Here is a 225,920-nt window from a genome sequence, read left to right as displayed (position 1 = left end):
TCGGGGACATGCCCAACGACGTGCCGATGTTCGTCTGGGCGGCCCGTGGCGTCGCCATGGCCAACGCCCACCCCGACCTCAAGTCGGCCGCCGATGAGGTGACTTCGTCCAACGAGGAGGACGGGGTGGCCGTCGTGCTCGAACGGCTGCTGGCAGCGCGGAGTTAGCCCGCCGTCCGCGGAATCCGCTTCTCCCACGTCCGGTGGAAGACGACCTCGTCGCCGTCCTTGCACACCACCTCGTTCGACGTGATGAAGTCCGTCGCGTCGCAGGTGATCTCGGAGCGGGACTCGATCTTCGCGTCCCATCCCAGCTCGGGGCGGTGCAGACGGATCGTCCAGTCCGAGCGGGTGCGGGCGCTGAGCGGGTCCGACTCGTTGATCGTGTACGTCTCCACCGCGTCCTCGGTGAATTCGAGGCCGTCCGGGTAGACCCGCGTACCGCCGTAGCGCGGGTCCACCTCCATCCGCCATTCGCCCTTCGCCACATCGCGTACGACCAGGCGTTCGGGGCGCAGCTCGTCCAGCGTCGCCGGGTAGACCACCGCGAGGGGCTCCGACTGCTCCGGAGCGGCGAAGGTGATGGACGGGTCCAGGTCGCCCTGCCGCACCGGGAGTTCCAGCGCGCTGCCCGCCGGGTCCAGGACGAAGCCCGCCGAGTCCGCCTGCGGCCAGATCCACGGCCAGTACGCGGACGACACCGCGAGCCGGATCCGGTGGCCCGCCGGGAACGTGTGGCCGATCGCGTTCAGTTCGAAGGTGACGTCCTCCGTCCCGCCCACCGGCCACGGGTCCACGCGGTCCCGGCCGTTGCGGGCGGAGAGGTTGAGGACGCCGCGCGTGACCAGCGTCGACGAACCGTCCGGGGCCACGTCGCACACGCGCGCGATCGCCTGGCCGGACGGGGTGTCCATCTTCAGGCGCAGGGTCACCTTGGGGCGGCCCAGGATGCGTACGGCCGAGGGGACCTCGAACTCGAAGCACGCCGACTTCGCGTCCTCGTCCCGCTGGTCCGGCGGCAGGTCCGCGTCGTTGCCGAAGGGGAAGTAGCGGCCCGCGTCCAGGCCCGTGTGCTGGGGGGAGTTCACGATCAGCGGGGCGCCCTGGAGGGCGTACGGGGTCGGTGTGACGTTCGGGGAGGGCCAGGAGGGGTCACCGACCCAGCCGCCCGGCAGCTCCGCGTACACCGTCGCCGGCGGATGCGAGTCGCTGATCCAGGAGCGCAGCTTCGGCTCCGCCATCACGCCCGTGTCGATGCCCTTGAGGTGGTGGTCCCACCAGCGCAGGGTTTCCTGGAGGAAACCGATCGCCGGGCCCGGCGGCAGCCCCCGGTCCGGGTACTGGTGCGACCACGGCCCGATCAACCCGCGTACGTCACCCGGCAGATGCTCGACCAGGCGCAGGACCGTGTCCCGGTAGGGGTCGTGGAAGCCGCCGACCGCGAGCACCGCCGCGCCGATCGCCGAGTAGTCCTCGCAGACGCTGCCGTGCTGCCAGTAGGCGTCCCGCGTCTGGTGGTCGAGCCAGGTGTGGATGAAGGGGTCCACGGCTTCGAGGCGGCTGAGCCACATCTCCCGCCAGCGGTCGCCGACGAACAGCGGGTCCGGCGGGCGCGAGACGAAGGCGAGCATCGTCGCCGCCCATGCGTGCATGTCCACCGCGAGGACGGAACCACCCATGTAGTGCACGTCGTTGTCATAACGGTCGTCCGCGGAGCAGACCGTGACGATCGCCTTGAGCGGCTCGGGCGCGAGGGCCGCGATCTGGAGGGAGTTGAAGCCGCCCCACGAGATGCCGAACATGCCGACCTTGCCCGAGCACCAGGGCTGCTCGGCGAGCCAGTTGACGACCTCGACCCCGTCGGCCAGCTCGACCGGGGAGTACTCGTCGCCCGGCATGCCCTCCGAGTTGCCGTGGCCCCGCACGTCCACGCGCACGGAGGCGTAGCCGTGGCCCGCGTACCAGGGGTGGCGCTGCCAGTCGCGCGGCGCCGTCCAGTCGCTCAGGCGGTAGGGCAGGTACTCCAGGAGCGCGGGGACCGGTTCGTCCGTCACCGGGCGCCAGATGCGCGCGTAGAGCCTGGTTCCGTCCGGGAGGGGTACTTGGACGTCCTCGCGGGTGGTCTCGTACGGGAAGGAAGAGCGAATCTGCATGGGGGGAACCTCAGTGTCCTCAGTGGACGGGGTGCATGGTGCGGCGCAGCCACGGCGCGAGCAGGATGACGGCGACACCCGCGGCCACCGCGATCGCGCCGTTCACGCCGAAGTACGCCGGATTGGAGACCTCGCCGTACAGCTTCACGATCTGGGCCTGGATGCCGTTGGCGAGGGCGAGGGAGAGGAACCAGAGGGCCATGGTCTGGCTGGCGAAGGCCTTCGGGGCGAGCTTTGTGGTGGCCGACATGCCCGAGGTCTCCACGAGGATGTCGCCGAGCCCGAGCAGCAGGTACGAGCCGACGATCCACCAGACCGCCATCTTGTACGTGTCGTCGCCGTGCCCCGAGGTCGGCAGGACCATCAGGAGGAACGAGAGTCCGCCCAGGATCACGCCGAACGCGATCTTGTTGGAGGCGTGCGGCTGGTGGTGGCCCATCCGGGCCCAGACCATGGCGACGACGGGGGCGAGCGCGACCTCGAAGGCGCCGAGCGCGGAGGCGTACCAGCTGGCCGGGAAGGTGAAGCCGAGGATCGACGTCTCGGCGTTCGTCGACGCGAGGAGGATCATCGTCGAGTACGCCTGGAAGAGGATGAAGTTGAAGACGACCGAGGCGAGGAAGAGCACCACGTACGGCCTGAGACGGCCGCGCTCCTCGGACGTCACCCGCGGGCTGCGGAACATGACCGCGAAGTAGACGATGGGCGCGATCACCGAGATGACGGTGAGCAGGTCGACGAAGCGGTCCATCGTCAGCCAGCCGACGGCGGCGAGCAGCGCCGCGAGGACGGCGAAGACGACGATGCCCACGACGATGAGCAGCACCGCCCTGCGCATCGCGTCCCTGGGGAGGGCGAATTCCGCGGACGCCTTGCGTCCGGCGAGGTGACGGCGCCCGAGGACGTACTGGATCAGGCCGAAGGTCATGCCGATCGCGGCCGCCGAGAAGCCCCAGTGCCAGCCCTTGTGGTCGCCGAGCCAGCCGGTGATCAGCGGTCCCGCGAAGGCGCCGATGTTGATGCCCATGTAGTACAGCGCGAAGCCCGCGTCGCGGCGGTCGTCGTCGGTGCGGTAGAGCTTGCCGACCATCGAGGCGACGTTCGGCTTGAGCAGGCCGGTGCCCGCGCTGATCAGGCCGAGGCCCACCCACGTCATCGTCGCCGTCGGCACGGCCATCGAGTAGTGGCCGCAGGCGATGAGGATGCCGCCCCACAGGACCGCGCGGTACGAGCCGAGGATGCGGTCGGCGAGCCAGCCGCCGGCCACCGACACGAGATAGACGAGCGTTCCGTACGCCGCCGACACCGAGGCGGCGGTCCCGGAATTCATGCCCATTCCGTCGTTCGCGACGGAGTCCGCGAAATACAGGACGAGGATGGCCTGCATGCCCAGGAACGAGAAACGCTCCCAGACTTCGAGGCCCGACAGGGTGAGCAGCCCGCGCGGCTGCCCGAAGAAGGCGTGGTCGTCGCCGGGCTGCGGCTCCGTCGGCTCTCCGGAGGGGTCCGCGGGCGGTTCGGTGTCGGCCTCGGTGCGGGACAAAGGGTCTGCTCCCGGTAGTTCCGTTGTTTGTGGGGCGATGGGGTCTTCTGGGTCGTATCAGCTGATCAAGAACATACCGGTGGTCATCACGCGCCGCCTGGGCGGCATTGCACAGGCGGGTGCCCACTGTGATCGAAAGGCGACCGGATACGCTGACTTGAGTGATGGCAGCGACACATCGACAAACCGTGTCATCGACCCCGTCATCGCGCAAAGATCGACCGAGTGATGATCGACCGAGTGACCGACTTGTGATCGTCAGCAGACAGGAGAACCCCTCGTGACCGTCGTCGGGCCCTTCGGCCTCAGCGTGCGGGACCAGGCTCTCGAAGCCGATGTCCAGGCCGGATTGGCGGCCGTCGAGGAAGGTCTGCTCGACGCCACCAAAAGCGGGGTCCCCTTCATCACGGAGGCCGCGCAGCATCTGGTGCGCGCGGGCGGCAAGCGGTTCAGGCCGCTCCTCGTGATGCTCGCCTCGCAGTTCGGCGATCCGTATGCGCCGGGCGTCGTGCCCTCCGCCGTCGTCGTCGAGCTCACGCACCTCGCGACGCTCTACCACGACGACGTGATGGACGAGGCGGACGTGCGCCGCGGGGTGGACAGCGCCAACCAGCGCTGGGGCAACTCCGTGGCCGTCCTCACGGGTGACTTCCTGTTCGCCCGCGCCTCGTACATCCTGGCCGACCTCGGCCCGGATGCCGTCCGCATCCAGGCGGAGGCGTTCGAACGCCTGGTCACCGGCCAGATCCTGGAGACGGCGGGCCCGACCGAGGGCCGCGACCCGATCGACCACTACCTCGACGTGCTCGGCGGCAAGACCGGCTCGCTCGTCGCCGTGGCCTGCCGTTTCGGCGCCATGATGTCGGGCGCCGACGAGACCGTCGTGGACGTCCTGACCCAGTACGGCGAGCGGCTCGGCGTCGCCTTCCAGCTCGCCGACGACGTACTGGACATCGCCTCCGACTCGCACGAGTCCGGCAAGACCCCCGGCACCGACCTGCGCGAGGGCATCCCCACGCTGCCGGTCCTGCGCCTGCGCGAGCGGGTGGAGAAGCTCGGGCTGCCCGAGGACATCGCCCTGAGCGAGCTCCTCGAATCGGACCTGACGGACGACGCGCGGCACGCCGAGGCGCTGGCACGGCTGCGGGCCCACCCGGCCCTGGAGCAGGCGCGCAAGGACACCGTGCGGTTCGCGGAGGAGGCCCGGGACACGCTCGCGCCGCTGCGGGACTGCGACGCGAAGACGTCGCTCGTCGAGCTCTGCGATCTGGTCGTGCACAGGGCGGGCTGAGGCCTCGTCGGGATGGTGTGACTCACGTCACATCATCCTGTCCAGTTTGGATTGAGTCCAGACTCGGATCCACTCCGTACTCATGTCCGGAAGCTGACGCAGGGGGCGTCAGCCCAGGTATGGGGGAGTTTTCCGATCATGGGTACTTTCAGCACCCGCACGAGCACCAGTACCAGCAACAGCACCCGCACGGACCGGGCCTTCGCGGGTCGGCGCAAGACCCTGCTCGTCTCCGGCGTCGTGGTCGCCGCCGCGGCGGGGGTCGCTGCGGCCGTGATTCCGGCGTTCGCCGGCAGTGGGAGCGGCAGTGGGGCGGGCAGCGGCAGCGGCGCGCAACACGGCGCACACGCGGCGCACGGCGGCCAGTTCGTCGAGGTGCAGAGCGGCGCCGCCGCGGGTCGCGGCGGAGCCCTCTTCGCGGCCAGCTTGAACGGCGCGAACGAGGTGCCCGTGCAGGGCGGCCCGGCGGTCGGCGACAAGGACGGCCGTGCGCTCGAATTCGTCAAGGTCAAGGGCGACAAGGTGTCGGTCACCGTCAAGTGGCGCGGCACCGCCAAGCCGACCGCCCTCCACATCCACCAGGGCGCCAAGGGCACCAACGGCGGCATCAAGATCGACTTCACCAAGCTGCTCGCCAAGAGCAAGAACCACCGCGTCAGCGGCACCGTCAAGGTCGACGACGCGGCGCTCCTGGAGCAGCTGAAGACCAACCCGAACAGCTTCTACGCCAACCTGCACACCGCCGAGTTCCCCGGTGGCGCGGTCCGTGGCCAGCTCCACAAGGTGACCACCGACTTCGACTTCCGCAACGCGGCGGCCAACTTCCAGGCGTCCGTCATCCAGGGCAGCCAGATCTACGAGTGCAAGAAGGCCGAGGACGGCTCCGGCACGTTCGCCTTCGCCCAGCGTGACGTGCGCGCCAGGCTCGGCGGCAACATCGCGCACGACTTCGTGGCCCCCAACTCGGGTACCCCGCGCTGGACGGCCCCCGACCGCAGCCAGGTCACCGGCAAGCTGATCTCCAAGACCCCGAACGGCGACAAGAACATCCCCGGACTCGACCTGGCGGCGACCCAGAGCGGCAAGCACCGCGGTCTGCTCGCCGGCACCGCGGAGATCCTGCGCCTGAATACGGTGGGCGGGGTCGCACCGGCGGGCACCTGCAAGCCGGGCGCCATCGCGAGCGTGCCGTACCAGGCGGATTACGTGTTCGTGCAGCGCTGAGCCCCGACATCGAAGTGGCGTCTCCCCTACGGGATGGGGGAGGCGCCACCGCTCTGTGTCATCCCACAGCAGTACGTGGAGTTGATCCCGGGGTCTGACGCTTCTCGCTGGCCGATTTGGTCGTATAGAGGCAAGCAAGGTCCAGCAAGAACAACCACTCCTGACCTATTCGGGTGAGAATGGCGGCGCGGGGTGGACGCACGCACGTACTGGGAAGGCCGCCGCCGACCACGGAGGTAGGGCACACAATGGCACCGTACGAACCGGAGCAGGACACCAGCGAGACCGGAGAGCTGCGCGCCGGCCGCCGCAAGGCGACGCGTTACGTGGTTCCCGTCGCGGTGGCGGGGGTGGCGGCGGCGACCATCGGGCTCGTCCCGGCGCTCGCCACGTCGGGCGACCCCAAGCTGCCCGACGTCACCGCGCAGGAACTCATCGAGAAGATCGCCGCGTCGGACACGGAGCAGCTCTCGGGCACCGTGAAGATCAGCACCGACCTCGGCCTTCCGTCCTTCGGCGGCGACATGGCGGGCGGCCTCGCTCCGGGCAGCGGCTCGGGCGGCGCCGGCGAGGACGGCGAGGGATCGGCCGCCGACCCGCAGTCCAAGCTGATGGAGCTGGCGTCCGGCACGCACACGCTGCGCGTCGCCGCCGACGGCCCCGACAAGCAGAAGCTGTCCGTCCTGGACGACGCGGCGGAGTACAGCCTGATCCACAACGGCGACGACGTGTGGGCGTACGACAGCAAGTCGAACGAGGCGTACCACTCCAAGTCGGCGGGCAAGGCCGGGGAGTCCGGCGAGAAGGACGCACCCAAGGATCTCCCCAAGGGTGTCCCGTCCACGCCCAAGGAACTGGCCGAGGAAGCGCTGAAGGCAGCCGACGGCACGACGTCGGTGAAGGTGGACGGCACCGCGCAGGTCGCGGGCCGTGACGCCTACCGCCTGGTCATCAAGCCCAAGCAGTCCGGTTCGACGGTCGGCCAGATCACGGTCGCGGTCGACTCCAAGACCGGTACGCCGCTGAAGTTCACGCTCACCCCGTCCGGCGGCGGCAGCGCGGTCGTCGACGCGGGCTTCACCAAGGTCGACTTCGGCAAGCCGGCCGCCTCCACCTTCGACTTCACGCCGCCCAAGGGCGCGAAGGTCACGGAGGAAGGCGACGCCAAGGCCGGGAAGCACGGCTTCAAGGACGGCGGCAAGGACTTCAAGGGAGGCAAGGAGTTCAAGGGCGAGGAGGACCTGAACGGTCTGAACGTCATCGGCAAGGGCTGGAACTCCATCGCCGAGCTCGAACTGCCGGGCGGCCAGGGCATCCCGTCGGGCGGCTCCGGCGACGTCCCGCCGGACGCGCAGCGGTTCCTCGACTCGCTCGGCGACAAGGTGTCGGGCGACTTCGGCTCGGGCACGGTCTTCAAGACGCGTCTGATCAACGCCCTCATCACCGAGGACGGCAAGGTCTACGCGGGCGCGGTCACCAAGGACGCCCTCGTGAAGGCGGCGAACGCGGCGAAGTAGGGCTGCGGCTGAGTGATTGAGCGGCGGGTCCGAGGTGCCGGACAGGCACCTCGGACCCGCCGGCACGACTTCGAGCGGGGGAGGGCGCGGTGCCGAGCACCAGTACCAGCACCAGCGGCGGGGCGCCGGAGAGCGTGATCGAGACCTCCGCGCTCACCAAGCGGTACGGCAAGCAGCTGGCCGTGGACCGGCTGAGCCTCACCGTCCCCGCGGGCAGCGTCTTCGGGTTCCTCGGACCGAACGGCTCGGGCAAGACGACCACCATCCGGATGCTGATGGGCCTGATCGAGCCGACTTCCGGCCGGGCGCGCGTCCTCGGCCGCGCCATGCCGCGCGAAACGCGCACCGTGCTGCCACATGTGGGCGCGCTCATCGAGGGTCCGGCCCTCTACGGCTTCCTCTCCGGCCGCGACAATCTCCTGCGGTACGACGCCGCCGACCCGACCGCCGATCCGCGCACGCGCCGCGCCCGCGCCGAATCGGCCCTGGACCGGGTGGGTCTCACGGCCGCCGCGGGCAAGAAGGCGAAGGCGTACTCACTCGGCATGAAACAGCGCCTCGGCCTCGCGGCCGCGCTGCTCCAGCCGCGCAGGCTCCTCGTGCTCGACGAGCCGACCAACGGCCTCGATCCGCAGGGCATGCGCGAGATCCGGGCGCTGGTAAGGGAGTTGGCGTCGGAGGGCACGACCGTCTTCCTCTCCTCGCACCTCCTGGACGAGATCGAGCAGGTCTGCACGCATGCCGCGGTGATGGCGCAGGGCCGCCTGATCACCCAGGGGCCGGTCGCCGAACTCGCCGCGGGTGCGCGGGGGCGGCTCGTCGTGGCGACGCCGGACACGGGCGACGCGGTCCGCGTCCTGAAGGAGCTCGGCGTGACCGATCTCGTCGTCACGGAGGACCGCGTGACGGGCGAACCGCCGGGCGCGGAGACCGGCACGGACCTGGCGGAACTGAACGCCGCCCTGGTCGGGGCGGGCGTACGGGTACGGGGGTTCGGTGTCGAACGGGCCTCGCTAGAGGACGCGTTCGTGGCGCTGACGGGGGAGGGCTTCGATGTCGCGGGCTGAGTTCGTCCACGTACACGACGGGCATGACGTACACGACGGGCATGACGTACGGGCGGGCGACGAGGGTCGTGAGGTCCGGCGGATCTGGACCTTCGGGCTCTTCCGCAGCGAGCTGGGCATCACCTTCCGCCGCTGGCGCACGCTGGCCCTGCTCGGTGTGCTCGCCGCCGTGCCGATCCTGGTGGGCATCGCCGTCAAGATCGAGACCAGCGACGGCTCGTCGGTCGGCGGGGGCGGCGACGGGGGAGGCCCGGCGTTCATCGCGCAGATCACCAACAACGGCCTGTTCCTGGTCTTCACCGCACTCGCCGCGACGCTCCCCTTCTTCCTGCCCATGGCGGTCGGCGTCGTCGCGGGCGACTCCATCGCGGGCGAGTCCAGCGCGGGAACGCTGCGCTATCTGCTGGTCGCCCCGGCGGGCCGTACGCGCCTGCTGCTCACCAAGTACGCGACGACGATGACGTTCTGCCTGGTCGCGACACTCGTCGTGGCGGTCTCCGCGCTCGCCGTCGGGGCGCTGCTCTTCCCGGTCGGCGAGGTCACCACGATCTCCGGCACCCGGATCAGCTTCGGCGAAGGACTGCTGCGGGCCCTGCTCATCGCCCTCGTGGTCGCCGCGTCACTGGTCGGTATGGCGGCGCTCGGCCTCTTCGTGTCGACGCTGACCAGCAGCGGCATCGCGGCGATGGCGACGACGGTCGGGCTGCTGATCACGATCCAGATCCTCGACCAGATCCCGCAACTGCACGCCATCCAGCCTTACTTCTTCTCGCACTACTGGCTGTCCTTCGCCGACCTGCTGCGCGACCCGGTCTACTGGGACGAGCTGGTCAAGAACCTCGGCCTGCAGGGCCTGTACGCCGCCGTGTTCGGCTCGGCGGCGTGGGCGCGGTTCGGGGCGAAGGACATCACGGCGTAGCGGGCCGGGGCGCGGGCGGCGTCAGCTCCCGTACGGAAGCGTCAGCTCTCGTACGGGAAGCGCGCGAGCTCCGGCTCCTGGGCGAAGAACGACTTGGCCTCGGTCAGCGCCCGTTCGTCGTTCAGGACGTCGCCGGGCTTGCTGCCGTTGCCGAGCAGTACGCCGCCGAAGCGCATCCCGAGATACGCGGCGGAGTTCCGCAGGGTGCCCACGAGCGGATCGGCGACGACCGGCTCCTCGTCGGCGAGCGCCGTCACGCCCCACAGGGTGCGCCCGGCCAGCGTGGCCTTGAAGTCGACGCCGGGCGTACGCAGCCAGCCCGACCAGTAGTCGAGGTAGCGCTTGGTGGTGGCCGAGACCGAGTACCAGTACAGGGGCGAGGCGATGACGATGTCGGTCGCTTCGACGGTCGCGTCGAGCAGGACCGCGGCGCTGTTGCCCGACGGGCGGGTGTGGTCGCTGTCGTGCCGGAGGTCCTCGAAGTCGGGCAGCGGATGATCGGCGAGGTTCAGCCAGCGCTGCTCGTACTCCGCGGGGAGCTGTTCGGCGGCCCGGCGGGCCAGGATCTCGGTGTTGCCCTCGGGCCGGGAGCTGCCGAGTACGAAGAGGAACTTGCGGGTCATGGTGGGCCCCCTGGGTATGGCGTGGTCGGCGCACGGCCGTCTGAGGCCGTGCAATTACCTGCGCATGCACTATATGCATGCGCAGGTAATTGCGTCCAGGGGGTTCGGGGTGTGTGGCCCGGCGTCGGGCCGACGCCGGACCGGCGGCGCCTAGGCGGAGAGCCCCCACACCGCGTACGCCACCGCGTCGCTGTTGTGGTTCAGCGCGGTGCCGTCGATGTTCGACTCCGTGTCGCAGGCGGAGTGGTAGCACTTGTCGAACGGCTCACCGGCCGTGCCGCCCCAGTTCTGGGCCTGCTCGGCGGTCTTCTCGTAGTCGGCGCCGCTGAAGAGCCCGCCGACCGGGATGCCCGCGTCCTTGAACGGCGCGTGGTCCGAACGGCCGTCGCCCTCCTCGTCGGGCTCCGTGGCGAGGTCGAGGCCGCCGTAGAAGTCCTTGAAGGTCTTCTCGATGGCGGGGTCGTCGTCGTAGACGAAGTAGCCCGGGTTCGGGGAGCCGATCATGTCGAAGTTCAGGTAGTCCTTGATCTTCGAGCGCTCGTCGGCGGGCAGCTTGTCGACGTAGTGCGAGGAGCCGACGAGCCCCAGCTCCTCGGCGCCCCACCAGGCGAACCGCAGGTGCTTGGTGGGCTTGTACTTCTCCTTGGCCACGGTGAGCGCGGTCTCCAGGACCGCCGCCGAACCGGAGCCGTTGTCGTTGATGCCGGGGCCCGAATCGACGCTGTCGAGGTGCGAGCCCGCCATGACCACCTGGTCGGCGTCGCCGCCGGGCCAGTCCGCGATCAGGTTGTAACCGGTCTTGCCGCCGGAGGTGAACTCCTGGAGCGAGGTGGTGAATCCGGCCTCGTCCAGCTTGCCCTTCACGTAGTCGACGGAGGCCTTGTAGCCCGCGCTGCCGTGGGCGCGGTTGCCGCCGTTGGACGAGGCGATGCTCTGCAACTGCGAGAGGTGGCCCTGGACGTTGGCCACGGATATGTCGGGAGCGGCCGCCTCGGGGGAGGGGGCCGCGGAGGATATCGCGCTGGTGGTGAGGAGTCCGGCGACGGCTATGACGGCGGCTGTCGCGGTGCGTCCGGGAACGGAGAGCTTCATGTGGGGGGCTCCGTGTTCTGTTGGATCGTTGCGTGGGGGTACGCCAAATCCGCGCTTGCCGCGCGGAATTGGCGTGCCTGATGGTGCGTGTGAGGTTGACCGCGCGTCAAGAGCGCATATCGGTCGGCGTGTTCCGCAGGGCGGTCACCGCCGGAGGTCACTTCCGGTGGAACGTGGTCATGGAGACGCCGGTGTCGAAGGACCGGTTGGCCGACAGGGTGAAGCCGGCCAGGTTGAACGGCCCGTCGAACAGGGGGATTCCGGAGCCGATGACGATCGGGTTGCGCTTGATGATCAGTACGTCTATCTCGTCGAGCAGCGCCGCGGCCAGCTTTCCGCCGCCGCACAGCCAGATGTCCAGGCCGTCCTGCTTCTTCAGGCCGCGCACGAGCCCGGCCGGGTCGTCGGCGACGATCTCCACCTCCGGGTCGGGGGCGGCCATGGTGCTGGAGACGACGTACTGCTTCAAGTGCGCGTAGGGGCTGGTCAGGCCCTGCGGCAGACCTGCCTCGTAAGTGCTGCGCCCCATGAGGACGGTGTCGAAGTGTCTGTTGGGGGCCTCGGTGATGCCGAACGGTTCACGGGCCACCGTGGGCAGGGTCTCGGGGTACTCGGCGAGGATCGTGTCCCGGACCTCGCCCTCGAAGGGGAAGAAGTCGAACTGCCCTTCAGGGCCGGCGATGTAGCCGTCGAGGGTGGCGGCGACGTAGTACGTGAGCTTTCGCATGCGGGGCTCTTTCTGTGGCTGCGGATGCCGCGGGGTGGCGGCAGGGAAGGCGGAAGGCGCTGCACTCGATGTACTGTGACTGAAGTGGTCCGAACTTAGTACTTCACTTGCAGTGGTGTCAATGGATCGCCGAACCGAAACCTGTCCCCGCCCCCCGCCCCCTGTCCCCCGTCCCTGTTTCCTGTCCCGGGAGAACGTCATGCGTCAGAACCCCGCCCGCCGCGTCGCCCTGCTCGACGCCGCCATCGAGGTGCTCGCCCGCGAGGGGGCACGCGGGCTGACCCTCCGCGCCCTCGACACCGAGGCGGCCGTGCCCACGGGTACGGCGTCCAACTACTTCACCAACCGCGCCGACATGCTCGGCCAGATCATGGGGCGCACCCGCGAGCGGCTGACGCCCGATCCGTCGGATGTGGCCAAGGACCTGGAGGCGGAGCCGTCGCACGAGCTGGTGAAGACCTTCATGCGCGGGATCGTCGAACGGATGCGGGCCGACCGCAGCTCCCATCTGGCCATGCTGGAGCTCCGCCTGATGGCCACCAGGAACCCTGAGCTGCACGCCGAACTGACGCGCTTCTTCAGCGCCGAGATGGAGGGCAACATCAGCTTCCACCTCGACCACGGGCTGCCGGGCGACGGGACGGGCATGGTGCTGCTCTACATGGCCATGTCCGGGCTCATGCTGGACGAGCTGACCCTCCCCGGGCTGCTGGCCCCGCATCGGCCCGAGCGCCTCATCGACGAGATGGTGACGCGGCTCCTGCTGTGAGTTCTGTCGTGGCAGCCGCCCGGCTCGAGAATTCCGCGGGGCCGGCGGTCAGCCCGCTGCCCTGAGTGGTCCGGAAGCCGGGCGCCTCGTGCCCAGTGAGGCGCGGTAGCCGCTCGGTGCGATTCCGCGGATTCGCTTGAAGGCGTCGCTGAAGCCGAATCCGTCGGCGTATCCCACCTGCCCGGCCACGGCGGCCACCGTCGCGCCCGGCTCGGCGAGCAGTTCGGCGGCGAGCGTCATGCGCCACTCGGTGAGGTACGCCATCGGCGGCCTGCCCACGAGCTCGGCGAAGTTGCGGGCGAACAGCGCGCGCGACACCTGGGCGCGCGCGGCGAGCGACGCCACCGTCCAGGGCCGCGACGGCTCGTCGTGCATGGCGTGCAGCGCGGGGCCGACCACCTCGTCGCCGAGGGCGATGTACCAGTCGGGCGGGCAGGCGTCCGGCAGTTCGAACCAGTCGCGCAGGGTGCAGGCCAGCATCCAGTCGAGCATCCGGTCCATCACGTACTGGCGCCCCGGCCGGTCGGCGGCCACCTCCGAGGCGATGAGCTCCAGGATGGGCGTGCAGTCCTCGCTGGACGGGACCACGAGGAGCGGCGGCAGCATGCTGATGAGCCGCCGGCCCACCGCGCCGTCCAGTTGGTACGCACCGGTGATGAGTTCGCACTCCGCCCCGGATTCGGCTGCGTAAGCCCCGGATTCGGCCGCGGAAGGCGCCGACAGCGTGAACGGTGCCGTCGTGCAGACCACGGCCGCCCCTCCCTCCTCCAGGATTTGCGGCTCGCCCGACGCGGCGGTGATCCGGGCCGTGCCGCGCATCACCGTGATCAGCGTCAGGGCCGCCCCCTCGTCGCGGACCACCTCCCACGGCCCGTTCAGCACCGTGCGACCGAACAGCGCGCCGTCCGCGCGTACCCCGCGCAGCAGATCCCCCAGAGCGTCCATGCCCTCCACCGTAAACGGAGCCCGAGCCCCGTGGACGTACTCCCATGCACGCGAGACGGGCTCCCATGTCACCCTCCGGGCAGGGGGAGTTGGCTTGACCCATGACCACGAACCCGAAGAAGCAGACGCAGCCCGACGCCCTCATCCTCGTGCTCGGCGCCACCGGCAAGACCGGCCGCCGCCTGGTGCCCCTGCTCAGGGCCGCGGGCCACACCGTGCGCGCGGCCTCGCGCTCCGGCGAGACCCGCTTCGACTGGAACGACCGCTCCACGTGGGCCCCGGTCCTTCAGGGCGTGACCGCCCTCTACCTCGTCGGCCCGCCCGAACCCGAGCCGATCGCCGACTTCGTGGACACGGCCGTGGCGGCGGGCGTACGCCGCTTCGTGGTCCTGTCCGGGCGGGGCGTCGAGGTGTTCAAGGACTCCTTCGAGCCGTCCATGGCGGAGGCCGAGCGCGTGGTGCGCGCGGCGGACGTCGACTGGACGGTGATCCGCCCGAACAACTTCTCGCAGAACTTCGACGAGGACATCTTCGCCACGGCCCTGCTCGAAGGCCGCCTCGCGCTGCCCGTCGGCGACGTGCCGGAGCCGTTCATCGATGTGGAGGACATCGTGGAGGTGGCCGCGGCCCTGCTCACCGAGGAGGGGCACACGGGCCGTACGTACGAGCTGTCAGGACCCCGCGCGCTGAGCTTCGCCGACGCGGTCGCGGAGCTGGCGGAGGCCTCGGGGCGGCCGATGCGCTTCGAGCACATCACCCCGGACGAGTACGTCGCGGAGCTGACCGCGGCCGACGTCCCGGCCGACATCGCCCGCGCCCTCGCCGACGTCCTCGACTGGCTGAAGACCGGCTACAACGCGGCGCCGGTGACAGGCGTACGAGATGTCCTGGGCCGGGAGCCCCGGGACTTCAGCGTCTACGCGAAGGCAGCGGCAGCTTCGGCGGCCTGGAACTGAGCAGTGCCCCGTATGGGCGCGGGGAACTGCGCGACCAGCCACGGCGCACCCGCGGGAAAGGTCAGACCGAGGACTCCGCTTCCCGCCCGGCAGCGGGAGTCATCGGCTCCGTATCCCGCCCCGCAACAGGAACCGCGGAAGCCCGCGCAGCGGCAAGCCGAACCGCGGTGCGCCGAGCCCCCCGCACCGCGTCCCACGTCAGCAACGTCAGCGCCAGCCACACAAGACCGAACCCGGCCCACCGCTCGGGCGGCATCGCCTCATGGAAGTACAGGATGCCGAGCAGGAACTGGAAGACGGGCGCGAGGTACTGCAGCATCCCCAGCGTCGCGAGCGGCACCCGGATCGCCGCGGCCCCGAAGCAGACGAGGGGAATGGCGGTGACCACACCGGTCGCCGCGAGCAGCGCCCCGTGCCCGAAACCGCCCTCCGTGCCGAACGTGGCGTCGCCCCGCACCCCGAGCCACACCAGGAACCCGACCGCGGGCAGGAACTGGATCGCGGTCTCGGCGGCCAGGGACTCCAGACCGCTGAGGCCGACCTTCTTCTTCACCAGGCCGTACGTGGCGAAGGAGAAGGCGAGGCAGAGCGAGATCCACGGCGGCTGCCCGTACCCGAAGGCGAGGACGAGGACCGCCGCGAGGCCGACGGCGACGGCCGCCCACTGCACGGGCCGCAGCCGTTCGCCGAGGAGCAGGACGCCCATGGCGATGGTGACGAGGGGGTTGATGAAGTAGCCGAGGGAGGCCTCCACGACGTGGCCGGAGTTCACGGCCCAGATGTAGACGCCCCAGTTGACCGTGATGACCGCCGCGGCGATCGTCACGAGGCCCAGCTTGCGCGGCTGCCGGATCAGCTCGCCCGCCCAGGCCCAGCGCCGCACGGCCAGCAGCGCGACGCCGACCACGACGAGGGACCAGGCCATCCGGTGCGCGAGGATCTCGCCCGCCCCGGCCGGCTTGAGCAGCGGCCAGAACAGGGGCACGAGGCCCCACATCCCGTAGGCCGCGAAACCGTTCAGCAGGCCTATGCGCTGCTCGCTCTTCGACTGCTCGGCTGCGGCAGCGTCCACGGCCCCTCCTTGGTGCAAGGCAGCCCCACGCTGCACCCAAGAAGGTAGCGGCACGGACACCCTCGTGTCATGCCCGTCTCACGAAAACGGTCATGACGTCGTGCACACTCCCCGCGCACCCCCACGACCTGCGGCTTCAGCCCGTCAGCCCGTCAGCCCCGTGAGGCCTTCAGCCCTTCAGGGCCGCCGAGATCGCGTCCGCGACAGGCGTCGTCGGGCGCCCGATCAGGCGCGACAGCTCGCCGCTCCCGCCGGCGAGCAGACCCCGCTGGATCGCCGCGTCCACGTCGACGAGGATCGCGGCGAACTGCTCGGGAAGCCCGGCGCCGGTCAGGATCGCGAGGTTCTGCTCGGCGGGGACATTCGCGTACGAGATGTCCTTGCCGCTCTGCCGCGCGACCTCGGCGGCGTACTCGGCCAGGCTCCACGCCACGTCGCCGCTCAGCTCGTACGCCTTGCCCTCGTGGCCCTCGCCGGTCAGTACGGCGACGGCGGCCGCCGCGTAGTCGGCGCGCGAGGCGGAACCGACCCGGCCGTCGCCCGCGGAGGCGACGACGGCGCCGTGCTCCAGGACGGGGGCGAGGTTGGCGGTGTAGTTCTCGTGGTACCAGCCGTTGCGCAGGAAGGTGTACGGAAGGCCGGAGTCGAGGATGAGCTGCTCGGTCACCTTGTGCTCGGCCGCGAGGTCGAAGTCGGCGTCGGGCCCGCCCAGGACGCCGGTGTACGCGAGGAGCGCGACGCCCGCCGCACGCGCGGCGTCGATCACCGCGGCGTGCTGCGGCACGCGCTGCCCGACCTCGCTGCCGGAGATCAGCAGGACCCTGTCCCCCGCGGCGAAGACGCCGGCGAGGGTCTCGGGCGCGCTGTAGTCCGCGATGCGCAGCTCGACGCCGCGCGCTGCGAGACCGGCGGCCTTCTCCTTGTCGCGGACGACGGCGGCTATCTGCCCGGCGGGCACCTGCGCGTCGAGCAGTCCGTCGATGACGAGACGGCCGAGCTGTCCGGTGGCTCCGGTGACAACGATGCTCATGTCTTGAATCTCCCTTTGGTGTGGTTCTGACGATGAGCTTACGTTGGGCGCTAACTATTGGAAAGTACCCACTTTGAAGTAAGGTACTGGCATGGCAGTAAGTAACTGGAACCTCGGGGACGAGGGAATGTGCCCGCAGCGTCTCGTCCTGGAGCACGTCACGAGCCGCTGGGGCGTGCTCGTCCTGATCGCCCTGGACGAGCGCTCGTACCGCTTCAGCGAGCTACGCCGGGCCCTCGGCCGGGTCAGCGAGAAGATGCTGACGCAGACCCTGCAGACCCTGGAGCGCGACGGCCTCGTGCACCGCGACGCCAAGCCGGTCATTCCGCCGCGCGTCGACTACTCGCTCACCGACCTCGGCCGCGAGGCCGGGGCGCAGGTCCGGGTGCTCGCCGAGTGGACCGAGCGGCGCCTCGCGGACGTACAGGAAGCGCGCCAGGCGTACGACGAAGCCCGGTCCTGAGTTCGGGACTCTGAACCGGGCTTCGGGTCGGGCGAGTTGAGCGAGGGGCGTGCCGGGTCAGCCGACGACGGTCCAGGTGTCGCCGCCCGCGAGGAGTGCGGCCAGGTCGCCCTTGCCGTTCTGCTCGATGGCGGTGTCGAGTTGGTCGGACATCAGGGTGTCGTAGACGGGGCGTTCGACGTTGCGGAAGACGCCGATGGGGGTGTGGTGCAGGGTGTCGGGGTCGGCGAGGCGGGACAGTGCGAACGCGAGCGTGGGCGAGGTGGAGTGCGCGTCGTGGATGAGGATCTGAGACTCGGTCTCAGAGGTGACCGGGACGACTTTGAGGTCACCGGTGGCCGCATCGCGGACGACGCCCTTGGAGCCCAGGCCGTTTTCCAGGGGTGCTCCGAAGCGGATGGGCTGGCCGTGTTCCAGGCGGATGACGGCTTCTTCGGCCTGCTGTTTGTCCTTGAGGACCTCGAAGGCGCCGTCGTTGAAGATGTTGCAGTTCTGGTAGATCTCCACCAGGGCGGTGCCGGGGTGTTCGGCGGCCTCGCGCAGTACCGAGGTGAGGTGTTTGCGGTCGGAGTCCACGGTGCGGGCCACGAAGGAGGCTTCGGCGCCGATGGCGAGGGAGACGGGGTTGAAGGGTGCGTCGAGGGAGCCCATCGGCGTGGATTTGGTGATCTTGCCGACTTCGGAGGTCGGGGAGTACTGGCCCTTGGTGAGGCCGTAGATGCGGTTGTTGAAGAGCAGGATCTTCAGGTTGACGTTGCGGCGCAGGGCGTGGATGAGGTGGTTGCCGCCGATGGACAGTGCGTCGCCGTCGCCGGTGACCACCCACACGCTCAGGTCGCGGCGTGAGGAGGCCAGTCCGGTGGCGATGGCGGGGGCACGGCCGTGGATGGAGTGCATCCCGTAGGTGTTCATGTAGTACGGGAAGCGGGAGGAGCAGCCGATGCCGGAGACGAAGACGATGTTCTCCTTGGCCAGGCCGAGTTCGGGCATGAAGCCCTGCACGGCGGCCAGGACGGCGTAGTCACCGCAGCCGGGGCACCAGCGCACCTCCTGGTCGGACTTGAAGTCCTTCATGGACTGCTTGGCCTCGGCCTTGGGGACCAGGGAAAGCGCTTCGATCGTGCTCCCGGTGCCTTCGGTCTTCGTGTCAGCCATTGATGGCCTCCTTGAGAGCCGTGGCGAGCTGCTCGGCCTTGAACGGCATTCCATTGACCTGGTTGTACGAGACCGCGTCCACGAGGTACTTGGCGCGGAGGAGAGTGGCGAGCTGCCCGAGGTTCATCTCGGGAATCACCACCTTGTCGTAACGCTTCAGGACCTCGCCCAGGTTGTGGGGGAAGGGGTTGAGGTGGCGCAGATGGGCCTGGGCCACGCTCTCGCCGACCGCCCGCAGGCGGCGTACCGCGGCGGTGATGGGCCCGTAGGTCGAACCCCAGCCCAGGACCAGCAACTTGGCGTCGCCGGTCGCGTCGTCGACTTCGAGGTCGGGGACCTGGATGCCGTCGATCTTGGCCTGGCGGGTGCGGACCATGAAGTCGTGGTTGGCGGGGTCGTAGGAGATGTTGCCGGTGCCGTCCTGCTTCTCGATGCCGCCGATGCGGTGTTCGAGGCCGGGCGTGCCGGGGATCGCCCAGGGGCGGGCCAGGGTCTGCGGGTCGCGCTTGTAGGGCCAGAAGACCTCGGTGCCGTCGTCCTCGGTGTGGTTGGTCCCCGAGGCGAACTGGACGCGCAGGTCCGGGAGTTCATCGGTGTCCGGGATGCGCCACGGCTCGGAGCCGTTGGCCAGGTAGCCGTCGGACAGCAGGAAGACCGGCGTGCGGTAGGTGACCGCGATGCGGGCCGCCTCCAGCGCCGCGTCGAAGCAGTCCGCCGGGGTCTTGGGTGCCACGATCGGCACCGGCGCCTCGCCGTTGCGCCCGAACATCGCCTGCAGCAGATCCGCCTGCTCGGTCTTGGTCGGCAGGCCGGTCGAAGGGCCGCCGCGCTGGATGTCCACGACCAGCAGCGGCAGTTCCAGCGACACCGCGAGGCCGATGGTCTCCGACTTCAGCGCCACACCGGGCCCCGAGGTCGTCGTCACCGCGAGCGAGCCGCCGAACGCCGCACCCAGCGCGGCGCCGATCCCCGCGATCTCGTCCTCGGCCTGGAAGGTCCGCACACCGAAGTTCTTGTGCCTGGACAGCTCGTGCAGGATGTCGGAGGCCGGGGTGATCGGGTACGAACCCAGGTAGAGCGGCAGGTCCGCCTGCCGGCCCGCGGCGATCAGGCCGTAGGAGAGGGCCAGATTCCCGGAGATGTTGCGGTAGGTGCCGGTCGGGAAGGCGTGGGCGGCCGGGGCCACCTCGTACGAGACGGCGAAGTCCTCCGTCGTCTCGCCGAAGTTCCAGCCCGCGTGGAAGGCGGCGATGTTCGCCTCGGCGATGTCCGGCTTCTTGGCGAACTTCGTGCGCAGGAACTTCTCGGTGCCCTCGGTCGGGCGGTGGTACATCCACGACAGCAGGCCGAGCGCGAACATGTTCTTGCTGCGGCCGGCGTCCTTGCGCGAGAGGTCGAACTCCTTGAGCGCCTCGACCGTCAGCGTCGTCAGCGGCACCGGGTGGACGCTGTAGCCGTCCAGCGAACCGTCTTCCAGCGGCGAGACCTCGTAGCCGACCTTCTGCATCGCCCGTTTGGAGAACTCGTCCGTGTTGACGATGATCTCCGCCCCGCGCGGCACGTCGGCGATGTTCGCCTTCAGCGCCGCCGGATTCATCGCGACGAGCACGTTCGGCGCGTCGCCCGGCGTGAGGATGTCGTGATCGGCGAAATGCAGCTGAAAGGAGGAGACGCCCGGCAGGGTCCCGGCTGGAGCACGGATCTCGGCGGGGAAGTTCGGCAGTGTCGAGAGGTCGTTCCCGAAGGACGCCGTCTCCGACGTGAACCGGTCACCGGTGAGCTGCATACCGTCACCGGAGTCACCCGCGAAGCGAATGATCACCCGGTCCAGACGGCGTACATCCTTCTCACCAGCAGGCTTGCGCTGCTCTCCGACGACTGCCCCATCGGCCTGCTCGGCTGGGCTACTGACCTGGCTGGTCACTGAACTGGACCTCCCTCGGGCGGCTGAGCGGGAAGGGCTGGGCGACCGGCCTTCCCAAGGCCCACCCTACGTCTGTAAGGGTCACCTTCCTGGGGTTGATCGCATGACGGACGTGCTTTTGAGACGCTTCATTGCCCCGTTTTGTCATGATGTGCCGCATCCCCTGGCCGTCATGGAAGACGCCCCCCACTCATCCTTTGGTTCTAGGACTGTTCTCCGTACTCATGCTGCTGCCATTGGTTTTCCGTGCCGCCAAATAGCTGACAGAGTGTCAGATCGCTAGGAGTTGAGGTAGGTGAGGACCGCCAGCACGCGCCGGTGATCCCCGTCACTCTGCGATAGCCCCAGCTTCAGGAAGATGTTGCTGACGTGCTTCTCGACCGCACCGTCGCTCACCACCAACTGCCGGGCCACCGCGGAGTTCGTCCGCCCCTCGGCCATCAGACCGAGTACCTCGCGCTCGCGCGGAGTAAGCCCCGCGAGGACGTCCTGCTTGCGGCTGCGGCCGAGCAGCTGCGCCACGACCTCCGGGTCGAGCGCGGTGCCGCCCTGCGCGACACGCACCACGGCGTCCACGAACTCGCGCACCTCGGCGACGCGGTCCTTGAGCAGATAGCCGACACCACGGCTGGACCCGGCGAGCAGCTCGGTGGCGTACTGCTCCTCGACGTACTGCGACAGGACGAGCACCCCGAGCCCCGGGAACTGGTGGCGCAGGTGCACCGCGGCACGCACCCCCTCGTCGGTGTGCGTCGGAGGCATGCGCACGTCGGCGACGACCACATCGGGCAGCTCGCCCTCGGAGGAGAGTTCGTTGATCGTCTTGATCAGCGCGTCCGCGTCGCCGACCCCCGCGACGACGTCGTGCCCGCGGTCGGTCAGCAACCGGGTCAGGCCCTCCCTGAGCAGCACCGAATCCTCGGCGATGACGACCCGCACTTTGTCCTCCACGTTCACGGCCCCCCGGCATATTTGATTCTGGATGTCCCCCGGCACCTCAGTATCGCGCGTACGGAGGGGCGTTACGGCGTTCGCGGACAACCGCTTGCCCTTGTTCGCTCCTGGCGGCCGGAGGAGCGGGCACGGACAGCACCTATCCGGCCGCCCGTGCTGCGGGGCGACCGGATGGGTGAGCGGAGGAGAGGTCCGGTCCAGGGCTACGCCTGCCGGAGGCCGACGGCTACGCCCGCCAGGGCAGCTCGGCCGTCACCGTCGTGGGACCGCCCACCGGTGAGTCCACGACCAGGATCCCGTCGACCGCGTCGAGCCGCTCGGCGAGCCCGGCCAGGCCGGAACCGGCGGTCACGTCCGCGCCCCCGGCGCCGTCGTCGGTGACCTGGAGCATCAGCCGGTCCTCGACCTGCCAGACGTCGACCGAGCCACGGGACGCCCGCGCGTGCTTGCTGATGTTCTGCAGGAGCTCGGAGACCGTGAAGTACGCGATGCCCTCGATCGCGGCGGCCGGCCGCGCGGGCAGATCCACCTCGACCTGGACCGGGACCGTGCACCGGGCGGCGAGCGAGGAAAGGGCCGCGTCCAGGCCGCGGTCGGTCAGGACCGCCGGGTGGATCCCGCGGGCCAGGTCGCGCAGCTCCTGGAGGGCCACCTTCACCTCGCCGTGCGCCTCGCCCACCATGCGCGCCGCGGCCTCCGGGTCCTCCGTCAGCTTCTCCTTGGCCAGGCCCAGGTCCATGGCGAGTGCGACCAGGCGGGCCTGCGCCCCGTCGTGCAGGTCGCGCTCGATGCGGCGCAGGTCGGCCGCGGCCGTGTCGACCACGACACCGCGGTCCGACTCCAGCTCGACGACGCGCGTGGCCAGACTCGACGGGCCGAGCAGACCGGCCACCATGACGCGGTCGACGGTGGTCAGGGCCCGGATGATCCAGGGGGTGGCCAGCGTGATCAGCAGGCCGGTGAGGGCGGTGACACCGATCTCGAAGGGGTTGTCCAGGTAGATGCGGTGGCCGTCGTCGCCGTAGAGCTGGATGCCGTCCTGGCCGGCGTAGGCCGGGAAGACCCAGCGCCACAGCGGGTACGTGAGCATCGCCCAGCCGTACGTCCAGAACATCACCGACACGGTGAAGGAGAAGATCGCCCAGGGCATGTGGAGGATGGCGTAGAGGACGTGCCGCCAGGAGACGCCGCTCTTGAGCACGGCACCCATCCACGCCATCATCCCGCCGCCGTTCTTGGGCCGCAGCGGCTCCGGGTTCGCCACCTCCACGCCGAGCAGTGCCCGCGCCCGCACCCGCTCCAGCGAGCCGATGCCGCGGCAGGCGGCGAGCCCGGCGGCGAGCACCGGGATGCCGATGAACGTGATCAGCAGGCCGGCGCCGAGCGACAGCATCGTGACCGCGAACGTGAAGGTGACGATGCTGATCGGCAGGCTGAGGAGCACATAGCCGAACTCCTTCCAGGCGCGGGCCTCGATCGGCGCGCGCAGCCCGGCGGGGACACGGCGGCGTCGCTCGTCGAGGTCGGATCCCCGGAACTCCGAACGGTCCATGCGTCCGTACTCCTGTCCGTACTCCGTGGCCATCGGTGTCGTCCGTTTCTGCTCGGTCCGCGTGATGTGTGGGGTCTGCTTCGGCGTCGTACCTCAAGAGTGCTGGCCGAAGCTGATCCGGACCATGTGGTGCGTAGGTGTCTTCGACCGGGGGTTTTCCCTACCCCCGGGCCGCCTGGTCCCGGTCGCTGTCACGGGCCGTCTGGTCCCGGTCCCTGTCCCTGTCCCGCCAGGGCAGCTCCGCCGTGATCGTCGTGGGGCCGCCCTCCGGCGACTCGATCACGAACAGGCCGTCGACCGCGCCGAGCCGGTCCGCGAGCCCCGCCATGCCCGTGCCGCCGTCGAGGCTCGCGCCGCCCCTGCCGTCGTCCCACACCTGGATGAGCAGCCGCTGGTCGGCACGCCACACCTCCACGGAGGCCGAACGGGCCCCGCTGTGCTTGCTCACGTTCTGAAGCAGCTCGGAGACCGTGAAGTACGCGATGCCCTCGATCGCGGCGGCCGGGCGGGCCGGCAGATCGGCGGTCACCTTCACCGGGACCGTGCACCTCGAGGCCACCGAGGAAAGGGCCGCGTCCAGGCCGCGGTCGGTCAGGACCGCCGGGTGGATGCCGCGGGCCAGGTCGCGCAGTTCCTGGAGGGCGAGCTTCACCTCGCCGTGCGCCTCGTCGACCATCGCCGCCACCGTGTCGTCGGCCTGGCCCTCCAGGAGCTTCTCCTTGGCCAGACCGAGCCCCATGGCGAGTGCGACCAGGCGGGCCTGTGCCCCGTCGTGCAGGTCGCGCTCGATGCGGCGCAGGTCGGCCGCGGCCGTGTCGACGACCACACCGCGGTCCGATTCCAATTCCACGATGCGCCGCTCCAGTTCGTCGGAGGGCGAGAGCAGGCCGCGCGCCATCACGCGGTCGGCGTTGGTCAGGCCCCGCACGATGTAGGGGAGCACGGGCCACAGCACGAAGAGACCGATCAGGGCGACGGCGAAGGTCATCACGCCCCAGGGCAGCCGCATGAACGAGTACAGCATCGTGCGCCAGCCGACCGGATCCTTAAGGCTCGACCACAGCCAGCTGAAGAAACCGTGCCCCCGCTGCTTCGGCATCGGGCTCGGCTCGTCGATCCGCAGACCGAGCAACTTCCGCGCCCGCGCCCGCTCCGCCCTGCCGATCTGGCGCGCGCCGATCAGCGCGCCCGCGAGCAGCGGCAGTCCGACGACCGTCACGGCGAGACCGCCGCCGGCCGCGAGCGTCACGACCACGTAGACGAAACCGGCCACGCCGATCGGCAGGTTGGCGAGGAGATACGCGATCTCCTTCCAGGTCTGCCGGTCGTACGCCGCGAAGCGCGCGGGTGGCGGCGGTGGGGAAGCCGGGGATCCCGGGGAGCCCGGGTAGGTGATCGAGGACGTGGCGCGTGCGGTCATACGCGTTAGGGTGCACGGCTCGCCGCCGCGATGCCATGAGGAGGGCCGCCAGGACGTCCGGGGGATAACCCCACCCGTCGAACGATCCGTCGATGGATGCGGCGAGTACTTGCCGATGCGTGACGCTCTGCTTACCTCGTCTTTAGCAGGCCCTAGACTCCCGTGCGTACAGATCGTCGAACAGTGATCAGTGTTCAGTAGCCGGTGGCAATGACGTGATCGATCGCGCGATTGATGACGTGGTCGGTGACCGGTGATCCGCGGTCGGAGAGAACAGGGAGTGAGGGGCTGACGTGCACGTGCCGAATGTCGCGGCGAGCTACTACCAGTCGTACTCCGTCGTCGGACTGCTCGCCGTGGTCGGCGTGCTGTTCGTCGCCGTAGCCTTCGGCGCGGGGCGGCTGTTGCGGCCCGTCGTGCCGACACCCGAGAAGCTCCTGACGTACGAGTGCGGTGTCGACCCGGTCGGCGAGGGCTGGGCCCACACCCAGGTCCGCTACTACGTCTACGCGTTCCTCTACGTCATCTTCGCCGTCGACTCGATCTTCCTCTTTCCATGGGCGACGGTTTTCGCCGCGCCCGGCTACGGTGCGACGACGCTGGTGGAGATGTTCATCTTCCTCGGCTTCCTGACCGTGGGCCTGCTGTACGCATACAAGAAGGGCGTCCTCACATGGACGTGACCCCCGCTTCCGCTTCCACCCCGGTTTCCGCTCCCGCGTCCGGCTCCGCCTCCGTCGATCTGCCGGAGCCGGTGCTGCGCCCCGAGCCGGAGAAGCTCGGCGTGCTCTCGCGCCTGGCCCCCGAGCCGATGAAGGTGGTCCTCAACTGGGGCCGCCGGTACTCGTTGTGGGTCTTCAACTTCGGCCTCGCCTGTTGCGCCATCGAGTTCATCGCCGCCTCCATGGCCCGGCACGACTTCATCCGGCTCGGCGTGATCCCGTTCGCGCCGGGGCCGCGACAGGCCGACCTGATGGTCGTCTCCGGCACGGTCACGGACAAGATGGCCCCGGCCGTGAAGCGCCTGTACGAGCAGATGCCCGAGCCCAAGTACGTCATCTCCTTCGGCGCCTGCTCCAACTGCGGCGGCCCGTACTGGGATTCGTACGCGGTGACCAAGGGCGTCGACCAGATCATTCCGGTCGATGTGTACGTACCCGGCTGCCCGCCCCGGCCCGAGGCGCTCCTCCAGGGCATCCTCAAGCTCCAGGAGAAGATCGCGTCGGAGTCGCTGAGCGAGCGGTACGGCAACGGCAGCGGGAAGGGCGGCGGCAGCGGGAAGGGCAATGGCAACCGGCCTTCGGCGGCGGCTCTCCAGAGCGGGCTCGTGAAGCCGCCGGTGGCGCCGGACGCCTCGACGCCGGGGGAGGGGAAGGCATGACCGGCTGGCTGCCGAGCCCCGTCGAGGAGCTCTTCGGTGCGGAGGCCACGGCGGACGAGTCGTACGACCTCTTGACGGTCGACGTCCCGCCGAGCTCGTGGATCGCGGCGCTCGAAACCGCGCGCACGACCCTGACCTGCACCTACTTCGACTGGCTGAGCGCCGTCGATGAACCGGGCACGGGCTTCCAGGTCTCGGCCCATGTCGTCGCCCTCTCTCCGGTACGACGTCTCCTCATCCGTACGACCGTTCCGCACGACGCCCCGGTGCTGCCGACCGCGGTCGGCGTCTACGCGGGCGCGGCGTGGCACGAGCGCGAGACGCACGAGATGTTCGGCGTCGCTTTCGAGGGCCACCCGCACCTCGTGCCGCTGCTCCTCCCGGACACCTTCGAAGGCCACCCCCTCCGCAAGGACTTCGTCCTGGCGGCCCGGGTCGCCAAGGCGTGGCCCGGTGCGAAGGAGCCGGGGGAGTCGGAGCACGGCGGGCCCAAGCGCCGCCAGATGCTGCCGCCCGGCGTACCCGACCCGAACGAATGGGGCCCCCTGAAGGGCCAGCTCCCCGCTGCCCCGGCCCGCCCGGCCCGCGGCGCAGCCCGCGCGGCGGGCGACCGCCCGGTCCGCCGGACGCGGACGGCGGGGGAGGGCTCGGCGAGCCAGGCGGGCGCGGCGGCTGCCGGTCAGGCGGAGGGGGCGCAGCCCGAGCCTCCGACTCCGCGCCGGACGCGCAGCGTGAGCCAGGGCTCGGCGTCGCAGCGACCGGCGGGGGAGCCGGCGCCCGAGGCGAAGTCTCCCGAGCCGAAGTCTCCCGAGGCGAAGTCTCCCGAGGCGAAGCCGAAAGCGGCCCCCGAAGCCGCTTCCGACGCCCCATGGCACCAGGCCCGCCCGGCATTCGAGACCCCAGAGAAGCCGGTACGGGAAACCCCGGAGCCGCCCAAAACCCCCGACACCGACACCGGCGACACCAGCACCGAAGGCACCGACAGCACCGACAGCACACCTGAAACGGCCGACACAGCCGGCACAGCCGGCACAGAGGACAACCGCGCAGGAGGCTCGGAGTGACCGACGCGCTCGACGTCGCCCTGCGTCTCCTCATCGTCTTCGCCGTCTTCATGGTCCTGCCCCTGGTCATCGGCCAGACCGAGCACAAGGTGATGGCCCACATGCAGGGCCGCCTCGGCCCCATGCACGCGGGCGGATTCCACGGCTGGGCCCAGCTCGTCGCCGACGGAGTCAAGTTCGCGCAGAAGGAAGACGTCGTACCGGCCGAGGCCGACCGCCGCATCTTCCAGCTCGCCCCCGCCGTCGCCCTGCTGCCGTACCTCCTCGTCCTGATCGCCATCCCCATCGGCCCGAGCGAAGGCGCCGTCGGCCAACTCGTCGACGCGGGCATCTTCTTCGTGCTCGCGGTCATGGGCGTCGGCGTACTCGGCTCGCTCATGGCGGGCTGGGCGAGCGCCAACAAGTTCTCCCTCCTCGGCGGCCTGCGCACCGCCGCCCAGCTCCTGGCGTACGAACTCCCGATGCTGCTCGCCGCGGCCTCCGTGGCGATGGCCGCCGGGACGGTCTCGCTGCCCGGCATCCTCAACGCCTTCGAGTGGTGGTGGCTGCCCTGGCAGATCGTCGGCGCCCTCGTCTTCTTCGTCGCGGGCCTCGCCGAACTCCAGCGCCCGCCCTTCGACATGCCGGTCGCCGACTCGGAGATCATCTTCGGCGCGTACACCGAGTACACGGGCCTCCGATTCGCCCTCTTCCTGCTCGCCGAGTACGCCGGAATCGTCGTCCTCTGCGGCCTCACCACCGTCCTGTTCCTCGGCGGCTGGCACGGCCCATGGGGTGCCGACGGCCTCGGCTGGGTCTGGACCCTCCTGAAGACCGGACTGCTCGCCTTCGTGGTGATCTGGCTCCGCGTCAGCTACCCCCGTCTCCGCGAGGACCAGCTCCAGAAGCTCTCCTGGACCCTCCTCGTCCCCCTCGCACTCGCGCAGATCGCGCTCACCGGCATCGTGAAGGTGGCGATCAACTAGTGGCCCCGATCCCCGGATCCGGCCTGGCCAAGGGCCTCGCCGTCACCCTCCGCACGATGACGAAGAAAACCGTCACCGAGCAGTACCCGGAGCACCAGCCCGAACTCCCGCCCCGCACCCGGGGCGTCATCGGGCTCTTCGAGGAGAACTGCACGGTCTGCATGCTCTGCGCCCGCGAGTGCCCGGACTGGTGCATCTACATCGACTCCCACAAGGAGACGGTGCCGCCGGCCGTCGAAGGCGGGCGCGAGCGCAGCCGCAACGTCCTCGACCGCTTCGCCATCGACTTCTCCCTCTGCATGTACTGCGGCATCTGCATCGAGGTCTGCCCCTTCGACGCACTGTTCTGGTCCCCGGAGTTCGAGTACGCCGAGACCGACATCCACGAACTCACCCACGAGCGCGACAAGCTCCGCGACTGGATGTGGACGGTCCCGGCCCCGCCGGCCCTGGACCCCGCCGCCGAGGACCCCAAGGAAATCGTCACGGCACGCAAGGCGGCGGAGAAGCTGGCCGCGGCCCAGGAAGCCGAAGCCGCTCAGGCAGCCGAAGCCGCCGCCGCGTCCCCGGAAGCGCCGTCCTCCGAAGCACCGTCCCCCGAAGCGCCGTCCGCACCGGAGGGAGACGCGTGACCCTCGCAGCCACCGCCGCCCTGGCGGCCAACGCCCCGCTGGCGGCCAACGCCCCCCAGGGCTTCCTCTCCCCGACGGGAGTGGAGATCGCCTTCCTCCTGGTCGGCCTCGTCACCCTCGGCTCGGCGATCGTCACCGTCACCACCAAGCAGCTGGTGCACGCCGCTCTCTGGCTAGTGGCGACCCTCGGCGGCCTGGCCGTCGAGTACCTCCTGCTCACCGCCGAGTTCATCGCCTGGGTGCAGGTACTGATCTACGTCGGCTCCGTCGTCGTCCTCCTCCTGTTCGGACTGATGCTCACCCGGGCCCCCATCGGCCGCTCCCCGGACGCCGATTCGGGCAACCGCCCGGTCGCGCTCGCGGTAGCCGTCCTCGCGGCCGCCGCGCTGGTGTGGGTCGTCGTCGACGCCTTCCGGACGACCTGGATCGACCTCGACCGCGCCGCCGACGAGGCCCAGGGCTCCACCGCGGTGACCGGGAAGTTCCTCTTCCAGCACTGGGTACTGCCCTTCGAGGCCCTCTCGGTCCTGCTCCTCGCCGCCCTGGTCGGCGCGATCGTCCTCTCCCGCAGGAACGCCCGCATGACCCGCCTGACCGGCGCCCCCGGCGACAGCCCCACGACCGGTGCCCCCAGCGACAAGGAGCAGCGCTGATGCACCTCGCCTATCCCGCCGTCCTGGCCGTTCTCCTCTTCTGCGTAGGCCTGTACGGAGTCCTCGCCCGCCGCAACGCGATCCTGGTCCTGATGTCCGTCGAGCTGATGCTCAACGCCGTCAACCTCAACCTGGTCGCCTTCGACGTCTGGCTCCGCGACGCCCTCCACTCCGGCCAGGCCCTGACCCTCTTCACCATCGCCATCGCCGCGGCGGAGATCGGCATCGGCCTCGCGATCGTCCTGGCGGTCTACCGCAACCGCGGCTCCTCCGCCGTCGACGAACTCCGCGACACCGCCGAGCGCCCCGACGACCCCGATGACGACGCCGAGGGCGCCGCCGCCGAAGAACCCGCCCCGGCGGAGACGGCAGAGAAGCCGAAGAAGTCGCAGAAGGCTGAGGCCACCGCGTGACCACGACCACCCTCGCCGTACTCGTCCCCCTCCTGCCGTTCCTCGGCTCGCTCGCCGGCCTGCTGCTCGGCCGCACCGTCCCGGGTCTCGTACGCCCCCTCGCGGTGCTGCCCACCCTGGCGGCGCTGGTCATCGCCGTCCTGGTCGCCGCCCGCCACGGCGGCGGCGCCGACATCGACTCCGCGACCGAGCTCACCCCGACCGGCTCGGTCCCCGTCGAACTCGCCCTGCACATCGACGGCTTCGCCGCCCTCGTCGCCGTACTCGTCGGCGTCGTCGCCTCCTGCGTGCAGATCTACTCGACGGGTTACCTGCGCGACGACCCGCGCTACCCCTCGTACGCCGCTCTCGTCTCCCTCTTCACCTCCGCGATGCTGCTCGTCGTCTACTCCGGCGACCTGATGGTGCTCCTGGTCGGCTGGGAGATCATGGGCATCTGCTCGTACTTCCTCGTCGGCCACTACTGGGAGACGCCCGAAGCCCGCGCGGCCTCCCTCAAGGCCTTCCTCGTCACCAAGCTCGGCGACGTCCCCTTCCTGATCGGCCTGTTCGCGCTCGCAGTCGACGCCGGGTCGTTCCGCATCACGACCATCCTCGCGAAGGTCGCGGACGGCGGCCTCGACCACCCGACGCTGATCGCCCTGCTGCTCCTCGCCGGTGTGGCGGGCAAGTCGGCGCAGTTCCCGCTGCACACCTGGCTGCCCGACGCGATGGCGGGCCCCACGCCCGTCTCCGCGCTCATCCACGCCGCGACGATGGTCGCCGCCGGTGTCTACTTCGTGGCCCGGCTCCTCCCGATCTTCGCCGCCTCGTCGGCGGCCCTGGTCGTCCTCGCCGTCATGGCCGCCGTCACGATGGCCGGCTCGGCCCTCGCGGCGCTCGCCCAGGACGACATCAAGCGCGTCCTCGCCTACTCGACGATCGGCCAGCTCGGCTATCTGACCGGCGCCCTCGCCGTCGGCGACCGCGGTGCCGCCGTCTTCCACCTCCTCTCGCACGGCGCGTTCAAGGCACTCCTCTTCCTCGGCGCGGGCGTGATCATCCACGCCGCCGGCACCAACTCCCTCGCCGCGATGTCCCGCATGAAGGGCCTGCGCGACCGGGTCCCCGACGCGTTCTGGACGATGACCGTGGCGCTCCTCGCGCTCGCCGCGATCCCGCCGTTCAGCGGCTTCTTCTCCAAGGAAGCCGTCCTGGGCGCCGCCGAGCACGCGGCCACCGGCCACTCCGAGACCGCCCCCACCGCGGCGGGCTGGATCGTCCTGATCGCCGGTCTGCTGACCGCCCTCCTCACCGCCGCCTACGCGACGCGCCTGTGGCTGCTCGCCTTCAACGGCAGGGGCCCCGCAGCCCCCGACCACGGCAGGCAGCCCGTCACGATGATCGCCGTGCTCTGGGTGCTCGCCGTCCCCTCACTCGCCTTCGGCCTCACCGTCGGTGTCCTGCCGGACTGGTTCGACGGCCACTCGCTCACCCCGACCCTCACCACCTCCGTACTCGGCACGGGATTCGCCCTCGTCGGCGGACTCGTCACGTACGGCGCGTGGCGCCACACCACGGCGCTCGCCGCCCGGCATCCGATGGGCGCGGTCGCCGCCGACGCGGGAGCCGACGGAGGCGTCGTCGAGGCCGAGGCCATCGCCACCCACACCCCCGCCTACGGAGACGTGGCCGCCGCCCACGACCCGGCCGACCCCGGCCGCCTCCTGCTCGGGCCGCTGCACCGGCACGCCGCCGTCGGCTTCCACCTCGACGCCGTGTACACCGCCCTGTTCGTGCGCCCCGTCCAGGCCGCCGCACGCCTCGTCCGGTTCCTCGACCGCGAGGTCGTCGACACCTACGTACGCGGCGCGGGCACCGCACCCCGCTGGCTCGGCGCGGCCGTCCGCCGCGCGCAGACCGGCAATGTGCAGACCTACTTGAGCGCGCTGCTCGCAGGCACCGTCGTCCTGGCTGTCGCCGCCGTCCTCGTCGCCACCGTCGGAGCGTGAGCAGCCGTGATCGATATCAGTGAATCCGTGATGCAGCTTCTTCTCGCGTTGATCGTGGTCGGCCCGCTCATCGGCGCCGTCGCGGCTCTCCTGCCCGCCCCGCCAGGACTGAAGGGGAAGTCACCCGACCAGGCGGTGCTCCGCCACGGCGTGCTCGTGACCGGCGTGATCCTCATCGCCGCGATCACTCTCGCGCTCGGCTTCGACCATGACCACCCGTCAAAGATGCAGGCCACGACCGATATCAGCTGGATCCCCGCACTCGACGTGCGCATCCACCTCGGCATCGACGGCATCTCGCTCCCCCTCCTGGTCCTGACCGCGCTGCTGACCTTCCTCTGCGCGCTGTACTCCTACTTCAAAATGCCAACGGGCCCGTCTCCCAAGGCATTCGTCGCGCTGATCCTCGTGCTCGAGTCCGGCACCCTCGCGACCTTCGCCGTCCTCGATCTGCTGCTGTTCTTCCTGGCGTTCGAGATGGTCCTCATCCCGATGTACTTCCTCATCGCCCGCTGGGGCGGCGCCGAACGCACGCAGGCTGCCTGGAAGTTCATCCTCTACACGCTGCTCGGCTCCGTCGTGATGCTGCTCGGTCTCCTCCTCATCGGCCTCAAGTCCGGCACATTCGACATGGTGGCACTCGCCACTGACAACGGCCGGGGCCTGACCACATCCGTGCAGGTCATCGCCGTTCTGGCGATCGGGATCGGGCTCGCGGTCAAGACGCCGATGTGGCCGCTGCACAGCTGGCTGCCGGACGCGCACACCGCCGCGCCCACCGTCGGCTCGGTCCTGCTGGCCGGTGTGCTGCTGAAGATGGGAACGTACGGGTTCGTCCGGATCCTGCTGCCGATCGCACCCGACGGGATGCACACCTTCGCGCCGTACCTCGCGGCCTTCGCGGTCGTCGGGATCATCTACGGCTCGCTCGCCTGCCTCGCCCTCGCCAAGCAGGGCGCGAAGGGCGACCTCAAGCGCCTCATCGCGTACTCGTCCGTGGGCCACATGGGCTTCGTGCTCCTCGGCATCTCGACGATGAGCCCGACCGGCGTGAACGGCGCGCTGTTCGCCAACATCGCGCACGGCCTCATCACCGGCCTGCTGTTCTTCCTCGTCGGTGCGCTGAAGGACCGCACCGGCACCAGCGACCTCGACACCCTCGCGCAGGAATCGGGCGCCGCGCTCTACGGCAAGGCACCCCGCCTCGGCGGCCTCCTCGCGTTCGGCGCGGTCGCCTCGCTCGGCCTTCCGGGCCTCGCCGGATTCTGGGGCGAGATGCTCGCCCTGTTCGGCGCGTTCAAGCCCGCCGACGACCTCAGCCGCCCGGCCTTCCTCACCTTCATGGCGATCGCCGCCTTCGGCACCCTGCTCACCGCCGCGTACATGCTCATCGTCGTACGCCGTGTCTGCATGGGCCCGGTGGCTCAGGGGCCCCAGGGTGCCGCCAAGACCGAAACCCCGGCGCTCGCCGACGTCCAGGGCTATGAGTTCGCCGCCTGGACGCCGCTCGTCGCCCTCACCGTGCTCGCCGGACTCTGGCCCGCCGCTCTGCTCGGCCTCACCGACCCGGCCGTGCAGCAGCTCCTCTCAGGAGGCAAGTCGTGACCATGGCCGCCGAAAGCGCCGCCGGCGTCGTCCAGTCCGTCGACTGGCTCGCGATCGCCCCGCCCACCATCGCGGCGGTCGTCGGTCTCCTCGTGCTCGTCGCCGACCTCTTCGTGGGCGACAACAAGAAGGCGCTGCTCGGCTGGATCTCCGTGGCGGGCCTTGCCGCCGCCGCGCTCTCACTCCTGCCGATCCTGAACGACGACCGGTCGACGTTCTGCCTGACCGGCGGCGCCGAAGCCTGCAGCTACACCGCGGACCGCTTCACGCTCGTCATCCAACTGCTCGTCCTCGGCGGCGCCCTGCTGGCCGCGCTGCTGTCGATGAGCACGCTCAAGGACGCGAACGGCACCGACAAGGAACTCCCCGAAGGGGAGTTCTGGTTCCTGCTGCTCTCCTCCGCGGCGGGTGCCGCGCTGCTGCCCGCCTCGCGCGACCTCGCGACGCTCATCGTCGCCCTGGAGGTCGCCTCCCTGCCCGCCTTCGCGCTCGTCGGTCTGCGGCACGGCGACAAGCGGTCCTCCGAAGCGGCCCTGAAGTTCTTCCTCTCGTCCGTCACCGCGACCGCCGTGACGCTGATGGGCGTCAGCTTCGTGTACGCCGCGACCGGCACCCTGCACCTCACGGAGATCGCCGAGGAGCTCCAGCATGTCGACGGGCAGCTGGACACGCTCGCCCAGACCGGCGTCGCCCTCACCCTCGTCGGCTTCGCCTTCAAGGTGGCCGCCGTGCCCTTCCACTTCTGGGTGCCCGACACCTACGTGGGCGCGCCGCTGCCGATCGCCGCGTATCTCTCGGTGGTCGGCAAGGCGGTCGGCTTCACCGGCCTGATCCTCGTCACCGTCGTCGCGTTCCCCTCGTACGCGGACGTGTGGGGACCGGCACTCGCCGTGCTCGCCGCCCTCACCATGACCGCGGGCAACGTGGCGGCGCTGCGCCAGCAGGCTACGCGCGCGTACAGCGCGGTACGCCTGCTCGCCTGGTCCTCGGTCGGCCAGGCGGGATACCTCCTCGTGCCGATCGCGGCGGCCGGATACGCCGACAACCCCGCGGAGGCCGAGAAGGCCGTCGGCTCCACCGTCGCGTACGCCCTGATGTACGCGGCCGTGAACCTCGGCGCCTTCGCCGTCGCCGCCCTTGTCGGCCGTACGCAGCGCCTGAACCGCGTCAGCGACTACCGAGGCCTCTACGCCCGAAGCCCGCTCGCGGCCCTGGTGCTCGGCTTCTTCCTGCTCTGCCTCGCGGGCCTGCCGCCGGGCATCATCGGCCTCTTCGCGAAGGTCACCGTCTTCTCGGCGGCGGTCGACGCGGGCCTGGGCTGGCTCGCCGTGGTGATGGCCGTGAACGTGGTGATCGCTCTCTTCTACTACCTCCAGTGGACCGCGCTGCTGTTCCGCGCCCCCGAGGGCGAGCCGGTCAAACACCGCGTCCCGGCCCCCCTGACGGCGGCCATCGCCCTCACCGCGGTCCTCGGCATCGCGCTCTCCGGAGCACCGCAACTCGTCCTGAGGTTCTCCGGCACCGGCCTTTTCTGACGCGTCACCTTCTCCGCGGGGGCCGCTCGGGCATCACCCGAGCGGCCCACACCGCTCCTGCGTGCACAAGGGAACTAGTGCTCCCCGCCTGGCGTTGACCAGTACGGGAGGGTCCACTGAAGAGTGGAAGCACCAGCAGACAGAGGGTTCCCCCACGCACCACAGGAGGGCGCACCGTGCACCGCCGGCACAACGGGCTGAAGACCGCCGTACTCCTCGGGGGACTGTCCGCTCTCATCCTCGTCATCGGCAGTTTCTTCGGACGTACGGGCTTGATCGTCGCACTCTTCGTGGCGCTCGGCACCAACGCGTACGCGTACTGGAACAGCGACAAGCTCGCCCTGCGCGCTATGCGCGCGCGCCCGGTGAGCGAATTCGAGGCCCCCGAGCTCTATCGCATGGTCCGCGAGCTCTCCACCCAGGCCCGCCAGCCCATGCCCCGGCTCTACATCTCGCCCACCGAGGCGCCGAACGCCTTCGCGACCGGCCGCAATCCGCGCAACGCGGCGGTGTGCTGCACCGACGGCATCCTGCGCCTCCTCGACGAGCGTGAGCTGCGCGGAGTCATCGGCCACGAGCTGAGCCACGTCTACAACCGCGACATCCTGATCTCGTCGGTCGCCGGCGCCCTCGCCTCGGTGATCATGTTCCTCGTCAACTTCGCCTGGCTGATCCCGGTCGGCAGGTCGAACGACAACGAAGGCCCCGGCATCTTCGGCATGCTGCTGATCATGCTCCTGGGCCCGCTGGCCGCCTCCGTCATCCAGCTCGCGATCAGCCGCTCCAGGGAGTACGAGGCCGACGCGTCCGGCGCACAGCTCACGGGGGACCCACTGGCCCTCGCGAGCGCCCTGCGCAAACTCGACGCGGGCACCAAGCAGCTTCCGCTGCCCCCCGAGCCACGCATCGAGACGGCAAGTCACATGATGATTGCGAACCCTTTCCGTCCCGGGCAGGGCATGTCCAAGATGTTCTCCACGCATCCGCCGATGGCGGAGCGCATTGCCCGGCTCGAGCAGATGGCAGGTCGCCAACAGTGAAGACAATCCTCAACGTCATCTGGCTAGTCCTGTGCGGCTTCTGGATGTTCCTCGGCTATCTCCTGGCCGGGGTGCTCCTGTGCATCACGATTATCGGCATCCCGTTCGGAGTCGCCAGCTTCCGGATCGGCCGCTATGCCCTGTGGCCCTTCGGCTACACGACAGTTGAGCGCCGCGACGCGGGCGCGCCGTCCTGCATCGTGAACGTCCTGTGGCTGATCCTCGCGGGCTGGTGGCTCGCGCTCGGCCACATCGTCACGGGCTTCCTCCTGTGCGTCACGATCATCGGCATCCCGCTGGGCGTCGCCAACTTCAAGCTGATCCCGGTGTCGTTGATGCCGCTCGGCCGCGAAATCGTGCGCACGGACCAGCCGTTCGCGACGCGCTGACGCACCTCCCGGGCCGTGCCGCACAGCGGCGCGGCCCTCGTGTGTCATACGCCGCATCACGCTGATCACCGCAACCGCGCCCCGCTCCCGTGACGTCCTCAAGGACAACAGCACGTAGAGGGGCAGGTTCACCGCATGGGCATCATCAGCTGGATCGTTCTGGGGCTCGTGGCCGGTGTCGTCGCCAAGATCCTGCTGCCGGGCCGCGACCCGGGCGGCTTCATCGGCACGACCCTCATCGGCATCGCGGGCGCCTTCATCGGCGGCTGGCTATCCGCCCGCTACCTCGACCGCCCGATAGCCACCGACGTCTACGACGGAGCGACCTGGGCGGCGGCCATCGGCGGCTCACTCGTCCTGCTCGTCGCCTACCGCATCCTCTTCGGCCACTCACGCCGCTGAGTCACGCACGCCGCCTCAGGCGGCGATCCCCCGATCTGCGGCCAGCAGCAAGGGCGGGCACCCGAATCGGGTGCCCGCCCTTCGGCGTCGCACGACAAGCAACAACCAGTACTTACCGGCGACTACCGGTAGTTCGCGAACTGCACGTCGAAGTCGAAGTCCTGCCCCTTGAGCAGCGCCTGTACGGCCTGCAGGTCGTCGCGGCTCTTCGAGCTGACCCGCAGCTCGTCGCCCTGGACCTGCGCCTTGACGCCCTTGGGGCCCTCATCGCGGATGATCTTGGCGACCTTCTTCGCGTTCTCCTGGGAGATGCCCTCTTCGATCGAGGCGAAGATCTTGTACTCCTTGCCGGACAACTGCGGCTCGCCCGCGTCGAGCGACTTCAGCGAGATGCCGCGCTTGATCAGCTTGGACTGGAAGATGTCGAGGATCGCCTTGACCCGCTCCTCGCCGTTCGCCTCCATCAGGATCTTCTCGCCGGACCAGGCGATCGAGGCACCCGTGCCCTTGAAGTCGTAGCGCTGCGAGATCTCCTTGGCGGCCTGGTTGAGGGCGTTGTCGACCTCCTGCCGCTCGACCTTCGAGACGATGTCGAAACTGGAGTCGGCCATGTCCTGTGGCTCCTTGTATCGGGGGTCTGCGTACTCAGCTGGTGCACGGCCGTCGGTCCCTGGCCGCATCCGCAAAGCCTAGCCACCGCCCCCGCGCCGGGGGCCGATCAATCGGGTGGCGAAGCACCCCTGTCCATCAGGTATCGTTTACGTCGTTGCCACAGAGCGCCGCCCCAAAGCGGACGTATCCAGGCAGCGACCCAGGCGGTGTGCCCGAGCGGCCAAAGGGAGCAGACTGTAAATCTGCCGGCTCAGCCTTCCCAGGTTCGAATCCTGGCGCCGCCACACGAAGGAGACCCTCTCCGGTCTTGCGGAAACGCGAGTCGGAGGGGGTCTTTTCGTACGCTGAGGCCATGCCGTCCATGCCATCAGCATCCTCAGTGTCATCAGGGTCCTCGCGCCGCAGGAACTGTCCCGAGTGCCGACGGGAAATCGCGGTCGTCGGGGGGCGGTTCGCGCGCCATGATCCGCCGGGTCAGCGCGGCAGCGGCGACCTCGTCTCCTGTCCCGGATCGCGCAGGCAGGCGATGCTCGGCGCCGCACAGCCCGCTCTGGACGGCTACACGGTCCCGGACTTCCCCGGCCAGCTCCCACTCTTCTGAGGCGCTCTCAGGGCTGCTCAGGGCCTTGCGTCGGCCGTTACGGCTGGCGGACGTCCATCCGGCTCACCAGGCCGTCGGCCCGGAACGTGTAGACGTGCTCGACCGTCGTCGGCGCCCAGTGGTCGCCCGTCTCGTCCCGGAGCCCGGGCCGCACGGTCGCCACGACCCGCCGCCCGTCGTCGTCGAGCCGCAGCCGCTCCAGGTGCACCAAGGGATGCATCACCGCGAACTGCCGCGCCCAGTAGGCGCGGACCGCCGCGATGCCGCGAGCGCGGGTGTTGTCCAGGAGATTCGGCCAGTCCACGTCGGGTGCCAGGGAGCGGGGGATGAACGCATCGCGCTCTTCGGTACTGAAGACGGCGTACATCTGCCGCAAGAGGGCTTCGTGCGCGGGAGGCACATCGGAAGCAGGCATGGCGTTCCTCACGTAGGCGGCAACTCCAGCCAAGCACCGCCCCACGCGCGGGACATCCCTCAGAAGACCGACTTCGCCGTACGGACGTCAGTTCCCCGCAACGGACTTGACCGCCACGGACACCGGCGTGGACCCGCTGACCAGCTCCAGCGTCAGGCCCGCCGTCGCCGACGAATCGACGAGCTCGGCGAGGACCGCGGCCACGTCGTCACGCGGGATCGGCCCGCGCCCGGTCGACGCCTCCAGGCGCACGAGACCGGTGCCCGCGTCGTCCGTCAGCATGCCGGGGCGCAGGATCGTCCAGTCCAGGGCCTTGCGACCGCGTACGGAGGCATCGGCCTCGCCTTTGGCCCGCAGATAGGCGTCGAAGATCTCGTCGCCCTGGTGTGCGGGGTCCGCGCCCATCGACGACACGACGACGAAGCGCCGCACGCCCGCGCGCTCCGCCGCGTCCGCGAACAGCACGGCGGCATCGCGGTCCACGGTGTTCTTGCGGTCGGCGCCGCTGCCCGGTCCCGCGCCCGCCGCGAAGACGGCCGCGTCGGCGCCTTCCAGGAGCCCGGCGACCTCGTCGACGGACGCCGACTCCAGGTCGCACAGCGCCGCTTCGGCGCCCGCGGCCCGCAGCTCGCCCTCCTGCCCGCTTCTGCGGACGAGCCCGACGACCTCGTCACCCCGCGCGGCGAGCAACCGCTCGAGCCGCAGCGCGATCTGACCATGACCACCAGCGATGACAATGCGCATGTCTCCGACCGTACGACAGCCCCCGCAAGATCGCCCCGCGCACGCGGGAGCACGTCAGGCCGCGCCGCCCGCCCTCAGGAGGGTTCCGCGCCCTTCGTCCGACCTGGGCCGCTCCCCTTCGAGCGGCCCTGCCGCGGCAGGTCGAGCGCGACGGCGGCCGCCGAGTCGCAGTACTCCCGCACCGCGCTCGTCCGTGCCACCACGCGCCCCCGGTGCACCACGATGCGGCTGTACGCGAGCGAGAGCGCGCCCGCGAGATGGTCGCCCCGCACTGCGAGCAGTTCGGCGGGGAAGCCCGCCTCCACCCGGACCTGGGGCAGCCCCATCGCGGCCCGCGCCCCCGAGCTGACCGCGCCGTACGCGTCCTCGGGACGCAGCCCGCACCGCGAGGCCAGCAGATAGGCGGCCTCCAGCGGATCCCCCCGCCCCACGGGATTCGCCACGTCCCGCATGGCCCCGCTGCCCGCGGCGACCCGCACCCCGGCCGCCCGCAGCAGCCGCACCGGGGCCACCGCGCCCCGCCGCTCCACGCTTCCGCAGCCGCCCTGCGGCAGGCACACCACCGTCACGCCGGCCGCCGCCAGCTGTTCCGCGGTGCGTGCGGCCACGTCCGACGGCAGCCGCCCGAGCCCGCCGCACGGCCCGATCGTCACCCCGGGCCGCAGCCCGCCCGCCATCGCCGCGAGCCGACCGAGCCGCGCCGGATCGCTGCCGTCCGTGTGCAGGTCGACGGGGCAGCCGTGCTCGGCGGCGACCTCCAGCACGGCCTCCACGTACCCGGTCGGATCGGGATCCAGGTCGGGGCAGCCGCCCACCACGGAGGCGCCCATCTTCACCGCGTCCCGCAGCATCGCGAGCCCGTCGGCACCGGCCACCCCGGTCAGCAGGCGCGGCACGGCCACGGTCGCAAGGTCGACCAGGCCGCGCAGCGAACGCCGTGCCTGCAGCACCGCCTCCATCGACGTGAGCCCCGGGACGTCGCCGATCCGCACGTGCGAGCGCAGCGCCGTCGCGCCGTGCCCGAGCTGCAGCAGGGCGGCCTCGGTGGCCCTGCGCTGGACGTCGGCGACTTCGTACGAGACCGGGCCCTCCGCGTCCGCGGACAGTGCCGTGTCGCTGTGCGCGTGCGGTTCGGCCGTGGCCGGCAGCAGGAGGTAGCCGCCGAGGTCCACGCGCGCGGAGTGCGCGGTCAGGCTGCCCGCCGTGCCGACCGCTTCGATGCGCCCGGAGCCGAGCCGCACGTCCACGGTCCGGCCGTCGGTCAGCCGGGCGCCGCAGAGGAGCAGCGCGGAGGCGTCGGCGTCGTCACCTGAGGAGCCGGAAGAGCCGGATGACCCGGAGGAGTGGGGCTGCGGCTGGCTGTCGGGCATCGCGCTCCTGAGGTTCGGGGGCGGCTGCGGGGCATGGCGTCGTCCGGGGTGGAGGTGTCCGGGACCGAGACGTCCAAGATCACGCAGGGTGGGTCGAGCCTAGGGCGACGACCGGCCCTCTTCGAGGAGGAGCGGAATAGTCGTACCGGCGTGGTGTGAGCCTCAGGGGAAGCCTCGCCACGAGGCGCTGACCCCGCGTGGCGGGTGACGCCCGACCAGCGTGGCGGGAGACGTTCGACCGGTGTCGCGGGAGGGGCCGAACCGGTGTGGCGCGAGGCGCCGAAGTGACGTCCTGAGGCGCCCGGGACGCCTGCCGAGATGCCCCCGGACAGCCCCGTCGAAACGGATTTGGGCGATCGGCGACCGAGCGTGTAATGTCTTCATCGCTCGCCCCAATAGCTCAGTCGGTAGAGCGTCTCCATGGTAAGGAGAAGGTCTGCGGTTCGATTCCGCATTGGGGCTCTGATGTTGGTTGATCCTCACCCTCGGGTGAGGTGATCCGGCATCGCAGCGGTGTAGCTCAGTCGGTAGAGCAAGCGGCTCATAATCGCTGTGTCACCGGTTCAAGTCCGGTCACCGCTACTCATTTGGTAGCCGATTGTGGGGTCGGACCTTCGATCGGCTACTATTTTTTTGCGTTCATCCGTCCATCCGTCCGTCAAGGAGCACTCACGTGGCTGCCACAGACGTCCGCCCGAAGATCACGCTGGCCTGCGTGGAGTGCAAGGAGCGGAACTACATCACCAAGAAGAACCGGCGTAACGACCCGGACCGTCTTGAGATGAAGAAGCACTGCCCGCGCTGCAACGCGCACACTGCGCACCGCGAAACGCGCTAGATACAGGCTCGTACACGAGGCCGTCCCCGATTTCTGGGGGCGGCCTCGCGTCGTTTACCCATACCTGCAGGAGGTACCGAGTCCATGGCGCTCGACCAGTCCTTCGTGGGGCGGTCCTACCCGCCCACCGATCCTTACGAGGTCGGCCGGGAGAAGATCCGTGAGTTCGCCGAGTCGGTGGGCGACGCCAACCCCGCGTACACCGACGCGGAGGCCGCCAAGGCGTTCGGACACCCTGATGTGATCGCTCCGCCGACCTTTGTGTTCGCCATCTCGTTCAAGGCCGCGGCCAAGGTGATCGAGGACCCGCAGCTGGGGCTCGACTACAGCCGCGTCGTGCACGGCGACCAGAAGTTCGCGTACACCCGCCCGGTGCGTGCGGGGGACCGGCTCACGGTCACCTCGACCATCGACGGCATCAAGTCGCTGGCGGGCAACGACATCCTGGACATCCGCGGCGAGGTCCACGACGAGGCCGGCGAGCACGTCGTGACCGCCTGGACCAAGCTCGTCGCGCGTGCGGCGGCGGAGCCCGCGGCAGAGGGAGCGTGACGCGATGACCGCCAAGATTTCGTACGACAGCGTCGAGGTCGGCACCGAGCTGACGGCCCAGAGCTTCCCTGTGACGCGTGCCACGCTCGTCCGTTACGCGGGCGCCTCCGGTGACTTCAACCCAATCCACTGGAACGAGAAGTTCGCGGTCGAGGTCGGCCTTCCCGACGTCATCGCGCACGGCATGTTCACCATGGCCGAGGCGATCCGTGTCGTCACGGACTGGGTGGGTGACCCGGCCGCCGTCGTCGAGTACGGCGTGCGCTTCACCAAGCCCGTCGTGGTCCCGAACGACGACAAGGGCGCGCTGATCGAGGTCAGCGCCAAGGTCGCCCAGAAGCTCGACGACAACCGGGTCCGGGTGGACCTGGTGGCGATGAGCGCGGGCCAGAAGGTGCTGGGGATGTCCCGCGCCGTGGTCCAGCTCGCCTGATCGCTGAACCACCGCGCAAGCAGAACATGCAGGTACAGGCAGGAACATGCACGTAAGAGGCGCCCGCAATAGCGGGCGCCTCTTACGTGTCCGCCCTCTTGCGGCGCACCGCGTCGGGTCGGCGCCGTACCGGCCCCGCCCGCTCTCACCCCCTGTCGGGCCCGGACCGTACCCTTGAGCACGTGCAGGAACTCCACGATGCTCCCCTCGCCCCGCTGACCACCTTCCGGCTCGGCGGTCCCGCGACCCGTCTGATCACCGCGACGACCGACGCCGAGGTGATCGACGCCGTCCGCGAAGCCGACGACTCCGGGACCCCGCTGCTGCTCATCGGCGGCGGCTCGAACCTGGTCATCGGGGACAAGGGCTTCGACGGCACCGCTCTGCGCATCGCCACGAAGGGCTTCGAACTCGACGGTACGAGCCTTGAGCTGGCGGCCGGCGAGGTGTGGACCGACGCCGTGGCCCGCGTCGTGGAGGCCGGTCTCGCGGGCATCGAGTGCCTCGCCGGGATCCCGGGCTCCGCGGGTGCGACGCCGATCCAGAACGTGGGGGCGTACGGCCAGGAGGTCTCGTCGACCATCACCGAAGTGATCGCGTACGACCGGAAGACGCACGAGACGGTCACCGTCACGAACGCCGAGTGCGACTTCTCGTACCGCCACAGCCGTTTCAAGGCCGAACCCGACCGCTTCGTGGTGCTGCGTGTCCGCTTCGCGCTGGAGGACGCCCAGGGGATGAGCGCCCCCCTCAAGTACCCGGAGACGGCCCGCACGCTCGGCGTCGAGGCCGGTGACCGGGTGCCCGCGGCCGTCGCCCGCGAGACCGTCCTGAAGCTGCGCGCCGGCAAGGGCATGGTGCTCGACCCCGAGGACCACGACAGCTGGTCGGCCGGCTCCTTCTTCACCAACCCGATCCTCACCGAGGAGGAGTTCACCGCCTTCCACGCGCGCGTGGTGGACCGTCTCGGTGCGGACGTGGCGCCCCCCGCCTTCCCGACGGAGGACGGCCGCGTGAAGACCTCCGCCGCCTGGCTCATCGACAAGGCGGGCTTCACCAAGGGCTACGGAGAGGGCCCGGCCCGCATCTCCACCAAGCACACGCTCGCCCTCACCAACCGCGGCGGCGCGACCACGGAGGACCTGCTGGCCCTCGCCCGTGAGGTCGTCGCCGGAGTACGGGAGGCCTTCGGGGTCACGCTGGTCAACGAGCCGGTGACGGTGGGCGTCAGCCTCTGAGCGGCCCCTGGGCCCCCTGGCCTCTGCGCCCCTGAGCCCCTGATGGGCCGGGCCGCTAGTAGGCGACGCCCACGCCCTGCTTCACCGTCGACGCGTCCTCGACCGCCGCCAGCATCGCGTGCGCCACGTCGGCCCTGCCGATGAACCGCCCGCTGACCGGTGTGCCCCCGACGACCTTGCGGTAGCCGCCCGTCACCGGCTTGTCCTGGAGCCTCGGCGGGCGCACGGACGTCCAGTCCGTCGCGCTGCTCGCCAGCTCCGCCTCCATGGCCCGCAGATCGTCGTACACGGGCTTCAGGATCCTGCTGACCAGGGCTCCCATGATCCGGTCGATCACCGGCTCCCGCTCGGCCGGCGGCCCGACCGGCGCCGCGCTCACCACCACCAGCCTGCGCACCCCCTCGGCCTCCATGGCGTGCACCACGGACCGCGTGAGCCTCGCCGTGATCCCCGCGTCCGCCTTCTTGCGCGCCCCAAGGCCGGAGAGGACCGCGTCCCGCCCGGCCACCGCGGCCCGCAGGGACTCCGGGTCGCTCAGGTCGGCCCGGAACACTTCGAGGTCCTCTCCCGTCACGCTCAGCCGTGCTGGATCACGCACGACGGCCGTGACCTCGTGACCCGCTGCGAGCGCCTGCCGGACGATCTGCCCGCCGACACCCCCGGTCGCACCGAACACCGTGAGCTTCATCGCACACCCTCCCAAGGTGGGTAAGTATTCACTCACCCCTAGAGTGAGTATCCACTCACCCATTCGTCAAGGTTGGTTGGACGGCACATGCAGCAGAAGCCCACCCGCGCCCGCATCCTCGACGCGGCGCACGAACTCATGCTCACCATCGGCCTCGCCCGTGCCACCACCAAGGAGATCGCCAAGGCGGCGGGCTGCTCCGAAGCCGCGCTCTACAAGCACTTCGCGAGCAAGGAGGAGCTGTTCGTGGCGGTCCTCCAGGAGCGGCTGCCCCGCCTCGGCCCGCTCCTGCGCCGCCTCGCCGAGGACCCGGGGGAGCGCCCCGTGGAGGAGAACCTCGCCGAGATCGCCCGCCTGGCCAGCCACTTCTACGCCCAGAGCTTCCCGATCGCCGCATCCCTGTACGCCGAGCCCAAGCTCATGCGCCGTCACGCGGACTCCATGCAGGAGATGGGCACGGGCCCGCACATGCCCATCGAGGCCCTCGACGCCTACCTGCGCGCCGAACGCGACGCCGGCCGCATCGACCCCGGAGCCGACACGTTCGCGGCCGCCTCGCTCCTGCTGGGCGCCTGTGCCCAGCGCGCCTTCGCCTACGACTCGATGATCGGCAAGCAACCCCCGCAGCCCGTCGACGAGTTCGCCGCGGCCCTCGCCCGCACCCTCCTCGCGGGCATCAGCCGCTGAGCCACTCCTCGATCCCCGCCAGGAGCTTCTCCCGTACGTCGACGGGGGCGGCCGAGCCGCGCACCGACTGCCGGGCGAGCTCCGCCAGGTCGCTGTCGTCGAAGGCGTGGTGCCTGCGCACGATCTCGTACTGCGCGGCCAGCCGTGACCCGAAGAGCAGCGGATCGTCGGCCCCGAGAGCCATCGGCACCCCGGCGTCGAACAAGGTGCGCAGCGGTACGTCCTCGGGCTTGTCGTAGACACCCAGCGCCACGTTCGACGCCGGGCACACCTCGCAGGTCACGCCCCGCTCGGCCAGCCGCTTCAGGAGCCGCGGGTCCTCGGCTGCCCGCACCCCGTGCCCGATCCGCCCCGCGTGCAGGTCGTCCAGGCAGTCCCGCACGGAGGCGGGCCCGCTGAGCTCACCGCCGTGCGGGGCGGCGAGCAGGCCGCCGTCCCGCGCGATCGCGAAGGCCCGGTCGAAGTCCCGTGCGAAGCCCCGGCGTTCGTCGTTGGAGAGCCCGAAGCCGACGACGCCGCGATCGGCGTACCGCACCGCGAGCCGGGCCAGCGTGCGGGCGTCCAGAGGGTGCTTCATGCGGTTCGCGGCGACGAGCACGCGCATTCCGAGGCCGGTGTCCCGTGAGGCGCTCTCGACGGCGTCCAGGATGATTTCCAGGGCCGGGATGAGCCCACCGAGCCTCGGCGCGTACGACGTCGGGTCGACCTGGATCTCCAGCCACCCCGACCCGTCCCGTATGTCCTCCTCGGCGGCCTCCCGCACCAGGCGCTGGATGTCCTCGGGCTCCCGCAGGCAGGACCGCGCCATGTCGTAGAGCCGCTGGAAGCGGAACCACCCGCGTTCGTCGGTCGCCCGAAGCTGCGGAGGCTCACCCCCGGTCAGTGCCGGGGGCAGTCGCACCCCGTACTTGTCGGCGAGTTCCAGCAGGGTCGTGGGCCGCATCGACCCGGTGAAGTGCAGATGCAGGTGGGCCTTGGGCAGCTCTCTTACGTCACGTACACGCTCCATTCAAGGATCTTGCCGTACGTACGTGGCGTCCCGGAAGCCACTTTCCCCCTTCGAGGTCTCCCCCGAACGAAGAAACGGGCCGCCTCCCCGGAGAGGGAGACGGCCCGGAGACCGGGAAGGCCGGAGAAATCAGTCGCGGGCCTCGGCCAGGAGCTTCTGGATCCGCGAGACGCCCTCGACGAGGTCCTCGTCGCCCAGGGCGTACGAAAGGCGCAGGTAACCCGGCGTCCCGAAGGCCTCGCCAGGAACGACCGCGACCTCGGCCTCCTCCAGGATCAGTGCGGCGAGCTCCACGGAGTTCTGCGGGCGCTTGCCGCGGATCTCCTTTCCGATGAGGCCCTTCACGGAGGGGTACGCGTAGAAGGCGCCCTCGGGCTCGGGGCAGAAGACGCCCTCGATGTCGTTCAGCATCCGCACCATGGTCTTGCGGCGCCGGTCGAAGGCCTCGCGCATCTTCTCGACGGCGGTCAGATCGCCGGAGACGGCCGCGATGGCCGCCACCTGCGCCACATTGGAGACGTTCGACGTGGCGTGCGACTGGAGGTTCGTCGCGGCCTTCACGACATCCTTCGGGCCGACGATCCACCCCACGCGCCAGCCGGTCATCGCGTACGTCTTGGCCACGCCGTTGACCACGATGCACTTGTCGCGCAGCTCGGGCAGGATCGCGGGGAGCGAGGTGAACTTCGCGTCTCCGTAGACGAGGTGTTCGTAGATCTCGTCGGTCATGACCCACAGGCCGTGCTCGACGGCCCAGCGGCCGATCGCCTCGGCGTCGGCCTCGCTGTAGACGGCGCCCGTCGGGTTGGACGGCGACACGAAGAGGACGACCTTGGTGCGCTCGGTGCGCGCGGCCTCCAGCTGCTCCACGGAGACGCGGTAGCCGGTGGTCTCGTCGGCCACGACGTCGACCGGCACACCGCCCGCGAGACGGATCGACTCCGGGTACGTCGTCCAGTAGGGAGCCGGGACGATGACCTCGTCGCCCGGGTCGAGGATCGCGGCGAACGCCTCGTAGATCGCCTGCTTGCCGCCGTTCGTCACCAGGACCTGCGAGGCGTCGACCTCGTAGCCGGAGTCGCGCAGCGTCTTCGCGGCGATCGCGGCCTTGAGCTCGGGAAGTCCGCCGGCCGGGGTGTAGCGGTGGTACTTCGGGTTCTTGCAGGCCTCGACGGCGGCTTCGACCACGTAGTCGGGCGTCGGGAAGTCGGGCTCACCCGCGCCGAAACCGATCACCGGCCGTCCCGCGGCCTTGAGGGCCTTCGCCTTGGCGTCGACGGCGAGGGTCGCGGACTCGGAGATCGCGCCGACGCGGGCGGAAACCCTGCGCTCGGTGGGAGAAGTGGAAGCGCTCATCGCCCCATCGTTCCAGACCCGAAACACCCCTGGCACAGGGGTTTACACGACCGCCGGAACTGATTCTGTTCGACGGAGGGCCGCAGAGCACGTACACTCACTGCTCGTTGGCCCTCACCGGCCGCACCTTCTCCTCGCACTCTGTGCACTCGGGCGGATGCGGTAGGTTGGGGGAAATCAAAGGGTCGTAGCTCAATTGGTAGAGCACTGGTCTCCAAAACCAGCGGTTGGGGGTTCAAGTCCCTCCGGCCCTGCTACACACTCCTCTCGGATGTGTGCGCATGTACGTACTGCATTGCACCGCCGTGCGGCTCATACCGGGCGCGGCACGGCCACGACCCGGAATCAGGTGAGGACGAGTGACGGACGCCGTGGGCTCCATCGACATGCCTGATGCCCAGGACGAGGCGCCGGAGTCCAAGAAGAAGGCCCGCAAGGGTGGCAAGCGCGGCAAGAAGGGCCCCTTCGGCCGTCTCGCGCTCTTCTACCGCCAGATCGTCGCGGAACTCCGCAAGGTCGTCTGGCCGACTCGCAATCAGCTCACGACGTACACCACCGTGGTGATTGTCTTCGTCGTCATCATGATCGGTCTTGTGACCGTGATTGACTATGGGCTCAACCAGGCCGTCAAGTACGTCTTCGGCTGAGCCGAGAGCGAAGGGCGCCGTACCCGGCGCCCGTTTCGCGCGTTCCACCCCTCTGTATCCAGGAAGAAGCAGCCACCGTGTCTGACCCGAACCTGAACGACGCCGTTGAGCCGCGCGTGGATTCCGAGGAGTCCGTGAAGGACGAGCTCGACATCGTCGAGGCGGCGGACGCCGAGGACCCGGACCAGGCCGAGGCTGCTGACGCCGCCGCGGGCGCACCCGCCGAGGAGTCGGCGCTGCACGTCGAGACCGACACCGAGTCTGCCGAGGCCGATGACGCCGAGGCCGGTGACGAAGCCGCCGCCGAGTCCGACGAGGACGCCGAGGCCGTCGCCGATGACGAGTCCGAAGAGGGCACCGAGGCCGCCGAGTCCGCAGAGGACGAGGAGGAGGCCGAGCCGGTCGACCCGATCGTGGCCCTGCGCGAAGAGCTCCGTACCCTCCCCGGCGAGTGGTACGTCATCCACACGTACGCCGGTTACGAGAACCGCGTGAAGACCAACCTCGAGCAGCGTGCCGTCTCGCTGAACGTCGAGGACTTCATCTTCCAGGCCGAGGTGCCGCAGGAAGAGGTCGCGCAGATCAAGAACGGCGAGCGCAAGACGATCCGTCAGAACAAGCTCCCCGGATACGTCCTGGTGCGCATGGACCTGACGAACGAGTCCTGGGGCGTCGTCCGCAACACCCCCGGCGTCACCGGCTTCGTGGGCAACGCCTACGACCCGTACCCGCTGACCCTGGACGAGATCGTCAAGATGCTCGCTCCCGAGGCCGAGGAGAAGGCAGCCCGTGAGGCCGCCGAGGCCGAGGGCAAGCCGGCTCCGTCCCGCAAGGTCGAGGTCCAGGTGCTGGACTTCGAGGTCGGCGACTCGGTCACCGTCACCGACGGCCCGTTCGCGACGCTGCAGGCGACGATCAACGAGATCAACGCCGACTCGAAGAAGGTCAAGGGTCTCGTCGAGATCTTCGGCCGCGAGACCCCGGTCGAGCTCAGCTTCGACCAGATCCAGAAGAACTAGCCTTCGCGGCTTCCTCTGGAACACACGCCTCCGACCAGGTCAGACCGGCTCTCAAAGCCTGTCTGACCTGCTCGGTTTTTGGCCGCGCGACTATACCCGTTATCGTGGTGCGGTATGCCTCCATCCGGATGACTGGATGGTGGCTGGAAACTCTCACTAGGACCCGGAGAGAGCAATGCCTCCCAAGAAGAAGAAGGTCACGGGGCTTATCAAGCTCCAGATCCAGGCCGGCGCAGCCAACCCGGCCCCGCCGGTCGGCCCCGCGCTGGGCCAGCACGGCGTCAACATCATGGAGTTCTGCAAGGCCTACAACGCCGCGACCGAGTCGCAGCGTGGCTGGGTCATCCCGGTGGAGATCACGGTCTACGAAGACCGCTCCTTCACCTTCGTGACCAAGACTCCGCCGGCCGCCAAGATGATCCTCAAGGCCGCGGGTGTCGAGAAGGGCTCCGGCGAGCCGCACAAGACCAAGGTCGCCAAGATCACCGAGGCGCAGGTCCGCGAGATCGCCACCACCAAGATGGAAGACCTCAACGCCAACGACCTGGACGCCGCGTCGAAGATCATCGCCGGCACCGCCCGTTCCATGGGCATCACGGTCGAGGGCTAAGAGCTTTCCCCGTCTGACCTTTCTCAGTGGTAGGACCAAGCGCTGGTCCGCACCACGACTCCACACCTGAAACCAACAGGAGCAGAAGTGAAGCGCAGCAAGACTCTCCGCGCTGCGGACGCCAAGATCGACCGGGACAAGCTCTACGCCCCGCTCGAGGCCGTCCGTCTCGCCAAGGAGACCTCCGCGACCAAGTTCGACGGCACCGTCGAGGTCGCCTTCCGCCTGGGTGTCGACCCGCGCAAGGCCGACCAGATGGTCCGTGGCACCGTGAACCTCCCGCACGGCACCGGCAAGACCGCCCGGGTCCTGGTCTTCGCGACCGGTGACCGTGCTGCGGCCGCGGAAGCCGCTGGGGCCGACATCGTCGGCGCCGACGAGCTCATCGACGAGGTCGCCAAGGGTCGCCTGGACTTCGACGCCGTCGTCGCCACGCCGGACCTCATGGGCAAGGTCGGCCGCCTCGGCCGCGTGCTCGGTCCGCGTGGTCTGATGCCGAACCCGAAGACCGGCACCGTGACCCCCGACGTCGTGAAGGCTGTCAACGACATCAAGGGCGGCAAGATCGAGTTCCGCGTCGACAAGCACTCGAACCTGCACTTCATCATCGGCAAGGTCTCCTTCGACGAGACCAAGCTGGTGGAGAACTACGCCGCGGCCCTGGAGGAGATCCTCCGTCTGAAGCCGTCGGCCGCCAAGGGTCGCTACATCAAGAAGGCCGCCATCGCCACCACGATGGGCCCCGGCATTCCGCTGGACAGCAACCGCACCCGCAACCTCCTCACCGAGGAGGACCCGGCCGCCGTCTGAATCTGACGGCAGTCGCGTCGCGCACGCGTTTCTGACGACGGGCCCCGCAACCTTTCGAGGTGCGGGGCCCGTCCTCGTATGCGTGCGGTTCCTCAGAGCACTCGGGGGACTGTGCCAGCGTGCGGGATTCACACGAGTGCAAGGGGTGGGATGTCATGAACAGCACGACCATGCGACGCGCAGGCCTGTCGATCGCGGTGGCCGCCGCGTTGACCGGGGTCGCGGCCTGTGGCTCCTCCGACGGCGGCGGTGACGCGAAGAGCGGCAAGAAGGGCTCCGTGGCCCTCAGCCCCGTGGCGGCCCTGCGCTCCATCGACGACAAGACCGGCGACGCCGACTCGGCCAAGATCGAGAGCAAGACGGTCATGGGGACCAAGATGTCGATGGACATGACGGGCTCCATGGCGTGGTCGGACGGCATCACCGGCAATGTCACCGCGACCCTCACGGGCGGCACGCAGGCCGAGCAGATGAAGCAGATGGGTCAGTCGAAGATCGACTACCGCTATCTGAAGGACGGGTTCTACGCGAACATGGGGGACCAGTTCGCCTCGCAGGCCGGTGGCGGCAAGCACTGGCTCGCGTACGACTACGACACGCTGGCCGAGATGAGCGGCGCCGCCGGCGACGCGTTCAAGGACCAGATGCAGAACACCACCCCGAACCAGTCGGTCAAGATGCTTCTCGCTTCGGGAGACGTGAAGCGCGTGGGCGAGGAGAAGGTCCGCGGGACGCGGACGACCCACTACTCGGGGACCGTCGACGCCGCGGACCTAACCGGCAAGAGCGCGGACCTCGACGCCGGGCAGATGGCCGAGCTGAAGAAGCAGTTCAAGCAGGTCGGCCTGACCACGCAGACGGTCGACATCTGGGTCAACGACGAAGACCTCCTGGTCAAGAAGACCGAGAAGGGCGAGACGAACGAGGGCGGGTTCTCACAGACGGCCTACTACAGCGACTACGGCACCCCCGTGTCCGTGGAGAAGCCCCCGTCCTCGGACACCCTGAGCTTCAAGGACCTCATGAACCGGCAGCCGCAGGCCTGACCTCGGACGTCGGGTATTCTCGCCAGACCTAATTGTGTCGATCATGTGTTCCTAGGGGTGGGGTCATGACTGTGAAGAGAATGGCGGGCGCTGTACTCGCCACCACACTGCTGTGTACGGGCGCGGTGGCCTGCGGAGGCTCCGACAAGGACGACAAGGCCAAGGGGACGGGCTCGGGGGAGACCCAGTCCCGGTCGCAGGTGACCGAGGTCATCACGGCGGCGTACGAGAAGACCTCGAAGGCCAAGTCGGCCAAGGTCGAGATGACGATGACGGCGCCGAAGTCCATGGGCGGCTCCAGCGGCAACATGAAGATGTCCGGTGTCATGGGCTGGGACCCGACCGTCATGGACATGACGATGTCGGGCTCGGCGCTCACCGAGGGCGACCCGCAGGCTCCGGACAAGGTCCGGATGATCTGGCGCGACAACGTGATCTACATGGACGCCGGGGCTGCCGCCGCCAAGGAGATGGACGGCAAGCACTGGATGAAGATGGACCTCAACTCCATCGCCGAGCAGGCCGGTGACGAGAAGCTCGCGAAGCAGATGACCGGCGGCCTGGACAGCATGAACCAGGACCCGGCGCAGCAGCTCGCCATGCTCCTGGACTCGCCGAACCTCAAGCACGCCGGTCCCGCGAAGGTCGACGGCGTGCAGACCCAGCGCTACAAGGGCCGGCTCTCCGTCAAGGAGATGATGGCGTCCAACAAGGGCCTCGACGAGATGCTCGGCAAGGGCGAGCGCGAGAAGCTCCTCAAGAACATCGAGAAGTCGGGCATCAAGGGGTACGACACCGAGGTCTGGGTCAATGAGGACGACTACCCCGTCCGCATGGACATCGACATCAAGAGCCCCGAGGGCACGATGAAGACCTCGCAGAAGTTCTCCGACTACGGGACGACCGCCGAGGTGTCCGCCCCGCCGGCCGGTAAGACCTTCGACCTGATGGAGATGTTCAAGGAGCTCGGAAAGGGCGCGGGAGCCGGCGAGGACAGCGGTTTCTGACCGCTCTCAAAGGCCCTTACCGCGGCCCTTCCCGGCCGATTTGCCTGACGCGAACCCGTTCGCGTACTCTTCCACAGAAGCCAAAGACCGCTGGTCGTTGCCGTGTGCTCGTAAGAGTGTGCGGCGGCCGAAGGATCCGCTGAAACTGCGGACGACCCGCGTAGGTGACTGTGGAAGTGAGTGCTCCCGGACGGAATTCCGTCAGGTCGAGCTCATGCCCCGGCGCCTGCGCCGGGGCGTTTTGTTTTGTCAGCCCCTTCTGAGCGGTCCTCATCACCCGGAAGGAGGCCGACGCTCTATGCCGACGCCCGACAAGGCTGCCGCGGTAGCCGAGCTCACGGACAAGTTCCGCAGCTCGAACGCCGCCGTGCTGACCGAGTACCGGGGTCTCACCGTGGCCCAGCTCAAGCAGCTGCGCCGTTCGCTCGGTGAGAACTCCGAGTACGCCGTGGTGAAGAACACGCTGACCAAGATCGCGGCCAACCAGGCCGGGATCAACCAGCTGGACGACCTGTTCGCGGGTCCGACCGCTGTTGCCTTCGTCACCGGTGACCCGGTGGTGTCGGCGAAGGGTCTTCGTGACTTCGCCAAGGACAACCCCAACCTCGTCATCAAGGGCGGTGTCCTTGATGGCAAGGCGCTGTCCGCCGACGAGATCAAGAAGCTCGCGGACCTCGAGTCCCGCGAGGTTCTGCTCGCCAAGCTGGCCGGCGCGCTGAAGGGCAAGCAGACGCAGACTGCGCAGCTCTTCCAGGCTCTGCCGTCGAAGTTCGTCCGCACCGCGGAAGCGCTTCGCGCCAAGAAGGCCGAGCAGGGCGGTGCCGAGTAATTCGGCTCGCGCATTGATCGCCGCCCGCTAGGGCGACGGTCGCAGCGGGCCGAACGTACGCCCGCCTTCATATACACCCGGCACCAGCCGAATTAGTGGAAGGATCGCCCATCATGGCGAAGCTCAGCCAGGAAGACCTGCTTGCCCAGTTCGAGGAGCTCACCCTCATCGAGCTCTCCGAGTTCGTGAAGGCCTTCGAGGAGAAGTTCGACGTCACCGCCGCCGCGGCCGTCGCCGCCGCCCCGGCCGGCCCGGGCGCCCCGGTCGAGGCCGCCGAGGAGCAGGACGAGTTCGACGTCATCCTCACCGGCGCCGGCGAGAAGAAGATCCAGGTCATCAAGGTCGTGCGCGAGCTCACCTCCCTGGGCCTCAAGGAGGCCAAGGACCTCGTCGACGGCACCCCGAAGCCGGTCCTCGAGAAGGTCGCCAAGGAGGCCGCTGACAAGGCTGCCGAGTCCCTCAAGGCCGCCGGCGCCTCCGTCGAGGTCAAGTAACACCTCGCGAGTCGTCTGCCACGCGCCTGTAGGCGTGTAGGTGGCAGGGCTTTTCAGCGCTGCTCAGGCAGCGCTACGCCAAGGGCGATCACCCATCTGGGTGGTCGCCCTTCGGCGTTCTCCGGCGCACCCTTACGGCTGCCTTGCGCAGCCCGTCCCGACGAGTATGGTGATCTTCGTCGTGCCTCCGAACCGCCGTGACGGTGCGCTCCGGGAGCCAAGTCGGGGCAGGGGGGCCTTGACGAACCGCACGCAGCGCGCAATTCTCAGGACGCGTCGTCACAAGGATCCGCATCCGAGGCATGGATCGGCGGCGAAGAGGGCAGTATCGATGTGCATCGAGGGCGTGGCTTGCAGCAGGGGTTGAGAACAACGAGGGTCTCCCAGAACCCGCACTGGACATCAGTGGGCCAACTGGCTACACTGACCCTTTGCGCTGCCTGTTAGCTGCCTCCTGCCCGTCACCAGGGGCATGCCCATGCTTGAGCACTGTGGACCGAATCTTCCCTGACCTGGGAATTCTGTCCCCCTGTCCAACTTGGGACCGGTACGCGCGTAGTGAGTCCGAGCCCTCGGAAGGACCCCCTCTTGGCCGCCTCGCGCACTGCCTCGACCGCGAATACGAACAACGGCGCCAGCACCGCCCCGCTGCGCATCTCCTTTGCAAAGATCAGGGAGCCCCTCGAGGTTCCGAACCTTCTTGCGCTGCAGACCGAGAGCTTTGACTGGCTGCTCGGCAATGACGCGTGGAAGGCTCGTGTCGAGGCGGCTCTCGACAGTGGACAGGACGTCCCCACCAAGTCCGGTCTGGAGGAGATCTTCGAGGAGATCTCTCCGATCGAGGACTTCTCCGGGTCGATGTCCCTGACGTTCCGCGACCACCGTTTTGAGCCCCCGAAGAACTCCATCGACGAGTGCAAGGAGCGCGACTTCACGTTCGCCGCCCCGCTCTTCGTCACTGCCGAGTTCACCAACAACGAGACCGGCGAGATCAAGTCCCAGACGGTCTTCATGGGCGATTTCCCGCTCATGACGAACAAGGGCACCTTCGTCATCAACGGCACCGAGCGTGTCGTCGTGTCGCAGCTGGTCCGTTCGCCGGGTGTCTACTTCGATTCCTCGATCGACAAGACGTCCGACAAGGACATCTTCTCCGCCAAGATCATCCCGTCCCGGGGTGCCTGGCTGGAGATGGAGATCGACAAGCGCGACATGGTCGGTGTCCGCATCGACCGCAAGCGCAAGCAGTCGGTCACCGTTCTGCTCAAGGCTCTCGGTTGGACGACCGAGCAGATCCTCGAGGAGTTCGGCGAGTACGAGTCCATGCGCGCCACCCTGGAGAAGGACCACACCCAGGGCCAGGACGACGCGCTGCTCGACATCTACCGCAAGCTCCGTCCGGGCGAGCCGCCGACGCGTGAGGCTGCTCAGACGCTGCTTGAGAACCTCTACTTCAACCCCAAGCGCTACGACCTCGCGAAGGTCGGCCGCTACAAGGTCAACAAGAAGCTGGGTGCGGACGCTCCGCTCGACGCGGGCATCCTCACGGTCGAGGACATCATCGCCTCGATCAAGTACCTGGTGAAGCTGCACGCCGGTGAGACCGAGACCGTTGGCGACAGCGGCACGTCGATCGTCGTCGAGACCGACGACATCGACCACTTCGGCAACCGTCGTCTGCGCAACGTCGGCGAGCTCATCCAGAACCAGGTCCGCACGGGTCTGGCTCGTATGGAGCGCGTCGTGCGTGAGCGCATGACGACCCAGGACGTCGAGGCGATCACGCCGCAGACCCTGATCAACATTCGCCCGGTCGTGGCGTCGATCAAGGAATTCTTCGGCACCTCGCAGCTGTCGCAGTTCATGGACCAGAACAACCCGCTGTCGGGTCTCACCCACAAGCGCCGTCTGTCGGCGCTTGGCCCGGGTGGTCTCTCCCGTGAGCGGGCCGGCTTCGAGGTCCGTGACGTGCACCCGTCCCACTACGGCCGCATGTGCCCGATCGAGACGCCTGAAGGCCCCAACATTGGTCTGATCGGCTCGCTCGCCTCGTACGGCCGCGTCAACGCGTTCGGCTTCGTCGAGACGCCGTACCGCAAGGTCGTCGAGGGCGTCGTCACCGACGACGTCGACTACCTGACGGCCGACGAGGAAGACCGCTTCGTGATCGCCCAGGCCAACGCCGTGCTGGGTGAGGACATGCGCTTCACCGAGTCGCGCGTCCTGGTCCGCCGTCGTGGCGGCGAGATCGACTACATCCCCGGCGACGACGTCGACTACATGGACGTCTCGCCGCGCCAGATGGTGTCGGTCGCGACCGCGATGATCCCGTTCCTCGAGCACGACGACGCCAACCGTGCCCTCATGGGCGCGAACATGATGCGTCAGGCCGTGCCGCTGATCACCGCCGAGGCTCCCCTCGTCGGCACCGGCATGGAGTACCGCTGTGCGGTCGACGCCGGTGACGTGATCAAGGCCGAGAAGGCGGGTGTGGTCCAGGAGGTCTCCGCGGACTACGTCACGGTCACGAACGACGACGGCACGTACACCACGTACCGCATCGCCAAGTTCTCCCGGTCGAACCAGGGCACCTCGGTCAACCAGAAGGTTGTCGTCGACGAGGGCGCCCGCGTGATCGAGGGCCAGGTCCTGGCCGACGGTCCCGCGACCGAAGAGGGCGAGATGGCCCTCGGCAAGAACCTGCTCGTGGCGTTCATGCCCTGGGAAGGTCACAACTACGAGGACGCGATCATCCTGTCGCAGCGCCTCGTGCAGGACGACGTCCTCTCCTCGATCCACATCGAGGAGCACGAGGTCGACGCCCGTGACACCAAGCTGGGCCCGGAGGAGATCACCCGGGACATCCCGAACGTCTCCGAGGAGGTCCTCGCGGACCTCGACGAGCGCGGCATCATCCGTATCGGTGCCGAGGTCGTCGCCGGCGACATCCTCGTCGGCAAGGTCACGCCCAAGGGTGAGACCGAGCTGACCCCCGAGGAGCGTCTGCTCCGCGCGATCTTCGGTGAGAAGGCGCGCGAGGTGCGCGACACCTCGCTGAAGGTGCCGCACGGCGAGATCGGCAAGGTCATCGGCGTCCGCGTCTTCGACCGTGAAGAGGGCGACGAGCTGCCGCCGGGCGTGAACCAGCTGGTTCGTGTCTACGTGGCGCAGAAGCGCAAGATCACGGACGGTGACAAGCTCGCCGGTCGTCACGGCAACAAGGGCGTCATCTCCAAGATCCTTCCGATCGAGGACATGCCCTTCCTTGAGGACGGCACGCCGGTCGACATCATCCTCAACCCGCTGGGTGTCCCGTCCCGAATGAACCCGGGTCAGGTCCTGGAGATCCACCTCGGCTGGCTCGCCAGCCAGGGCTGGGACGTCTCCGGTCTCAGCGAGGAGTGGGCGCAGAGCCTGCAGCGCATCGGCGCCGACCAGGTCGCCCCGCGGACGAACGTCGCGACCCCGGTCTTCGACGGCGCCCGCGAGGACGAGCTGACCGGCCTCCTCGAGCACACCGTCCCGAACCGCGACGGCGACCGCATGGTCCTCCCGTCCGGCAAGGCGCGGCTGTTCGACGGTCGCTCCGGCGAGCCGTTCCCGGACCCGATCTCGATCGGGTACATGTACATCCTCAAGCTGCACCACCTGGTCGACGACAAGCTCCACGCTCGCTCGACCGGTCCGTACTCCATGATCACCCAGCAGCCGCTGGGTGGTAAGGCTCAGTTCGGTGGTCAGCGCTTCGGTGAGATGGAGGTGTGGGCGCTCGAGGCTTATGGCGCCGCTTACGCCCTCCAGGAGCTGCTGACGATCAAGTCCGACGACGTGACCGGCCGCGTGAAGGTCTACGAGGCCATCGTCAAGGGCGAGAACATCCCCGAGCCCGGCATTCCCGAGTCCTTCAAGGTGCTCATCAAGGAAATGCAGTCGCTCTGCCTCAACGTGGAGGTGCTGTCCTCGGACGGCATGTCCATCGAGATGCGCGACACCGACGAGGACGTCTTCCGCGCGGCGGAAGAGCTCGGTATCGACCTGTCCCGGCGCGAGCCGAGCAGCGTCGAAGAGGTCTGACGGGTTGGCCGGCCGGACCTCGTGTCCGGCCGGCTCTCCCCGGACCCGTTCAGACCATGATTGAGACTCGACCCCGAAAGAGGGATTGACGACAAAGTGCTCGACGTCAACTTCTTCGACGAGCTGCGGATCGGCCTTGCCACCGCGGACGACATCCGACAGTGGTCCCACGGCGAGGTCAAGAAGCCGGAGACCATCAACTACCGCACGCTCAAGCCCGAAAAGGACGGACTCTTCTGCGAGAAGATCTTCGGTCCGACCCGGGACTGGGAGTGCTACTGCGGCAAGTACAAGCGTGTCCGCTTCAAGGGCATCATCTGCGAGCGCTGCGGCGTCGAGGTCACTCGCGCCAAGGTGCGTCGTGAGCGGATGGGCCACATTGAGCTGGCCGCGCCTGTCACGCACATCTGGTACTTCAAGGGCGTCCCGTCGCGCCTCGGCTACCTGCTTGATCTCGCCCCGAAGGACCTCGAAAAGGTCATCTACTTCGCGGCGTACATGATCACGTTCGTGGACGAGGAGCGCCGTACGCGTGACCTGCCCTCCCTGGAGGCGCACGTCTCCGTGGAGCGTCAGCAGGTCGAGAACCGTCGCGACTCCGACCTGGAGGCCCGCGCCAAGAAGCTCGAGACCGACCTGGCCGAGCTCGAGGCCGAGGGCGCCAAGGCCGACGTACGCCGCAAGGTGCGCGAAGGTGCCGAGCGTGAGATGAAGCAGCTGCGTGACCGTGCGCAGCGCGAGATCGACCGTCTCGACGAGGTGTGGAACCGCTTCAAGAACCTCAAGGTCCAGGACCTGGAGGGTGACGAGCTGCTCTACCGCGAGCTGCGTGACCGCTTCGGCACGTACTTCGACGGTTCGATGGGTGCCGCTGCACTGCAGAAGCGCCTTGAGTCGTTCGACCTGGATGAGGAAGCCGAGCGGCTTCGCGAGATCATCCGTACCGGCAAGGGCCAGAAGAAGACCCGTGCGCTCAAGCGCCTCAAGGTCGTCTCCGCGTTCCTGCAGACCAGCAACAGCCCCAAGGGCATGGTGCTCGACTGCGTGCCGGTCATCCCGCCGGACCTGCGTCCGATGGTGCAGCTGGACGGTGGCCGCTTCGCGACCTCCGACCTGAACGACCTGTACCGCCGCGTGATCAACCGCAACAACCGCCTGAAGCGGCTTCTCGACCTCGGTGCTCCCGAGATCATCGTGAACAACGAGAAGCGCATGCTCCAGGAGGCCGTGGACGCCCTCTTCGACAACGGTCGTCGTGGTCGCCCGGTCACCGGTCCCGGTAACCGCCCGCTGAAGTCCCTGAGCGACATGCTCAAGGGCAAGCAGGGTCGTTTCCGTCAGAACCTTCTCGGTAAGCGTGTGGACTACTCCGCGCGTTCCGTGATCGTCGTCGGCCCGCAGCTGAAGCTGCACCAGTGTGGTCTGCCGAAGGCCATGGCGCTGGAGCTCTTCAAGCCGTTCGTGATGAAGCGTCTGGTTGACCTCAACCACGCGCAGAACATCAAGTCGGCGAAGCGCATGGTCGAGCGCGGCCGCACGGTCGTGTACGACGTCCTGGAAGAGGTCATCGCCGAGCACCCGGTTCTCCTGAACCGTGCGCCGACGCTGCACCGCCTCGGCATCCAGGCCTTCGAGCCGCAGCTGGTCGAGGGCAAGGCCATTCAGATCCACCCGCTCGTCTGCACCGCGTTCAACGCGGACTTCGACGGTGACCAGATGGCCGTGCACCTGCCGCTCTCCGCGGAGGCGCAGGCCGAGGCACGCATCCTGATGCTGTCCTCGAACAACATCCTGAAGCCGGCAGACGGCCGTCCCGTCACCATGCCGACCCAGGACATGGTTCTCGGTCTCTTCTTCCTCACGACGGACGAGGAAGAGCGCAAGGTCATCGGTGAGGGCCGTTCGTTCGGTTCCTCCGCCGAGGCGACCATGGCGTTCGACGCCAAGGAGCTCTCGCTCCAGGCCAAGGTCGACATCCGCTTCCCGGTGGGCACCATCCCGCCGCGCGGCTGGACCCCGCCGGCCGTCGAAGAGGGCGAGCAGGAGTACCAGCAGGGCGACAGCTTCCGGCTGCGTACGACCCTGGGCCGCGCGCTCTTCAACGAGCTGCTGCCCGAGGACTACCCGTTCGTCGACTACTCGGTGGGCAAGAAGCAGCTCTCCGAGATCGTCAACGACCTGGCCGAGCGCTACCCCAAGGTCATCGTGGCGGCGACGCTCGACAACCTGAAGGCGGCGGGCTTCTTCTGGGCGACCCGTTCCGGTGTCACCGTGGCCATCTCCGACGTCGTGGTCCCCGAGGCCAAGAAGGCGATCGTCGCGGGCTACGAGGCGCAGGACGAGAAGGTCCAGAAGCAGTACGAGCGCGGTCTGATCACCAAGGACGAGCGCACGCAGGAGCTCATCGCGATCTGGACCAAGGCGACCAACGAGGTTGCCGAGGCGATGAACGCGAACTTCCCCAAGACGAACCCCATCTTCATGATGGTTGACTCGGGTGCCCGAGGAAACATGATGCAGATGCGTCAGATCGCCGGTATGCGTGGTCTGGTGTCGAACGCGAAGAACGAGACGATCCCGCGTCCGATTAAGGCGTCGTTCCGTGAGGGCCTCTCGGTCCTCGAGTACTTCATCTCCACGCACGGTGCCCGTAAGGGTCTGGCGGACACGGCTCTCCGTACCGCTGACTCCGGTTACCTCACCCGTCGTCTGGTCGACGTCTCTCAGGACGTCATCATTCGCGAGGAGGACTGTGGCACCGAGCGCGGTCTGAAGCTCAAGATCGCGGTCAAGGGCGAGGACGGTGTGCTCCGCAAGACGGAGAACGTCGAGACCTCGGTGTACGCCCGCATGCTGGCCGAGGACGTCGTCATCGACGGCAAGGTCATCGCGCCGGCCAACGTCGACCTCGGTGACGTGCTCATCGACGCCCTGGTCGCCAACGGCGTCGAGGAGGTCAAGACCCGTTCGGTCCTGACCTGTGAGTCCGCGGTCGGCACCTGTGCCTTCTGCTACGGCCGTTCGCTCGCCACCGGCAAGCTGGTCGACATCGGTGAGGCGGTCGGCATCATCGCCGCCCAGTCCATCGGTGAGCCCGGCACGCAGCTGACGATGCGTACGTTCCACACCGGTGGTGTGGCCGGTGACGACATCACCCAGGGTCTGCCCCGTGTCGTCGAGCTCTTCGAGGCTCGTACGCCCAAGGGTGTCGCCCCGATCTCGGAGGCGGCAGGCCGCATCCGTATCGAGGAGACCGAGAAGACCAAGAAGATCGTCGTCACGCCGGACGACGGCAGCGACGAGACTCCCTTCCCGATCTCGAAGCGCGCCAAGGTCCTCGTGCGTGAGGGTGACCACGTCGAGGTGGGCCAGAAGCTCACCTTCGGTGCCACCAACCCGCACGACGTGCTGCGGATCCTCGGTCAGCGCGCGGTCCAGGTCCACCTGGTCGGCGAAGTCCAGAAGGTCTACAACAGCCAGGGCGTGTCGATCCACGACAAGCACATCGAGATCATCATCCGGCAGATGCTGCGCCGCGTGACGATCATCGAGTCCGGCGACGCTGAACTGCTGCCGGGCGAGCTCGTCGAGCGCTCGAAGTTCGAGACCGAGAACCGTCGTGTGGTCACCGAGGGCGGTCACCCCGCCTCCGGCCGTCCGCAGCTGATGGGTATCACGAAGGCCTCGCTGGCAACGGAGTCCTGGCTGTCGGCCGCCTCCTTCCAGGAGACGACCAGGGTCCTGACGGACGCGGCGATCAACGCCAAGTCCGACTCCCTGATCGGCCTCAAGGAGAACGTCATCATCGGTAAGCTCATCCCGGCCGGTACGGGTCTCTCCCGCTACCGCAACATCCGGGTGGAGCCGACCGAAGAGGCCAAGGCAGCGATGTACTCGGCCGTCGGCTACGACGACATCGACTACTCGCCCTTCGGCACTGGCTCCGGCCAGGCTGTTCCGCTGGAGGACTACGACTACGGGCCTTACAACCAGTAGGACCTACGTCTGTTGAAGGGCGGTCACCCTGTGGGGTGGCCGCCCTTCGGCGTTCCTCAGTGACCGGGGTGCTGAAGCTGCCGCTGGAGCTGCTGCAGCCGGGTGTGGTGATCCGGCTTGGAGGAGAGCATTGAAGGCGCTGGGAGGAGGCGGTCGTGGCGGTGGACCGGGCTGGGTGGCTTCGAGGCTTCCTCGTCGGTGATGAAGCGCTGCAGCACCGCGACCAGCTGAGGGCCGAAGCCGCGCAGGGCCGCGGCTCGGTCGGCGCGCAGCTCGGCCCGCCTGTTCACTGCGGCGAGCAGCCATGGAGTGAGCGCCGGAAGGAGCAGCCAGGGGAACAGATAGAGCAGCACAAGGCCGACCACTACCGCCAGCAGGATGAGTCGACGGTTGGCTTCCTTTGCCTCGATGTGCCGATGCGGAAGCGTGAGCCGGTGGAGGCCCTGCAGCGCCCGCCAGAGGAGCCTGCCGGGCAGGGCGTACCAGTTGCTCAGGAGCGCGGACCAGGAGTGCCCCGCGACATGGTGGCTGAGCTCATGGGCGAGCACTGCCGCGAGCTGGCCGGGCGGGAGCCGTAGCGCTGCCGAGGTGACGGTCACAATGTGTCCCGCTGCGGCCTCCGCGTTGAGTTCCTCGCTCTCGGAGATCCAGAGCTGGTATGTGGCCGGGTCCGCTCCGAAGCGGGCCGTGACGTCGCGCCAGAGCGGCTTCAGTTGATCACCCTCCACGAGGGACGGTGGCCTGTGGCCGAAGACATGGTGGGCCAGGAACGCCTCTGTCGGGCGGTGAAAGATCAGAGCACCGCTGAGCAGCCACCCGGCGACCGTGGCCCACAGGGGAATGCCGGTCGCGCTCTCCAGTACGTAGGCCAGGCAGGCCACGACCAAGAGGCTGGCCGCCGCGTGCGGCAGGTGGAGCGCCAGCGATCCGACGGCGAGGGCGTCGGCGCCCCTGCGGCGGGCCGCTATGTGGACGCGCCCGGTGTGCGGGACGTGGGCCTCGGGGTCCTGGCCGCTCACGGTCGCCGGCGTCTCTGAGGTATCGGATATTCGGGGCGCCTGTGATGCCGCATCCGCCGCCGGCTTCCGCAAGGCATCGGGCGGGCGTGGCTGTGGAGTGGAGTCAGGCTCGGGATAGCGGGGTGACACCGCCGGGTCGTGTTCCGGGTACTCAGGTTCGTACGGCTGGGACATGGTGTTCCTTCCTTCGGTACGGGCTTCCTCAGCCGAGCAGCAGGGCCGCGGGCAGCAGCAAGGTCGCCGCTGTGAGGGCCAGGAGTCCGGCGCGTACGCACAGGTGCTTGTGTGCGGCGATCCGACTGGTCGCCGCAAGCGCCGCCACAAGAAGGGGAGTCGGGTCGCGGTCGGCCTCCGTCAGCGCTTGTGTCAGGGCGCCTGATTCGGCGGCGCGTCGGATGTCGCCGAAGTAGCCGAGTGGCCGCCCCAGTTCCCAGTCGCTCTTGCGGTAGCGAGGCATGACCGCGAGGAGCATCGAGACCAGGGAAGCCGCGAGTGCGCAGATTCCGGTCCACCAGATGACGGCCCAGGGAAGGGCGAGCCGGGACGGGTCCCAGCCGCGGCTCACGACGAGGCCGCCGAGCAGCCCCACCACCATCGCGATGGCGCCGACCGCTACGGCCGCCTTGTTGTCGGCGCGGCTGATCTCGGCCCGGATCTCGGCGAGCAGCCGGACACCGGATTGCGATTCCTCGGCGGTCATACGGATTCGGTTTGGTCGTCAGGATGCCGGGCGGCGCGATCGGGCGGCTTGCGCAGCGGGTCTTCCTGCTGTGCGTCGGCCGAGCCGCCGACTGCCTGGGCGAACATCGACCTGAACAGCGCGAGGACCAGTTGCTGAGGCTCTTCCAGCTGGTACTTCTCCAGGGTTCCCTCCGGTAGGACCCGGTCGATGAGTCCGAGCTGGTTCTCGATCGTCCGCTTCTCGTCGGCGCGCAGGTTCTCTACGACGAGTCGGGTGTCCTGCGTGTGCTCGGCCAGGTGTAGGAGGAGGGCGGCGACTCCGCCCTTGGCCAGGTGATGACGGTAGAACTCGATCTTCCGCGCCTTGAGTTGCTGCTCCTGTTCCAGCCGCATCAGTTCCACGTCGTGTTCGGACAGCGCGGCCTCGGCGTTGTACCGGGCCGCGCGCAGGCGCCCCTGCTGGGCGCGCTCTTCGGGATCGCGCCGCAGCCGCGCGGTGCCGCCGAGCCGGAGCCCTTGCCGTGCCGCGTGGTCACCGGAGGCATCGAGGGTCTGTTGCACGGCGGCCTCGGCGTCCGCACTCGAGGAGATGGTGAACTTCCTGGTCACAGGGCGCAGCAGACGGTGCAGTACGCGGTTCAGCAGGGCCGGGATGTCGCGCTCCTGGCTGACGACGAAGCGCTCCGGGTCAGTCACCTGCCAGGTGAGGTCGAAGGTGGTGTCGAACTCGAAGCTGTCGATGTCGCTGGGCAGACGAGTGCGCAGGCGCAGGGGATGGACGCCCAGGTCGACCTCGTACACGGCGGTTCGGCCACGGAGGCTTGTCGGGCGCCGTGGTGGCAGATACGTCTCGTACGAGTCACCGGCCCCGGCGACCACGAGAGCGCAGTCGGCGCGGCCCAGATAGCGACGGCCCGGGATCTCGTAGCGCGACAGCTGGCGTACGGCGAGAACGGGATCGGTCAGGCCAGTAGGCCGACCGCAGTGCTCCGGGAGGGTGTCCCTGGCGTCCGGATCGTGAGGACTGCCGGGGGCGCGGGGATTGTTCGGGCGGATCAGATCGGTCAGCTCGTCCAGGCTGGGCGGGCCCATCAGGCCAGACCGGTCACGGTTGTCGGGTGCCACAGGTGTCGTCTGTGCCTCTCGCGAGAACTGGGGGGTCCGGCTTTCAGGGTGTTCCTGACCTGTCGCCACAGCGGGCTCCTCTCCGGCTCATGAGTGCGCTGCGACGGCCGTGCGCAGGCGGTGGGTGACGTGCAGGGGGCTGCCGTCGGCGGCGTGCGCCGTGCGCAGGAGGTGGTCGATCCGCTGCCGGTCGGCTTCGGTGTCGGCGAGTGCGGCCAGCAGCGGGGTCAAGGACCGCTCGGTGTAGGGGTCTCGCTCCGCCACACGGACCCATTGCTGCAAGGACTCCCGCGCCGTGTCGGTGTGCGCGCGGTCGCGCAGCCCGGCACGCCAGAGACCGGTGACGAGTTCGTCCTCGTCGCAGTCGGGAGAGGAGTGGGCATCGGCGAACCACTTCAGGACGAGAGGGCGTTCAGTGCCCTCTTCGGACTCACGGCAGGCGAGACCGAAGGCACGCAGCGCGTGGTTGTACAGCGCCTCGTCGCGTGGCGTCTGTTCGTCCTCGACCAGCTGGGCGAGCCGCGGGAGCACCGGCTCATGGGCGGCGAGCAACAACAGCTGGGTGGCCTCGGCCAGTTGGTTCACCTCCTCTTCCTCGTCGTTCTCCAGACGCACGGTGTCGAGCAGCGCATCCAGCGCCTTCACCGGCTGAATCGGGCCGAGGAGTCCGTAGACGCGGATCGCGGTCCATCGGCGGCTGGGGTGTTCGCCGGTGCACCAGGCGTGCAGGATCCGGGACACGCCCCGTACCTGGAGAAGGCTGGCCAGGCTGAGCGTGTTGGCGGCGGTCAGCCAGCCGTTGTAGGACCTGCCGCCGGCCCAGGGCTCGACCAGGTGCGCCATGGCGGACGGCAGGTCGGCCTCGGCGAGGAGCGCCGTGGCCGCGGCGGCCCGGGTGCGGACCAACGGGCGACCGTCCTTCGCGAGCTGTTGGAGCCAGCGCACCAGGGCGGTGCGCGCGGAGGGATGCACGGTCCAGACCTCGCGCAGCAGCATGCTTGCGGTGTGCTTGTCCTGGAACTCGGCCCGGTACTGGGAGACCGGACCCCACTCGGTGACCTCGTCCTGCGTACTGCCGAGGGCATGGGCGAAGGCGAGGCGCGATGCCGTGGAGCTGCCGAAGATCGGGATCACGGGTGGCTTATCGGGGTTGGCCGTCGTCTGGAGTTCGACGAAGAGACTGTCGCCGAGTTCCGCCGCGATCGCGTACGGGGCCTTGTCGAAGACGGCGAGGGCGATGAGGAACGCCTTCTCGCGCAGTTCGTCCCCGCCTTCCTTCTCGGGTGACGTGAGCCACCCGGATACCCGGTCGGCCAGAGCCGACTGTGCGAAGTCGGCCAGTTGCTCCTCGTCGAGTTCGCCCTGGTGGTGGGCGGCGAGCTGATCGGCGAACTTCTCGGTCTCGCCCGGCTGGTGCGTACGGTCGAGGAATTCCTCGACCGGCGTGAGCCGGCGCAGCCGCTCCCAAGCCTCGTGTCCCACCAGGGTCGTCACATGGGCGCGCAAAACGTCCTCGGCCGGTGGCGGTTCCCACAGCACGAAGGGGATCTCGCCCAGCATCGCCGACGAATCCACAGTGATCACGAACCGTCCGCCGTGCAGCCGCAATTTCTCCCGCATGCTCAGCAGGTGGGGTCCCAGGAGCGGACGGCTGCGGCTGGTCGACAACTCGTGCAGGAGGAAGCCGGGTGAGTCCTCCAGAGCGTCCGGCAGCGCCGCCGGGGCCGTGCCCGGATCGAAGGACTGGATTGGGTGGGCGCCGAGCCGGTTCAACAGCATCAGCGCGGCGGACTCGCGCCCGGTGCCGCGGCTGCCCTTGAGTACGACGACATGGTCGTCCCGGAGCCGCTCCAGTGCCGCGTCGAAGCTCGGGCAGGTCCGGAAGACGGTCGCCAGCCGCTCGACGTCCTCGCGGCGGACCTGGCCGGACACCGAACGTGAGGCCGCGCCGAAGCCTCGCGGACCGAGGTTGATGTTGACGTTGCCCGCGACATGGCCGCCGGTGACCCCTAGCTGGTCGCCGCGGATCAGGCTGCCGACGAAGTCGGGGGCGTGGTCGATCAGGTCACGGCGGGCGGCCCAGGCAGGCTGCCGTGCTTCGGGTTCCTGTTCCGGCTCCGGAGCCCTGCCACCATCGGGGGCCTCGTCTGAATTGGCGGCGTCCGTGTCCGGCTTCTCGCTCTTCTCGGGTCGCTCGCCCTTCGGCGGCTTCTCCGGCTTGGCCTCCTCCTGGCTCACTTCCGGTCACCCCGCTCTCCGCCTCGCAAGTCGAAGTTGACGTCGCCCGCGACGTGGCCGCCAGTGATCCCGTACTGCGAGCCCATGATCTGGGTGCTCGTGGCGGAGGGACTGGTGGAGGGGGAGCCAGTGGGGGAGTAGCCGGTGGGCTGGGAGCCTCCGCTGCCGCCCCGCTCGGGCGCCGCCACCTGGTGCAGCCATGCGGTGCTCGGCCCTTCCTTGGTCTCCACGGCCACCTTGTGGAACTCCTCTGGGCGAACGCCGTGGTGGCCGTGGCGCACCACCCCTTGGTAGAGGGTGTCGGAGACGCAGAGGACGCTGCTGTCGGCAGCGGTCCGCAGGGCCTCACGCAGTGGTTCGGCATCCAACAGACGGAAGGCATGGTTCAGGTCCCCGCCGATCCAGCCCTTCTCGTCCACGGCGACGTATCCAGCGGCCAGTACGATGCGCAGCCGCATCCGGGCGCTGCCCGCCATCAGCCGGTTCTTGGCGTGCAGCAGCAGCGGAGTGTCGGTGAGCAGCGCCTTCACCAGCCCTGACACCGGAACGTTCGCGTCGATGAGTTCGACCACAGAGTCACCTCGGTCGGCGCGGAGCCGAGAGGTTTCGCTGACGTCGGCTGCGGCGAGCGTGCCGTCGGCGACGTCGTACAGCATGCGTCGGAGAAATGCCTGCTCGACATCGTCTCTGGTGCCGAACTGCTCAATGTCGAAGAGCAGGATCGTGCGGTTCAGGGAGTCGGTCATATCTGCCTCTCACCGATTCGGTTCCGTTGACCAGCACGATGGCGGCCCGGGGCGAGACGGCAGAGGGCAGATGACGCGTACGAACTGTGACTGCGTACACAGAGTGACTCTCGGCTACATGCCGTTCACTGAATGCTTCCGCCGTCGATGATGCGGCGCAGGATGTCGGGGCGCACGACGACGATGCGGCGGCGGCTCGTCGCGACGACCTTCCGGTCGCGCAACTCCTTCAGGAGCCGGGCCACCGCCTCGCGCGAGGCCCCGACCGACCCGGCGAACTCCTGCTGGCTGAGCGGAACGGTGAGCTCGATGCCCGCTTCGGTCCGGGTGCCATGAGTGCGTACGAGGTCGAGCAGGAGGACTGCCAGTCGCTCGCGCACCGAGAGTGCCGCCCACTCCAGCCGACGGCGGTCGGTCGAGCGCTGCCGGTCGGTGGCCAGGCCGAGGAGCTTGAGTGCCACCTGGGGGCTGTCGGTGAGGAACCGCGTGAAGCGGCCCTGCTCGATGGCCACCGCCTCGACCTGCTCCAGCGCGGTCACGGTCGCCGAGCGGCCACGGCCGCTGAGTGCGGCACCCTCGCCGATGATGTCGCCGGGGCCGCGCAGGGCGAGGAGGGCCTCGTAGCCGTTGACCGCGGTCGCCGTGACCTTGGTCCAGCCCTGGAGGAGCAGCAGTACGTGGGCGGAGGGCTCGTCCTGGCGCATGATGACGCCGCGTGCGGGATAGCGCAGGGGGCGGCCGATCGCGAGCAGCGCGGTCCGGTCGTCTCTCTCCAGACGTGCGAGGAAGGGCACCCGATCGTCTAAGCCGTCGTCTTCCCCTGCGTGCGCCTGTCCCCCGGCCATCCCGCTGCCCCCGTGTTCACGTGCGCCGATGCCATTGATCTCGCAACCAGTCAACGTACTTGAGGCGGCCGTTCGGGGAACGGGCGGCAATCGGCCCCTCTGGCCGAGACCGGTCACATGGGAGACGAAAAGCCCGGCGTGTCGCCCCCCACCGCATTTGTTTTGACCGAACCCGATGAGGTAGGTACGCTCAGACCTTGTGCCTGGGGTGTGCCTGGGCTCGCGCGCGTGTCCTCAACCGCAGCGTGAGTCCGTGAACGGCCACCGTAATCTGCGCCCCTCCTCGCCTTGCGGCGGGAGTCTGCAGGATTCGACACACCCGACCGCGTGGGTCGGTAAATGTTCCAGGTTAGCTTTACCATTCGGCACACAGAAACCGGAGAAGTAGTGCCTACGATCCAGCAGCTGGTCCGGAAGGGCCGGCAGGACAAGGTCGAGAAGAACAAGACGCCCGCGCTCGAGGGATCGCCCCAGCGCCGCGGCGTCTGCACGCGTGTGTTCACGACCACCCCGAAGAAGCCGAACTCGGCACTCCGTAAGGTCGCGCGTGTGCGTCTGACCTCCGGGATCGAGGTCACGGCCTACATTCCGGGTGAGGGACACAACCTGCAGGAGCACTCCATCGTGCTCGTGCGTGGTGGCCGTGTGAAGGACCTGCCGGGTGTTCGTTACAAGATCATCCGCGGCTCCCTTGACACCCAGGGCGTCAAGAACCGCAAGCAGGCCCGCAGCCGCTACGGCGCCAAGAAGGAGAAGTAAGAATGCCTCGTAAGGGCCCCGCCCCGAAGCGCCCGGTCATCATCGACCCGGTCTACGGTTCTCCTCTGGTGACCTCCCTCATCAACAAGGTGCTGCTGAACGGCAAGCGCTCCACCGCCGAGCGCATCGTGTACGGCGCCATGGAGGGCCTGCGCGAGAAGACCGGCAACGACCCGGTCATCACGCTCAAGCGCGCGCTCGAGAACATCAAGCCGACCCTTGAGGTCAAGTCCCGCCGCGTCGGCGGTGCGACCTACCAGGTCCCGATCGAGGTCAAGCCCGGTCGCGCCAACACGCTGGCCCTGCGCTGGCTGGTCGGTTACTCCCGCGCCCGTCGCGAGAAGACGATGACCGAGCGTCTCCTCAACGAGCTCCTCGACGCCTCCAACGGCCTTGGTGCCGCTGTGAAGAAGCGTGAGGACACCCACAAGATGGCCGAGTCCAACAAGGCCTTCGCGCACTACCGCTGGTAGTCGCTACCCACATCGAGACCGAGAGAAGACTGAGCCGATATGGCTACCACTTCACTTGACCTGGCCAAGGTGCGCAACATCGGCATCATGGCCCACATCGACGCGGGCAAGACGACGACCACCGAGCGGATCCTGTTCTACACCGGTGTGTCGTACAAGATCGGTGAGGTTCACGACGGCGCCGCGACCATGGACTGGATGGAGCAGGAGCAGGAGCGTGGCATCACGATCACCTCTGCTGCCACCACCTGTCACTGGCCGCTGAACGATGTCGACCACACCATCAACATCATCGACACCCCGGGCCACGTCGACTTCACCGTCGAGGTAGAGCGTTCGCTCCGTGTCCTCGACGGTGCCGTGACGGTGTTCGACGGCGTCGCCGGTGTTGAGCCCCAGTCCGAGACCGTGTGGCGTCAGGCGGACCGCTACGGCGTCCCGCGCATCTGCTTCGTCAACAAGCTCGACCGTACGGGTGCCGAGTTCCACCGCTGCGTCGACATGATCGTCGAGCGCCTCGGTGCGACCCCGATCGTCATGCAGCTGCCCATCGGCGCAGAGGCTGACTTCAAGGGCGTCGTCGACCTCGTCACCATGAAGGCCTTCGTCTGGTCCGCAGAGACCAAGATGGGCGAGGCCTACGACATCGTCGACATCCCCGACACGCACACCGAGGCTGCCGAGGAGTACCGCGGCAAGCTGCTCGAGGCCGTCGCGGAGAACGACGAGCAGATGATGGAGCTGTACCTCGAGGGCCAGGAGCCCACCGAGGAGCAGCTGTACGAGGCCATCCGCCGCGTCACCATCGCCTCCGGCAAGGGCGGCGACACCACCGTCACCCCCGTGTTCTGCGGCACCGCGTTCAAGAACAAGGGCGTTCAGCCCCTGCTCGACGCGGTCGTGCGTTACCTGCCGTCGCCCCTGGACGTCGAGGCCATCGAGGGCCACGACGTCAAGGACCCCGAGGTCGTCGTCAAGCGCAAGCCTTCTGACGAGGAGCCGCTCTCGGCTCTCGCGTTCAAGATCGCGAGCGACCCGCACCTCGGCAAGCTCACCTTCGTCCGGATCTACTCCGGTCGCCTGGAGGCCGGCACCGCGGTGCTGAACTCCGTCAAGGGCAAGAAGGAGCGCATCGGCAAGATCTACCGCATGCACGCGAACAAGCGTGAGGAGATCGACTCGGTGGGCGCCGGCGACATCGTCGCCGTCATGGGCCTGAAGCAGACCACCACCGGTGAGACGCTGTGTGACGACAAGAAGCCGGTCATCCTGGAGTCCATGGACTTCCCGGCGCCGGTCATTCAGGTCGCCATCGAGCCCAAGTCCAAGGGTGACCAGGAGAAGCTGGGTGTAGCCATCCAGCGTCTCTCGGAGGAGGACCCCTCCTTCCAGGTTCACTCGGACGAGGAGACCGGCCAGACCATCATCGGTGGTATGGGCGAGCTTCACCTCGAGGTGCTCGTCGACCGCATGAAGCGCGAATTCCGCGTCGAGGCGAACGTCGGCAAGCCCCAGGTCGCGTACCGCGAGACGATCCGTCAGGCCGTCGAGCGCGTGGACTACACCCACAAGAAGCAGACCGGTGGTACCGGTCAGTTCGCCAAGGTGCAGATCGCGATCGAGCCCATCGACAGCGGCGACGCTTCGTACGAGTTCGTGAACAAGGTCACCGGTGGCCGTATCCCGCGGGAGTACATCCCGTCGGTGGACGCCGGTGCGCAGGAGGCCATGCAGTTCGGCATCCTGGCGGGCTACGAGATGACTGGTGTTCGCATCACGCTTCTCGACGGCGCCTACCACGAGGTCGACTCCTCCGAGCTCGCCTTCAAGATCGCCGGATCGCAGGCCTTCAAGGAGGCCGCGCGTAAGGCCAAGCCCGTGCTGCTCGAGCCGATGATGGCCGTTGAGGTCACCACGCCCGAGGACTACATGGGCGATGTCATCGGTGACATCAACTCCCGACGTGGCCAGATCCAGGCCATGGAGGAGCGCAGCGGTGCTCGCGTCGTGAAGGGCCTCGTGCCCCTCTCGGAGATGTTCGGCTACGTCGGAGACCTCCGCAGCAAGACGTCGGGTCGCGCAAGCTACTCAATGCAGTTCGACTCCTACGCCGAGGTTCCGCGGAACGTCGCCGAGGAGATCATCGCGAAGGCCAAGGGCGAGTAACTCACCCGAGTTGACGCTTTAGGCTTGACTCCGGAGTCTCCGGGGCATTCCGACCCTCTTCGGGCCGGGTGCCCCGGGCCCCGGGTATCCCAGCAAAGATCACCTGGCGCCGATGAAGCAAGGCGTACAGAACCACTCCGCAGGAGGATTCAGTGGCGAAGGCAAAGTTCGAGCGGACTAAGCCGCACGTCAACATCGGCACCATCGGTCACATTGACCACGGTAAGACGACCCTCACGGCCGCCATTACCAAGGTGCTGCACGACGCGTACCCCGAGCTGAACGAGGCCTCGGCCTTCGACCAGATCGACAAGGCTCCCGAGGAGCGCCAGCGCGGTATCACGATCTCGATCGCGCACGTCGAGTACCAGACGGAGACGCGTCACTACGCGCACGTCGACTGCCCGGGTCACGCGGACTACATCAAGAACATGATCACGGGTGCCGCGCAGATGGACGGCGCGATCCTCGTGGTTGCCGCCACCGACGGCCCGATGCCGCAGACCAAGGAGCACGTGCTCCTGGCCCGCCAGGTCGGCGTTCCGTACATCGTCGTCGCCCTGAACAAGGCCGACATGGTGGACGACGAGGAGATCCTGGAGCTCGTCGAGCTCGAGGTCCGTGAGCTCCTCTCCGAGTACGAGTTCCCGGGCGACGACCTTCCGGTCGTCAAGGTCTCGGCGCTCAAGGCGCTCGAGGGCGACAAGGAGTGGGGTGAGTCCGTCCTCAACCTGATGAAGGCTGTCGACGAGTCCATCCCGGAGCCCGAGCGTGACGTCGACAAGCCGTTCCTGATGCCGATCGAGGACGTCTTCACGATCACCGGTCGTGGCACCGTCGTCACCGGTCGTATCGAGCGCGGCATCCTCAAGGTCAACGAGACCGTCGACATCATCGGCATCAAGACCGAGAAGACCACCACCACGGTCACCGGCATCGAGATGTTCCGCAAGCTGCTCGACGAGGGCCAGGCCGGTGAGAACGTCGGTCTGCTCCTCCGTGGCATCAAGCGCGAGGACGTCGAGCGCGGCCAGGTCATCATCAAGCCCGGTTCGGTCACGCCGCACACCGAGTTCGAGGCCCAGGCCTACATCCTGTCGAAGGACGAGGGTGGCCGTCACACCCCCTTCTTCAACAACTACCGCCCGCAGTTCTACTTCCGCACCACGGACGTGACCGGCGTCGTGACCCTCCCCGAGGGCACCGAGATGGTCATGCCGGGCGACAACACTGAGATGACCGTTGAGCTCATCCAGCCCGTCGCGATGGAAGAGGGCCTGAAGTTCGCCATCCGTGAGGGTGGCCGGACCGTCGGCGCCGGCCAGGTCACCAAGATCAACAAGTAAGCATTTCGCTTTCTTGAAGATCGGGGTAACCCGGTTGCTCTGAACTGAGAGCACAGCAGTAAACGCAGTAACGGAAGGGCCCGTACGACTTCGGTCGTACGGGCCCTTTTCGCGTACCCCGTCGCTATCCGCCCGCGCCGGGGGGCTTACGCGCCCGACCCCTCGACCTGGTTCTCGTAACGGGGCAGGCCCTCGGTCGAGATCGACCACTCGCCGATGGTGACGTCTTCGCCGTAGACGAAGTCCTTGCGGGTGGCGTAGCGCGGGCCCTGGGGCGTCGGGTGGATCTCAGAGAGGACGGCTCCGGTGCCGGTACGGGGGTCGAAGATCGCGTACACCGGGATGCCGAGGAGCGGGTAGTCGCGGGTCTTGCCGACCCAGTCGTTCTCGGGGTTCGAGCGGGAGACGATCTCGATGGCGGCGATGAGGGTGCGAGGGTCGAAGGAACCCTGGCCCTCCATGTCCGCTTCATCGATGAGGATGATGTCGGGCAGCCGCAGCACACCCTCGAAGATGTCCTCCACGTCGGGCGCACCCGTGTGTGCGAGGCGCCCTTCAGGCATCACCGACTCCAGACGTCGGCGCAGCCGTAGCGCGGTGAGCTCGTGTGGCTTGCTCGGCGACATCATGTCGTGGACGATCCCTTGCTTCGTGATTTCGAACTTGCCGGAGATCCGGTCGTCCATCTGCTCGACGAGTTCACGCATCGCCCGGTAGTGAGGGCTGCCCTGCTGTGCACTGTCCGGGGCGATGGTCATGGCGTGCGCTCCTCGTCTGAGCCCAGGGGTAAGGGTCGTCACGTTCATGCTAGGTGGCCTCCTTTCAATCGGGACGGCAGTCGCGGCAGTGGCCCGGGGCGGGGCCGCGGAAGGCTCGGTCGCAGGTGTCGCAGTTCTGGAGGGGGTGCCGGGCGGGCGGTGGGCCGTGGAAGTGGGGTGGGGGAGGCAGCAGCGCTGTCAGGCGGTGCGCGAGGAGGGCGGCCGGGCGGCGTGGGCCCTCGGGCGGCAGGTCGTGGGTGAGGGCGTGGCGTACGGCGGTGGGGGCGACGTCGCGTTCCAGCCAGGCGGCGACGCCGGGGGCGAGGCAGGCGGTGTCGCGGGCCGAGAGGAGCAGGCGCGGGTCCTCGTGGCGCAGGTCGGCGAGGAGGCCGGTGGCCTGCTGGAGGAGGGCGGAGGCGGGGAAGGCCGGGTGCGGTACGGCGGGGAGGGGGCGGGGTTGTTTCGGGGGTGCGTGGGTGGCCGGAGCCGTGTTGGTCTCGGGCGGCGGTGTGATCGGCCTCGGGGCGGGGGAGTGCGGGCGGCGCTGGACCGCCGCGTGTGGATGGTTGCAGGAGGTCGTGCGGGTGACGATGCGGCCGGCGGGGGTGCGTTCGCGTTCGCGGCGCAGGTAGCCGTGGCTCTCCAGCTCGCGCAGGGCGGCGGCGATTCGGGTCGCGCCCTCGGGGAAGCGGGCGGCGAGCGTCTTGATGTCGACGCGGGCTCCGGCGGGCAGCGACTGCATGTGGCAGCCCAGGCCGATCGCCAGGAGGGATAGCTCTTGGTGCTGGGTGAGGTGGTTGCCGATCACCGTGAAGCGGGTGGTGTGGCGGGTGTTCTCGTGGGCGATGCCGGAGGGGCGCGCAGCGGTGGGGCGGGGATGGCCGCGGGGGCGCCGGGTCGCTCGTGCGTGGGATTGACTGCCGCCCACGGCGGACTGGGCGCGCGGGGGCGCGCTAGGGTTTTGGGTGTCCATCGGGAAGCTTCCTCTTCCTCGGTGGTCAGGCCCTCGCCTCGGGATTGCCGTCCCGGCGGGGGCCGTCGCATGTCTGCTGTTGTTTTGTGTGCTCGGGCCGAGATTAGGGCAGTCGGGGGACCGGAAATCCAGCTGAGCAGGTGATGTTCACTCGCGTGAGTGAGCGTGGTCCCGTGCGTTGCCGACCAGATCCATACCAGGCCCAGAGCAGGCCCCGACCGGGGCCGAGCGGGCGCCCGACCGTGGGCGGGTGGGGTGGGGCTTGGTCGGGTTCTTTCTGCCTCTCGGGTTCTTGGAGAAAGGCGCCGGTGGCACCGGAGCACGCGGGAACGGGATCCGGTGGCGTGCGATCCAGGCGCGGCACTTTGGAGAGGCGCTTTGTACGGCACTTTGTGCGGCACTTTTTACAGAGCGGGCCCGTCGAGGCGCGCCGTGCGGAGGTCTGGGTTGGCGCCCCGGCAGCCGCGAGGTACGCTCTCCGGCTCCGATTAGCCAGCCCCGCGATGATATGGCAGACTGTCGGGGTTGCTCGGTTGAGTTGCCGATGCTGCGCGCCTCCCGCCGGGAGGACCGGAAGCGAGTCCCACAGTACTCGTCGCCCCATCTGCCGTAAGGCAGCGCTGGAGCGGACGTACGGGAATCTTCTGGGAAGCGTGGGCGGGGTGCTGACCAGGCACCCGGTGGGTTTCTTCTCACCGGCCAGCGGTCTTTGGGCCGCGATCCCACAGCAGTGGATTTCCTTCGGGAGATTTCGTTAGTGAGATTGCGACACGCCCGACCGCGTGGGTCGGACAGAGGATGAGTGGAACACCGGGTTCCAGAGCGTTTCGAGAGACAGGACTACCAAGTAGCCATGGCGGGACAGAAGATCCGCATCCGGCTCAAGGCCTACGACCACGAGGTCATCGACTCTTCGGCGAAGAAGATCGTCGAGACGGTGACTCGCACTGGTGCGTCGGTCGCAGGCCCGGTGCCGCTGCCCACTGAGAAGAACGTGTACTGCGTCATCAAGTCGCCGCACAAGTACAAGGACTCGCGCGAGCACTTCGAGATGCGCACGCACAAGCGCCTGATCGACATCCTCGACCCGACGCCCAAGACCGTTGACTCGTTGATGCGCCTGGACCTTCCGGCCGGCGTCGACATCGAGATCAAGCTCTGAGAGGCGCGGAAAGATGACTAAGCAGATCAAGGGCGTCCTGGGCGAGAAGCTCGGCATGACCCAGGTCTGGGACGAGAACAACCGTGTCGTCCCGGTCACCGTCGTCAAGGCCGGGCCCTGCGTCGTTACCCAGGTCCGTACGAATGACTCCGACGGCTACGAGTCGGTCCAGATCGCCTTCGGCGAGATCGACCCGCGCAAGGTGAACAAGCCCCTCAAGGGTCACTTCGCCAAGGCCGACGTGACTCCCCGCCGCCACCTGGTGGAGATCCGCACCCCTGACGCCAGCGAGTACACGCTGGGCCAGGAGGTGACTGCCGAGGTGTTCGAGTCCGGCGTCAAGGTTGACGTCACGGGCAAGAGCAAGGGCAAGGGCTTCGCCGGTGTCATGAAGCGTCACAACTTCAAGGGACTCGGCGCCGGTCACGGCACCCAGCGCAAGCACCGCTCTCCCGGTTCCATCGGTGGCTGTGCCACCCCGGGCCGTGTGTTCAAGGGCCTCCGCATGGCGGGCCGTATGGGCAACGAGCGGGTCACCACCCAGAACCTGACCGTTCACGCCGTTGACGCGGAGAAGGGCCTGCTCCTCATCAAGGGCGCAGTTCCCGGTCCGAACGGCGGCCTCGTCCTGGTCCGTACCGCGGCCAAGGGGGCTTGAGGAACCGATGAGCACCATTGACATCCTTTCGCCGGCAGGCGACAAGGCCGGGACCGTCGAGCTCCCCTCGGAGATCTTCGACGTCGAGAAGATCAGCATTCCGCTGATCCACCAGGTCGTTGTCGCTCAGCTGGCAGCTGCCCGTCAGGGCACGCACAAGACCAAGCGCCGCGGTGAAGTCCGCGGTGGCGGCAAGAAGCCGTACCGCCAGAAGGGCACCGGCCGCGCGCGCCAGGGTTCGACCCGTGCGCCGCAGTTCGCCGGTGGTGGCGTCGTCCACGGCCCGCAGCCGCGTGACTACTCGCAGCGGACCCCGAAGAAGATGAAGGCCGCGGCCCTGCGCCACGCCCTCACCGACCGGGCCCGCAACGCTCGCATCCACGTTGTCACCAACGTGGTCGAGGGCGAGATCTCCACCAAGGCCGCGAAGACGCTGCTCGGCAAGGTCAGCGAGCGCAAGAACGTGCTCCTGGTCATCGACCGCGCGGACGAGACTTCGCTGCTCTCCGCCCGCAACCTGCCCCAGGTGCACATCCTGGAGCCGGGCCAGCTGAACACGTACGACGTGCTCGTCTCGGACGACGTGGTCTTCACCAAGGCCGCCTTCGAGTCCTTCGTGTCTGGCCCCAAGGCCGATGAGACCGAAGGGAGCGAAGCCTGATGGCTACGCGTCACCCGAGCATCGCCCCCAAGGCGGCCAAGGCCGCCAAGGCCGCGCGCCTCGCCAAGGCGAAGCGCCACGCCACCGAGGGCAAGAACACCGTCGAGACGCCGCTGAGCAAGAGCTTCACGGACCCCCGTGACGTCCTCGTCAAGCCGGTCGTCTCCGAGAAGAGCTACGCGCTCCTCGACGAGGGCAAGTACACCTTCGTCGTTGCGCCCGGCGCCAACAAGACCCAGATCAAGCAGGCCGTCGAGGCGGTCTTCTCGGTCAAGGTCACTGGGGTCAACACGATCAACCGCCAGGGCAAGCGCAAGCGCACCCGCACGGGGTTCGGTAAGCGCGCTGACACCAAGCGCGCGATCGTGACCCTTGCTGAGGGCGACCGTATCGACATCTTCGGCCAGGCCTCCTAACGGAGCGCCCTGGTCCGAATATCGGACGAGGACTGAGAAATGGGAATCCGCAAGTACAAGCCGACTACGCCGGGCCGTCGTGGCTCCAGCGTCGCCGACTTCGTCGAGGTAACGCGGTCCACGCCGGAGAAGTCGCTGGTCCGCCCGCTGCACAGCAAGGGCGGCCGTAACAACGCCGGTCGTGTGACCGTTCGCCACCAGGGTGGCGGACACAAGCGCGCCTACCGAGTGATCGACTTCCGTCGTCACGACAAGGACGGCGTGCCGGCGAAGGTCGCGCACATCGAGTACGACCCGAACCGCACCGCGCGCATCGCGCTCCTGCACTACGCGGACGGCGAGAAGCGCTACATCCTGGCCCCCCGCAACCTGTCGCAGGGTGACCGGGTCGAGAACGGACCGGGCGCGGACATCAAGCCGGGCAACAACCTGGCCCTCCGCAACATCCCGGTCGGTACGACCATCCACGCCATCGAGCTGCGGCCCGGCGGCGGCGCGAAGTTCGCCCGCTCCGCGGGTGCCTCCGTGCAGCTGCTGGCGAAGGAGGGCTCCATGGCCCACCTTCGTATGCCGTCGGGTGAGATCCGTCTGGTCGACGTCCGCTGCCGCGCCACGATTGGCGAGGTCGGCAACGCCGAGCAGTCGAACATCAACTGGGGCAAGGCCGGCCGTAAGCGCTGGCTTGGCGTTCGCCCGACCGTTCGCGGTGTGGCGATGAACCCGGTCGACCACCCGCACGGTGGTGGTGAAGGCAAGACTTCCGGTGGTCGCCACCCGGTCTCGCCGTGGGGTCAGAAGGAGGGTCGTACTCGTTCGCCGAAGAAGGCGAGCAACAAGTACATCGTCCGCCGCCGCAAGACGAACAAGAAGCGCTAGGAGCGGGTTTAGATGCCGCGCAGTCTCAAGAAGGGACCCTTCGTCGACGGACACCTCATCAAGAAGGTGGATGTCCAGAACGAAGCAGGTTCCAAGAACGTCATCAAGACCTGGTCCCGTCGCTCGATGATCGTCCCGGCCATGCTGGGCCACACGATCGCGGTGCACAACGGCAAGACCCACATCCCGGTGTTCGTCACCGAGGCGATGGTCGGCCACAAGCTCGGCGAGTTCTCGCCGACTCGCACCTTCCGCGGCCACGTCAAGGACGACCGGAAGTCGAAGCGCCGCTAGCGCGGGGTGGAACGACTATGACTTACACCGAAGGGACAACCATGGAAGCCAGGGCCCAGGCGCGGTACATCCGCGTCACGCCCATGAAGGCCCGCCGAGTGGTGGACCTCATCCGTGGCATGGATGCCACGGAGGCTCAGGCGGTCCTGCGTTTCGCCCCGCAGGCCGCGAGCGTGCCGGTTGGCAAGGTGCTTGACAGCGCCATTGCCAACGCTGCACACAACTACGACCACAGTGACGCCTCTTCGCTGGTCATCAGCGAGGCGTACGTGGATGAGGGCCCGACCCTGAAGCGGTTCCGTCCGCGTGCTCAGGGTCGCGCCTACCGGATCCGTAAGCGGACCAGCCACATCACCGTGGTCGTCAGCAGCAAGGAAGGAACCCGGTAATGGGCCAGAAGGTAAACCCGCACGGGTTCCGGCTCGGCATTACCACCGACTTCAAGTCGCGTTGGTACGCCGACAAGCTGTACAAGGACTACGTCAAGGAAGACGTCGCCATCCGTCGGATGATGACGTCCGGCATGGAGCGCGCCGGCATCTCGAAGGTTGAGATCGAGCGCACCCGTGACCGCGTGCGGGTGGACATCCACACCGCGCGTCCCGGCATCGTCATCGGCCGCCGTGGCGCCGAGGCCGACCGCATCCGCGGTGACCTCGAGAAGCTCACGGGCAAGCAGGTCCAGCTGAACATCCTCGAGGTCAAGAACCCCGAGGTCGACGCTCAGCTGGTCGCGCAGGCCGTTGCGGAGCAGCTGTCCTCCCGCGTCTCCTTCCGTCGCGCCATGCGTAAGAGCATGCAGTCGACGATGAAGGCCGGCGCCAAGGGCATCAAGATCCAGTGTGGTGGCCGTCTCGGCGGCGCCGAGATGTCCCGGTCGGAGTTCTACCGCGAGGGTCGTGTGCCGCTGCACACGCTCCGTGCGAACGTCGACTACGGCTTCTTCGAGGCCAAGACGACCTTCGGCCGTATCGGCGTGAAGGTCTGGATCTACAAGGGCGACGTCAAGAACATCGCCGAGGTCCGCGCCGAGAACGCCGCGGCCCGTGCGGGTAACCGCCCGGCCCGTGGTGGCGGCAACGACCGACCGGCCCGTAGTGGCCGTGGTGGCGAGCGTGGCGGCCGCGGCCGCAAGCCGCAGCAGCAGTCCGCGCCGGCTGCCGAGGCCCCCAAGGCCGACGCTCCCGCCGCAGCTGCCGCTCCGGCTGAGAGCACCGGAACGGAGGCCTGACCGACATGCTGATCCCTCGTAGGGTCAAGCACCGCAAGCAGCACCACCCGAAGCGCAGCGGTATGTCCAAGGGTGGTACGCAGGTTGCGTTCGGCGAGTACGGCATTCAGGCCCTCACTCCGGCGTACGTGACCAACCGCCAGATCGAGGCGGCTCGTATCGCGATGACCCGCCACATCAAGCGTGGCGGCAAGGTCTGGATCAACATTTACCCGGACCGCCCGCTGACGAAGAAGCCCGCCGAGACCCGCATGGGTTCCGGTAAGGGTTCCCCCGAGTGGTGGGTCGCGAACGTCAAGCCCGGACGGGTGATGTTCGAGCTGTCCTACCCGAATGAGAAGACTGCGCGTGAGGCGCTTACCCGCGCTGCTCACAAGCTTCCGATGAAGTGCCGGATTGTTCGGCGCGAGGCAGGTGAGTCGTGATGTCGGCCGGTACCAAGGCGTCCGAGCTGCGCGAACTGGGTGACGAGGAGCTTCTCGCGAAGCTCCGCGAAGCCAAGGAAGAGCTGTTCAACCTCCGCTTCCAGGCGGCGACCGGTCAGCTCGAGAACCACGGTCGGCTCAAGGCCGTCCGTAAGGACATCGCGCGGATCTACACCCTCATGCGTGAGCGCGAGCTGGGCATCGAGACGGTGGAGAGCGCCTGATGAGCGAGAGCAACGTGACTGAGACCAAGAGCGACCGCGGATTCCGCAAGACCCGTGAGGGTCTGGTCGTCAGCGACAAGATGGACAAGACCGTCGTCGTCGCTGTCGAGGACCGTGTGAAGCACGCGCTGTACGGCAAGGTCATCCGCCGTACGAACAAGCTCAAGGCGCACGACGAGCAGAACGCTGCCGGCGTCGGCGACCGCGTCCTCCTGATGGAGACGCGTCCGCTGTCGGCGACCAAGCGCTGGCGCATCGTCGAGATCCTCGAGAAGGCCAAGTAATTCCGAGGGGTTTTCCCTCTCGGATCAGTTCCGCCAGGCTCGGTGGGGACTGTCAAGCACAGTCCCCGCCGGGAACCGGCAGACAAACAGGAGATAGACGTGATCCAGCAGGAGTCGCGACTTCGGATCGCCGACAACACGGGTGCGAAGGAAATTCTCACCATCCGTGTTCTCGGTGGCTCGGGTCGCCGCTACGCGGGCATCGGTGACGTCATTGTCGCCACCGTCAAGGACGCGATCCCCGGTGGCAACGTGAAGAAGGGTGACGTCGTCAAGGCGGTCATCGTTCGCACCGTCAAGGAGCGCCGCCGTCCCGACGGCTCGTACATCCGCTTCGACGAGAACGCCGCCGTCATTCTGAAGAACGACGGCGACCCTCGCGGCACCCGTATCTTCGGCCCCGTCGGCCGTGAGCTGCGCGAGAAGAAGTTCATGAAGATCATCTCGCTCGCGCCGGAGGTGCTGTAAGCATGAAGATCAAGAAGGGCGACCTGGTTCAGGTCATCACCGGTAAGGACAAGGGCAAGCAGGGCAAGGTCATTGCCGCTTACCCGCGCGACGAGCGCGTCCTGGTCGAGGGTGTCAACCGGGTCAAGAAGCACACGAAGGCCGGCCCGACCGCCAGCGGTTCGCAGGCCGGCGGCATCGTGACCACCGAAGCCCCTGTCCACGTGAGCAACGTTCAGCTCGTCGTGGAGAAGGACGGCAACAAGGTCGTCACGCGTGTCGGTTTCCGCTTCGACGATGACGGCAACAAGATCCGCGTTGCCAAGCGGACGGGTGAGGACATCTGATGACGACCACCACCACTCCGCGTCTGAAGACGAAGTACCGCGAGGAGATCGCGGGCAAGCTGCAGGAAGAGTTCTCGTACGAGAACGTCATGCAGACCCCGGGTCTCGTCAAGATCGTGGTCAACATGGGTGTCGGCGACGCCGCCCGTGACTCGAAGCTCATGGACGGTGCCGTCCGTGACCTGACCACCATCACGGGTCAGAAGCCGGCCATCACGAAGGCCCGGAAGTCCATCGCGCAGTTCAAGCTGCGCGAGGGTCAGCCGATCGGCTGCCACGTCACGCTCCGTGGCGACCGCATGTGGGAGTTCCTGGACCGCACCCTGTCGCTCGCGCTTCCGCGCATCCGCGACTTCCGTGGTCTGTCCCCCAAGCAGTTCGACGGCCGTGGCAACTACACCTTCGGTCTCACGGAGCAGGTCATGTTCCACGAGATCGACCAGGACAAGATCGACCGCGTCCGGGGTATGGACATCACCGTGGTCACCACGGCGACCAACGACGCCGAAGGCCGTGCCCTTCTCCGTCACCTCGGCTTCCCCTTCAAGGAGGCGTAAGCGAGATGGCGAAGAAGGCTCTTATTGCCAAGGCTGCTCGTAAGCCCAAGTTCGGTGTGCGCGGCTACACCCGCTGCCAGCGCTGTGGCCGTCCGCACTCCGTGTACCGCAAGTTCGGCCTCTGCCGCGTGTGCCTTCGTGAGATGGCTCACCGTGGCGAGCTGCCGGGCGTGACCAAGAGCTCCTGGTAATTCCCCTCTGTCCTTAGGGACTTGGGAATTACTGGAGGCTCTCGGTAAGTATCTGGTCGGTAGGTGGCCCACCTCTCCATGCCTTAGGCTAGGAGGGTTGGGCGCCTGCCGCCCTGACCGACTTACTACGCCGTAGGTCCCCGCGCCGCACCCGTCCCGCCTCTGAGTGGGGAGAGGGATGGCGCAGATAGGAAACCACGGCGAGAGAGGCCGAAGGCCAATTCATGACCATGACTGATCCGATCGCGGACATGCTGACTCGTCTGCGTAACGCGAACTCGGCGTACCACGACACCGTGGCGATGCCGCACAGCAAGATCAAGTCTCACATCGCGGAGATCCTCCAGCAGGAGGGCTTCATCACGGGCTGGAAGGTCGAGGACGCCGAGGTTGGCAAGAACCTCGTTCTCGAGCTGAAGTTCGGCCCGAACCGTGAGCGCTCCATTGCGGGCATCAAGCGGATCTCCAAGCCCGGTCTCCGGGTTTACGCGAAGTCCACCAACCTGCCGAAGGTGCTCGGCGGCCTGGGCGTGGCGGTTATCTCCACGTCCCACGGTCTCCTCACCGGCCAGCAGGCAGGCAAGAAGGGCGTAGGTGGGGAAGTCCTCGCCTACGTCTGGTAGTCGGGAACGGAGGAATAGCTAATGTCGCGTATTGGCAAGCTCCCCATCACGGTTCCCGCCGGCGTGGACGTCACCATCGACGGCCGGACGGTCGCGGTTAAGGGCCCCAAGGGCTCCCTTTCCCACACCGTCGTCGCGCCGATCGACATCGCTAAGGGTGAGGACGGCGTTCTGAACGTCACCCGCCCGAACGACGAGCGTCAGAACAAGGCCCTGCACGGCCTGTCCCGCACGCTGGTGGCGAACATGATCACCGGCGTGACCACGGGTTACGTGAAGAAGCTCGAGATCAGCGGTGTCGGTTACCGCGTGCTCGCGAAGGGCTCCAACCTGGAGTTCTCGCTGGGTTACAGCCACCCGATCCTGGTCGAGGCCCCTGAGGGCATCACCTTCAAGGTGGAGTCCGCGACCAAGCTTTCGGTCGAGGGCATCGACAAGCAGAAGGTCGGCGAGGTTGCGGCCAACATCCGCAAGCTGCGCAAGCCCGACCCGTACAAGGCCAAGGGCGTCAAGTACGAGGGCGAAGTCATCCGGCGCAAGGTCGGAAAGGCAGGTAAGTAAGCCATGGCATACGGTGTAAAGATCGCCAAGGGTGACGCTTACAAGCGTGCCGCCAAGGCCCGCCGCCACATCCGCATCCGCAAGAACGTGTCGGGTACGGCGGAGCGTCCGCGCCTCGTCGTGACTCGCTCGAACCGCAACATCGTTGCTCAGGTCATCGACGACCTCAAGGGTCACACCCTTGCGTCCGCGTCGACCCTGGACACCACGATCCGCGGTGGCGAGGCCGACAAGTCCGCGCAGGCCAAGCAGGTCGGCGCGCTCGTTGCCGAGCGTGCCAAGGCCGCGGGTGTCGAGACCGTCGTGTTCGACCGCGGTGGCAACAAGTACGCCGGGCGCATTGCCGCTCTGGCGGACGCCGCCCGCGAAGCCGGGCTGAAGTTCTAAGCCCCGGTTCCGGAGCTAGCGGACGTAACAGAGAGAGGTAATTCCAATGGCTGGACCCCAGCGCCGCGGAAGCGGTGCCGGTGGCGGCGAGCGGCGGGACCGAAAGGGTCGCGACGGTGGCGCTGCCGCCGAGAAGACCGCATACGTTGAGCGCGTTGTCGCGATCAACCGTGTCGCCAAGGTTGTCAAGGGTGGTCGCCGCTTCAGCTTCACCGCGCTGGTCGTGGTGGGCGACGGTGACGGCACCGTAGGTGTCGGATACGGCAAGGCCAAGGAAGTTCCCGCGGCCATCGCCAAGGGCGTTGAAGAGGCCAAGAAGAACTTCTTCAAGGTTCCGCGTATCCAGGGCACCATCCCGCACCCGATCACGGGCGAGAAGGCCGCGGGCGTCGTCCTGCTCAAGCCTGCTTCCCCCGGTACCGGTGTTATCGCCGGTGGCCCGGTGCGTGCTGTGCTCGAGTGCGCCGGCGTTCACGACATCCTGTCGAAGTCGCTCGGTTCTTCGAACGCGATCAACATCGTGCACGCGACCGTGGCGGCCCTCAAGGGCCTGCAGCGTCCCGAGGAGATCGCGGCTCGCCGTGGTCTGCCCCTCGAGGACGTCGCTCCCGCGGCCCTGCTTCGTGCACGTGCCGGGGCGGGTGCGTAATGGCTCGCCTCAAGATCACGCAGACGAAGTCGTACATCGGCAGCAAGCAGAACCACCGCGACACGCTGCGTTCGCTCGGGCTCAAGCGCCTGAACGACGTGGTCGTCAAGGAAGACCGCCCCGAGTTCCGCGGAATGGCTAACACCGTCCGCCACCTCGTGACGGTTGAGGAGGTCGACTGACATGGCGGAGCAGAACCCGCTGAAGGTCCACAACCTCCGGCCCGCCCCGGGCGCCAAGACCGCCAAGACCCGTGTGGGTCGTGGTGAGGCGTCCAAGGGTAAGACCGCTGGTCGTGGTACCAAGGGCACCAAGGCCCGTTACCAGGTTCCGGAGCGCTTCGAGGGTGGCCAGATGCCCCTCCACATGCGTCTCCCGAAGCTCAAGGGCTTCAAGAACCCGTTCAAGACCGAGTTCCAGGTCGTGAACCTCGACAAGCTGAGCGCGCTGTTCCCCGAGGGTGGCGAGGTCACCGTCGAGGGTCTCGTCGCCAAGGGTGCCGTTCGCAAGAACAGCCTCGTCAAGGTCCTCGGCCAGGGTGAGGTCACCGTGGCGCTGCAGGTGACGGTTGACGCCGTCTCCGGCTCCGCCAAGGAGAAGATCACCGCCGCCGGCGGTACCGTCACCGAGCTCGTCTGAATTCTTCAGGCCACTCGATGACTTGAGCGATTCCCAGCCGGGGATGCCCCACAAAAGGGGCATCCCCGGTTGGTCGTTCCAAGGGGGGCACGGTCGCCGGTAAGGTGGCGTGCACTGTCTAAGCTCCGTGCGGTCCGCCGTGCGGTTTTTCTGACTGATACGTATTCGTCGATCCTCAGACCACTACCTCTGACGCACGCGCGCGGGGGTCGCAGGAGGCACCGTGCTCACCGCGTTCGCCCGGGCGTTCAAGACGCCCGACCTGCGCAAGAAGCTGCTCTTCACTCTCGGCATCATCGTGATCTATCGGATCGGTACGCACATTCCGATCCCGGGCGTCAGCTACAAGAACGTCCAGGTCTGCATGGACCAGGCCAACTCCAACCAGGGGTTGTTCGGTCTGGTCAACATGATGAGTGGCGGGGCGCTGCTGCAGATCACGATCTTCGCGCTCGGCATCATGCCGTACATCACGGCGAGCATCATCCTGCAGCTGCTGACCGTGGTGATCCCGCGGTTGGAGGCGCTCAAGAAGGAGGGCCAGGCCGGCACGGCGAAGATCACGCAGTACACGCGTTATCTCACCGTCGCGCTCGCGATCCTCCAGGGCACCGGCCTCGTGGCCACCGCACGCACGGGCTCGCTGTTCTCCGGCTGCCCCGTCGCCACCGAGATCGTTCCGGACCAGTCGATCTTCGTGACCGTCACCATGGTCATCACGATGACCGCGGGCACGGCCTGCGTCATGTGGCTCGGTGAGCTCATCACCGACCGCGGCATCGGCAACGGCATGTCGATCCTGATGTTCATCTCGATCGCCGCGACCTTCCCGAGCGCCCTGTGGGCGATCAAGAAGCAGGGCTCGCTGGCCGACGGCTGGATCGAGTTCGGCACCGTCATCGCGGTCGGTCTGGTCATGGTCGGTCTGGTCGTCTTCGTGGAGCAGGCTCAGCGCCGCATTCCGGTCCAGTACGCGAAGCGCATGATCGGTCGCCGTTCCTACGGCGGCACGTCGACGTACATTCCGCTGAAGGTCAATCAGGCGGGCATCATCCCTGTGATCTTCGCCTCTTCGCTGCTCTATATCCCCGCTCTCGTCGCCCAGTTCGCGGGTGGCAACTCCGGGTGGAAGCGGTGGATCGAGGCGAACCTGACCAAGGGCGACCACCCGATTTACATCGCGACGTACTTCTTGTTGATCGTGTTCTTCGCCTTCTTCTACGTGGCTATCTCGTTCAACCCCGAGGAAGTCGCGGACAACATGAAGAAGTATGGTGGCTTCATCCCGGGCATCCGGGCTGGCCGTCCGACCGCTGAGTACTTGAGCTACGTACTCAACCGGATCACGTGGCCGGGCTCGCTGTATCTGGGTCTGATCGCTCTCGTACCGACGATGGCGTTGGTGGGCTTCGGCGCGAACCAGAACTTCCCGTTCGGCGGGACAAGCATCCTGATCATCGTGGGTGTGGGTCTGGAGACCGTGAAGCAGATCGAGAGCCAGCTCCAGCAGCGCAATTACGAAGGGTTCCTCCGCTGATGCGAATCGTCCTCGTCGGGCCGCCCGGTGCGGGCAAGGGAACGCAGGCCGCGTTCCTCGCCAAGAACCTGAAGATCCCGCACATCTCCACGGGCGACCTCTTCCGCGCCAACATCAGCCAGGGCACGGAGCTGGGCAAGCAGGCGAAGGCGTTCATGGACGCCGGCAACCTCGTTCCCGACGAGGTCACCATCGGCATGGCGCACGACCGCATGATGCAGCCGGACGCCGTGAACGGCTTCCTGCTCGACGGCTTCCCGCGGAACGTGTCGCAGGCCGAGGCCCTGGACGAGTCGCTCAAGACGGACGGCCAGAAGCTCGACGCGGTGCTCGACCTGGAGGTCCCCGAGGACGAGGTGGTCAAGCGCATCGCCGGCCGCCGCATCTGCCGGAACGATTCCAGCCACGTTTTCCACGTGACGTACAGCAAGCCGAAGGCCGAGGGCGTCTGTGACGTCTGCGGCGGCGAGCTCTACCAGCGCGGTGACGACAAGGAAGAGACCGTACGCAAGCGTCTCGACGTGTACCACCGCGAGACCGAGCCGATCATCGACCACTACAAGGCCCAGGGCCTGGTGGTGACGATCTCCGCGCTCGGCAAGGTGGACGAGGTCACGAAGCGTGCGATGGACGCGCTCAAGGGCGACAAGTAGCCCGTACGCAGTCCAGTACGCTGTTTCGGCCGCGGTGCCCCTCGGGGGACCGCGGCCGTAGTGTTGTGTACGTAGCCGATTGTTGGACGGATGACGGAGAGCGGAAGCCCCATGGTGCAGATCAAGACCCCCGAGCAGATCGCGAAGATGCGTGAGGCGGGCCTTGTCGTCGCCGCCATCCACGCCGCGACACGCGAGGCGGCGGTGCCGGGCGCCACCACGAAGGACCTGGACGACGTCGCGCGCAAGGTGATCGCCGAGCACGGCGCGAAGTCCAACTTCCTCGGGTACGGCGGCTTTCCGGCGACGATCTGCACCTCGATCAACGAGGTCGTCGTGCACGGCATCCCGGACGACAAGACCGTCCTGAAGGACGGCGACATCATCTCGGTCGACGCGGGCGCGATCATCGACGGCTGGCACGGCGACGCCGCCTACACCGCGTTCGTGGGCACCGGTCACTCTCCGGAGCTCCTTGAGCTCTCCCGGGTGACCGAGGAGTCGATGTGGGCCGGCCTGGCCGCCATGAAGCAGGGCAACCGGCTCGTCGACATCTCCCGCGCGGTCGAGACGTACATCCGCCGCCAGCCGAAGCCCGGCGGCGGCAAGTACGGCATCGTCGAGGACTACGGCGGCCACGGCATCGGCACCGAGATGCACATGGACCCGCACGTCCTGAACTACGTCGGGCGCGGCCGTGGCAAGGGCCCCAAGCTGGTTCCCGGCCTCTGCCTGGCCATCGAGCCCATGGTCTCCCTCGGCACCCCCCGCACGGAGGTCCTGGAGGACGACTGGACCGTCATCACGACGGATGGCACGTGGTCCTCGCACTGGGAGCACACGATCGCGCTGACCGAGGAAGGTCCGCTGGTCCTGACGTCCCCGGACTGCGGCAGGGCGAAGCTGGCGGAGTACGGGGTCACGGTGGCTCCGGATCCGCTGGCCTGAGCCGACGCCGACGGACGGAGTCCGGCGCAGCCGCTCGAAGCTTGTGAGGCGCCCCTGGCGCCGATCCCGCGAGAGGGGCGTCGAGAGATGGTCGACTGGACCGTCATCACGACGGATGGCACCTGGTCCTCGCACTGGGAGCACACGATCGCGCTGACGGAGGAAGGGCCGATCGTCCTTACGGCTCCGGACTGCGGCAAGGCGAAGCCGGCGGAGTACGGGGTCACGGTCGCCCCGGATCCACTGGCCTGAGCCCCGTTGTGTCGCTGCTTAAAGATCTTGCGCGTGGGGCAGACTTCCTCGATTCGTCTTTCCGGGGTGCCTGACGTAGACTGACTCGTCGGCTCTCGTGCATCCGTGTGCCTGCATGCGGCGTACGAAGTCGATCAAGGTAGTCGATTCGAAGGGCAAAGCGTGGCCAAGAAGCAAGGTGCCATCGAGATCGAGGGCACTGTCGTTGAGTCTCTTCCGAACGCCATGTTCAAGGTTGAGCTCCAGAACGGCCACCAGGTCCTGGCACACATCAGCGGCAAGATGCGCATGCACTACATCCGCATCCTCCCTGACGACCGGGTCGTGGTGGAGCTGTCTCCGTACGACCTGACGCGTGGCCGGATCGTCTACCGGTACAAGTAGATCTTGCCCGCACCCCATTCGCGTGGGGTGATGGCACTGACCCGGAGAACCTCACCAATGAAGGTCAAGCCGAGCGTCAAGAAGATCTGCGACAAGTGCAGGGTGATCCGCCGTCACGGCCGGGTCATGGTTATCTGCGACAACCCGCGCCACAAGCAGCGCCAGGGCTGACGCACGACTGCAGTTCGCAGATTTTCGCGCGACGCACGTAAAGCACATGTGCAGGACCCGTCCCTCTTCAGTAATGGAGGGCGACACCCCCGGTCGGAGGCCGGGGACCCAGGATGTACCTCGTACGGCACCTGGGAACGGTTCTGCTGAAGACCTCCGAAAATCAACAGGAGCCTTGAATGGCACGCCTTGAAGGTGTTGACCTCCCGCGCGAAAAGCGTGTTGAGGTTGCCCTCACGTACGTGTTCGGCATTGGCCGCACGCTGTCTCAGCAGACGCTGGACGCCACCGGTGTGGACCGCAACACCCGTGTTCGTGATCTGTCCGAAGAGGACCTGATCAAGATCCGCGAGTACGTGGACGCGAACATCCAGACGGAGGGTGACCTCCGCCGCGAGATCCAGGCCGACATCCGCCGCAAGGTCGAGATCGGTTGCTACCAGGGTCTTCGTCACCGTCGTGGCCTGCCCGTCCGCGGTCAGCGCACCAGCACGAACGCTCGTACCCGCAAGGGCCCGCGTCGCGCCATCGCCGGTAAGAAGAAGCCGGGCAAGAAGTAGTCCTCGCTCAGCGGTCTATCGACAGCTGTCGCTGCAGGACCGACCACCTCCCGTAGGAGTAATAGATGCCCCCCAAGGGTCGTCAGGGCGCTGCCAAGAAGGTGCGCCGCAAGGAAAAGAAGAACGTCGCTCACGGGCACGCCCACATCAAGAGCACGTTCAACAACACCATCGTCTCGATCACGGACCCCACGGGCAACGTGATCAGCTGGGCCTCCGCCGGCCACGTCGGCTTCAAGGGCTCGCGCAAGTCGACTCCGTTCGCCGCGCAGATGGCCGCCGAGTCGGCCGCGCGTCGCGCCCAGGAGCACGGCATGCGCAAGGTTGACGTCTTCGTCAAGGGTCCGGGTTCCGGTCGTGAGACCGCCATCCGTTCGCTGCAGGCGACCGGCCTTGAGGTCGGCTCGATCCAGGACGTGACGCCCACGCCGCACAACGGCTGCCGTCCCCCCAAGCGTCGCCGCGTCTGACGCACGTCGCTTGACCCAGGGATTCTCGGGCGGTGCGGCTCCTCGGAGCCTCACCGCCCGTACCCTTGCAGTACTCAAGGGCATCAAATAGTGGGTGCCCATGACTGAAGGAATCACTTCATGCTGATCGCTCAGCGTCCCTCGTTGACCGAAGAGGTCGTCGACGAATTCCGCTCCCGGTTCGTGATCGAGCCGCTGGAGCCGGGCTTCGGTTACACCCTCGGCAACTCCCTGCGTCGGACCCTTCTCTCCTCGATCCCGGGTGCGGCCGTCACGTCCATCCGCATCGACGGTGTCCTGCACGAGTTCACCACCGTGCCGGGCGTCAAGGAAGACGTCACCGACCTCATCCTCAACATCAAGCAGCTGGTCGTTTCCAGCGAGCACGATGAGCCCGTCGTGATGTACCTGCGCAAGCAGGGTCCCGGTCTCGTCACCGCCGCTGACATCGCCCCGCCGGCCGGTGTCGAGGTGCACAACCCCGACCTGGTCCTCGCCACGCTCAACGGCAAGGGCAAGCTGGAGATGGAGCTGACCGTCGAGCGCGGTCGCGGCTACGTCTCCGCCGTCCAGAACAAGCAGGTCGGTCAGGAGATCGGGCGCATCCCGGTCGACTCGATCTACTCGCCGGTTCTCAAGGTCACGTACAAGGTCGAGGCCACGCGTGTCGAGCAGCGCACCGACTTCGACAAGCTGATCGTCGACGTCGAGACCAAGCAGGCCATGCGCCCGCGTGACGCCATGGCGTCCGCCGGCAAGACCCTGGTCGAGCTGTTCGGTCTGGCCCGCGAGCTCAACATCGACGCCGAGGGCATCGACATGGGCCCCTCGCCGACGGACGCGGCCCTGGCCGCTGATCTCGCCCTGCCGATCGAGGAGCTGGAGCTCACCGTTCGGTCGTACAACTGCCTCAAGCGCGAGGGCATCCACTCCGTGGGTGAGCTCGTGGCCCGCTCCGAGGCGGACCTGCTCGACATTCGTAACTTCGGTGCGAAGTCGATCGACGAGGTCAAGATGAAGCTCAATGGCATGGGCCTCGCGCTGAAGGACTCGCCTCCCGGCTTCGACCCGACCGCCGCCGCTGACGCCTTCGGCGCCGACGACGACGCGGACGCGGGCTTCGTGGAGACCGAGCAGTACTGATTTGGCCTGTGGCCGGTCGCGCCCGCGCGGCGGAGCCGCAAGTTGATACAGACCCGCGCCCCTTACGGGGCGCGGTGCCACTGACCCCGGTACCTGATACGGCCGGGGCAGACAACAAGGAGAAACACCATGCCGAAGCCCACCAAGGGTGCCCGTATGGGCGGCAGCGCCGCGCACGAGAAGCTTCTGCTGGCGAACCTCGCCAAGCAGCTCTTCGAGTACGGCCGCATCACCACCACCGAGGCGAAGGCCCGTCGTCTGCGTCCCTACGCGGAGCGTCTGGTCACCAAGGCGAAGAAGGGTGACCTTCACAACCGCCGCCAGGTGCTGTCCGTCATCACCGACAAGAGCATCGTGCACACGCTCTTCACGGAGATCGGCCCGCGCTACGAGAACCGCCCGGGTGGTTACACCCGTATCACCAAGATCGGTAACCGTCGTGGCGACAACGCGCCCATGGCTGTCATCGAGCTGGTCGAGGCCCTGACCGTGGCGCAGGCTGCCACCGGTGAGGCCGAGGCGGCCACGAAGCGCGCTGCCAAGGACGCCGAGGTTTCCGAGCCCAAGGTCGACACGACCAAGGGTGAAGAGGCTGCCGAGGAGTCGAAGGACGCGTAAGCGTTCTGCCGGGGACTGTGCGTCATCGGCTGCGGCCGCGTCGTGGCTTGTCGCGCAGTTCCCCGCGCCCTTCAGGGCGTCGCGGGTCCGCCCCTTGCAGGGGTGGGCCCGCTTTTTCGTTGCCTGAGAGGAACCACGAGTGAGTGATGAAGTAGAGCCCGGTTTCGTGCGGGTGCGTCTCGATCTTTCGTACGACGGCAAGGACTTCTCCGGCTGGGCCAAGCAGAAGCAGGGGCAGCGGACCGTCCAGGGCGAGATCGAGAGCGCGCTGCGGACCGTGACGCGGTCGCAGGAGACGTACGAGCTGACCGTCGCCGGGCGGACCGACAGCGGGGTGCACGCGCGGGGGCAGGTCGCCCATGTCGATCTGCCGGAGAGCGTGTGGGCCGAGCACAGTGACAAGCTGCTGCGCAGGCTCGCGGGGCGGCTGCCGCACGATGTGCGGGTCTGGAAGGTGGCCGAGGCTCCCGCCGGGTTCAACGCGAGGTTCGCGGCCGTGTGGCGGCGCTACGCCTATCGCGTGACCGATCACCCGGGCGGTGTCGACCCCCTGTTGCGCAGTCATGTGCTGTGGCACGACTGGGAGTTGGATCTCGACGCCATGAACGCGGCGGCCGAGAAACTCCTCGGCGAGCATGACTTCGCCGCTTACTGCAAGAAGCGTGAGGGCGCCACGACCATTCGTACGCTGCAAGAGCTTCGGTGGGAGCGGCGGGCCGACGGGATCCTCGAAGCGACCGTGCGGGCCGATGCCTTCTGCCACAACATGGTGCGGTCGTTGGTCGGTGCCATGTTGTTCGTGGGCGACGGGCACCGGCCCGTGGAGTGGCCCGCCAAGGTTCTTGCCGCGGGAGTGCGGGACTCCGCCGTGCACGTCGTACGGCCGCACGGGCTGACCCTTGAGGAAGTCGGTTACCCCGCCGACGAGTTGCTCGCCGCGCGCAGCAAGGAAGCGCGCAACAAGCGGACGTTGCCCGGCGCCGGGTGCTGCTGAGCCCCGGCCGCCGGACGCCCGACTGCCGGACTGCTACGGGGCGTTGGCCGCGGCGGAAGCCTGGGCCTCGCCCCGCCGGTTGATCTGGCCGAAGGCGAAGCGGCCCAGGTCGTCGCCGACCGTGTAGACCTTGCGCTCCTTCGGCGTGACGTCCTTGTCGCTGGTGAAGCCGGACGTCGTGAAGTAGGCGTAGCGGCCGTAGGCGTTGTAGGTGCCGCGGCAGACCGCGGTCTGGCAGAAGGCGGGGACGCCCTTGCCGGGCAGTGCGGTGACCAGGCCTTCGTTCGCCTCGTCGTTGACCTTGGCGGCCTGGGCCGCCGTGTCGAAGACGGCGACGCCGACCGTCACGGCGATGTTGTCCTTCACGTAGCTGGCGCGGAAGAGCTGCGTGCAGTCGTGCTTGGTGAGGACCGCGGCGAGCTTGGGCTGGGTGACGCTCGCGCACTTCTTCGTGCCGCTGGTCGCGCCCTTCTTGTAGACGCGGTCGCCCGAGGTCAGCGTCTTGCCCGGGAAGAGGATGTCGGCGCTGAGCGGTGCCTTGTCCTTCTTGGCGCTGGAGATGAACTCCTTGGGGTCCGGCGGGGGCGGCGGCGTCGTCTCCTCGAAGGACGGGCCGGGCTTCTCGCTCGCGCCGGGGATGTCCGCGGTCGAGGGCAGCTCGCTCGCCGGTTTGTTCGACGCGGAGGTGTTGTCGCTGTTCGCGGAGACGACCGCGATGGCGACGGCGGCGGCGACCACGACGGTGGCGAGCGCGCCTCCGCCGATCATCAGCCACTTGCGGCGCCGGGCGCGCGATTCGGACGCCTCGGCGAGCGCCGCCCAGTCAGGGGTCTGTGAATCCCCTGGACCCCACTGAGGTCCCCCTTGCCCAAAGCTCATGCGCCGCATCTTAGACGGGGAGTTGGGGATGTTGAGCGGGGGCCGGGGGAGGGGCCCGACCTAGCCTGATCCCTATGAATACGGGCAAAGTAGCTGTTAGTGGGTGGTTGCTGCGGCCGGTGACCTGGCACGCCTGGGTGGCGCTGGGGGCCGTGCTGCTCGCCGCGGTCGTCCGGGTGGGGCTGCGGGGCCCGGACGGCGGGATGGACAACGCCATCGTGGTGCGGGCCGCCGAGGCCTGGCTAGAGGGGCGCTCGCCCTACGCCGACCGGCACTTCCTCTATCTGCCGGGTGCCGTGCTCGCCGCGGTGCCGCAGGCGGTGCTCCCGCAGGCCGTCGTGCGGTTCCTCGTCCCGGCGGGGGTCGCTGCCTCGCTCGTCTTCGGGTGGGGGTGTGCGCTGCGGATCCACGGGGTGCCGTGGCGCAGCCGGTTCGCGGTGTTCGGGCTGCTCGCGCTGGCCGTGGGGTTCGCGCCGTTCGGGCACCTCGTCGACCTCGGCAACTGGACCGTGGCGTCAGCCGCCGCGCTGCCGCTCGCGCTGCTGTTCGTGTGCCGGGGGAGGTGGGTCGCCGCGGGTCTGGTGATCGGGGCCGCCGTCGCCGTGAAGCCGCTGCTCGCGCCGGTCGTGCTGCTCTTCGTCTTCGCGCGGCGGTGGCGAGCGCTGGGGGCCGCGGTGCTCGCGCCCGCTGTGGTGTCGGTGGGGGCGGCGCTCGCGATGCCGGACCCGGCGGGGTTCTTCACGCGGACGCTGCCGTTCCTGCTGCGGGGCGACGACAGCTTCGTACGGCTCTATGAGGCGTCGCCCGCGGCGGTGCTGCCGCGGCTCGGGGTGCCGCAGGGGGCGGCGACGCTGCTGGCCCTCGTGGCCGCGGGCGCCGGGGTGTGGTGCGCGTGGCGGCGCTGGCGGGGCGGTGCGGGGCCGCAGGAGCAGCGGGTGGTCGAGACGGCCGTGATGCTGATGCTGGCGGCGTTCCTGGTGTCCAAGCCGTCGTACGACCACTATCTGCTCGTCGTCGTGCCGCTGCTGCTGGCCGGGGCCCGGGAGCCCGGTGCGGTGGCCCGGAGGCCGTGGTTCTGGCTGGCGCTCGTACCGCAGATCCCGGGGTTCGCCTGGCCCTGGCTGGAGCCGGGCACCAGGCGGGCCTTCCGGGACTCCGTGACGCTCTGTGTGCTGGCGCTCACGGGCGCCCGGAGCTGCGTCCGGGCGGGCGGGGCTACTGTGGAAAGTGCCGACGCGCCTGTGGCGGGGGAGCCGCCCGTGCCGGTCTCCAGAGCCGCGTTTTGACCCGTACGGGGCGGCGCGGGTAGTCTCGACGATTGTTATGCGTATTGGTGTCATCGTTCTCACGCGAAGGGCCCATACGTAACGGTTCCCTGGAGCAGTTACCAGTGGCTCGCATACGGGCAGCGTCCCCGGCATTGTGAGCCCCAGCTGCATGATCGCTTCCTGGGTGCCGTGTGTCTGGACCCCATCCACTGAAGAAGCGAAGGCTACGAAGTGCGTACGTACAGCCCCAAGCCCGGCGATGTGACCCGCCAGTGGCACGTCATTGACGCTCAGGACATCGTCCTGGGCCGTCTGGCGACCACTGCCGCCAACCTCCTGCGGGGCAAGCACAAGGCGATCTACGCCCCCCACATGGACATGGGCGACTTCGTCATCATCATCAACGCCGACAAGGTTCACCTGTCCGGCAACAAGAAGACCCAGAAGATGGCGTACCGCCACTCCGGCTACCCGGGTGGTCTGCGTTCCGTCCGCTACGACGAGCTTCTTGAGAAGAACCCCGAGAAGGCCGTCGAGAAGGCCATCAAGGGCATGATCCCCAAGAACACCCTGGGCCGTCAGATGCTCTCGAAGCTGAAGGTCTACGCGGGCGACCAGCACCCGCACGGCGCTCAGCAGCCGGTCCCGTTCGAGATCACCCAGGTCGCGCAGTAGTTCCGGCCACCCCCAAAGACGTAAAGAATTCTGAGGAGAATCGTGGCCGAGACCACCGTTGAGCAGCCGGTCGAAGAGACCGAGGTTGTTGACGTCGAGCAGTACACCACCGAGTCCGAGGTGCCCGTCGAGGGCGAGTACACCTCTGAGTCGAACGCCGCGCGCTTCGGCGACCCGCAGCCGGCCGCCGGCCTGGGCCGTCGCAAGAACGCCATCGCCCGCGTCCGGATCGTCCCGGGCACCGGCAAGTGGAAGGTCAACGGGCGCACGCTCGAGGACTACTTCCCGAACAAGGTCCACCAGCAGGAAGTCAACGAGCCCTTCAAGGTGCTCGAGCTCGACAACCGCTACGACGTCATCGCCCGTATCTCGGGTGGCGGCGTCTCCGGTCAGGCCGGTGCGCTCCGTCTCGGTGTCGCCCGTGCGCTGAACGAGGCCGACGTCGACAACAACCGCGCCGCCCTCAAGAAGGCCGGTTACCTCAAGCGTGACGACCGTGCGGTCGAGCGCAAGAAGGCCGGTCTCAAGAAGGCCCGCAAGGCTCCGCAGTACAGCAAGCGCTAATCTGCCTGCTTGTACTTTTCGTTCGCCCCGGCGGCACGTTGTGTGCTGCCGGGGCGTTCGTTTATCGAAAAACCCCTGGAGGAGGACAGCAGTGGGACGACTCTTCGGTACGGACGGCGTGCGCGGTGTCGCCAACGCGGATCTGACGGCCGAGCTCGCGCTCGGGCTCTCCGTGGCAGCGGCTCATGTGCTCGGTGAGGTGGGGACGTTCGAGGGCCATCGGCCCGTCGCGGTGGTCGGGCGTGACCCGCGCGCGTCAGGGGAGTTCCTTGAGGCCGCGGTGGTCGCCGGTCTCGCGAGCGCGGGCGTGGACGTCCAGCTCGTCGGTGTGCTGCCCACCCCCGCGGTGGCGCATCTCACCGGTGCGCTGGGCGCCGACCTCGGCGTGATGCTCTCGGCGAGCCACAACGCCATGCCGGACAACGGCATCAAGTTCTTCGCGCGCGGCGGCCACAAGCTGGCCGACGAGCTGGAGGACCGCATCGAGTCCGTCTACGAGGAGCACCGCACCGGCGCCCCCTGGCAGCGCCCCACGGGCTCGGGCGTCGGCCGGGTCACCACGTACGACCAGGGCCTCGACCAGTACGTCGCGCATCTCCTCGGTGTGCTCCCCAACCGCCTCGACGGACTGAAGATCGTCCTCGACGAGGCGCACGGCGCCGCCGCCCGGGTCTCGCCCGAGGCGTTCGCGCGCGCCGGTGCCGAGATCATCACGATCGGCGCCAAGCCGGACGGCCTGAACATCAACGACGGCTGCGGCTCCACGCACCTGGGCCTCCTGAAGGCCGCCGTCGTCGAGCACGGCGCCGACTTCGGTGTCGCACACGACGGGGACGCGGACCGCTGCCTCGCCGTGGACCACACCGGTGCCGAGGTCGACGGGGACCAGATCCTCGCCGTCCTGGCGCTCGCCATGCGCGAGCACGGCACGCTGCGCTCGGACACCGTGGTCGCGACGGTCATGTCGAACCTCGGCTTCAAGATCGCCATGGAGCGCGAGGGCCTTGCCTTCGTGCAGACCGCCGTCGGCGACCGGTACGTCCTGGAGTCGATGAAGGAGCACGGCTTCGCCCTCGGCGGCGAGCAGTCCGGGCACGTGATCATCCTCGACCACGCGACCACGGGTGACGGCACCCTGACGGGCCTTCTGCTCGCGGCGCGCGTCGCCGAGACCGGACGTTCGCTCGCGGAGCTCGCCGGGGTCATGGAGCGGCTTCCGCAGGTCCTGATCAATGTGCCCGACGTCGACAAGTCGCGCGTCAGCACCTCCGCCGAGCTGACGGCCGCCGTCGCCGAGGCCGAGCGTGAACTGGGCGAGACGGGCCGGGTGCTGCTGCGTTCCTCCGGCACGGAGCCGCTGGTGCGCGTCATGGTCGAGGCCGCCGACATCGAGCAGGCCCGGTCCGTGGCGGGACGCCTCGCCGACGTGGTGAAGTCGGCGCTGGGCTAGGCCCGTCGTGCCTTCGCGGTACGTTCGTGCTGCCTGGCCCAGAGCAGCTTCTGGACGAGCAGCGTGAGCGTACCGGCGAAGACGATCCCGAGCAGGTTGAGCAGAAGCTGCTCCGTGGACCCCCAGGTCTGTCGCGCGTCCCCGTAGCTGAGCGCCACCGCCGCGTTGGCCGCTGCGGGGACCGTCGTCACCGAGATCGCGACGCCCACCAGGGCGCCCGACTTGGCCGAGGTCAGCGAGAGCATGCCCGCGGCTCCGGCCAGGACCGCCACGACGAACGAGAACCAGTCGGGCGCGTAGACGAAACCGGTGTTGGGGCGGTCCTGGTCCAGCTGCCTCTCGCTGAAGAGGTCGACCGCGTCCATGAAGAAGCTGAAGCCCACGGTCACCGCCATGGCGACGGCGAAGCCCGCCAGGATCGCGATCAGCGAGCGCAGGGCGAGCCGCGGCGCGCGCTGGACGAGCGCGGTGCAGAAGCCCGCCAGCGGGCCGAACTCGGGGCCCACCGCCATCGCGCCCACGATCAGGATCGCGTTGTCGAGGACCACACCGCAGGCCGCGATCATCGTGGCGATCGTGATGAAGGCCAGGTACGTGACCGAGAGCGTCGACTCCTCGTGCGTCGCGTCCGAGAGCTGCTCCCACAGGACCGCGTCCACGCCCTCGCCCGGCGCGTCGTCCTCCGCCTTGTCCGCGCGCGAGGACAGCGACAGGTCGATGTTCTCCAGCGCGATCGAGCCCGACTCGTGGATGCCGAGCTCGCGCAGGCCGCCGATCAGCGGGTCGCCCGCCTCACGGGCGACGTCGCACGTGACGACGTCGCCCGCGGGGTTGCGGGCCGCGCCCGGCATGACGGCCAGGTGCGTGGCGCCGACCGTCGTCTCGATCAGGCGCAGCACGTCGTCCGTCTTGTCCGCCGGGGTGATCAGGCGCAGATGCAGCATGCGCGCAGGGTAGCTGGCGGCGGACCGGGGCCCGTCCGGGGCCCGGGGATCAGAGCTTGCGCAGGCTCAGGCGCTGCACCTTGTGGTCGGGGCCCTTTCGGATGACCAGGGCGGCACGGCCGCGGGTGGGGGCCACGTTCTCCAGGAGGTTGGGCTTGTTGATCGTGCGCCAGGTCGTACGGGCGTAGTCCAGGGCCTCTTCCTCCGAGACCTGGGTGTACTTGCGGAAGTACGAGGACGGGTCCTGGAAGGCCGTGGCGCGGAGCTTCTTGAAGCGGTTCAGGTACCAGCGCTCGATGTCCTCCGCGCGCGCGTCCACGTACACGCTGAAGTCGAAGTAGTCGGCGAGACCCACGCGGGTGCGGCCGTCCTTGCCGGGCAGGGCCGGCTGGAGGACGTTGATGCCCTCGACGATGAGGATGTCGGGGCGGCGGACCGTGAGGCGCTGGTCCGGCACGATGTCGTAGATCAGGTGGGAGTAGACGGGCGCCGTCACCTCGTCCTTGCCGGCCTTGATGTCCGCCACGAAGCGGGTCAGGGCCCTTCTGTCGTACGACTCCGGGAAGCCCTTGCGGGACATCAGGCCGCGGGCCTCCAGCTCCCTGGTGGGCAGCAGGAAGCCGTCGGTCGTCACCCGCTCGACGCGCGGGTGCTCGGGCCAGCGGGAGAGCAGGGCCTGGAGGAGACGGGCGACGGTCGACTTGCCGACGGCCACCGAACCCGCGACTCCTATGACGAAGGGCGTGCCCGACTGGGAGCCCTTCTCGCCGAGGAACGTGTTGAGGGCGCCGCGCAGACCGTCCGTGGCGCCCACGTAGAGGTTGAGGAGGCGTGAGAGCGGCAGATAGATGTCCCGTACTTCGTCCAGGTCGATGACATCACCCAGGCCGCGCAGCTCCTCCAGCTCCGCGGCGGTCAGGGGGAGCGGCGTCTTGTCACGCAGGGCGCTCCACTCGGTGCGGGTGAGGTCGACGTAGGGAGTCGCCTCCGGCCTGTGCCGGTGGGCGCTCCGCGCGGTCGTCGGGGGTTCGGAGACCGATGAGATCACAGTCCATTGTTACGGCTGTTTGAACGAGCCGGGGGGTGGGGTGCGTCACCCACTGCGGGGCTCGAAGGGTTAGGGTGCCCGGCCTCGTAGGCTGCTGCTCGTGATTATTGGGGTCGGAATCGACGTGGCCGAGATCGAGCGGTTCGAGGCGGCGCTGGAGCGTACGGCAGGGATGGCCGGGCGGTTGTTCGTGGAGCGGGAGTTGCTGCTTCCGAGCGGGGAGCGGCGCGGGATCGCCTCGCTGGCGGCGCGGTTCGCGGCCAAGGAGGCGCTGGCCAAGGCGCTGGGCGCGCCGGCCGGGCTGCGCTGGACGGACGCGGAGGTGTACGTCGAGGGGAGCGGGCAGCCGCGGCTCCGGGTGAAGGGGACGGTGGCCGCGCGGGCCGCCGAGCTGGGGGTGCGGTCCTGGCATGTCTCGCTCAGCCATGACGCGGGGGTGGCTTCCGCCGTGGTGATTGCTGAGGGCTAGGCCCTGGGTGACACTCGGGGGTATGCGTACTGCGTACCCGGTGGAGACGGTCAGGGCTGCTGAGCGGGAGTTGATGGCGCGGGTGCCGGAAGGTGCCCTGATGCAGCGGGCGGCGGCAGGCCTCGCGGTGGTCTGCGCCGAGGTGCTCGGCAAGGTGTACGGCTCCCGGGTCGTGCTGCTCGTGGGGAGCGGGGACAACGGCGGCGACGCGCTGTACGCCGGGGCGCGGCTTGCCCGGCGTGGGGCCGGGGTGTCCGCGGTGCTGCTTTCGCCCGAACGGGTGCATGAGGGCGGGGTGGCGGCCTTTCGGGCGGCCGGGGGGCGGGTGGTCGCCACCGGGGGTGCGGAGGGTGTGCTGCGCCGGGCGGATCTTGTCGTGGACGGCATTGTGGGCATCGGCGGGAAGGGCGGGTTGCGGGCCGCCGCCGCTGAACTGGCCGCTTCTGTACGCGAGTTGGGGACCCCCGTAGTCGCCGTCGACCTGCCGAGCGGGGTCGACGCGGACAGCGGGGTGGTCGAGGGCGAAGCCGTGCGGGCCGATGTGACGGTGACCTTCGGGGTGCACAAGCCGGGGCTGTTGATCGATCCCGGGCGGGAGTACGCGGGGGTGGTGCGGCTCGTCGATATCGGGCTTGAGCTGGGTGCCGGTGCCCGTGCCGGTACCGGTGCGGATGGTGGTGGTGCGGGTGCTGTTGAGGCCCTTCAGTACGCCGATGTGGCCTCGCTCCTGCCCATGCCGACCGGGGAGAGCGACAAGTACCGGCGGGGCGTCGTGGGGATCGTCGCCGGGTCGGCCCGGTACCCCGGGGCGGCGGTGCTCGCCGTGGCCGGTGCGCTGCGGGGTGGCGCGGGGGCCGTGCGTTACGTGGGGCACGCGGCGGACGCCGTCATCGCGCGGTACCCGGAGACCCTCGTCTCCGCCGGTCCTCCGTCCAAGGCGGGGCGTGTGCAGGCCTGGGTGGTCGGGCCGGGGCTCGGGGACGATGCCGAGCGGCTCGCGGACGTGGTCGGCGCGGAGGTGCCCGTACTGATCGACGCGGACGGGCTGCGGCTTGCCGACGCCGATGCCGTGCGGGGCCGGGCGGCGCCGACCTTGCTGACGCCGCATGCGGGGGAGGCGGCGGCGCTCCTGGGGGTTGCCCGGGAGGAGGTCGAGCGCGGGCGCCTGGATGCTGTGCGGGAGCTGGCGGGGCGGTACGGGGCGACGGTGCTCCTGAAGGGCTCTACGACGCTGGTCGCGGATCCTGGGGGCCGGGAGGGCCCTGTGCGGGTCAACCCGACGGGGACGCCATGGCTGGCCACCGCGGGCAGCGGGGACGTCCTGTCGGGACTGGCGGGGGCTTTGCTCGCTGCGGGGCTCGGCGCGCGGGACGCGGGGTCCGTGGGGGCGTATCTGCATGGCCTCGCGGGGCGCGTTGCGGCGGACGGGGCGCCGGTGGGGGCACACGATGTGGCTGAGGCGATTCCGCCGGCTTGGCGGGATGTACGGGGGGACTAGCGTCCGGCTCGGCGGTACGGGTTCGCTCCGTCTTGGGTCTTGGGGTGCTGAGCTGCGCCGCCGTGCTGGGTGCGGTGTCGGTCCGTCCGTGGGTGCGGGGCCGTGCCGGTATGTCCGTCCTCGCTGTCGTCCGGTGGCCGCGGGGTTTCTTCGGTTCCGGAGTGCCGGGAGCCGTGCTCCGGGCGGACATACCGGCACGTCCCCTCGGGCCTCGCTGCCGACAGCGGGTGCGTGGGGCCGGGTGCTCTGGGTGGGGCCCCCGCCGGTGTTGCCCACCCGGGCCGGAGATCCCCGGCCCACCCACCCGCACGTGGCCCACTCGCCTGCCCACCCCCTTTGGCGCTGCGGGGCAATCGGGTGGGCAGGCGGCAAAGCTTGTTCGGGGCAGGGTGATGCTGCGGGGTGATCGGCAAGGGGGGGCGTGCACCGCCCTGGCGGGCGCAGGGGCTGGTCCCGGGCCGCGAGGCGCCGCGTGGCTGCCAGGGTGTCAGCGGGCTCTGAGACACTGGTCGGCGTTATGACTGAGACCGCACCTTTGCGTGCCCGCGCCGAGATCGACCTGGCCGCCCTGAGGGCCAACGTGCGGACTTTGCGTGCCCACGCGCCAGGAGCCGCCTTCATGGCCGTCGTGAAGGCGGACGCGTACGGCCACGGGATGGTGCCCTGCGCCCGTGCCGCCGTCGAGGCGGGAGCCACCTGGGTGGGCACCGCGACCCCCGAGGAGGCCCTCGCGCTGCGGGCCGCCGGGATCGAGGGGCGCCTGATGTGCTGGCTGTGGACCCCGGGCGGGCCCTGGCGCGAAGGCATCGAGGCCGATCTCGACATGGCGGTGAGCGGCCTCTGGGCGTTGCGTGAAGTGTCCGCCGCCGCGCGGGCCGTGGGGCGTACGGCCCGCATCCAGTTGAAGGCCGACACGGGGCTCGGGCGCAACGGCTGCATGCCCGCCGACTGGCCCGAACTCGTCTCGCAGGCGCGGCAGGCCGAGGCCGAGGGCCTGGTGCGCGTCACCGGGATCTGGTCGCACTTCGCGTGCGCCGACGAGCCGGGCCACCCGTCCATCGCGGCCCAACTCGCCCTGTTCCACGAGATGGTCGCGGCAGCCGAGGCGCGGGGCATCCGGCCCGAGGTGCGGCACATCGCCAACTCGCCCGGCACGCTCACACTTCCGGAGACGCACCTCGATCTCGTACGTCCCGGGATCGCGATGTACGGCATCTCGCCCAGCCCCGAGGTCGGCACCTCGGAGGAGTTCGGGCTGCGGCCCGTCATGCGGCTCAGCGCGTCACTCGCCCTCGTGAAGCACGCCCCCGGGGGTCACGGCGTGAGTTACGGGCATCACTACGTCACACCCGGCGAGACGACCCTTGGACTCGTCCCGGTCGGGTACGGGGACGGGATCCCGCGGCACGCTTCCGGCACCGGTCCCGTGCTCGTCGGCGGCAAGCTGCGGACCGTCGCCGGAAGGGTGGCGATGGACCAGTTCGTGGTCGACCTCGGCGGTGACGAGCCGGCGGTCGGCTCCGAGGCCGTCCTCTTCGGCCCCGGTGACCGGGGCGAGCCGACTGCCGAGGACTGGGCGCAGGCGGCGGGCACCATCGCGTACGAAATCGTCACGCGCATCGGATCGCGTGTCCCGCGCGTCCATGTGAATGAGCGGCTGACAGCGGACGGCGTCTGAGGAGGAGCGGCACGTGAGCGAGACCAGCACGGGGGCGGCCGCGGACGCGGTGGCGGAAGTCGCCGCGGCGGCCGGGAACTGGCGCAGGGCCGGCTTCGCGGGTGCCGCGATCGGTGTCGTCGCCGCGGGCGCCGCGGCGGGTGTCGCCATCGAGCGGCTGACCGTGGGCCGCGGCATGCGCAAGAAGGCACGGCTCGCACTCGACGCGTCCGGGCCCTACGGCTCGCTGCGCGGCCTGCCGGGCCAGGCGTACGCGGACGACGGCACGGAACTGTCGTACGAGGTGGACGAGGTCGAGCCGGACAGCGCTCAGACACCGCGCCGACGCAGGCTCTTCGGGCGCAGGACGCCCGCTCCCGTCACCGTCGTCTTCAGTCATGGGTACTGCCTGAGCCAGGACTCCTGGCACTTCCAGCGGGCGGCCCTGCGCGGCGTCGTGCGCTGTGTGTACTGGGACCAGCGCAGCCACGGCCGTTCGGCGCGCGGCGTGGCCCAGACGAACGGGACGCCGGTCTCCATCGACCAGTTGGGCCGGGACCTGAAGGCCGTCATCGACGCGGCGGCGCCCGAGGGGCCGCTGGTCCTCGTCGGGCACTCCATGGGCGGCATGACGACGATGGCGCTGGCCGACCACTACCCCGAGCTGATCCGCGAGCGCGTCGTCGGCGTCGCCCTCGTCGGTACGTCGTCCGGGCGGCTCGGCCAGGTCAACTTCGGCCTTCCCGTCGCCGGGATGAACGCCGTGCGGCGCGTGCTGCCGGGTGTCCTGAAGGCGCTCGGATCGCAGGCCGAGCTGGTGGAGAAGGGGCGGCGGGCCACCGCGGACCTCTTCGCCGGCATCATCAAGCGCTATTCGTTCTCGTCGAGGGACGTGGACCCGGCGATCTCGCGGTTCGCCGAGCGGATGATCGAGTCGACGCCCATCGACGTGGTCGCGGAGTTCTACCCGGCGTTCGCCGAGCACGACAAGACGGAGGCGCTCAAGCACTTCGCCGAGCTCCCGGTACTGGTCCTGGCCGGTGACAAGGACCTGGTCACGCCCAGCGAGCACAGCGAGGTCATCGCCGATCTGCTCCCGGACGCAGAGCTCGTGCTCGTCCCCGACGCCGGGCACCTGGCCATGCTGGAGCACCCCGAGGTGGTCACGGACCGCCTCGCGGACCTTCTCGTACGGGCGGGAGCGGTGCCCGCTTCGGCCGATGCACGGACGTCCAGCGGCTAACGTGGGTGGGCATGGAAGCACCGCACAACCCGGCCCCCGTGAACACCCTCGGCATCACGGTCACCTCCCCTGAACAGATGGGCGACCTGGGTCGCCGCCTGGCCAAGCTGCTGCGCCCCGGCGACCTGGTGATGCTCACCGGCGAGCTCGGCGCCGGCAAGACGACCCTCACCCGCGGCCTGGGCGAAGGCCTCGGCGTGCGCGGCGCCGTCACATCGCCGACCTTCGTCATCGCCCGCGTCCATCCGTCGCTCTCCGACGGCCCGCCCCTGGTGCACGTGGACGCGTACCGCCTGGGCGGCGGGCTCGACGAGATGGAGGACCTCGACCTCGATGTCTCGCTGCCCGAATCGGTGATCGTCGTGGAGTGGGGCGACGGCAAGGTCGAGGAGCTCTCGGACGACCGGCTGCGCGTCGTCATCGACCGGACCGTCGGCGACACCACGGACGAGGTGCGCGAAGTGACGCTGACCGGGGTCGGAACACGGTGGGCCGAGGCCGACCTCACGCTGCTCTCGGCCTGACCCTGCCGTGACCCTCGTCTTTTCGCCCAACATTCCGACAAGCCGTCGGCAAGATGTTGCGCGGCGCGCTCCGCGCGTGGTCACATGGATACCGGTACTGGTTAGGTCTACCTAACCACGTCTGCCCCCGGAGCCCAGGAGGCATCCATGTCGGCTTCAGAACGTGACGCCACGACCCGGCCGCACGCGCTGCCGGGCCCGTCGGAGCCATCGGGGATCTCCATGCGCGATCTGCTGGCGTCCTGCGTGGCCGCGAGCGCGGTCTCCACACCGCCGCGCGATCCGGCCCCCAGGGGCGGCGCGGCTACGGAACGACGACGACCTTCTTGCTGATCGTCGCGAACTCCCACATCGCGTTGCCGTCCTTGCGCGACTCACGGATGCCGCCGGTCTTCTTCGACGGGTCGGGCTTCGGCGTCGAGCCGTCCGTCGCCGCGCTGAAGCCGATCGCGATCCCGTCCACGCTCGCGAAACGCACGACGTGCTCGATCGCCACACCGTCCGTTCCGGTGACGGTGCCCGAGCGCGAGGTGACGGCGTACGTGCCGGGGACGGGGTCCACCGTGCTCGGCGTGACCTTGAAGGTGCGCTGCGTCTTGCCGGAGCCGCCGACCAGCCACACGCGGTCCTCGCTCACCGAGTAGACGACCCGCTCGCCCGCGCCGGACTGCGCCGGGACGGTCTTCGGGTCGGCCTTCTCCTTGGGGGAGCGGGTGGTCGGCGCGGAAGGGGACGCGTCCGGTTTCTTGCCCACGGTGTCCGGCGCGCTGGCCGAGGCCTGGTAAGCGAGGAAGCCGACCGCGGCGAGCGCGGCGGCGGTCAGGCCGGCCACGAATCCCGAGCTGCTCCTGGACACCTGCGCCACCCTCTTCGTACTCCGTACGGCTACGGGGTGACGTTAGCAGCAGGTGTGCGGCATCCTCGGTCGGCCGTGCTCCGGGCGTCGGAGCCGTAGGCTATTCGCGTGCTCTTGCTCGCTCTGGATACCGCCACCCCCGCCGTCACCGTCGCGCTGCACGACGGCTCGTCCGTCGTCGCAGCCTCCAGCCAGGTGGACGCCCGCCGCCACGGAGAGCTGCTGCTGCCCGCCGTCGACCGGGTGCTCGCCGACGCCGGGCTCAGACTCGACGCCGTGACCGGCATCGTCGTCGGCGTGGGCCCCGGCCCGTACACGGGTCTGCGTGTCGGCCTGATGACCGCCGACACCTTCGGCCTCGTGCTCGGCGTGCCGGTGCACGGGGTGTGCACGCTCGACGGCCTCGCGTACGCATCGGGCATCGACGGGGGCCCCTTCGTCGTCGCCACGGACGCGCGGCGCAAGGAGGTCTACTGGGCGCGGTACGCGGACCCGCGCACCCGCCTCACCGAGGCCGCCGTGGACCGCCCCGCCGACATCGCGGACGAGGTGGCTGGCCTGCCCGCTGTCGGCGCCGGCGCGGTGCTCTACCCCGAGACCTTCCCGGACGCCCGCGCCCCCGAGCACGTCTCGGCGGCGTCGCTCGCCTCGCTGGCCGCGGAGAAGCTCGCCGCGGGCGAGGAACTCCTGGCCCCCAGGCCGCTGTACCTGCGCCGTCCTGACGCGCAGGTGCCCAAGAACTACAAGGTGGTCACCCCCAAGTGACATCCGTGACGACAGCCGCCCTGCGCGAGATGCGCTGGTGGGACATCGAGCCGGTCTTCGTCCTGGAGAAGGAACTCTTCCCGGACGACGCCTGGTCGCGCGGCATGTTCTGGTCCGAGCTCGCCCACGCGCGCGGGCCGCTGGCCACCCGCCGCTATGTGGTCGCGACGGACGCGACGGACGGGGACCGGCTCGTCGGGTACGCGGGGCTCGCCTCCGCCGGTGACCAGGCCGACGTACAGACCATCGCGGTGGCCCCGAGCCACTGGGGCACGGGACTCGGCTCGCGCCTCCTGACCGATCTTCTCGGCGCGGCGACCGCCTTCGAGTGCGCCGAGGTCATGCTCGAGGTGCGGGTCGACAACACCCGGGCGCAGAAGCTGTACGAGCGCTTCGGCTTCGAGCCCATCGGCTTCAGGCGCGGCTACTACCAGCCGGGCAACGTGGACGCCCTCGTCATGCGTCTGACCGATCCATCATCTTCCGTACAAGGAACCGACACCCATGGCTGACTCGCGCGACCAACCTCTCGTTCTCGGCATCGAGACCTCCTGCGACGAGACCGGCGTCGGCATCGTCCGCGGCACCACCCTGCTCGCCGATGCCATCGCCTCCAGCGTCGACGAGCACGCGCGCTTCGGCGGTGTCGTGCCCGAGGTCGCCTCGCGCGCGCACCTGGAGGCGATGGTGCCGACCATCGACCGCGCGCTGAAGGAAGCGGGGGTCGCCGCGTCCGACCTCGACGGCATCGCGGTGACCGCGGGGCCGGGTCTCGCGGGCGCGCTGCTGGTGGGCGTCTCGGCGGCCAAGGCGTACGCGTACGCGCTCGGCAAGCCGCTGTACGGCGTGAACCACCTGGCCTCGCACATCTGCGTGGACCAGCTGGAGCACGGCACGCTGCCCGAGCCGACGATGGCGCTGCTCGTCTCCGGCGGCCACTCCTCGCTGCTGCTCTCCACCGACATCACCTCGGACGTACGCCCCCTGGGCGCGACCATCGACGACGCGGCGGGCGAGGCCTTCGACAAGATCGCGCGCGTGCTCGACCTGGGCTTCCCGGGCGGACCTGTCATCGACCGGTACGCGAAGGAGGGCGACCCGGAGGCGATCGCGTTCCCGCGCGGCCTCACCGGGCCGCGCGACGCCGCGTACGACTTCTCCTTCTCCGGCCTGAAGACGTCCGTCGCGCGCTGGATCGAGGCCAAGCGGGCCGCGGGCGAGGACGTTCCCGTGCGTGACGTGGCGGCGTCCTTCCAGGAGGCGGTCGTCGACGTGCTGACCCGCAAGGCCGTGCGGGCCTGCAAGGACGAGGGCGTGGACCACCTGATGATCGGCGGCGGGGTGGCCGCCAACACGCGGCTGCGCGCGCTGGCCCAGGAGCGGTGCGAGGCGGCCGGGATCCGGCTGCGGGTGCCGCGGCCGAAGCTGTGCACGGACAACGGCGCGATGGTGGCCGCGCTCGGTGCGGAGATGGTGGCACGGAATCGCTCGGCCTCCGACTGGGACCTCTCGGCGGACTCCTCGCTCCCGGTGACGGAGCCGCACGTCCCGGGCCACGCCCACGCGCACTCCCACGACCATGTGCACGAGGTCAGCAAGGAGAACCTGTACTCGTGACCGTCGCGCTGATGTGGGAGGCCCGTGCCGCCGACGGGCGGGGCGACGAACTGCTCGCGTGGGCACGGGCGCAGGTCCTGGACCGTGCCCCGGTCCGCCGGGAGAGCTTCCGCGCCCCGCAGGACCGGGTCCTCGTCCTGACCTGGTGGGACGCCGCATACGACGAAGACCTCCCCGAAATCCCCGAGCCCGCACCGGAGTTGGTGACGCGGGCGGTGCACAGGTGGCGGTTCGAGTCGGTGGGCCTGGACTGACGACCCGTACCGGCCGGGGGTTCTTCAGGGGCGTCGTGCCTGCCCCAGGAGGCCGTCGATGACCGCGCCGAGCTGTGCGGCCGGGTCGTAGCTCTCGGTCAGTTCGAGCCAGCGGCCGGCGAGTGCGGCCAGGTGGGGCAGCTCTTCGGCGTCCGCGTCCGTCAACATGTCGGGGAAGTGGCGCCTGCGGTCCGGCTCCTCGGCGCGGCGGGCCATCGCCTGGCGGAAGACCAGGTCGCCGTAGACGCAGTGCCAGATGGTGCGGTAGGCGGCGACGGCCTGCGGCGGGGTGAGTCCGCGGGCGACGCAGCAGCCGATGATCTCCTCGACCATCCACAGGGCGCCCCTGTCGGTGAGGTCGCCGAGGCTGAGCACCTCGACCACCCAGGGCATCCGCGCCAGCGTGCCGTGCATGTGCAGGGACACCGCCAGGAGCCGGTCGCGCGGATCGTCGGGGAGCTCGGGGCGCGGGACCGAGTCGGCCGTGCCGGACAGGGTGAGCATCAGGAGCTCGTCCTTGTCGCGTACGTGGTGGTAGAGCGCCATCGGGGTCGTGCCGACCTCCTTGGCGACCCGGCGCATGCTCAGGGCGGCCACGCCCTCCTCCTGGAGGATGCGGCGCGCGATGCCGACGATCGTGTCGAGGTCGATGCGGCTCGGGCGGCCACGCTTCTTCTTCTCCGCGGCGGGCTTCGCCTCGCCCGGCCTCGTACCGCCCGGCTTCACCGCGTCCGGCGCTGGTTCCTTCTCTGCTTCCACGTGGCTCATTGTCGCGCCCGCGCCGGGCGGATGACGCATGCCGCTGGATTTTCTATACGCGTATAGTTAATATGCGTGAGCATGGTGAACAACGCTGACCCGAAGTCCCCGGGGACCCGTTGGCTGCTGCCGGTGCTCCTGACCGTGCAGTTCCTGGTCTCCCTCGACATGTCCGTCGTGAATATCGCGCTGCCCGACATCGGCGACGACCTCGGCTTCGGAGCCGACTCGCTGCTCTGGGTGGTCAACGCCTACGCGCTCGCCTTCGGCGGCCTCCTCATGCTGGGCGGGCGCCTCGCCGACCTCGTGGGGCGGCGGCGCTCGCACCCGTCGCGCTCGCGCTGATCACCGTCAACTACGCCGCCGGGGCGGCGCGTTCGCGGGCGCTCGGGCTCTGGGGCGCGGCGGGCGCGCTCGGCGGCGCCGTCGGGGTGATGGCGGGCGGGCTGCTCACGGACTGGGCTGGCTGGCGCTCGGTGATGCTGATCAACGTCCCGGTGGTGCTCGCCGCGCTGCTCCTCTCGCGGCACGGAGTACCCGCCGACCGGCGCACCGGGCCCGCCCCGCGCCTCGACGTGGTGGGCGCGCTGCTCGTCACCGCGGGCATGGCGGTGCTCGTCCTCGGCCTCGTCCGCACGGAGACGTACGCGTGGGGGTCCGGCACGACCCTGGGCACCCTCGGGGCGGCGGTCCTGCTGCTCGCCGCGTTCGCCGTGGTCGAGTCGCGCCGGCGGGAGCCGCTGCTCCGGCTCGGGCTGCTCGGGAACCGGCCCGTGCTCTCCGCGAACGCCTTCGCGCTGCTCATGTCGTCGGGGCAGTTCGCCGCCTTCTACTTCACCTCGCTGTATCTGCAGGAGGTCATGTCGTACGGATCGACGCTCGCGGGGGCTGCGTTCCTGCCGTTCTGCGTGGGCGTCGTCGCCGGGTCGGTGATCTCGGCACGGACCGTCGTGCGCTACGGGGAGCGGGCGCTTCTGGTGACCGGGGGACTGCTGGGGGCGGCGGGGTTCGTGTGGTTCGCCCTCGCGGTCGGGCCCGGCGGCACCTTCCTCGGGTCGGTCCTGGGCCCGTCGCTGGTGGCGAGCGTCGGCATCGGCATGTGCTTCGTGCCGCTGGGCACGGCGGCGACCTCCGGTGTCGCCGCCGAGGAGACCGGCATGGCTTCGGGGCTGCTCAACAGCTCCCGGCAGCTGGGCGGTTCGCTGGGGCTCGCCGTTCTGGTGACGGTGGCGTCGGGCGTCACGGAGGAGGGGCGGGGGCGGGGTGCGCTCGCGGACGGGTACGCGACGGCTTTCGGGGTCGCGGCGGTGCTGCTCGCCGCGGCCGCCCTGGCGACCGCACTGCTGCATCGCGTGCCCGCCCGGCTGCGACCTGCAAAAACGTACGTCCAGAAAGAATCTTCGAAGAATCTGGGTGACGATGTCGATCCGGGCGTCTCCCGTTCGACGCAGGGGTGAGAGGCGGGAAGAAGCCCCGCCCGTCCCGTGGCCCGCAGGGCACGTGACCGCCGAAAGGACATGACCATGCCGCGCTTTCTGACGATGATCCGCGTCGACGAGAAGAACTCCCCCGAGGGCGGTCCAAGCCCCGAGATGGGCGAGCGCATGGGCGCGCTCCTGGAGGAGATCACCAAGGCCGGGGTCATGCTCGACACCGCGGGCCTCACGCCGAGCTCCGACACCACCCAGGTCCACTGGAAGGGCGGCCGACTCTCCGTCACGGACGGGCCGTTCACCGAGGCCAAGGAGGTCGTCGGCGGCTACTCCATCACGCAGTGCAAGGACCGGGCCGAGGCGGTCGAGTGGGCGAGCCGCTTCCTGAAGACCCACGACGAGCAGTGGACCGTGACGGCAGAGGTCCGGGAGATCGTCGAGGGCTGAGGTCCTGCCCCCCGGGGGGGCGAGAACCTTTGCGGTGTCGCCGCGGGGGTGCTCTGATGGGTGGCCGTGACGGCCCACCCCTCAGAGCCCCCGCGCGGGGCCTCCCCGGACACCCCTGACCGCGCCATCGAGACCGTCTTCCGGATAGAGTCCCCGCGCCTGATCGCGGGGGTCGCGCGGGTCGTGCGCGACGTGGGCATCGCGGAGGAGCTGGCGCAGGACGCGATGGTCGCCGCGCTGGAGCAGTGGCCGCGGACCGGCGTCCCCGACAACCCGGGCGCGTGGCTGATGACCACCGCCAAGCGCCGCGCCATCGACCTCGTACGCCGCAGGGAGCGCTACGCGCGCAAGCTGGCGGAGATGGGCCGCGACCTGGAGGTGGCGCCGCCCCACGTCGACGAGCCCGCCGATCCCGACGACATCGACGACGACCTCCTGCGCCTCGTCTTCACCGCCTGCCACCCGGTGCTCTCCGCCGAGGCCCGCATCGCGCTCACGCTGCGGCTGCTCGGCGGCCTCACGACGCCCGAGATCGCCCGCGCGATGCTGGTCCCCGAGGCGACGGTGGCCCAGCGCGTCGTGCGCGCGAAACGCACCCTCGCGGCCAGAGGCGTGCCCTTCGAAGTCCCGTACGGAGCCGAGCGCGAGGCCCGGCTCGGCTCGGTGCTCGAAGTCATCTACCTCATCTTCAACGAGGGGTACGCGGCCACGGCGGGCGACGACTGGCTGCGCCCCGCCCTGTGCGAGGACGCCCTGCGGCTGGCCCGGGTCCTTGCGGGGCTGATGCCCCGGGAGCCCGAAGTGCACGGCCTGGCAGCGCTGTTGGAGCTCCAGGCGTCCCGCTCGGCGGCGCGGACGGGGCCGAAGGGCGAGCCGGTGCTCCTCGCCGACCAGGACCGCCGCCACTGGAACCGGCCGCTGATCCGGCGTGGCTTCGCGGCGCTCGCCCGCGCGCACTCGGCGGCTCCGGGCGCGGCAGGGCCCTACGCTCTCCAGGCCGCGATCGCCGCCTGCCACGCGAACGCCTTGTCGTACGAGGACACGGACTGGCCCCGGATCGTCGCCCTGTACGAACTGCTTGCCGCCCGCACCCCGTCACCGGTGATCGAACTGAACCGCGCGGTGGCGGTGTCGATGGCCTCGGGCCCGGCGGAGGCCCTGCACCTGGTGGACGCCCTCGCCGACGAATCCGCCCTGAAGGACTACCACTTGCTGCCGAGCGTGCGGGGCGACCTGCTGCTGCGCCTCGGCCGGGCGGCGGAGGCGCGGGCGGAGTTCGAGCGGGCGGCGGGGCTCACGCGGAACGAGCGGGAGCGGGAGTTGCTGCTGGGGCGGGCGGACGGAATCAGCCCGTCCGGCGTTTGAGGACGGACTCGGCGGAGCCGGTGATCGACGGTGCCCGGGGCTTCGGCGCGGCCGGTTCTCAGCGCCCCGCCGCCACCGGCTGCCCGATCAGCATCGCCGGCGCGCCCGCCACCCGCGTCAGGAACACCGTCGCCGCGTTCTTGCCCTGCGGCTTCACCTTGCGGCGCAGTTCCTCCGGCTCCACCGCCGACCCCCGCTTCTTCACCGTCAGGATCCCGACCTCCCGCTCCCGCAGCACCGCCTTCAACTTCTTCACCCCGAAGGGGAGTTGATCGGTGATCTCGTACGCCACCGCGTACGGCGTCTCGTGCAGAGCGTCGGAGGTGACGTACGCGATGGTCTCGTCGATCAGCCCGCCCTCGACCCGCGCCGCCACCTCCGCCACCAGATGCGCACGGATGACCGCGCCGTCCGGCTCGTACAGATAGCGCCCCACAGGACGCACCTCCGGATCCGGCAGCATCGCGTCGAGCGAGGACCACAGGGAGGCGCCCGAGGGCAGCAGCGTCGCGCGGTGCGAGGACGGGGCATCCGTGCCGAACCACAGCACGGCCTCCTTCACGTCACCCCCGTCCGAGATCCACTCCGCCGCGGCATCGGCGGGAACCGCCTCGTGCGGAATGCCGGGAGCGATCTTCAGCGCCGCGTGCGGGGCCTCGCGGGCGGTTTCGACGGCCCAGGAGAGGGGCGGTGAGTAGGCCTCGGGGTCGAAGATGCGGCCCCGCCCGCCACGCCTCGCCGGGTCCACGAAGACCGCGTCGTACGCGGATGTGTCGACCTCGGTGACATCGGCCTCGCGTACCTCGATGAGGTCACCGAGTCCGAGGGCGTGCGCGTTCGCGCGGGCCACCGCGCAGGTCAGGGGGTCACGGTCGACGGCGAGGACGGCGATCCCGGCCCGGGCGAGCGCGATCGCGTCGCCGCCGATGCCGCAGCAGAGGTCGGCGACACCGCGTACGCCGAGCGCCCGGAAGCTCTCGGCGCGGTGCACGGCCACACTCGTACGGGTTGCCTGTTCGACGCCGTTCGGCGTGAAGAACATCCGCCCCGCGTCATCGGCGCCGAACTTCGCCACCGCCCGCCGCCGCAGCCGCGCCTGTGCGAGCACCGCCGTGACCAGCTCCGCCGGGTGGTCGCGGCGCAGGCGGGTGGCGACGGCCAGCTCCCGGGCCGGATCGGCCTCCCGCACCTCGTCGAGGTCGAGCAGGGACCGGCCTTCGGGGGTGAGCAGCGCGGAGAACGAGGTCAGGGGGGTCGGGGCAGTCGGATCACGGTCGAGGTCGTTCACCCGGTCCATTGTGGGCCAGTCGGTGGATGGTGCGGGCCCGGCGGCGGTGTCGGCCCCGCGGCGGGCCCGTGAGCTGCAAAGATCCGGCGCCATGCAACTAGTAAGACAAAACGATAAATTCGGTCCAAGACGGAAGGGTCGGGTGAGGGGGCGGATGCGGGCCGGGGTGGCCGCGCTCGTCGTGGCCGCGATCGCCTCCGGCTGCGCCTCGGGCTCCGACGGCGGGGCGAACCCCGCCCCCGGCCAGCAGCGCCTGGACGCGCCGCCCGCCCGCGCCCTCGACTCCTACGCCCAGAAGCTCCGCGTCGCCCAGGTGGCCCGCGCCGCCGCCGCGAAGCGCTGGGGCCTGGCGAAGCCCCCGCTGGCCGCGCCGGCCGCACCGGCCAAGAAGCCGAGGATCACCACCCGCAAGGGGTTCGAGGTCAAGGGGCAGGCGGCGCTGCCGCCGGTCTTCACGACCGTCCCGACCAAGAAGAAGGTCGTCTTCCTGACCATCGACGACGGCGCCGAGAAGGACCCGGCGCTGCTCAAGATGATGAGCGAGCTGCAGATCCCGTACACCGCGTTCCTCAGTGACTACCTGGTCAAGGAGGACTACGGCTACTTCAAGAAGATGCAGGCCCGGGGCGTCTCGCTGAACAACCACACCCTCAACCACCGCTACCTGCCGGGGCTTTCGTACGCGGGCCAGCGCCGCGAGATCTGCGGCATGCAGAACGTCATCCAGAAGCGCTACGGCAAGCGGCCCGAGCTCTTCCGCCCGCCCTACGGCAACTACAACGAGGACACGCTGCGGGCCGCCAAGTCCTGCGGGGTCAAGGCCGTGCCGCTGTGGGCGTCCGAGGCCTTCGCGGACCACATGGAGTGGCGCGAGTGGGACCGGGACCTGCACCCCGGCGACATCATCCTCACGCACTTCCGGGGGCGCGAGGACTGGAAGGGGACGATGCCCGACATGGTCCGCAAGGTCATGAAGACGGTCACCGACAAGGGGTACGCGGTGGCCAGGCTGGAGGACTACCTGTGACCGGGCGGGCGCGGGCGCGGCGGTCCCTTGTCGGCATGCTCGCGGCAGGCGTGCTCGCGCCCGCACTGCTCACGGGGTGCGCGCAGTCGGTGGACCCGATCGAGAGGCTGGGGAGGAAGGCGGCCGAGAAGGTCCCGACGCGCAAGCCGGCACCGTCGCCCAGCTGCGCCCACCTCGCCGGGCCACGGAAAACGGATCGGTACGAGGCGACGGAGACGGAACCCGCGAGCGAGGGGAAGCGTTGCCCCGTAGGGCGCGAGGGCTCCTCCGTGGCCCCACCTGAGGGGCGCGAGGGCTCCGTCGCGTCCCCATCCGAGGGCTCTTCCACATCCCCCTCCGGATAAGACCCGCGTCAGCGAATTAGCAGTCCGCTTGACCGAGTGCTAATCGTCGTCCTAGTGTCAACCCTGGCACTCACCACTGGAGAGTGCCAACAGCGACGGGCAGGTCCGGCACCCGCGACGACGGATCCACCTGGTCGCCACCCCAGACTGTTAACCCCGTAGATCTCCGAAGGGGGAGACCGGATCGTGACGACCGCCAGCTCCAAGGTTGCCATCAAGCCGCTCGAGGACCGCATTGTGGTCCAGCCGCTCGACGCCGAGCAGACCACGGCCTCTGGCCTGGTCATTCCGGACACCGCGAAGGAGAAGCCCCAGGAGGGTGCTGTCCTCGCCGTGGGTCCGGGCCGCTTCGAGAACGGTGAGCGCCTGCCGCTCGACGTGAAGGTCGGCGATGTCGTGCTGTACAGCAAGTACGGCGGCACCGAGGTGAAGTACAACGGCGACGAGTACCTCGTCCTCTCGGCTCGCGACGTGCTCGCGATCGTCGAGAAGTAATTCACCTGCTTCACCAGTATTGCTTTTGAGTTGCGCCCCTGGTCACCCCGCTGCTGATTGCCGGGCGGCGAGGGGCGCAGTTCGTTTGAACCCGATTTTTCGAGAGGGCTGAACCGCTCCCATGGCGAAGATCCTGAAGTTCGACGAGGACGCCCGTCGCGCCCTCGAGCGCGGCGTCAACAAGCTTGCCGACACGGTCAAGGTGACGATCGGCCCCCGCGGCCGCAACGTCGTCATCGACAAGAAGTTCGGCGCTCCCACCATCACCAACGACGGCGTCACCATCGCCCGCGAGGTCGAGGTCGAGGACCCGTACGAGAACCTCGGCGCGCAGCTCGTCAAGGAGGTGGCGACCAAGACCAACGACATCGCGGGTGACGGCACCACCACCGCGACGGTCCTCGCCCAGGCCCTGGTCAAGGAAGGCCTGCGCAACGTAGCCGCCGGCGCCTCCCCGGCCGCCCTGAAGAAGGGCATCGACGCCGCCGTCAAGGCCGTGTCTGAGGAGCTCCTCTCCACCGCGCGCCCGATCGACGACAAGGCCGACATCGCGGCCGTCGCCGGTCTGTCGGCCCAGGACCCGCAGGTCGGCGAGCTCATCGCCGAGGCGATGGACAAGGTCGGCAAGGACGGTGTCATCACCGTCGAGGAGTCCAACACCTTCGGTCTGGAGCTCGACTTCACCGAGGGCATGGCCTTCGACAAGGGCTACCTGTCCCCGTACATGGTGTCCGACCAGGAGCGTATGGAGGCCGTCCTCGACGACCCGTACATCCTGATCCACCAGGGCAAGATCTCCTCGATCCAGGACCTGCTCCCGCTGCTCGAGAAGGTCATCCAGACCAACGCCTCGAAGCCGCTCCTGATCATCGCCGAGGACGTCGAGGGCGAGGCCCTGTCGACCCTGGTCGTGAACAAGATCCGCGGCACCTTCAACGCCGTCGCGGTGAAGGCCCCCGGCTTCGGCGACCGTCGCAAGGCCATGCTCGGTGACCTCGCCACCCTCACCGGCGGCACCGTCATCGCCGAAGAGGTCGGCCTCAAGCTCGACCAGGTCGGCCTGGACGTGCTCGGCACCGCCCGCCGCGTGACCATCACCAAGGACGACACCACCGTCGTCGACGGCGGCGGCGACGCCTCCGAGGTGCAGGGCCGCGTCAACCAGATCAAGGCCGAGATCGAGGCCACGGACTCCGACTGGGACCGCGAGAAGCTCCAGGAGCGCCTCGCGAAGCTGGCCGGCGGCGTGTGCGTCATCAAGGTCGGCGCCGCCACCGAGGTGGAGCTCAAGGAGAAGAAGCACCGTCTGGAGGACGCCATCTCCGCGACCCGCGCCGCGGTCGAGGAGGGCATCGTCTCCGGTGGTGGCTCCGCTCTGGTGCACGCCGTCAAGGTCCTCGAGGGCAACCTCGGCAAGGAGGGCGACGAGGCCACCGGTGTCGCCGTCGTCCGCCGCGCCGCCGTCGAGCCGCTGCGCTGGATCGCCGAGAACGCCGGCCTCGAGGGCTACGTCATCACCTCGAAGGTCGCCGAGCTCGACAAGGGCTTCGGCTTCAACGCCGCGACCGGCGAGTACGGCGACCTGGTGAAGGCCGGCGTCATCGACCCGGTCAAGGTCACCCGCTCCGCCCTGGAGAACGCCGCGTCCATCGCGTCGCTGCTCCTCACGACCGAGACCCTGGTCGTCGAGAAGCCGGCCGAGGACGAGGCCGACGCCGGGGGCCACGGCCACGGTCACTCGCACTGACCCGCTGCCGCTGAGCTGAACCGAGGCCCGGCGCCCCCATCTGGGGGCGCCGGGCCTCGGCGCGTTCTCGGATGCTCGCCCGCCGGGTCCGGTTCCCGCGCCCCTTGAGGGGTGTCTCTCTACTGCGGGCCGTACTTCCTGCCCGTACGTGACGTCACCCCGCCGAGCAGCGCCCTCGGCGTCACCTTCACCACTCCCATCAGCGCCTTGTAGCGCGGGTCCGGGATGGACAGGGACTTGCCGCGCGCCAGGTCGTCCAGCGCTGCCGCGACCAGCTTGTCCGCGTCGAGCCACATCCACTTGGGGATGTTCGACGTCCCCATCCCGGCGCGCTCGTGGAACTCGGTCCGTACGAATCCGGGACACAGAGCCATCAGCCGCACCCCGGAGCCGGCCAGATCCTTGGCCGCGCCCTGCGTGAACTGCACGACCCACGCCTTCGACGCGCCGTACGTCCCGCGTGGCACGAACGCCGCCACCGACGCGACGTTGACGACGCCACCGCGTCCCCGCTCCCGCATCGACGCCGTCGCCGCCGACGTCAGCCGGAGCACCGCCTCGCAGTGCACCTTGAGCATCGTCAGCTCGTCCTCGATGGGCACCTCCAGATACTGGCCCTTGTTGCCGAAACCGGCGTTGTTCACCAGCAGGTCCACCGCGTTCCTGCGGTCCGAGAGCCGCTTCTCGACGGCGGCGATCCCCTCGTCGGTCGCGAGATCCGCGGTCAGCACCTCCGCCTCGATGCCGTGCCGGTCGTGCAGTTCGGTCGCCTGCTCCCGCAGCCGCTCGGTGTTCCGTGCCACCAGGATCAGGTTGTGGCCGTCACCGGCGAGCCGCCTGGCGAAGGCCGCGCCGATACCGGCGGTCGATCCCGTAATCAGAGCCGTAGTCATGGCCCAAGGCTAGTGAGATCCAGTGACCGCTGTGTTCCCCGGATGGCCTCCCGGCCTGCTGTCCTTCCGCCACGACTCTCCGGCCCACATCGCCGACCGCGCTGCGCCGACCGCCCGTCCCGCCGCCAAGTCGCCTCTCCCGACCGCCCGTTACGACACCCGCGAGCCGTACTTCTCCGCGTACTTCCGCGCCGCGTCGATCGACTCGGGGTGCAGCGCGGCACCGGCGGCGAGCAGGCTCGGCAGCAGGTGCCGCTCCGTCGTCACGGCCCGGAACTGGAGGGCGACGGTGACGTCGTGCGCCGGCCGGTGCGCGATCTCGATCGCGTCCCCGCCACGGATCTCGCCCGGTTCGATCACCCGCAGATAGGCGCCCGGAACGCCCTGTCGCGTGTAGCGCTTGACCCACTTCGTCTCGCCGAGATGGCCCTGGAACGTCTGACAGGGAATGCGGCCCGACGTCACCTCCAGGAGCAGATCGGGGCCGACGCGCCAGCGCTCGCCGATCTTCGCGCCGCTCACGTCGAGGCCGGACGTCGTGAGGTTCTCGCCGAAGGAGCCATGGGGCAGCGGACGGCCGAGCAGCCGTTCCCATGCGTCGAGGTCCTCGCGCGCGTAGGCGTACACCGCCTGGTCGTCGCCGCCGTGGTGCCGCAGGTCGCAGACCTCGTCCCCGGCCACCCCGCTGCCGGCGACACCCTTCGCGCCGGGAGCCTCCACCCGTACGGCCCCCTCGGCGGGCTGTTTGTCGATGCCGGTGCCGCCGGACGGGGCGTCGGTGTACTCCACGGCCTTGTACCGGCCCAGATTCACGGAAAGGAGCTTCATGACGGAAGGCTAGGCGAGCCCACCCAAAGCGTCGACGCATTATTGGGCGTATGACCCAAGCGTCACTTATGCTTGCGTCATGATCGAGGCCCGTCATCTCCGTGTCCTGCGTGCGGTCGCCGCCACCGGCTCCTTCTCCGCCGCGGCGCGCGAGCTCGGCTGCACCCAGCCCGCCGTCAGTCAGCAGATGAAGGCGCTCGAAGCCTCCGCGGGCACGACACTGCTGATCCGCACGGGCCGCGAGATGCGCCTCACCCAGGCGGGCGAGGCCCTGGTCCGGCACGCTGCCGGGATCCTGGCGGGACTGACGGCCGCCGAGGAGGAGGTCGCCGCGATCGCGGGCCTGCGGGCAGGCCGCGTCCGCCTCGTCTCCTTCCCCAGCGGCAGCTCGACGCTGGTGCCGAGCGCGCTGGCCGCCCTGCGCGCGGCGCACCCCGGCACCCGGGTCTCGCTCGTGGAGGCCGAACCGCCGCGCTCGGTCGAGATGCTGCGCGAGGGCGACTGCGACGTGGCGCTCGCCTTCCGCTACGACGGCGCGTCCGCCGCCGAGGAGTGGGACGACCTGGTCGTGCGGCCCCTTCTCGCCGACCGGCTCGTCGGTCTCGTGCCCGAGGGGCACCGGCTCGCCAAGGCGGAGTCGGTCGCCATCGGGGAGTTGGCCGACGAGCCGTGGATCGCGGGCTGTCCGCGCTGTCGCAGGCAGCTGGTCGAGGTCTGCGAAGGGGCGGGTTTCGTGCCCCGCATCGATTTCGCGACCGACGACTATCCGGCGGTGATCGGTCTGGTCGGCGCGGGCCTGGGGGTCGCGGTGCTGCCCGAGCTCGCCATCGAGTCCGTACGCCCCAAAGGTGCACGCACAGTGACGGTGGAGCCTGCCGTCCAGCGCGAGATCGTCGCGCTCACCCTGCCGGATCTGGCGCAGGTTCCCGCGGTGGCAGCCACGCTGGACCACCTCGCGCGCGCCGCGGAGCGCTGAGCGCTTCCGAAGAAACGTTCCTTCAGGTGTGCGTGACCATGCCGCCGCTTGAAGCCCTGGCCGCGGCCGATGCCGACGCCGAGGGTGCTGTGGTCGTGACGAGGCGGTTGCGGGCGCGGCCCATGAGTTCCTCGCGTTCGTCCTCGGTGAGCCCGCCCCACACGCCGTACGGCTCCCGTACCGCGAGGGCGTGAGCGGCGCACTCCGCGCGTACCGGACACCTCATGCAGACCTCCTTGGCGGAGTTCTCACGCGCGCTGCGTGCCGCGCCCCGCTCGCCCTCGGGGTGGAAGAAGAGCGAGCTGTCGACCCCGCGGCAGGCCGCGAGGAGCTGCCAGTCCCAGAGATCAGCGTTCGGTCCGGGAAGGCGGGAGAAATCTGCCATTGCTTGTCTCCTGGTAGCCGTTCTGCGCGGATACGGTGCCCACGACCGTACATCTACTGTCTAAGGAGATGAAAATATGACTCATTGGAAAATCTAGCCACAGACACCAGCAAAAGGGAAGGAAGAGGGCTAAATGGGGCATGGGTTGTGATGAAAGGTTGAGGGTCTCTTGCGCTGCCTGCTCTGTGTCCGCGCCCTCACGTAGAGTGCCGAACGTGGCTGACCGCCCCGTAACTCTTTCGGGTGACCGTCGTTGAGAGTGCGAGGCGGTTGAAAGAACAAGCGCTCGGGCAGATGTCCGAGAGCGTCAACCGCACAGGTGACGAATATGTACCAGCCTGGAGGCTCAAGGTGACGCGCAGCAGCTGTGAGAGCCGCGGAGGACAGTCATGACATCCGTCCTCGTCTGCGACGACTCCCCGCTTGCCCGAGAGGCGCTCCGCCGCGCGGTCGCGACCGTGCCCGGCGTCGAGCGCGTGACGACAGCGGCCAACGGCGAGGAAGTCCTACGCCGCTGGGGCGCCGACCGCTCGGACCTGATTCTGATGGACGTACGCATGCCCGGTCTGGGCGGCGTGGAGACGGTCCGGCGGCTGCTGTCCGCCGACCCCGGTGCGCGCATCATCATGCTCACCGTGGCCGAGGACCTGGACGGTGTCGCGCTCGCGGTCGCCGCCGGTGCCCGGGGCTATCTGCACAAGGACGCCTCGCGTGCCGAACTGCGCGCGACCGTCACGCAGGCGCTCGCCGACCCGACGTGGCGACTGGCTCCGCGCAGACTGCGCTCGGCCGAGATGGGCGCGGCGCCCACCCTCACCGCGCGGGAGATCCAGGTGCTCGAGGGCATGAGTCACGGCCGGTCGAACGCCGAGATCGGACGTGAGCTTTTTCTCTCCGAGGACACGGTCAAGACCCACGCCCGGCGACTCTTCAAGAAGCTCGGCGCCTCGGACCGCGCGCACGCCGTGGCGCTCGGTTTCCGCTGGGGCCTGGTCCGATAGGTGTGCCGCCGTGCGGGCACGGCGATCCCCGCTCGCCGCGTGGTGGGCGGGGTGACGGACGCCCGTCGCTCCCTCTCGCGGGAGCGGTTGCCGTTGCTTCGCCGCCGATGCCGCATCCTTGAGGTGTGGAGTTCCTCGGGGACAGGTCGGTCGAGCGGGAGGGGAGGGCGCACGAGATGAGTTCCGGCGCACCTGCTCATAACGCTTCGGTGCACAACTACGGACGTGGTGCCACGGATCAATCAGCGCCAAGGCACCATGGACCGATGCGCGATGACAAGACGACGGTGATCGGTGCCCTCGTCCTTCGCGCGGTCGAGGGTGACGAGCAGGCGACGCACGACCTGCTGGCTCATGTGCACCCCCTGGCGCTGCGGTACTGCCGCACCAGACTCTCCCGACTGCCCGGTGACGCGCGGCACTTCGTGGAGGACCTGGCACAGGAAGTGTGTGTCGCGGTCCTTCTCGCACTGCCGCGCTACAAGGACACGGGACGTCCCTTCGAGGCGTTCGTCTTCGCGATCGCCGCGCACAAGGTCGCCGACCTGCAGCGCGCGGCGATGCGCCATCCCGGATCCACGGCGGTGCCGTCGGACGAGATGCCCGAGCGGCCCGACGACTCCCTCGGCCCCGAGGAGCGCGCGCTGCTCAGCAGCGACGCCGAATGGGCCAAGAAGCTCATGGCCAACCTTCCGGAGAACCAGCGCGAGCTGCTGCTCCTGAGGATCGCGGTCGGGCTCACGGCCGAGGAGACCGGGCAGATGCTGGGCATGTCCCCGGGGGCGGTGCGAGTCGCGCAGCATCGCGCGTTGAGTCGTCTGCGGGCACTGGCCGAGCAGTAACGATCACCAGGCGCTCACTGATCGACTTCGGTGTCCGTTCATGACGTACGAACGTACAAACCTGGTCGATGATCTTGATCGTGGAATGAGACACCCTCTGTTCCCGTTAGCATGGACATCCGCACCGATCAAGGCCATTTGGGGAAGGTGTCATGACTGCAAACGTCGACGGAGTGCCCGAGAAATTCGCGACGCTCGGGCTGACCTACGACGACGTGCTGTTGCTGCCCGGTGCGTCGGAGGTCCTCCCGAACGCGGTCGACACCTCGTCCCGCATCTCCCGCAACGTCCACGTGAACATTCCGCTGCTCTCGGCGGCGATGGACAAGGTCACCGAGGCCCGCATGGCCATCGCCATGGCGCGGCAGGGCGGCGTCGGCGTACTGCACCGCAATCTGTCGATCGAGGACCAGGTCAACCAGGTCGACCTCGTGAAGCGCTCCGAGTCCGGCATGGTGACCGACCCGATCACCGTGAACCCGGACGCGACGCTGGCGGAGGCCGACGCGCTGTGTGCCAAGTTCCGCATCAGCGGCGTCCCGGTGACCGACCCGGCGGGCAAGCTGCTCGGCATCGTCACCAACCGCGACATGGCCTTCGAGAACGACCGCAGCCGTCAGGTGCGCGAGGTCATGACCCCCATGCCGCTCGTGACCGGCAAGGTCGGGATCAGCGGTGTGGACGCCATGGAGCTCCTCCGCCGCCACAAGATCGAGAAGCTGCCGCTCGTCGACGACGCGGGGGTCCTCAAGGGCCTCATCACGGTCAAGGACTTCAAGAAGGCCGAGCAGTACCCGAACGCCGCCAAGGACGCCGAAGGCCGTCTCCTCGTCGGTGCCGCCGTCGGTGCCAGCCCCGAGGCGCTAGAGCGCTCGCAGGCGCTGGCCGCCGCCGGGGTCGACTTCCTGATCGTCGACACCTCGCACGGGCACAACAGCAACGCCCTGAGCTGGATGTCGAAGATCAAGTCGGGCGTGGGCGTCGACGTCATCGGCGGCAACGTCGCGACGCGCGACGGCGCGCAGGCGCTCATCGACGCCGGTGTCGACGGCGTCAAGGTCGGTGTCGGACCGGGTTCCATCTGCACCACGCGCGTGGTCGCCGGAATCGGCGTCCCGCAGGTCACCGCCATCTACGAGGCGGCCGTCGCGGCACGCGCCGCCGGTGTCCCGGTCATCGGCGACGGCGGCCTCCAGTACTCCGGTGACATCGGCAAGGCGCTGGCCGCCGGCGCCGACACCGTGATGCTCGGCTCGCTGCTCGCGGGCTGCGAGGAGTCGCCGGGTGAGCTGATGTTCATCAACGGCAAGCAGTTCAAGTCCTACCGAGGCATGGGTTCGCTCGGTGCCATGCAGGGCCGTGGCCAGGGACGTTCGTACTCGAAGGACCGCTACTTCCAGGCAGAGGTCTCCTCGGACGACAAGCTCGTGCCCGAGGGCATCGAGGGCCAGGTGCCCTACCGCGGCCCGCTGGCCAACGTGCTGCACCAGCTCGTCGGCGGCCTGCGCCAGACGATGGGCTACGTGGGTGCCGCCTCCGTCGACGAGATGGAGTCCAAGGGCCGCTTCGTGCGCATCACCTCCGCGGGCCTCAAGGAGAGCCACCCGCACGACATCCAGATGACGGTCGAGGCGCCGAACTACACGAACAAGCGCTGACTGTCTCAGGCCGAGAGGCGCTGACGGCGTTCCACGCGCGCGAAGGGGGCGGCTCCGGATTCCCGGGGCCGCCCCCTTCGCGCGCGTCGGGGATACTGGAGCGGCAGACCGAGTGCCGAAGAAGTGCGAAGTACCGAAGAAAGCTGAAGGGCCACCCACGTGACTGAGATCGAGATCGGGCGCGGCAAGCGCGGCCGCCGCGCGTACGCCTTCGACGACATCGCCGTCGTGCCGAGCCGTCGTACCCGCGACCCGAAGGAGGTCTCGATCGCCTGGCAGATCGACGCCTACCGCTTCGAGCTGCCCTTCCTGGCCGCGCCGATGGACTCGGTCGTCTCGCCGCAGACCGCGATCCGCATCGGTGAGCTGGGTGGACTCGGCGTACTGAACCTCGAGGGCCTGTGGACGCGGTACGAGGACCCGCAGCCGCTGCTCGACGAGATCGCGGAGCTGGACACCGACAACGCGACCCGCCGCCTCCAGGAGATCTACGCCGCGCCGATCAAGGCCGACCTGATCGGGCAGCGCATCAAGGAGGTGCGCGACTCCGGTGTGGTCACCGCCGCCGCGCTCTCGCCGCAGCGCACCGCCGAGTTCTCCAAGGCGGTCGTCGACGCCGGCGTCGACATCTTCGTCATCCGCGGCACCACCGTCTCCGCCGAGCACGTCTCCGGTGCCGCCGAGCCGCTCAACCTCAAGCAGTTCATCTACGAGCTCGACGTGCCGGTGATCGTCGGCGGCTGCGCCACGTACACCGCCGCGCTGCACCTGATGCGGACGGGCGCCGCCGGTGTCCTCGTCGGCTTCGGCGGTGGCGCCGCGCACACCACGCGCAACGTCCTGGGCATCCAGGTGCCGATGGCCACCGCCGTCGCGGACGTCGCGGCCGCCCGCCGTGACTACATGGACGAGTCCGGCGGCCGGTACGTGCACGTCATCGCCGACGGCGGCGTGGGCTGGTCCGGCGACCTGCCCAAGGCCATCGCCTGCGGTGCCGACGCGGTGATGGTGGGCTCGCCGCTGGCGCGTGCCACGGACGCGCCCGGCAAGGGCCACCACTGGGGCATGGAGGCCGTCCACGAGGACGTGCCGCGCGGCAAGCGCGTCGACCTCGGTGTGGTCGGGACGACGGAGGAGATCCTCACGGGTCCCTCGCACATTCCGGACGGCTCGATGAACTTCTTCGGGGCGCTGCGCCGCGCGATGGCGACGACGGGCTACAGCGAGCTCAAGGAGTTCCAGCGCGTCGAGGTGACGGTCGCGGACTCGCAGCACAAGCGCTGATCGCCTGCTTCTCAAGAAGGGTCCCGGTACTTCTACCGGGGCCCTTCTTGCGTGTGTCAGAGGCGGTGTCTTGCGCGCGTCAGAGGCGGTGGGCCGCGCCCGCCGGGGTGGCGCCGCGGGTGTCGAGCAGCAGTTGGGCCTTCACGGCGAGACCTTGCAGGTCGTACGTGCGGTGGTGCTGGAGCAGGATCGTGAGGTCGGCGTCGGCCGCGGCCTCATAGAGGGAGTCCGCGCGGGGCACGGGGTGGCCGAGCACGCTCCAGTTGGGGACGTAGGGGTCGTGGTAGCTGATGGAGGCGCCCATCTCCATCAGGCGTGTCGCGACCTCCTGGGCGGGGGCGCCCTGCTGATCGGCGAGGTCGGGCTTGTAGGTGACGCCGAGGAGCAGGACGCGGGCGCCGCGGGCGGACTTGCCGTGTTCGTTGAGCAGGGTCGCCGAGCGCTGGATCACGTAGCGGGGCATGCGGTCGTTGACCTGCTGGGCCAGTTCGACCATGCGCAGGGGGCGGGCGCCGCGGCCGGGGCCCGGGATGTCCAGGGGGACTCCGTGGCCGCCCACGCCGGGTCCCGGCCGGAAGGCCTGGAAGCCGAAGGGCTTGGTCTCCGCGCAGCGGATCACGTCCCACAGGTCGATGCTCAGGTCGTGGCAGAGCACGGCCATCTCATTGACCAGGGCCATGTTCACGTGCCGGTAGTTGGTCTCCAGGAGGTGCACGGTCTCGGCCTCGCGTGGGCCACGCGCGCGTACGACCTTGTCGGTGAGGCGGCCGTAGAAGGCCGCCGCCGATTCGGTGCAGGCCGGGGTGAGGCCGCCGATGACCTTGGGGGTGCCTGCGTAGCCGTGGCTGCGGTTGCCCGGGTCGAGGCGGCCGGGCGAGTGCGCGAGGTGGAAGTCGCGGCCCGCGCGCAGGCCCGAGCCCTCTTCGAGGATGGGGCGCAGGAATTCCTCCGTGGTTCCGGGGTAAACGGGTGACTCGAGGATCACCGTGGTGTGCGGGCGCAGTCGCGCGGCCAGGGCGCGGGCGGCTTCGGCCACCTGGCTCAGGTCGAGGCTGCGGTCGGCTGCCGGAGGAGTGGGAGCGCAGATGACCGCGGTGCGGACCCGGCCGAGTTCCACCGGATCGGTGGTCGGCCGGAAGCCCCCCGAGAGCATCCGGCGGACTTCGGCGGCGGTGAGGGTTCCCTCGGCGCCGTCGCAGGGCAGGCGTCCGCTTGCCAGGTCGACGGCGCGGACGGGGTCGTAGCCGATGGTGGCGATGCCGCCGGTGACGGCGGCCTGGGCGAGGGGCAGGCCGAGGTGGCCGAGACCGATGACGGCGAGATCTGCGGGCATGGCGGTGGGCCGTCCTCCCAATAGCCGGAGCGGGACGAGCGCGCAAGCCCTGTGGACAAAGTGGACCAGCGCAATGTCAGACTAGGAGTAAATATGACCGTTATGCGGCATTGTCCTGTGTCAGGCGTCGGAGTGTTGGCCGCGCGTTGTCCACAGGCGGCGGATGAACTCAGCGGACCTGACCAGAATCTGGGCATGATGTGAGCGCGACCACACCCGACAGCTAACGGGAGGCAGCGGTGAGGACAGCGACCTTGGGACCGGCGGAGCGTGCCGAGTCACTTGCGGGAATGGCCGAGCGGGAGCTGGATGTCCTGGTCGTGGGTGCGGGAGTGGTCGGTGCGGGCACCGCACTGGACGCCGTGACCCGCGGCCTGTCCACCGGCCTGGTAGAGGCGCGGGACTGGGCGTCGGGCACGTCGAGCCGGTCCAGCAAGCTGATCCACGGCGGCCTGCGCTATCTGGAGATGCTCGACTTCGCGCTCGTGCGGGAGGCGCTGAAGGAGCGCGGCCTGCTCCTGGAGCGGATCGCACCGCACCTCGTGAAGCCGGTGCCGTTCCTGTATCCCTTGCAGCACAAGGGCTGGGAGCGGATCTACGCCGGATCGGGCGTCGCGTTGTACGACGCCATGTCCATGTCGCGAGGACACGGCCGCGGCCTGCCCATGCACCGCCACCTGACCCGGCGTCATGCCCTGCGTGTCGCCCCGTGTCTGAAGAAGGACGCACTGGTCGGGGCGATGCAGTACTACGACGCGCAGATGGATGACGCGCGCTATGTGGCGACCCTGGTGCGCACGGCGGCGGCGTACGGCGCGAAGGTCGCCAACCGGGCGCGGGTGACGGGCTTCCTGCGCGAGGGCGAACGAGTCGTCGGCGCCCGGGTGCAGGACGTGGAGGGCGGCGGGGAGTACGAGGTCCGGGCCAAACAGGTGGTCAACGCGACCGGTGTGTGGACGGACGACACACAGGCGATGGTCGGGGAACGTGGACAATTCCACGTCAGGGCCTCCAAGGGCATCCACCTGGTCGTGCCGAAGGACCGCATCAACTCGACGAGCGGGCTGATCCTGCGGACGGAGAAGAGCGTCCTCTTCGTCATTCCGTGGGGGCGGCACTGGATCGTGGGGACGACCGACACCGACTGGGACCTGGACAAGGCGCATCCGGCGGCGTCCAGCGCCGACATCGACTATCTCCTCGAACATGTGAACTCGGTGCTCGCGGTGCCCCTTTCCCGCGACGACGTCCAAGGGGTGTACGCAGGACTCAGGCCGCTGCTCGCCGGTGAGTCGGACGCCACCAGCAAGCTGTCGCGCGAGCACACGGTGGCGCATCCGGCACCGGGCCTCGTGGTCATCGCGGGCGGCAAGTACACGACGTACCGGGTGATGGCGAAGGACGCGGTGGACGAGGCGGTGCACGGCCTCGACCAACGGGTCGCCGACTGCGTCACCGAGGACATCCCGCTGGTCGGCGCCGAGGGGTACAAGGCGCTGTGGAACGCGCGCGCCAGGATCGCCGCCCGCACCGGGCTTCATGTGGTGCGCGTGGAGCACCTGTTGAACCGGTACGGCTCACTGGCGGAAGAGGTCCTCGCCCTCGTCACGGCCGATCCCACGCTGGGCGAGCCGCTGCCCGCCGCGGACGACTATCTGCGCGCCGAGATCGTCTATGCCGCGTCGCACGAGGGGGCACGGCACCTGGACGACGTGCTGACCCGGCGCACGCGCATCTCGATCGAGACGTTCGACCGGGGCACGCGCAGCGCGCGGGTGTGCGCGGAGCTGATGGCCTCGGTCCTCGGCTGGGACAAGGATCAGGTGGAGAGGGAGGTTCAGCATTACGAGAAGCGGGTGGAGGCGGAGCGGGAGTCGCAGCGGCAGCCGGACGACCTGACGGCGGACGCGGCGAGGCTGGGGGCGCCGGACATCGTGCCGCTCTAGCGCCGGAGGCGCGACAGTGCGTGGGCGCTACGGGCAGAACTCGGAAGTCAGGAGTGTCCGTTCGAGGGCCGGGTCCGCCATCTCGTCCGTGTTGACCCGGAAGGTGAGGACGCGATCGCCGTCGCGGGTGGCGGCGGTGCGCACGTAGCTTCCGGCCATGCGGCCGTTGTGGCCCCAGACCGTGTTTCCGCAGGGCAGCTTCTGCGGGTAGAGGCCCATGCCGTAGTGGCCCTCCGCGGCGCGGGTGTCGAGCATCTGGCGGAGCTGGGGCGCGGGGAGCAGCCGGCCGGCGAGGAGGGCGGCGTAGTAGCGGTCCAGGTCGGTGAGCGTGGAGATCAGCTCACCGGCGGCACCCGCGACGCCCGGGTTGAGGGCGGTGACGTCCCGGCCCTGACTCGTGTACGCGCGGCCGTGCGGTGACGGGAGCGTGGTGCGGGTGCCGGGGAAGGAAGTGCCGGACAGGCGAAGGGGGGTGATGATGCGGCGTGCGGTCTCGGTGGCGTACGAGCGGCCGGTGACCTGCTTGATCACCATGCCGAGGACGACGTAGTTGGTGTTGGAGTAGGACCAGCGGCCGGGCGTGGTCGCGGGGAGGTCGAGGGCGGTGCGGACCGCTTCCGACGGACTGAGGGGGACGAGGCCTTTGGTGGCGGTGGTGTAGTCCGCGAGACCGCTGGTGTGGGTGAGCAGGGCGCGCAGGGTGAGGGTGCGGCCGTCCAGGCTTTTGCTGTCCTTGCTGTCCTTGCTGTCCTTGGTGTGGATGAGGCCGGGCAGGTGGCGTTCCACGGGGTCGGACAGGGACAGACGGTGTTCGGCGGCGAGTTGGAGGACGACCGTCGCGATGAACGTCTTGGTGATGCTGCCCGCGCGGAAGTGGTCGGTGCGGCGGATGCGGGTGGCGGCGGCGTTGTCGGCGTCGGCGTCGGTGTTGCGTGCGCCGGAGGGGCTGTCCGCGGCAGTGCTGGAGATGGTGTTCGTATTGGTTGCGATGTCAGATCCGGGGTCGGTGTCGGGTGTTGGGTTTATGTCCGTGGGTGGGGTGGTGTCGTCGGTTGTGGGCTGGGTGACGTGGGCGAAGTGCCAGAGGGGTCGTTGGGCCGCCTGTCGGTCCCGTTGGGCGGCCGGGGCTCCGGGTTCGGCCGTTGACCAGGGGGCTTCGCGCGCCAACAGAGCGGCGGCGGGGGCCTTGCCTCGGGTGACGAGCAACGGAAGAGTGGCGTCCGTGGCCGGTTTCCCGGCCGGCGGCGCACTGGCGGAAGTCAGGCCGATGAGGGCCACCGCAAGGGGTATGGCCAGCAGTGTCCGTGAATGGGGCATGGTGGTCCCTCCTTGTGCGGAGCCCATCATGAGGGACGTTGGACCCTGGGCGTAGACCGGTCCCCGAGTAAGGGACAATGGAGGCTCTGTCAGGGCGGGTTGCGCGGGTAGCAGCGGTAGCAGCAGAGGGGACGCATGTCGGACGCGGAGAAGACGGGTCAGTCCCGTCAGGACAAGAGCGAACGTCTCCTCTCCGGGCGCTACCGGCTGGGCGAAGTGCTCGGCCGCGGCGGAATGGGAACCGTCTGGCGCGCCAAGGACGAGACACTCGGCCGTACGGTCGCGGTGAAGGAACTGCGCTTTCCGTCGAGCATCGACGAGGAAGAGAAGCGCCGGCTCATCACGCGTACGTTGCGTGAGGCCAAGGCGATCGCGCGGATCCGCAACACCAGTGCGGTGACGGTGTACGACGTGGTCGACGAGGACGACCGCCCCTGGATCGTGATGGAACTGGTCGAGGGCAAGTCGCTCGCCGAGGCCATCCGTGAGGACGGACTGCTCACGCCGAGGCGTGCGGCCGAGGTCGGGCTCGCGGTGCTCGACGTACTGCGGTCCGCGCACCGCGAGGGGATCCTGCACCGTGACGTGAAGCCGTCGAACGTGCTGATCGCCGAGGACGGGCGGGTCGTTCTCACGGACTTCGGCATCGCGCAGGTCGAGGGCGACCCGTCGATCACGTCCACCGGCATGCTCGTCGGCGCGCCCTCGTACATCTCGCCGGAGCGGGCGCGCGGGCACAAGCCGGGTCCGGCGGCCGACCTGTGGTCGCTCGGCGGTCTGCTGTACGCGGCGGTGGAAGGCGTGCCTCCGTACGACAAGGGGTCGGCGATCGCGACCCTTACCGCGGTCATGACGGAGGACGTCGAACAGCCGACGAACGCCGGGCCGTTGGAGAAGGTCATCTATGGCCTGCTTGCCAAGGACCCCGAGCAGCGGCTCGACGACGCGGGGGCGCGGGCGCTCCTGATCGACGTGATTCACGCGCCGGAGGCCAAGGACGAGCCGGAGCCGATAGACGCGACGAAGGTCGTGCCGTTGCCTCCGGTGCCGCCGATGTCCGGGGCGGGCAAGCGGTTCGGCAAGGGCAAGGGTGGCTCTGGCCGTGCGGGTGCGGCTGCCGGCGGCGCTGCTGGGGCTGCTGGTTCGGCGGGTACGGCTGAGCCTGCCGGGTCCTCCGCGGACTCCGGCCGTAAGGGCGAGGACGCCTCCGAGCGGCTGAAGGGTGCGCTCCGGTCGGTGCGGAAGGCCGCGGCTGCGGCCACCGCGCGGGGTGCGGGTGCAGGTGCGGGGGCCGGGACCGCGGCTTCCGGTTCTGCTTCGCCCTCCGGTTCCGGTTCTGTTGCCGGTTCCGGCTCGGGTTCCGGGGCAGTGGCGGAGAAGCCTTCGCGTTCCGGGACGGCTGGAGGAGCTGCTGGCTCTGCCGCCGCCGGTGCGGCTGGTGCCGCTTCCGCTTCCGCTTCTGCTCCTGCGACTGCTTCCGGTTCAGGCTCAGGCTCACGCTCTGGCTCTGGTTCCGGGGATGCGCGTACTCGGCCGGTCTCGGCGTCGCCGCCGTCGGCTACGCCTCCCAAGGCCTCGCTCACCGATGTGGTGCCCCGGCGGACGCTCGTGATCTTCTCCTTGGCCCTCGCGATCGCGGTGCTGGGTACCGTGCTCGCGTTCGCGCTGAGCGACGGGGACGACAGCGACGGGCGGGACAGCAAGAACGGCGGCGACAAGAGCGCCTCCAGCGGGACGACCGCGGGCAACGGCGAGAAGGAGAAAGAGAAGGAGAAGGGCGCCGGGCAGGACGGCGGTGCCGAGAAGGGCAAGGGCAAGGACGACGCGGAAGCGAGTGCGGGGTCGAGCCCCGGTGCGGGCGAGGGCGGCGACCCGAGCGAGAGCGGCGACGGGGGTGACGACGACTCCGGCAAGAAGCCGGAAGACGGTGTCGAGTCGACGTACAAGCACTCCCAGGGCTTCTCCGTGGGCCTGCCCAAGGGCTGGAAGTACCAGACCACGGCCCTCGCGGGCGCGCGTTTCTCCGGTCCTGACGGACAGAAGCTGCTGATCGGCTGGACCACCACCCCCAAGTCGGACCCCGTGAGCGACTGGAAGAAGCAGGAGTCGGGCATGGTCCGGCCGCAGTACAAGCGGATCCGGATAGAGAAGGCCGACTTCCGTGGCTGGAACACGGCCGACTGGGAGTTCACGTACGTCGACGGCGGCACGAAGTACCGCTCGATAGACCGTGGGTTCGTCGTCAACGACCACTTGGGCTACGGAATGATGTACACGGCCAAGGCGGGCAAGTGGGGCAGCGACGAGCGCAAGGACACGTGGCAGACCCTCACGAAGTCGTTCGAGCCGAAGAAGTAGCGGCGGACCGGGGTCGGTGAGATCTCGCATCCCCTCAATGTGGTTTGCCTCCGGCACGTATCGTGAGTGCTTGCGGACCGTACGCAGCCACAACAAGGCGTAAGGCGAACGGAATTGACCACCGTGCGGACGGGGGAGGCGTCGTGGACGAATACGCGGGGCGGGTTCTCGCCGACCGCTATCGCCTGCCGCTGCCTCCCGCGGACGAGTACGAACTCGCGGAGACGCGGGCCTTCGACACGTACAGCGGGCAGGAAGTCCTGGTCAGGCAGGTGCCGTTACCTGAGGTCGTCGACGCGGAAGTACTTGAGCTCGATGAGCGTGATCTCCCGGAAGGGGAGCTTCCGGCCGGGTTCGTGAGCGCGGGGGCGGTGCGGCGGCCGTCGGCGCGTACGACGCGGAGGCCTTCGGACCCCGCGGTGCGCCGCGCGATAGAGGCGGCGCAGGCCGCCGCGCAGATTCCCGACCACCCGCGGCTCGACCAGGTCTTCGACGTGTTCGCCGAGGGGGGCTCGCTGTGGATAGTCAGCGAGTTGGTGGCGGCGAGGCCGCTGGCCGCGCTGCTCGCGGACCGGCCGCTGAGCCCCTACCGGGCGGCGGAGGTCGCGTCGGACGTGGTCACGGCGTTGCGGGTGCTGCACGCGCATGGCTGGGTCCACCGGAACATCACCGCTCGCACGGTCCTGGTCTGCGAGGACGGCCGGGTGGTCCTCACTGGCCTCGCGGCGGGCGCGGCGGAAGAGGCGCTGTGCGGGTACGACCCTCGGCCCGAGGAGTTTCTCGCGGGGTTCGAGAGTGGGGGCGGCACCGAGGCGGATGCCGATGTCGGGGCTGCCGCTGATGCCGAGGCTGGACCCGATGCGAGTGAGTCCGACGAGGCCTATGGGGCCAACGAGGGCTACGAGAGCTATGAGGTCGAGGAATCTGGCGGGTCGCGCGGGCACGCCGCGATCGAGGCTGCCCCGGCCCCGCCGACCCCAGAGCCCGGAAGTGACGCGCGGTCGGCACGGACCAGTGCCATAGCCGCGTATCGCGCCGGGACGCGGGCCGCGGCGCGGGTGAGCGAGGCCGAGGGGCGCCGGGATCCGGCGTCACGGGGCGGCGCGGAGGTGCCGGGCCCCAGGGGCGGCGGTTCGGCGGGGGCCGAGGGGGCCGAGGGGTGCGAAGGGTACGAGGGGTACGACGAGGAAGGGGCGCGCGGGTACGGCGCGGAGCAGCGGAGCGGTGGAGCCGAAGCCGAGGCTGCCGGGCGGATCCTGGATCCGTACGGGGTCGCGGGTACGAAGCCGTGGCACGGGGCGGTGCCGAGAAGCGGGGGAGCGGGAGCTTCGGACCCCGGAGCGCCTGGTGCCGGTGCTGCGTACGGTCGCGGGCCCGCCGCCGCGTCGGGCCGCAGTGGACCCGGGCCCGGGTTCGACCCCGCGTACGACCCCGCCTCCCGTCAGGACGTCCCGAGCCCCGGTGTGCAGGGCCGGTCCGACTCACGTCACGACATGCCGCGCGGCGGTCGGCAGAGCGGGCCCGCGTCGAGCCAGAGCGCGCCTGGCTCCGCGGTCAGCCGAGGCGGGACGGGGGCCCACCTCACCCCTGCCCTCAGTCCCCACAGCCCCAGCACCAAAACCCCCAACCCCAACCCCAACCCCAACCCCAACCCCCCGGCCCCCCCAGCATCATCCGGCCACAGCTACTGGGACGCCCTCGTCGCCGAGCGGAGTGGGGTGCGGCGGGGGCCCGCCACCGCTCTGGCCGCGGAGCGGGCCCGGCATGCCCGGATGACCGTGGTCGGAGGGGTGACCGAGCGGTGGGCGCCCGAGCAGGCGGGGCCCGTGCACGAGAACTGGCAGCTGGCCCCGCCCATCGGGCCCGCCACCGACCTCTGGGCGCTGGGCGCCCTGTTGTTCCGGGCCGTGCAGGGCCACGCGCCCTACCCGGAGGAAAGCACCTTCGAGCTCGTCCAGATGGTGTGCGCCGAACCGCCCGCCTTCGCGGAGGAGTGCGGGCCGCTCCGGCCCGTCGTCGAGTCCTTGCTGCGGCAGGACCCCACCGAGCGGCTCGACATCGAGGAACTGAGCGGCTGGCTGCGGTCGCTGGTGCGCTCGGCACCCGAGCCGGAGGCCGGGGCGAACGTCGTGCCCGCGCCGCCGTTCGACGCCAGGCGGCTGCCTGTCGTACGCCGTCGCGGCGAGATCGTACGGCGTAAGAAGCGGCGCGCCTCCGCGCCCGCCGTCGCCCCCGCCCCGAACTCCCGGAAGAACGGGCGCCGCAAGCACAAGCACAAGCGCGGGCGGGAAGCCGGGCCGACAGCCGCCGCGCCCATGCGAACAGAGGCCCCGGGGCCGGAGGCGCCGCGGACAGAGTCCATATGGGCAGAGTCGATGCGAACCGAGCGCATGGGTTCGGAGTCCAGGCGGGCAGCATCCGTGCCCGGCCGGTCAGCTCCCATGTCCGAAAGGGCAGTCTCGTCGCGCGGGCCCAAGCGGAGCGGGACGGGACGGCCACGTTCCCTGGGGCGCCTCCTGCTCATCGCCATCCTGATCGGGCTCGTCGCGGCAGTCGCGTACGCCATGCTCTTCATGCCCAAGTCGGGTGAGAACAAGGGCAGTGAGCGCGCCGGCTCCGCGGGGGATCCCGGCACCAGCCAGGCGCCCGACCCCGGCCGCAGCTCCAGTGCCCGGCCCAGCGAGGACGGCAGGTCCGGTGAGCCCAGCGGGAAGCCGGAGAAGAGCCCCGGCTCGGAGAAGCCGCAGACCAGCGGGCCCGAGGTGCCGCAGGGCTTTACGCTCCGCAAGGACGCCGAGGGCTTCCGGGTCGCCGTCGCCAGCGGCTGGGACCGGCAGCCCAAGAACGGCCGGGGCCAGGTCGTCTACAAGAAGGGCGACTTCGAACTCATCGTCGTGCCGGGGCGGGACGGCACGGACGAGTACGGCAGTGACCCCATGAAGTACCAGCGTGAGCACGAGCGGGAGCTGCAGCCGTTCCGCGACTCGACCTGGGCGGTGTCCTCCGGGATGCGCAGGATCGACGTGGGCGGCCGGATCATGGGTGAGGGGCAGTTCACCTGGCAGGGTTCGGGAGGTGGTGACATCTTCGTACGCAATCTTGCGATGATCGTCGGCGGGAAGTATCACGTCGTGCAGATCCGGGGGCCGGAATCCGAGCGTGACAAAGTGGACCGCCTCTATGAGCAGGCCTCCTCGACATATCAGGTCACCGATTGAGCATCGCCCAGAGTTCACAGTCCGTCACTCGTCGCTTATCAGTCATCATGTTTCTCTTCGGGCGCGGTAATTGACTGCTCCTGACCGTTGTTCCGTGGTGTTCCTCGACCGCGGGAACGGCCCGGCGTCGTTGCGTCGCGCGTCACAGTGAGGTCTCCGAGTACCCCCGGAGGTTCCCCGTGCGCCGGCCGCTCCCTACCCTGGCCATGTCAGAACCAATGCGGGGGATCGTGAATCAGATGCAGGGCCTGCTCCTCGCGGGCCGCTACCGGCTCGGAGAGTCCATCGGCCGCGGTGGCATGGGACGGGTGTGGCGCGCGCGCGATGAGGTGCTGCACCGGACCGTCGCCGTCAAGGAGCTGACGGCTGCGCAGTTCGTGCAGGAGGCGGACCGCGCGATCCTCTTCGCCCGTACGCACGCGGAGGCGCGGGCCGCCGCCCGGATCAACCACCCCGCGGTCGTCACCGTCCACGACGTCCTTGAGTACGACGACCGGCCCTGGATCGTGATGGAGCTGGTCGAGGGGTGTTCGCTCGCCGACGCCGTCAAGGACCAGGGCCGCATCGATCCCTTCGAGGCCGCCCGTATCGGCCTGTGGACCCTGAAGGCCCTGCGCGCCGCGCACGCCGCCGGGGTCCTGCACCGCGACGTCAAGCCCGGCAACGTACTTCTGGCGGACGACCGGCGCATCCTGCTCACCGACTTCGGGATCGCCGCGATCGAGGGGGACACGACGATCACGCGGACCGGCGAGGTCGTCGGCTCCGTCGACTATCTGGCGCCCGAGCGGGTCAGTGGCGCCAACCCCGGGCCCGCGTCCGACCTGTGGGCGCTCGGCGCGACGCTGTACACGGCGGTCGAGGGGAATTCCCCGTTCCGGCGCACGTCCCCGCTGGGCACCATGCAGGCCGTGGTCACGGAGGAGCCCGAGCCGGCCGAGCACGCGGGGGCGCTGGCCCCCGTCATCAGCGCACTCCTCCGCAAGGATCCGAACACCCGGCCGACCGCGGAGGTCGCCGAGTTGATGCTCGCCGAGGCGGTGGAGGGACGTCGGCCGAGCGCGGCGCAGGCGTACGTGCCGACGCAGATCCACCCCACGTCCCAGCAGTCACAGCCACACCCGCAGTCGCAGCCACATGCGCAGTCGCAGGCCCAGCAACAGCACACCCCGCCCCCCGGCCACCACTCCATGGAGCCCGGCACCGCCGTCCCCGGAAATGGGAACGGCAGCATGTACGGAAGCGGGAGCGGCAGCACCTACGGAAGCGGAAGCCGCAGCACTGGCTTCGCCACCGACCCCGCGGCCTCCGGCGCCACCCCCGCCCCGGGCCTCTACCCCCACCACTCCGGCACTGTTGTCCAGGGTGCCCCCCAGCCCCCGTCCCACCCCAAGAAGTCCCGCAAGACGACCGCGATCGTCTCGGTGGTCGCAGCGGCCGTGCTGCTCGGCGGTGGAACCGCGGGCTACCTGTACTACGCGGACCACAACGGCGGTACGCAGAACTCCAGCGACGGAGATCCGGGCAAGACCGTCGGCGGCATCCCCAAGGGCTGGCACCGGGTGAAGGACGCCGAGGGCTTCAGCATCATGCTGCCCAAGGGCTGGGAGCGCGAGGTCGACGGCAGCCAGATCGACTACACCCCGGACTTCGGCCGGCACTTCGTACGTATCAGCATCGACCGCAACACGACGTTCGAGAACCCCTACAGGCATCAGCTCGCGCTGGAGAAGAACCTGCGGACCAAACTTCCCGACTACAAGCGGCTGCAGTTGGACCAGAACACCTTCCGCGACCAGCAGGGCGCCCTCTGGGAGTTCAGCTGGAAGGCGGGGGCGAACGACACCACCAAGGGCCCGCGCCGCGCCATCTCACAGAGCTATATCAGCCGTGACGGCGTCGAGTACGTGATTTACATGTCGTCCCCCGCGGCCGACTGGAAGACGGCACGGCAGCAGTTCGACGCGATCGTCCGGAGCTGGCGAGAGCCCTGAGCCCGACGGTTCCCGGCCGGGGCGGCTGGGGCGAGCGGCCGGAACCAGTCCGCCACACACGCCCGCAGGGTCCGTCCGCACACGTGTGGGGCATGATGGCCGCATGGGGAGCGTGGGGGACAACGCCCGGGTCATAGCTGGCCGTTACCGCCTGGACGCGCGGCTCGGCAGGGGTGGCATGGGCGTGGTCTGGCAGGCCACGGATCAATTCCTCGGCCGCCGGGTCGCCGTCAAGGAACTCGCCCTCGACGACACGCTCTCCGACACCGACTCGACGCAGCAGCGCGAACGGACCCTGCGCGAGGCGCGGGCGGCGGCGCAGCTCCGCCATCCGCACATCATCGTCGTCCACGACGTCGTCGTACAGAGCGACCACCCCTACATCGTCATGGAGTTGATCGAGGGCGGTTCGCTGGCCGGGCGGATCGCGCGGGTGGGTCCGATGGGCGCGCGGGAGGTGGCCCGGATGGGCATAGCCCTGCTGGGCGCGCTGCGTCTCGCGCACGCCGCCGGGGTCCTGCACCGCGACATCAAGCCCGCCAACGTCCTCCTGGAGGAGACGACCGGCCGTGTCGTCCTCACCGACTTCGGGATCGCGCAGGTCAGCGGGGCGACGACGCTCACGGAGACCGGATCGTTCGTGGGCTCTCCCGAATACACCGCGCCCGAGCGGATGTCGGGCGAGCGGACCGGGCCCGAGTCCGACCTCTGGTCGCTCGGCGCGCTCCTCGTCACCGCGATGACCGGTGAGTCGCCCTTCCGCCGGGACTCGATAGGCGGCGTGCTGCACGCCGTCGTCTTCGACGAGATCCGCCCGCCGCCCGCCGCCGCTCCGCTGCTGCCCGTCATCCTCGGCCTCCTCGAACGCGACCCCGACCGACGGCTCGGCACGGTGGAGGCGGAGCGGCTGCTGCGGACGTACGTCGAGACGGGGCGGATGCCGTCGACGCCCGCGGGCCGGGCCGGCGGTCAGCCGTCGGCGCTGCCGGGCGCGGGGCCGGGCGGCTACACACCCACCTACCGTGACCTGCCCACGCGTCCCCCCGGGCAGCCGGCGGGGCCATCCCGTCGCCGTCGCCGGGTCATGCTGATCGCCGCCGCCCTCGTGGCGGCGGTGGCCGGGGCCGGGGTGTCCGCCGCGCTGCTGCTGGGCAGGGACGGCGACGGCACGCCCACGACACCGTCCACGCAGTCCGCGCAGACGAAGACGGTGAGCCCCTCGCCCTCGCCGACCCCGACGGTGACGGTCACGCGCGGCTCCCGCACCCCCAAGCCCTCCACGCCGGAGGCCCCGGAGGGCTACCGCGTGACGGAGGACGACCGGGGCTTCACTCTCGCCGTGCCCGACGGCTTCAGGCGCGAGGTGGACGGGCCCCGCGTCTTCTACAAGTCGTCGGGCGGCACGTTCCGCATAGGCATCAAGGAGTCGGCCCCGGAGCCGGGCGGACCGCTCGCCGTGCAGCGCCGCTCCGACGCCAAGGGGCCGGAGAACAACCCCGGTTACCGGGACGCCGAGGTCACCGAGACGTCGCACAACGGACGGCCCGCCGCACTCTGGCAGTTCAGCTGGGACGGCTTCACGGAGGCGGAGGGCGACCGGCACACGTACGACCTGTGCTGGGAGGAGGGCGGCCGGATGTACGACGTGTGGGTCTCGGCGCCGGTCGGCAGGGCAGCGGAGGGCAGGCGGTACTTCGACACGGCCGTGGACTCGTTCGTACGCCGCTGAGTTCCCGCCCGGCGCACCACCCCTGTCACAAGTCAGTGACCCCAGTGGAACCCGGGGCCTTCGGCAAGGTACTCATGGGGGCATGAGTAATGACGGGGGAGCCTCTTACGGGCCGTACGAACCGACCAGTTTCGGCCTGCAGCCGCCACAGCCGCCGCAGGCCGGTGCGCCTGGGCAAGGGGGGCAGGGCGGTCCGTACGGTCAGGACGCCAACCCGTACGCGCAGGACCCGCAGTCCCCGTACGCCCAGGACCCCCAGTCTCCGTACGCGCAGGACCCGCAGCCGCACCCGCACCCGCAGCCGCTCTCGCCGCACGCCCAGCCCACGCAGGTGGTGCCGAATCAGCCGTCCGAGCCGGATCCGGGCGCGGGCCGGCTGATCGCGGGCCGTTACCGCCTGCTGTCCAAGCTCGGACACGGCGGCATGGGCACGGTCTGGCGCGCGAAGGACGAGACGGTGGACCGCGAGGTCGCCGTCAAGGAACCCCGCATCCCCGACCATCTGCCCGAGCGCGAGCGCACCAACGTCTTCGAGCGGATGCGCCGCGAGGCACGCGCCGCGGCCCGCCTCGACCACCCGGCCGTGGTCAACGTCCACGACGTGGCGGTGGAGGACGGCCAGCCGTGGATCGTCATGGAGCTGGTGCACGGGCGTTCGCTCGGCGCCGCGCTCCAGGAGGGCACCCTGGGCGCCCGCGACGCCGCCCGCATCGGCCTGGAGGTGCTCGGCGCCCTGGACGCCGCCCATCAGGCGGGCATCCTGCACCGTGACGTCAAGCCGGACAACGTGATGCTGGGGCAGCACGACCGTGTCGTCCTCACCGACTTCGGCATCGCCCAGATCGAGGGCGAGACGAACCTGACGGACACGGGCGGCTTCGTCGGTTCGCCCGAGTTCATCGCCCCGGAGCGGGTCCTGGGCCAGCGCCCCGGCCCCGCCTCGGACCTCTGGTCGCTCGGCGTGGTCCTCTACGCCGCGACGGAGGGCGTCTCGCCGTTCCGCCGCAACAACACCCCGGCGACTCTGCAGTCCGTCCTGAACGCGACGCCCGCCGCGCCCGCATCGGCCTCGGGTCCGCTCGCGCAGGCGATCAACGGCCTCCTGATCAAGGAGCCCGGCCAGCGCCCGCGCGCGGCGCAGGTCCGCGCGCTCCTGGAGGAGGCGGCGAGACCGCCGCAGCCGGCGCCGACGCAGGTCGTCACGGTCACGGGAGACGGACGTGGTGACGGGCGCGGCGGCAAGGGCGTCTTCCTGAGCCGCAGGGCGCTGGCCGTCATCGCGGGCGTCGTCGTCGCGGCCGTGGCGGCGGGAGTCCTCGTGGCGCTGAACCCGTTCGGGGGTTCGGACGCGGAGGGCTGGAAGGACCACGAGTCCAAGGTCGTCGCGGCCACGGTCTCCGCGCCCGAGCACTACGTGGAGAGCAAGCCGGAACCCACGGACACGGACAAGACGTGGGTCAGGTACACCGACCCCAGCGGTTCCGTCTTCATCACGCTCGACCTCGCCGAGAAGAAGGACACCTCCGCGGAGATCCTCGGGTCCGCCGAGTCCCAGGCGTACGCCGACATGGAGGACTTCAAGGCGAGCGGCGAGACGGCCTTCAGCCACATGAGCAGCGACCCCGCGCCCCAGGGGAAGACGCAGGGCACCAAGTACAAGGAGCGGGGCGCGGCCGAGAACACGGTGACCTACACCGACTCGGAGTCCGAGCTGCCGCACGAGGCCAAGATCTTCTACTACAAGACCCGCTCCGGGAACATGTACCGGCTGTGGATCGACTACCCGGGCAAGGGCGACTTCACCGAGCGCGGTCGCGAGGTCGCCAAGACCGCGATCGCGAACCTGGAGATCGACGAGCTCTGATCCGCCCGGCCCGGCGACGGGGGCTCGAAAATTCGGGCCCCCGTTGATCAACTCCTGCTAAGCCCCTGATCAGGGGCTTTGCCGCCAGTGATCACTGGCGTTGTGTGTGTACGCGGTGAAAGCTGATTACCGACGGGTACCCAAAACCTTGACCTGGGCTTACGCTCACCTGCATGACGGACTCGCAGGCGACCGCAGCGCCCCTCGGCACGAACCCGATAGCCACCGCCCCCGCAGGCGCGCGCACCGCCGCCGACGTGGTGACTCCCGAGCTCATCGCGCAGCTCACCCGGGATGTGATCGGCTCGGGACGGACCGCCAATCACCAGCCGTTCACCGGTGAGAAGCTGGCGGACCTGCCCGAGTCCACCCCCGAGGACGTCGCCACCGCCTTCGAGCGCGCCCGGGTCGCCCAGGTCGCCTGGGAGCGCACCCCGGTCCGCCGCCGCGCCGCGGTCCTGCTCCGCTTTCACGACCTGGTCCTGCAGCGCCAGGCCGAGGTCCTCGACCTCATCCAGCTGGAGACCGGCAAGGCCCGGCTGCACGCGCACGAGGAACTGCAGGCCGTCGCGCTCGCCGCGCGGCACTACGGCCGCAAGGCCCCCGCGTATCTGAACCCCAAGCGGCACACCGGCGTCGTACCGACCCTCACGAAGGTCACCGAGAACCGGCAGCCGCGCGGTGTCGTCGGCCAGATCGCGCCCTGGAACTACCCCCTCGAGCTGTCCATCGGCGACGCGCTCCCCGCGCTCGTCGCGGGCAACGCGCTGGTGATGAAGCCCGACACGGAGACCTGCCTGACCGCCCTGTGGGCCCGTGACCTCATCATCGAGGCCGGTCTGCCCGCCGAGGTCTTCCAGGTCGTCCTCGGTGACGGACCCGTCGTCGGACCCGAGATCGTCAAGCACGCCGACTACGTCTCCTTCACCGGCTCCACCCGCGTCGGCCGCGAGGTCGCCCAGGGCGCCGCGGGCCGGCTCGTCGGCGTCTCGCTCGAACTCGGCGGCAAGAACGCCATGCTGGTCCTGCACGACGCCGACATCGACAAGGCGGCGGCCGGCGCGGTGCGCGCCTGCTTCTCGTCGGCGGGCCAGCTCTGCATCTCCATCGAGCGGCTGTACGTCCACGAGTCGATCGCCGACACGTTCCTGGAGCGCTTCGCCGCGCGGACGAAGGCGATGCGGCTCGGCCATTCCCTCGCGTACGGCGCGGAGATGGGCTCGCTGGTCGGCGAGCGGCAGCTGGAGACCACCAAGCGGCATGTCGACGAGGCCGTCGCCAAGGGCGCCACGGTGCTCGCGGGCGGCGTCGCCCGGCCCGACATCGGCCCGTACTTCTTCGAGCCGACGATCCTGGACGGCGTCGAGTCCCCGATGGCCGTGTGCGGCGAGGAGACCTTCGGGCCGGTCGTCTCCGTCTACCGCTTCACCGACGAGAACGAAGCTGTCGAGCTTGCCAACTCCACCTCGTACGGACTGAATTCCTCGGTCTGGACGAAGGACGGCAGCCGCGGCCGCAAGATCGCCACCCGCCTGCGCACCGGCACGGTCAACGTGAACGAGGGCTTCGCACCCGCCTACGGCAGTGTGCAGGCACCGATGGGAGGCATGAAGGAATCGGGCCTCGGCCGCCGCCACGGCTCCGAGGGCATCCTGAAGTACACCGAGGCGCAGACCGTCGCGCACCAGCGTCTGATGCCCCTCGCGCCGTCCTTCGGCATGGACGACGAGAAGTACGCGGCGTTCATGAGCCTGAGCCTGAAGGTCATGAAGTCCCTGCGCCTGCGGTAGGCGGGGCCGGCCAGCCATGGGTCCGGGTCCTCAAGAGCCGTTCTCCAGGGGTTAGTTCTCAACGAGGAGAGTCAATGTCACAGGAGAGCTCTGTCCAGAAACAGCCGGACAGTGAGGCGGGCGGCTACGACGACGCGTCGTACGACTACGACGTCATCGTCGTCGGGTCCGGCTTCGGCGGCTCCGTCTCCGCCCTGCGTCTGACGGAGAAGGGCTACCGCGTCGGCGTGCTCGAAGCGGGGCGTCGCTTCACCCGTGAGTCGCTCCCGAAGAACTCCTGGGACCTCAAGAACTACCTCTGGGCACCGGCCCTCGGCCTCTACGGCATCCAGCGCATCCATCTGCTGGGCAACGTGATGGTGCTCGCCGGGGCGGGCGTCGGCGGAGGTTCGCTGAACTACGCGAACACGCTCTACGTGCCCCCCGCGCCGTTCTTCAACGACCCGCAGTGGAAGGACATCACGGACTGGCAGGGCGAGCTCAGCCCCTACTACGAGCAGGCCAAGCGCATGCTCGGGGTGCGGATCAACCCGACCACGACTCCGTCCGACGTCCATCTGAAGGCGACCGCCCAGGCCATGGGAGTGGGCGACAGCTTCCACATGGCACCGGTCGGTGTCTTCTTCGGCGACGAACAGGACGCCTCAGGTACTTCAACGGCCGAGCCGGGCGCGGAAGTTCCCGATCCCTACTTCGGAGGCGCGGGCCCCTCGCGCAAGGCCTGTACCGAGTGCGGCGAGTGCATGACGGGCTGCCGGCACGGCGCGAAGAACACCCTCAACGAGAACTACCTCTACCTGGCGGAGAAGGCGGGCGCCGTCATCCACCCGATGACCTCCGTCGTCAGCCTCACCGAGGACTCGCGGGGCGGGTTCGCCGTCGCCACGCTGCCCACCGACAACAAGCGCAAGGGCAACGGACGTACGTTCACCGCCCGCGAGGTCGTCGTCGCGGCGGGCACCTACGGCACGCAGACGCTCATGCACCGCATGAAGGACACCGGCCTGCTCCCGCGCATCTCGGGGCGGCTCGGCGCGCTGACCCGCACCAACTCCGAGGCCCTGGTCGGCACGCAGACCACCGACCGCCGCTATCGCAAGCGGCACGGCGTGGAGAAGGTGGACTTCACCAAGGGCGTCGCGATCACCTCGTCGATCCACCCGAACGCCTCCACGCACATCGAGCCGGTCCGCTACGGCAAGAAGTCCAACGCGATGGGCGGCCTGACGATCCTGCAGGTGCCGTACAGCATCAAGGGCGGCAAGGCGCGTGTCGCCGGATGGCTCGGCAACGTGGCCAGGCATCCCTGGCTGATGGCCCGTTCGCTCTCCAACCGGCACTGGTCGGAGCGGACCATCATCGGCCTGGTCATGCAGACTCTCGACAACTCGCTGACCACGTACCGCAAGGAGAAGGGCATCGGCAAGGGCCTGCTGACCGCCCGGCAGGGCCACGGCGCGCCCAACCCGACGCAGATCCCCGAGGCCACCGAGGCCGCGACGCTGCTCGCCAAGGAGATCAACGGCTTCGCCGGATCGAACATCGGCGAGCTGATGGGCACCCCGCTGACCGCGCACTTCCTCGGCGGCTGCCCGATCGGCGACTCCGCCGACACCGGGGTCATCGACCCCTACCACCGCCTCTACGGCCATCCCGGCATCTCGATCGTCGACGGCGCCGCGGTCTCCGCGAACCTGGGCGTGAACCCCTCGCTGACGATCACCGCGCAGGCCGAGCGCGCGATGTCGTTCTGGCCCAACAAGGGTGCCGAGGACACACGTCCCGCACAGGGCGGGCAGTACGTGCGTCTCGCCGCCGTCGAACCGAAGTCCCCTGCGGTACCGGCGGACGCGTTCGGCGCCCTGAAGCTGCCCTTCCTGGGGATGCCCGCGATGCCTGCGAAGAAGTAGCGGCGCCTGCCGAGAACCAGTGGCCCGGCGGCAACGGAAGCCGCGTACGCGAAAGGACCTGCACCCCCCTCCGAGCGCAGGTCCTTTCGCGTGCTTCAGGTGCCGCTGAGCGGCGTGCCGTCGGCAGGCGTGCTGCCGTTACCGGCGTACGTGCTTACGCGGTGGCGTCGGCCTTCTTGCGGCGGACGACGAAGACCGCACCCGCACCGGCGATGACGGCGACGCCGCCGACGAGGCCGATGGTCGGCAGCACGGAGCTGGAGCCGGTCTCGGCGAGGCTGCCGGTGACCGGGATCTCCTGGGCGCCGCCCTGGGGCGTCTTGCCACCGGAGGGCTTCTTGCCGCCCTCGTTCTCGTCGGCCTCGCCCGGGTTCTCGTTGTCGCTGCCCGGCTTCAGGACCGTGAACTCGTACATGGAGAACGAGCTGCGCACGCAGTTCTCCTCGGAGTCCAGGTAGCCGCCGAGGCCGAGCGCGTAGCCGTCACCGGCCGGGGCCTTGGCGCTGACGTTGAGGCGCAGCTTGATGTCGACCTTCTCCTTGGCGCCCAGCGGGGTGGAGCCGAAGTAGAAGCCGCCGGAGACCTCGTCCGAGATGGACTCCCAGGCCTTGGAGTCGGGGTTGAAGTACTGGATCTGCGCGTAGTTGGCGAGCCAGTCCTTCTCCTTCTCGCTCTCCGTGTAGTTGTCCACCAGGGCGAGCCACTGGACCTCGCCGAGGTCCTCGTCGCTCGGGTTCGAGGCGGTCAGCTTGAACTGGTGCCAGCCGCTGCCCGCGACGATCTTGCCCGGCAGGCCCGAGAGGCCGATCTCCAGCTTCGAGTCGGCGTCCTCGCCGTCCTCGTCGACCGGGCAGTCCGTGGGCTCCTCGGTCGGCTCTTCGGTCGGCTCCGCCGTCTTCGTGGGCTCCGCCGTCTTGGTGGGCTCGGTCGGCGCGGGGGTGGTCGGCTTGGTGGCCGTCGGGGTGGGCGTCGCCGTCTCGGTCGGCTTCTCGGTCGGCTTCTCGGTCGGGGTCTCCGTCGCGGGAGGCGTGGCCGACTCGGTGGCCGTCGTGGTCGGGGTCGGGGTGCCGTCGGTCGCGAACGCGGCGGGAGCCGACAGCAGTGCGATCGGGGCTATGGCAGCGGTCGCGGCCGCGGCGGCCATGACACGTCGAAGCTTCATGAAGACCTCAGGGAGTCCGGCGTATCACCCGGTGAGCGATACGGAGGTGGAGGCCTCCGCGGTGGGGACGCGGGTGTGGCCGTTGTTACGCATGCATGACCTGCGTCGCCTGTGAATGGTTGTCCTCGAACTCACAGAATTCTTATGTGGCTTGGATCACACAGCTTGTGCGGGTGTTGGGGGTTGCCGTAGAAATTCCTCCGCTCGACGGCGATCCGCCGAGGGGCAAGGGGTGGCAGGACGAAGCGCGAGGGGGCGGCGTGGCGGAGAAGGACGAGATACCGGACGGGGCAGTGGACGGCGCGGCGGGCGGGATGCCGGACGACGTGTGGGAGCGGTTCGAGCGCGACAGTCTGCGCGACATCCGTGCGTCGGCGCCGAAGGAGCCGTCCGCGCGGGCGCGCATGGTGGCCGAACGGCTGCGGCGCCTCGACGAGGAGGCGGCCCGTCGGCAGGCCGCGGACTCCAGGGCGTTGGGCCGCCGGCGCAGGAAGCGCAAGGCGGCGCGGGGGGAGGGGGCCGCCGGGGCGTGGCGGCCGGACGAGTGGCGCGCCGCGCCGACCGGGCCGCGGCGCGGAGCGCGTTCGGAGCGCAGCCGACGGGTGTGGAGCGTGGTGATCGTGGTGGGCGGCATGGCGCTGGCGATCGTGCTCCTGAGCCCGTTCCGGTTCTGGATGTGGCAGTAGTCATGGCAGCGGTCCTGGTGGTGGCCCTGGCAGTGGTCGGGGTGGGAACCGTGCGTAACGATCTTCCGTCGTAGGAGTTGATGGAGGCGACGGATTCGTAGGGCGGGTGCGGGTGACGCCCGCGGTGCTCGGTGCGCGTTGCGCACGAAAGTGGGGGAACGGGAACATGAAGTCAGCTGTGTCGCGGGGCGTGGTGGCCGTTTCGACCGTGGCGGTGCTCGGCCTGATGGCGGCGTGCAGCGAAAGCGGCAGCGACGGTGGCGGCAAGGGTGAGGGCGATGGCGCCGCGGGCGGGAAGCCGTCGCAGTCGGCCCCGGCGGACGCGTCTTCTGCCACGGCGAAGCTGGAGAAGGCGGCTCTCGCCTCGGGTGACGTGAAGAAGTACAAGGTCGAGGCTACGAAGGGGTCCGCGGCGCCGGAGGGCAAGGCGACGCCTCCCGCCGGGCGTGTGAACCCGGCCGAGTGCCGCCCGCTGTCCGAGATGCTCACGGCCGCCGCCCCGCCGAAGTCGAAGGCTCACGTCAGCCGCTCGCTGAGCAGCACTGACACCGCGGACACCACGACGACCGAGGTCGTGCTGCTCGCGTACGGCCGGGCCGACGCCGAGAAGGCCATGGACACCCTGCGCACGGCGACGAAGTCGAAGAAGTGCGCCATGTTCAGGGATGGCGGCCACCGGTACTTCGGCGTCAGGCCGCAGCCCGGGCCGGTCGGTGGCGACGAGGCCGTCTCGTACAAGCTCGCGAGCCGTGCCGGTGAGTTCCTGGACCGGGACCGCGTCACGGTCGTACGCAGCGGCTCGACGCTGATCGCTTTCCGCGCCTCGAACGTCTTCGACCCGGAGTCGGTCAAGGCCGACGAGGAGAGTGAGGCCGCCGGGATGCCCGAGAAGTTCCGTGACGGGGCGACGGGCGACCCGAAGGTGGCCGACGCGATCGTCGACGCGCAGCTCGCGAAGCTGGCGAGGGTGAAGTAGAGGCCTCCTCTGCGGAGAGGGATCTCTGGACGGCGGCGAAGCGAAGAGCCCCGCGGGACGGATCCGCGGGGCCCTTGGCCGTCAGCACCGACGTCAGGGCAGCGTCGGTGCCACGGAGCGGCGCCGGGGGAGTGCGCCGCGGGTCTGAGGGCGCTGGTGTGGCCTACCCGGCGCACGAGGGGCGCACGAGTGGTCTCGACCAATGGCAATGAAGTTGTGCAGTGCCGTACGTGCGGCCTGTCCTGCTAGGCATCGTGCTGGATGCGCCGTGACCCGCGCAACCGGTTCGACATGATCCGGACGAACTGGGACAGCTGGGTCTGTATGCGGGTACGGGAGAGGCTGAAGGCTGAGGCGCCTGGGGACGGGGGGACGGTTGGGACAGGCACTCGGGGGACATCGGGGTGACGTTTGGGGTGACGTCGGAGGGACGGAGGCCGGTCGGCTCCGGGCGTCCCCGAAGCCGACCGTTCCCTGGGTGACCGGGCTGCTGTCCCCTGCCGTCCGGTCACGTCTCTGGAGCGAGGTCCCACGGCGCACACCAGGTGTGCGCCTCATCGCTCCAGCGGAGCCACGCGTGGTTTTTCCGTGCCCGCCCCTGGCTGGCACGGACATCGGGACCAACGAAGTCCCTCCGGGCCCGGTCACGCGCCGTACGGGTGAGAGCGGACCCGAACTCAGGTCCGGTGCGGCCCGGGGCGCGTCGGGAGGCGCTCAGACCCGGCCCCTGCACAGTTCGAGGAGCGTCATCGCGAGCGACGTGCCGGGCTTGCCGAGCGCGTCCCTGTAGTGCGCGAGGACCTCCATCTCGCGCGAGAGATTGACGCGGCGCCCGCCCGAACTGATCCGGGCCTCCTGGATGACGGCCGACACGGCCATCCGTTCCTGTACGAGACCGATGATGCGGTCGTCGAGTGCGTCGATGCGGTCACGTGCGCCCTCGATCACGTCGGCGGCCTCGGGGGTGCGGGCGCCGGTCTTGTCGGTCGTGGCGATGGTCATCTGGGGCTCCTCGTCGGATGGATCTCGGTGATCCCGTAGATCGCGGGATCTCGGTGGAGTGCCCCGGAGCGGCAAGGCCCGGAAATGACAGAACGCCCCGGGCCTTGTCGGCCCGGGGCGCCTGGGAAGTCGCTTGTCAGTGGATCAAGCAGCTCGACCATGGCAGCCGGCGGGCCGGTTGCCATAGGTAAAGAGGAAGCTGAGGTGCTTGGTCACGAGGCCAGTATGCCCCCACACGCGCTTCCCTGGTCAACACGGGTTCCGTGGCTGCTCGGATGCTGAGACGTCCCGCGTCGCCGGGTGCGCGGGGCATGACCCCGCCGTGCGGGGAGGCGCGGGGAGCGGGCCTCCGTCGGATGCGACGAAGGCGGTGGCCGCGAGCCCGTTAGAATCGACAAATACAGACCCCCTGCTCACGCACGAGCCCCAGCTCACGCTCAAGCTCACGCTCAACGCCGGAAGGCCGCCGCCGTGCCATCAGCGTCCCCCGCTGCCGCCGCCCCCGACACCGTTCTGGTCGTCGACTTCGGAGCGCAGTACGCCCAGCTCATCGCCCGCCGCGTCCGCGAGGCCCGGGTCTACAGCGAGATCGTGCCGAGCACCATGCCGGTCTCCGAGATGCTCGCGAAGAACCCCGCCGCGATCATCCTCTCCGGCGGCCCCTCGTCGGTGTACGCGGACGAGGCACCGCGCCTGGACCGCGCGCTCTTCGAGGCCGGCGTCCCCGTCTTCGGCATGTGCTACGGCTTCCAGCTGATGGCGACGACCCTCGGCGGCACCGTCGACAACACGGGCGCCCGTGAGTACGGACGCACGCCCCTGCACGTCTCCAAGTCCGGATCGACGCTCTTCGAGGGCACCCCGGACGAGCAGTCCGTGTGGATGTCGCACGGCGACGCGTGCAGCGCGGCGCCCGAGGGCTTCACCGTCACCGCGTCCACGGACGTCGTGCCGGTCGCGGCCTTCGAGGACGACGAGAAGAAGCTGTACGGCGTGCAGTACCACCCCGAGGTCATGCACTCCACGCACGGCCAGCAGGTGCTCGAGCACTTCCTCTACCGGGGCGCGGGCCTGAAGCCCGACTGGACCACCGGCAACATCGTCGAGGAGCAGATCGCCGCGATCCGCGAGCAGGTCGGCAACAAGCGCGCGATCTGCGGCCTGTCCGGCGGCGTCGACTCCGCCGTGGCCGCCGCCCTCGTGCAGAAGGCGATCGGTTCGCAGCTGACCTGCGTGTACGTCGACCACGGTCTGATGCGCAAGGGTGAGACCGAGCAGGTCGAGAAGGACTTCGTCGCGGCCACGGGCGTGCAGCTCAAGGTCGTCGACGCGCAGGAGCGCTTCCTGAGCGCCCTGGCCGGGGTCTCCGACCCCGAGCAGAAGCGGAAGATCATCGGTCGCGAGTTCATCCGCGTCTTCGAGCAGGCCCAGGCGGAGATCGTCGCCGAGGCGCCCGGCGACCAGCCCGTCGAGTTCCTGGTCCAGGGCACCCTCTACCCGGACGTCGTCGAGTCCGGCGGCGGCTCCGGCACCGCGAACATCAAGTCCCACCACAACGTGGGCGGCCTCCCCGAGGACCTCGAGTTCCAGCTGATCGAGCCGCTGCGCCAGCTCTTCAAGGACGAGGTGCGGATGGTCGGACAGGAGCTCGGCCTGCCGGACGAGATCGTCCAGCGCCAGCCCTTCCCGGGCCCCGGCCTCGGCATCCGCATCGTCGGCGACGTCACCAAGGAGCGTCTCGACCTGCTCCGTGAGGCCGATGCGATCGCCCGTGAGGAGCTGACCGCGGCCGGTCTCGACCGTGAGATCTGGCAGTGCCCCGTGGTGCTGCTCGCGGACGTGCGCAGCGTGGGCGTGCAGGGCGACGGCCGGACCTACGGCCACCCGATCGTGCTGCGGCCCGTCTCGTCCGAGGACGCCATGACCGCCGACTGGTCGCGTCTTCCGTACGAGGTCCTGGCGAAGATCTCGACGCGCATCACGAACGAGGTCGCCGACGTCAACCGCGTCGTCCTCGACGTGACGAGCAAGCCGCCGGGCACCATCGAGTGGGAGTAGTCCTCCCGGCGGGAGCCATCCCGCAGCCCTGAGACGGCGCCGTCCACCGAGGTGGGCGGCGCCGTTCGCCTACGTCAGGTCCGCCTGGTCGTCCGCGCCGGCGCGCCCGGCTTCCACAGCTGCACCGCCAGATACTTCTCGTCCTCGATGTACGTCCGGACCACCTCCGTCAGCTCCGTGCGGAAGAGGTGGAACGCGGCCGGGTCCGGCGGGTCCACCTCGCCCACGTACCGCGCGATGACCTCGGGATCCTCCACCTCGATCGCCCGCCCGGAGATCCGGATGTCGCCGCCGGCCATCTCCGTGCCCGGTCCGGGGTTCGCCTGGACCGAGAAGCGCGGATCGCGGCGCAGGTCGAGCGCTTTCATCGAGTTCGGCATCATGCCGAGCCAGAACTCCCCGTGCAGGAAACGGACTTCGAGCCCGGTCGTGCGGGGTGACCCGTCCTTGCGGAGTGTGGCGAGGACGTGGTGCGTGAACAGGCCGAACCGCTCCTCCGCGGTCCGAGCGAAGGCGGGTTCCGCTGCGCTGAAGACTGCCCAGTTCGTCGTCATACGGCGAGTGTCCCGCCGATACCCGACACCTCCTGTCCTGTATGGCGCTCCGGTCCGGGCCCGGCTTCGCGCCCCGATTGCGCACTCTCTTCACAGGCAGCCCCTGTCTTCCTGCGCTGACCGGCGGTAACTTCCGCTCCGTACAGCCAGGGATGGAGGACACATGCAGGCGCCCACACCGATACCCGTCGAACGGTTGCAGTTCGCGATGCCGCCGGTGCACGACTCTTTGGCGGACGAACGGCGGTACCGCAAAGAACGGCTCGCCGGGGCGCTGCGGATCTTCGGGCGGCTCGGATACGAGGACGGGGTGTCCGGGCACATCACCGCGCGGGACCCGGAGCACGAGGACTGTTTCTGGGTGAACCCCTTCGGGATGCCCTTCAAGCACGTCACCGTGGGCGATCTGGTCCTCGCCAACGCGGAGGGGCAGGTCGTCGAGGGCCGCCATCACGTGAACCAGGCCGCCTTCACCGTCCACGCGCAGGCGCACCTGGCGCGGCCCGACGTCGTCGCCGTCGCGCACTGCCACTCGCTGCACGGCCGCGCCCTGTCCACACTCGGCGAACTCCTCGACCCGATCACCCAGGAGTCCTGCGCCTTCTACGAGAGCCATGCGCTGTACGACGGCTACACGGGTGTCGTCGTGGACTCGGACGAGGGCCGGCGGATCGCCACCGCGCTCGGCGACCACAAGGCCGTCATCCTCCGCAACCACGGGCTGCTCACCGTCGGCGACTCCGTCGACGCCGCCGCCTGGTGGTTTCTCACGATGGAGCGCTCCTGCCAGGTCCAGCTGAGCGCGCGGGCCGCGGGCCGCCCGATCCTCATCGGCCACAAGCAGGCGGTGGCGACGCGCGAGCAACTCGGCAGCGATCTCGTCGCGTGGATCAACTACCAGTCCATGTGGCAGGACATCAGCCGCAGCGAACCGGATCTCCTTGCGTGAGCCCGACTCCGAGCCGTCAGCCCCCGCCGTCAACATGCGTACGGGTAAACCACCCCCGCTGACCTGACCCGGGGGACCTGATCGTCTTCCAGTACGGCACAATCCCCTTTCATCGCAAGGAAGTTCACGTTTCGGTGCTCGAACGAGGGCGGGGAAGGCGGCGTACGCGGTGGCGGTGCAGGAGGCGCGCGACGGCGCACATGGGGGCGGCTGCACTTGTGGTGGCTGCCCGCACGGTGCGCGCGAGGGGCATAGACGTGCCGTGGCCGCATTCCTCGCCAAGCGCGACGAGCTGGCGGCCGGACAGGGGCTGCCCGCCGCGGTCGCCCACTCGGCGGGCGCTTCCCGGCAGTGGGTGTCGGACGAGCTGACCCAGTCCGCTCGCGCCGTCGCCGAACGCGGCCGGGCCGACGGCGAGGCCTGGCTCGGCCGGCTCTGGCGCCGCACGGCCGCCGTGGTCTGGGTGGCCGTGGGCGTCCTTCTCCTGGTCCAGGCGCTCACCGCGATCGGCACCGGGTGGACCCTCGCCCGGACCGCAGGGCTGCTCGCGGCCGTGATCGTCGGCGGCCTGTTGACCGGCGCCGGATACGTGCACCGGGCGCGCGGCGGCATCTTCGCGCCGCTGATCGGGGAGGACAACCGCCTCTCCACCTCCCGCGCGGTGGCCGCTTGTTGGGTCCTCCTCGTCGTCTTCGCCGTGCTCGTCCTCGTCGGCCAGCTCGCCGGGGTCTCGGGACACCGCGAGCGGGACGAACTGATCGCCGGGCTCGACCTCGCCCGCGCCGCCGGCGCCGTGACGGTCCTCGCGGTGGCCTGCGCGGTCGCCGTGCTCGTACGCCGCGTGGTCGGCCTGCGCGTCCTCGGACAGCGGCTGCAGAAGGTGCCCGCCGACCGGCCTCGGGCCGCCGACCTGCTCACCGACGACGCGGGCCGCGGCAGCTTCGCGGACGCGCAGTACGTCCTGGTCAGCGCCGTCGCCATGGTCTTCGCCGCCGTACGCCTCGCGCGGCGTCCCGAGCAGCTGCCCGACCTGCCGTGGGGTCTTGCCCTCCTCGTCCTGGTGTCGGCGGCGACGTACCTCGCCGGCAAGTACGCCGAGGGCGGCCGACCGGTGATCCTCTCCGTGGTGCGCGCCCGAGAGGCGGGTGATCTCGACGCCCCCATCCGCACGGGTGACGACATCGAGATCCGCGGCGCCGGATTCGTGCCCCCCGGCGCGCAGACCGCCGACCGTCTCGCCCGGATGGTCGTTCGCATCGGAACCGTGCACGTCCATGTGCCGCTCGTTCCCGTGCCGGGCGGGTTCACCAACCCGTCCGACGCTGCCCTGACCGTCCCCGTCCCGGTCGACGTGGAGCCGGGGCGCGTCGACGTCCAGGTGATCACGGCCGCGGGCGTGGAGACGAACCGCTGCACGATCGACGTCACGGACTGAGCGATGAACCGAGCAATGAACCGGAAGACGAACCAGGCCATGGACCGGCCGACGGACTGAGTGCCCCGGCCCGGCTTCGGGTCGGGCCTCGCGAATTCGGTGCAAGCCACTGAGCAGGGCCCCCTCTTCGTACGTATCGTCAGATGACGGGTAACCGGGCGACGCGGGTCAACGGGAGAGGCGGCGAGAGCGATGGCTCACGGCATGCGTACCGACAGCCACACCAGCTACGTCAGAAGCAGCGGCTGGCGGGAGAGCGCTTCCCGCTACGCCCTGCTCCCGCTCCGGATCTTCCTCGGCGTCACCTTCATCTACGCGGGCCTGGACAAGCTCACCGACAGCGCCTTCATGTCGGCCAGCGGGGCTGGTTCCATCGGCGAGATGATGGAAGGCGTCCGAGACATCTCCGCCATCCCGGCCCTCGTCGACCTCTCCCTCAAAAGCCCCGTCGGCTTTGGCTATGCCATTGCCCTCGGTGAGCTGGCCGTCGGCATCGGCACCCTCGTCGGCCTGTTCGCCCGCATCGCCGCGCTCGGCGGCGCGCTGATCTCGCTCAGCCTCTGGCTGACCGTGAGCTGGTCCACCGAGCCCTACTACTACGGCAACGACCTGGCCTACCTGATGGCCTGGCTCCCGCTGATCCTCGCGGGGGCGTCCATCCTCTCGGTCGACGCCATGATCGCGACCCGGCGCAGGCACACGTCCGGACTCGGCTGACCGCCGACTGCCGACTGCCGACTGCTGGCCGCAGCTCTCTGACCTCTGGCCCCTTACCTCTGACTGCCGACCGGGCCCGGTGAGCCCTGCTGGGGCGGTGGCTAGGCGTCCGTGGAGTCATCGGCCGAGCGGCCCGCCGCGCGGGCGGCGGGCCGGCCGCGTATGCCGTGGGACACCGCTGCCGCCGCGCCCCCGAGCAGCAGACCCGCCAGCAGGAGCGGGAAGGCCACGAACCATGGCGTGTCCCAGATGCCGCCCGCGTCGCCCGCGTAGGCGATGGCCGCTATCAGCAGGAACAGGCCCAGGACCAGCTTGCCGGGATGGAACTCATGACGTAGCACGGGCCACCTCCACCTGTCCGATGCCCACTTCGACGTGCAGTTCGAGCATGCCGCCGTCCTTGCTGCCCGCGACCGGGTCCAGCGTCACCGACTCCTCCTTGCCCGGAGCGATGTCCACGTCTCCCTTGTGGTCGTCCGGCAACTGGATGTCGCCGACGCCCACTTCGATGTGCAGCTTCACCGTGCTTTCGTTCGGAACGATCACCTTCAGCTGCCCCGCTCCCACCTCGGCACCGGTGCTCAGGGTCTGCCCCTTGCCGGGGTCGGCACGGGTCAGATCGAGTGTGCCGACGCCCGTCCCCATCTCATACCTGGGCTGGACCTGCTCCACCGCTGTCGGCTTCCACTGCGTCTCCGACCAGCTGGTGCTGATGTCCTTGGGCAGTGCGGCCGCACCGGCGAGCAGCGCTGCCGTGATCACCGCGAACACGATCGATCCCACACCCGTGCGCCCGAGGAAGGCACTGAGGGCGATGCCGATGCCGAACACACCGAGCGCGAGCGCGAGGCCGGTCTGCAGGCTGGTGCCGAGCGACTGCTCCTCCCACGTGAGGACGATGCCCAGAGCGCCGGCGAGCACCGCTCCCAGGAAGACGGAACCGCCGATCCACCGCGGACCCTGCGGCTTGGGCCGGGGAGCCGCCTCGGGGGCACGCGGCCGGGGCCGCCCGTGCGGCGGATCGGGCTGATACTCGACGGCTACTCCCTCGGGCCCCCAGAAATAGCCCGAGATCCCGTCGTGCGTGCCGTCCTTGACGATCGGGTCCCGCCACCACGAAGGGGCGCCGGCCACCGGCGGCGCCTTCGCCTCGGGCGGGGCGTCCGCCACGGCCTGTGCAGCCACCGGGTCGGGGTCGGTCGTGCCGCGCTGCTGCGACCAGTACCCGGCGCCCGCGAGGAGCAGCGCGAGGACGGCCGCGAAGGCCAGCGCACCGCCGTTGTTCAGCAGGGAGAGGAAGACACCGCAGCCGACGAGCGCGAAAAGCACGGCCGTCAGCGCCTGGCCGTCCACTCGGCCGGAGAGGAGCCTGCGCGCCTCGTTCTCCTCCTCGTCCTCGAACGGAACGAAGAGCCACGCGAAGCCATAGAAGACAAGGCCGAGGCCACTGGTGACAGAGAGGAGCGCGAGCCCGATCCGGAAGATCACCGGATCCATGTCGCAGTGCTGACCGAGCCCCGCGCACACGCCGCCCAGCTTCTTGTGCCGACGGTCGCGGCGGAAGGTCCGCACGACCATCGGCCCGCCCGGCTCCTGCGCCGTGGCGGAATGTGGATCGCGCGGCGCGGCCTGCGGGCCCGTCCCGGCGGGCTGCTCGTCTGTCATGTGTCCATGGTGACGGGCCGGAGGCCGCCGCGGCAGTCGGGACAACCCTGGCCGAACCCTGAGATCGTCCCTGACACGGCCCTGGCCCAGCGTCCTCGCCCCGCCGTCCGGGTCGGAGATCAGGGACGTCTCGGGGGTCGACCCTGATGCCCGCGCCCGCGTACGCGTGTGAATATCGGAGACATGCCGGAAGCCGCAGCAGTATCCATCGAAGACGAGCGGCCGCTGCGAAAGCTCTATCGCAGCGGTGACGGCCGTTGGCTCGGCGGTGTCGCACGCGGCCTCGCCGGTCATCTCGGGCTGCCCGTGATCTGGGTGCGGCTGATCTTCGCCGGCCTGTTCATGGCGGACGGGCTCGGCGCGCTGCTGTACGCGGCGTTCTGGTTCTTCGTGCCGCTGGGCGTCGGCGGGGTCGACGCCCAGCGCCCGCCCTCCGCGGTCACCGCCGAGATGTCGCCCGACGGGCGCCGCAGACTCGTGGCCCGCAAGCCGGACAAGGGCCAGCTCGTCGCGCTGCTCGCGATGGTCGTCGTCGCCATGGTCTTCGTCGGCAACGTGGACCTGGGCAGCTCGACCAAGGCCTATCTCTGGCCGACCCTGCTCGTCGCCGCGGGTGTCGCCCTGGTCTGGCGGCAGGCCGACAATGCCCGCCGGGCCCGCTGGATGGCCGTCGGCCGCCGCAGGCGCACCCTCACCATCGCCCGCGCGGGGGCCGGAGTGCTGCTCGTCGGCGCCGGTGTCTCCGGCATCGTCGTGCTGCAGGGTTCCACCTCGCACCTCAGCTCCGTGCTGCAGGCCGCGCTCGCCGTGCTCGTCGGCGTCGCGCTGCTGGCCGGCCCCTATCTCGTGCGCATGATGCAGGACCTCTCGGAGGAGCGGCTGATGCGTATCCGCGCCCAGGAGCGGGCCGAGGTCGCCGCCCATGTGCACGACTCGGTCCTCCACACCCTGACCCTGATCCAGCGCAACGCCGAGAACGCCGGCGAGGTGCGCCGCCTGGCCCGCGCCCAGGAGCGGGACCTGCGGCAATGGCTCTACAAACCGGAGGGCACGGGCAAGGACGAGGCGGACGAGCCCGACACCCTCGCCGAAGCCGTCCGGCGCGATGCCGCGGAGGTGGAGGACAAGCACGGTGTCCCCATCGAGGTCGTCATAGTCGGCGACTGCCCGCTGGACGACCGGCTCACGGCGCAGATGCAGGCCGCGCGGGAAGCAATGGTGAACGCCGCCAAGTACGGTGGCGACGGCGGTGCGGTGCAGGTCTTCGCCGAAGTCGAGGGGGAGACGGTGTTCGTGTCCGTCCGGGACCGTGGCCCCGGCTTCGATCTGGATTCCGTGCCGGACGACCGCATGGGCGTACGAGAATCGATCATCGGCCGTATGCAGCGCAACGGCGGCACGGCGCGGCTGCGCGCGGTGCCGGGGGGCGGCACGGAAGTCGAGCTGGAGATGGAGAGGACGGCGACGACATGAGCGACGCGAGTGAGTCCATGGGGCCCAGGGGTGGATCGGACGGTGCGGCCGAGTCGTCCGCGGCCGAACCGAACACGTCGGCAGGGGCGCCCGAATCGGCTCAGCCCGCCGATGCGGCCGGTGCCGCCGCAGTCGGTGACCCGGAGGGCCGCCGTGCGCGCGTCGTCCTCGTCGACGACCACCGGATGTTCCGCACGGGCGTCCAGGCGGAGATCGGCAGGACCGCGATCACCGGGGTCGAGGTCGTCGGAGAGGCCGCGGACGTCGACCAGGCGGTCACGGTCATCACCACGACGCGCCCCGAGGTCGTGCTCCTCGACGTGCACCTTCCGGGCGGCGGCGGTGTCGAAGTGCTGCGCCGCTGCGCGCCGTTGATGTCTGATGCCGAGCGTCCGGTGCGGTTCCTCGCGCTCTCCGTCTCGGACGCCGCCGAGGACGTCATCGGCGTCATCCGAGGTGGTGCCCGCGGCTACGTGACCAAGACGATCACCGGCACCGACCTGGTGGACTCCATCTTCCGTGTGCAGGACGGCGACGCGGTGTTCTCGCCGCGCCTGGCCGGGTTCGTCCTCGACGCTTTCGCGTCAACCGACGCGCCCCCGGTCGACGAGGACCTGGACCGCCTCACGCAGCGCGAGCGGGAGGTGCTGCGGCTCATCGCGCGGGGGTACGCGTACAAGGAGATCGCCAAGCAGCTGTTCATCTCCGTGAAGACGGTCGAGTCGCATGTGTCGGCCGTGCTGAGGAAGCTCCAGCTGTCCAACCGGCATGAGCTGACGCGGTGGGCGACGGCGCGGCGACTGGTCTGACGGACCGGCCCGGGGGCTGCGGTGCGCCCTGCCCCGGGTCAGCGGTGCGTGCCGTCAGGTGCCGGGGCGGGGCCCAGCCTCCGTATCGCCCAGCGGTAGTGGCCCACCGCCTTGACGATGCCGATGAGGCCCGTCAGCCACAGGATGAGGCCCGTGCCCATGCCGAGCGCGACGTCGCTGTACGAGTCACGGCCGGGCTCGGCGTAGGCGGCGGCCGCGAAGGACGCCCACAGGCCGAGCGCGCACACAGCGAGGGACGAGAGGAGCCAGCAGAGGCTGAGTCCAGGGGAGCGCAGAGCGGAGTCCGACGCCGGGTGGCTGTCCAGCGCGAGCCAGCTGTCGGTGAGTTCACGGATCTTCCGGTCGTCGCGCATGGCGATGACGACGCCGACCACCGAGGGAGCGAGGGCCCCGAGGCCCAGGACCGCGCAGACCGGGCCCATCACGAAGGCCAGCGGATCGTGGTCCTCGAACATCTCAAGCGGCACCGTCAGGAGCGCCCAGCCGATGACGCAGCCGAGTGCGAACAGCCAGAGCAGCAGGATGCGGTGCACGCCCAGGCTTCGTCTGCGCAGGTCCTCGAGGGCCATGCCGCGGTCGTACAGCAGCGCGTTCCGGTCCGGCCAGGTGCGCAGATAGACAGGAGGCGGAGGGGGCGGCAGCGTACGGCGGGGCATGCCCCTGACAGTACCTGCGGGCTCGCCGACCCCTCGCGCCACCCGCGTCACCCCCGTGAGGCCTTCTCACGCCACCCGCGTAGCCCCCGCGAACGGCATCTGGCTGATCGGTGCGATGCGGACCGGTGCGCTCGGGTTCGGGGCGTGGATCATCTGGCCGTTGCCCACGTAGATGCCGACGTGGCTGATGCCCTGGTAGAAGAAGACCAGGTCGCCGGGCTGGAGTTGGGAGCGCGGGACGCGTTCGCCCGCGGCGATCTGCGCGTACGTCGTGCGCGGCAGGTCGACCCCTGCCGACCGGTAGGCGGCCTGGGTGAGCCCCGAGCAGTCGAAGGCGTTGGGCCCGGTGGCGCCCCATACGTACGGGCTGCCGAGCGCCTTGTAGGCGTACGAGACCGCCGCTGAGGCACGGGAGTTGGCAGCCTTGGCCGGGACGCCCGGGACGCCGTCGCGGCCCGCGGTACGGGATGCCCTGTCCTTGCCCGCGAGCTCCGCGCGCTGGTCGCCGGTGAGCTGTGACAGGAGCCGCTTGGCCGCGTCGAGCTTTCCGTTGACCGTCTTCTTGTGCTTCTTCAGCTCCGCCTGGCGGGACTTGAGGTGCGCGAGGGTGTCGTCGGCCTCGTCACGCAGCTGGTCGATCTCCTGGAGCTGCTTCTGTACGCCGGTGACGGTCGCGGCCTGGCGGCTGTTCGCCCGGTCGGCGAGCGCGGCGCGCTCAAGGTACTGGTCGGGGTCGGAGGAGAGCGCGACCTGGACGGACGGGGCGATGCCGCCGCTGCGGTACTGCGCCGCCGCCATCGAACCGAGCCCCGCACGCGCGGAGTTGAGCTTCTCCGTCTTGCGGGCCGCCTCGTCGCGCAGCTCTCCCAGAGACTTCTCGGCGTTCTCGGCCTTCTCCTTGGCGCCGTTGTACTTCTCGGTGGCGACCTCGGCCTCGCGGTAGAGCGCGTCGACCTTGGACTTCACCTCGGCCGGGCTGAGCCGCGGATCCGCGTGTCCCGTTCCGTCGAAGGCGGTGGCTGTGGCGGCCCCGGCGAGGGCGATGGTGGCGGCGGTACGGGCCGTATGGCCACTGAGCGAGCGCTGTTTCGGCTTGCGGTGCGCTGCCAACGTAGGGGGCTCCTTAAGGTTCCGGCGGCGGCCCGCACAGGGGGAGCGGACCGCCGCCGGATTCTCGGCGGTGGTGTCCGACTGCCGCCCCTGGACCGGGCGGCGGTGGGGAGCCGGTCACCTGACGAAGGACGCTAAACCTGACCGTCACGGGTTGGTGACGGATTGTGCGCAACTGACGGAAGTGTGCGGACAGGTGACTATGTGCGACCATGCGATCCGCTGAGTCGCACGACCTTCGCGTACGCCTGTGACTGATGCGGAGCTTGTGGCCCACCTGGCCACGGAGCGGTGATATGGCCCCGGCTAGGCTCCGGGACATGGACGTTCTCACCCATCTCTTCGTCGGCCTGCACATCATCGGCATCGCCTCCCTCTTGGGCGGCTTCCTCACCCAGATGAAGCAGATGGGCCAGGGCACGGCACGCTTCAGCCCCGCGATGCTGCACGGCGCGCTCACGATGCTCGTCACGGGCGTGGTCCTGGTGGGTCTCAACCAGGCGGACGACAACCCCGTCAACAACGTCAAGATCGGCATCAAGATGGCCGTCCTGATCGTGATCCTCGCGCTGGTCTATGTGAAGCGGGACGAGGAGAAGGTGGACAAGGGGATGTTCGGCGCCGTCGGGCTGCTGACCGTCGCGAACATCTTCATCGCGGTGCTGTGGACCTGATCTCCACCCTCACCCGGTCACCTTCATAAGAAGCGGCCCTCCACCATGAGAAGCGGCCCTCCACGCGCGCGTGGAGGGCCGCTTCTCATGCGGTGTGACGGTTACGCGGGGCGGACCACGCTGTGGATCGGCATGTAGTAGATCGACTCGACGCGGACGTTCGCACCCGGCTTCGGGGCGTGGATCATCTTGCCGTCGCCGATGTAGATCCCTACGTGGCTGATGTCGTCGTAGAAGAAGACCAGGTCACCCGGCTTGGCGTCGGCGGTCTTGACGGTCGTGCCGACCTTCACCTGGTCCCACGTCGTACGCGGCAGGGAGATCCCCGCGGCCTTCCACGCGTCCTGGGTGAGCCCGGAGCAGTCGTAGGAGTCCGGGCCGGTGGCGCCCCATACGTACGGCTTGCCGATCTGGGCCTCGGCGAAGTTGATCACCTTCGCGGCCTTCGTCGCGTAACCGCTGTCCGTGCCGGAGCCGGAGCCGGAGCCGGTGCCGGATCCGGAGCCCGCGTCCGGGGTCTCCTTGTCCGACTCGCGCTCCTTGGCGGCGGCTTCTTCCGCCGCCTTGCGCTTGGCCTCCGCCTCGGCCTCCTGCTTGCGCGCCAGCTCGGCGGCCTTGCGCTTGGCCTCGTCTTCCTTCTTCTTCTCGATCGCCGCGAGCCGCGCCTTCTCCTCGGCCGTCAGCTCCGAGAGCATCGTGCGCGCCTGGCCCAGCTTCTTCTGGACAGTCTGCTTGCTCGTCCTGAGGTCGTCCCGCGAGTTGCTCAGCGTCTCCAGGCTCTTGGTGGCCTTCGTGCGCTGCTTCGTCGCCGACGCCTGCTGCGTCTGGTAGTCGTCGACCGCCCTCTTCTGGCGCGCGGTCAGCCGGTCCGACAGGTGGTTCTGGTCGAAGAACCCCTGCGGGTCGTCGGCGAGCATCATCGTGGCGGTCTCGGAGACGCCGCCGGTGCGGTACTGGGCCGCGGCGAACGTGCCCAGCTGCCGGCGGGCCTCGTTCAGCTTGTCGGCGCGCTCTGCCACGTCGTCGAGGAGAGCGTCGACCTTCTTGCGCTGCTTGTCGGTGCGCTCCTTGGCCGAGTTGTACTTCTGGGTGGCCACGCCCGCCTGGTGGTAGAGGTCGTCGACCTTCTTCTGGACCTCTTCGAGGCTGGGCTTCTGGGGCGCGGACGGTGCCGCTTGCGCGCTCTGTGAGAGGAGGGCCACGGACGTCAGGGCTGCCGTCGTGATACCGAGGGCGGGGGTGGCGCGTAGGCCGGCAATGCGGGTCCGCGGCTTGCGGTGCGACGCCAAGGGAGGCGACTCCTTCCGTAGACCGCCTACCGGGTTAGCTGTCGGGTTCGGGCGGGTGGTTCCGGAAGGTTGCCCTACGGTCCCGTACTGCGTACGGGACCGATTCACCCCAAGTTCTACGTGGGTCCCCGGCTCCGAGGAGATCGAACTCGGCGGAGGCCACTCGTTCCCGGCGGGGTTCGCCGGTGGGAGTACGAGCAGCCCGGGCAGCAACCTAGCCAATTCGTGTGGCCCGTGTGAAGGTTGATGTTCGATATGCCCGATACGTTTTCGTTACTTTGCGAAGCGCTTGACGCGGGCATGCCGCGACGTAGCGGAACGTGACGGTCCGCGGGCTGGGCGTAGGCGGGCGCGGAAGGACGGGGTGGCCGGAACCCGGGGCGGGTTGTCAGTGGGGCCGCCTAGACTCGGGAGGCGATGAGCAGCCTCTTTGATGACAGCTTCCTGGCGGACCTCAAGCCCTCGCGGGCTTCGGAGGAAGAGCCCCCGCCGCCGCCCGAGGACAGTGGTCCGGAATCCGTTCCGGATGATCTGTTCGACGGGAAGTTCGACGCGCCCACACCTCGGGACGCGCACTACCGCGGCGGCGCCCCGCGCCCCGTGATCGACCCGGCGGCCCTGCTCGACGGGCTGAACGAGAACCAGCGCGCGGCCGTCGTGCACGCGGACTCCCCGCTGCTCATCGTCGCGGGCGCCGGTTCCGGCAAGACCCGCGTCCTGACGCACCGCATCGCGTATCTCCTGGCCGAGCGGCACGTGCACCCGGGACAGATCCTGGCGATCACGTTCACGAACAAGGCCGCCGGCGAGATGAAGGAGCGCGTCGAGAACCTCGTCGGGCCGCGGGCCAACGCGATGTGGGTGTCGACGTTCCACAGCGCGTGCGTGCGCATACTGCGCCGCGAGTCGAAGACGATCGGCTTCACCTCCTCCTTCTCGATCTACGACGCCGCCGACTCCAAGCGCCTGATGGCGCTGGTCTGCCGCGATCTGGACATCGACCCGAAGAAGTTCCCGCCGAAGTCCTTCAGCGCCAAGATCTCGAACCTGAAGAACGAGCTGATCGACGAGGAGACCTTCGCCGGCCAGGCCGCCGACGGCTTCGAGAAGACGCTCGCCCAGGCGTACGCGATGTACCAGTCGCGTCTGCGCGAGGCGAACGCCCTCGACTTCGACGACCTGATCATGACGACGGTCAACATGTTCCGCGCGTTCCCCGACGTCGCCGAGCACTACCGCCGCCGCTTCCGCCACGTGATGGTCGACGAGTACCAGGACACCAACCACGCCCAGTACGCCCTGGTGCGCGAGCTGGTGGGCCCCTCCGGAGGCGAGGGGGACGACCCCGCCGAGCTGTGTGTCGTGGGTGACGCGGACCAGTCGATCTACGCCTTCCGTGGCGCCACGATCCGCAACATCCTCCAGTTCGAGGAGGACTACCCGAACGCGACGACGATCCTCCTGGAGCAGAACTACCGCTCCACGCAGACGATCCTGACCGCGGCCAACGCCGTCATCGAGCGCAACGAAAGCCGTCGCCCCAAGAATCTGTGGACCAACGCGGGCGCGGGCGCGGGCATCACCGGCTACGTCGCCGACACCGAGCACGACGAGGCACAGTTCGTCGCCGACGAGATCGACCGGCTCACCGACGCGGGCGACGCGAAGGCGGGCGACGTCGCGATCTTCTACCGGACGAACGCGCAGTCCCGTGTCTTCGAAGAGATCTTCATCCGCGTCGGCCTGCCCTACAAGGTCGTCGGCGGCGTCCGCTTCTACGAGCGCAAGGAGGTCCGCGACGTCCTTGCGTATCTGCGGGTGCTCGCCAACCCGGAGGACTCCGTCCCGCTCCGCCGCATTCTGAACGTACCCAAGAGGGGCATCGGCGACCGCGCGGAGGCGATGATCGACGCGCTCTCGCAGCGCGAGAAGATCTCCTTCCCGCAGGCGCTGAAGCGCGTCGACGAGGCGTACGGAATGGCGGCCCGCTCGGCGAACGCCGTCAAGCGTTTCAACGTGCTGATGGAGGAGCTGCGCACCATCGTCGAGTCCGGCGCCGGCCCCGCCGTCGTCCTGGAGGCCGTGCTCGAACGGACCGGGTACCTCGCCGAGCTGCAGGCCTCGACCGACCCGCAGGACGAGACGCGCATCGAGAACCTCCAGGAACTCGCAGCCGTGGCGCTGGAGTTCGAGCACGACAGCGGTGCAGCGGAGGGCGGGACCGACGCCGAGACCGACACCGACACCGACACCGACGCTGAGACCGACGCCGCGGACGGAGCGGACGCGGCTGCTGCCGCAGGCGTTTCGGGCACGCTGTCCCAGTTCCTGGAGCGGGTCGCGCTCGTCGCCGACTCGGACCAGATCCCGGACGAGGAGGACGACGGCTCCGGAGTCATCACGCTGATGACGCTGCACACCGCCAAGGGCCTCGAGTTCCCTGTCGTCTTCCTGACCGGCATGGAGGACGGCGTCTTCCCGCACATGCGCTCCCTCGGCCAGGTCAAGGAACTGGAGGAGGAGCGCCGCCTCGCGTACGTGGGCATCACGCGCGCGCGTGAGCGGCTCTATCTGACGCGGTCCTCCATGCGCAGCGCCTGGGGACAGCCCTCGTACAACCCGCCGTCGCGCTTCCTGGAGGAGATCCCGGAGGTACACCTGGACTGGAAGCGGAAGGGTTCCGTCGGCGCACCCGCGTCCTCCGGGCCCGCGGCCGGAATCGCCTCCTCCTTGTCGTCGTCGCGCTCACGCACCGGGGGCGCGCAGGGCTTCGCCACGCGCCGTGCCTCGGAGAAGCCGGTGGTCGCGCTGGCGATCGGGGACCGGGTCACGCACGACCAGTTCGGCCTCGGGACCGTGGTCGGAGTGAAGGGTACGGGCGCCAACGCCGAGGCGACGGTGGACTTCGGAGAGCCCAAGCCGAAGCGGCTCCTGCTGCGGTACGCGCCGGTGGAGAAGCTGTAACGCCCGGGGCGGCGGCCGGAGTTACGTCGGGTCGAGGTTGTGGCTGCGCAGCCACGGCAGCGGGTCGATAGCCGAGCCGCCGCCGGGGCGCACCTCGAAGTGCAGGTGCGGTCCCGTGGAGTTGCCGGAGTTACCGGAGAAGGCGATGGGGTCGCCCGCCTTGACGGGTCCGCTGGACACCTTGTGCGTGGATAGGTGGCAGTACCACGTCTCCGTGCCGTCCTTGGCGGTCACGATCGCCATGTTGCCGTAGGCGCTGTTCCACTTCGTGGAGACCGTGCCGTCGGTGGCGGCGAGCACCTCGGTGCCGTACGACACCGGGAAGTCGATTCCGGAGTGCGCGGACATCCAGTTGACGCCGGCCTGTCCGTAGTACGCGCTCAGGCCGCGCTGCTTCACCGGCAGCGCGAACTTGGGGCGCAGGCGCTCCTTGCGCGCGGCTTCCTCGGCGGCCTTCTTCTGGGCGGCGACCTTCTCCGCCTTGAGGTCGATGCGCTCCTGGGTGCGGCTCGCGCGGTCGGCGAAGTCACCGGCGTCCGCGGAGAGGTTCGCCAGCTGCGTGTCGAGCTTGTTGTTCGCGGCGGAGGGCTGCACCGACGCGGGGTCGGGGGCTGTTGCCGCCTGCGTCTCCTTGGCGTCGTCGCTGCCGAAGTCGCCCACGGAGGCGGCGGCGATACCGGCGACGCCCATCACGCAGGCGGAGGGCACGGCGACCGTGAAGAGTGCGGAACGCTTGGCGGGGGAGCGGCGGCGGGCCCGCGAGCGGGAGCCGTGCGAACGGTCCATGACCGGCGGTTCGTCGTCACCCGCGGTGCCCCTGGGGCTGGGCTCGACCGGGCCGAGCGAATCGGCGGGAGCCTCGTCGGGCGTGAACTCGTGCTCTGCGGGAGCCGGTTGGGCGTATGCCTCGGGCGACTGAGAACCGGGGGCGTACGCGTCGGAAGCGTAGGACCCGGTGTCGTAAGGCGAATGCTCGTACGGTTCGGGCGCCTCGTACGTGTCCGGCGCTCCGGGCGTGTCCTGGGCCTCGTACGCGCCGAGGTCCTCGTGCGCGCCGTGGTTCTCGTGCGCCTCAAGCGTCTCGGGAGTGCCGTACGCCTCGTGCGTCCCGGTGGCCCCGTACGGCATGGCCTGCGTCATGTCCTGGCCGCCGGAGTTCCACGCGGTCGCGTCATACGCGCCTGTGTCGAAGGCCTGGGTCTCCCACTGGCCCGTCTGCTGTGGCTGGTTCCAGGCGCTCGCGTCCCACTGCGCGGTCGCGTCGGGGCCCGGCTGTGCGGGGATGTCGGCGGAGAGGTGCTGATAGCCGCCGGTCGACCACATGGCGCCGGTGTCATAACTGCCGGTCTCGTAACCACTGGTGTCGTACGCGGCCTGGTGCTGAGCGGCGTACGGGTCGTGGTTCAGCGTCTGCTGCGTCCCCGTGGTGGACCACTGGCCGGTGTCGTACGAACCGCCGGGCATGTCGCCGAAGAGTGGATCGGACGCGAAGCTTCCGGTGTCGTGACCGGCCGTCGCATAGCTGCCTGTGGTGTCGAAGCTTCCGGTGGAGTAGCCGTCGTAACCGGTGTAGGCGCCGTGCTCGGTGCTCTGCGGGTCGTACGCCGCGTAGGGCGCATGGTCGGCGGGTGCCGAGGCCGGGGGTGTCGAGCTCCCCGACGGGTGACGGTCGTTCACCAACTTCTCTTTCGCCTCGGCAGCAGGGGCAGAGCAGTGCGGTGACTGTACCCGGCGGTATGCGGGCGCGACAATCTTCGTCAGGTTTCACGCTCTCAGGAAACGGGCATTCGGCCGCCTTTCGGCGGACTGCGGGCACAGCTTTGGCCCTGCGTTCGAGATCCGTTCGACAATTTTCCCTCGTTGAGGCGTGTCCGAGTTGCTCCTCAGGCCACGGTCAGTCCCTTCCGGGCACCCGTCGCGGCGGTTCCGGGAGCGGGCAGATCGAGGGCCTGGCGGATTCCGGCGGCGACCGCGGGGTGCACGGGCAGGGCGAGATGACCGACGCCGGAGACGCGTACGTTCTGCGCGATCAGGTCGGGGTGGTTGACGCAGGCCGTCTCGAGCGGGGTCATCAGCTGGTCCAGGTCGCTCCAGAAGCTCACGAAGCGGGTCCGGCAGCCCGGCGCGGGCTCGCGCAGCTCCTCGATCACGTCCGAGCCGGGGCGCATCTGGCGCACGATCGGGTGCGCGTCGGCCAGCGGCACGACCCGCGTTCCCTCGTGTGGGGTACCGAGGGTGACCAGCGTGCGGACGCGCTCGTCGCCGCCGAGACGCTGTGCGTAATAGCGGGCTATCAGGCCGCCGAGGCTGTGTCCGACGATGTCCACCTGGTGGTGGCCCGTGCGCTCGCAGATCTCCTCTATGTGGCGGCCGAGCAGCTCGGCGGCGGTGCGGATGTCGCAGGTGAGGGGGGAGTAGTTGAGGGACTCCACGTGTTGGCCGCCGTGCTGGGCCAGGGAGCGGCGCAGGAGGACGAAGACCGAGCGGTTGTCGATGAAGCCGTGCAGGAGGACGACCGGAGGGCGGCCCTCCGCCGGGAGCCGGGTGGCGTCGGGAGGTGGCAGTTCGGCGGCGATCCTGCGTTCCTGGGCGATGCCCGAGGGGTACAGGAGAAGGTGGCCGGCGAGGATCGCCACCTCGAGTGCGGTCGCCTTCAGCAGGGCCATGGAGAGCCCGGCCAGTCTGGCGGGCAGCGACAGGCAGGGCGGGCGAAAGGGCAGGCCCCTCGTGATGGTCATGGTCGACCTCCCGGTCGGCACGCGAGAGGACGGCTCTGTCCCCCGTGTGCCCGTAGTGGGGAGGCGTGGCAGAGGTCGTACGACGATGCGTGCTCAGCGCCGGTGGCGCTCCGCACACCGGCGCGATCGCCGATGTGCCGCATCACCACTGCGCGCGGCTGACGGCGCGGTGGCACCGCGACCTCGTTGCGGCTCCCCTTGCGCCGTTCCCGGGGCGGTCCATATGCCGCTGGATACGGGAGTGGCGCGCAGCGAACGTGTCCCATCGTGTGATTTCCCCCTCGCTCACCACCGTGAAACTGCCGTGTGCGAGATGCTGGAGATAACGTTCGTTCACTTCCCCGGCCGGTGCGGCACGGGGTGCCAGTGCTTGGACAGATGGATATCGGTACATGGAGGCAGTGATGGGTGTGGCAGCCGGTCCGATCCGCGTGGTGGTGGCCAAACCGGGTCTCGACGGTCATGATCGCGGGGCCAAGGTGATCGCGAGGGCACTGCGTGACGCGGGTATGGAGGTCATCTACACCGGCCTGCACCAGACGCCCGAGCAGGTGGTGGACACCGCGATCCAGGAGGACGCCGACGCGATCGGTCTGTCCATCCTCTCCGGTGCCCACAACACGCTCTTCGCGCGCGTGATCGAACTTCTCAAGGAGCGCGACGCGGAGGACATCAAGGTCTTCGGCGGCGGCATCATCCCTGAGGCGGACATCGCGCCGCTCAAGGAGAAGGGCGTCGCGGAGATCTTCACTCCCGGGGCGACGACGGCGTCGATCGTGGACTGGGTCCGGGCGAACGTCCGTCAGCCGGCGGGCGCCTGACGGGCGTCGTCGTGCGGTGGGGGCGGCGGTGAGGTTCTCCGGCCGCCTCGGCTGCTTGGTGGCGGTGCCTAAGATGACGGCACCTCCGGATCTTCCGGCGCCGCGCCCGAATTCCGAGGCTCCGCGCCTGGGTTTCCCGGCTCGGCGCCCGGACTTTGAGGGTCCGCGCCCGGATTTTGCGGCTTCGTGCCCGGGTTTTGAGCCTCCATGGCCGGGGTTCCAGGCTCTGCACCGGGATTTCCAGGCTCTGCACCTGGATCCCGAGGCTCCGCGCCCAGTTCCGCTCGCATCGCCGCGCGTAGACGCAACGTACTGACCAGCCGCTGGAAGGCTTCCGACCAGTAGCCGCCCGCGCCGGGGGAAGCGTCCTCCGGCTCGTCCGGTATCGCGGTCAGTACGTCGAGGCGGACCGCCTCCGCCGGGTCGAGGCAGCGCTCCGCCAGTCCCATCACCCCGCTGAAGCTCCAGGGGTAACTCCCGGCGTCCCGCGCGATGTTCAGCGCGTCCACCACCGCCCGGCCCAGCGGTTCCGACCAGGGCAGCGCACACACGCCGAGCAGCTGGAACGCCTCCGAGAGGCCGTGCGTCGCGATGAATCCCGCGACCCAGTCGGCCCGCTCCCCGGCAGGCAGCGCGGCGAGGAGCTTCGCGCGCTCGGCGAGCGACGCCGCGCCGGGCCCCGCCGCATCGGGGGACGAGGGGGCGCCGAGCAGCGCCCGGGACCAGACCGCGTCGCGCTGCCGCACCGCCGCGCGGCACCACGCGGCGTGCAGTTCGCTCTGCCAGTCGTCGGCCACGGGAAGCGCCACGATCTCGGCGGGGGTACGGCCGCCGAGCCGCTCCGGCCAGGTGCCGAGCGGGGCGGACTCCACCAACTGACCCAGCCACCAGGAGCGTTCGCCCCGTCCGGCCGGTGGCTTCGGGGTGACGCCGTCGCGCTCCATGCCCGCGTCGCACTCGTGCGGCGCCTCGACCGTGAGCGTCGGCATGGCCTTCGTGCCCTGCGCGTGGTCGATGGCCACGCAGGACGCCGCCCGGTCCGCCATCCGCGCGGCGAGGGCGGAGGAGGGGAGCGCGGAGAGGAGCTCGGCCGCAGTGGCGCGGACGTTGCGGCTGCGGTCGGTGAGGGCCTGTTCCAGGAACGGCTCGTCGGCTTCGCACAGCCGGTTGCGCAGGGAGTCGAGGAACATCAGGCGGTCCTCCGCCCGCTCCGTGCTCCAGGTGGAGGTGAGCAGGTCCCGTGCGGCGGCCGGGTCATGGGTCCGCACGGCGCCGAGCAGGGCGACGCGCTCGGCGAAGAGTCCCTCTTCCCAGAGCCGCTGGACCTGCGCCGTGTCCTCCGGGGCGGGCAGGGCCACACCGCCGCCCGGGGTGGAGCGGAGTGCGAACTTCCAGTCCGGGTTGAGCCGCGCGAGCCACAGGGCCCGCGGGCCCGCGAAGGTGAGGGCCTGTGGGCGGATGTCCGTGCGCCCGCGGGCCGCGTTCAGGAGGGCCGGCAGGAGCTCGGGCGGTGCCGCGAAGCCGCGGTCGTTGGCCAGCGCCAGCCACTGGGGCAGCAGTTCCATCAGGTCGGGCACAGCGCCACGGCGTCCGCCGCTGCCTGCCCCGGGGTGATCGGTGAGCAGCGTGGCGAGCCTGCGCCGTGCCGCCGGTGGCACCAGGGGCCTGGGGTCGTCCGCGGCAGGCTCGGGAGGTGTGGCGGCGGGCGCGGGGGACAGCCCGGCTCTGCGCCGCACGGTCTGCACCGCGGCCGCGTCCAGCAGGGCGGTCGGTGCGTCCTTGTCGTGCGTGCGCACAGGGGGAGTGCGGCGGTCGGTGCCGAGGAGCGCGGCGGTGACCAGGTCTTCCCAGGGGATGACGGTCGCTTCGGTGAGTGCGGTGGTGCCGGTCATGTGGACTCCTCTCCCGGACGGATCCGTCTGGTCTGTCGGGTCTCGCTGACTTCTTGGGCTTCTCTGGTTTCTCAGGTCTCGCGGGTTTCGCCGGTGTCCCGGGTCCTTCGGGGGTACTTCGGGTTCTTCTTCTGGACGTATTGGTCTGGAGGTCTGGAGGACCTGATGGAGAGCGTTCGGTGCTCTCAGTGGGCGCCCCGCAGTGCCCGAGGAGCACGCAGGGTGGTCAGCACAGGGCCACCGCCTCTCCCATTCCGCGCGGCCAGGCCGTCAGAGGGGTGAAGCCCTTGTGACCACACTCGCCGAAGACCGTCACGGGAGCGCCTCCGGAGAGTGCCACCAGCCGCCACAGACCCGCTCGGGACGCAGCGGAGGGGGTGATGGGCAGCGCCGTCCCGCCCTCCGCGTCCACCAGTTGCCAGCTGTCGGAGGAGGGACCGGGGTGAGGGGCCGGTATCACTTCGTGCAGCGTCACCGGCCAGGAATCCAGCCAGGGGTCGTCCCGCAGCACCTCTCCGTAGCGACGCGCGGCCTGTTCCGTCCGCACGCCCGGCGGCCGGGCGGGTGTCGGCGCGGGAGCGCCGAACTGCTCGCCCAGGTCGGCCCGCAGCTGCCCGGCACCTGGATACGAGGTCAGCTCGGCGTCGAGCGCGAGGCCCACCGGCAGCGCGAGCGCGGGTGCGCGGCCCGCGGCTCCGTACGACAGGAGCAGGGTCGTACGGCCGGACTCCGCGCCGTACAGCCATATCCGTCGGGTGGTGAGCTTGCTGTCCGCCGTGTCGTACTGCGCGAGCACCAGCCAGTGGTCCCGCACCGGCGGGCCCTCCGCAGACGTGGGCAGGCCCATGCGGGAGCGGACCGTGGCCGCCAGGGCCTCGGGCAGTTTCTCGCGGTGCAGCCAGCCCTGGTCAAGGAGGTGGAGGAGCGCGCACTCCTCCAGCATCCGCACCGGCCACCCGGGGCCCGAGGAGGGTATGGCTCCCAACTCCCGCACCCGCGCGGCCAGTCCCGGCGCCTGCGCGTCGACCATGCGGGCCGCCGTCTCCTCCCACAGCCCGTACCCCGTCTGCTCGGCGGCGGCTGTACCGCCCCGCAACAGATCCGAGAGGCGCTGCTCCAGCTCCGTCACCCCCGCCGTGACCCGCTCGGCCCGCCGCTCCGCCCTGCGGCGCGCCGCCTCCGGGTCAGCGACCTGCGCGGCCGGCCCGGCGTCCGAAGTCCGCTTCGTCTCCGCCCTCTTACGGCGCCCCGCCAGCCATTCCTCCGCCCACTCCGGCGGCTGCCCGTCCGGCGTGGCGCCGACCGTCCCGTCCTCGCCCGCCCAGAGCAGCAGCAGCCCGAGCGCGTGCTTGCACGGGAATTTGCGGCTCGGACAACTGCACTTGTACGCCGGGCCCGCCGCGCCGGTGATGTCCGCGATGTCGACGACCGTCTGATACGGCTTGCTGCCACTCCCCTTGCACAGTCCCCACACCGTCCCCTCGCCCGAACTGCCTGCCTCCGACCATGGGCCGGCGACGCCGAGTTTGCTTCCCGCCTTGCGTGACGGGGCGTCAGGCGCCAGGGCCAGCACCTGATCCGCCGTCCAGTGCACCCCCTGCTGAGTCATGTCATCGAAGGTAGATCCCGCCACTGACAATCGGCCTGGGCGTTGCTATATGCGCAGGTCAGCGGCGCGCGAGGGTCGATTGTCAGTGGCGTGGTGCACGGTTGGAATCACATCCGGGCCAGATGCGCCCGGACGAGTTGGAGGGGGATCGCTCCATGACCGTGTCCGTCGACTCGACGACCGCAACGACCTCATCGGCCTCAGCAACTTCGACGACTTCGACGACTTCGCCGACTGGTACGACTGGGACGTCTGCGACGACCGAGAACCGGCCCACGCTTGAATCCGCGCCCGCGGGAGAGGCGCTGCGTCCGCACGCCGAGCACGCCTTCGCCGCCGAACTGGCCGCGCTCGTCGCGCAGGACGACCGGCCGCGCCCTGCCCGCTGGCGGCTCTCGCCCTGGGCGGTCGCGACGTATCTGCTCGGCGGCACGCTGCCCGACGGAACGGTGATCTCGCCGAAGTACGTGGGGCCGCGCCGCATCGTCGAGGTCGCCGTCACCACCCTCGCCACGGACCGCGCCCTGCTCCTGCTCGGCGTGCCAGGCACCGCGAAGACATGGGTGTCCGAGCATCTGGCGGCCGCCGTCAGCGGGGACTCGACGCTGCTCGTGCAGGGCACGGCCGGCACACCGGAGGAGGCGATCCGGTACGGCTGGAACTACGCGCAGCTGCTCGCGCACGGCCCCAGCCGCGACGCGCTCGTGCCCAGCCCTGTCATGCGGGCCATGTCCGACGGCATGACGGCGCGGGTCGAGGAGCTGACCCGCATCCCCGCCGACGTACAGGACACATTGATCACGATCCTCTCGGAAAAGACCCTCCCCATACCGGAGTTGGGGCAGGAGGTACAGGCGGTGCGCGGCTTCAACCTCATCGCCACCGCCAACAACCGCGACCGCGGGGTCAACGACCTGTCGAGCGCGCTGCGCCGCCGCTTCAACACGGTGGTTCTGCCGCTGCCGGAGAGCGCCGACGCCGAGGTCGACATCGTCTCGCGCCGCGTCGACCAGATCGGGCGCTCGCTCGACCTGCCGACCGGGCCCGAGGGGATCGACGAGATACGCCGCGTCGTCACCGTCTTCCGCGAGCTGCGGGACGGGGTCACGGCCGACGGGCGTACGAAGGTGAAGTCGCCGAGCGGCACGCTCTCGACGGCCGAGGCGATCTCCGTCGTCACCAACGGCCTTGCTCTGGCAGCGCACTTCGGGGACGGCGTGCTGCGGCCGGGTGATGTCGCGGCGGGCATCCTCGGCGCGGTCGTCCGTGACCCGGCGGCGGACCGGGTGATCTGGCAGGAGTACCTGGAGGCGGTGGTGCGTGAGCGTGATGGGTGGAAGGACTTCTACCGCGCGTGCCGTGAGGTGAGTGCGTGACGTACGGGGGCGGTTCGGGCGGCCCGGATGAGCCGGGCGTGGCAGCGGGCGTGGGCGTGACGGTGGCTGGTTCGCGTGAGAAGGGGTGGGGCGGACATGGGCGACGAGGTGCGGGGGACGACGACGCGGGCTGGCGAGGGGCCGTTGCTGCTCGGGGTTAGGCATCACGGGCCCGGGTCGGCGCGAGCGGTGCGGGCCGCGCTCGATGAGGGCGCGCCACGCGTGGTGCTGATCGAGGGGCCACCCGAGGCCGACGGCCTTGTGGCGCTCGCGGCGGACGAGGGGATGCGGCCCCCGGTGGCGCTGCTCGCGCATGTGGTGGATGAGCCCGGCCGGTCGGCTTTCTGGCCGCTGGCGGAGTTCTCGCCGGAGTGGGTCGCGATCAAGTGGGCTGCGGGGGCCGGGGTTCCGGTCCGTTTCATGGACCTTCCGGCGGCGCATTCACTGGCGCGGGCGGAGGGAACGGAGGGGGAAGCGGACGCCGCAGAGGGGGACAAGGGTGCCGCGGAGGGGGAGCCGGGCGAACCCGGATCGCCGGGGGAAGCGGACGTCGAGGCGGTGCGGATCGATCCGCTCGCGGTGCTCGCCGAGACCGCCGGGTACGACGATCCCGAGCGGTGGTGGGAGGACGTCGTCGAGCACCGGGGGGCGGGCGAGGACGCGTTCGCGCCGTTCGACGCGCTGGGTGAGGCCATGGGGGCGCTGCGCGAGGAGCACGGGGTCGGTGGGCACGACCGCGACCTGGTGCGCGAGGCGTACATGCGGATCCAACTGCGTTCTGCACAGAGAGAGTTCGGCGTCGACGACGTCGCGGTCGTGTGCGGGGCCTGGCATGTGCCCGCGCTGCGGCAGAAGGTGACCTTGGCGGCGGACCGGGCGCTGCTCAAGGGGCTGCCGAAGGTGAAGGTCGACATGACCTGGGTGCCCTGGACGCACCGCCGCCTCTCCCGGGCCAGTGGATACGGCGCGGGGATCGCGTCGCCCGGTTGGTACGGGCATCTGTTCAGCGCGCCCGACCGCCCCGTCGAGCGCTGGCTGACCAAGGTCGCACGGCTCCTTCGGGACGAGGACAGGCTCGTGTCGTCCGCGCATGTCATCGAGGCGGTGCGGCTCGCGGAGACGCTCGCCGCGATGCGGGGGCGTCCGCTGGCGGGGCTCACCGAGACGACGGACGCGATCCGGGCGGTGATGTGCGAGGGCTCCGACGTGCCGCTCTCCCTCGTCCACGACAAGCTCGTCGTCGGAGATGTGCTGGGGGAGGTGCCGGACTCTGCGCCTGCGGTGCCATTGCAGCGCGATCTCACGCGCCTCCAGCGCAAGCTCCGGCTCAAACCGGAGGCTCTGGAGCGGGAGTTGGAGCTGGACCTGCGCAAGGAGACGGATGCGGCGCGCAGCAGGCTGCTGCATCGCCTCCGGCTGCTCGGTATCGGCTGGGGCGTGCCGGTCGAGTCACGGGGGAGCACGGGTACGTTCCGGGAGACCTGGCGGCTGCGGTGGGAGCCGGAGCTTTCCGTGCGGGTGGCGGAGGCGGGGGTATGGGGGACGACTGTCGTGGCGGCGGCCACCGCCCGCACGGAGTCCGATGCCGTCGGGGCCAGGGCCCTGGCCGAGGTCACCGCGCTGGCCGAGCGGTGTCTGCTGGCCGAGTTGCCGGACGCGTTGCCCGTGGTGATGCAGGTCCTCGCGGACCGGGCGGCGCTGGACGCGGATGTCGGACATCTGGCGCAGGCGTTGCCCGCGTTGGTGCGGTCGCTGCGGTACGGGGATGTGCGGGGCACGGACACGGCTGCCCTCGGCGAGGTGGCGGTGGGCCTCGCCGAGCGGGTGTTCGTCGGGCTGCCCCCGGCGTGTGCGGGGCTCGACCAGGACGCGGCGCTCGAGATGCGGGGGCATGTGGACGCGGTTCACCAGGCGGTGGGCTTGCTGGGGGAGTCGGACGGCGGGCCTGCGGGGGAGGGGACGGCCGGGCAGCGCGTGACTCCGCCGGGGGCCGGCATGCGGGGACGGTGGTACTCCGTGCTGAGGGTGCTGGGCGAGCGGGACAGTGTTGCCGGGGTGGTGCGGGGCCGGTGCGTGCGGATCCTGATGGACGGCGGGGAGCTGGCCGACGGGGAGGCCGCTCGGTTCATGGGGCTCGCCCTGTCCCGGGGGACCGAACCCGCCGAAGCCGCCGCCTGGATCGAGGGGTTCGTGGGCGGCGGGTCCGGGGGCGGCATGCTGCTCGTGCACGACGAGCGGCTGCTCGGTCTGGTCGACGACTGGCTGACGGGAGTCCCTGACCGTGCCTTCACCGACGTACTGCCACTGCTGCGACGCACCTTCTCGGCGTACGAACCGGGAGTACGGCGGACGCTGGGGGAACTGGTGCGACGTGGCCCGGCGGCGAGCGCGGGCGGCGCGACCGTTGCCGGCGGGATACCCGGCTTCGGGCCGGACCTGGACGCCGAGCGGGCGGATGCGGTGCTGCCGGTGCTGAGTTTGTTGCTGGGGGTTGGGGTCGGGGCTGGTTCCGGGGCCGGGGCCGAGGTTGGGAGTCGGGCTGAGGGCGGGGCTGGTTCCGAGACGGGGGCCAGGGGCGGGACCGGGTCTGCGTCCGAAGCCAGGGCTGGCGTTGGTGACGGTAACGGGCTTGTGGGGGTGGGGTGATGACGCGGGAAGCGGGTCGGGGCGTGGCGGGGGAGGTGGCGGCGGACGTGGCTCGGGGAGGGCGGCCGGACTTGGCTCGGGTGCGGCCGGACGTGGTTCGGGAGGTGTGGGCGGACGTGGCTCAGGGGGTGCGGTCTGACGCGGGGGTGGGCGTATTGGAGGGCGGGGCTTTGGGGATTCGGGCGGGTGAGGCGGTGGTCGTTGGTCGGGGTGGGGCGGTAGCCGCTGGTCAGGGTGGGGTGGGAGCTGTTGATCGAGGGGCGGTCGTCGTCGCGGATGGGGGTGAGGCGGTGGTCGTTGGTCGGGGTGGGGCGGTGTCGGCTGTTCGAGGGGCGGCTGTCGTTGCAGGTGCGGGTCGGGCGGGGGGTGTGGCTCGGGGTGCAGGTGCAGGGCAAGGGGCGGGGGGCTTGGATCGAGGGGAGGCTTCGGGCGTGGGGGATGGCGGGGAGCGGATGCGGCGGTGGCGGCTTGTGCTGGGTGGGGGTGCTGCCGACGGGACCGGGTGCGAGCTCGGCGGGAGGGATGCGGCCATGGATGGGGCGCTCGGTGCGCTCTACGGGGGAGGGGAGGCGGGGAAGAAGGACCGGGGGCGGGACCGTTCGGCGGGGCTGGGGGCGTCCGCGCCGTCCGTGTCGCGTTGGCTCGGGGACATCCGGACGTACTTCCCCTCGTCCGTCGTCCAGGTCATGCAGCGCGACGCCATCGAGCGGCTGGGTCTGTCGACGCTGCTCCTGGAGCCCGAGATGCTGGAGGCCGTGGAGGCCGACGTGCATCTGGTCGGGACCCTGCTCTCCCTCAACAAGGCCATGCCGGAGACCACCAAGGAGACCGCTCGGGCCGTCGTGCGCAAGGTGGTCGAGGACCTGGAGAAGCGGCTCGCCACGCGCACCCGGGCCACCCTCACCGGCGCGCTCGACCGCAGCGCCCGCGTCAGCAGGCCGCGCCACCACGACATCGACTGGAACCGCACGATCGCGGTCAACCTCAAGAACTACCTGCCGGAGTACAGGACGATCGTGCCCGAACGCCTCGTCGGGTACGGGCGGGCCTCGCAGTCCGTGAAGAAGGAAGTCATCCTCTGCATCGACCAGTCGGGCTCGATGGCCGCGTCCGTCGTCTACGCCTCGGTGTTCGGTGCCGTGCTCGGTTCGATGCGGTCGCTCAATACGCGGCTCGTCGTCTTCGACACGAACGTCGTCGATCTGACCGATCAGCTCGACGATCCGGTGGACGTCCTGTTCGGCACGCAGTTGGGGGGCGGGACGGACATCAACCGGGCGCTCGCGTACTGCCAGTCGCAGATAACCCGGCCCGCCGACACCATCGTCGTCCTCATCAGCGACCTCTACGAAGGGGGCATACGCAACGAGATGCTGAAGCGGGTCGCTGCGATGAAGGCGTCCGGCGTGCAGTTCGTGACGCTGCTCGCGCTCTCTGACGAGGGGACGCCCGCGTACGACCGCGAACACGCGGCGGCGCTCTCGGCTCTGGACGCACCGGCCTTCGCCTGTACCCCGGACCTCTTCCCGGAGGTGATGGCAGCGGCGATCGAGAAGCGCCCGCTGCCCATACCGGACATGAGTACGCATCGGTAACACATGAATACGCATCGGTAACCCGGGACTTGCGCGAGGGCGGGCGGGGCGTGCGAGTATCGGCGGGCTTCACTCCTGGAGCGTCGCTTCACTCCCGGAGCGTCATGCTCCGGTGCCGTGTTCCGGGCCTCGCCCGGCCCCACCCGGCCCCGCCCGGCCCAGCACCAGCAGAGGAACCCCTCGTCTTGACTCCCGCAGCAGTCGTTCTGCCCGATGCCGCCGTGCGCATGCCGCGCGCCGTGGCCGGGCGGCGTGTGCTGCAAGTGGTGCTGCTGCTCGCCGGGTTGCTCGCGCTGGGCTTCCTCTGCGGCGAGCGTGCGCATGCGGCCGACGGTGTGCCGGCTCCGGGCCAGGCAACCAAGGCTGCGGCGCGGTCGGTGGAACCGGTGCGTGTGCGGGTGGCCGAGCCTGCGCGCGAGGCCGTGCGGGGCGGGGGCGAGGCGGTGCGCGATGCCGCCGTCGAGCCCGTGGCCGACGTCGCCGAGCCCGTGGCCCGGACCGCGCGGGGTGTTGTGCGGCCGGTCGTGGACGGGGTCACCGGAGTTGTCGAGGGTGCGCCGCAGCGGGTACTGCCCGAGGCGTCCGACCTGCCGGGTACGCCCAGCCTGCCCGCCGCCGACGTGCCCGAGCTTCCGCAGCCTGGCCCCGGCCATGGTGCGGGTGCCGGCGCCGGTGCAGAGCCTCCGGCCTCTCGTGCCGGTCAGGGAGAGGTGACGGCACGGGCGCACGGGGCGCGGGCCGAGTCCTCGTACGGCACCGGTTCCGGCACCGGCACCGGCACTCGCACCAGCACCCACCTCGGTACCGGCTCCACCCTCCCGAGCGGTCAGCAGGCGCACCGCACCGGGCACGAGCCGTCCCCGCCCCCGCCCCCGCTCCCGTCCTCGTTCCCGTCAGCCCCTGGTGATCCCGCGCGGACGCTGGGCGGGCAGTCGGCCGGTGACGGGAGTTCGACGCGGCAGGGCGATCCGTGTACCGCCTCGCTCGACGGCCGTGCGCCGGTGAGGCTTCTGCAGGGCGCCGGGGCCGGTCAGGTTCCCGCGCCGATCCGCGAACGACACCGGGACATTCCCGAATTCCCTGGCTAGGGCAGCCCTTTCCCCGCGAAGACCTGCCGCGCGGGGGTGGCAAAGGTCTGCCCGCCGACCGGACGCATCTCGTACCGGGTCGGATTCACAGCCAGAGTTCGAAGGATCTGAAGCACGCATGAACAAGAACATCCGTCGTTCCATCGTCATAGCCGCCGGTGTCACGGGAGCCTGGGCGCTCGGGTCCGCCGTGGCCAGCGCGGACGAGCTGCCGCAGCACTCCGTCTCCCTGCCGGACCAGGCGTCCGACGCCGTCGCCGACGCCACCGGCGACGCGGCCGACGTCACCGACACCGTCGACACCGCCGATGTCACCGACATCCAGGGCAAGGCGAAGTCCGCCCTCTCCGACACGAAGTCCACCGTCGCGGACGCGAAGGCCGCCGCCCCCAAGGCCGCCGCCCCCAAGGCCGCCGCCCCGAAGCTCGACACCCCCCACCTCGACACGCCCAAGGCTCCCAAGGCTCCCCAGGCACCCGAGGACTCCGTCGACTACCTCTTCGGCCCCCTCTCCGCCTTCGCCCCGGCTGTCGACGAGGCCGAGGCGACCGCCACCCCCATCGCCGAAGAGACCGCCGCCTCCGTGCTGCCGCCCGTCGCCGCCACCGCCGTCGACGGCGTCGTGCCGGTCGCCGGGCAGGCCGTGGGCGACGCCGGCTACCTGGCGCAGGGCGTGGTCGGGGACGTGCAGCCGTTCGCCGGTGGCGTCGTCGGCGAGGTCCCGCCGTTCGCGCAGGGTGTCGTCGGCGACGACGTCCAGCCGTTCGCGGGCGGAATCGTCGGCTCGGTCTCGCCGCTCGTGCAGACCGTCACCGACCAGGTGCGGCCCGTCGTGCGGGGCGTCGGCGGCAGCGCGGACCAGCTCGCGTACGGCGTCACGGGTGATGTCCCCGCGTTCACCGGTGGCGTCGTCGGCCAGGTGTCCCCCTTCGCGCAGGACCTGACCGGCACCGTCGCCCCCGACGCGCAGTCCCTCGCAGGGAACGCCGTCACGGGCGTCCAGGGCGTCGCCGGTTCGGTCACCCCGGACTACCTCCCCACCTACGAGCAGGCGTACAACGCGACGTACGCGGTCTGACGGCGCAAAGCCTGACGGCGCAAAGCCTGACGGCGCAAAGCCTGACGGCGCAAAGCCTGACAGCGGAAAGATTCAGCTCATGCGGCGGCACGAGCTGTACCAGCAGTAACAGGCGCAAACGGGCGGTCCCTGTCACCCCAGGGGCCGCCCTCCCCCTGCCCGGCCCCGCGATCTGTGACAGTCATCACCGCCCAAATGTGATCTGCGATTTAGGGACCTACGGCCCACGGCGATAACCTGCGAGACGGACATGCCGCGTACCGGACTCCGTCCTACGCCTCCCTTGTGACAGCGCAGTCACGTTGCCCTCCGCGGCACGCCCACGCAGACAGCTGACCACAAAGCAGCGAGATCGCAGCGAGATCACGGAAAAGGGACGGACGCGCGTGGACCTGTTCGAGTACCAGGCGAGGGACCTCTTCGCCAAGCACGGTGTACCGGTGCTGGCCGGTGAAGTCATCGACACGCCTGAGGCGGCGCGCGAGGCCACCGAGAAGCTGGGCGGCAAGTCGGTTGTCAAGGCACAGGTGAAGGTCGGTGGCCGCGGCAAGGCCGGCGGCGTGAAGCTGGCCGACACCCCGGACGAGGCCGTCGCTCGCGCGACGGACATCCTCGGGATGGACATCAAGGGCCACACGGTCCACAAGGTGATGATCGCCGAGCTGTCCCCGGAGATCGAGTCGGAGTACTACGTCTCGTACCTCCTCGACCGCACCAACCGCACCTTCCTCGCCATGGCGTCGGTGCAGGGCGGCATGGACATCGAGGAGGTCGCGGAGAAGACCCCCGAGGCCCTCGCGAAGGTCCCGGTCAACGCCGTCGAAGGCGTGAACATCGAGAAGGCCCGCGAGATCGTGGCCCAGGCGAAGTTCCCGGCCGAGGTGGCCGAGGGTGTCGCCGAGGCCATGGTGACCCTGTGGGACACCTTCGTCGCCGAGGACGCGCTCCTCGTCGAGGTGAACCCGCTGGTCAAGACCAAGGACGGCCGCATCCTGGCGCTGGACGGCAAGGTCTCGCTCGACGAGAACGCCGACTTCCGCCAGGCGGACCACGAGGCTCTTGAGGACAAGGACGCAGCCAACCCGCTCGAGGCTGCCGCCAAGGCCAAGAACCTCAACTACGTGAAGCTCGACGGCGAGGTCGGCATCATCGGCAACGGCGCGGGTCTCGTCATGAGCACCCTGGACGTCGTCGCGTACGCCGGTGAGGCGCACAACAACGTCAAGCCGGCCAACTTCCTCGACATCGGCGGCGGCGCTTCGGCCGAGGTCATGGCGAACGGCCTGGAGATCATCCTCGGCGACCCGGACGTCAAGTCCGTCTTCGTCAACGTCTTCGGTGGCATCACCGCCTGTGACGAGGTCGCCAACGGCATCGTGCAGGCGCTCGAGCTCCTCAAGTCCAAGGGCGAGGAAGTCACCAAGCCCCTGGTCGTGCGTCTCGACGGCAACAACGCGGAGCTGGGTCGCAAGATCCTGAGCGACGCCAACCACCCGCTCGTGCAGCGCGTGGACACCATGGACGGCGCGGCCGACAAGGCCGCCGAGCTCGCGGCCGCGAAGTAAGGGACGAGGGACAGAACAGCCATGGCTATCTTCCTCAACAAGGACAGCAAGGTCATCGTCCAGGGCATGACCGGTGCCACGGGCATGAAGCACACCAAGCTCATGCTCGGTGACGGCACGAACATCGTCGGCGGCGTGAACCCGCGCAAGGCGGGCACCAAGGTCGACTTCGACGGCACCGAGGTACCGGTCTTCGGCTCGGTCAAGGAGGCCATGGAGGCCACGGGCGCCAACGTGTCCGTCCTCTTCGTGCCGCCGGCCTTCTCCAAGGCCGCCGTCGTCGAGGCGATCGACGCCGAGATCCCCCTCGCGGTCGTCATCACCGAGGGCATCGCCGTCCACGACTCCGCCGCCTTCTGGGCGTACGCGAAGTCGAAGGGCAACAAGACCCGCATCATCGGCCCGAACTGCCCCGGTCTCATCACCCCGGGCCAGTCGAACGCCGGCATCATCCCGGGCGACATCACGAAGCCGGGCCGCATCGGCCTGGTCTCGAAGTCCGGCACGCTGACGTACCAGATGATGTACGAGCTCCGTGACATCGGCTTCTCGTCGGCCGTCGGCATCGGTGGCGACCCGGTCATCGGCACGACGCACATCGACGCCCTCGAGGCGTTCGAGGCCGACCCCGACACCGACCTGATCGTCATGATCGGTGAGATCGGCGGCGACGCCGAGGAGCGTGCGGCGGACTACATCAAGGCCAACGTGACGAAGCCGGTCGTCGGCTACGTCGCCGGCTTCACCGCGCCCGAGGGCAAGACCATGGGCCACGCCGGCGCCATCGTCTCCGGGTCCTCCGGCACGGCCGCCGCCAAGAAGGAGGCCCTTGAGGCCGCCGGCGTCAAGGTCGGCAAGACGCCGACCGAGACGGCGAAGCTCGCGCGGGCGATTCTCGCGGGCTGAGTTTGCCTGAACCGTTTGAACAGTGGGCCCGCACCTCTCTTATGAGAGGTGCGGGCCCACTGTTCGTTCGTTGTGACCTGCAGGCCGGCCGTGGCTGGTCGCGCAGTTCCCCGCACCCCTTAAGGGGCGCGGCTTATTTCGCCATTGGCGTCAGTCTCTCCGGGCCGCTCGACAGGTCCTCGCGGAGCTTCTTGTGGAGGATCTGGTCCGCGTACGTCAGGTGGCCGGGGCCCATGCGGGGCGGTACTCCGCTGATGGCCTTGCCCGGGGCCTGGGGCGGCTCGTAGTGCGTGGGGGCCGTTCGCAGGGTGAGGGCCGTCGCGCCGACGATCAGGGCGGTGAAGGCGATCGCCGCGCGGGTCCAGAACCGGGCGCGGTGCTCGCTCCCGGTGCGGACCCGGACCGCGTTCGGGGGCCGCAGTTTCTCCGCGCCGCACATTTCGCCGAGGCGCTGGTGCAGGGCTTCGGGTGTCGCCGCGAGGTCGGGGAGCTTCTCGGCGAGCGCCTCGCGCGCGTGCAGCAGCCGGTTGGCCGCCGCGGGCGTGCTCGCCTCCGTCTCGGCCGCGGTCTCGGGCAGGTCGAGCCCGACGCCGTCGTAGAGCAGCAAGGTGCGGCGCTGTGCGGGCGGCAGGCTCATCAGCACCTTGAGGAAGGCGCGGTCGGCCGCTTCGGCGGGCGGTGCGTCGGGCTGCCGGTGGGCCGGGCGCAGGCGGTGCCAGGGGGACATCGCGTACTCGTACGCAGCCGCGCGCACCCAGCCCGCCGGGTCGCGGTCCACGGCGACCTCGGGCCAGCGCTGCCAGGCGAGCTGGAAGGCGCGCTCGACGGATTCCTGGGCGAGGGTGCGGCGGCCGGTGAGCAGGTACGTCTGGCGTACGAGGCCGGGGGCGCAGGTCGCGCAGAGCATGTCGAAGGCTTCGGCGGGGGTCGCCACAGTGGTGGGCCCGGACTCCCGCGCTGTCTGAGGGGCGGCCTCGGCGGCAGCTGGGGTGGCCCGCACCACCGGCTCGGGCCGGGTGTGGCCGTTCATCGCCGCGCCCACGGGGATGCGCGCGGGGGCCTTGCCGTCCTTGGTGTCGACGGTGGGGGCCATGTCCCGGGCCCAGCTGGGGCGCCGTGCGGCACGTCTGCCCGGGCCGGAATCCGAGACGGTCTGCTCGTTCGCGATCTCGGCGAGCAGCTTCGCGTAGGTGTCGCGTTTGCGGCCGCGCGGCGTCGAGCGCCCCGATTCCCAGGAGCGGACCGTCTCCCGGGTGACGCCCACCTTCGCGGCGACCTCCGCCTGGCTCAGGTGCTTCGCCTCGCGCAGGCGGCGGCGTTCCTTCGGGGTCGGCAACGAAGGGGCTCCCCCCTGCCCGACCGGGGTCGAGCGCTTGGGGGCGGCAGGGCTCTGGGTCATGTCGGACTCTCCGCGCCGTTGGCCGTGGGCCTTCGTGCGGCGGGCAGCGGGGCGCGGCTGATCCGTCGTACGAAAAAGTACATAAACGTATCTTGAGCGACACATCGGGTATTCGCCTGTTACGGGGAGAAAGCGCGTGTCGTTGGGAGCATGGCGGGTGTGACTCAAATCACCGATCGCACCTCACCGTTGCCGCCCCTGAAGCCGCTGGTCGAGCGGTTCCGGGACCGCTCACCCGGACTGGGGACGTGCCTGTTCGGAGGGGCCGTCGCGGCCGGGCTCGGCCTGGGCTCGTGCGCCGTCCTGGTGATGGTCCTCTGGATCAGCTCGCCCTATCCGGACAGCGGGCCCGACGGGGCGCTCCACGTCGCGGCCTCGGTGTGGCTGATCGCCCATGGCGTAGAGCTGGTCAGGACGGACACGCTCTCCGGGGCCCCGGCGCCGGTCGGCGTCACGCCCCTGCTCCTGATGGCGCTGCCGGGCTGGCTCGCGCACCGGGCGGCGCGGGACGCGGCGGACCCGGAGGAACGGGGGATGGCGCCGCGGACCGCGTGGTGCGGGGTGGTCGGCGGCTACCTCCTGGTCGCCGCCGCCGCGACGCTGTACGCGGCCGGGGGTGAGCTGCGGCCGTCATGGCCGAGCACGGCCCTGCACCTGCCGCTGGTCGTGGCGGGTGCGGCGGCGGTGGGGGTGTGGACGGCGATCGGCCGCCCCCGGGAGCCGCTGCCGGGCGTGGTCCGGGTCGGCCTGCGCACGCTGCCCGCAGCCGTACGTCCCTTCTTCCTGCGCCGGCACGTCCGCGCCGTCACGCGGGCCGGAGCGGCCGGGGCGGTGGTGCTCGTCGGCGGGGGAGCGCTCCTGGTCGCGGTGTCGCTCGCCCTGCACGGCGGACTGGCGAGGGCGTCGTTCGCGCAGGTCACGGACGTGTGGTCGGGCCGCTTCGCGGTGCTCCTGCTTGCCGTGGCGCTGGTGCCGAACGCGGCGGTGTGGGGCGCGGCGTACGGCCTCGGCCCGGGCTTCGCGCTCGGCACGGGAGGTGTGGCGGGGCCGCTCGCCGTGAGCGGGGGCCCGATGCTGCCGGCGTTCCCCCTGCTCGCGGCGGTGCCCGCGGAGGGGCCCGGGTCGCCGTTGACGTGGGCGGCGGGTGCGGTGCCGCTGGCGGCGGCGTTCGCGGTCGCGAGGTTCACGGCCGGGGCGGCGGCGCCCGTCGTAGGGGAGCGGGGCGAGGCATGGTCACGGAGGCGGACGGCGCTGGTCGCCGTGGGGGCGGCGGCGGTGTGCGGGGCGGCTCTCGCGGGGCTCGCGGCGCTGGCGGGTGGCCCGATGGGGGTGGCCGCCCTGGCCGACTTCGGGCCGGTGTGGTGGCAGACGGGGGCGGCGGCGCTGGGGTGGACGGCGGTGGTGGGCGTGCCGGGCGCCCTGCTGGTACGGGCCTGGCGCCTGAGGACCCGCCGGACCACACCGCGCTGGACGTGGCCCATCCCGCGCTGGACATGGCCCACCCTGCGCCTGCCGAAGCCGCGCCTGCCCCGCCCGCGGCTCCGCGCCCCTGACCTGCGCCTCCCGAGCCGCCGAAACAGCCCTCCACCGCCTTCGGAGCCCTCGGCCCCGGAACCGTTCGAGCCGTACGACTTCCTGCCGCACACGCCGGTGGGCGACACGACGGACTGGGGCATGACGGACTGGCACGACGAAGCCTCCCGGGAGGCCCGCTGGGCAGCCCTCAGAGACGCGACCAAGAAGGAACGGCCGCCGGGGGCTTAGCCGGGGGGGGCTAGGGGCAGCGAGCATCGGGAAGCCGACCGGCATGAGGGGCGAGGACGCCTGGGTGGAGCCCGAGCCCCTTACGGACGGGAGGCTGCGGGCCGTCGCACGTCACCCCACCGGGCAATCGGGCTCGCACGTCACCCCACCGGGCAATCGCGCGGGTGGGAGGTAAGGATCGATCCACCGCGCAGCGGTGGCCGAGAACACGGAGCCGGGCCCCGGCCGGAATCAGTCGCGTTCGCCCAGCAAGGGCCGCAGCTGCTTCGGCAGGAGGTCGTTGCACTGTTGCTTCGACTGGCTGGTGAGGGCGTCGCTCACGCACGTGTAGTAGTCGCGGTACACCAGCTGCGCGGCGAACGTCGCCGCCACCATCGCCAGGGCCAGCGAAGCCGTCACCAGGCCGCTGATCGCCGCCGTCCGCTGCGGCTTCGTGCTCGCCGGATCGGCCGCGGGCTGCTGGGTGGCGGGCGCCGTCGGGTCCGGCTGCTTCGGCTTCGCCCGCAGCGAGCTGATGCCCCAGTTCAGCGCGAGCGCGCCCAGGAGCAGGGCCACGTACCGCCAGCCGAAGAGTGCGAAGAAGAAGGCCCACATGCCGGAGAGCAGGGCGTAGCGAGCGCGGCGCTGGGCCGGGTCGGTCGGGTCCCAGCGCATGCCGGAGCCGGGCCCGGAGGGTCCGTCGGGGCCCTGGCCCCCGCCCTCCTTGCCGGGACGCTCGCCGAAGCCGCCGCCCTGGGAGCGGCCGGGCTGCCGGTCGCTCCACTGGCTGCCCCAGGGGGAGTGGCCCTGGCCGTCCGGGTGGTCGCCGCCGTTGCCAGGCCGGGGCCGCCACGGCTGGTCAGGGGTCCCCTCCGGCGGTGGCGCGAAGGGATTGTCGTCGTTCTCCCCGGACCTCTTCCCGGGCTTACCGGACTTCTTCCCGGAGTCGCCGGAGCTGCCCGAGGCGTCCTGTGAGTCCTGGGAGTCCTGCGGCAAGGACGACGGGCGGCCGTCGCGCAGCAGCGTCGAGCCGCGCTCCCCTGCGTGCGTCAGTCCGAACGCGAAGGACAGCGGGAGGCGGAGGCTACGGTCCGGCATCAGGTGTGCGTCTTCCCCTTGGTCGAGCGGGCCCGGCTGACGAGCTTGACTGGCGAGCTTGTCCGGCGAGTTTCTGGACGGTGTGACGTCTTGGTGCAGACGCTACCTTCCGGCCGCGCCCCCGTCCCGTGAGGGGCCGCACCGTGTGCCGGTATCGTTGCTGACGGTCGGCCGCTTCGTAGAGTTCCCCGTATCGCTGGGGGCGAAGCCTTTGTACGACCCTACAAAGACGCACCTCCCGAGAAAGGGCCCCGCTGTGGCCAAGAGCCCTGTGGCCAAGCGCCTGGTCGTGCTGGTCTCCGGATCAGGCACGAATCTGCAGGCTCTGCTCGACAAGATCGCGACGGACGGGACGGCCGGCTACGGCGCCGAGATCGTCGCGGTCGGCGCCGACCGCGACGGCATCGCCGGCCTGGAGCGTGCCGAGCTCGCCGGGATTCCCACCTTCGTCTGCCGGGTGAAGGACCACGCGACGCGCGACGAATGGGACGCGGCTCTCGCCGAGGCGACCGCCGCGTACGAGCCCGATCTGGTCGTGTCGGCCGGGTTCATGAAGATCGTGGGGAAGCGATTCCTCGCACGGTTCGGCGGGCGGTTCGTCAACACGCACCCCGCCCTGCTGCCCAGCTTCCCGGGGGCCCACGGTGTGCGCGACGCGCTCGCGTACGGCGCGAAGGTCACGGGATGCACCGTCCACTTCGTCGACGACGGCGTCGACACCGGCCCGATCATCGCCCAGGGCGTGGTCCCGGTCGGGGACGAGGACGACGAGAGCGCTCTGCACGAGCGCATCAAGGAAGTCGAGCGAAGGCTGCTCGTCGATGTCGTGGGGCGTCTGGCCCGCAACGGCTACCGCATTGAGGGACGAAAGGTACTTATCCCGTGACCGCCGAAGGTACGCACGGTTCGCAGCGCCCCATCAAGCGCGCGCTCATCAGCGTCTATGACAAGACCGGGCTCGAGGAGCTCGCGCGCGGGCTGCACGAGGCCGGCGTCGAGCTCGTCTCGACCGGTTCGACCGCCGCGAAGATCGCCGCCACCGGGGTGCCCGTCACCAAGGTCGAGGAGCTGACAGGGTTCCCCGAGTGCCTGGACGGCCGGGTCAAGACGCTGCACCCGCGCGTGCACGCCGGGATCCTCGCCGACCTGCGCCTGGAGGACCACCAGCGCCAGCTCGCCGAGCTCGGCATCGAGCCGTTCCAGCTCGTCGTCGTGAACCTCTACCCCTTCAAGGCGACCGTCGCCTCCGGCGCGACGCCCGACGAGTGCGTCGAGCAGATCGACATCGGCGGCCCCTCGATGGTCCGCGCCGCCGCCAAGAACCACCCCTCGGTGTCGGTCATCACGAGCCCCGACCGGTACGCCGACGTGCTCGCCGCCGTCCGTGACGGCGGTTTCGACCTGACCGCCCGCAAGCGCCTGGCCGCCGAGGCGTTCCGCCACACCGCCGAGTACGACCTCGCGGTCGCCTCCTGGTTCGCCGACGACTACGCATCGGACGGCACCGACTTCCCCGAGTTCCTCGGCAGCGCGTACTCCCGCAAGAACGTCCTGCGCTACGGCGAGAACCCGCACCAGGGCGCCGCCCTCTACGTCGACGGCAACGGCGGTCTCGCCGAGGCGGAGCAGCTGCACGGCAAGGAGATGTCGTACAACAACTACACGGACACGGACGCCGCGCGCCGTGCCGCGTACGACCACGAAGACCCCTGCGTCGCGATCATCAAGCACGCCAACCCCTGCGGCATCGCGATCGGTTCGAACGTCGCCGAGGCGCACCGCAAGGCGCACGCCTGCGACCCGCTCTCCGCGTTCGGCGGTGTGATCGCGGTGAACCGCCCGGTCTCCAAGGAGATGGCGGAGCAGGTCGCCGACATCTTCACCGAGGTCATCGTCGCGCCGGAGTACGAGGACGGCGCCCTCGAAGCCCTCACCAAGAAGAAGAACATCCGCGTCCTGCGCTGCCACCAGGCTCCGTCCAACGCGGTGGCCCGCGAAAGCAATTGGGAACGTAAGCAGATCGACGGCGGCGCGCTGCTCCAGGTCACCGACCGCCTCCAGGCCGACGGCGACAACCCCGCCAACTGGACGCTCGCCACGGGCGACGCCCTGAACGCGGGCGAGCTCGCCGAACTCGCCTTCGCCTGGAAGGCGTCGCGCGCGGTGAAGTCCAACGCGATCCTGCTCGCCAAGGACGGCGCCTCGGTCGGCGTCGGCATGGGCCAGGTCAACCGCGTCGACTCCGCGAAGCTCGCCGTCGAGCGGGCGGGCGAGGAGCGCGCGCACGGCGCGTACGCCGCGTCGGACGCGTTCTTCCCGTTCCCCGACGGTCTGGAGATCCTGACCGCCGCGGGCGTCAAGGCCGTGGTGCAGCCGGGTGGTTCGGTCCGTGACGAGCTGGTCGTCGAGGCCGCGAAGAAGGCGGGCGTGACGATGTACTTCACGGGTACGCGGCACTTCTTCCACTGAGCACTGAGCTGAGTGCTGAGCAAAGGCTGCGGGCCGTGCCCCCCTCGACAGGGGGACACGGCCCGCAGCCGTGAAGTGCCTCAGTAGCGCGGCCGGTTGAACCACGCGGTGCCGCTCGGCACGACCGGGGCGATCGTGATGATGACGGCGAAGACGACCCAGATCAGCGGGAAGATGATCGCGCTCGCGAAGCCCGTGTCCATGCCGACGAAGAGGTAGATCAGGCCGAGGATGCCGCCGAGCGCGCCGTACACCACTGTGGTGATCCGCACGCCCTGGGCGCCGCGGCCGAACTTCACACCGAGCGTGATCGACAGGGCGGCCAGCGCCGCGGCGACGAGCGCGAAGACCACGAACAGGCCGGCGGCTGCGTCGCCGAAGTCGCTCGTGCTGTTGAAGCCGAACTCGTCGGCGCTGTCGGAGACGTCGTTGGCGACAGCGGCGCCGTAGAGGAACCCGATCGCGCCCAGTATCTGCACCGCCGAGATCAGGAACAGGAAGACGCGCGCGGTCATCAGGAGCCCCGGCATCGACTGCGGCATCATGTTGCCGCCCGGGTAGCCGGGGTACGCCGGCTGCTGCGGGTAGCCGTAGCCCTGCTGCGGCGGGACGCCGGGCGGGGCCTGGGGGTAGCCGTATCCGGGAGCGGCCGGGGGCTGCTGGGGCGGCTGCCCGTAGGGGTTGTTCGGGTCGCCGTAACTCATGGCGGTCTTCCTCCGTCGGGTAATGCGGGGACGACGCGGCACATCACGGAGGAATGTTCTACAGATGCGGTCCGTCCCCCCGACACTGCCCGCGGCACTGTGTCGCATATCGTTCTTTAGGCCAGGCTTATTTGTCCAGCCGCATTCACTATGAGTTGTGCAAGTGCAACAGAGCTGGTCAGGTCTCGGGACACGGCTGAGACACAGTCGGCCCGCGGCGGCGACCTGATTGGTACCGGGCGGGTCCCATCCGGGAAGATGGGGTCATGAGCGCCCAGATTCTCGATGGCAAGGCCACCGCAGCCGCGATCAAGTCCGAACTGACCGCCCGCGTGGCGGCCCTGAAGGAGAGGGGCCTCACGCCCGGCCTCGGCACTGTCCTGGTCGGTGACGACCCGGGCAGCCAGAAGTACGTCGCCGGCAAGCACCGTGACTGTGCGCAGGTCGGCATCGCCTCCATCCAGCGCGAGCTGCCCGCGACCGCGACGCAGGACGAGATCGAGTCCGTCGTCCGCGAGCTCAACGAGGACCCGGCCTGCACCGGCTACATCGTGCAGCTCCCGCTGCCCAAGGGCATCGACGAGAACCGCGTCCTCGAACTCATGGACCCGGCCAAGGACGCCGACGGTCTGCACCCGATGAACCTCGGCCGCCTCGTCCTGAACGAGCCCGCGCCGCTGCCCTGCACGCCCTTCGGCATCATCACGCTGCTGCGCCAGTACGGCGTGGAGATCAACGGTGCCGAGGTCGTGGTCGTCGGCCGCGGTGTGACGATCGGCCGCTCCATGCCGCTCCTGCTCACCCGCCGCTCGGAGAACGCGACGGTGACGCAGTGCCACACCGGCACCCGCGACCTGTCCTTCCACCTGAAGAAGGCCGACATCATCGTGGCCGCCGCGGGCGTCCCGCACCTGATCAAGCCCGAGGACGTGAAGCCGGGCGCCGCGGTCCTGGACGTCGGCGTCTCGCGCGACGAGACCGGCAAGATCGTCGGCGATGTGCACCCGGGCGTCCGCGAGGTCGCCGGGTGGATCTCGCCGAACCCCGGCGGCGTCGGCCCGATGACGCGCGCCCAGCTGCTCGTCAACGTCGTCGAGGCCGCCGAGCGCGCCGCGTCCGCCGCCGCGAGCTGAACCGGGAAAGGGTGAGCCCATGAGCGCCGAACCTGATCAAGGGGCATCGCCGGCCGACGTCACGGAGACCGAGGCCGTGGCGGACGGCGAAGCCAAGGGTGCCGTCAGCGCCCCCGGCCCCGACGGGCCGAAGAAGACCACGCGGCGCTTCCCGCTCCTGACCCGGGACACCGCGCGCCCCGAGGGCGGCGGCCGGGCAGCGGGCGGCGACGCCCCCGCGCCCGCCCGGCAGTGGCCGCTGCTCACCGTGCTCTCGACGGTGGGGCTCGGGCTGCTGCTCACGGCCTTCGACGTGTTCCGCGTCGGCACGATACTGATCGGCCTCGCGCTGATCGCTGGCGCCGTCATGCGGTGGGCGCTGCCCGGCGTCGGCATGCTGGCGGTCCGTTCGCGCTTCACGGACATGGTCACGTACGGCTCGCTCGGCCTCGCCATCGTGCTGCTCGCCATGATGGCGCAGCCCGATCCGTGGCTGAGGATCCCGTTCCTGGGCGAAACCCTGCACCGGACGATCACGACCTAGCGGTCGGTACGCCGCGCGCGCATGACGGTGGCCCGTCCTCCCCCGGGGGACGGGCCACCGCCGTGTCGCGGCGAGGATCAGCCGCAGGCCGAGGCGGAGGTGTAGGACGCCGCCTTGAAGCCCACCCCGGTGCTCACCTGGATGTAGTGGGCGCCGCCGCCCTTGGTGCGCTTGATCCAGAAGTCGTGCTTGGTGCCGTCGTACTTGTGGATCTCGTAGTTGCCCTCGTAGTGGCTGAAACTCAGCTTGCTGTCGTTCTTGCCGAACGTGTTCTTGCCGACGATGCCGTCGGCGTTGAGGCCGCGGGCCGCCTGCCACTTCTTGGTCGCCGTCTTCGTGCCGCTGCCGAACCGGCAGTCCACACCGGAGTACGCCAGGTTGCCGTCCGCCCACAGGACGGCCTGCCACAGGGCGGTGGCGTTGCTGTGCGCGTGCGAGGTGGTGCTCAGCAGGCCCTCGTCGCCCCAGTCGTCGTTGATGGATCCCTGGCCCGAGACGTAGCCGGAGCCGGCGTCGGCCGATGCCGGGGTCGTGCCCAGGGCGATCCCGCCGCCGAGGGCGGCGATGACGGCGGCCGTTGCGGCCTTCTTGCGCAATGACATTGCGGTCCCTTCTCCGGAGCGCGGCCCGGGTCCCCCCGTTGGGTCCCCCGTCGGGCCCCGCCCCCGAACTGCCGGGCCCCGATGGTCGGCCGGTGCCCGTGGTGCTGGTCCAAGAAGCTACGGGCGGCCCGGCGGGGCGTCGTCCCGCACTCGGTTGATCTCGCGGTGCGCCCTGCGAGGTAGCCGCGCGGTTGCTGCAACTTCCGCTGTACCGCGGTGGTTTGACGTTCCGGTGCCCGCACCCGGGCTACGCTGCGGCGATGCGGATCCGCCCCCTCGTCGCCGATACGTCGATCGCGGTCGCCCTCACCACCGTCGCCGTACTCCTCGGGCAGGAGTCCGCCAAGCAGGGGTGGCCCGAACTCGACGTGCGGGGCTATGTGCTGGTCGCGCTGGTCAATGTGCCGATCGTGGCCCGCAGCAGGGCCCCGCTCACCGTGCTCACCGTCGTGTACCTGGCGTGGATCGCGTACGTCACCGTCGGCTACTGGCCCGTGGTGAACACCTTCGGGCCCATGCTCGCCGTCTACACCGTCGCCTCCCTGAAGCCCCCGCGCGTCTCTCTGCCGTGCGCCGCGCTGATGAGCGCGGTCTGGATCTACGCCGGCGCGATCAGCGAGGGCGCGACCATGGCGTCCGTGATCGGGCAGGCCATCGGCTTCCCCCTGGTGATCTGGCGGTTCGGGCATGTCGCACGCCGGTCCGCCGAGCTGGCCAGGCAGCTCAAGCGTGAGCAGGACGAGCGGGCGCGGCGCGAGGTGGCCGAGGAACGCGGGCGCATAGCAAGGGAGTTGCACGACGTCGTCGCTCACCACATGTCGGTGATATCCGTGCAGGCGGGCCTCGCGAAGTTCGTCTTCACGTCCGATCCGGCCACCGCGCACGCCGCGCTGTCCACCATCTCCGGCACCAGCGGCGAGGCGCTGGAGGAGCTGCGCCGCATGCTGCGGGTGCTGCGGGCCCGGGAGGAGGGCGACGGCGCGCCCGACGCGCCGATGCCGGGGCTCGCGCGGCTCGGCGAGATGGTCGAGCGGGTGCGGGCCGGGGGAGTCGCCGTCGAGCTGCGCGTCGAGGGGACGTCGCGGCAGCTGGCTCCCGGGGTCGAACTGTGCGCGTACCGCGTGGTCCAGGAGGCCCTGACGAACGTTCTGAAGCATGCGCGCGGGGCCGGTGCGCTGGTCGAACTCCGTTATCAGCCGCACCATGTCACGGTCTCGGTCACCAATGACGGCGAGGGGGTGATTCCGGACAGAGTGGGTACGGGGGGCGGTCATGGGTTGATTGGGATGCGGGAGCGGGCCAAGCTCTACGGCGGGACGATCAGCATCGGCCCGCGGAGCGAGGGAGGGTTCGCCGTGCGACTGACCCTGCCGACCTCGGCGCAGGCCGCATCGCAGGGGGACGACGCGACTTAAATGACCAGGGTGCTCGTGGTCGACGACCAGTTCCTCATCCGGGCCGGTCTGGTGGGGCTGCTGCGCGCCGCGCCCGGCATCGAGGTCGTCGGGGAGGCGGGGGACGGGGCGGAAGCCGTCGCGCTCGCCGCGACGACCCGGCCCGACGTGGTCCTGATGGACATCCGCATGCCCGGCATGAGCGGCATCGTGGCCACCGAGAAGATCCTCTCCGAGGCGCCCGAACCGCCGCCGCGCATCCTGGTGCTGACCACGTTCGATCTCGACGAGTACGTGTACGGGGCGCTGCGGGCCGGGGCGTCGGGCTTCCTGCTCAAGGACTCCGGGCCCGAGCGCCTGCTCGCCGCGGTGGCCGCCGTCGGGGGCGGCGACGCGCTCTTCGCGCCCAGCGTCACCTGCCGCCTCGTCGAGGCCTTCGCCCGGCAGACCGGGCCCGGGGCCAAGGACCGTGCCGAACCGCCCGCCGATCTGGGGGCGTTGACCCTGCGCGAGGTCGAGGTCCTGAAGCTGATCGCCACGGGCCTGTCCAACGCGGACATCGCCGACCGCCTCTACATCAGCGAGGCCACTGTCAAGACCCACCTCAACCGCACGATGTCCAAACTCGACCTGGACAGCAGGGCGCAGGCCGTGGTGGTGGCGTACGAGACGGGCCTCGTCACGCCGGGCGGCGGTGGCTGAAGGCGCTGGTCGTCGAAGCCCCCGGTAACTGAAGGCGGCGCCCGTCCTCTCCCCCGTGGGAGGACGGGCGCCGCCGGTCTGTGTGTGTGGGGGGGGGGGCCGCTCCAACGGGAACCAGCGTCATCCCCCCGCGGATTCCGTACAAGGGATGCCTTGCCCCTGTGGCACGGAGGTGACCATTCCGCAGCGGTGTTCCCAGCCCGCAACAGCTGGCGGCGGGGCGCGGAAGGAACCACTTCGGGTCGCTCCGCCGTCATGCGGGCAAACGGGGCACATGCTGGGGGTGAAGCATGAGTGCTGCCTGGCAGCCGCTTCCGGAGGCACTTCCGCCGGAGGTACGGCATTTCGTGGAGCAGTTGCGGCTGCTCAAGGACCGCACCGGCCTGAGCCTGATCGAGCTCGGCAGGGAGACGGCCTACAGCAAGTCCTCCTGGCAGCGTTACCTCAACGCGCAGCAGCCACCGCCCCGGCAGGCGGTCGCGGCGCTGTGCAAGGTGGCGGGGGAGGACGGCGAACGGTTCTGCGCGCGCTGGGAGGTGGCCGTCCGCGTGTGGCCGCGGGGTGGGGCGGGCAGTGCGCGGCCCGCTCCGGGCGTCGTACTGAGCAAGGCGGGCAGGGACGTGCCCCCGGTCCGGCCGAGAAGGCCGAGAAGGCCGAGAAGGACACAGCGGCCGTCGCGCGCTCGCTCGGCGTGGACGTGGCGTTCCACCGCGGGCGTCACCGCGTTGCTCGTCCTCATGGTGCTGCTCGAAGGACTCCTGCGCTACCTCATGCGCTAGGGCCGCGACGGGATGGCGGCCCCAGCTGGATGGTGAGGTGGAGTCGGGGGATCAGCCGCGCCGGTCGTACGCGGCCTTCTTCCACGTGCCGTTGATCTTCACGTAGTACGTGCCGGAGAGGCGCTTGAAGCCGACGCCGTGCTGGTGGCCGGTGTAGGTGACGTGGCCGCCGCTGCCCGGACCGTTCAGGTAGTCGTCCGCGACGCCGAACGTCTCCTTGCCGACGATGCCGTCCACGTCCTCCGTGTCCTCGTGCTGCTGCCACCACTTGGTGGCCGACTCGGTCCTGCGGCCGAAGCTGTGGCGGGACAGATCGCCCTCGTCGCCCCCGCCGTCACGGCCACCGCCGCGCCGAGCAGCCGCTTCGGCCTGCCCTTGCTGATCCGCAGGTGATCCCCTTATGTGGTGCGTTGACGTCTCCGGTGCTCCCTCCAGGAGCCATCCCATATAAGGGTCAACCAGTACATTCGGAATCGATTGGGACGCCCCGACCTGCTGCCAGGGGTTCCGGATCGTGATGTGGGACTGCGATGGGACACTGGACGCCGGACCGCACGGAGTGCAACGGTGCACGCCCGTGGACCGAATGCCCCCGTGCGCCCTCGGTCCGGGAACTGACATCCTGACTTTCGGCATCCCTCTGGGTAGCCCATGACAGGAACAGCGGGGGCTGCCTCATGGGCGGAGCGGGGGAACCACGCGCGGGGGCACGTTGGCACGTACGGGGGGATGAGGGGGAGCAATGCCTCGTTGGAAGGCGCTACCGGATGAGCTGGACTCGGAGGTCAGGGAGTTCGCCAGTCAGCTGCGCAGGCTCGTCGACCGCAGTGGTCTGAGCATTGCCGCGGTGTCGGACCGCACCGGGTACAGCAAGACGTCGTGGGAGCGTTATCTGAACGGGCGGCTGCTCGCTCCGAAGGGTGCGATCGTCGCGCTTGCCGAGGTGACGGGCACCAACCCCGTTCACCTCATCACCATGTGGGAGCTCGCGGAGCGCGCGTGGAGTCGCTCCGAGATGCGGCACGACATGACCATGCAGGCGATCCGCATCTCCCAGGCGCGGGCCGCGCTGGGCGAGCTGGGACCGAATCCGCCCAAGGGCAAGGGGAACAGCGGCGCCGCGCGCAATGGCGCCCCCGGCGCCGGTACCGGCGGCGGTGTCGATTCCGCCGACCGCCCCGGCCGTCCCGGCGGCAGCGTCACCGGGGTCGCGGGCCCCGCGGGCGTCTCGCCCACGGTGCCGCCGCAGATGCCGTACGGAGGCGGGGGCGACCAGGGCGCCGGGCCGGGGCCGTCCGGTCCGGCCGCGCCGAGGCGTGGCGCCGACTCGCCCGACCGGCAGCGGCGGCGCAGGAAGCTGACGATGTTCCTCGCGGGTGTCGTCGGCGCGCTCGTCGTCATAGCCGCCGCCGTCTTCCTGACCGGCCTCGGCAAGGACGACAAGGGAGACGAGAGCGCCAAGCCGCCGGCGTCGCCGAGCACGAGCGAGAAGGACCTGCCCGCGGGCGTCGAGTGCACCGGCAAGAGCTGCACCGGCAAGGACCCGGAGACCATGGGCTGCGGCGGCGAGCTGGCCGGTACGACGACCCGCGCGACGGTGGGCAAGGCCGTGATCGAGGTCCGCTACAGCAAGACGTGCGGGGCGGCATGGGCGCGCATCACCCAGGCGGCCCCCGGCGACAAGGTCACGATCTCCGGCGACGGCGCCAAGCAGAACGGGACCGTGAACGCGGACTTCGACGCGTACACGCCGATGGTGGCCGTCAAGGACGGTGCTTCGGCGGAGGCGTGCGCGACCCTCAAGGCCGGCCAGACCGGCTGCACGAAGTAGGTGCAGCCGGGTCCGGACGTCGGGAGTGGCCACCGGGAGGTGGCGGCCGCCAACACAGGGGGGGGAGCGTGGCGGCCGCCTGGGGGTGTGACCACTCCCGTGGGGGTACTCGTGCGTGTGCCCCGACCTACGCGAGACATGCCTGTCGATTTCGCGGATTTTTTTCGCAGGCCTCTGAGCCGCTGTTTCCCGGCGGATTTCCTCCTCCCGACCGCCGCCCAGCAGCCGTTCGACCGCCGCGCGGCAGCCGTTCGGCAGCCGTCCAGCGGCACGGCTTGATCTTTGTGGGGTGGGCCACACCCTCCCGGGGTTCGGGGGTAGGCGGGGCGCGATAGCCTGAGCGGCGGATCTCTCTTGATGCCAAGAGATCGATCATCGAGGGCGTCCTTGGGGATCCAGCACAAGGGGCAGGGACCCCCACCGCCAGCTGTCTTACGGAGATCGCCATGACCCGCACTCCCGTGAATGTCACCGTCACCGGCGCGGCCGGCCAGATCGGCTACGCGCTGCTCTTCCGCATCGCCTCGGGCCACCTGCTCGGCGCGGACGTGCCGGTCAATCTGCGACTGCTCGAGATCACGCCGGCCCTCAAGGCCGCCGAGGGCACCGCCATGGAGCTCGACGACTGCGCCTTCCCGCTGCTGAACTCGATCGAGATCAGCGACGACCCGAACGTCGCCTTCTCGGGCGCCAACGTCGCCCTCCTCGTCGGCGCCCGCCCCCGCACCAAGGGCATGGAGCGCGGCGACCTGCTCTCCGCCAACGGCGGCATCTTCAAGCCGCAGGGCAAGGCGATCAACGACAACGCCGCGGACGACATCAAGGTCCTCGTCGTGGGCAACCCGGCCAACACGAACGCGCTCATCGCGCAGGCCGCCGCCCCGGACGTACCGGCCGAGCGCTTCACCGCGATGACCCGCCTGGACCACAACCGCGCGCTCTCGCAGCTGTCGAAGAAGACCGGCGCCCCGGTCTCCGACATCAAGCGCCTCACCATCTGGGGCAACCACTCGGCCACCCAGTACCCCGACATCTTCCACGCGGAGATCGCCGGCAAGAACGCCGCGGACGTCGTGAGCGACCAGGCCTGGCTCGCCGACGACTTCATCCCGACCGTCGCCAAGCGCGGCGCGGCGATCATCGAGGCCCGTGGCGCGTCCTCGGCCGCCTCCGCCGCCAACGCCGCCATCGACCACGTCCACACGTGGGTGAACGGCACGGCCGCCGGTGACTGGACCTCCATGGGCATCCCGTCGGACGGTTCGTACGGCGTTCCGGAGGGCCTCATCTCCTCCTTCCCCGTCACCACCAAGGACGGCAAGTACGAGATCGTCCAGGGCCTGGACATCAACGAGTTCTCGCGCACGCGCATCGACGCGTCCGTCAAGGAGCTCACCGAGGAGCGCGAGGCGGTTCGCGGCCTCGGCCTCATCTAGTACGCCCTCCCGTACGGCTCGGCTCGTACGGCAGCTCGTCCACCTCGCCCCCGGCAGCCGCTCGATCGGCAGCCGGGGGCGACGTGCGTCCGGTCCGGTAGCCGAAGGTGACCAGGGCCGCCGCGGCCACCACCGCGAGCCCCACGACCCGCAGCGCAGCCTCCATGCCGGAGGTGAATCCCGGGTGCGAGGCGAGGACCGTCCCCGTGACGGCCACCCCGAGTGCGGCGCCGACCTCGCGGGCCGAGGTGCCCAGGCCCGAGCCGAGCCCGGCCTGGTGCGGCGGCAGTGACGAGACGACGCCGAGGGTGAGCGCGGGCATGCACATTCCGGTGCCCGCCGAGATGACGAGCAGCCAGCAGGCGTACGCCGCGTAGGGCGTGCCCGCGTCCGCCGTGGACGCCCCGAGCAGGCCGAGCCCGATCAGGAGCAGTCCGCCGCCCACCAGCGGGCGCGGCCGGCGCGACCAGCGGGCGGCGAGCTTCGGTACCAGCACCATCCCCACGGTGAGCGGGATGATGGCGAGGCCCGCGCGGGCGGCGCCGTAGCCCTTCACGTACTGCAGGTACTGCGAGTTGACGTAGAAGAGCGCGAAGAGGCCGAAGAAGGACGCGGCCGTGCCGAGGGTCGCCGAGCGCAGCCGGCGGGATCTGAAGACCCGCGGGTCGAAGAGCGGTGCGCGGGAGCGCAGGGCGTGCACCACGAAGCCACCGATGAGCGCCGCGCCCAGCGCGAACGCGACGAGGATGCGCGCAGACGTCCAGCCGTACATGGGGCTCTCGATGATGCCGAAGAGCACCGCGAGCAGCCCGCCGGTGAGGAGGACCGCGCCGACGGGGTCGACGGCGGCATCGGGCGACGTCTCCGTACGGGGCGCGGTGCGCGCCACGGCGAGGGCGAGCAGCGCGGCGAGCGGCACCATCAGCCAGAACAGCGCGCGCCACGGCAGGTACTGGCCGATGAGGCCGCCGACCGCGTTCCCGGCGAAACCGCCGAGCCCGGCGGCGAGCGCCCAGGAGGCGACGGCCCGCGGCCGCTGCTCGGGCGTGGCGGTGCGCACCAGGATCGACATGGTCGCGGGCATGATCAGCGCGGCTCCGGCGCCGGAGACACCGCGTCCGGCGATCAGCTGGACGGGTCCGGCGGCGAGCGCGCTGACCGTGGCGCCCAGGGCGAAGAGGCCGATCCCGCAGAGCAGCGCGCCCTTGCGGCCGTACCGGTCGCCGAGTGCGCCCGCGGGGATGAGCAGCCCCGCGAAGACGATGACGTACGCGTCGACCGTCCAGAGCAGTTCGCTGGACGAGGGGGCGACGGACGACGAACTCAGCTGCGGGATCAGGAGGTTGATGGCGGCGACCATGCCCTGCGCGACGAGCACGCAGGCGCAGAGCGTCAGTTCGGCCGAGCGCTTGAGACGGTTCGGGGCAGGCGAGGGCAAGGCTCCTCCAAGGAGCGTCAGGGGTCGTGGTGCGGGGGGTCCTGCCACCGTAGGCTCGGCGCTTACCTGATCTCCAGTGCAACCTTTGCAAGGGATGAATGCGCGTGACGCAATCCGAACCGGGCGGTCCCGGCAGCGGCCTCGACCTCAATCTCCTGCTCGCCCTCGACGTGCTCCTCGACGAGGAGAGCGTCTCCGGCGCCGCCCGCCGCATGCACCTGTCGGAGCCGGCGATGAGCCGCACCCTGGGCCGCATCCGCAAGGCCCTCGGCGACCCCGTCCTAGTGCGGGCGGGACGGCAGATGGTGCCCACCCCGCACGCGCTCGCCGTCCGGGCCGAGGTGGGCGCCGTGGTGGAACGGGCAAGGGCGCTGTTCGCCGGTCCCGGCGCGGCCGATCTGCGCACCGTGTCCCGCACCCTCACCGTCCTCGGGCAGGACTCGATCGCCGCCGCCTACGGCCCCGCGCTGTTCGCCCGCGCCGCCGCCGAGGCACCCGGCGTCCGCATCCGCTTCCTCGGCGAGAGCCACGTGGACGCGCCCGTGCTGCGCGAGGGCACCGCCGACCTGGAGGCCGGGGTGATCGACACGGTCGCGCCCGAGGTGCGGGTGGAGCGGCTGCGCGACGACCGGATGCTGGGCGTCGTGCGCCCAGGACACCCGTTGCTCCAGGGCGGGTTGACCCCCGAGCGGTTCGCCGCCGCCGACCACATCACGGTCTCCAGGAGGGGCAGGCTGCACGGGCCGCTGGATGCCGCCCTCGCCGAACGGGGGCTCGAACGCCGGGTGGTGGGCAGCGTCGGGACGTATCCCTCGTCGCTCTTCATCCTCCTGCGCACCGACCTGGTGGGCCTGGCCGTCTCCTGGGCGCTTCCCCTGACGGACACCCTCGGCCTGGTCACCTTCGAGATCCCCCTCGACCTGCCGGTGCTCCCGCTGGGCATCGCCTGGCATCCCCGGCACGACGCGGACCCGGCCCACGCGTGGCTGCGGCAGTGCGTGCGGGACCTGCTGGCGGAGACCCCCGCCCGCACAACGGCCGAGGATTCACTTATTCGAGGGGCATAATCACCTTTCTGTGGCCCTTGCGTACACGCTCAGTTACGATCCAATTCCGCTTCATCTCAACGGAGTTGGCCATGGCAGCTCACACCGAGGCCACCAGGCTGTTGTGCGCCGGCGTCCATCTGGACGCGGTGTTCCGCAGGCGGGTCGTCTCCGAACTCGTCGGCCATGCGGAGCGCCCTGTGGCGCCGCCGCTCGGTGCCGATGTGCTTCCGGTGCTCGCGCACGCGCTGCGCGCCCGGCGCGAGGAGCTGTTCACCGCGCTGCTCCTTGCGGCCGTGTGGACCGGGTTCCTCGTCACCGACGCGGTGATGATCTGGGACGCGCTCGAAGACGCCCAGGGCGGCAAGTCCGGCGTCTCCGGCGTCGACCTCGCGCTGCTCGCCTTCGACCCGGACGACCTCGTGGACACGGGACCCGCCGTCACGTTCGGCGCCTTCGTGCCGGGCGGCTGGGCGATCGCGTACGCCGTGGTGGTCGTCTCGCTGTGGCTGGCGCGGGTCGTCTCCGGCCGGGGCACGGACGGCGGGATCCTGCGGCAGGTGGCGCTGCCGGCACCGCTGGCCTGGCTGCGGCGCCGGCTCGGCTGGCTGGTGACCGCGTTCGTGTGGTGGTGCGCCGCGGCATACGCGTACTTCGCGCTCGCCGGGATCAAGGACACCCCGTACCCCGTGATCTTCCCGCTGCTCATCGCGGCGGTGGTGTGGCGCCACCAGTTCCTGCGCAAGCGGACCCTGCGCACCCAGCTCGCCCGGCAGGCCTTCGCCGAGACCGAGCAGCCCGCCATCCCGCGGCGGTTCTCCCGCATCGTCGACTGCATCCACCGCGAGCAGAACGCCCCGGTCACCCTCTACGACGCGAACCGCCCCTTCGTGGGCGCCGGAAAGCCCCGCAAACCGTGGTCGGTCGTCCTTGAGCTGCAGCGCGCGGAGAAGGAGAAGGACCGGGACGCCGGGGTGCCTCCGCAGCGCGCGTACGAACCGCTCGCCGCCCGCGAGGTCATCAAGATGATCGAGCCACGCCTGAAGGATCTGCGCAGGTCAGCCGCGGCCAGCAGCGTGGACCGGCTGCGGGAACTGGAGATCGAGGAGTTCGTCTACCTCCCGGCGGGCGCGGGCCGCGACGAACAGCTCTACACCGGACACGGGTACGAGACCGCGGGGCTCTACGACGCCGGCCAGGCGGCCCGGCATCTCGAACGGGCGGCCGGCGAGGGCGGGGAGGCACGCCGTCACTTCCTGCGGATCCGGGTCGGCGCCTGGAACGAACAGGTCGTTGTCTCGCTCCTGGTCCGGGTGCACACCCAGGGCGGCATGCTGGTCCTCGAAGTGGTGCCGCACGTGCTCGGGCCGATCGTCCCCGAGTTCCGCGAGGTCGACACGATCGTGGCCCGCGAGCCGGAGGGTCCCGTCCGCGACGCCCTGCGCGCCTGCGTCGACGGCCCGGCGGTCGGCGTGGCGATCGGCATCGCCGCCCTGCGCGCACTGCCCTCGCTCGTCCCCTCGTTCCGGCTCTGGCTCGCGCAGCCCGAGGGAGCCGTCGCCGCGTCACCGGCGGTGCGCGCTTTGCGGGTCGCATGCGACCGGCTCGGGATCGGCGCCCCCGCAGCGGCGCCGCCGGACGCCCCGCTGGTCTCGCTGCGCCAACTGGCCAGCACCGACGACCTCTCGCTCTTCCAGGAGATGGACGTCGCCCGCTACACCCGCACCCTCCAGGACCGCATCGGGGAGGGGGTCCGCGACGCGCTGCGGGCCGGCGGCTTCCGCACGGACCGACTGGAACAGAACATCACGCAGATCAACAACAGCGGGGTCTACATCACGGAGATGTCCGGCGGCGCGATCGCCACCGGCTCCCACGGCCGGGCCACGCACACCGAGAGGAGCACGGCATGAGCGGCGAGCAGGAGACCGGCGGCGGGGCGCACGTCCAGATCGGCTCGATCACCGGCGGCTCCCAGGCCTTCGGTTCGCACGGCACGGCCGAGTCCACCAACCACACGGTGGTGGTGGCCGATCCGAAGCAGCAGCACCTGCTCACCCAGGTCCGGGCGTTGCGCGGCGAACTGGCCCGCACCGAGGGGCGCACGGCCGACGACGACGCGCTCGACGCCGAACTGGGCGAGGTGGAGGGGGAGATCAGTCGCGCGGGCCGCGGTGACGCCGGACTGCTCGGCAGGCTCCGCACCCGCCTGGAGCAGTACGGCGCCGCCGCCGCGACCGCCGCCTCCGTGACGGCCGTCCTCCAGGCGATCACCCAGGTCACGGGCTGAGGGACGAGCGGTGCGGATCTTCGACGCCGACCGCCAGGAGTGGGTCGGCCACGAGCAGGAGCAGCGGATCGCCGAGCTCCACGGCCGGGACGCGGTGCTCCAGGACAAGGCGCTGCGCGGTGTCGTGACGGTCCTCGCCGTGTGCGGTCTGGGCTTCGGGGCGTGGGCGCTCGGCTGGAAGGACGAGCCGCGCCCGACGGGGTACTTGACGGTTCTGGAGCAGCCTTCGAAGAGCACGGGCGCCGGCGTCGAGGGCGACACCGCGGCCCCGTCTCCCGACGGCGTGCCGCCCGCCCCGTACGAGGAGGTGTCCGACGAGGAGGGCTTCAGGCTCGCGGTGCCGCGGGGGTGGGTCCGTGACCTGGTCGAACCGGCCGAGGGCTTCAACGTCGTCAACTACCGCAGCCCGAAGGGGGACGGGCGGCTCCAGGTGTACCGGGTGGGGGAGTCGTCCCCTTACGCCTCGCTGCGGACCTGGCTGGACGAGACCCCGATGCCCGGCGGCTTCGACCAGCTCGGCCCGCTGGAGCGCAGGAACGACGACGGCCGCCCCGCGGCCCGCGTCGAGTACGTGGCCGACACGTTCAAGGGCGAGCCCGACCTCGGCCCGTGGCACGTCATCGACCATCGCTTCCAGGCGGTGGACGGCCAGTTGTACGCCGTGGCGGTGTACGGCTCCGACGCGGACGGCAGGGACGACGAGGAGGAGCTCCTGTCCACCGCCCTGTCGTGGTTCTGCCCGTCGGGCGGGACCTGCCCCAAGCCTTGATCACCACCACCTGTCGCCCGTTGCCAACCTACTCACAGATGTAGTACTTCTTATACATGAGCGAGCAGGTGCACAACAGGTTGGCGATGGTGCGCGCGGAGCGGAAGGTGTCGCGCCAGAGCCTGGCCGAGGCAGTGGGGGTCCACTACCAGACCATCGGCTACATCGAGCGCGGGCAGTACAACCCGAGCCTCGACCTGGCGCTGAAGATCGCGGTGTTCTTCGGGCTGCCGGTGGAGGCGCTGTTCTCCCTGGAGCCGTTCCGCCCGCTCACGGACGAGGTCTACGGGAGGAGTCAGGAATGACGGACCAGCAGGTGCGGGAGACGGGGACGCGGCGGATGACCGGCTACGACCGGCGGATGTTCGCGCTCATGAACCGGCGCGAGGGTGCGCCGATGTACGCCACCGCCGTGCGCAGGCGCATCGCGGTCGGCGCCCACATCGCGCTGACCGTGGCGAGCGTCGCGGCCTGGCTGCTCACGGTCGTCGGCGACCAGCGCTGGGCGATGTGGACGATGCTCGCGCTGCTGCTGCCGTGGTGTGTCGCCACCGGCGTCATCAACGGCGCCACGCGCGGCCTCCTCGAACTGCGCGAACGCGCGCTCGACGAGCGGCAGCGCGCGGAGCGCGTCCGCGTCGCGGCGCGTGCCCGTCAGGTCATGCTGTGGCTGCTCCTGGTGGCCGCTGCCGGCGCGGGATTCGCCGCCTACCAGGGATGGGACGCCGAAGGGCTGCTCTTCCCGGCGCTGTTCACCGCGTTCGTCGTGCACTGGCTGATGCCGTTGTGGGTGGCCGGGCTCGCCGTGCGGGACGAGCCAGCGGACTTCGACGAGACCGACTGACGGGCCCTCGGGCCGAGTTCCGGCCCTTCCCTGTATAACGCCACCTCCCCGGACAAACCGTTCTTCGTGCGTACGTATCTCCCCAGGTGCCTGCACGCGCAGTGACACAGCGCACTTTCAGTTATGTAATGCGCATGGTTTCTCCACCTGGGGGCATGTGCTCCCGGCTACCGCGGGTGACCGGCGGGGCGAATGACAGGAACGGAAGGCAAACGGGACGTGTCCGCACAACAGACCATCCATGTGGGCGGGGAGTGGCGAAACGCCCTCTCCGGCGCCACACGCGAGATCCTCGACCCGGCTGATGCCAAGCCGTTCGCACTGATCGCCGAAGGCGGCACCGAGGACACCGACGCGGCCATCGCCGCCGCACGCGAGGCGTTCGACCACGGGCCGTGGCCGGCCACGCCCGTCGCCGAACGGGCTGCACTGCTGCGCCGCGTGGCGGACCTCCTCGTACGCGACCGGGAGAAGATCGGGCTGCTGGAGAGCCGCGACGCCGGCAAGACCGTCGAGGAGGGCCGCGTCGACGTCGACTGCGTCGCCGACGCCTTCCGCTACTTCGCCGACCTGGTGATCGGCGAGGGTGCGGGCCGTGTGGTCGACGCCGGGTCCGATGACATCCACAGCGTCGTCGTGCACGAGCCGGTCGGCGTCTGCACGATGATCACGCCCTGGAACTATCCGCTCCTGCAGGCCAGCTGGAAGATCGCCCCCGCGCTCGCCGCGGGCAACACCTTCGTCATCAAGCCGAGTGAGGTCACTCCGCTGACGACGGTCGCGCTGATCGAGCTGCTCGTCGAGGCGGGCCTCCCGGCCGGTGTCGCCAACATCGTGACCGGCCCCGGCCACACCGTCGGCGCGCGCCTCTCCGACCACCCCGACGTCGACCTGGTCTCCTTCACCGGCGGCCTCGTCTCCGGCACCAAGGTCGCGCAGGCCGCGGCCCTCGGCGTGAAGAAGGTCGCCCTCGAACTCGGCGGCAAGAACCCGAACGTCGTCTTCGCCGACGCCTGCGCCACCGAAGAGGGCTTCGACACCGCCGTCGACCAGGCGCTCAACGCGGCCTTCATCCACAGCGGGCAGGTCTGCTCCGCCGGTGGACGCCTCATCATCGAGGAGTCGGTGCGCGAGCGCTTCGTCGCCGAACTCGCCCGCCGCGCGAGCCGCATCAAGCTGGGCCGCGGCACCGAGGACGGCGTGGAGTGCGGCCCGCTGGTCTCGCAGCAGCAGCGCGAGAAGACCGAGATGTACGTCGCCTCCGCGCTGGAGGAGGGCGCGGTCCTGCGCACCGGCGGCAAGCGCCCCGAGCCCAGCGACGTGCGCCCCGCGACCGGTTACTTCTACGAGCCGACCGTCCTTGACCAGTGCCACCGCGAGATGCGCGTCGTCCGCGAGGAGGTCTTCGGCCCGGTCCTGACCGTCGAGACCTTCCGCACCGAGGACGAAGCGGTCGCGCTCGCCAACGACACCGAGTACGGTCTCGCGGGTGCCGTCTGGACCAATGACGCGGGCCTCGGTCGCCGCATGGCGCGGCGCCTGCGCCACGGCACGGTCTGGATCAACGACTTCCACCCCTACCTGCCGCAGGCCGAGTGGGGCGGCTTCGGCAAGAGCGGCGTCGGCCGCGAGCTCGGACCCGCCGGACTCGCCGAGTACCGCGAGTCCAAGCACATCTACCAGAACCTCGCACCGCAGCCGGTCCGCTGGTTCGCGGGCTGAGGCCCGACTCACGAAGGCGTGCGCGGGGGCGGCGGTCCCGCCCCCGCGCACGTATCCATGTCTGTACGTCCGAGCACTCCCCGCTCACTACGCGCAAGCACTTTGCACCACACCTCGCAGGAAGAGGAGCAGCACGCATGGCTGAGACCACTGAGTACGACTACGTCATCGTCGGCGGCGGCACCGCCGGTTCGGTGATCGCATCCCGCCTCACCGAGGACCCGGACGTCACCGTCGCCGTCATCGAGGGCGGCCCCAGCGACATCGACCGCGAGGACGTCCTCACGCTGCGCCGCTGGCTCGGCCTGCTCGGCGGCGACCTCGACTACGGGTACACGACCACCGAGCAGCCGCGCGGCAACTCGCACATCCTGCACAGCCGCGCCAAGGTCCTCGGCGGCTGCTCGTCGCACAACACCCTGATCTCCTTCAAGCCGCTGCCCTCCGACTGGGACGAGTGGGAAGAGGCGGGCGCCACCGGCTGGGGCTCCGCCGCGATGGACCCCTTCTTCGGCAAGCTGCGCAACAACATCGTGCGCGTCGCCAAGAAGGACCAGAACCAGATCGCCACCGACTGGGTCGAGGCGACGAAGAGCGCGCTCGGCGTCCCCGAGGTCGTCGGCTTCAACGACAAGCCCTTCGACGAGGGCGTCGGCTTCTTCGACCTCTCGTACCACCCGGAGAACAACAAGCGTTCCTCCGCCTCCGTCGCCTACCTCCACCCCCACATGGAGGCCGGTGACCGCCCCAACCTCCGGCTGCTCCTGGAGACGTGGGCCACCAAGCTGGAGCTCGACGGCAAGACCGCGCGCGGCGTCCACATCCGTACGAAGGACGGCGTCGAGCAACTGCTCACCGCCCGCCGCGAGGTCCTCGTCTGCGCGGGCGCCGTCGACACGCCGCGCCTGCTCATGCACTCCGGCATCGGCCCCGCCAAGGACCTCGAAGCCCTCGGCATTCCGGTCGTGCACGACCTGCCGGGCGTCGGCGAGAACCTCATCGACCACCCCGAGTCGGTCATCGTCTGGGAGACGAACGGGCCGATCCCCGGCAACTCCGCGATGGACTCCGACGCGGGCCTGTTCGTGAAGCGGGACCCGGACCACAAGGGTCCTGACCTGATGTTCCACTTCTACCAGATCCCGTTCACGGACAACCCGGAGCGCCTGGGCTACGAACGCCCGGAGCACGGCGTCTCGATGACGCCGAACATCCCCAAGTCCCGTGCGCGCGGCCGTCTCTACCTGACGTCGGCCGACCCGGAGGCCAAGCCCGCCCTCGACTTCAGGTACTTCGAGGACGAGGGTGACTACGACGGCCAGACCCTGGTCGACGGCATCAAGCTGGCCCGCAAGGTCGCGCAGGCCGAGCCGTTCGCCAAGTGGCTCAAGCGCGAGGTGTTCCCCGGCCCCGACGTCACCGACGACGCCGAGATCAGCGAACTCGTGCGCAAGGCCGCACACACCGTGTACCACCCGGCCGGAACCTGCCGAATGGGCGCTTCCGCTGATGAACTTGCTGTAGTCGACCCGGAGCTGCGGATTCGCGGTCTTGCGGGAATCCGAATCGCGGACGCATCCGTCTTCCCGACGATGCCTGCCGTGAACCCGATGATCGGAGTGCTCATGGTCGGGGAGAAGTGTGCCGAGATGCTGGGTGGTGAAGGCCGATGAGTGAGGTCTCAGTGAACAAGACGGACGACACGACGCGGGACGACGCGACGCGACAGGAGTCCGTCCAAGGACCCGTCTTCGCCGTCGAGAACCTCTGGAAGGTCTTTGGGCCGAAGGCGGACCGGATACCGGGCGACACCTCGGTGCACGGGCTCACCCCCGCCGAACTCCGGGCGCGGACCGGCTGCACCGCAGCCGTGCGCGATGTGTCCTTCGAGGTGAAGAAGGGCGAGGTCTTCGTCGTCATGGGCCTGTCCGGCTCCGGCAAGTCGACGCTCGTCCGCTGCCTGACCCGGCTCATCGAGCCGACCTCCGGCTCCGTCGTCATCGACGGCGAGGACGTCCTGGCCATGGACAAGAACCGGCTGCGCGAACTGCGCAGGCACCGCGCCTCCATGGTCTTCCAGAACTTCGGCCTCCTGCCGCACCGCACCGTCCTCGACAACGTCGCGTACGGCCTGGAGATCCAGGGCATGGGCAAGACCGAGCGCCGCGCGAAGGCCATGGAGGTCGTCGCCAAGGTCGGCCTCGACGGTCTTGAGCAGCGCAGGCCGGGCCAGCTCTCCGGCGGTCAGCAGCAGCGTGTGGGCCTGGCCCGCGCACTCGCCGTCGACCCCGAGGTCCTCCTCTTCGACGAGCCGTTCAGCGCCCTCGACCCGCTGATCCGCCGCGACATGCAGGAAGAAGTCATCCGCCTGCACCGCGAAGAGGGCCGCACGATGGTCTTCATCACCCACGACCTCTCCGAGGCCCTGCGCCTCGGTGACCGCATCATGCTGATGCGGGACGGCGCGGTCGTGCAGCTCGGCACCCCCGAGGAGATCGTCTCCAGGCCCGCCGACGACTACGTACGCGACTTCGTCCGTGACGTCCCGCGCGAGCAGGTCATCCCGGTGCGCAGCGCGATGCGTCCCGCGGAGGGCGACGAGGCGACCACGGGCGTCGCGATCAGCCCGGACACCCTCGTCGTCGACGCCATCGAGGCCGTCGCGCGCAGCGGCGAGCACTGCCGGGTCGTCGACAACGGACGCACGCTGGGCGTCGTCGACCACGCACGACTGCTCGCGGTGGTCGCCGGGATCAACGGCGATGCCGAGGGCAGGGAGGTGGCGGCCGTATGAGTGCCGCCGACACCTCCGTCCTGGAGAAGAAGGACCGCACCCCGCAGGAGCCCGCCGTCCCGCCGACGCCGGGCCTGGCCGCCCGGTTCGCCGCCCGGCCCAAGGTGGTCGTCCTTGTCGCTGCCGTGCTCGTCGCGGTGGTCAGCGCGCTCCTGGTCAGCCACAGTGCCTGGCCCAGCGGCTGGACGTTCGACGTCAGGTCCCCGCTGAGCGACGCGGAGACCTGGCTCGAGGACAACCGCGACACCCACTGGATCTTCCTGTACTTCCTGCTGCACATCAGCAATGCCGCACAGGGCTCCGTCGACGGCCTCGTCAGCCTCTTCGAGACGCTCGGCGTCTTCGGCGTGACCTTCGCGGCGGTGCTGATCGCCTGGGTGGCGGGCGGCGCGGACCTCAGCCGCCGCGCGCTGCGCACCGCGGGCACCGCGCTCGGTGCCTTCGTGGTCATCGGGCTGCTCGGCATGTGGGAACCGGCGATGGAGACCCTCGCCCTGATGGTGGCCTGTGTCGCCGTCGCGGCCCTCGTCGGAGCGCTGCTCGGACTCTGGGCCGGTCTCTCGGAGCGGGGTCAGCGCATTCTGAACCCCGTCTTCGACACCATGCAGATCCTCCCGGCGTTCTCCTATCTGCTGCCCTTCGCGCTGATCTTCGGCGTCGACGTGCCGCCCGCCTTCGTCGCCACGGTCATCTACGCGGCTCCGCCGATGGCCCGCCTCACCGCGCTCGGTCTGCGCGGCGCCGACGAAGCCGCGCTGGAGGCGTCGGCCTCCCTCGGCGCGAGCGCCTGGCAGCGGCTGTGGACCGCGCGTCTGCCGCTCGCCCGCAAGCAGATGCTGCTCGGCCTCAACCAGACGATCATGATGTGTCTGTCGATGGTCGTGCTCGCCTCGGTGGTCGGCGTCGGCGGCCTGGGCGGCGAGATCTACACCGCGATCTCCACCGTGGACACCGGCCTCGCGCTGGCGCCCGGCATCGCGATCGTGCTGATCGCCATCTGGCTGGACCGCACCACGGGTGCCGTGGGCGAACGGCTCGACTCCCCGGGCGCCGGCAGGGGCGGCAAGAAGACCGGACTCATCTGGCTCGGCGTCGTCATCGCGACCGCCGTGGGCTCCGTACTGGGCTCCGTGCTGGGCAAGGAGGAGTGGCCCGACGAGTGGGTCGTCGCCTTCGCGAACCCGGTCAACTCCGCGGTGGACTGGATCGAGCACACCTTCGGCTCCGGTGTCCCCGTCGTGGGCGGCACGATCACGATGGCGTCGAACTTCGCCACGTACGTCATCAACCCGATCCGTGACGGCCTGGAGGCCACGCCCTGGTGGGCGCTGGCCCTGGTCGTCGGTGTTCTCGCCTTCCTGGCGGGCCGCTGGTGGTCCGCCATCACCGCGGTGCTCGCCCTGGCCGTCATCGGCGGCATGGGCCTGTGGACCCGGTCGCTCGACACCCTCTCCGTGGTCCTCACGGCCCTGGTGGTCACCCTGCTGCTCGGCTTCGCCATCGGCGTCTTCGCCGCGCGGGTCGGCTGGGTGGAGCGGGCGATCCGGCCGGTGCTCGACGCCCTGCAGACGATGCCGCAGTTCGTCTACATGATCCCGGCGATCGCGCTCTTCCACGGCGGCCGTACCGCCGGTGTCGTGGCGGCCGTGCTCTACGCACTGCCCGCGGTCATCCGCATCACCACGCAGGGCGTCAACCAGATCGACCCGGCGGCCCTTGAGGCGTCGCGTTCGCTCGGTGCCACCACGGGTCAGCAACTTCGCGGTGTGCAGCTCCCGTTGGCACGCTCGTCGCTCCTGCTGGCCGTCAACCAGGGCGTCGTACTCGTCCTGTCGATGGTCGTGATCGCCGGAATGATCGGCGCCGGCGGCCTCGGCGTGCAGGTGGTCACGGGCCTGGCCAAGGACGACCTGCCGCTCGGCCTGACCGCCGGTGTCGCGATGGTGTGCCTCGGCGTACTGCTCGACCGGGTCTCGCAGCCGGGCGCGAAGGTGAAGGAAAACGCCCTGCGCTGACCCCGGGCGCCGGGGGCGGGCCCACCGCCTCGGCCCTCGACTCCGCGCATACTTCTGCTACTCCTGCTAGGTAAGGGAAGAATCTCGTGAAGCACAGCAAGCGGATAAGCACCAGTCTCATCGCAGGCATCGCTGCCCTCGGCATGGTCGGCCTCAGCGCCTGCGCCGCCGACACCAAGAAGTCGGGCAACAGCGACGAGGTCACGATCACCGTTCCGTCCTGGGTGGGCGCCCGCGCCAACGCCGAGGTCGCCAAGGTGATCCTCGAGGACGAGCTGGACGTCAAGAAGGTCAACCTCAAGACGATGGACGAGCCCATCGCCTGGGACGCCCTGAACAGCGGCAAGGCCGACGTCATCATGGAGGACTGGAACGGCCAGCCCGACAAGCAGAAGCTCTACATCGACAAGAAGAAGTCGGTCGTCAAGGCCGGCGACCTCGGTGTCGTGGGGCACATCGGCTGGTTCGTCCCGAAGTACTACGCGGACAAGCACCCCGAGATCCTCGACTACAAGAACCTGAACAAGTTCGCCAAGGACTTCAAGACCTCGGAGTCCGGCGACAAGGGCGAGTTCATCGGTGCGGCCCCCTCGTACACGACGTACGACCAGTACCTCATCAAGAACCACAAGCTGAACTTCCACATCAAGGAAACCGGCAACGAAGCCGCGCAGATCAAGGAAATCCAGTCGAAGTACGAGGCCAAGACGCCGTTCATCACCTACTGGTGGGAGCCGCTGTGGGCCAACGTCGACCTGGACATGGTCGAGGTGAAGCTTCCCAAGTACACCGAGGGATGCAACGAGCCGAAGACCGAGACCAAGTGCGGCTATGACAACAACCAGCTGCAGAAGTACATGAACGCCGACTTCGCCAAGGACGGCGGCGACGCGGCCGAGTTCCTGAAGAACTTCAAGTGGGACAACGACCAGCAGAACGAGGTCGCCAAGTCCATCGCCAAGGACAAGATGACGGGCGAGGCCGCGGCCAAGAAGTGGGTCAAGGAGAACAAGGACGTCTGGGAGAAGTGGCTCCCGAAGAAGTAGTGACGCGGCGAGTGATGTGACGCCGTGCAGCGCGATGGCTGCTGTGCCGGTGTAGCCGTGACGATGGTGCCGGTCCCCTCGGGGCCGGCACCATCGGCATGTGCGAGGCCTCTGATCTGGGGCGTTGCACTTTTGTGCAATAGCGGGGCCCGCGCGTCTCCTCCTACGGTGGGTGATGTTCATGTCAAACCCTCAGAGAGCTGGTGGACGCGTATGAAACTCCCTCGCCGTGTGAGTACGTCGGTGGGTGCACTCGCCGTCGGCACCGCCGTGCTGGTGCCGATGATCGGCAGCGGTTCGGCCCAGGCCGCACCCGCAGCTCCCTCCGCCGCGGCGTCTGTCTCCGGCTCGGCGTCCGGCTCCGACTCCGGTGTGGTCGCCGCGGCGGGTGGGTTCCACTCGAAGAAGGGCACGCTCAAGTGCCGCAAGCCCGGCGAGACGGCCTGGATCTGGGACTCGGCGGCGGGGCGCTCGCGGGTGTCGTGGAAGCCTGCCGGCGGCCGGCTGGTGTCCCGGGTGTGGAAGCACTCGCACGACGGCATCTCGACGCGGACCGTTCCGACGTGGCGCAAGTCCGTCACGTGGAAGGTCACTTCGGTGTACGGGAACAAGAAGAACCTGAGCAAGGTGTACGGCTACTGCAGCACGCAGGGCTGGCGCGTGGGCAAGGCGTCGGACCGCCTCAGCCAGAAGAAGTCCGGCACCAAGACCTGCCCCGCGGGGAAGGTCGTCTACATCTCATCCGGCGGGATCGGCAACCTCAAGCACCGGTTCAAGTCGACCGGGGGCGGTGCGCTGCACACGCACAACTTCGGGGGTTCCCAGCAGGTCCTGGTGACGGAGCGCGCGACGCCCACCGAGATGCGCTCGGTGAAGTGGCGGGTCGAGGCCTGGAGCATCAAGAACAGCATCCCGAACGCCCAGGTCGGGCGGGTCAAGGCGTCCTGCATCAGCAAGTACTAGCACTGGCCGGCACTGACGCCGTGTGAGCTGCCCGGCGGCAGGGGCGGGCTCATGTGCTGCGCGCCGGGCGCCCTTCGCGAAGGGCGCCCGGCGCCGTCACGTCTGCTTCAGGCCGCCCGCGATCTCCCGCAACGCCTCCGTCGCACGGACCAGCAGGCCGGGCCCGAACGTGATCCGCGTGGCGCCGAGTTCGCCCAGTTCGCCCAGTTTCCGCAGCGACGGGCCGTCCGCCTTCGCCCCCACGTTGATGGGTCCCTCGATGCCCGCCCGCAGCTGCGGCAGTGCCTCCGGCGGCGCGAAGATCGGGTAGACGCAGTCCGCGCCCGCCGCCACATAGAGGCGGGCCCGCTCGACGGCGGCACCCGGATCCGCGACCCCCCGGACGAACGTGTCCACGCGGGCGTTGATGAACAACCCGTCGCCCGCCGCGGCACGCACCTCCGCCAGCCAGTCCGCCTGCTCGTGGGGGTCCCTGAGGGCCCCGTCCGTCGAGTCCTCCAGGTTGCAGCCCACCGCGCCCGTCGCCAGGAGCCGCTCCACCAGCTCCTTCGGCGGCAGCCCGTAGCCGTCCTCGATGTCCGCGGACACCGGCACCGATGCGGGGACCGACCGCACGATCCGGGCCACCGCCGCGAACATCTCGTCCACCGGCACCTCCCCGTCCGCGTACCCGAGCGACGCCGCGACCCCCGCGCTCGGCGTCGCGAGAGCGGGGAAACCGGCCTCGGCGAAGACTCGCGCGCTGGCCGCGTCCCAGGGTCCTGGCAGGACCAGCGGGTCACCGGGCGCGCGCCCATGGTGCAGCGCGCGGAAGTCGTCCACGAGGCTCATGGCGTGTACCCGCCCGGCTCGATACGGCGGCTGACCATCACCCGGTTCCAGCTGTTGATGACGGTGATCACCCCGATGCGATGGGCGAGTTCGGCCTCGTCGAAATGCTTGGCCGCCGCCTCGTACGCCTCGTCCGGGACGAACCCGTCCGTCAGGACCGTCACCGCCTCGGTCAGCGCGAGAGCGGCCCGCTCCCGCTCGCTGAAGAGCTCGCCCGCCTCCGGCCACGCGTTGAGGAGGGCGATCCGCTTCGCGCTCTCACCGTTCCGCACGGCGACGTCCACATGCATGTCCAGACAGAACGCGCACGCGTTGATCTGCGAGGCCCGCACCATCACGAGCTCGGCGAGCACGGGATCGCCGAGCCCCTTCTTCGCCGCCGCGCTCAAGGCGGCCAGGGCGGACCCGAAGCGCTTGTCGAGATGAGTGGTCCGAGCACTGTGGTCGGTCCGAGCGGTCATTTGTGGTCTCCGGCCTTGTAGTGGCCCGGCACCTGCCGCGTCGACACGCCGAAGCGGTTCCACGCGTTGATCACCGTGATCGCGGCGATGAGCTGCGTGAGCTCCTGCTCCTCGAAGAGGGCCGCGGCCCTGTCGTACACCTCGTCCGGCACGAAGCCGTCCGTCAGGACGGTGATCGCCTCGGTCAGCGCGATCGCGGCGACCTCCTTCGCGGTGTAGAAGTGCTGCGACTCCTCCCACGCGCTGAGCTGGATGATCCGCTCCACGCTCTCGCCCGCCGCGAGGGCGTCCTTGCTGTGCATGTCGACGCAGAGCGCGCAGTGGTTGATCTGCGAGGCGCGGATCTTGACGAGCTCCAGGATCACCGGGTCGACGCCCTTACGGGCGGCCGCGTCGAGCCGGACCATCGCCTTGAAGACCTCGGGCGCCTGCGCGTGCCAGTCGAGGCGGGGCGTGTGCTCGTGGACGTATTCCTTGGACTGCGCCGGTACGGGGATGTCCGCGGGGCTGCCTGCGGGGCTGTCTACGGAGGTGCTCTCGTTCGTCGTCATGACATCGACCGTACGAGGGGAGTAGCCCACAGGTATGGTCCATTCCCATGGAAGATTCGTGGGCCACTTTGGGCGTCGACCTCCACCTGGAGACCGGGGGAGAGGCGATGCACTCCGGCGTGCGCAAGGGCCTCACGGACGCCCTGCGCGAGGCGGTGCGCGGCGGCAGGCTCGCCCCCGGCATCCGCCTCCCCTCGTCCCGCTCCCTCGCCGTCGACCTGGGCATCGCCCGCAACACCGTCGCCGACGCGTACGCGGACCTCGTCGCCGAGGGCTGGCTCACCGCACGCCAGGGCTCGGGCACCCGCGTCGCCGAACGCGCCGTTCCCCGCCCAGCCGCACCCACGCCGCGCCGCAGGGCCGCCGGCGGTCCGACGTACGACCTGATGCCGGGCACCCCCGACCTCTCCACATTCCCGCGCGCCGCCTGGCTCAAGGCCGCGCGCCGGGCCATGGCCGCCGCCCCGAACGACGCGCTCGGCTACGGCGACCCGCGCGGCCGCGTCGAACTGCGTACCGCCCTCGCCGACTACCTCTCCCGGGCCCGCGGCGTGCGCACGGACCCGGACCGCATCGTCATCTGCGCCGGGTTCGCGCAGGGGCTGAGCCTGCTGGGCGGTGTACTGCGGGCCCGCGGTCTGCGGGAGGTGACGGTCGAGTCGTACGGCCTGGACGTGCACTGGAATCTGCTGAAGCGGGCGGGTCTGACGACCAGGCCGCTGCCCTTCGACGAACTGGGCACCTCGACGGACGAGTTGGGGTCGGGCTCGGCGAAGGTGGCGCTCCTGACGCCCGCCCACCAGTTCCCGATGGGGGTGCCGCTGCACCCCGACCGGCGTGCGGCCGTCGTCGACTGGGCGCGGCGCACGGGCGGCCTGATCCTGGAGGACGACTACGACGGGGAGTTCCGCTACGACCGGCAGCCGGTGGGCGCGCTCCAGGGCCTCGACCCCGACCGCGTGGTCTACCTCGGCACGGCCAGCAAGTCCCTCGCCCCCGGTCTCCGGCTCGGCTGGATGGTGCTGCCCGCGCCCATCGCCGCCGAGGTCATCGAGGCGAAGGGGGGCGCGGAATGGGCCTGCGGGGCGCTGGACCAGCTGACGCTCGCGGAGTTCATCACGTCAGGTGCGTACGACCGCCATGTGCGGGGCGCGCGGCTGCGCTACCGCCGCCGGCGGGACCAGCTGGTCGCCGCGCTTGCCGCGCGGGCGCCCGAAGTGCGGGCCACGGGGATCGCCGCGGGACTGCACGCGGTGCTTGAACTCCCGCCGGGCACGGAACGGACGGTGGTCCAGGCGGCAAGCTGGCAACGCCTCGCGGTACAGGGCCTCGCGAGCTTCCGCCATCCTGCCGCGAGGCCCCCGGAGCGGGACGCACTGGTGGTGGGCTACGGCACACCGGCGGACCATGGCTGGGCAGGGGCGCTGGAGGCGTTGTGCGCGGTGTTGCCGTAGGGCGGTGTCTCAGCCCCTCCGGCGTTCGAGGAGCGGGGTCTGGGGCGGAGCCCCACGCGGCGGAGCCGCAAATGTCACAGCCGGGAAGGGGCGGGACTGGGGAAAGCCCCGCAGGGTCCGCCCCTACCCAGCCCCCAGGCAGCCCCTACGCAGGACCTCCCACCGCCGCCTCCTCCTCGACCGGTGCCTCACCGAAGCGCGCCAAAGCCAACGCCCCCACCACAGCCACCACGAACCCCAGGACGGCCACCCACTCCATCCCGCCCCGCGTGCGATCCCCGAGCCAGACGACCCCCACCACCGCGGGCCCGATCGTCTCCCCGATCACCATTCCCGCGGTAGTGGTCGTCACCGAGCCCCGCTGCAACGCGGACGTGAGCAGCAGGAACGCCGCACCCCCGCCCACCAGCAGCGCGTAACAGGCCGGGTTCCTCACCAGCGCCCCCGGCGAGACATCGTCGATCAGCCGTACCGCCACCTCCACCACCCCGAACCCGAGCCCCGCCCCGAGCCCCAGGGCCAGCGCCCGCCCCCGTCCGGGCAACCGCCCGGCCACCGCGCCGAGCAGCAGCACACCCACCGCCACGCCGAGCATCACGTACCGCAGGGCCGTCGAGCCGACGCCTTCCCCCTCGTCCCCCGACGCGAGCCCCAGCATCGCGAGCCCCGCGCACACCACGCCCACCGCCCCCCACTCCACACCGCTCAACCGCACCCGCAGCATCCGCGAGGCCACCACCGCCGTGACGGCGAGGCTCGCGGCGAGGGCCGCACCGACGGCGTAGATCGGGATGGAACGCAGCGCCACGATCTGCAGCAGGAACCCGAGCCCGTCGAGCCCGAGCCCCACGACGTACCGCCACTGCTTCACCGCGCGCAGCAGCAGCGCGGGGTCGACCCCGGACCCCGTTCCGGGCGCCGTGGAGCGGGCGGCGATGGCCTGAAAGACGGAGGCCGTGCCGAAGCAGACCGCTGAACCGAGAGCGCAAATCATCCCAAGAGACACGAAGTGACTGTAGAGGAGAGGGATTCGGCTGAGCCGGTTGGCATGGCGCACGGGCCCTTACCTACGCTGATCGCCGACCACGTACGACAGACGGACAACTGACGGACACACGTACGACAACGGGGGAGCGGAAGCACAGATGGAAGAACAGGAAGAGCGGAAGGCCCCACGGCGGAGGCTGCGGTCCAGCACGGTCGTGCTCGGCGGAATGGGCGTCCTCGCGGCGGCCCTGACCTCGTGCGGCTCGGAGCCGGACAAGCGGTGCGTGGACCGCGACAGCTACGACACCTTCACCGGCTACAAGATCGTGGCCGACAAGAACTGCAAGAGCGGTTCCGGTTCGTCCTCCTCGAACTCCTCGAACGGCAAGGGACGTAAGAGCAGCGGCGGTTCCTACGGCACCGGCAAGTCCGGCCGCATGGACCCCGAGTGGTACTACGACGCCGACATCGACGGCCGTTACGCCGACTACGGCACCTTCAGCCGCAGCGAGGCCGTCGACCGCGACGGCTTCGGCTGCTCGGGCAGTGGCGGCGGCTGATCCCGGACCATGGACCGCCACACCACCACGCCCCGTCCCGGCTGGCAGCAGACGGTCGAGGACCAGGGGCTCATCTACCCCCTGACCCGCTACCCCGACGACTCGCTCCGCCCGTACTGGGACGAGTCCGCCTATTACACGTTCACGCTCCCCGAGGTCGAGGCCCTGGAGGAGGTCGTCGAGGAACTGCACGCGATGTGCCTCGCGGCGGCCGAGCACATCGTCACGCACGGCCGCCTCGCCGATCTCGGCATCGCGGACCCCCGCGTGGCCGACGCGGTCACCGAGGCCTGGCACCGCCGCGCCGAACTGCCCTCCCTCTACGGGCGGTTCGACCTCCACTACGCGGGCGCGAGCGGCGGCCCGGCCAAGATGCTGGAGTACAACGCGGACACCCCCACGTCCCTGGTCGAGGCCGCGAGCCCGCAGTGGTTCTGGATGGAGGAGCGCTTCCCGGGCGCCGACCAGTGGAACTCCCTCCACGAGCGCCTCGTGGACGCCTGGAAGAAGCAGGCCGCCCTGCTCCCGCCCGGCGGCCCGCTGTACTTCGCGCATTCCGCGGGCGACGAGCTCGGCGAGGATCTGATGACGGTCGCGTATCTGCGTGAGACCGCGCAGCAGGCCGGGCTCGACACCGAGGCGATCTCCATGGAGGACATCGGCTGGGACCGGCTCTCGCGGCGCTTCGTCGACAAGAGACTCGGCTTCATCCGCAGCTGCTTCAAGCTCTATCCGTGGGAGTGGCTGACCACCGACCGCTTCGCCCCGCACGTCCTGGAGACCCTCGACAACGGCGGCGGCACCGGCTCCACCCTGTGGATCGAGCCCGCCTGGAAGATGCTCCTCTCCAACAAGGCGCTCCTGGCGATCCTCTGGGAGCTGTACCCCGGCCACCCCAATCTCCTCCCCGCCTACCTGGACGGCCCCCGGGAGCTGGCTTCCGGACGGGGCTACGTAGCCAAGCCCCTCCTGGGCCGCGAAGGCGCCGGAGTCACGGTTCACGAGCCAGGCGCCGAACCGGCCGAACCCGCCGTGCGGGAAGAGGCTTGCTGCTACCAGGAGTTCGCGCCGCTGCCCGACTTCGACGGCAACCGTGTGGTGCTCGGGGCGTGGGTCGTCGAGAACGAGGCGGCGGGGCTCGGCATCCGGGAGTCGGCGGGTCTGATCACGGACGAGTACGCGAGGTTCGTGCCGCACGTGATTCTCTGATCCCCGGCCCGGGCGGCCTCGGTGGCCCCAAGTCGGGCGAGTACGCTGCCGGTTGATCGATGGTGGACCCGGAGGTGCTCGGAGGCGACCGCACATGGCCGACAGCAGGATCAACACCACGCAGCCTCACACGGCCCGGATCTGGAACTACTGGCTCGGCGGCAAGGACAACTACCCCGTCGACCAGGCGGCCGGCGACCAGATCCGCACGCTGCACCCCGGCATCGGCGCCTACGCGCTGGCCGACCGGCAGTTCCTCGGGCGTGCCGTGAGCCACCTCGTGACCGAGTGCGGCATCCGGCAGTTCCTCGACATCGGCACCGGACTGCCGACCGCCGACAACACCCACGAGGTCGCCCAGCGGATCGCCCCCGAGTCCCGCGTCGTCTACGTGGACAACGACCCGCTGGTCCTCACCCACGCACGCGCCCTGCTCACCAGCACCCCCGAGGGCAGGACCGACTACCTCGACGAGGACCTGCGCAACGTCGACACGATCCTCGAACACGCCGCCAAGACCCTGGACTTCGACCGGCCGGTCGCGCTGATCCTGCTCGGAGTCGTCATCTTCATCGACGACGACTCCGAGGCATACGGCATCGTGCGCCGCCTGCTCGACGCGCTTCCGGCCGGCAGCCATCTGGTCCTCTCGCACACGATCACCAGCCCGGAGATGCCCGACGTGGACGAGGCGGTGGCGTTCTGGAACGAGAACGGCACGCCCAGGCTGACGCAGCGCACCCCCGAGCAGGTCGTCGGATTCTTCGAGGGCCTGGACCTCCTCGCCCCCGGAGTGGTCTCGTGCAACCGGTGGCACGCGGGGGCGGCGGAGGCGGAAGCGGGCGTCGAGGACGTGGCCATGTTCGGCGGGGTCGGCATCAAACGCTGAGGCGGACGAGCATCTTGCCGGTGTTGGCGCCGCGCAGCACGCCGAGGAAGGCGTCGGGCGCCTGCTCGATGCCCTCGACGACGGTCTGCTCGGTGCGCAGGCTGCCGTTGGCGAGCAGGCCCGCGGCCTTGCCGATCCACTCCGGGAACAGGTCGAAGTGGCTGCTGACGAGCATGCCGCGCAGGGTCGCCTCGTGGGTCGCGGCACGGAACAGGTTGTTCGGCCCTGGCGCGGGTGCGGTGGTGTTGTAGCCGCTGATGGCGCCCACGAGAGCGATACGGCCGCCGGTGCGGATGGCGCCGATGGCGGCCTCCAGATGGTCGCCGCCGACCGAGTCCAGGTAGACGTCGATGCCCTCGGGGGCAGCCTGGGCGAGCTGTTCGGGGATGCCGCCCTTGCGGTAGTCGATTGCCGCGTCGTAGCCGAACGTGTCGAGCAGCTTCTTGGTCTTCGCCGGCCCGCCCGCCGAACCGATCACCCGGGATGCCCCGAGCTCGCGGGCCAGTTGCCCCGCGACGCTGCCGACCGCGCCCGCCGCCGCGGAGACGAACACGATGTCGCCCTCGCGGACGGGGGCGGTACGGGTGAGCGCCGCGTACGCGGTCAGGCCCGTGGTGCCCAGGGGGCCGAGGTAGGCGGGCGCCGGGGCGAGCGAGGTGTCGATGACGGTGGCGGTGGCGGCATCGAGGACGGCGTACTCGCGCCACCCGAGGAAGTGCGAGACGGTCGCGCCCACCGGCACGTTCTCGGCACGGGACGCGATGACCTCGCCGACCGCGCTGCCTTCGAGGGCGGCGCCGATCGCGAAGGGCGGGATGTAGGAGGGGGCGTCGTCCATACGGCCCCGCATGTACGGGTCCACGGACATCCAGGTGTTGCGCACCAGGATCTGCCCCTCGGTGGGCTCAGGGACCGGCGTGGTGACCAACTCGAAGTCGCTGGGGGCGGGTTCGCCTACGGGACGGGCGGCGAGACGGATTTCGCGGGAGGTGGTGGCGGGGGTGGGCGTGGACATGGCGGGGGTCCTTTCGGGGCTGTGGCCAGGTGGCTTCGGCTTGTGGTGTGTGACCGGGCGGCTGATCGGCCGGCTGTGTTCGGTCCGGGGCGTTCGGCCTGTCCTGGTCACGTGGAACACCGTGCCCGGGGCCGCGCACGAGCCACTGACGGCTGACGCACGGCGGCCGCCGAGGGGACCTGAGCAGGCCCGCATTAACGTTGCGGCATGCGATTCGAGGTGCTGGGCCCTTTGACGGTGCGCACGGCGGACGGGGCTGTCGTCCCGGTTCCGGAGCCGAAGGTCCGTGCCCTGCTCGCGAATCTCCTGATCCACCAGGGCCGGCCGGTCCCCGCGGACGTCCTGATCGACGGGCTGTGGGGCGAGCGGCTGCCGGGCAACCCCGCCAACAGCCTCCAGACCAAGATCTCCCAGCTGCGCAGGGCCCTGGAGAAGGCGGAACCGGGGGCGCGCGAGCTCGTGGCGTACGGCCCCGCCGGATATCTGCTGCGGGCCCCCGAGGGAGTGACGCCGGAGGGGCTGACGGATGCGGCGCGCTTCGTGGCGCTGACTTCACGTGCGTACGACGCGTACGGCACCCCCGATGTACGGGAGAGGGCCACGCTCCTCTCGGAGGCGCTGACGCTGTGGCGTGGACCGGCGTACGCGGATTTCCGGGACGAGGAGTTCGTGCGGGTGGCGGTGGCCCGCCTGGAGGAGCAGCGGCTCACGGCTCAGGAGGCACGGGCGGAACTGCGCCTGGAGTACGCAGCCCCGGGGGAACACGCCTCCCTGGCGGATGAGTTGGCGGACCTGGTGGCGGAGCAGCCGTTGCGGGAGAGGCTGCGGGGCGCGCACATGAGGGCGCTCTATCTGGCGGGGCGCCCGACGGAGGCACTGGACGCCTACCGTGACCTGCGCGAGCGCCTGGCCGACGACCTGGGCATCGACCCCGGCGCGGAACTCGCCGCACTCCACGAGGCAATGCTCCGCCAGTCCCCGGAACTGGCCCCGCCGAGGGCGGATGCCCCGAGGCCGCACCCGGCCCCGGAGTCACGGCCGACACCCTCGCACCCCCGCACGAACCTGCCGACTCCTGTCACCGCTCTCGTGGGCCGGGATGATGCGGCGGCCCGGGTGCGGGAGCTGGTCGGAACGACACGCCTCGTCACCCTGGTGGGGCCGGGCGGCGTAGGCAAGACCCGGCTGGCGCTGGAGGCGGCGGCCGGACTCGCGGACGACTTCGAGGACGGCGTCTGGCTGGTGGAACTGGCCGGCACGAAGAACGACGCCGCCGAAACGCTGGCCGCAACCCTGGGCATCAGGGACACACCTCCGCCCCCCAACACCGAGCCCCCGCCCCTCCCGGCCGAGCCACCGACTCCCCACGCTCCCGACCCCGCCCCCAGCGCTCCGCGCACCCCCGGCATTTCTGTCGCGCCCTCCGACGTGCCCGCTCTCGTGCGGTTCCTCGCCAGGGCCCTCGCCCCGCGGCGCATCCTCCTGGTGTTTGACAACTGTGAGCACGTGCTGGAGCCCGTGGCCGTGCTGCTCGCCGAACTCCTTCGGCATGCACCCGGGCTGCGTGTGCTTGCCACCAGTCAGTAGCCCCTCGCCCTCTCCGGCGAGACGGTCGAAGCCGTCGCGCCGCTCGGGGAGCGCGAAGCCCTGGCCTTGTTCGCCGAGCGGGCCGCCGCCGCCTCGCCCGGCTTCGTGCTGGACGCGGAGAACACCCCCGCCGCCGCCCTCATCTGCCGCCGCCTCGACGGCATCCCGCTCGCCATCGAACTGGCCGCCACCCGCGTACGCGCCCTCGGCGTGCACGCCCTCGCCGAGCGGCTGCACGACCGGTTCCGGCTGCTCAACCAGGTCCGCAGGGACGCCCCCGCCCGCCAGCGCACCCTGCGCGCGATGATCGACTGGAGCTGGGAGCTTTCGACCGCGGAGGAACAGGGCGCTCTACGTCAACTCGCGGTCTTCGGCGGCGGTTTCACCCTGGAATCGGCCGAAGCGGTGTACGGCGTCGATGGCCCGCCCGGCTCCATGACAGGCGACGCATCACGCGGCACGTCCACCTCCACCGGGGCGGACGGGGCAGACGTACTCGACCTCATCACCCGCCTCGTCGACCGCTCCCTCCTCACCACGGCACCCGGCACCGACCCCGCCCACGGCATCCGCTACCGCATGCTCGAATCCGTCGCCGCCTACAGCCTCGAACGGCTCGACGAGGCGGGGGAGACGAAGGACGTACGGCGCCGCCACGCCCACCACTACGCCGGCCTCGCCGAATACGCCGAACCCCGACTCCGCGGCCCCGCCCAACAGCAGTGGCTGCACCGCCTCGACACCGAGACCGTCAACCTGCGCGCCGCGCTGGAGTGGGCCGCGGCCGACGGTGACGCCGCCCTCGCGCTGCGCCTGACGAACTCCCTCACCTGGTACTGGTTCCTGCGCGGACGCCTGGGCGAAGCCGAGCGCTCCCTGGCCCAGGCCCTGAGTCTCGCCCCGGCTCCGAGCCCGAGTCCGGCCCCGAGCCCGGCCCCGGCCGACGGCACCGACACGGCGCCCGCCCGCGCCTCCGCCCGCACGGCCCGCGCCGCCCTCGCCCTGCTCACCGGCGACGACGCCCCGTACACCGGCATCGGCACCGACGGCCCCGCCGAGGGTGCCGGCCTCCGGTCCCGCTGGCTCCTGGCCTTCGCCCGCAGCGGATTCAACCGTATGGAGAGCGAGGAGTCCCAGGTCGACGAGCTCCTGGAGGAGTTCCGCGCGGCGGACGACCGCTGGGGCGTGGCCGCCGCCCTCAGCACCCGCGCCACCCGGGCCCTCTACCGCGGCGACCTCGCGACCCTGCGGCGCGACGCCGAGGCCAGCGCCGAACTGTTCGCCGTACTCGGTGACCGCTGGGGCCAGTTGCAGGCCTCCGAGCAGCTGGGCGTGCTCGCCGAGATCGCCGCCGACTACGAGGGCGCCGCCGAGCTCCACCGCGACGGAATGCGCGGCGCCGAGGAGCTCCAGCTGTGGACCGATGTGTCCTTCCGCCTCGCCCGCCTGGGCCGCGTCGCCCTGCTCACCGGTGACGACGCCGCGGCCACCGACTTCCACGAGCGCGCCGCGCGCCTCGCCGCGCAGCACTCGCACGGGCCCGCGCAGCAGTTCGCCGAGACGGGCCTCGCCATCGGCGCCCGCCGCCTCGGTGAACTCGACACCGCGGAGCAGCACCTCCTGCCCTGGCTCGCCTGGAACCGCCGCCTGGGCGTCCGGTCCGGCACCGCCCTGATCCTGGCCCAGCTCGGCTACGTCGCCGAACAGCGCGGTGACGCGGCCCGAGCGGAGAAACTCCACCGGGAGGGCCTCGCCGTGGCCCGCAGCACGGGCGACGAACGCGCGGTCGCCCTCGCCCTCGAAGGCCTGGCCGGAGCCCGCTCCCTCGCACACGACCACACCCGCGCCGCCGAACTCCTCGGTACCGCGGCCGCCCTCCGCGAGGCGGCGGGCAGCCCCCTGCCGCCCGCCGAACGCATCGACGTCGACCGCGCCGCACAACGCTCCCGCACCGCCCTCGGCGAGAACGGCTACGCGGCCGCACACACCCGCGGCCACGACACCCCCGCCCCGAACATGACGGACCCGGTATGAGCCGCCGGGCGCCCACCGGCGGCGCCACCGGCCACCGGTGACTGACTGCTGCCGGTACCACCCCTGTACCAGGCCAGTGGACCGACCCGCCCGAACTAGGCCAGCACGCCCCGCAGTTGATCGAGCCCCCAGTCCAGGTCCTCCTTGCTGATCACCAGCGGCGGAGCGATCCGGATCGTCGACCCGTGGGTGTCCTTGACCAGCACACCCCGGTCCATCAGCTTCTCGGAGATCTCGCGGCCCGTGCCGTGCGACGGCTCGATGTCGACCCCCGCCCACAGCCCACGGCCCCGGACCTGGGTCACCGCCCCCGTACCGGCAAGGAGTCCCAGCTCGGCGTGCAGATGCTCGCCCAGCTCGGTGGCCCGCTGCTGGAACTCGCCCGAGCTCAGCATCGCGACGACCTCCAACGCCACCGCACACGCCAGCGGATTGCCGCCGAACGTCGACCCGTGCTCACCCGGCTTGAACACCCCCAGCACATCCGCGTCCGCCACCACCGCGGACACCGGCACGACGCCCCCGCCGAGCGCCTTGCCCAGGATGTACACGTCCGGCACCACGCCCTCGTGCTCGCACGCGAACGTCTTCCCCGTCCTGCCGAGCCCCGACTGGATCTCGTCCGCCATGAAGAGGACGTTCCGCTCCCGCGTCAACTCCCGGACCCCCGCGAGATACCCGGCCGGCGGCACCAGCACCCCGGCCTCTCCCTGGATCGGTTCGAGAAGCACGGCCACGGTGTTCTCGGTGACGGCGGCCCGCAACGCCGTCAGATCGCCGTACGGCACGATCTCGAACCCCGGCGTGTACGGACCGAAGTCCGCCCGCGCCTCCTGGTCCGTCGAGAAGCTGACGATGGTCGTGGTCCGCCCGTGGAAGTTGTCGCGGGCGACGACGATCTTCGCCCTCCCGTCGGGCACGCCCTTGACCTGATACCCCCACTTCCTGGCGGTCTTCACTGCCGTCTCCACCGCCTCCGCCCCGGTGTTCATCGGCAGCACCATCTCCTTGCCGCACAGCTCCGCGAGCCGCGTACAGAAGTCGGCGAACCGGTCGTGGTGGAAGGCCCGCGAGGTGAGAGTCACCCGCTCCAGCTGCGCCTTGGCCGCGTCGAT

Annotated in this window: 213 protein-coding genes, 4 tRNA genes, 4 pseudogenes and 1 riboswitch (2 of these 222 cut by a window edge); of the genes and pseudogenes, 158 read left to right on the top strand and 63 right to left on the bottom strand. The window is 69.9% G+C overall.

The features are described 5' to 3' along the window. Positions 1-167, top strand: partial view of an HAD family hydrolase gene (locus tag OG302_RS18515; protein ID WP_371527796.1) — the final stretch only. 649 nt of this gene lie to the left of the window's left edge; the window shows 167 of its 816 coding nt (coding positions 650-816); its start codon lies off the left edge, out of view; the stop codon is at positions 165-167. Here the strand turns inward: OG302_RS18515 and OG302_RS18510 are convergent. Further along, entirely contained in the window at positions 164-2,152 is a 1,989-nt protein-coding gene (locus OG302_RS18510) for a CocE/NonD family hydrolase (RefSeq protein WP_371527795.1), read from the bottom strand. The two genes, OG302_RS18515 and OG302_RS18510, sit on opposite strands and share 4 nt — an antisense overlap. Before the next feature lie 19 nt (positions 2,153-2,171). After that, positions 2,172-3,695 (bottom strand): peptide MFS transporter, encoded by a 1,524-nt coding sequence (locus OG302_RS18505; RefSeq protein ID WP_371527794.1) that lies wholly within the window; start codon positions 3,693-3,695, stop codon positions 2,172-2,174. A gap of 280 nt (positions 3,696-3,975) precedes the next feature. Here OG302_RS18505 and OG302_RS18500 point away from each other — a divergent pair, with 280 nt between their 5' ends. From OG302_RS18500 to OG302_RS18480, 5 genes are all read left to right on the top strand, one after another. Beyond that, positions 3,976-4,986 (top strand): polyprenyl synthetase family protein, encoded by a 1,011-nt coding sequence (locus OG302_RS18500; RefSeq protein ID WP_361837073.1) that lies wholly within the window; start codon positions 3,976-3,978, stop codon positions 4,984-4,986. Positions 4,987-5,124: 138 nt separating this feature from the next. Continuing rightward, the gene (locus OG302_RS18495) at positions 5,125-6,210 is read left to right on the top strand and encodes a CHRD domain-containing protein (RefSeq protein ID WP_371527793.1); all 1,086 of its coding nucleotides are present in this window, start codon (positions 5,125-5,127) and stop codon (positions 6,208-6,210) included. 248 nt (positions 6,211-6,458) lie between these two features. Beyond that, positions 6,459-7,727, top strand: coding sequence for an outer membrane lipoprotein carrier protein LolA (locus OG302_RS18490; RefSeq protein WP_371527792.1), 1,269 nt, complete (start codon positions 6,459-6,461; stop codon positions 7,725-7,727). A gap of 89 nt (positions 7,728-7,816) precedes the next feature. Then, the gene (locus OG302_RS18485) at positions 7,817-8,794 is read left to right on the top strand and encodes an ABC transporter ATP-binding protein (protein ID WP_371527791.1); all 978 of its coding nucleotides are present in this window, start codon (positions 7,817-7,819) and stop codon (positions 8,792-8,794) included. Continuing rightward, the gene (locus tag OG302_RS18480) at positions 8,781-9,713 is read left to right on the top strand and encodes an ABC transporter permease (RefSeq protein WP_371527790.1); all 933 of its coding nucleotides are present in this window, start codon (positions 8,781-8,783) and stop codon (positions 9,711-9,713) included. Before OG302_RS18485 ends, OG302_RS18480 begins: the two co-directional genes overlap by 14 nt. A gap of 41 nt (positions 9,714-9,754) precedes the next feature. Here OG302_RS18480 and OG302_RS18475 read toward each other — a convergent pair whose 3' ends face one another. From OG302_RS18475 to OG302_RS18465, 3 genes are all read right to left on the bottom strand, one after another. Further along, positions 9,755-10,336, bottom strand: coding sequence for a flavodoxin family protein (locus OG302_RS18475; protein WP_371527789.1), 582 nt, complete (start codon positions 10,334-10,336; stop codon positions 9,755-9,757). A 150-nt stretch (positions 10,337-10,486) separates the two neighbouring features. After that, the gene (locus OG302_RS18470) at positions 10,487-11,428 is read right to left on the bottom strand and encodes a M28 family metallopeptidase (protein ID WP_371527788.1); all 942 of its coding nucleotides are present in this window, start codon (positions 11,426-11,428) and stop codon (positions 10,487-10,489) included. Positions 11,429-11,585: 157 nt separating this feature from the next. Continuing rightward, positions 11,586-12,155 carry a dihydrofolate reductase family protein gene (locus OG302_RS18465; protein WP_371527787.1) on the bottom strand — a complete coding sequence of 190 codons (570 nt, stop codon included), beginning with the start codon at positions 12,153-12,155 and terminating at the stop codon, positions 11,586-11,588. A gap of 199 nt (positions 12,156-12,354) precedes the next feature. On the opposite strand from OG302_RS18465, the gene OG302_RS18460 reads away from it, so the two are divergent. Further along, positions 12,355-12,924, top strand: a complete 570-nt coding sequence (locus OG302_RS18460; RefSeq protein ID WP_371527786.1) for a TetR/AcrR family transcriptional regulator — start codon at positions 12,355-12,357, stop codon at positions 12,922-12,924. A gap of 48 nt (positions 12,925-12,972) precedes the next feature. On the opposite strand, the gene OG302_RS18455 is transcribed toward OG302_RS18460, so the two are convergent. Beyond that, a complete protein-coding gene (locus OG302_RS18455) occupies positions 12,973-13,869 on the bottom strand; it encodes an AraC family transcriptional regulator (protein WP_371527785.1) in 897 nt (298 codons plus the stop codon). A gap of 101 nt (positions 13,870-13,970) precedes the next feature. Here OG302_RS18455 and OG302_RS18450 point away from each other — a divergent pair, with 101 nt between their 5' ends. Next, positions 13,971-14,825, top strand: coding sequence for an NAD(P)H-binding protein (locus OG302_RS18450; RefSeq protein WP_371527784.1), 855 nt, complete (start codon positions 13,971-13,973; stop codon positions 14,823-14,825). 61 nt (positions 14,826-14,886) lie between these two features. Here the strand turns inward: OG302_RS18450 and rarD are convergent, their stop codons facing one another. Both rarD and OG302_RS18440 read right to left on the bottom strand, forming a co-directional pair. Further along, positions 14,887-15,897, bottom strand: coding sequence for an EamA family transporter RarD (rarD, locus tag OG302_RS18445; RefSeq protein ID WP_371527783.1), 1,011 nt, complete (start codon positions 15,895-15,897; stop codon positions 14,887-14,889). A gap of 169 nt (positions 15,898-16,066) precedes the next feature. Beyond that, positions 16,067-16,927: an NAD(P)H-binding protein gene (locus tag OG302_RS18440; RefSeq protein WP_371527782.1), complete on the bottom strand. Its 861-nt coding sequence runs from the start codon at positions 16,925-16,927 to the stop codon at positions 16,067-16,069. A gap of 91 nt (positions 16,928-17,018) precedes the next feature. On the opposite strand from OG302_RS18440, the gene OG302_RS18435 reads away from it, so the two are divergent. Beyond that, positions 17,019-17,390 carry a winged helix-turn-helix transcriptional regulator gene (locus OG302_RS18435; protein WP_371527781.1) on the top strand — a complete coding sequence of 124 codons (372 nt, stop codon included), beginning with the start codon at positions 17,019-17,021 and terminating at the stop codon, positions 17,388-17,390. Positions 17,391-17,447: 57 nt separating this feature from the next. Here the strand turns inward: OG302_RS18435 and OG302_RS18430 are convergent, their stop codons facing one another. The 5 genes from OG302_RS18430 to OG302_RS18410 form a co-directional block, all read right to left on the bottom strand. Beyond that, complete coding sequence (locus OG302_RS18430) at positions 17,448-18,545, bottom strand: 2-oxoacid:ferredoxin oxidoreductase subunit beta (protein WP_371527780.1); 1,098 nt, start codon at positions 18,543-18,545, stop codon at positions 17,448-17,450. Continuing rightward, positions 18,538-20,469: a 2-oxoacid:acceptor oxidoreductase subunit alpha gene (locus OG302_RS18425; protein WP_371527779.1), complete on the bottom strand. Its 1,932-nt coding sequence runs from the start codon at positions 20,467-20,469 to the stop codon at positions 18,538-18,540. Before OG302_RS18425 ends, OG302_RS18430 begins: the two co-directional genes overlap by 8 nt. Before the next feature lie 279 nt (positions 20,470-20,748). Continuing rightward, positions 20,749-21,408, bottom strand: coding sequence for a LuxR C-terminal-related transcriptional regulator (locus tag OG302_RS18420; protein WP_371750157.1), 660 nt, complete (start codon positions 21,406-21,408; stop codon positions 20,749-20,751). Positions 21,409-21,649: 241 nt separating this feature from the next. After that, positions 21,650-23,008 (bottom strand): sensor histidine kinase, encoded by a 1,359-nt coding sequence (locus tag OG302_RS18415; protein WP_371527778.1) that lies wholly within the window; start codon positions 23,006-23,008, stop codon positions 21,650-21,652. 127 nt (positions 23,009-23,135) lie between these two features. Next, complete coding sequence (locus tag OG302_RS18410; RefSeq protein ID WP_371527777.1) at positions 23,136-24,395, bottom strand: sensor histidine kinase; 1,260 nt, start codon at positions 24,393-24,395, stop codon at positions 23,136-23,138. Positions 24,396-24,688: 293 nt separating this feature from the next. Here OG302_RS18410 and OG302_RS18405 point away from each other — a divergent pair, with 293 nt between their 5' ends. From OG302_RS18405 to OG302_RS18345, 13 genes are all read left to right on the top strand, one after another. Then, positions 24,689-25,078: an NADH-quinone oxidoreductase subunit A gene (locus tag OG302_RS18405; protein WP_371527776.1), complete on the top strand. Its 390-nt coding sequence runs from the start codon at positions 24,689-24,691 to the stop codon at positions 25,076-25,078. Beyond that, positions 25,069-25,776, top strand: coding sequence for an NADH-quinone oxidoreductase subunit B (locus tag OG302_RS18400; protein WP_371527775.1), 708 nt, complete (start codon positions 25,069-25,071; stop codon positions 25,774-25,776). Before OG302_RS18405 ends, OG302_RS18400 begins: the two co-directional genes overlap by 10 nt. Next, complete coding sequence (locus OG302_RS18395; RefSeq protein WP_371527774.1) at positions 25,773-26,840, top strand: NADH-quinone oxidoreductase subunit C; 1,068 nt, start codon at positions 25,773-25,775, stop codon at positions 26,838-26,840. Before OG302_RS18400 ends, OG302_RS18395 begins: the two co-directional genes overlap by 4 nt. Continuing rightward, entirely contained in the window at positions 26,837-27,805 is a 969-nt protein-coding gene (locus tag OG302_RS18390; RefSeq protein ID WP_361837128.1) for a complex I subunit 1 family protein, read from the top strand. The genes OG302_RS18395 and OG302_RS18390 overlap by 4 nt, the downstream gene beginning before the upstream one ends. Then, positions 27,805-28,437: an NADH-quinone oxidoreductase subunit I gene (locus OG302_RS18385; RefSeq protein ID WP_371527773.1), complete on the top strand. Its 633-nt coding sequence runs from the start codon at positions 27,805-27,807 to the stop codon at positions 28,435-28,437. The genes OG302_RS18390 and OG302_RS18385 overlap by 1 nt, the downstream gene beginning before the upstream one ends. Beyond that, positions 28,434-29,090: an NADH-quinone oxidoreductase subunit J gene (locus OG302_RS18380; RefSeq protein WP_371527772.1), complete on the top strand. Its 657-nt coding sequence runs from the start codon at positions 28,434-28,436 to the stop codon at positions 29,088-29,090. Before OG302_RS18385 ends, OG302_RS18380 begins: the two co-directional genes overlap by 4 nt. Beyond that, positions 29,090-29,503: an NADH-quinone oxidoreductase subunit NuoK gene (nuoK, locus tag OG302_RS18375; protein ID WP_371527771.1), complete on the top strand. Its 414-nt coding sequence runs from the start codon at positions 29,090-29,092 to the stop codon at positions 29,501-29,503. Before OG302_RS18380 ends, nuoK begins: the two co-directional genes overlap by 1 nt. Beyond that, a complete protein-coding gene (locus OG302_RS18370; protein WP_371527770.1) occupies positions 29,500-31,494 on the top strand; it encodes an NADH-quinone oxidoreductase subunit L in 1,995 nt (664 codons plus the stop codon). Before nuoK ends, OG302_RS18370 begins: the two co-directional genes overlap by 4 nt. A 6-nt stretch (positions 31,495-31,500) precedes the next feature. Beyond that, complete coding sequence (locus OG302_RS18365) at positions 31,501-33,099, top strand: NuoM family protein (protein WP_371527769.1); 1,599 nt, start codon at positions 31,501-31,503, stop codon at positions 33,097-33,099. A 2-nt stretch (positions 33,100-33,101) separates the two neighbouring features. After that, positions 33,102-34,634, top strand: a complete 1,533-nt coding sequence (locus OG302_RS18360; RefSeq protein ID WP_371527768.1) for an NADH-quinone oxidoreductase subunit N — start codon at positions 33,102-33,104, stop codon at positions 34,632-34,634. Between the two features lie 176 nt (positions 34,635-34,810). Continuing rightward, the gene (gene htpX, locus OG302_RS18355) at positions 34,811-35,674 is read left to right on the top strand and encodes a zinc metalloprotease HtpX (RefSeq protein ID WP_361837145.1); all 864 of its coding nucleotides are present in this window, start codon (positions 34,811-34,813) and stop codon (positions 35,672-35,674) included. Continuing rightward, positions 35,671-36,063, top strand: a complete 393-nt coding sequence (locus OG302_RS18350; protein ID WP_371527767.1) for a YccF domain-containing protein — start codon at positions 35,671-35,673, stop codon at positions 36,061-36,063. The genes htpX and OG302_RS18350 overlap by 4 nt, the downstream gene beginning before the upstream one ends. Before the next feature lie 135 nt (positions 36,064-36,198). Then, on the top strand, positions 36,199-36,465 hold the full coding sequence (locus OG302_RS18345) for a GlsB/YeaQ/YmgE family stress response membrane protein (protein WP_361837150.1): 267 nt from the start codon (positions 36,199-36,201) through the stop codon (positions 36,463-36,465). 122 nt (positions 36,466-36,587) lie between these two features. On the opposite strand, the gene OG302_RS18340 is transcribed toward OG302_RS18345, so the two are convergent. Continuing rightward, positions 36,588-37,076 (bottom strand): YajQ family cyclic di-GMP-binding protein, encoded by a 489-nt coding sequence (locus OG302_RS18340; RefSeq protein WP_371527766.1) that lies wholly within the window; start codon positions 37,074-37,076, stop codon positions 36,588-36,590. Positions 37,077-37,279: 203 nt separating this feature from the next. Here OG302_RS18340 and OG302_RS18335 point away from each other — a divergent pair. Then, a tRNA-Tyr gene (locus OG302_RS18335) sits at positions 37,280-37,361 on the top strand. Between the two features lie 77 nt (positions 37,362-37,438). Beyond that, complete coding sequence (locus OG302_RS18330) at positions 37,439-37,678, top strand: hypothetical protein (protein ID WP_371527765.1); 240 nt, start codon at positions 37,439-37,441, stop codon at positions 37,676-37,678. Positions 37,679-37,715: 37 nt separating this feature from the next. On the opposite strand, the gene OG302_RS18325 is transcribed toward OG302_RS18330, so the two are convergent. From OG302_RS18325 to OG302_RS18315, 3 genes are all read right to left on the bottom strand, one after another. Then, on the bottom strand, positions 37,716-38,093 hold the full coding sequence (locus OG302_RS18325) for a nuclear transport factor 2 family protein (protein ID WP_371527764.1): 378 nt from the start codon (positions 38,091-38,093) through the stop codon (positions 37,716-37,718). A gap of 87 nt (positions 38,094-38,180) precedes the next feature. Continuing rightward, positions 38,181-38,837: an SDR family oxidoreductase gene (locus OG302_RS18320; protein WP_371527763.1), complete on the bottom strand. Its 657-nt coding sequence runs from the start codon at positions 38,835-38,837 to the stop codon at positions 38,181-38,183. Between the two features lie 74 nt (positions 38,838-38,911). Then, positions 38,912-40,207, bottom strand: a complete 1,296-nt coding sequence (locus tag OG302_RS18315; RefSeq protein WP_371527762.1) for an amidohydrolase family protein — start codon at positions 40,205-40,207, stop codon at positions 38,912-38,914. A 389-nt stretch (positions 40,208-40,596) separates the two neighbouring features. On the opposite strand from OG302_RS18315, the gene OG302_RS18310 reads away from it, so the two are divergent. From OG302_RS18310 to OG302_RS18285, 6 genes are all read left to right on the top strand, one after another. Further along, positions 40,597-40,669, top strand: a tRNA-Thr gene (locus OG302_RS18310). Between the two features lie 47 nt (positions 40,670-40,716). Then, positions 40,717-40,789: transfer RNA gene (locus tag OG302_RS18305), tRNA-Met, on the top strand. A gap of 91 nt (positions 40,790-40,880) precedes the next feature. After that, on the top strand, positions 40,881-41,045 hold the full coding sequence (rpmG, locus tag OG302_RS18300) for a 50S ribosomal protein L33 (RefSeq protein WP_004571794.1): 165 nt from the start codon (positions 40,881-40,883) through the stop codon (positions 41,043-41,045). A gap of 84 nt (positions 41,046-41,129) precedes the next feature. After that, positions 41,130-41,597, top strand: a complete 468-nt coding sequence (locus OG302_RS18295; protein WP_371527761.1) for a MaoC family dehydratase N-terminal domain-containing protein — start codon at positions 41,130-41,132, stop codon at positions 41,595-41,597. Positions 41,598-41,601: 4 nt separating this feature from the next. Next, positions 41,602-42,030, top strand: a complete 429-nt coding sequence (locus tag OG302_RS18290; RefSeq protein ID WP_371527760.1) for a MaoC family dehydratase — start codon at positions 41,602-41,604, stop codon at positions 42,028-42,030. A gap of 182 nt (positions 42,031-42,212) precedes the next feature. Continuing rightward, positions 42,213-43,268 carry a UDP-N-acetylmuramate dehydrogenase gene (locus OG302_RS18285; RefSeq protein WP_371527759.1) on the top strand — a complete coding sequence of 352 codons (1,056 nt, stop codon included), beginning with the start codon at positions 42,213-42,215 and terminating at the stop codon, positions 43,266-43,268. Positions 43,269-43,323: 55 nt separating this feature from the next. Here the strand turns inward: OG302_RS18285 and OG302_RS18280 are convergent, their stop codons facing one another. Further along, on the bottom strand, positions 43,324-43,956 hold the full coding sequence (locus tag OG302_RS18280; RefSeq protein ID WP_371527758.1) for an NAD(P)-dependent oxidoreductase: 633 nt from the start codon (positions 43,954-43,956) through the stop codon (positions 43,324-43,326). Between the two features lie 87 nt (positions 43,957-44,043). Between OG302_RS18280 and OG302_RS18275 the strand changes: the two genes are divergently transcribed. Next, a complete protein-coding gene (locus tag OG302_RS18275; RefSeq protein WP_371527757.1) occupies positions 44,044-44,643 on the top strand; it encodes a TetR/AcrR family transcriptional regulator in 600 nt (199 codons plus the stop codon). Here OG302_RS18275 and OG302_RS18270 read toward each other — a convergent pair. Continuing rightward, positions 44,633-45,652, bottom strand: a complete 1,020-nt coding sequence (locus OG302_RS18270) for an adenosine deaminase (RefSeq protein WP_371527756.1) — start codon at positions 45,650-45,652, stop codon at positions 44,633-44,635. The two genes, OG302_RS18275 and OG302_RS18270, sit on opposite strands and share 11 nt — an antisense overlap. Before the next feature lie 129 nt (positions 45,653-45,781). Then, on the bottom strand, positions 45,782-47,008 hold the full coding sequence (locus OG302_RS18265) for a pyridoxal phosphate-dependent aminotransferase (protein ID WP_371527755.1): 1,227 nt from the start codon (positions 47,006-47,008) through the stop codon (positions 45,782-45,784). A gap of 181 nt (positions 47,009-47,189) precedes the next feature. On the opposite strand from OG302_RS18265, the gene OG302_RS18260 reads away from it, so the two are divergent. The 11 genes from OG302_RS18260 to OG302_RS18210 all read left to right on the top strand — a co-directional run bounded on the left by OG302_RS18260 (position 47,190) and on the right by OG302_RS18210 (position 61,540). Next, positions 47,190-47,262: transfer RNA gene (locus OG302_RS18260), tRNA-Trp, on the top strand. 105 nt (positions 47,263-47,367) lie between these two features. Next, positions 47,368-47,655: a preprotein translocase subunit SecE gene (gene secE, locus OG302_RS18255; RefSeq protein WP_361837179.1), complete on the top strand. Its 288-nt coding sequence runs from the start codon at positions 47,368-47,370 to the stop codon at positions 47,653-47,655. A gap of 77 nt (positions 47,656-47,732) precedes the next feature. After that, positions 47,733-48,674 carry a transcription termination/antitermination protein NusG gene (gene nusG, locus OG302_RS18250; protein WP_371527754.1) on the top strand — a complete coding sequence of 314 codons (942 nt, stop codon included), beginning with the start codon at positions 47,733-47,735 and terminating at the stop codon, positions 48,672-48,674. A 175-nt stretch (positions 48,675-48,849) separates the two neighbouring features. Beyond that, positions 48,850-49,284, top strand: coding sequence for a 50S ribosomal protein L11 (gene rplK, locus OG302_RS18245; RefSeq protein ID WP_160506641.1), 435 nt, complete (start codon positions 48,850-48,852; stop codon positions 49,282-49,284). An 87-nt stretch (positions 49,285-49,371) separates the two neighbouring features. Next, entirely contained in the window at positions 49,372-50,094 is a 723-nt protein-coding gene (rplA, locus tag OG302_RS18240) for a 50S ribosomal protein L1 (RefSeq protein WP_361837188.1), read from the top strand. A 155-nt stretch (positions 50,095-50,249) separates the two neighbouring features. Further along, entirely contained in the window at positions 50,250-51,140 is an 891-nt protein-coding gene (locus OG302_RS18235; protein ID WP_371527753.1) for a hypothetical protein, read from the top strand. Between the two features lie 65 nt (positions 51,141-51,205). Next, positions 51,206-52,147, top strand: a complete 942-nt coding sequence (locus tag OG302_RS18230; protein ID WP_371527752.1) for a hypothetical protein — start codon at positions 51,206-51,208, stop codon at positions 52,145-52,147. A gap of 298 nt (positions 52,148-52,445) precedes the next feature. Further along, positions 52,446-52,976 carry a 50S ribosomal protein L10 gene (rplJ, locus tag OG302_RS18225; RefSeq protein ID WP_361837195.1) on the top strand — a complete coding sequence of 177 codons (531 nt, stop codon included), beginning with the start codon at positions 52,446-52,448 and terminating at the stop codon, positions 52,974-52,976. A 113-nt stretch (positions 52,977-53,089) separates the two neighbouring features. Beyond that, entirely contained in the window at positions 53,090-53,470 is a 381-nt protein-coding gene (gene rplL / locus OG302_RS18220) for a 50S ribosomal protein L7/L12 (protein WP_361389587.1), read from the top strand. A 588-nt stretch (positions 53,471-54,058) separates the two neighbouring features. Then, a complete protein-coding gene (gene rpoB / locus OG302_RS18215) occupies positions 54,059-57,544 on the top strand; it encodes a DNA-directed RNA polymerase subunit beta (RefSeq protein WP_371527751.1) in 3,486 nt (1,161 codons plus the stop codon). A gap of 96 nt (positions 57,545-57,640) precedes the next feature. Further along, positions 57,641-61,540, top strand: coding sequence for a DNA-directed RNA polymerase subunit beta' (locus tag OG302_RS18210; RefSeq protein ID WP_361837202.1), 3,900 nt, complete (start codon positions 57,641-57,643; stop codon positions 61,538-61,540). A gap of 56 nt (positions 61,541-61,596) precedes the next feature. On the opposite strand, the gene OG302_RS18205 is transcribed toward OG302_RS18210, so the two are convergent. From OG302_RS18205 to OG302_RS18180, 6 genes are all read right to left on the bottom strand, one after another. Beyond that, positions 61,597-62,559 carry a M48 family metalloprotease gene (locus OG302_RS18205; protein ID WP_371527750.1) on the bottom strand — a complete coding sequence of 321 codons (963 nt, stop codon included), beginning with the start codon at positions 62,557-62,559 and terminating at the stop codon, positions 61,597-61,599. Between the two features lie 202 nt (positions 62,560-62,761). After that, positions 62,762-63,259, bottom strand: coding sequence for a Pycsar system effector family protein (locus OG302_RS18200; protein ID WP_371527749.1), 498 nt, complete (start codon positions 63,257-63,259; stop codon positions 62,762-62,764). Beyond that, entirely contained in the window at positions 63,256-64,332 is a 1,077-nt protein-coding gene (locus tag OG302_RS18195) for a hypothetical protein (RefSeq protein WP_371527748.1), read from the bottom strand. The genes OG302_RS18200 and OG302_RS18195 overlap by 4 nt, the downstream gene beginning before the upstream one ends. Positions 64,333-64,452: 120 nt before the next feature. Then, positions 64,453-66,603: a hypothetical protein gene (locus OG302_RS18190; protein ID WP_371527747.1), complete on the bottom strand. Its 2,151-nt coding sequence runs from the start codon at positions 66,601-66,603 to the stop codon at positions 64,453-64,455. Further along, positions 66,600-67,349: a hypothetical protein gene (locus OG302_RS18185; RefSeq protein WP_371527746.1), complete on the bottom strand. Its 750-nt coding sequence runs from the start codon at positions 67,347-67,349 to the stop codon at positions 66,600-66,602. Before OG302_RS18185 ends, OG302_RS18190 begins: the two co-directional genes overlap by 4 nt. 125 nt (positions 67,350-67,474) lie before the next feature. Then, positions 67,475-68,194, bottom strand: a complete 720-nt coding sequence (locus OG302_RS18180; protein ID WP_371527745.1) for a Crp/Fnr family transcriptional regulator — start codon at positions 68,192-68,194, stop codon at positions 67,475-67,477. Between the two features lie 387 nt (positions 68,195-68,581). Between OG302_RS18180 and rpsL the strand changes: the two genes are divergently transcribed. From rpsL to tuf, 4 genes are all read left to right on the top strand, one after another. Then, positions 68,582-68,953, top strand: coding sequence for a 30S ribosomal protein S12 (gene rpsL, locus OG302_RS18175; RefSeq protein ID WP_003948652.1), 372 nt, complete (start codon positions 68,582-68,584; stop codon positions 68,951-68,953). A gap of 2 nt (positions 68,954-68,955) precedes the next feature. After that, the gene (gene rpsG, locus OG302_RS18170) at positions 68,956-69,426 is read left to right on the top strand and encodes a 30S ribosomal protein S7 (protein ID WP_003974303.1); all 471 of its coding nucleotides are present in this window, start codon (positions 68,956-68,958) and stop codon (positions 69,424-69,426) included. A 39-nt stretch (positions 69,427-69,465) separates the two neighbouring features. Continuing rightward, complete coding sequence (fusA, locus tag OG302_RS18165) at positions 69,466-71,592, top strand: elongation factor G (protein WP_371527744.1); 2,127 nt, start codon at positions 69,466-69,468, stop codon at positions 71,590-71,592. 152 nt (positions 71,593-71,744) lie between these two features. Then, on the top strand, positions 71,745-72,938 hold the full coding sequence (gene tuf / locus OG302_RS18160) for an elongation factor Tu (RefSeq protein WP_160506655.1): 1,194 nt from the start codon (positions 71,745-71,747) through the stop codon (positions 72,936-72,938). 146 nt (positions 72,939-73,084) lie between these two features. On the opposite strand, the gene OG302_RS18155 is transcribed toward tuf, so the two are convergent. After that, the gene (locus OG302_RS18155; RefSeq protein ID WP_371527743.1) at positions 73,085-73,696 is read right to left on the bottom strand and encodes a Uma2 family endonuclease; all 612 of its coding nucleotides are present in this window, start codon (positions 73,694-73,696) and stop codon (positions 73,085-73,087) included. Between the two features lie 64 nt (positions 73,697-73,760). Then, entirely contained in the window at positions 73,761-74,669 is a 909-nt protein-coding gene (locus OG302_RS18150; protein ID WP_371527742.1) for a helix-turn-helix domain-containing protein, read from the bottom strand. Between the two features lie 853 nt (positions 74,670-75,522). On the opposite strand from OG302_RS18150, the gene rpsJ reads away from it, so the two are divergent. From rpsJ to truA, 32 genes and pseudogenes are all read left to right on the top strand, one after another. After that, positions 75,523-75,831 carry a 30S ribosomal protein S10 gene (gene rpsJ / locus OG302_RS18145; protein WP_003948644.1) on the top strand — a complete coding sequence of 103 codons (309 nt, stop codon included), beginning with the start codon at positions 75,523-75,525 and terminating at the stop codon, positions 75,829-75,831. A 13-nt stretch (positions 75,832-75,844) separates the two neighbouring features. Further along, entirely contained in the window at positions 75,845-76,489 is a 645-nt protein-coding gene (gene rplC, locus OG302_RS18140; protein WP_361182338.1) for a 50S ribosomal protein L3, read from the top strand. A 7-nt stretch (positions 76,490-76,496) separates the two neighbouring features. Continuing rightward, complete coding sequence (gene rplD / locus OG302_RS18135; protein ID WP_371527741.1) at positions 76,497-77,150, top strand: 50S ribosomal protein L4; 654 nt, start codon at positions 76,497-76,499, stop codon at positions 77,148-77,150. After that, complete coding sequence (gene rplW / locus OG302_RS18130; RefSeq protein ID WP_190084419.1) at positions 77,150-77,566, top strand: 50S ribosomal protein L23; 417 nt, start codon at positions 77,150-77,152, stop codon at positions 77,564-77,566. The genes rplD and rplW overlap by 1 nt, the downstream gene beginning before the upstream one ends. Positions 77,567-77,605: 39 nt before the next feature. Next, the gene (rplB, locus tag OG302_RS18125) at positions 77,606-78,442 is read left to right on the top strand and encodes a 50S ribosomal protein L2 (protein WP_160506661.1); all 837 of its coding nucleotides are present in this window, start codon (positions 77,606-77,608) and stop codon (positions 78,440-78,442) included. Between the two features lie 12 nt (positions 78,443-78,454). Beyond that, positions 78,455-78,736, top strand: a complete 282-nt coding sequence (gene rpsS, locus OG302_RS18120) for a 30S ribosomal protein S19 (protein ID WP_160506662.1) — start codon at positions 78,455-78,457, stop codon at positions 78,734-78,736. Between the two features lie 41 nt (positions 78,737-78,777). Beyond that, on the top strand, positions 78,778-79,125 hold the full coding sequence (gene rplV, locus OG302_RS18115) for a 50S ribosomal protein L22 (protein ID WP_016645177.1): 348 nt from the start codon (positions 78,778-78,780) through the stop codon (positions 79,123-79,125). After that, positions 79,125-79,967, top strand: coding sequence for a 30S ribosomal protein S3 (gene rpsC / locus OG302_RS18110; protein ID WP_371527740.1), 843 nt, complete (start codon positions 79,125-79,127; stop codon positions 79,965-79,967). The genes rplV and rpsC overlap by 1 nt, the downstream gene beginning before the upstream one ends. Positions 79,968-79,972: 5 nt before the next feature. Next, positions 79,973-80,392, top strand: a complete 420-nt coding sequence (rplP, locus tag OG302_RS18105; protein WP_135332557.1) for a 50S ribosomal protein L16 — start codon at positions 79,973-79,975, stop codon at positions 80,390-80,392. Continuing rightward, positions 80,392-80,616, top strand: a complete 225-nt coding sequence (rpmC, locus tag OG302_RS18100; RefSeq protein WP_003998824.1) for a 50S ribosomal protein L29 — start codon at positions 80,392-80,394, stop codon at positions 80,614-80,616. The genes rplP and rpmC overlap by 1 nt, the downstream gene beginning before the upstream one ends. Beyond that, positions 80,616-80,900, top strand: a complete 285-nt coding sequence (rpsQ, locus tag OG302_RS18095) for a 30S ribosomal protein S17 (RefSeq protein ID WP_361837218.1) — start codon at positions 80,616-80,618, stop codon at positions 80,898-80,900. The genes rpmC and rpsQ overlap by 1 nt, the downstream gene beginning before the upstream one ends. Positions 80,901-80,999: 99 nt before the next feature. Further along, positions 81,000-81,368 (top strand): 50S ribosomal protein L14, encoded by a 369-nt coding sequence (gene rplN / locus OG302_RS18090; protein WP_073768975.1) that lies wholly within the window; start codon positions 81,000-81,002, stop codon positions 81,366-81,368. Between the two features lie 2 nt (positions 81,369-81,370). Beyond that, positions 81,371-81,694, top strand: a complete 324-nt coding sequence (gene rplX, locus OG302_RS18085; protein WP_160506664.1) for a 50S ribosomal protein L24 — start codon at positions 81,371-81,373, stop codon at positions 81,692-81,694. Then, a complete protein-coding gene (rplE, locus tag OG302_RS18080) occupies positions 81,694-82,251 on the top strand; it encodes a 50S ribosomal protein L5 (RefSeq protein ID WP_249588332.1) in 558 nt (185 codons plus the stop codon). The genes rplX and rplE overlap by 1 nt, the downstream gene beginning before the upstream one ends. A gap of 5 nt (positions 82,252-82,256) precedes the next feature. Then, the gene (locus OG302_RS18075) at positions 82,257-82,442 is read left to right on the top strand and encodes a type Z 30S ribosomal protein S14 (protein WP_003948630.1); all 186 of its coding nucleotides are present in this window, start codon (positions 82,257-82,259) and stop codon (positions 82,440-82,442) included. 224 nt (positions 82,443-82,666) lie between these two features. Next, positions 82,667-83,065 (top strand): 30S ribosomal protein S8, encoded by a 399-nt coding sequence (gene rpsH / locus OG302_RS18070; RefSeq protein WP_361716660.1) that lies wholly within the window; start codon positions 82,667-82,669, stop codon positions 83,063-83,065. Positions 83,066-83,086: 21 nt separating this feature from the next. After that, a complete protein-coding gene (rplF, locus tag OG302_RS18065) occupies positions 83,087-83,626 on the top strand; it encodes a 50S ribosomal protein L6 (RefSeq protein WP_371527739.1) in 540 nt (179 codons plus the stop codon). A 3-nt stretch (positions 83,627-83,629) separates the two neighbouring features. Next, on the top strand, positions 83,630-84,013 hold the full coding sequence (gene rplR / locus OG302_RS18060) for a 50S ribosomal protein L18 (RefSeq protein WP_344522013.1): 384 nt from the start codon (positions 83,630-83,632) through the stop codon (positions 84,011-84,013). A gap of 46 nt (positions 84,014-84,059) precedes the next feature. Continuing rightward, the gene (gene rpsE / locus OG302_RS18055) at positions 84,060-84,662 is read left to right on the top strand and encodes a 30S ribosomal protein S5 (protein ID WP_160506669.1); all 603 of its coding nucleotides are present in this window, start codon (positions 84,060-84,062) and stop codon (positions 84,660-84,662) included. Beyond that, complete coding sequence (gene rpmD, locus OG302_RS18050; RefSeq protein WP_041985698.1) at positions 84,662-84,844, top strand: 50S ribosomal protein L30; 183 nt, start codon at positions 84,662-84,664, stop codon at positions 84,842-84,844. The genes rpsE and rpmD overlap by 1 nt, the downstream gene beginning before the upstream one ends. Position 84,845: 1 nt before the next feature. Further along, positions 84,846-85,301 (top strand): 50S ribosomal protein L15, encoded by a 456-nt coding sequence (gene rplO / locus OG302_RS18045; RefSeq protein WP_249588330.1) that lies wholly within the window; start codon positions 84,846-84,848, stop codon positions 85,299-85,301. Positions 85,302-85,524: 223 nt separating this feature from the next. Then, the gene (gene secY, locus OG302_RS18040) at positions 85,525-86,838 is read left to right on the top strand and encodes a preprotein translocase subunit SecY (RefSeq protein WP_371527738.1); all 1,314 of its coding nucleotides are present in this window, start codon (positions 85,525-85,527) and stop codon (positions 86,836-86,838) included. Next, positions 86,838-87,491 (top strand): adenylate kinase, encoded by a 654-nt coding sequence (locus OG302_RS18035; protein WP_361837228.1) that lies wholly within the window; start codon positions 86,838-86,840, stop codon positions 87,489-87,491. Before secY ends, OG302_RS18035 begins: the two co-directional genes overlap by 1 nt. A gap of 111 nt (positions 87,492-87,602) precedes the next feature. Beyond that, positions 87,603-88,439, top strand: a complete 837-nt coding sequence (map, locus tag OG302_RS18030; RefSeq protein ID WP_371750156.1) for a type I methionyl aminopeptidase — start codon at positions 87,603-87,605, stop codon at positions 88,437-88,439. Positions 88,440-88,532: 93 nt separating this feature from the next. Further along, positions 88,533-88,691: pseudogene (locus OG302_RS18025) on the top strand (type I methionyl aminopeptidase); the annotation flags it as partial. Positions 88,692-88,853: 162 nt separating this feature from the next. Continuing rightward, positions 88,854-89,075, top strand: a complete 222-nt coding sequence (gene infA, locus OG302_RS18020; RefSeq protein ID WP_003948620.1) for a translation initiation factor IF-1 — start codon at positions 88,854-88,856, stop codon at positions 89,073-89,075. Between the two features lie 57 nt (positions 89,076-89,132). Next, the gene (gene rpmJ, locus OG302_RS18015) at positions 89,133-89,246 is read left to right on the top strand and encodes a 50S ribosomal protein L36 (RefSeq protein ID WP_003974245.1); all 114 of its coding nucleotides are present in this window, start codon (positions 89,133-89,135) and stop codon (positions 89,244-89,246) included. A gap of 179 nt (positions 89,247-89,425) precedes the next feature. Continuing rightward, positions 89,426-89,806 (top strand): 30S ribosomal protein S13, encoded by a 381-nt coding sequence (gene rpsM / locus OG302_RS18010; protein ID WP_135332566.1) that lies wholly within the window; start codon positions 89,426-89,428, stop codon positions 89,804-89,806. 65 nt (positions 89,807-89,871) lie between these two features. After that, positions 89,872-90,276 (top strand): 30S ribosomal protein S11, encoded by a 405-nt coding sequence (gene rpsK / locus OG302_RS18005; RefSeq protein WP_003948617.1) that lies wholly within the window; start codon positions 89,872-89,874, stop codon positions 90,274-90,276. Positions 90,277-90,396: 120 nt separating this feature from the next. After that, positions 90,397-91,419 (top strand): DNA-directed RNA polymerase subunit alpha, encoded by a 1,023-nt coding sequence (locus OG302_RS18000; protein ID WP_016645160.1) that lies wholly within the window; start codon positions 90,397-90,399, stop codon positions 91,417-91,419. Positions 91,420-91,548: 129 nt separating this feature from the next. Beyond that, positions 91,549-92,037, top strand: a complete 489-nt coding sequence (gene rplQ / locus OG302_RS17995; protein WP_371527737.1) for a 50S ribosomal protein L17 — start codon at positions 91,549-91,551, stop codon at positions 92,035-92,037. A gap of 139 nt (positions 92,038-92,176) precedes the next feature. Beyond that, entirely contained in the window at positions 92,177-93,031 is an 855-nt protein-coding gene (gene truA / locus OG302_RS17990; protein ID WP_371527736.1) for a tRNA pseudouridine(38-40) synthase TruA, read from the top strand. A gap of 33 nt (positions 93,032-93,064) precedes the next feature. On the opposite strand, the gene OG302_RS17985 is transcribed toward truA, so the two are convergent. Then, positions 93,065-93,910 (bottom strand): hypothetical protein, encoded by an 846-nt coding sequence (locus tag OG302_RS17985; protein WP_371527735.1) that lies wholly within the window; start codon positions 93,908-93,910, stop codon positions 93,065-93,067. Between the two features lie 74 nt (positions 93,911-93,984). Between OG302_RS17985 and OG302_RS17980 the strand changes: the two genes are divergently transcribed. The 4 genes from OG302_RS17980 to glmM all read left to right on the top strand — a co-directional run bounded on the left by OG302_RS17980 (position 93,985) and on the right by glmM (position 97,867). Then, complete coding sequence (locus OG302_RS17980; protein ID WP_371527734.1) at positions 93,985-95,196, top strand: glycosyltransferase family 87 protein; 1,212 nt, start codon at positions 93,985-93,987, stop codon at positions 95,194-95,196. Positions 95,197-95,409: 213 nt separating this feature from the next. Continuing rightward, entirely contained in the window at positions 95,410-95,853 is a 444-nt protein-coding gene (gene rplM, locus OG302_RS17975; protein WP_361182318.1) for a 50S ribosomal protein L13, read from the top strand. A gap of 42 nt (positions 95,854-95,895) precedes the next feature. Beyond that, positions 95,896-96,417, top strand: a complete 522-nt coding sequence (gene rpsI, locus OG302_RS17970; RefSeq protein ID WP_361716623.1) for a 30S ribosomal protein S9 — start codon at positions 95,896-95,898, stop codon at positions 96,415-96,417. A gap of 91 nt (positions 96,418-96,508) precedes the next feature. After that, positions 96,509-97,867, top strand: a complete 1,359-nt coding sequence (gene glmM / locus OG302_RS17965) for a phosphoglucosamine mutase (protein WP_371527733.1) — start codon at positions 96,509-96,511, stop codon at positions 97,865-97,867. Here the strand turns inward: glmM and OG302_RS17960 are convergent. Beyond that, on the bottom strand, positions 97,864-98,811 hold the full coding sequence (locus OG302_RS17960; RefSeq protein WP_371527732.1) for a DUF389 domain-containing protein: 948 nt from the start codon (positions 98,809-98,811) through the stop codon (positions 97,864-97,866). The two genes, glmM and OG302_RS17960, sit on opposite strands and share 4 nt — an antisense overlap. A gap of 49 nt (positions 98,812-98,860) precedes the next feature. Continuing rightward, positions 98,861-99,859 (bottom strand): type I pantothenate kinase, encoded by a 999-nt coding sequence (coaA, locus tag OG302_RS17955; RefSeq protein ID WP_371527731.1) that lies wholly within the window; start codon positions 99,857-99,859, stop codon positions 98,861-98,863. Positions 99,860-99,959: 100 nt separating this feature from the next. Between coaA and OG302_RS17950 the strand changes: the two genes are divergently transcribed. The 6 genes from OG302_RS17950 (at position 99,960) to OG302_RS17925 (ending at position 105,583) form a co-directional block, all read left to right on the top strand. After that, the gene (locus OG302_RS17950) at positions 99,960-100,328 is read left to right on the top strand and encodes a holo-ACP synthase (RefSeq protein WP_361837256.1); all 369 of its coding nucleotides are present in this window, start codon (positions 99,960-99,962) and stop codon (positions 100,326-100,328) included. A 22-nt stretch (positions 100,329-100,350) separates the two neighbouring features. Further along, entirely contained in the window at positions 100,351-101,826 is a 1,476-nt protein-coding gene (locus tag OG302_RS17945) for an NAD(P)H-hydrate dehydratase (RefSeq protein ID WP_371527730.1), read from the top strand. Positions 101,827-102,343: 517 nt separating this feature from the next. Continuing rightward, positions 102,344-103,504, top strand: a complete 1,161-nt coding sequence (gene alr / locus OG302_RS17940) for an alanine racemase (protein ID WP_371527729.1) — start codon at positions 102,344-102,346, stop codon at positions 103,502-103,504. A gap of 13 nt (positions 103,505-103,517) precedes the next feature. Then, the gene (locus OG302_RS17935) at positions 103,518-104,726 is read left to right on the top strand and encodes an alpha/beta fold hydrolase (protein WP_371527728.1); all 1,209 of its coding nucleotides are present in this window, start codon (positions 103,518-103,520) and stop codon (positions 104,724-104,726) included. Positions 104,727-104,737: 11 nt separating this feature from the next. Then, entirely contained in the window at positions 104,738-105,250 is a 513-nt protein-coding gene (gene tsaE / locus OG302_RS17930) for a tRNA (adenosine(37)-N6)-threonylcarbamoyltransferase complex ATPase subunit type 1 TsaE (RefSeq protein WP_361837267.1), read from the top strand. Positions 105,251-105,397: 147 nt separating this feature from the next. Beyond that, on the top strand, positions 105,398-105,583 hold the full coding sequence (locus OG302_RS17925) for a hypothetical protein (RefSeq protein WP_361837270.1): 186 nt from the start codon (positions 105,398-105,400) through the stop codon (positions 105,581-105,583). On the opposite strand, the gene OG302_RS17920 is transcribed toward OG302_RS17925, so the two are convergent. Further along, positions 105,555-106,106 carry a hypothetical protein gene (locus tag OG302_RS17920; RefSeq protein WP_361837272.1) on the bottom strand — a complete coding sequence of 184 codons (552 nt, stop codon included), beginning with the start codon at positions 106,104-106,106 and terminating at the stop codon, positions 105,555-105,557. The two genes, OG302_RS17925 and OG302_RS17920, sit on opposite strands and share 29 nt — an antisense overlap. A gap of 108 nt (positions 106,107-106,214) precedes the next feature. Here OG302_RS17920 and tsaB point away from each other — a divergent pair, with 108 nt between their 5' ends. The 4 genes from tsaB to OG302_RS17900 are packed head-to-tail and all read left to right on the top strand — an operon-like array spanning position 106,215 to position 108,742. Beyond that, positions 106,215-106,871: a tRNA (adenosine(37)-N6)-threonylcarbamoyltransferase complex dimerization subunit type 1 TsaB gene (gene tsaB, locus OG302_RS17915; RefSeq protein ID WP_371527727.1), complete on the top strand. Its 657-nt coding sequence runs from the start codon at positions 106,215-106,217 to the stop codon at positions 106,869-106,871. Positions 106,872-106,900: 29 nt separating this feature from the next. Next, complete coding sequence (gene rimI, locus OG302_RS17910) at positions 106,901-107,383, top strand: ribosomal protein S18-alanine N-acetyltransferase (RefSeq protein WP_371750155.1); 483 nt, start codon at positions 106,901-106,903, stop codon at positions 107,381-107,383. Then, positions 107,376-108,488, top strand: coding sequence for a tRNA (adenosine(37)-N6)-threonylcarbamoyltransferase complex transferase subunit TsaD (tsaD, locus tag OG302_RS17905; protein ID WP_371527726.1), 1,113 nt, complete (start codon positions 107,376-107,378; stop codon positions 108,486-108,488). The genes rimI and tsaD overlap by 8 nt, the downstream gene beginning before the upstream one ends. After that, a complete protein-coding gene (locus tag OG302_RS17900) occupies positions 108,485-108,742 on the top strand; it encodes a hypothetical protein (RefSeq protein WP_371527725.1) in 258 nt (85 codons plus the stop codon). The genes tsaD and OG302_RS17900 overlap by 4 nt, the downstream gene beginning before the upstream one ends. Before the next feature lie 24 nt (positions 108,743-108,766). Here OG302_RS17900 and OG302_RS17895 read toward each other — a convergent pair whose 3' ends face one another. Then, positions 108,767-109,501: a TetR/AcrR family transcriptional regulator gene (locus OG302_RS17895; protein WP_371527724.1), complete on the bottom strand. Its 735-nt coding sequence runs from the start codon at positions 109,499-109,501 to the stop codon at positions 108,767-108,769. Positions 109,502-109,582: 81 nt separating this feature from the next. On the opposite strand from OG302_RS17895, the pseudogene OG302_RS17890 reads away from it, so the two are divergent. The 3 genes and pseudogenes from OG302_RS17890 (at position 109,583) to OG302_RS17880 (ending at position 112,746) form a co-directional block, all read left to right on the top strand. After that, positions 109,583-110,958, top strand: a pseudogene (locus OG302_RS17890) (MFS transporter). 66 nt (positions 110,959-111,024) lie between these two features. Then, the gene (locus OG302_RS17885) at positions 111,025-111,381 is read left to right on the top strand and encodes a YciI family protein (RefSeq protein WP_371527723.1); all 357 of its coding nucleotides are present in this window, start codon (positions 111,025-111,027) and stop codon (positions 111,379-111,381) included. Between the two features lie 66 nt (positions 111,382-111,447). Continuing rightward, complete coding sequence (locus tag OG302_RS17880) at positions 111,448-112,746, top strand: RNA polymerase sigma factor (protein ID WP_371750154.1); 1,299 nt, start codon at positions 111,448-111,450, stop codon at positions 112,744-112,746. Positions 112,747-112,804: 58 nt separating this feature from the next. Here OG302_RS17880 and OG302_RS17875 read toward each other — a convergent pair whose 3' ends face one another. Next, the gene (locus tag OG302_RS17875) at positions 112,805-114,043 is read right to left on the bottom strand and encodes a methyltransferase domain-containing protein (RefSeq protein ID WP_371750153.1); all 1,239 of its coding nucleotides are present in this window, start codon (positions 114,041-114,043) and stop codon (positions 112,805-112,807) included. Between the two features lie 145 nt (positions 114,044-114,188). Between OG302_RS17875 and OG302_RS17870 the strand changes: the two genes are divergently transcribed. The 4 genes and pseudogenes from OG302_RS17870 (at position 114,189) to groL (ending at position 117,647) form a co-directional block, all read left to right on the top strand. After that, entirely contained in the window at positions 114,189-115,061 is an 873-nt protein-coding gene (locus tag OG302_RS17870; protein ID WP_371527722.1) for a polysaccharide deacetylase family protein, read from the top strand. 35 nt (positions 115,062-115,096) lie between these two features. Beyond that, a pseudogene (locus tag OG302_RS17865) lies at positions 115,097-115,210 on the top strand (polysaccharide deacetylase); the annotation flags it as partial. Between the two features lie 381 nt (positions 115,211-115,591). After that, on the top strand, positions 115,592-115,900 hold the full coding sequence (groES, locus tag OG302_RS17860) for a co-chaperone GroES (protein ID WP_006347174.1): 309 nt from the start codon (positions 115,592-115,594) through the stop codon (positions 115,898-115,900). A 121-nt stretch (positions 115,901-116,021) separates the two neighbouring features. After that, positions 116,022-117,647, top strand: coding sequence for a chaperonin GroEL (groL, locus tag OG302_RS17855; protein WP_361837292.1), 1,626 nt, complete (start codon positions 116,022-116,024; stop codon positions 117,645-117,647). 119 nt (positions 117,648-117,766) lie between these two features. On the opposite strand, the gene OG302_RS17850 is transcribed toward groL, so the two are convergent. Both OG302_RS17850 and OG302_RS17845 read right to left on the bottom strand, forming a co-directional pair. After that, positions 117,767-118,540: an SDR family NAD(P)-dependent oxidoreductase gene (locus OG302_RS17850; protein ID WP_371527721.1), complete on the bottom strand. Its 774-nt coding sequence runs from the start codon at positions 118,538-118,540 to the stop codon at positions 117,767-117,769. Positions 118,541-118,690: 150 nt separating this feature from the next. Next, complete coding sequence (locus tag OG302_RS17845; protein ID WP_371527720.1) at positions 118,691-119,368, bottom strand: MOSC domain-containing protein; 678 nt, start codon at positions 119,366-119,368, stop codon at positions 118,691-118,693. 79 nt (positions 119,369-119,447) lie between these two features. Here OG302_RS17845 and OG302_RS17840 point away from each other — a divergent pair, with 79 nt between their 5' ends. After that, positions 119,448-120,344: a LysR family transcriptional regulator gene (locus OG302_RS17840; RefSeq protein ID WP_371527719.1), complete on the top strand. Its 897-nt coding sequence runs from the start codon at positions 119,448-119,450 to the stop codon at positions 120,342-120,344. Positions 120,345-120,366: 22 nt separating this feature from the next. Here OG302_RS17840 and OG302_RS17835 read toward each other — a convergent pair whose 3' ends face one another. Beyond that, positions 120,367-120,729 (bottom strand): WhiB family transcriptional regulator, encoded by a 363-nt coding sequence (locus OG302_RS17835; RefSeq protein ID WP_371527718.1) that lies wholly within the window; start codon positions 120,727-120,729, stop codon positions 120,367-120,369. Positions 120,730-121,118: 389 nt separating this feature from the next. On the opposite strand from OG302_RS17835, the gene OG302_RS17830 reads away from it, so the two are divergent. From OG302_RS17830 to OG302_RS17815, 4 genes are all read left to right on the top strand, one after another. After that, positions 121,119-121,730, top strand: coding sequence for a response regulator transcription factor (locus OG302_RS17830; RefSeq protein WP_003948568.1), 612 nt, complete (start codon positions 121,119-121,121; stop codon positions 121,728-121,730). A gap of 266 nt (positions 121,731-121,996) precedes the next feature. Further along, positions 121,997-122,572, top strand: a complete 576-nt coding sequence (locus OG302_RS17825) for a sigma-70 family RNA polymerase sigma factor (RefSeq protein WP_055549856.1) — start codon at positions 121,997-121,999, stop codon at positions 122,570-122,572. Positions 122,573-122,724: 152 nt separating this feature from the next. After that, the gene (gene guaB, locus OG302_RS17820; RefSeq protein WP_371527717.1) at positions 122,725-124,230 is read left to right on the top strand and encodes an IMP dehydrogenase; all 1,506 of its coding nucleotides are present in this window, start codon (positions 122,725-122,727) and stop codon (positions 124,228-124,230) included. A gap of 159 nt (positions 124,231-124,389) precedes the next feature. After that, positions 124,390-125,514, top strand: coding sequence for a GuaB3 family IMP dehydrogenase-related protein (locus tag OG302_RS17815; protein WP_371527716.1), 1,125 nt, complete (start codon positions 124,390-124,392; stop codon positions 125,512-125,514). A 79-nt stretch (positions 125,515-125,593) separates the two neighbouring features. Here the strand turns inward: OG302_RS17815 and OG302_RS17810 are convergent, their stop codons facing one another. Further along, positions 125,594-126,847 carry a nucleotide sugar dehydrogenase gene (locus OG302_RS17810; protein WP_371527715.1) on the bottom strand — a complete coding sequence of 418 codons (1,254 nt, stop codon included), beginning with the start codon at positions 126,845-126,847 and terminating at the stop codon, positions 125,594-125,596. A 239-nt stretch (positions 126,848-127,086) separates the two neighbouring features. On the opposite strand from OG302_RS17810, the gene OG302_RS17805 reads away from it, so the two are divergent. Beyond that, the gene (locus OG302_RS17805; RefSeq protein WP_371527714.1) at positions 127,087-128,793 is read left to right on the top strand and encodes a glycerol-3-phosphate dehydrogenase/oxidase; all 1,707 of its coding nucleotides are present in this window, start codon (positions 127,087-127,089) and stop codon (positions 128,791-128,793) included. A gap of 27 nt (positions 128,794-128,820) precedes the next feature. Here OG302_RS17805 and OG302_RS17800 read toward each other — a convergent pair whose 3' ends face one another. Then, on the bottom strand, positions 128,821-130,110 hold the full coding sequence (locus OG302_RS17800; RefSeq protein ID WP_371527713.1) for a serine hydrolase domain-containing protein: 1,290 nt from the start codon (positions 130,108-130,110) through the stop codon (positions 128,821-128,823). A gap of 135 nt (positions 130,111-130,245) precedes the next feature. Between OG302_RS17800 and OG302_RS17795 the strand changes: the two genes are divergently transcribed. The 7 genes from OG302_RS17795 (at position 130,246) to OG302_RS17765 (ending at position 144,973) form a co-directional block, all read left to right on the top strand. Then, the gene (locus OG302_RS17795) at positions 130,246-132,468 is read left to right on the top strand and encodes a serine/threonine-protein kinase (protein WP_371527712.1); all 2,223 of its coding nucleotides are present in this window, start codon (positions 130,246-130,248) and stop codon (positions 132,466-132,468) included. Positions 132,469-132,611: 143 nt separating this feature from the next. After that, a complete protein-coding gene (locus OG302_RS17790; protein ID WP_371527711.1) occupies positions 132,612-135,686 on the top strand; it encodes a protein kinase in 3,075 nt (1,024 codons plus the stop codon). 239 nt (positions 135,687-135,925) lie between these two features. Continuing rightward, the gene (locus OG302_RS17785; RefSeq protein WP_371750152.1) at positions 135,926-137,680 is read left to right on the top strand and encodes a protein kinase; all 1,755 of its coding nucleotides are present in this window, start codon (positions 135,926-135,928) and stop codon (positions 137,678-137,680) included. Positions 137,681-137,783: 103 nt separating this feature from the next. Then, positions 137,784-139,409, top strand: a complete 1,626-nt coding sequence (locus tag OG302_RS17780; RefSeq protein ID WP_371527710.1) for a protein kinase — start codon at positions 137,784-137,786, stop codon at positions 139,407-139,409. An 82-nt stretch (positions 139,410-139,491) separates the two neighbouring features. Continuing rightward, positions 139,492-141,273 carry a serine/threonine-protein kinase gene (locus OG302_RS17775; RefSeq protein WP_371527709.1) on the top strand — a complete coding sequence of 594 codons (1,782 nt, stop codon included), beginning with the start codon at positions 139,492-139,494 and terminating at the stop codon, positions 141,271-141,273. A gap of 173 nt (positions 141,274-141,446) precedes the next feature. Next, on the top strand, positions 141,447-143,063 hold the full coding sequence (locus OG302_RS17770; protein ID WP_361837331.1) for a succinic semialdehyde dehydrogenase: 1,617 nt from the start codon (positions 141,447-141,449) through the stop codon (positions 143,061-143,063). 74 nt (positions 143,064-143,137) lie between these two features. Then, positions 143,138-144,973 (top strand): GMC oxidoreductase, encoded by a 1,836-nt coding sequence (locus OG302_RS17765; RefSeq protein ID WP_371527708.1) that lies wholly within the window; start codon positions 143,138-143,140, stop codon positions 144,971-144,973. A 154-nt stretch (positions 144,974-145,127) separates the two neighbouring features. On the opposite strand, the gene OG302_RS17760 is transcribed toward OG302_RS17765, so the two are convergent. Continuing rightward, the gene (locus tag OG302_RS17760; RefSeq protein WP_371527707.1) at positions 145,128-146,135 is read right to left on the bottom strand and encodes an LPXTG cell wall anchor domain-containing protein; all 1,008 of its coding nucleotides are present in this window, start codon (positions 146,133-146,135) and stop codon (positions 145,128-145,130) included. A 260-nt stretch (positions 146,136-146,395) separates the two neighbouring features. On the opposite strand from OG302_RS17760, the gene OG302_RS17755 reads away from it, so the two are divergent. Then, positions 146,396-146,821, top strand: a complete 426-nt coding sequence (locus OG302_RS17755) for a hypothetical protein (protein WP_371527706.1) — start codon at positions 146,396-146,398, stop codon at positions 146,819-146,821. Between the two features lie 166 nt (positions 146,822-146,987). Continuing rightward, a complete protein-coding gene (locus OG302_RS17750) occupies positions 146,988-147,797 on the top strand; it encodes a hypothetical protein (RefSeq protein WP_371527705.1) in 810 nt (269 codons plus the stop codon). Positions 147,798-148,511: 714 nt separating this feature from the next. Here the strand turns inward: OG302_RS17750 and OG302_RS17745 are convergent. Then, complete coding sequence (locus OG302_RS17745) at positions 148,512-148,799, bottom strand: chorismate mutase (RefSeq protein WP_371527704.1); 288 nt, start codon at positions 148,797-148,799, stop codon at positions 148,512-148,514. 471 nt (positions 148,800-149,270) lie between these two features. Between OG302_RS17745 and guaA the strand changes: the two genes are divergently transcribed. Next, positions 149,271-150,857, top strand: coding sequence for a glutamine-hydrolyzing GMP synthase (guaA, locus tag OG302_RS17740; RefSeq protein WP_371527703.1), 1,587 nt, complete (start codon positions 149,271-149,273; stop codon positions 150,855-150,857). Between the two features lie 74 nt (positions 150,858-150,931). On the opposite strand, the gene OG302_RS17735 is transcribed toward guaA, so the two are convergent. Next, entirely contained in the window at positions 150,932-151,411 is a 480-nt protein-coding gene (locus OG302_RS17735; RefSeq protein ID WP_371527702.1) for a pyridoxamine 5'-phosphate oxidase family protein, read from the bottom strand. Positions 151,412-151,574: 163 nt separating this feature from the next. Between OG302_RS17735 and OG302_RS17730 the strand changes: the two genes are divergently transcribed. From OG302_RS17730 to OG302_RS17720, 3 genes are all read left to right on the top strand, one after another. After that, on the top strand, positions 151,575-152,360 hold the full coding sequence (locus OG302_RS17730) for a class II aldolase/adducin family protein (protein ID WP_371527701.1): 786 nt from the start codon (positions 151,575-151,577) through the stop codon (positions 152,358-152,360). Between the two features lie 169 nt (positions 152,361-152,529). Further along, positions 152,530-153,795, top strand: a complete 1,266-nt coding sequence (locus tag OG302_RS17725) for a hypothetical protein (protein ID WP_371527700.1) — start codon at positions 152,530-152,532, stop codon at positions 153,793-153,795. 192 nt (positions 153,796-153,987) lie between these two features. Beyond that, on the top strand, positions 153,988-154,512 hold the full coding sequence (locus OG302_RS17720) for a DoxX family protein (protein ID WP_371527699.1): 525 nt from the start codon (positions 153,988-153,990) through the stop codon (positions 154,510-154,512). Positions 154,513-154,613: 101 nt separating this feature from the next. Here OG302_RS17720 and OG302_RS17715 read toward each other — a convergent pair whose 3' ends face one another. Both OG302_RS17715 and OG302_RS17710 read right to left on the bottom strand, forming a co-directional pair. Then, a complete protein-coding gene (locus OG302_RS17715; RefSeq protein WP_371527698.1) occupies positions 154,614-154,853 on the bottom strand; it encodes a hypothetical protein in 240 nt (79 codons plus the stop codon). Further along, positions 154,840-156,177, bottom strand: coding sequence for a PspC domain-containing protein (locus tag OG302_RS17710; protein ID WP_371527697.1), 1,338 nt, complete (start codon positions 156,175-156,177; stop codon positions 154,840-154,842). Before OG302_RS17710 ends, OG302_RS17715 begins: the two co-directional genes overlap by 14 nt. A 183-nt stretch (positions 156,178-156,360) precedes the next feature. Between OG302_RS17710 and OG302_RS17705 the strand changes: the two genes are divergently transcribed. Together OG302_RS17705 and OG302_RS17700 are read left to right on the top strand one after the other, a co-directional pair. Further along, positions 156,361-157,650, top strand: a complete 1,290-nt coding sequence (locus OG302_RS17705) for a PspC domain-containing protein (RefSeq protein ID WP_371527696.1) — start codon at positions 156,361-156,363, stop codon at positions 157,648-157,650. Further along, a complete protein-coding gene (locus OG302_RS17700; RefSeq protein WP_371527695.1) occupies positions 157,647-158,459 on the top strand; it encodes a LuxR C-terminal-related transcriptional regulator in 813 nt (270 codons plus the stop codon). The genes OG302_RS17705 and OG302_RS17700 overlap by 4 nt, the downstream gene beginning before the upstream one ends. Before the next feature lie 38 nt (positions 158,460-158,497). Here the strand turns inward: OG302_RS17700 and OG302_RS17695 are convergent, their stop codons facing one another. Together OG302_RS17695 and OG302_RS17690 are read right to left on the bottom strand one after the other, a co-directional pair. Beyond that, the gene (locus OG302_RS17695; protein WP_371527694.1) at positions 158,498-159,136 is read right to left on the bottom strand and encodes a hypothetical protein; all 639 of its coding nucleotides are present in this window, start codon (positions 159,134-159,136) and stop codon (positions 158,498-158,500) included. A 66-nt stretch (positions 159,137-159,202) separates the two neighbouring features. After that, a complete protein-coding gene (locus OG302_RS17690) occupies positions 159,203-160,246 on the bottom strand; it encodes an NlpC/P60 family protein (RefSeq protein WP_371527693.1) in 1,044 nt (347 codons plus the stop codon). A 320-nt stretch (positions 160,247-160,566) separates the two neighbouring features. Between OG302_RS17690 and OG302_RS17685 the strand changes: the two genes are divergently transcribed. Beyond that, entirely contained in the window at positions 160,567-160,920 is a 354-nt protein-coding gene (locus OG302_RS17685) for a hypothetical protein (protein WP_361837377.1), read from the top strand. Positions 160,921-161,021: 101 nt separating this feature from the next. Here OG302_RS17685 and OG302_RS17680 read toward each other — a convergent pair whose 3' ends face one another. Next, positions 161,022-162,209: an NlpC/P60 family protein gene (locus tag OG302_RS17680; protein ID WP_371527692.1), complete on the bottom strand. Its 1,188-nt coding sequence runs from the start codon at positions 162,207-162,209 to the stop codon at positions 161,022-161,024. A 7-nt stretch (positions 162,210-162,216) separates the two neighbouring features. Next, positions 162,217-162,374: riboswitch (cyclic di-AMP (ydaO/yuaA leader) on the bottom strand. 252 nt (positions 162,375-162,626) lie between these two features. Between OG302_RS17680 and pcrA the strand changes: the two genes are divergently transcribed. Beyond that, a complete protein-coding gene (gene pcrA / locus OG302_RS17675) occupies positions 162,627-165,173 on the top strand; it encodes a DNA helicase PcrA (protein WP_371527691.1) in 2,547 nt (848 codons plus the stop codon). Positions 165,174-165,194: 21 nt separating this feature from the next. On the opposite strand, the gene OG302_RS17670 is transcribed toward pcrA, so the two are convergent. Together OG302_RS17670 and OG302_RS17665 are read right to left on the bottom strand one after the other, a co-directional pair. After that, on the bottom strand, positions 165,195-166,850 hold the full coding sequence (locus OG302_RS17670; protein WP_371527690.1) for a M23 family metallopeptidase: 1,656 nt from the start codon (positions 166,848-166,850) through the stop codon (positions 165,195-165,197). Between the two features lie 206 nt (positions 166,851-167,056). Continuing rightward, entirely contained in the window at positions 167,057-167,911 is an 855-nt protein-coding gene (locus OG302_RS17665; RefSeq protein WP_371527689.1) for a lipase family alpha/beta hydrolase, read from the bottom strand. 404 nt (positions 167,912-168,315) lie between these two features. Between OG302_RS17665 and OG302_RS17660 the strand changes: the two genes are divergently transcribed. Continuing rightward, positions 168,316-168,732 (top strand): cobalamin B12-binding domain-containing protein, encoded by a 417-nt coding sequence (locus OG302_RS17660; protein ID WP_160506729.1) that lies wholly within the window; start codon positions 168,316-168,318, stop codon positions 168,730-168,732. Positions 168,733-169,003: 271 nt separating this feature from the next. Here OG302_RS17660 and OG302_RS17655 read toward each other — a convergent pair. Then, a pseudogene (locus OG302_RS17655) lies at positions 169,004-170,624 on the bottom strand (DUF5691 domain-containing protein); the annotation flags it as partial. Positions 170,625-170,850: 226 nt separating this feature from the next. Further along, positions 170,851-172,233, bottom strand: coding sequence for an SWIM zinc finger family protein (locus OG302_RS17650; protein WP_371527688.1), 1,383 nt, complete (start codon positions 172,231-172,233; stop codon positions 170,851-170,853). A gap of 155 nt (positions 172,234-172,388) precedes the next feature. On the opposite strand from OG302_RS17650, the gene OG302_RS17645 reads away from it, so the two are divergent. From OG302_RS17645 to sucD, 7 genes are all read left to right on the top strand, one after another. Further along, positions 172,389-173,609 carry an AAA family ATPase gene (locus tag OG302_RS17645; protein ID WP_371527687.1) on the top strand — a complete coding sequence of 407 codons (1,221 nt, stop codon included), beginning with the start codon at positions 172,389-172,391 and terminating at the stop codon, positions 173,607-173,609. Between the two features lie 96 nt (positions 173,610-173,705). Further along, positions 173,706-176,255: a DUF5682 family protein gene (locus OG302_RS17640; protein WP_371527686.1), complete on the top strand. Its 2,550-nt coding sequence runs from the start codon at positions 173,706-173,708 to the stop codon at positions 176,253-176,255. Between the two features lie 452 nt (positions 176,256-176,707). Then, positions 176,708-177,850, top strand: a complete 1,143-nt coding sequence (locus OG302_RS17635; RefSeq protein ID WP_371750151.1) for a VWA domain-containing protein — start codon at positions 176,708-176,710, stop codon at positions 177,848-177,850. 185 nt (positions 177,851-178,035) lie between these two features. Further along, positions 178,036-178,938 (top strand): hypothetical protein, encoded by a 903-nt coding sequence (locus OG302_RS17630; protein ID WP_371527685.1) that lies wholly within the window; start codon positions 178,036-178,038, stop codon positions 178,936-178,938. A 118-nt stretch (positions 178,939-179,056) separates the two neighbouring features. Beyond that, complete coding sequence (locus OG302_RS17625) at positions 179,057-180,016, top strand: hypothetical protein (RefSeq protein ID WP_371527684.1); 960 nt, start codon at positions 179,057-179,059, stop codon at positions 180,014-180,016. A 386-nt stretch (positions 180,017-180,402) separates the two neighbouring features. Then, entirely contained in the window at positions 180,403-181,581 is a 1,179-nt protein-coding gene (gene sucC / locus OG302_RS17620) for an ADP-forming succinate--CoA ligase subunit beta (protein WP_371527683.1), read from the top strand. 21 nt (positions 181,582-181,602) lie between these two features. Next, entirely contained in the window at positions 181,603-182,487 is an 885-nt protein-coding gene (sucD, locus tag OG302_RS17615) for a succinate--CoA ligase subunit alpha (protein WP_160506736.1), read from the top strand. A 133-nt stretch (positions 182,488-182,620) separates the two neighbouring features. Here sucD and OG302_RS17610 read toward each other — a convergent pair whose 3' ends face one another. Continuing rightward, positions 182,621-183,886, bottom strand: coding sequence for a sigma factor-like helix-turn-helix DNA-binding protein (locus OG302_RS17610; RefSeq protein ID WP_371527682.1), 1,266 nt, complete (start codon positions 183,884-183,886; stop codon positions 182,621-182,623). A gap of 150 nt (positions 183,887-184,036) precedes the next feature. Between OG302_RS17610 and OG302_RS17605 the strand changes: the two genes are divergently transcribed. Beyond that, positions 184,037-185,650, top strand: a complete 1,614-nt coding sequence (locus tag OG302_RS17605; protein ID WP_371527681.1) for a DUF6350 family protein — start codon at positions 184,037-184,039, stop codon at positions 185,648-185,650. A gap of 231 nt (positions 185,651-185,881) precedes the next feature. On the opposite strand, the gene OG302_RS17600 is transcribed toward OG302_RS17605, so the two are convergent. Beyond that, positions 185,882-186,727 (bottom strand): hypothetical protein, encoded by an 846-nt coding sequence (locus OG302_RS17600; RefSeq protein ID WP_371527680.1) that lies wholly within the window; start codon positions 186,725-186,727, stop codon positions 185,882-185,884. 256 nt (positions 186,728-186,983) lie between these two features. Here OG302_RS17600 and purN point away from each other — a divergent pair, with 256 nt between their 5' ends. Together purN and purH are read left to right on the top strand one after the other, a co-directional pair. Beyond that, positions 186,984-187,613, top strand: coding sequence for a phosphoribosylglycinamide formyltransferase (purN, locus tag OG302_RS17595; RefSeq protein ID WP_361837421.1), 630 nt, complete (start codon positions 186,984-186,986; stop codon positions 187,611-187,613). Continuing rightward, the gene (purH, locus tag OG302_RS17590; RefSeq protein WP_371527679.1) at positions 187,610-189,196 is read left to right on the top strand and encodes a bifunctional phosphoribosylaminoimidazolecarboxamide formyltransferase/IMP cyclohydrolase; all 1,587 of its coding nucleotides are present in this window, start codon (positions 187,610-187,612) and stop codon (positions 189,194-189,196) included. The genes purN and purH overlap by 4 nt, the downstream gene beginning before the upstream one ends. An 80-nt stretch (positions 189,197-189,276) precedes the next feature. Here purH and OG302_RS17585 read toward each other — a convergent pair whose 3' ends face one another. Then, on the bottom strand, positions 189,277-189,900 hold the full coding sequence (locus tag OG302_RS17585) for a hypothetical protein (protein WP_371527678.1): 624 nt from the start codon (positions 189,898-189,900) through the stop codon (positions 189,277-189,279). Positions 189,901-190,166: 266 nt separating this feature from the next. Here OG302_RS17585 and OG302_RS17580 point away from each other — a divergent pair, with 266 nt between their 5' ends. Both OG302_RS17580 and OG302_RS17575 read left to right on the top strand, forming a co-directional pair. Next, complete coding sequence (locus OG302_RS17580) at positions 190,167-191,033, top strand: bifunctional methylenetetrahydrofolate dehydrogenase/methenyltetrahydrofolate cyclohydrolase (RefSeq protein ID WP_371527677.1); 867 nt, start codon at positions 190,167-190,169, stop codon at positions 191,031-191,033. A 19-nt stretch (positions 191,034-191,052) separates the two neighbouring features. Next, complete coding sequence (locus OG302_RS17575; protein WP_371527676.1) at positions 191,053-191,556, top strand: DUF3017 domain-containing protein; 504 nt, start codon at positions 191,053-191,055, stop codon at positions 191,554-191,556. 77 nt (positions 191,557-191,633) lie between these two features. Here OG302_RS17575 and OG302_RS17570 read toward each other — a convergent pair whose 3' ends face one another. Beyond that, positions 191,634-192,158: a peptidoglycan-binding protein gene (locus OG302_RS17570; protein ID WP_371527675.1), complete on the bottom strand. Its 525-nt coding sequence runs from the start codon at positions 192,156-192,158 to the stop codon at positions 191,634-191,636. Between the two features lie 260 nt (positions 192,159-192,418). On the opposite strand from OG302_RS17570, the gene OG302_RS17565 reads away from it, so the two are divergent. From OG302_RS17565 to OG302_RS17555, 3 genes are all read left to right on the top strand, one after another. Continuing rightward, on the top strand, positions 192,419-193,573 hold the full coding sequence (locus OG302_RS17565; protein ID WP_371527674.1) for a sensor histidine kinase: 1,155 nt from the start codon (positions 192,419-192,421) through the stop codon (positions 193,571-193,573). Continuing rightward, entirely contained in the window at positions 193,574-194,254 is a 681-nt protein-coding gene (locus OG302_RS17560; RefSeq protein WP_371527673.1) for a response regulator, read from the top strand. It begins immediately after the preceding gene. Positions 194,255-194,544: 290 nt separating this feature from the next. Continuing rightward, positions 194,545-195,033: a helix-turn-helix domain-containing protein gene (locus OG302_RS17555; RefSeq protein ID WP_371527672.1), complete on the top strand. Its 489-nt coding sequence runs from the start codon at positions 194,545-194,547 to the stop codon at positions 195,031-195,033. Between the two features lie 51 nt (positions 195,034-195,084). Here OG302_RS17555 and OG302_RS17550 read toward each other — a convergent pair whose 3' ends face one another. After that, positions 195,085-195,480 carry a hypothetical protein gene (locus OG302_RS17550; RefSeq protein WP_371527671.1) on the bottom strand — a complete coding sequence of 132 codons (396 nt, stop codon included), beginning with the start codon at positions 195,478-195,480 and terminating at the stop codon, positions 195,085-195,087. A 295-nt stretch (positions 195,481-195,775) separates the two neighbouring features. Here OG302_RS17550 and OG302_RS17545 point away from each other — a divergent pair, with 295 nt between their 5' ends. Continuing rightward, positions 195,776-196,864, top strand: a complete 1,089-nt coding sequence (locus OG302_RS17545; RefSeq protein WP_371527670.1) for an XRE family transcriptional regulator — start codon at positions 195,776-195,778, stop codon at positions 196,862-196,864. Positions 196,865-197,310: 446 nt separating this feature from the next. Then, positions 197,311-198,300, top strand: a complete 990-nt coding sequence (locus OG302_RS17540; protein ID WP_361182196.1) for a malate dehydrogenase — start codon at positions 197,311-197,313, stop codon at positions 198,298-198,300. Here the strand turns inward: OG302_RS17540 and OG302_RS17535 are convergent. Further along, positions 198,293-199,738 (bottom strand): MFS transporter, encoded by a 1,446-nt coding sequence (locus OG302_RS17535; protein WP_371527669.1) that lies wholly within the window; start codon positions 199,736-199,738, stop codon positions 198,293-198,295. The two genes, OG302_RS17540 and OG302_RS17535, sit on opposite strands and share 8 nt — an antisense overlap. A 98-nt stretch (positions 199,739-199,836) precedes the next feature. Between OG302_RS17535 and OG302_RS17530 the strand changes: the two genes are divergently transcribed. The 12 genes from OG302_RS17530 (at position 199,837) to OG302_RS17475 (ending at position 213,227) form a co-directional block, all read left to right on the top strand. Continuing rightward, the gene (locus tag OG302_RS17530) at positions 199,837-200,805 is read left to right on the top strand and encodes a LysR family transcriptional regulator (protein ID WP_371527668.1); all 969 of its coding nucleotides are present in this window, start codon (positions 199,837-199,839) and stop codon (positions 200,803-200,805) included. Between the two features lie 71 nt (positions 200,806-200,876). Then, a complete protein-coding gene (locus OG302_RS17525; protein WP_371527667.1) occupies positions 200,877-202,697 on the top strand; it encodes a hypothetical protein in 1,821 nt (606 codons plus the stop codon). Continuing rightward, a complete protein-coding gene (locus tag OG302_RS17520; protein WP_371527666.1) occupies positions 202,694-203,074 on the top strand; it encodes a hypothetical protein in 381 nt (126 codons plus the stop codon). The genes OG302_RS17525 and OG302_RS17520 overlap by 4 nt, the downstream gene beginning before the upstream one ends. 10 nt (positions 203,075-203,084) lie before the next feature. Then, positions 203,085-203,843 carry a hypothetical protein gene (locus OG302_RS17515; protein ID WP_371527665.1) on the top strand — a complete coding sequence of 253 codons (759 nt, stop codon included), beginning with the start codon at positions 203,085-203,087 and terminating at the stop codon, positions 203,841-203,843. 56 nt (positions 203,844-203,899) lie between these two features. After that, the gene (locus tag OG302_RS17510) at positions 203,900-204,148 is read left to right on the top strand and encodes a helix-turn-helix transcriptional regulator (protein WP_371527664.1); all 249 of its coding nucleotides are present in this window, start codon (positions 203,900-203,902) and stop codon (positions 204,146-204,148) included. Then, positions 204,145-204,687 (top strand): hypothetical protein, encoded by a 543-nt coding sequence (locus OG302_RS17505; RefSeq protein WP_371527663.1) that lies wholly within the window; start codon positions 204,145-204,147, stop codon positions 204,685-204,687. The genes OG302_RS17510 and OG302_RS17505 overlap by 4 nt, the downstream gene beginning before the upstream one ends. A gap of 192 nt (positions 204,688-204,879) precedes the next feature. Continuing rightward, entirely contained in the window at positions 204,880-206,409 is a 1,530-nt protein-coding gene (locus tag OG302_RS17500) for an aldehyde dehydrogenase family protein (protein WP_371527662.1), read from the top strand. 137 nt (positions 206,410-206,546) lie between these two features. Next, positions 206,547-208,082, top strand: a complete 1,536-nt coding sequence (locus OG302_RS17495) for a GMC family oxidoreductase (RefSeq protein ID WP_371527661.1) — start codon at positions 206,547-206,549, stop codon at positions 208,080-208,082. Then, positions 208,079-209,203 carry a glycine betaine/L-proline ABC transporter ATP-binding protein gene (locus OG302_RS17490; RefSeq protein WP_371527660.1) on the top strand — a complete coding sequence of 375 codons (1,125 nt, stop codon included), beginning with the start codon at positions 208,079-208,081 and terminating at the stop codon, positions 209,201-209,203. The genes OG302_RS17495 and OG302_RS17490 overlap by 4 nt, the downstream gene beginning before the upstream one ends. Beyond that, positions 209,200-211,218, top strand: coding sequence for an ABC transporter permease (locus tag OG302_RS17485; RefSeq protein ID WP_371527659.1), 2,019 nt, complete (start codon positions 209,200-209,202; stop codon positions 211,216-211,218). Before OG302_RS17490 ends, OG302_RS17485 begins: the two co-directional genes overlap by 4 nt. An 86-nt stretch (positions 211,219-211,304) precedes the next feature. Then, positions 211,305-212,264, top strand: a complete 960-nt coding sequence (locus tag OG302_RS17480; protein WP_371527658.1) for a glycine betaine ABC transporter substrate-binding protein — start codon at positions 211,305-211,307, stop codon at positions 212,262-212,264. 231 nt (positions 212,265-212,495) lie between these two features. Beyond that, the gene (locus tag OG302_RS17475; RefSeq protein ID WP_371527657.1) at positions 212,496-213,227 is read left to right on the top strand and encodes a hypothetical protein; all 732 of its coding nucleotides are present in this window, start codon (positions 212,496-212,498) and stop codon (positions 213,225-213,227) included. Between the two features lie 96 nt (positions 213,228-213,323). On the opposite strand, the gene OG302_RS17470 is transcribed toward OG302_RS17475, so the two are convergent. The 3 genes from OG302_RS17470 to OG302_RS17460 are packed head-to-tail and all read right to left on the bottom strand — an operon-like array spanning position 213,324 to position 215,070. Then, positions 213,324-214,058 (bottom strand): isocitrate lyase/phosphoenolpyruvate mutase family protein, encoded by a 735-nt coding sequence (locus OG302_RS17470; RefSeq protein ID WP_371527656.1) that lies wholly within the window; start codon positions 214,056-214,058, stop codon positions 213,324-213,326. Beyond that, on the bottom strand, positions 214,055-214,519 hold the full coding sequence (locus tag OG302_RS17465) for a carboxymuconolactone decarboxylase family protein (protein WP_371527655.1): 465 nt from the start codon (positions 214,517-214,519) through the stop codon (positions 214,055-214,057). The genes OG302_RS17470 and OG302_RS17465 overlap by 4 nt, the downstream gene beginning before the upstream one ends. Further along, positions 214,516-215,070: a carboxymuconolactone decarboxylase family protein gene (locus tag OG302_RS17460; RefSeq protein WP_371527654.1), complete on the bottom strand. Its 555-nt coding sequence runs from the start codon at positions 215,068-215,070 to the stop codon at positions 214,516-214,518. The genes OG302_RS17465 and OG302_RS17460 overlap by 4 nt, the downstream gene beginning before the upstream one ends. A gap of 47 nt (positions 215,071-215,117) precedes the next feature. Here OG302_RS17460 and OG302_RS17455 point away from each other — a divergent pair, with 47 nt between their 5' ends. Continuing rightward, the gene (locus tag OG302_RS17455; protein ID WP_371527653.1) at positions 215,118-216,524 is read left to right on the top strand and encodes a PLP-dependent aminotransferase family protein; all 1,407 of its coding nucleotides are present in this window, start codon (positions 215,118-215,120) and stop codon (positions 216,522-216,524) included. Between the two features lie 145 nt (positions 216,525-216,669). Here OG302_RS17455 and OG302_RS17450 read toward each other — a convergent pair whose 3' ends face one another. After that, on the bottom strand, positions 216,670-217,518 hold the full coding sequence (locus OG302_RS17450) for a hypothetical protein (protein ID WP_371750150.1): 849 nt from the start codon (positions 217,516-217,518) through the stop codon (positions 216,670-216,672). A gap of 151 nt (positions 217,519-217,669) precedes the next feature. On the opposite strand from OG302_RS17450, the gene OG302_RS17445 reads away from it, so the two are divergent. From OG302_RS17445 to OG302_RS17435, 3 genes are all read left to right on the top strand, one after another. Further along, positions 217,670-218,071, top strand: a complete 402-nt coding sequence (locus tag OG302_RS17445) for a hypothetical protein (RefSeq protein ID WP_371527652.1) — start codon at positions 217,670-217,672, stop codon at positions 218,069-218,071. Positions 218,072-218,080: 9 nt separating this feature from the next. Continuing rightward, positions 218,081-219,280 carry a glutathionylspermidine synthase family protein gene (locus tag OG302_RS17440; protein ID WP_371527651.1) on the top strand — a complete coding sequence of 400 codons (1,200 nt, stop codon included), beginning with the start codon at positions 218,081-218,083 and terminating at the stop codon, positions 219,278-219,280. Between the two features lie 94 nt (positions 219,281-219,374). Then, positions 219,375-220,169: an SAM-dependent methyltransferase gene (locus OG302_RS17435; RefSeq protein ID WP_371527650.1), complete on the top strand. Its 795-nt coding sequence runs from the start codon at positions 219,375-219,377 to the stop codon at positions 220,167-220,169. Here OG302_RS17435 and OG302_RS17430 read toward each other — a convergent pair. Then, complete coding sequence (locus OG302_RS17430) at positions 220,159-221,184, bottom strand: NADP-dependent oxidoreductase (RefSeq protein WP_371527649.1); 1,026 nt, start codon at positions 221,182-221,184, stop codon at positions 220,159-220,161. The two genes, OG302_RS17435 and OG302_RS17430, sit on opposite strands and share 11 nt — an antisense overlap. Before the next feature lie 207 nt (positions 221,185-221,391). Between OG302_RS17430 and OG302_RS17425 the strand changes: the two genes are divergently transcribed. Both OG302_RS17425 and OG302_RS17420 read left to right on the top strand, forming a co-directional pair. Next, positions 221,392-222,771: a BTAD domain-containing putative transcriptional regulator gene (locus OG302_RS17425; RefSeq protein ID WP_371527648.1), complete on the top strand. Its 1,380-nt coding sequence runs from the start codon at positions 221,392-221,394 to the stop codon at positions 222,769-222,771. A 66-nt stretch (positions 222,772-222,837) separates the two neighbouring features. Then, entirely contained in the window at positions 222,838-224,805 is a 1,968-nt protein-coding gene (locus OG302_RS17420) for a hypothetical protein (RefSeq protein ID WP_371527647.1), read from the top strand. Between the two features lie 95 nt (positions 224,806-224,900). Here OG302_RS17420 and rocD read toward each other — a convergent pair whose 3' ends face one another. After that, positions 224,901-225,920, bottom strand: partial view of an ornithine--oxo-acid transaminase gene (rocD, locus tag OG302_RS17415; protein WP_371527646.1) — the 3' portion only. 183 nt of this gene lie beyond the right edge of the window; the window shows 1,020 of its 1,203 coding nt (coding positions 184-1,203); its start codon lies beyond the right edge, outside the window; it ends in the stop codon at positions 224,901-224,903.

Source organism: Streptomyces sp. NBC_01283 (genome assembly GCF_041435335.1).
Classification (GTDB): Bacteria; Actinomycetota; Actinomycetes; order Streptomycetales; family Streptomycetaceae; genus Streptomyces.
Note: the sequence above shows the minus strand (reverse complement) of the source record. Positions and strands in the feature narration are given on the sequence as shown.

Coding starts and splice junctions, on each gene's coding strand:
- OG302_RS18510 (WP_371527795.1), bottom strand. CDS start 2,152: ATGCAGATTCGCTCTTCCTTCCCGTACGAGACCACCCGCGAGGACGTC.
- OG302_RS18495 (WP_371527793.1), top strand. CDS start 5,125: ATGGGTACTTTCAGCACCCGCACGAGCACCAGTACCAGCAACAGCACC.
- OG302_RS18490 (WP_371527792.1), top strand. CDS start 6,459: ATGGCACCGTACGAACCGGAGCAGGACACCAGCGAGACCGGAGAGCTG.
- OG302_RS18480 (WP_371527790.1), top strand. CDS start 8,781: ATGTCGCGGGCTGAGTTCGTCCACGTACACGACGGGCATGACGTACAC.
- OG302_RS18475 (WP_371527789.1), bottom strand. CDS start 10,336: ATGACCCGCAAGTTCCTCTTCGTACTCGGCAGCTCCCGGCCCGAGGGC.
- OG302_RS18470 (WP_371527788.1), bottom strand. CDS start 11,428: ATGAAGCTCTCCGTTCCCGGACGCACCGCGACAGCCGCCGTCATAGCC.
- OG302_RS18465 (WP_371527787.1), bottom strand. CDS start 12,155: ATGCGAAAGCTCACGTACTACGTCGCCGCCACCCTCGACGGCTACATC.
- OG302_RS18460 (WP_371527786.1), top strand. CDS start 12,355: ATGCGTCAGAACCCCGCCCGCCGCGTCGCCCTGCTCGACGCCGCCATC.
- OG302_RS18455 (WP_371527785.1), bottom strand. CDS start 13,869: ATGGACGCTCTGGGGGATCTGCTGCGCGGGGTACGCGCGGACGGCGCG.
- OG302_RS18450 (WP_371527784.1), top strand. CDS start 13,971: ATGACCACGAACCCGAAGAAGCAGACGCAGCCCGACGCCCTCATCCTC.
- OG302_RS18440 (WP_371527782.1), bottom strand. CDS start 16,927: ATGAGCATCGTTGTCACCGGAGCCACCGGACAGCTCGGCCGTCTCGTC.
- OG302_RS18435 (WP_371527781.1), top strand. CDS start 17,019: ATGGCAGTAAGTAACTGGAACCTCGGGGACGAGGGAATGTGCCCGCAG.
- OG302_RS18430 (WP_371527780.1), bottom strand. CDS start 18,545: ATGGCTGACACGAAGACCGAAGGCACCGGGAGCACGATCGAAGCGCTT.
- OG302_RS18415 (WP_371527778.1), bottom strand. CDS start 23,008: ATGGCCACGGAGTACGGACAGGAGTACGGACGCATGGACCGTTCGGAG.
- OG302_RS18410 (WP_371527777.1), bottom strand. CDS start 24,395: ATGACCGCACGCGCCACGTCCTCGATCACCTACCCGGGCTCCCCGGGA.
- OG302_RS18400 (WP_371527775.1), top strand. CDS start 25,069: ATGGACGTGACCCCCGCTTCCGCTTCCACCCCGGTTTCCGCTCCCGCG.
- OG302_RS18395 (WP_371527774.1), top strand. CDS start 25,773: ATGACCGGCTGGCTGCCGAGCCCCGTCGAGGAGCTCTTCGGTGCGGAG.
- nuoK (WP_371527771.1), top strand. CDS start 29,090: ATGCACCTCGCCTATCCCGCCGTCCTGGCCGTTCTCCTCTTCTGCGTA.
- OG302_RS18360 (WP_371527768.1), top strand. CDS start 33,102: ATGGCCGCCGAAAGCGCCGCCGGCGTCGTCCAGTCCGTCGACTGGCTC.
- OG302_RS18345 (WP_361837150.1), top strand. CDS start 36,199: ATGGGCATCATCAGCTGGATCGTTCTGGGGCTCGTGGCCGGTGTCGTC.
- OG302_RS18340 (WP_371527766.1), bottom strand. CDS start 37,076: ATGGCCGACTCCAGTTTCGACATCGTCTCGAAGGTCGAGCGGCAGGAG.
- OG302_RS18330 (WP_371527765.1), top strand. CDS start 37,439: ATGCCATCAGCATCCTCAGTGTCATCAGGGTCCTCGCGCCGCAGGAAC.
- OG302_RS18325 (WP_371527764.1), bottom strand. CDS start 38,093: ATGCCTGCTTCCGATGTGCCTCCCGCGCACGAAGCCCTCTTGCGGCAG.
- OG302_RS18320 (WP_371527763.1), bottom strand. CDS start 38,837: ATGCGCATTGTCATCGCTGGTGGTCATGGTCAGATCGCGCTGCGGCTC.
- OG302_RS18315 (WP_371527762.1), bottom strand. CDS start 40,207: ATGCCCGACAGCCAGCCGCAGCCCCACTCCTCCGGGTCATCCGGCTCT.
- OG302_RS18295 (WP_371527761.1), top strand. CDS start 41,130: ATGGCGCTCGACCAGTCCTTCGTGGGGCGGTCCTACCCGCCCACCGAT.
- OG302_RS18290 (WP_371527760.1), top strand. CDS start 41,602: ATGACCGCCAAGATTTCGTACGACAGCGTCGAGGTCGGCACCGAGCTG.
- OG302_RS18280 (WP_371527758.1), bottom strand. CDS start 43,956: ATGAAGCTCACGGTGTTCGGTGCGACCGGGGGTGTCGGCGGGCAGATC.
- OG302_RS18275 (WP_371527757.1), top strand. CDS start 44,044: ATGCAGCAGAAGCCCACCCGCGCCCGCATCCTCGACGCGGCGCACGAA.
- OG302_RS18270 (WP_371527756.1), bottom strand. CDS start 45,652: ATGGAGCGTGTACGTGACGTAAGAGAGCTGCCCAAGGCCCACCTGCAT.
- OG302_RS18265 (WP_371527755.1), bottom strand. CDS start 47,008: ATGAGCGCTTCCACTTCTCCCACCGAGCGCAGGGTTTCCGCCCGCGTC.
- rplK (WP_160506641.1), top strand. CDS start 48,850: ATGCCTCCCAAGAAGAAGAAGGTCACGGGGCTTATCAAGCTCCAGATC.
- OG302_RS18235 (WP_371527753.1), top strand. CDS start 50,250: ATGAACAGCACGACCATGCGACGCGCAGGCCTGTCGATCGCGGTGGCC.
- OG302_RS18230 (WP_371527752.1), top strand. CDS start 51,206: ATGACTGTGAAGAGAATGGCGGGCGCTGTACTCGCCACCACACTGCTG.
- rplJ (WP_361837195.1), top strand. CDS start 52,446: ATGCCGACGCCCGACAAGGCTGCCGCGGTAGCCGAGCTCACGGACAAG.
- rplL (WP_361389587.1), top strand. CDS start 53,090: ATGGCGAAGCTCAGCCAGGAAGACCTGCTTGCCCAGTTCGAGGAGCTC.
- OG302_RS18200 (WP_371527749.1), bottom strand. CDS start 63,259: ATGACCGCCGAGGAATCGCAATCCGGTGTCCGGCTGCTCGCCGAGATC.
- OG302_RS18195 (WP_371527748.1), bottom strand. CDS start 64,332: ATGGGCCCGCCCAGCCTGGACGAGCTGACCGATCTGATCCGCCCGAAC.
- OG302_RS18185 (WP_371527746.1), bottom strand. CDS start 67,349: ATGACCGACTCCCTGAACCGCACGATCCTGCTCTTCGACATTGAGCAG.
- OG302_RS18180 (WP_371527745.1), bottom strand. CDS start 68,194: ATGGCCGGGGGACAGGCGCACGCAGGGGAAGACGACGGCTTAGACGAT.
- rpsG (WP_003974303.1), top strand. CDS start 68,956: ATGCCTCGTAAGGGCCCCGCCCCGAAGCGCCCGGTCATCATCGACCCG.
- fusA (WP_371527744.1), top strand. CDS start 69,466: ATGGCTACCACTTCACTTGACCTGGCCAAGGTGCGCAACATCGGCATC.
- OG302_RS18155 (WP_371527743.1), bottom strand. CDS start 73,696: ATGACCATCGCCCCGGACAGTGCACAGCAGGGCAGCCCTCACTACCGG.
- OG302_RS18150 (WP_371527742.1), bottom strand. CDS start 74,669: ATGGACACCCAAAACCCTAGCGCGCCCCCGCGCGCCCAGTCCGCCGTG.
- rpsJ (WP_003948644.1), top strand. CDS start 75,523: ATGGCGGGACAGAAGATCCGCATCCGGCTCAAGGCCTACGACCACGAG.
- rplC (WP_361182338.1), top strand. CDS start 75,845: ATGACTAAGCAGATCAAGGGCGTCCTGGGCGAGAAGCTCGGCATGACC.
- rplD (WP_371527741.1), top strand. CDS start 76,497: ATGAGCACCATTGACATCCTTTCGCCGGCAGGCGACAAGGCCGGGACC.
- rplW (WP_190084419.1), top strand. CDS start 77,150: ATGGCTACGCGTCACCCGAGCATCGCCCCCAAGGCGGCCAAGGCCGCC.
- rplB (WP_160506661.1), top strand. CDS start 77,606: ATGGGAATCCGCAAGTACAAGCCGACTACGCCGGGCCGTCGTGGCTCC.
- rpsS (WP_160506662.1), top strand. CDS start 78,455: ATGCCGCGCAGTCTCAAGAAGGGACCCTTCGTCGACGGACACCTCATC.
- rplV (WP_016645177.1), top strand. CDS start 78,778: ATGGAAGCCAGGGCCCAGGCGCGGTACATCCGCGTCACGCCCATGAAG.
- rpsC (WP_371527740.1), top strand. CDS start 79,125: ATGGGCCAGAAGGTAAACCCGCACGGGTTCCGGCTCGGCATTACCACC.
- rplP (WP_135332557.1), top strand. CDS start 79,973: ATGCTGATCCCTCGTAGGGTCAAGCACCGCAAGCAGCACCACCCGAAG.
- rpmC (WP_003998824.1), top strand. CDS start 80,392: ATGTCGGCCGGTACCAAGGCGTCCGAGCTGCGCGAACTGGGTGACGAG.
- rpsQ (WP_361837218.1), top strand. CDS start 80,616: ATGAGCGAGAGCAACGTGACTGAGACCAAGAGCGACCGCGGATTCCGC.
- rplX (WP_160506664.1), top strand. CDS start 81,371: ATGAAGATCAAGAAGGGCGACCTGGTTCAGGTCATCACCGGTAAGGAC.
- rplE (WP_249588332.1), top strand. CDS start 81,694: ATGACGACCACCACCACTCCGCGTCTGAAGACGAAGTACCGCGAGGAG.
- OG302_RS18075 (WP_003948630.1), top strand. CDS start 82,257: ATGGCGAAGAAGGCTCTTATTGCCAAGGCTGCTCGTAAGCCCAAGTTC.
- rpsH (WP_361716660.1), top strand. CDS start 82,667: ATGACCATGACTGATCCGATCGCGGACATGCTGACTCGTCTGCGTAAC.
- rplF (WP_371527739.1), top strand. CDS start 83,087: ATGTCGCGTATTGGCAAGCTCCCCATCACGGTTCCCGCCGGCGTGGAC.
- rplR (WP_344522013.1), top strand. CDS start 83,630: ATGGCATACGGTGTAAAGATCGCCAAGGGTGACGCTTACAAGCGTGCC.
- rpsE (WP_160506669.1), top strand. CDS start 84,060: ATGGCTGGACCCCAGCGCCGCGGAAGCGGTGCCGGTGGCGGCGAGCGG.
- rpmD (WP_041985698.1), top strand. CDS start 84,662: ATGGCTCGCCTCAAGATCACGCAGACGAAGTCGTACATCGGCAGCAAG.
- rplO (WP_249588330.1), top strand. CDS start 84,846: ATGGCGGAGCAGAACCCGCTGAAGGTCCACAACCTCCGGCCCGCCCCG.
- OG302_RS18035 (WP_361837228.1), top strand. CDS start 86,838: ATGCGAATCGTCCTCGTCGGGCCGCCCGGTGCGGGCAAGGGAACGCAG.
- map (WP_371750156.1), top strand. CDS start 87,603: ATGGTGCAGATCAAGACCCCCGAGCAGATCGCGAAGATGCGTGAGGCG.
- rpmJ (WP_003974245.1), top strand. CDS start 89,133: ATGAAGGTCAAGCCGAGCGTCAAGAAGATCTGCGACAAGTGCAGGGTG.
- rpsM (WP_135332566.1), top strand. CDS start 89,426: ATGGCACGCCTTGAAGGTGTTGACCTCCCGCGCGAAAAGCGTGTTGAG.
- rpsK (WP_003948617.1), top strand. CDS start 89,872: ATGCCCCCCAAGGGTCGTCAGGGCGCTGCCAAGAAGGTGCGCCGCAAG.
- OG302_RS18000 (WP_016645160.1), top strand. CDS start 90,397: ATGCTGATCGCTCAGCGTCCCTCGTTGACCGAAGAGGTCGTCGACGAA.
- rplQ (WP_371527737.1), top strand. CDS start 91,549: ATGCCGAAGCCCACCAAGGGTGCCCGTATGGGCGGCAGCGCCGCGCAC.
- OG302_RS17985 (WP_371527735.1), bottom strand. CDS start 93,910: ATGAGCTTTGGGCAAGGGGGACCTCAGTGGGGTCCAGGGGATTCACAG.
- OG302_RS17980 (WP_371527734.1), top strand. CDS start 93,985: ATGAATACGGGCAAAGTAGCTGTTAGTGGGTGGTTGCTGCGGCCGGTG.
- OG302_RS17960 (WP_371527732.1), bottom strand. CDS start 98,811: ATGCTGCATCTGCGCCTGATCACCCCGGCGGACAAGACGGACGACGTG.
- OG302_RS17945 (WP_371527730.1), top strand. CDS start 100,351: ATGCGTACTGCGTACCCGGTGGAGACGGTCAGGGCTGCTGAGCGGGAG.
- alr (WP_371527729.1), top strand. CDS start 102,344: ATGACTGAGACCGCACCTTTGCGTGCCCGCGCCGAGATCGACCTGGCC.
- tsaE (WP_361837267.1), top strand. CDS start 104,738: ATGGAAGCACCGCACAACCCGGCCCCCGTGAACACCCTCGGCATCACG.
- OG302_RS17925 (WP_361837270.1), top strand. CDS start 105,398: ATGTCGGCTTCAGAACGTGACGCCACGACCCGGCCGCACGCGCTGCCG.
- rimI (WP_371750155.1), top strand. CDS start 106,901: ATGCGCTGGTGGGACATCGAGCCGGTCTTCGTCCTGGAGAAGGAACTC.
- tsaD (WP_371527726.1), top strand. CDS start 107,376: ATGGCTGACTCGCGCGACCAACCTCTCGTTCTCGGCATCGAGACCTCC.
- OG302_RS17885 (WP_371527723.1), top strand. CDS start 111,025: ATGCCGCGCTTTCTGACGATGATCCGCGTCGACGAGAAGAACTCCCCC.
- OG302_RS17875 (WP_371750153.1), bottom strand. CDS start 114,043: ATGGACCGGGTGAACGACCTCGACCGTGATCCGACTGCCCCGACCCCC.
- OG302_RS17870 (WP_371527722.1), top strand. CDS start 114,189: ATGCGGGCCGGGGTGGCCGCGCTCGTCGTGGCCGCGATCGCCTCCGGC.
- groL (WP_361837292.1), top strand. CDS start 116,022: ATGGCGAAGATCCTGAAGTTCGACGAGGACGCCCGTCGCGCCCTCGAG.
- OG302_RS17850 (WP_371527721.1), bottom strand. CDS start 118,540: ATGACTACGGCTCTGATTACGGGATCGACCGCCGGTATCGGCGCGGCC.
- OG302_RS17845 (WP_371527720.1), bottom strand. CDS start 119,368: ATGAAGCTCCTTTCCGTGAATCTGGGCCGGTACAAGGCCGTGGAGTAC.
- OG302_RS17840 (WP_371527719.1), top strand. CDS start 119,448: ATGATCGAGGCCCGTCATCTCCGTGTCCTGCGTGCGGTCGCCGCCACC.
- OG302_RS17835 (WP_371527718.1), bottom strand. CDS start 120,729: ATGGCAGATTTCTCCCGCCTTCCCGGACCGAACGCTGATCTCTGGGAC.
- OG302_RS17830 (WP_003948568.1), top strand. CDS start 121,119: ATGACATCCGTCCTCGTCTGCGACGACTCCCCGCTTGCCCGAGAGGCG.
- OG302_RS17825 (WP_055549856.1), top strand. CDS start 121,997: ATGCGCGATGACAAGACGACGGTGATCGGTGCCCTCGTCCTTCGCGCG.
- guaB (WP_371527717.1), top strand. CDS start 122,725: ATGACTGCAAACGTCGACGGAGTGCCCGAGAAATTCGCGACGCTCGGG.
- OG302_RS17810 (WP_371527715.1), bottom strand. CDS start 126,847: ATGCCCGCAGATCTCGCCGTCATCGGTCTCGGCCACCTCGGCCTGCCC.
- OG302_RS17800 (WP_371527713.1), bottom strand. CDS start 130,110: ATGCCCCATTCACGGACACTGCTGGCCATACCCCTTGCGGTGGCCCTC.
- OG302_RS17795 (WP_371527712.1), top strand. CDS start 130,246: ATGTCGGACGCGGAGAAGACGGGTCAGTCCCGTCAGGACAAGAGCGAA.
- OG302_RS17785 (WP_371750152.1), top strand. CDS start 135,926: ATGCAGGGCCTGCTCCTCGCGGGCCGCTACCGGCTCGGAGAGTCCATC.
- OG302_RS17780 (WP_371527710.1), top strand. CDS start 137,784: ATGGGGAGCGTGGGGGACAACGCCCGGGTCATAGCTGGCCGTTACCGC.
- OG302_RS17775 (WP_371527709.1), top strand. CDS start 139,492: ATGAGTAATGACGGGGGAGCCTCTTACGGGCCGTACGAACCGACCAGT.
- OG302_RS17770 (WP_361837331.1), top strand. CDS start 141,447: ATGACGGACTCGCAGGCGACCGCAGCGCCCCTCGGCACGAACCCGATA.
- OG302_RS17765 (WP_371527708.1), top strand. CDS start 143,138: ATGTCACAGGAGAGCTCTGTCCAGAAACAGCCGGACAGTGAGGCGGGC.
- OG302_RS17760 (WP_371527707.1), bottom strand. CDS start 146,135: ATGAAGCTTCGACGTGTCATGGCCGCCGCGGCCGCGACCGCTGCCATA.
- OG302_RS17750 (WP_371527705.1), top strand. CDS start 146,988: ATGAAGTCAGCTGTGTCGCGGGGCGTGGTGGCCGTTTCGACCGTGGCG.
- OG302_RS17745 (WP_371527704.1), bottom strand. CDS start 148,799: ATGACCATCGCCACGACCGACAAGACCGGCGCCCGCACCCCCGAGGCC.
- OG302_RS17735 (WP_371527702.1), bottom strand. CDS start 151,411: ATGACGACGAACTGGGCAGTCTTCAGCGCAGCGGAACCCGCCTTCGCT.
- OG302_RS17730 (WP_371527701.1), top strand. CDS start 151,575: ATGCAGGCGCCCACACCGATACCCGTCGAACGGTTGCAGTTCGCGATG.
- OG302_RS17720 (WP_371527699.1), top strand. CDS start 153,988: ATGGCTCACGGCATGCGTACCGACAGCCACACCAGCTACGTCAGAAGC.
- OG302_RS17710 (WP_371527697.1), bottom strand. CDS start 156,177: ATGACAGACGAGCAGCCCGCCGGGACGGGCCCGCAGGCCGCGCCGCGC.
- OG302_RS17705 (WP_371527696.1), top strand. CDS start 156,361: ATGCCGGAAGCCGCAGCAGTATCCATCGAAGACGAGCGGCCGCTGCGA.
- OG302_RS17700 (WP_371527695.1), top strand. CDS start 157,647: ATGAGCGACGCGAGTGAGTCCATGGGGCCCAGGGGTGGATCGGACGGT.
- OG302_RS17695 (WP_371527694.1), bottom strand. CDS start 159,136: ATGCCCCGCCGTACGCTGCCGCCCCCTCCGCCTCCTGTCTATCTGCGC.
- OG302_RS17685 (WP_361837377.1), top strand. CDS start 160,567: ATGGACGTTCTCACCCATCTCTTCGTCGGCCTGCACATCATCGGCATC.
- pcrA (WP_371527691.1), top strand. CDS start 162,627: ATGAGCAGCCTCTTTGATGACAGCTTCCTGGCGGACCTCAAGCCCTCG.
- OG302_RS17665 (WP_371527689.1), bottom strand. CDS start 167,911: ATGACCATCACGAGGGGCCTGCCCTTTCGCCCGCCCTGCCTGTCGCTG.
- OG302_RS17660 (WP_160506729.1), top strand. CDS start 168,316: ATGGGTGTGGCAGCCGGTCCGATCCGCGTGGTGGTGGCCAAACCGGGT.
- OG302_RS17650 (WP_371527688.1), bottom strand. CDS start 172,233: ATGACTCAGCAGGGGGTGCACTGGACGGCGGATCAGGTGCTGGCCCTG.
- OG302_RS17645 (WP_371527687.1), top strand. CDS start 172,389: ATGACCGTGTCCGTCGACTCGACGACCGCAACGACCTCATCGGCCTCA.
- OG302_RS17640 (WP_371527686.1), top strand. CDS start 173,706: ATGGGCGACGAGGTGCGGGGGACGACGACGCGGGCTGGCGAGGGGCCG.
- OG302_RS17635 (WP_371750151.1), top strand. CDS start 176,708: ATGCGGCGGTGGCGGCTTGTGCTGGGTGGGGGTGCTGCCGACGGGACC.
- OG302_RS17625 (WP_371527684.1), top strand. CDS start 179,057: ATGAACAAGAACATCCGTCGTTCCATCGTCATAGCCGCCGGTGTCACG.
- sucD (WP_160506736.1), top strand. CDS start 181,603: ATGGCTATCTTCCTCAACAAGGACAGCAAGGTCATCGTCCAGGGCATG.
- OG302_RS17610 (WP_371527682.1), bottom strand. CDS start 183,886: ATGACCCAGAGCCCTGCCGCCCCCAAGCGCTCGACCCCGGTCGGGCAG.
- OG302_RS17605 (WP_371527681.1), top strand. CDS start 184,037: ATGGCGGGTGTGACTCAAATCACCGATCGCACCTCACCGTTGCCGCCC.
- OG302_RS17600 (WP_371527680.1), bottom strand. CDS start 186,727: ATGCCGGACCGTAGCCTCCGCCTCCCGCTGTCCTTCGCGTTCGGACTG.
- OG302_RS17585 (WP_371527678.1), bottom strand. CDS start 189,900: ATGAGTTACGGCGACCCGAACAACCCCTACGGGCAGCCGCCCCAGCAG.
- OG302_RS17580 (WP_371527677.1), top strand. CDS start 190,167: ATGAGCGCCCAGATTCTCGATGGCAAGGCCACCGCAGCCGCGATCAAG.
- OG302_RS17575 (WP_371527676.1), top strand. CDS start 191,053: ATGAGCGCCGAACCTGATCAAGGGGCATCGCCGGCCGACGTCACGGAG.
- OG302_RS17570 (WP_371527675.1), bottom strand. CDS start 192,158: ATGTCATTGCGCAAGAAGGCCGCAACGGCCGCCGTCATCGCCGCCCTC.
- OG302_RS17565 (WP_371527674.1), top strand. CDS start 192,419: ATGCGGATCCGCCCCCTCGTCGCCGATACGTCGATCGCGGTCGCCCTC.
- OG302_RS17560 (WP_371527673.1), top strand. CDS start 193,574: ATGACCAGGGTGCTCGTGGTCGACGACCAGTTCCTCATCCGGGCCGGT.
- OG302_RS17555 (WP_371527672.1), top strand. CDS start 194,545: ATGAGTGCTGCCTGGCAGCCGCTTCCGGAGGCACTTCCGCCGGAGGTA.
- OG302_RS17550 (WP_371527671.1), bottom strand. CDS start 195,480: ATGGGATGGCTCCTGGAGGGAGCACCGGAGACGTCAACGCACCACATA.
- OG302_RS17545 (WP_371527670.1), top strand. CDS start 195,776: ATGCCTCGTTGGAAGGCGCTACCGGATGAGCTGGACTCGGAGGTCAGG.
- OG302_RS17540 (WP_361182196.1), top strand. CDS start 197,311: ATGACCCGCACTCCCGTGAATGTCACCGTCACCGGCGCGGCCGGCCAG.
- OG302_RS17530 (WP_371527668.1), top strand. CDS start 199,837: ATGCGCGTGACGCAATCCGAACCGGGCGGTCCCGGCAGCGGCCTCGAC.
- OG302_RS17525 (WP_371527667.1), top strand. CDS start 200,877: ATGGCAGCTCACACCGAGGCCACCAGGCTGTTGTGCGCCGGCGTCCAT.
- OG302_RS17520 (WP_371527666.1), top strand. CDS start 202,694: ATGAGCGGCGAGCAGGAGACCGGCGGCGGGGCGCACGTCCAGATCGGC.
- OG302_RS17510 (WP_371527664.1), top strand. CDS start 203,900: ATGAGCGAGCAGGTGCACAACAGGTTGGCGATGGTGCGCGCGGAGCGG.
- OG302_RS17505 (WP_371527663.1), top strand. CDS start 204,145: ATGACGGACCAGCAGGTGCGGGAGACGGGGACGCGGCGGATGACCGGC.
- OG302_RS17500 (WP_371527662.1), top strand. CDS start 204,880: ATGACAGGAACGGAAGGCAAACGGGACGTGTCCGCACAACAGACCATC.
- OG302_RS17495 (WP_371527661.1), top strand. CDS start 206,547: ATGGCTGAGACCACTGAGTACGACTACGTCATCGTCGGCGGCGGCACC.
- OG302_RS17490 (WP_371527660.1), top strand. CDS start 208,079: ATGAGTGAGGTCTCAGTGAACAAGACGGACGACACGACGCGGGACGAC.
- OG302_RS17485 (WP_371527659.1), top strand. CDS start 209,200: ATGAGTGCCGCCGACACCTCCGTCCTGGAGAAGAAGGACCGCACCCCG.
- OG302_RS17470 (WP_371527656.1), bottom strand. CDS start 214,058: ATGAGCCTCGTGGACGACTTCCGCGCGCTGCACCATGGGCGCGCGCCC.
- OG302_RS17465 (WP_371527655.1), bottom strand. CDS start 214,519: ATGACCGCTCGGACCGACCACAGTGCTCGGACCACTCATCTCGACAAG.
- OG302_RS17460 (WP_371527654.1), bottom strand. CDS start 215,070: ATGACGACGAACGAGAGCACCTCCGTAGACAGCCCCGCAGGCAGCCCC.
- OG302_RS17455 (WP_371527653.1), top strand. CDS start 215,118: ATGGAAGATTCGTGGGCCACTTTGGGCGTCGACCTCCACCTGGAGACC.
- OG302_RS17450 (WP_371750150.1), bottom strand. CDS start 217,518: ATGATTTGCGCTCTCGGTTCAGCGGTCTGCTTCGGCACGGCCTCCGTC.
- OG302_RS17445 (WP_371527652.1), top strand. CDS start 217,670: ATGGAAGAACAGGAAGAGCGGAAGGCCCCACGGCGGAGGCTGCGGTCC.
- OG302_RS17440 (WP_371527651.1), top strand. CDS start 218,081: ATGGACCGCCACACCACCACGCCCCGTCCCGGCTGGCAGCAGACGGTC.
- OG302_RS17435 (WP_371527650.1), top strand. CDS start 219,375: ATGGCCGACAGCAGGATCAACACCACGCAGCCTCACACGGCCCGGATC.
- OG302_RS17430 (WP_371527649.1), bottom strand. CDS start 221,184: ATGTCCACGCCCACCCCCGCCACCACCTCCCGCGAAATCCGTCTCGCC.
- OG302_RS17425 (WP_371527648.1), top strand. CDS start 221,392: ATGCGATTCGAGGTGCTGGGCCCTTTGACGGTGCGCACGGCGGACGGG.